The organism is Oxalobacteraceae bacterium OTU3CAMAD1, assembly GCA_024123915.1.
Classification (GTDB): domain Bacteria; phylum Pseudomonadota; class Gammaproteobacteria; order Burkholderiales; family Burkholderiaceae_D; genus Rugamonas.
In genome coordinates, this window is record CP099650.1 from 5,122,801 (window position 1) to 5,353,486 (window position 230,686).

189 protein-coding genes, 8 tRNA genes and 3 pseudogenes (2 of these 200 running past the window's edge) are annotated in these 230,686 nt (G+C 65.0%); 87 read left to right on the forward strand and 113 right to left on the reverse strand.

The window, feature by feature from the left end; all coding sequences use genetic code 11:
- From NHH88_21695 to NHH88_21710, 4 genes are all read right to left on the reverse strand, one after another.
- Positions 1–2,289 carry the 5' portion of an efflux RND transporter permease subunit gene (locus NHH88_21695; protein ID USX12300.1) on the reverse strand. The gene continues 897 nt to the left of window position 1, outside the view, so only the first 2,289 of its 3,186 coding nucleotides appear in the window; the start codon lies at positions 2,287–2,289; its stop codon lies beyond the left edge, outside the window.
- 4 nt (positions 2,290–2,293) lie between these two features.
- Positions 2,294–3,550, reverse strand: a complete 1,257-nt coding sequence (locus NHH88_21700; protein USX12301.1) for an efflux RND transporter periplasmic adaptor subunit — start codon at positions 3,548–3,550, stop codon at positions 2,294–2,296.
- 154 nt (positions 3,551–3,704) lie between these two features.
- The gene (locus NHH88_21705) at positions 3,705–4,574 is read right to left on the reverse strand and encodes an alpha/beta hydrolase (GenBank protein ID USX12302.1); all 870 of its coding nucleotides are present in this window, start codon (positions 4,572–4,574) and stop codon (positions 3,705–3,707) included.
- A complete protein-coding gene (locus NHH88_21710; protein ID USX12303.1) occupies positions 4,571–4,783 on the reverse strand; it encodes a hypothetical protein in 213 nt (70 codons plus the stop codon). Before NHH88_21710 ends, NHH88_21705 begins: the two co-directional genes overlap by 4 nt.
- 158 nt (positions 4,784–4,941) lie before the next feature.
- On the opposite strand from NHH88_21710, the gene NHH88_21715 reads away from it, so the two are divergent.
- The 4 genes from NHH88_21715 (at position 4,942) to NHH88_21730 (ending at position 7,875) form a co-directional block, all read left to right on the forward strand.
- Positions 4,942–5,901, forward strand: a complete 960-nt coding sequence (locus NHH88_21715; GenBank protein USX12304.1) for a LysR substrate-binding domain-containing protein — start codon at positions 4,942–4,944, stop codon at positions 5,899–5,901.
- Positions 5,898–6,872, forward strand: coding sequence for a D-2-hydroxyacid dehydrogenase (locus NHH88_21720; GenBank protein ID USX12305.1), 975 nt, complete (start codon positions 5,898–5,900; stop codon positions 6,870–6,872). Before NHH88_21715 ends, NHH88_21720 begins: the two co-directional genes overlap by 4 nt.
- Positions 6,873–6,911: 39 nt before the next feature.
- Positions 6,912–7,430: a GNAT family N-acetyltransferase gene (locus tag NHH88_21725; protein USX12306.1), complete on the forward strand. Its 519-nt coding sequence runs from the start codon at positions 6,912–6,914 to the stop codon at positions 7,428–7,430.
- Between the two features lie 82 nt (positions 7,431–7,512).
- On the forward strand, positions 7,513–7,875 hold the full coding sequence (locus NHH88_21730; GenBank protein ID USX12307.1) for a hypothetical protein: 363 nt from the start codon (positions 7,513–7,515) through the stop codon (positions 7,873–7,875).
- Between the two features lie 118 nt (positions 7,876–7,993).
- Here NHH88_21730 and NHH88_21735 read toward each other — a convergent pair.
- The 3 genes and pseudogenes from NHH88_21735 to NHH88_21745 all read right to left on the reverse strand — a co-directional run bounded on the left by NHH88_21735 (position 7,994) and on the right by NHH88_21745 (position 10,322).
- Positions 7,994–8,110 (reverse strand): annotated as a pseudogene (locus NHH88_21735) (integrase).
- 38 nt (positions 8,111–8,148) lie between these two features.
- Complete coding sequence (locus tag NHH88_21740; protein ID USX12308.1) at positions 8,149–9,192, reverse strand: ankyrin repeat domain-containing protein; 1,044 nt, start codon at positions 9,190–9,192, stop codon at positions 8,149–8,151.
- Positions 9,189–10,322, reverse strand: coding sequence for an alpha/beta hydrolase (locus tag NHH88_21745; protein USX12309.1), 1,134 nt, complete (start codon positions 10,320–10,322; stop codon positions 9,189–9,191). Before NHH88_21745 ends, NHH88_21740 begins: the two co-directional genes overlap by 4 nt.
- 161 nt (positions 10,323–10,483) lie before the next feature.
- On the opposite strand from NHH88_21745, the gene NHH88_21750 reads away from it, so the two are divergent.
- Positions 10,484–11,074 carry a TetR/AcrR family transcriptional regulator gene (locus tag NHH88_21750; protein USX12310.1) on the forward strand — a complete coding sequence of 197 codons (591 nt, stop codon included), beginning with the start codon at positions 10,484–10,486 and terminating at the stop codon, positions 11,072–11,074.
- 18 nt (positions 11,075–11,092) lie between these two features.
- Here the strand turns inward: NHH88_21750 and NHH88_21755 are convergent, their stop codons facing one another.
- Together NHH88_21755 and NHH88_21760 are read right to left on the reverse strand one after the other, a co-directional pair.
- Complete coding sequence (locus NHH88_21755) at positions 11,093–11,686, reverse strand: YdeI/OmpD-associated family protein (GenBank protein ID USX12311.1); 594 nt, start codon at positions 11,684–11,686, stop codon at positions 11,093–11,095.
- A 10-nt stretch (positions 11,687–11,696) separates the two neighbouring features.
- Positions 11,697–12,842 (reverse strand): alpha-hydroxy-acid oxidizing protein, encoded by a 1,146-nt coding sequence (locus NHH88_21760; protein ID USX12312.1) that lies wholly within the window; start codon positions 12,840–12,842, stop codon positions 11,697–11,699.
- Between NHH88_21760 and NHH88_21765 the strand changes: the two genes are divergently transcribed.
- Positions 12,832–13,179 carry a hypothetical protein gene (locus NHH88_21765; GenBank protein USX12313.1) on the forward strand — a complete coding sequence of 116 codons (348 nt, stop codon included), beginning with the start codon at positions 12,832–12,834 and terminating at the stop codon, positions 13,177–13,179. The two genes, NHH88_21760 and NHH88_21765, sit on opposite strands and share 11 nt — an antisense overlap.
- A gap of 62 nt (positions 13,180–13,241) precedes the next feature.
- Here the strand turns inward: NHH88_21765 and NHH88_21770 are convergent.
- Positions 13,242–13,318, reverse strand: a tRNA-Arg gene (locus NHH88_21770).
- 171 nt (positions 13,319–13,489) lie between these two features.
- Positions 13,490–13,566, reverse strand: a tRNA-Arg gene (locus NHH88_21775).
- 147 nt (positions 13,567–13,713) lie between these two features.
- Between NHH88_21775 and NHH88_21780 the strand changes: the two genes are divergently transcribed.
- Complete coding sequence (locus tag NHH88_21780) at positions 13,714–14,175, forward strand: cache domain-containing protein (protein USX12314.1); 462 nt, start codon at positions 13,714–13,716, stop codon at positions 14,173–14,175.
- Between the two features lie 71 nt (positions 14,176–14,246).
- Here NHH88_21780 and NHH88_21785 read toward each other — a convergent pair.
- The 3 genes from NHH88_21785 to NHH88_21795 all read right to left on the reverse strand — a co-directional run bounded on the left by NHH88_21785 (position 14,247) and on the right by NHH88_21795 (position 14,752).
- Positions 14,247–14,323 (reverse strand) — tRNA-Arg (locus NHH88_21785).
- A 10-nt stretch (positions 14,324–14,333) separates the two neighbouring features.
- Positions 14,334–14,486 carry a hypothetical protein gene (locus tag NHH88_21790; protein ID USX12315.1) on the reverse strand — a complete coding sequence of 51 codons (153 nt, stop codon included), beginning with the start codon at positions 14,484–14,486 and terminating at the stop codon, positions 14,334–14,336.
- A gap of 38 nt (positions 14,487–14,524) precedes the next feature.
- On the reverse strand, positions 14,525–14,752 hold the full coding sequence (locus NHH88_21795) for a hypothetical protein (protein ID USX12316.1): 228 nt from the start codon (positions 14,750–14,752) through the stop codon (positions 14,525–14,527).
- Between the two features lie 321 nt (positions 14,753–15,073).
- On the opposite strand from NHH88_21795, the gene NHH88_21800 reads away from it, so the two are divergent.
- From NHH88_21800 to NHH88_21810, 3 genes are all read left to right on the forward strand, one after another.
- Positions 15,074–15,913, forward strand: a complete 840-nt coding sequence (locus NHH88_21800) for a response regulator (GenBank protein USX12317.1) — start codon at positions 15,074–15,076, stop codon at positions 15,911–15,913.
- A 163-nt stretch (positions 15,914–16,076) separates the two neighbouring features.
- The gene (locus NHH88_21805; GenBank protein USX12318.1) at positions 16,077–18,278 is read left to right on the forward strand and encodes an ATP-binding protein; all 2,202 of its coding nucleotides are present in this window, start codon (positions 16,077–16,079) and stop codon (positions 18,276–18,278) included.
- Between the two features lie 291 nt (positions 18,279–18,569).
- Entirely contained in the window at positions 18,570–19,547 is a 978-nt protein-coding gene (locus NHH88_21810) for a diguanylate cyclase (GenBank protein ID USX12319.1), read from the forward strand.
- Positions 19,548–19,613: 66 nt separating this feature from the next.
- On the opposite strand, the gene NHH88_21815 is transcribed toward NHH88_21810, so the two are convergent.
- On the reverse strand, positions 19,614–20,030 hold the full coding sequence (locus NHH88_21815) for a hypothetical protein (protein ID USX12320.1): 417 nt from the start codon (positions 20,028–20,030) through the stop codon (positions 19,614–19,616).
- Between the two features lie 202 nt (positions 20,031–20,232).
- Between NHH88_21815 and NHH88_21820 the strand changes: the two genes are divergently transcribed.
- Both NHH88_21820 and NHH88_21825 read left to right on the forward strand, forming a co-directional pair.
- A complete protein-coding gene (locus NHH88_21820) occupies positions 20,233–21,873 on the forward strand; it encodes a response regulator (protein USX12321.1) in 1,641 nt (546 codons plus the stop codon).
- Between the two features lie 157 nt (positions 21,874–22,030).
- Complete coding sequence (locus NHH88_21825; GenBank protein USX12322.1) at positions 22,031–22,744, forward strand: histidine kinase; 714 nt, start codon at positions 22,031–22,033, stop codon at positions 22,742–22,744.
- 170 nt (positions 22,745–22,914) lie between these two features.
- Here the strand turns inward: NHH88_21825 and NHH88_21830 are convergent, their stop codons facing one another.
- From NHH88_21830 to NHH88_21845, 4 genes are all read right to left on the reverse strand, one after another.
- Positions 22,915–24,216, reverse strand: coding sequence for an FAD-dependent oxidoreductase (locus NHH88_21830; protein ID USX12323.1), 1,302 nt, complete (start codon positions 24,214–24,216; stop codon positions 22,915–22,917).
- 53 nt (positions 24,217–24,269) lie between these two features.
- Positions 24,270–24,767 (reverse strand): hypothetical protein, encoded by a 498-nt coding sequence (locus tag NHH88_21835; protein USX17395.1) that lies wholly within the window; start codon positions 24,765–24,767, stop codon positions 24,270–24,272.
- A 152-nt stretch (positions 24,768–24,919) separates the two neighbouring features.
- Positions 24,920–26,476, reverse strand: coding sequence for a hypothetical protein (locus NHH88_21840; GenBank protein ID USX12324.1), 1,557 nt, complete (start codon positions 26,474–26,476; stop codon positions 24,920–24,922).
- 86 nt (positions 26,477–26,562) lie between these two features.
- A complete protein-coding gene (locus tag NHH88_21845; GenBank protein USX12325.1) occupies positions 26,563–27,054 on the reverse strand; it encodes an Lrp/AsnC ligand binding domain-containing protein in 492 nt (163 codons plus the stop codon).
- Between the two features lie 99 nt (positions 27,055–27,153).
- Between NHH88_21845 and NHH88_21850 the strand changes: the two genes are divergently transcribed.
- From NHH88_21850 to NHH88_21865, 4 genes are all read left to right on the forward strand, one after another.
- Positions 27,154–28,437 (forward strand): D-amino acid dehydrogenase, encoded by a 1,284-nt coding sequence (locus NHH88_21850; protein USX12326.1) that lies wholly within the window; start codon positions 27,154–27,156, stop codon positions 28,435–28,437.
- 233 nt (positions 28,438–28,670) lie between these two features.
- On the forward strand, positions 28,671–29,510 hold the full coding sequence (locus NHH88_21855; GenBank protein USX12327.1) for an HDOD domain-containing protein: 840 nt from the start codon (positions 28,671–28,673) through the stop codon (positions 29,508–29,510).
- A gap of 58 nt (positions 29,511–29,568) precedes the next feature.
- Positions 29,569–30,594 (forward strand): transporter, encoded by a 1,026-nt coding sequence (locus NHH88_21860; protein ID USX12328.1) that lies wholly within the window; start codon positions 29,569–29,571, stop codon positions 30,592–30,594.
- A 10-nt stretch (positions 30,595–30,604) separates the two neighbouring features.
- Positions 30,605–31,246: a Vat family streptogramin A O-acetyltransferase gene (locus NHH88_21865; protein USX12329.1), complete on the forward strand. Its 642-nt coding sequence runs from the start codon at positions 30,605–30,607 to the stop codon at positions 31,244–31,246.
- Here the strand turns inward: NHH88_21865 and NHH88_21870 are convergent.
- A complete protein-coding gene (locus tag NHH88_21870) occupies positions 31,194–31,718 on the reverse strand; it encodes a hypothetical protein (GenBank protein ID USX12330.1) in 525 nt (174 codons plus the stop codon). The genes NHH88_21865 and NHH88_21870 overlap by 53 nt on opposite strands.
- A gap of 249 nt (positions 31,719–31,967) precedes the next feature.
- On the opposite strand from NHH88_21870, the gene NHH88_21875 reads away from it, so the two are divergent.
- The 16 genes and pseudogenes from NHH88_21875 to NHH88_21950 all read left to right on the forward strand — a co-directional run bounded on the left by NHH88_21875 (position 31,968) and on the right by NHH88_21950 (position 49,538).
- Entirely contained in the window at positions 31,968–33,206 is a 1,239-nt protein-coding gene (locus tag NHH88_21875; protein USX12331.1) for an MFS transporter, read from the forward strand.
- Positions 33,203–33,823: a transcriptional regulator gene (locus NHH88_21880; protein USX12332.1), complete on the forward strand. Its 621-nt coding sequence runs from the start codon at positions 33,203–33,205 to the stop codon at positions 33,821–33,823. The genes NHH88_21875 and NHH88_21880 overlap by 4 nt, the downstream gene beginning before the upstream one ends.
- Positions 33,824–34,168: 345 nt before the next feature.
- A complete protein-coding gene (locus tag NHH88_21885) occupies positions 34,169–36,250 on the forward strand; it encodes a polysaccharide biosynthesis protein (GenBank protein ID USX12333.1) in 2,082 nt (693 codons plus the stop codon).
- A gap of 76 nt (positions 36,251–36,326) precedes the next feature.
- Entirely contained in the window at positions 36,327–37,388 is a 1,062-nt protein-coding gene (locus NHH88_21890) for a Gfo/Idh/MocA family oxidoreductase (protein ID USX12334.1), read from the forward strand.
- Positions 37,389–37,413: 25 nt separating this feature from the next.
- Positions 37,414–37,998, forward strand: coding sequence for an N-acetyltransferase (locus NHH88_21895; GenBank protein USX12335.1), 585 nt, complete (start codon positions 37,414–37,416; stop codon positions 37,996–37,998).
- A gap of 36 nt (positions 37,999–38,034) precedes the next feature.
- On the forward strand, positions 38,035–39,123 hold the full coding sequence (locus tag NHH88_21900) for a DegT/DnrJ/EryC1/StrS family aminotransferase (protein ID USX12336.1): 1,089 nt from the start codon (positions 38,035–38,037) through the stop codon (positions 39,121–39,123).
- 9 nt (positions 39,124–39,132) lie between these two features.
- Positions 39,133–40,515 carry an oligosaccharide flippase family protein gene (locus NHH88_21905; GenBank protein USX12337.1) on the forward strand — a complete coding sequence of 461 codons (1,383 nt, stop codon included), beginning with the start codon at positions 39,133–39,135 and terminating at the stop codon, positions 40,513–40,515.
- Complete coding sequence (locus NHH88_21910) at positions 40,502–41,815, forward strand: hypothetical protein (protein ID USX12338.1); 1,314 nt, start codon at positions 40,502–40,504, stop codon at positions 41,813–41,815. Before NHH88_21905 ends, NHH88_21910 begins: the two co-directional genes overlap by 14 nt.
- Complete coding sequence (locus tag NHH88_21915) at positions 41,808–42,941, forward strand: glycosyltransferase family 4 protein (protein ID USX12339.1); 1,134 nt, start codon at positions 41,808–41,810, stop codon at positions 42,939–42,941. The genes NHH88_21910 and NHH88_21915 overlap by 8 nt, the downstream gene beginning before the upstream one ends.
- Positions 42,928–43,638, forward strand: a complete 711-nt coding sequence (locus tag NHH88_21920) for a hypothetical protein (protein ID USX12340.1) — start codon at positions 42,928–42,930, stop codon at positions 43,636–43,638. Before NHH88_21915 ends, NHH88_21920 begins: the two co-directional genes overlap by 14 nt.
- Before the next feature lie 7 nt (positions 43,639–43,645).
- Positions 43,646–44,353 carry a hypothetical protein gene (locus NHH88_21925; protein USX12341.1) on the forward strand — a complete coding sequence of 236 codons (708 nt, stop codon included), beginning with the start codon at positions 43,646–43,648 and terminating at the stop codon, positions 44,351–44,353.
- Between the two features lie 5 nt (positions 44,354–44,358).
- The gene (locus tag NHH88_21930) at positions 44,359–45,138 is read left to right on the forward strand and encodes a hypothetical protein (protein USX12342.1); all 780 of its coding nucleotides are present in this window, start codon (positions 44,359–44,361) and stop codon (positions 45,136–45,138) included.
- Between the two features lie 55 nt (positions 45,139–45,193).
- Positions 45,194–46,435 carry a glycosyltransferase family 4 protein gene (locus NHH88_21935; GenBank protein USX12343.1) on the forward strand — a complete coding sequence of 414 codons (1,242 nt, stop codon included), beginning with the start codon at positions 45,194–45,196 and terminating at the stop codon, positions 46,433–46,435.
- Positions 46,436–46,587: 152 nt separating this feature from the next.
- Positions 46,588–47,745, forward strand: a complete 1,158-nt coding sequence (locus NHH88_21940; protein ID USX17396.1) for a DegT/DnrJ/EryC1/StrS aminotransferase family protein — start codon at positions 46,588–46,590, stop codon at positions 47,743–47,745.
- Positions 47,739–48,323: pseudogene (locus NHH88_21945) on the forward strand (sugar transferase). Before NHH88_21940 ends, NHH88_21945 begins: the two are co-directional and overlap by 7 nt.
- A gap of 63 nt (positions 48,324–48,386) precedes the next feature.
- Complete coding sequence (locus tag NHH88_21950) at positions 48,387–49,538, forward strand: acyltransferase (GenBank protein USX17397.1); 1,152 nt, start codon at positions 48,387–48,389, stop codon at positions 49,536–49,538.
- Between the two features lie 76 nt (positions 49,539–49,614).
- Here NHH88_21950 and NHH88_21955 read toward each other — a convergent pair whose 3' ends face one another.
- From NHH88_21955 to NHH88_21980, 6 genes are all read right to left on the reverse strand, one after another.
- Positions 49,615–51,948 carry a DUF1565 domain-containing protein gene (locus NHH88_21955; GenBank protein USX12344.1) on the reverse strand — a complete coding sequence of 778 codons (2,334 nt, stop codon included), beginning with the start codon at positions 51,946–51,948 and terminating at the stop codon, positions 49,615–49,617.
- Positions 51,949–52,135: 187 nt separating this feature from the next.
- Complete coding sequence (locus NHH88_21960) at positions 52,136–54,346, reverse strand: Wzz/FepE/Etk N-terminal domain-containing protein (GenBank protein ID USX12345.1); 2,211 nt, start codon at positions 54,344–54,346, stop codon at positions 52,136–52,138.
- A gap of 7 nt (positions 54,347–54,353) precedes the next feature.
- A complete protein-coding gene (locus NHH88_21965) occupies positions 54,354–55,481 on the reverse strand; it encodes a polysaccharide biosynthesis/export family protein (GenBank protein ID USX12346.1) in 1,128 nt (375 codons plus the stop codon).
- Positions 55,482–55,580: 99 nt separating this feature from the next.
- The gene (locus tag NHH88_21970) at positions 55,581–58,277 is read right to left on the reverse strand and encodes an EAL domain-containing protein (GenBank protein ID USX12347.1); all 2,697 of its coding nucleotides are present in this window, start codon (positions 58,275–58,277) and stop codon (positions 55,581–55,583) included.
- Positions 58,274–58,765: a phosphate ABC transporter substrate-binding protein gene (locus NHH88_21975; protein USX12348.1), complete on the reverse strand. Its 492-nt coding sequence runs from the start codon at positions 58,763–58,765 to the stop codon at positions 58,274–58,276. The genes NHH88_21970 and NHH88_21975 overlap by 4 nt, the downstream gene beginning before the upstream one ends.
- A 252-nt stretch (positions 58,766–59,017) precedes the next feature.
- A complete protein-coding gene (locus NHH88_21980) occupies positions 59,018–62,206 on the reverse strand; it encodes a PAS domain S-box protein (protein ID USX12349.1) in 3,189 nt (1,062 codons plus the stop codon).
- 140 nt (positions 62,207–62,346) lie between these two features.
- On the opposite strand from NHH88_21980, the gene fur reads away from it, so the two are divergent.
- The gene (fur, locus tag NHH88_21985; protein USX12350.1) at positions 62,347–62,799 is read left to right on the forward strand and encodes a ferric iron uptake transcriptional regulator; all 453 of its coding nucleotides are present in this window, start codon (positions 62,347–62,349) and stop codon (positions 62,797–62,799) included.
- Here fur and NHH88_21990 read toward each other — a convergent pair.
- The 9 genes from NHH88_21990 to NHH88_22030 form a co-directional block, all read right to left on the reverse strand.
- Positions 62,762–63,163 carry a response regulator gene (locus NHH88_21990; protein ID USX12351.1) on the reverse strand — a complete coding sequence of 134 codons (402 nt, stop codon included), beginning with the start codon at positions 63,161–63,163 and terminating at the stop codon, positions 62,762–62,764. The two genes, fur and NHH88_21990, sit on opposite strands and share 38 nt — an antisense overlap.
- Positions 63,164–63,399: 236 nt before the next feature.
- Positions 63,400–64,032 (reverse strand): response regulator, encoded by a 633-nt coding sequence (locus NHH88_21995; GenBank protein USX12352.1) that lies wholly within the window; start codon positions 64,030–64,032, stop codon positions 63,400–63,402.
- A complete protein-coding gene (locus NHH88_22000) occupies positions 64,019–65,479 on the reverse strand; it encodes an ATP-binding protein (protein USX12353.1) in 1,461 nt (486 codons plus the stop codon). Before NHH88_22000 ends, NHH88_21995 begins: the two co-directional genes overlap by 14 nt.
- Before the next feature lie 122 nt (positions 65,480–65,601).
- Positions 65,602–68,019, reverse strand: coding sequence for a glycoside hydrolase family 127 protein (locus NHH88_22005; GenBank protein USX12354.1), 2,418 nt, complete (start codon positions 68,017–68,019; stop codon positions 65,602–65,604).
- 231 nt (positions 68,020–68,250) lie between these two features.
- Entirely contained in the window at positions 68,251–69,594 is a 1,344-nt protein-coding gene (locus tag NHH88_22010) for a sigma-54 dependent transcriptional regulator (protein USX12355.1), read from the reverse strand.
- Complete coding sequence (locus NHH88_22015) at positions 69,587–71,482, reverse strand: ATP-binding protein (GenBank protein USX12356.1); 1,896 nt, start codon at positions 71,480–71,482, stop codon at positions 69,587–69,589. The genes NHH88_22010 and NHH88_22015 overlap by 8 nt, the downstream gene beginning before the upstream one ends.
- Before the next feature lie 44 nt (positions 71,483–71,526).
- The gene (locus tag NHH88_22020; protein USX12357.1) at positions 71,527–72,519 is read right to left on the reverse strand and encodes a porin; all 993 of its coding nucleotides are present in this window, start codon (positions 72,517–72,519) and stop codon (positions 71,527–71,529) included.
- Between the two features lie 92 nt (positions 72,520–72,611).
- Positions 72,612–73,901, reverse strand: a complete 1,290-nt coding sequence (locus tag NHH88_22025; protein ID USX12358.1) for a dicarboxylate/amino acid:cation symporter — start codon at positions 73,899–73,901, stop codon at positions 72,612–72,614.
- 212 nt (positions 73,902–74,113) lie between these two features.
- On the reverse strand, positions 74,114–77,029 hold the full coding sequence (locus NHH88_22030; GenBank protein USX12359.1) for a diguanylate cyclase: 2,916 nt from the start codon (positions 77,027–77,029) through the stop codon (positions 74,114–74,116).
- 208 nt (positions 77,030–77,237) lie between these two features.
- On the opposite strand from NHH88_22030, the gene NHH88_22035 reads away from it, so the two are divergent.
- The 3 genes from NHH88_22035 to NHH88_22045 all read left to right on the forward strand — a co-directional run bounded on the left by NHH88_22035 (position 77,238) and on the right by NHH88_22045 (position 80,956).
- Positions 77,238–78,566: a TrkH family potassium uptake protein gene (locus NHH88_22035; protein ID USX12360.1), complete on the forward strand. Its 1,329-nt coding sequence runs from the start codon at positions 77,238–77,240 to the stop codon at positions 78,564–78,566.
- The gene (locus NHH88_22040; protein ID USX12361.1) at positions 78,556–79,254 is read left to right on the forward strand and encodes a TrkA family potassium uptake protein; all 699 of its coding nucleotides are present in this window, start codon (positions 78,556–78,558) and stop codon (positions 79,252–79,254) included. Before NHH88_22035 ends, NHH88_22040 begins: the two co-directional genes overlap by 11 nt.
- A 250-nt stretch (positions 79,255–79,504) precedes the next feature.
- Complete coding sequence (locus NHH88_22045; GenBank protein USX17398.1) at positions 79,505–80,956, forward strand: catalase; 1,452 nt, start codon at positions 79,505–79,507, stop codon at positions 80,954–80,956.
- Between the two features lie 129 nt (positions 80,957–81,085).
- Here the strand turns inward: NHH88_22045 and NHH88_22050 are convergent, their stop codons facing one another.
- The 10 genes from NHH88_22050 to NHH88_22095 all read right to left on the reverse strand — a co-directional run bounded on the left by NHH88_22050 (position 81,086) and on the right by NHH88_22095 (position 92,739).
- Entirely contained in the window at positions 81,086–82,393 is a 1,308-nt protein-coding gene (locus NHH88_22050; GenBank protein USX12362.1) for a right-handed parallel beta-helix repeat-containing protein, read from the reverse strand.
- A gap of 55 nt (positions 82,394–82,448) precedes the next feature.
- Positions 82,449–83,198 carry a polysaccharide deacetylase family protein gene (locus tag NHH88_22055; GenBank protein USX12363.1) on the reverse strand — a complete coding sequence of 250 codons (750 nt, stop codon included), beginning with the start codon at positions 83,196–83,198 and terminating at the stop codon, positions 82,449–82,451.
- The gene (locus NHH88_22060; GenBank protein USX12364.1) at positions 83,188–84,318 is read right to left on the reverse strand and encodes a glycosyltransferase; all 1,131 of its coding nucleotides are present in this window, start codon (positions 84,316–84,318) and stop codon (positions 83,188–83,190) included. Before NHH88_22060 ends, NHH88_22055 begins: the two co-directional genes overlap by 11 nt.
- A 120-nt stretch (positions 84,319–84,438) precedes the next feature.
- On the reverse strand, positions 84,439–84,810 hold the full coding sequence (locus NHH88_22065) for a hypothetical protein (protein ID USX12365.1): 372 nt from the start codon (positions 84,808–84,810) through the stop codon (positions 84,439–84,441).
- A gap of 69 nt (positions 84,811–84,879) precedes the next feature.
- Positions 84,880–85,704, reverse strand: a complete 825-nt coding sequence (locus NHH88_22070; protein ID USX12366.1) for a nuclear transport factor 2 family protein — start codon at positions 85,702–85,704, stop codon at positions 84,880–84,882.
- A 177-nt stretch (positions 85,705–85,881) separates the two neighbouring features.
- The gene (locus NHH88_22075) at positions 85,882–86,688 is read right to left on the reverse strand and encodes a nuclear transport factor 2 family protein (protein USX12367.1); all 807 of its coding nucleotides are present in this window, start codon (positions 86,686–86,688) and stop codon (positions 85,882–85,884) included.
- Positions 86,689–86,772: 84 nt separating this feature from the next.
- A complete protein-coding gene (locus NHH88_22080) occupies positions 86,773–88,821 on the reverse strand; it encodes a TonB-dependent receptor (protein USX12368.1) in 2,049 nt (682 codons plus the stop codon).
- Between the two features lie 345 nt (positions 88,822–89,166).
- Positions 89,167–90,399 carry a malic enzyme gene (locus NHH88_22085; protein USX12369.1) on the reverse strand — a complete coding sequence of 411 codons (1,233 nt, stop codon included), beginning with the start codon at positions 90,397–90,399 and terminating at the stop codon, positions 89,167–89,169.
- 78 nt (positions 90,400–90,477) lie between these two features.
- Entirely contained in the window at positions 90,478–91,509 is a 1,032-nt protein-coding gene (locus NHH88_22090; GenBank protein ID USX12370.1) for an SMP-30/gluconolactonase/LRE family protein, read from the reverse strand.
- A gap of 189 nt (positions 91,510–91,698) precedes the next feature.
- The gene (locus tag NHH88_22095; protein USX12371.1) at positions 91,699–92,739 is read right to left on the reverse strand and encodes a hypothetical protein; all 1,041 of its coding nucleotides are present in this window, start codon (positions 92,737–92,739) and stop codon (positions 91,699–91,701) included.
- Between the two features lie 187 nt (positions 92,740–92,926).
- Here NHH88_22095 and NHH88_22100 point away from each other — a divergent pair, with 187 nt between their 5' ends.
- Positions 92,927–93,877, forward strand: coding sequence for a LysR substrate-binding domain-containing protein (locus NHH88_22100; protein ID USX12372.1), 951 nt, complete (start codon positions 92,927–92,929; stop codon positions 93,875–93,877).
- A 36-nt stretch (positions 93,878–93,913) separates the two neighbouring features.
- On the opposite strand, the gene NHH88_22105 is transcribed toward NHH88_22100, so the two are convergent.
- The 11 genes from NHH88_22105 to NHH88_22155 all read right to left on the reverse strand — a co-directional run bounded on the left by NHH88_22105 (position 93,914) and on the right by NHH88_22155 (position 105,349).
- The gene (locus NHH88_22105) at positions 93,914–94,825 is read right to left on the reverse strand and encodes a LysR family transcriptional regulator (GenBank protein ID USX12373.1); all 912 of its coding nucleotides are present in this window, start codon (positions 94,823–94,825) and stop codon (positions 93,914–93,916) included.
- Positions 94,826–94,921: 96 nt separating this feature from the next.
- Entirely contained in the window at positions 94,922–96,094 is a 1,173-nt protein-coding gene (locus NHH88_22110; GenBank protein USX17399.1) for a prolyl oligopeptidase family serine peptidase, read from the reverse strand.
- Between the two features lie 16 nt (positions 96,095–96,110).
- Entirely contained in the window at positions 96,111–97,070 is a 960-nt protein-coding gene (locus NHH88_22115) for an NAD-dependent epimerase/dehydratase family protein (protein ID USX12374.1), read from the reverse strand.
- Positions 97,067–98,065, reverse strand: coding sequence for a fumarylacetoacetate hydrolase family protein (locus NHH88_22120; GenBank protein USX12375.1), 999 nt, complete (start codon positions 98,063–98,065; stop codon positions 97,067–97,069). The genes NHH88_22115 and NHH88_22120 overlap by 4 nt, the downstream gene beginning before the upstream one ends.
- A gap of 39 nt (positions 98,066–98,104) precedes the next feature.
- Complete coding sequence (locus NHH88_22125) at positions 98,105–98,869, reverse strand: SDR family oxidoreductase (protein USX12376.1); 765 nt, start codon at positions 98,867–98,869, stop codon at positions 98,105–98,107.
- A gap of 4 nt (positions 98,870–98,873) precedes the next feature.
- The gene (gene hisD / locus NHH88_22130; GenBank protein USX12377.1) at positions 98,874–100,157 is read right to left on the reverse strand and encodes a histidinol dehydrogenase; all 1,284 of its coding nucleotides are present in this window, start codon (positions 100,155–100,157) and stop codon (positions 98,874–98,876) included.
- Positions 100,158–100,187: 30 nt separating this feature from the next.
- Positions 100,188–100,931 carry an SDR family oxidoreductase gene (locus tag NHH88_22135; protein USX12378.1) on the reverse strand — a complete coding sequence of 248 codons (744 nt, stop codon included), beginning with the start codon at positions 100,929–100,931 and terminating at the stop codon, positions 100,188–100,190.
- Between the two features lie 8 nt (positions 100,932–100,939).
- The gene (locus tag NHH88_22140; protein USX12379.1) at positions 100,940–102,832 is read right to left on the reverse strand and encodes an NAD(P)/FAD-dependent oxidoreductase; all 1,893 of its coding nucleotides are present in this window, start codon (positions 102,830–102,832) and stop codon (positions 100,940–100,942) included.
- Between the two features lie 80 nt (positions 102,833–102,912).
- Positions 102,913–103,266 carry a Rieske (2Fe-2S) protein gene (locus NHH88_22145; protein USX12380.1) on the reverse strand — a complete coding sequence of 118 codons (354 nt, stop codon included), beginning with the start codon at positions 103,264–103,266 and terminating at the stop codon, positions 102,913–102,915.
- Positions 103,267–103,268: 2 nt separating this feature from the next.
- Positions 103,269–104,204: a VOC family protein gene (locus NHH88_22150; protein USX12381.1), complete on the reverse strand. Its 936-nt coding sequence runs from the start codon at positions 104,202–104,204 to the stop codon at positions 103,269–103,271.
- Between the two features lie 23 nt (positions 104,205–104,227).
- Positions 104,228–105,349, reverse strand: coding sequence for an FAD-dependent oxidoreductase (locus tag NHH88_22155; GenBank protein USX12382.1), 1,122 nt, complete (start codon positions 105,347–105,349; stop codon positions 104,228–104,230).
- A gap of 230 nt (positions 105,350–105,579) precedes the next feature.
- On the opposite strand from NHH88_22155, the gene NHH88_22160 reads away from it, so the two are divergent.
- The 4 genes from NHH88_22160 (at position 105,580) to NHH88_22175 (ending at position 110,824) form a co-directional block, all read left to right on the forward strand.
- Positions 105,580–106,836 carry an MFS transporter gene (locus tag NHH88_22160; GenBank protein ID USX12383.1) on the forward strand — a complete coding sequence of 419 codons (1,257 nt, stop codon included), beginning with the start codon at positions 105,580–105,582 and terminating at the stop codon, positions 106,834–106,836.
- A gap of 63 nt (positions 106,837–106,899) precedes the next feature.
- The gene (locus NHH88_22165) at positions 106,900–107,838 is read left to right on the forward strand and encodes an SDR family oxidoreductase (GenBank protein ID USX12384.1); all 939 of its coding nucleotides are present in this window, start codon (positions 106,900–106,902) and stop codon (positions 107,836–107,838) included.
- A 50-nt stretch (positions 107,839–107,888) separates the two neighbouring features.
- Positions 107,889–108,422 carry a PepSY domain-containing protein gene (locus NHH88_22170; GenBank protein USX12385.1) on the forward strand — a complete coding sequence of 178 codons (534 nt, stop codon included), beginning with the start codon at positions 107,889–107,891 and terminating at the stop codon, positions 108,420–108,422.
- A 98-nt stretch (positions 108,423–108,520) separates the two neighbouring features.
- A complete protein-coding gene (locus NHH88_22175; GenBank protein ID USX12386.1) occupies positions 108,521–110,824 on the forward strand; it encodes a TonB-dependent receptor in 2,304 nt (767 codons plus the stop codon).
- Here the strand turns inward: NHH88_22175 and NHH88_22180 are convergent.
- The 4 genes from NHH88_22180 to NHH88_22195 form a co-directional block, all read right to left on the reverse strand.
- Positions 110,764–111,738, reverse strand: a complete 975-nt coding sequence (locus tag NHH88_22180; GenBank protein ID USX12387.1) for a rhodanese-like domain-containing protein — start codon at positions 111,736–111,738, stop codon at positions 110,764–110,766. The two genes, NHH88_22175 and NHH88_22180, sit on opposite strands and share 61 nt — an antisense overlap.
- Positions 111,739–111,939: 201 nt before the next feature.
- Positions 111,940–112,209 carry a GlsB/YeaQ/YmgE family stress response membrane protein gene (locus NHH88_22185; protein USX12388.1) on the reverse strand — a complete coding sequence of 90 codons (270 nt, stop codon included), beginning with the start codon at positions 112,207–112,209 and terminating at the stop codon, positions 111,940–111,942.
- Between the two features lie 49 nt (positions 112,210–112,258).
- A complete protein-coding gene (locus NHH88_22190) occupies positions 112,259–112,468 on the reverse strand; it encodes a hypothetical protein (protein USX12389.1) in 210 nt (69 codons plus the stop codon).
- Positions 112,469–112,567: 99 nt separating this feature from the next.
- Positions 112,568–114,355, reverse strand: a complete 1,788-nt coding sequence (locus tag NHH88_22195; protein USX12390.1) for a glycoside hydrolase family 2 — start codon at positions 114,353–114,355, stop codon at positions 112,568–112,570.
- A 391-nt stretch (positions 114,356–114,746) separates the two neighbouring features.
- On the opposite strand from NHH88_22195, the gene NHH88_22200 reads away from it, so the two are divergent.
- Positions 114,747–117,374: an NAD(P)-binding protein gene (locus NHH88_22200; GenBank protein USX12391.1), complete on the forward strand. Its 2,628-nt coding sequence runs from the start codon at positions 114,747–114,749 to the stop codon at positions 117,372–117,374.
- Between the two features lie 520 nt (positions 117,375–117,894).
- Positions 117,895–119,370, forward strand: coding sequence for an iron-containing redox enzyme family protein (locus NHH88_22205; protein ID USX12392.1), 1,476 nt, complete (start codon positions 117,895–117,897; stop codon positions 119,368–119,370).
- A 36-nt stretch (positions 119,371–119,406) separates the two neighbouring features.
- Here the strand turns inward: NHH88_22205 and NHH88_22210 are convergent, their stop codons facing one another.
- The 3 genes from NHH88_22210 to NHH88_22220 form a co-directional block, all read right to left on the reverse strand.
- Positions 119,407–120,396, reverse strand: coding sequence for a chemotaxis protein CheB (locus tag NHH88_22210; GenBank protein USX12393.1), 990 nt, complete (start codon positions 120,394–120,396; stop codon positions 119,407–119,409).
- Positions 120,397–120,434: 38 nt separating this feature from the next.
- Positions 120,435–124,535 carry a PAS domain S-box protein gene (locus NHH88_22215; GenBank protein ID USX12394.1) on the reverse strand — a complete coding sequence of 1,367 codons (4,101 nt, stop codon included), beginning with the start codon at positions 124,533–124,535 and terminating at the stop codon, positions 120,435–120,437.
- Between the two features lie 82 nt (positions 124,536–124,617).
- Positions 124,618–124,818: a hypothetical protein gene (locus tag NHH88_22220; protein ID USX12395.1), complete on the reverse strand. Its 201-nt coding sequence runs from the start codon at positions 124,816–124,818 to the stop codon at positions 124,618–124,620.
- A 275-nt stretch (positions 124,819–125,093) separates the two neighbouring features.
- On the opposite strand from NHH88_22220, the gene NHH88_22225 reads away from it, so the two are divergent.
- The 3 genes and pseudogenes from NHH88_22225 to cphA all read left to right on the forward strand — a co-directional run bounded on the left by NHH88_22225 (position 125,094) and on the right by cphA (position 128,634).
- Positions 125,094–126,005: a cyanophycinase gene (locus NHH88_22225; GenBank protein ID USX12396.1), complete on the forward strand. Its 912-nt coding sequence runs from the start codon at positions 125,094–125,096 to the stop codon at positions 126,003–126,005.
- Positions 126,002–126,349 (forward strand): annotated as a pseudogene (locus NHH88_22230) (cyanophycin synthetase). Before NHH88_22225 ends, NHH88_22230 begins: the two are co-directional and overlap by 4 nt.
- Positions 126,350–126,468: 119 nt before the next feature.
- Entirely contained in the window at positions 126,469–128,634 is a 2,166-nt protein-coding gene (gene cphA / locus NHH88_22235) for a cyanophycin synthetase (protein USX17400.1), read from the forward strand.
- A 49-nt stretch (positions 128,635–128,683) separates the two neighbouring features.
- Here the strand turns inward: cphA and NHH88_22240 are convergent, their stop codons facing one another.
- The gene (locus NHH88_22240; GenBank protein ID USX12397.1) at positions 128,684–130,621 is read right to left on the reverse strand and encodes a PAS domain S-box protein; all 1,938 of its coding nucleotides are present in this window, start codon (positions 130,619–130,621) and stop codon (positions 128,684–128,686) included.
- A 247-nt stretch (positions 130,622–130,868) separates the two neighbouring features.
- Here NHH88_22240 and NHH88_22245 point away from each other — a divergent pair, with 247 nt between their 5' ends.
- Together NHH88_22245 and NHH88_22250 are read left to right on the forward strand one after the other, a co-directional pair.
- The gene (locus NHH88_22245; protein USX12398.1) at positions 130,869–131,525 is read left to right on the forward strand and encodes a YfiR family protein; all 657 of its coding nucleotides are present in this window, start codon (positions 130,869–130,871) and stop codon (positions 131,523–131,525) included.
- Between the two features lie 14 nt (positions 131,526–131,539).
- On the forward strand, positions 131,540–133,450 hold the full coding sequence (locus tag NHH88_22250; GenBank protein ID USX12399.1) for an ATP-binding protein: 1,911 nt from the start codon (positions 131,540–131,542) through the stop codon (positions 133,448–133,450).
- A 69-nt stretch (positions 133,451–133,519) separates the two neighbouring features.
- On the opposite strand, the gene NHH88_22255 is transcribed toward NHH88_22250, so the two are convergent.
- Both NHH88_22255 and NHH88_22260 read right to left on the reverse strand, forming a co-directional pair.
- Entirely contained in the window at positions 133,520–133,714 is a 195-nt protein-coding gene (locus NHH88_22255; GenBank protein USX12400.1) for a hypothetical protein, read from the reverse strand.
- A gap of 12 nt (positions 133,715–133,726) precedes the next feature.
- Complete coding sequence (locus NHH88_22260; protein ID USX12401.1) at positions 133,727–134,623, reverse strand: SPFH domain-containing protein; 897 nt, start codon at positions 134,621–134,623, stop codon at positions 133,727–133,729.
- Between the two features lie 176 nt (positions 134,624–134,799).
- Between NHH88_22260 and NHH88_22265 the strand changes: the two genes are divergently transcribed.
- The gene (locus tag NHH88_22265; GenBank protein ID USX12402.1) at positions 134,800–136,347 is read left to right on the forward strand and encodes an alpha-L-fucosidase; all 1,548 of its coding nucleotides are present in this window, start codon (positions 134,800–134,802) and stop codon (positions 136,345–136,347) included.
- A gap of 72 nt (positions 136,348–136,419) precedes the next feature.
- On the opposite strand, the gene NHH88_22270 is transcribed toward NHH88_22265, so the two are convergent.
- On the reverse strand, positions 136,420–136,806 hold the full coding sequence (locus NHH88_22270) for a stress-induced protein (GenBank protein USX12403.1): 387 nt from the start codon (positions 136,804–136,806) through the stop codon (positions 136,420–136,422).
- Positions 136,807–137,195: 389 nt separating this feature from the next.
- On the opposite strand from NHH88_22270, the gene NHH88_22275 reads away from it, so the two are divergent.
- From NHH88_22275 to NHH88_22285, 3 genes are all read left to right on the forward strand, one after another.
- Positions 137,196–138,185, forward strand: coding sequence for a manganese catalase family protein (locus tag NHH88_22275; protein USX12404.1), 990 nt, complete (start codon positions 137,196–137,198; stop codon positions 138,183–138,185).
- Between the two features lie 177 nt (positions 138,186–138,362).
- Complete coding sequence (locus NHH88_22280) at positions 138,363–139,250, forward strand: ZIP family metal transporter (protein ID USX12405.1); 888 nt, start codon at positions 138,363–138,365, stop codon at positions 139,248–139,250.
- A gap of 23 nt (positions 139,251–139,273) precedes the next feature.
- Positions 139,274–139,786, forward strand: a complete 513-nt coding sequence (locus NHH88_22285) for a DUF892 family protein (GenBank protein USX12406.1) — start codon at positions 139,274–139,276, stop codon at positions 139,784–139,786.
- A 131-nt stretch (positions 139,787–139,917) separates the two neighbouring features.
- On the opposite strand, the gene NHH88_22290 is transcribed toward NHH88_22285, so the two are convergent.
- The 4 genes from NHH88_22290 to NHH88_22305 all read right to left on the reverse strand — a co-directional run bounded on the left by NHH88_22290 (position 139,918) and on the right by NHH88_22305 (position 147,913).
- A complete protein-coding gene (locus NHH88_22290) occupies positions 139,918–142,209 on the reverse strand; it encodes a Mur ligase family protein (protein USX12407.1) in 2,292 nt (763 codons plus the stop codon).
- Positions 142,209–143,189: a class I SAM-dependent methyltransferase gene (locus NHH88_22295; protein USX12408.1), complete on the reverse strand. Its 981-nt coding sequence runs from the start codon at positions 143,187–143,189 to the stop codon at positions 142,209–142,211. The genes NHH88_22290 and NHH88_22295 overlap by 1 nt, the downstream gene beginning before the upstream one ends.
- Positions 143,186–143,485 carry a hypothetical protein gene (locus NHH88_22300; protein ID USX12409.1) on the reverse strand — a complete coding sequence of 100 codons (300 nt, stop codon included), beginning with the start codon at positions 143,483–143,485 and terminating at the stop codon, positions 143,186–143,188. Before NHH88_22300 ends, NHH88_22295 begins: the two co-directional genes overlap by 4 nt.
- Positions 143,486–143,638: 153 nt before the next feature.
- Complete coding sequence (locus tag NHH88_22305) at positions 143,639–147,913, reverse strand: ATP-binding protein (protein USX12410.1); 4,275 nt, start codon at positions 147,911–147,913, stop codon at positions 143,639–143,641.
- A gap of 214 nt (positions 147,914–148,127) precedes the next feature.
- Here NHH88_22305 and NHH88_22310 point away from each other — a divergent pair, with 214 nt between their 5' ends.
- The gene (locus tag NHH88_22310) at positions 148,128–150,206 is read left to right on the forward strand and encodes an EAL domain-containing protein (GenBank protein USX12411.1); all 2,079 of its coding nucleotides are present in this window, start codon (positions 148,128–148,130) and stop codon (positions 150,204–150,206) included.
- 218 nt (positions 150,207–150,424) lie between these two features.
- On the opposite strand, the gene NHH88_22315 is transcribed toward NHH88_22310, so the two are convergent.
- The 3 genes from NHH88_22315 to NHH88_22325 all read right to left on the reverse strand — a co-directional run bounded on the left by NHH88_22315 (position 150,425) and on the right by NHH88_22325 (position 154,778).
- A complete protein-coding gene (locus NHH88_22315; protein USX12412.1) occupies positions 150,425–152,596 on the reverse strand; it encodes an ATP-binding protein in 2,172 nt (723 codons plus the stop codon).
- A gap of 230 nt (positions 152,597–152,826) precedes the next feature.
- Positions 152,827–153,846, reverse strand: coding sequence for an arabinogalactan endo-1,4-beta-galactosidase (locus NHH88_22320; GenBank protein USX12413.1), 1,020 nt, complete (start codon positions 153,844–153,846; stop codon positions 152,827–152,829).
- Positions 153,846–154,778: a Gfo/Idh/MocA family oxidoreductase gene (locus NHH88_22325; protein USX12414.1), complete on the reverse strand. Its 933-nt coding sequence runs from the start codon at positions 154,776–154,778 to the stop codon at positions 153,846–153,848. Before NHH88_22325 ends, NHH88_22320 begins: the two co-directional genes overlap by 1 nt.
- Before the next feature lie 313 nt (positions 154,779–155,091).
- On the opposite strand from NHH88_22325, the gene NHH88_22330 reads away from it, so the two are divergent.
- The 6 genes from NHH88_22330 (at position 155,092) to NHH88_22355 (ending at position 160,477) form a co-directional block, all read left to right on the forward strand.
- Entirely contained in the window at positions 155,092–155,592 is a 501-nt protein-coding gene (locus NHH88_22330; GenBank protein USX12415.1) for an FxDxF family PEP-CTERM protein, read from the forward strand.
- Positions 155,593–155,795: 203 nt separating this feature from the next.
- The gene (locus tag NHH88_22335; protein USX12416.1) at positions 155,796–156,302 is read left to right on the forward strand and encodes a hypothetical protein; all 507 of its coding nucleotides are present in this window, start codon (positions 155,796–155,798) and stop codon (positions 156,300–156,302) included.
- Positions 156,303–156,503: 201 nt separating this feature from the next.
- Positions 156,504–157,766: a sugar MFS transporter gene (locus NHH88_22340; protein ID USX12417.1), complete on the forward strand. Its 1,263-nt coding sequence runs from the start codon at positions 156,504–156,506 to the stop codon at positions 157,764–157,766.
- 234 nt (positions 157,767–158,000) lie between these two features.
- Positions 158,001–158,360: a transposase gene (locus NHH88_22345; GenBank protein ID USX12418.1), complete on the forward strand. Its 360-nt coding sequence runs from the start codon at positions 158,001–158,003 to the stop codon at positions 158,358–158,360.
- Positions 158,357–159,223: an IS3 family transposase gene (locus tag NHH88_22350; GenBank protein ID USX12419.1), complete on the forward strand. Its 867-nt coding sequence runs from the start codon at positions 158,357–158,359 to the stop codon at positions 159,221–159,223. The genes NHH88_22345 and NHH88_22350 overlap by 4 nt, the downstream gene beginning before the upstream one ends.
- A 204-nt stretch (positions 159,224–159,427) precedes the next feature.
- Positions 159,428–160,477, forward strand: a complete 1,050-nt coding sequence (locus NHH88_22355) for a chemotaxis protein CheB (protein ID USX12420.1) — start codon at positions 159,428–159,430, stop codon at positions 160,475–160,477.
- Positions 160,478–160,528: 51 nt separating this feature from the next.
- On the opposite strand, the gene NHH88_22360 is transcribed toward NHH88_22355, so the two are convergent.
- Positions 160,529–162,856: a DUF4982 domain-containing protein gene (locus NHH88_22360; GenBank protein ID USX12421.1), complete on the reverse strand. Its 2,328-nt coding sequence runs from the start codon at positions 162,854–162,856 to the stop codon at positions 160,529–160,531.
- Between the two features lie 407 nt (positions 162,857–163,263).
- On the opposite strand from NHH88_22360, the gene NHH88_22365 reads away from it, so the two are divergent.
- Both NHH88_22365 and NHH88_22370 read left to right on the forward strand, forming a co-directional pair.
- Complete coding sequence (locus NHH88_22365; GenBank protein USX12422.1) at positions 163,264–163,929, forward strand: response regulator transcription factor; 666 nt, start codon at positions 163,264–163,266, stop codon at positions 163,927–163,929.
- Positions 163,926–165,287 (forward strand): ATP-binding protein, encoded by a 1,362-nt coding sequence (locus NHH88_22370; GenBank protein USX12423.1) that lies wholly within the window; start codon positions 163,926–163,928, stop codon positions 165,285–165,287. The genes NHH88_22365 and NHH88_22370 overlap by 4 nt, the downstream gene beginning before the upstream one ends.
- Here NHH88_22370 and NHH88_22375 read toward each other — a convergent pair.
- From NHH88_22375 to NHH88_22395, 5 genes are all read right to left on the reverse strand, one after another.
- Positions 165,284–166,060: a MipA/OmpV family protein gene (locus tag NHH88_22375; protein USX12424.1), complete on the reverse strand. Its 777-nt coding sequence runs from the start codon at positions 166,058–166,060 to the stop codon at positions 165,284–165,286. The genes NHH88_22370 and NHH88_22375 overlap by 4 nt on opposite strands.
- Positions 166,061–166,283: 223 nt before the next feature.
- Entirely contained in the window at positions 166,284–167,933 is a 1,650-nt protein-coding gene (locus NHH88_22380) for an efflux RND transporter permease subunit (GenBank protein USX12425.1), read from the reverse strand.
- A gap of 285 nt (positions 167,934–168,218) precedes the next feature.
- Entirely contained in the window at positions 168,219–169,682 is a 1,464-nt protein-coding gene (locus tag NHH88_22385) for an efflux transporter outer membrane subunit (GenBank protein ID USX12426.1), read from the reverse strand.
- Positions 169,683–169,825: 143 nt separating this feature from the next.
- The gene (locus NHH88_22390; GenBank protein ID USX12427.1) at positions 169,826–170,419 is read right to left on the reverse strand and encodes a PEP-CTERM sorting domain-containing protein; all 594 of its coding nucleotides are present in this window, start codon (positions 170,417–170,419) and stop codon (positions 169,826–169,828) included.
- 80 nt (positions 170,420–170,499) lie between these two features.
- Positions 170,500–172,866 carry a dockerin gene (locus NHH88_22395; GenBank protein USX12428.1) on the reverse strand — a complete coding sequence of 789 codons (2,367 nt, stop codon included), beginning with the start codon at positions 172,864–172,866 and terminating at the stop codon, positions 170,500–170,502.
- A 226-nt stretch (positions 172,867–173,092) separates the two neighbouring features.
- Between NHH88_22395 and NHH88_22400 the strand changes: the two genes are divergently transcribed.
- Entirely contained in the window at positions 173,093–173,695 is a 603-nt protein-coding gene (locus tag NHH88_22400; GenBank protein USX12429.1) for a hypothetical protein, read from the forward strand.
- 35 nt (positions 173,696–173,730) lie between these two features.
- Here NHH88_22400 and NHH88_22405 read toward each other — a convergent pair whose 3' ends face one another.
- The 7 genes from NHH88_22405 to NHH88_22435 form a co-directional block, all read right to left on the reverse strand.
- The gene (locus tag NHH88_22405) at positions 173,731–174,516 is read right to left on the reverse strand and encodes a hypothetical protein (GenBank protein USX12430.1); all 786 of its coding nucleotides are present in this window, start codon (positions 174,514–174,516) and stop codon (positions 173,731–173,733) included.
- Positions 174,517–174,604: 88 nt separating this feature from the next.
- On the reverse strand, positions 174,605–175,708 hold the full coding sequence (locus tag NHH88_22410) for a GDSL-type esterase/lipase family protein (protein ID USX12431.1): 1,104 nt from the start codon (positions 175,706–175,708) through the stop codon (positions 174,605–174,607).
- 116 nt (positions 175,709–175,824) lie between these two features.
- Positions 175,825–176,331, reverse strand: coding sequence for a hypothetical protein (locus NHH88_22415; GenBank protein ID USX12432.1), 507 nt, complete (start codon positions 176,329–176,331; stop codon positions 175,825–175,827).
- Between the two features lie 65 nt (positions 176,332–176,396).
- Complete coding sequence (locus NHH88_22420) at positions 176,397–176,642, reverse strand: hypothetical protein (protein USX12433.1); 246 nt, start codon at positions 176,640–176,642, stop codon at positions 176,397–176,399.
- An 18-nt stretch (positions 176,643–176,660) separates the two neighbouring features.
- Positions 176,661–178,886, reverse strand: coding sequence for a xanthine dehydrogenase family protein molybdopterin-binding subunit (locus NHH88_22425; GenBank protein USX17401.1), 2,226 nt, complete (start codon positions 178,884–178,886; stop codon positions 176,661–176,663).
- 65 nt (positions 178,887–178,951) lie between these two features.
- On the reverse strand, positions 178,952–179,980 hold the full coding sequence (locus tag NHH88_22430) for a xanthine dehydrogenase family protein subunit M (GenBank protein USX12434.1): 1,029 nt from the start codon (positions 179,978–179,980) through the stop codon (positions 178,952–178,954).
- Positions 179,977–180,534 carry a (2Fe-2S)-binding protein gene (locus NHH88_22435; protein ID USX12435.1) on the reverse strand — a complete coding sequence of 186 codons (558 nt, stop codon included), beginning with the start codon at positions 180,532–180,534 and terminating at the stop codon, positions 179,977–179,979. Before NHH88_22435 ends, NHH88_22430 begins: the two co-directional genes overlap by 4 nt.
- A gap of 195 nt (positions 180,535–180,729) precedes the next feature.
- Between NHH88_22435 and NHH88_22440 the strand changes: the two genes are divergently transcribed.
- From NHH88_22440 to NHH88_22455, 4 genes are read left to right on the forward strand one after another with little or no spacing between them, the layout of a single operon-like run.
- A complete protein-coding gene (locus NHH88_22440; protein ID USX12436.1) occupies positions 180,730–181,671 on the forward strand; it encodes an isoaspartyl peptidase/L-asparaginase in 942 nt (313 codons plus the stop codon).
- A gap of 46 nt (positions 181,672–181,717) precedes the next feature.
- The gene (locus NHH88_22445) at positions 181,718–182,749 is read left to right on the forward strand and encodes an SDR family oxidoreductase (GenBank protein USX12437.1); all 1,032 of its coding nucleotides are present in this window, start codon (positions 181,718–181,720) and stop codon (positions 182,747–182,749) included.
- Positions 182,750–182,789: 40 nt separating this feature from the next.
- On the forward strand, positions 182,790–183,389 hold the full coding sequence (locus tag NHH88_22450; protein ID USX12438.1) for a hemerythrin domain-containing protein: 600 nt from the start codon (positions 182,790–182,792) through the stop codon (positions 183,387–183,389).
- Positions 183,361–184,383 carry a patatin-like phospholipase family protein gene (locus tag NHH88_22455; GenBank protein USX12439.1) on the forward strand — a complete coding sequence of 341 codons (1,023 nt, stop codon included), beginning with the start codon at positions 183,361–183,363 and terminating at the stop codon, positions 184,381–184,383. The genes NHH88_22450 and NHH88_22455 overlap by 29 nt, the downstream gene beginning before the upstream one ends.
- Before the next feature lie 29 nt (positions 184,384–184,412).
- Here the strand turns inward: NHH88_22455 and NHH88_22460 are convergent, their stop codons facing one another.
- Positions 184,413–184,736, reverse strand: coding sequence for a DUF3817 domain-containing protein (locus tag NHH88_22460; protein ID USX12440.1), 324 nt, complete (start codon positions 184,734–184,736; stop codon positions 184,413–184,415).
- Between the two features lie 147 nt (positions 184,737–184,883).
- Between NHH88_22460 and NHH88_22465 the strand changes: the two genes are divergently transcribed.
- Positions 184,884–185,822, forward strand: coding sequence for a helix-turn-helix domain-containing protein (locus tag NHH88_22465; protein ID USX12441.1), 939 nt, complete (start codon positions 184,884–184,886; stop codon positions 185,820–185,822).
- A gap of 10 nt (positions 185,823–185,832) precedes the next feature.
- On the opposite strand, the gene NHH88_22470 is transcribed toward NHH88_22465, so the two are convergent.
- The 4 genes from NHH88_22470 to NHH88_22485 form a co-directional block, all read right to left on the reverse strand.
- Positions 185,833–188,049, reverse strand: coding sequence for a formylglycine-generating enzyme family protein (locus NHH88_22470; GenBank protein ID USX12442.1), 2,217 nt, complete (start codon positions 188,047–188,049; stop codon positions 185,833–185,835).
- On the reverse strand, positions 188,046–189,623 hold the full coding sequence (locus tag NHH88_22475; protein ID USX12443.1) for a PepSY domain-containing protein: 1,578 nt from the start codon (positions 189,621–189,623) through the stop codon (positions 188,046–188,048). Before NHH88_22475 ends, NHH88_22470 begins: the two co-directional genes overlap by 4 nt.
- A gap of 11 nt (positions 189,624–189,634) precedes the next feature.
- Positions 189,635–191,770, reverse strand: a complete 2,136-nt coding sequence (locus NHH88_22480) for a TonB-dependent siderophore receptor (protein ID USX12444.1) — start codon at positions 191,768–191,770, stop codon at positions 189,635–189,637.
- Between the two features lie 165 nt (positions 191,771–191,935).
- Complete coding sequence (locus tag NHH88_22485; GenBank protein USX12445.1) at positions 191,936–192,313, reverse strand: DUF2946 domain-containing protein; 378 nt, start codon at positions 192,311–192,313, stop codon at positions 191,936–191,938.
- A 162-nt stretch (positions 192,314–192,475) separates the two neighbouring features.
- Here NHH88_22485 and NHH88_22490 point away from each other — a divergent pair, with 162 nt between their 5' ends.
- Positions 192,476–193,363 (forward strand): MBL fold metallo-hydrolase, encoded by an 888-nt coding sequence (locus tag NHH88_22490; protein USX12446.1) that lies wholly within the window; start codon positions 192,476–192,478, stop codon positions 193,361–193,363.
- Positions 193,364–193,400: 37 nt separating this feature from the next.
- Here NHH88_22490 and NHH88_22495 read toward each other — a convergent pair whose 3' ends face one another.
- Positions 193,401–193,880 carry a hypothetical protein gene (locus tag NHH88_22495; GenBank protein ID USX12447.1) on the reverse strand — a complete coding sequence of 160 codons (480 nt, stop codon included), beginning with the start codon at positions 193,878–193,880 and terminating at the stop codon, positions 193,401–193,403.
- 301 nt (positions 193,881–194,181) lie between these two features.
- Between NHH88_22495 and NHH88_22500 the strand changes: the two genes are divergently transcribed.
- The 3 genes from NHH88_22500 (at position 194,182) to NHH88_22510 (ending at position 198,561) form a co-directional block, all read left to right on the forward strand.
- Entirely contained in the window at positions 194,182–194,781 is a 600-nt protein-coding gene (locus tag NHH88_22500; GenBank protein ID USX12448.1) for a PEP-CTERM sorting domain-containing protein, read from the forward strand.
- Positions 194,782–194,855: 74 nt separating this feature from the next.
- On the forward strand, positions 194,856–198,188 hold the full coding sequence (locus NHH88_22505) for a winged helix-turn-helix domain-containing protein (GenBank protein ID USX12449.1): 3,333 nt from the start codon (positions 194,856–194,858) through the stop codon (positions 198,186–198,188).
- A 1-nt stretch (position 198,189) separates the two neighbouring features.
- Positions 198,190–198,561, forward strand: coding sequence for a hypothetical protein (locus NHH88_22510; protein ID USX12450.1), 372 nt, complete (start codon positions 198,190–198,192; stop codon positions 198,559–198,561).
- On the opposite strand, the gene NHH88_22515 is transcribed toward NHH88_22510, so the two are convergent.
- Together NHH88_22515 and NHH88_22520 are read right to left on the reverse strand one after the other, a co-directional pair.
- Complete coding sequence (locus tag NHH88_22515) at positions 198,545–199,303, reverse strand: hypothetical protein (protein ID USX12451.1); 759 nt, start codon at positions 199,301–199,303, stop codon at positions 198,545–198,547. The genes NHH88_22510 and NHH88_22515 overlap by 17 nt on opposite strands.
- Positions 199,304–199,633: 330 nt before the next feature.
- Positions 199,634–199,726, reverse strand: a tRNA-Ser gene (locus tag NHH88_22520).
- A 193-nt stretch (positions 199,727–199,919) separates the two neighbouring features.
- Between NHH88_22520 and NHH88_22525 the strand changes: the two genes are divergently transcribed.
- On the forward strand, positions 199,920–200,693 hold the full coding sequence (locus NHH88_22525) for a thioesterase family protein (GenBank protein USX12452.1): 774 nt from the start codon (positions 199,920–199,922) through the stop codon (positions 200,691–200,693).
- 54 nt (positions 200,694–200,747) lie between these two features.
- On the opposite strand, the gene NHH88_22530 is transcribed toward NHH88_22525, so the two are convergent.
- The 6 genes from NHH88_22530 to cysS form a co-directional block, all read right to left on the reverse strand.
- Positions 200,748–200,840: transfer RNA gene (locus tag NHH88_22530), tRNA-Ser, on the reverse strand.
- A gap of 114 nt (positions 200,841–200,954) precedes the next feature.
- Entirely contained in the window at positions 200,955–202,202 is a 1,248-nt protein-coding gene (locus NHH88_22535; protein ID USX12453.1) for an aspartate kinase, read from the reverse strand.
- 143 nt (positions 202,203–202,345) lie between these two features.
- Positions 202,346–203,755 carry a tRNA lysidine(34) synthetase TilS gene (gene tilS, locus NHH88_22540; GenBank protein USX12454.1) on the reverse strand — a complete coding sequence of 470 codons (1,410 nt, stop codon included), beginning with the start codon at positions 203,753–203,755 and terminating at the stop codon, positions 202,346–202,348.
- 141 nt (positions 203,756–203,896) lie between these two features.
- Positions 203,897–204,871, reverse strand: coding sequence for an acetyl-CoA carboxylase carboxyltransferase subunit alpha (locus tag NHH88_22545; protein USX12455.1), 975 nt, complete (start codon positions 204,869–204,871; stop codon positions 203,897–203,899).
- 84 nt (positions 204,872–204,955) lie between these two features.
- The gene (locus tag NHH88_22550; protein USX12456.1) at positions 204,956–205,615 is read right to left on the reverse strand and encodes a DNA-3-methyladenine glycosylase; all 660 of its coding nucleotides are present in this window, start codon (positions 205,613–205,615) and stop codon (positions 204,956–204,958) included.
- Positions 205,615–207,006, reverse strand: a complete 1,392-nt coding sequence (gene cysS, locus NHH88_22555) for a cysteine--tRNA ligase (GenBank protein USX12457.1) — start codon at positions 207,004–207,006, stop codon at positions 205,615–205,617. Before cysS ends, NHH88_22550 begins: the two co-directional genes overlap by 1 nt.
- Positions 207,007–207,303: 297 nt before the next feature.
- On the opposite strand from cysS, the gene NHH88_22560 reads away from it, so the two are divergent.
- The 3 genes from NHH88_22560 to NHH88_22570 are packed head-to-tail and all read left to right on the forward strand — an operon-like array spanning position 207,304 to position 209,288.
- Positions 207,304–207,939 (forward strand): peptidylprolyl isomerase, encoded by a 636-nt coding sequence (locus NHH88_22560; protein USX12458.1) that lies wholly within the window; start codon positions 207,304–207,306, stop codon positions 207,937–207,939.
- Between the two features lie 51 nt (positions 207,940–207,990).
- Complete coding sequence (locus NHH88_22565) at positions 207,991–208,485, forward strand: peptidylprolyl isomerase (protein ID USX12459.1); 495 nt, start codon at positions 207,991–207,993, stop codon at positions 208,483–208,485.
- Positions 208,486–208,505: 20 nt separating this feature from the next.
- Complete coding sequence (locus NHH88_22570) at positions 208,506–209,288, forward strand: UDP-2,3-diacylglucosamine diphosphatase (protein ID USX12460.1); 783 nt, start codon at positions 208,506–208,508, stop codon at positions 209,286–209,288.
- A gap of 182 nt (positions 209,289–209,470) precedes the next feature.
- Here NHH88_22570 and NHH88_22575 read toward each other — a convergent pair whose 3' ends face one another.
- The 5 genes from NHH88_22575 to NHH88_22595 all read right to left on the reverse strand — a co-directional run bounded on the left by NHH88_22575 (position 209,471) and on the right by NHH88_22595 (position 215,003).
- Positions 209,471–210,223 carry a tetratricopeptide repeat protein gene (locus NHH88_22575; GenBank protein USX12461.1) on the reverse strand — a complete coding sequence of 251 codons (753 nt, stop codon included), beginning with the start codon at positions 210,221–210,223 and terminating at the stop codon, positions 209,471–209,473.
- Between the two features lie 93 nt (positions 210,224–210,316).
- The gene (locus NHH88_22580) at positions 210,317–210,823 is read right to left on the reverse strand and encodes a hypothetical protein (GenBank protein ID USX12462.1); all 507 of its coding nucleotides are present in this window, start codon (positions 210,821–210,823) and stop codon (positions 210,317–210,319) included.
- Positions 210,824–210,925: 102 nt separating this feature from the next.
- Positions 210,926–212,113 carry a GAF domain-containing sensor histidine kinase gene (locus tag NHH88_22585; GenBank protein ID USX12463.1) on the reverse strand — a complete coding sequence of 396 codons (1,188 nt, stop codon included), beginning with the start codon at positions 212,111–212,113 and terminating at the stop codon, positions 210,926–210,928.
- A gap of 56 nt (positions 212,114–212,169) precedes the next feature.
- Positions 212,170–212,742 (reverse strand): DUF1439 domain-containing protein, encoded by a 573-nt coding sequence (locus tag NHH88_22590; protein ID USX12464.1) that lies wholly within the window; start codon positions 212,740–212,742, stop codon positions 212,170–212,172.
- A gap of 56 nt (positions 212,743–212,798) precedes the next feature.
- Positions 212,799–215,003, reverse strand: a complete 2,205-nt coding sequence (locus NHH88_22595) for a SulP family inorganic anion transporter (GenBank protein USX12465.1) — start codon at positions 215,001–215,003, stop codon at positions 212,799–212,801.
- A gap of 575 nt (positions 215,004–215,578) precedes the next feature.
- Here NHH88_22595 and NHH88_22600 point away from each other — a divergent pair.
- The 4 genes from NHH88_22600 (at position 215,579) to NHH88_22615 (ending at position 218,582) form a co-directional block, all read left to right on the forward strand.
- Entirely contained in the window at positions 215,579–216,289 is a 711-nt protein-coding gene (locus NHH88_22600; GenBank protein USX12466.1) for a DUF72 domain-containing protein, read from the forward strand.
- 120 nt (positions 216,290–216,409) lie between these two features.
- The gene (locus NHH88_22605) at positions 216,410–216,781 is read left to right on the forward strand and encodes a GntR family transcriptional regulator (GenBank protein ID USX12467.1); all 372 of its coding nucleotides are present in this window, start codon (positions 216,410–216,412) and stop codon (positions 216,779–216,781) included.
- Positions 216,778–217,635 carry an ABC transporter ATP-binding protein gene (locus tag NHH88_22610; GenBank protein ID USX12468.1) on the forward strand — a complete coding sequence of 286 codons (858 nt, stop codon included), beginning with the start codon at positions 216,778–216,780 and terminating at the stop codon, positions 217,633–217,635. Before NHH88_22605 ends, NHH88_22610 begins: the two co-directional genes overlap by 4 nt.
- Positions 217,632–218,582, forward strand: a complete 951-nt coding sequence (locus NHH88_22615) for a hypothetical protein (GenBank protein ID USX12469.1) — start codon at positions 217,632–217,634, stop codon at positions 218,580–218,582. Before NHH88_22610 ends, NHH88_22615 begins: the two co-directional genes overlap by 4 nt.
- A gap of 11 nt (positions 218,583–218,593) precedes the next feature.
- On the opposite strand, the gene NHH88_22620 is transcribed toward NHH88_22615, so the two are convergent.
- The 4 genes from NHH88_22620 to rnr all read right to left on the reverse strand — a co-directional run bounded on the left by NHH88_22620 (position 218,594) and on the right by rnr (position 223,416).
- A complete protein-coding gene (locus NHH88_22620; GenBank protein ID USX12470.1) occupies positions 218,594–219,268 on the reverse strand; it encodes a YceH family protein in 675 nt (224 codons plus the stop codon).
- Positions 219,269–219,279: 11 nt separating this feature from the next.
- Positions 219,280–220,026 (reverse strand): serine O-acetyltransferase, encoded by a 747-nt coding sequence (gene cysE, locus NHH88_22625; protein USX12471.1) that lies wholly within the window; start codon positions 220,024–220,026, stop codon positions 219,280–219,282.
- A 138-nt stretch (positions 220,027–220,164) separates the two neighbouring features.
- Positions 220,165–220,908, reverse strand: a complete 744-nt coding sequence (rlmB, locus tag NHH88_22630; GenBank protein USX12472.1) for a 23S rRNA (guanosine(2251)-2'-O)-methyltransferase RlmB — start codon at positions 220,906–220,908, stop codon at positions 220,165–220,167.
- 3 nt (positions 220,909–220,911) lie between these two features.
- The gene (gene rnr / locus NHH88_22635) at positions 220,912–223,416 is read right to left on the reverse strand and encodes a ribonuclease R (protein USX12473.1); all 2,505 of its coding nucleotides are present in this window, start codon (positions 223,414–223,416) and stop codon (positions 220,912–220,914) included.
- 344 nt (positions 223,417–223,760) lie between these two features.
- On the opposite strand from rnr, the gene NHH88_22640 reads away from it, so the two are divergent.
- Positions 223,761–223,845, forward strand: a tRNA-Leu gene (locus NHH88_22640).
- 95 nt (positions 223,846–223,940) lie between these two features.
- On the opposite strand, the gene NHH88_22645 is transcribed toward NHH88_22640, so the two are convergent.
- Positions 223,941–224,561, reverse strand: coding sequence for a helix-turn-helix domain-containing protein (locus tag NHH88_22645; protein ID USX12474.1), 621 nt, complete (start codon positions 224,559–224,561; stop codon positions 223,941–223,943).
- Between the two features lie 81 nt (positions 224,562–224,642).
- Between NHH88_22645 and NHH88_22650 the strand changes: the two genes are divergently transcribed.
- On the forward strand, positions 224,643–225,533 hold the full coding sequence (locus NHH88_22650) for a DMT family transporter (protein USX12475.1): 891 nt from the start codon (positions 224,643–224,645) through the stop codon (positions 225,531–225,533).
- 19 nt (positions 225,534–225,552) lie between these two features.
- Here NHH88_22650 and NHH88_22655 read toward each other — a convergent pair whose 3' ends face one another.
- Positions 225,553–227,193 carry an ATP-binding protein gene (locus NHH88_22655; GenBank protein ID USX12476.1) on the reverse strand — a complete coding sequence of 547 codons (1,641 nt, stop codon included), beginning with the start codon at positions 227,191–227,193 and terminating at the stop codon, positions 225,553–225,555.
- Between the two features lie 222 nt (positions 227,194–227,415).
- Between NHH88_22655 and NHH88_22660 the strand changes: the two genes are divergently transcribed.
- From NHH88_22660 to NHH88_22675, 4 genes are all read left to right on the forward strand, one after another.
- A tRNA-Leu gene (locus NHH88_22660) sits at positions 227,416–227,500 on the forward strand.
- 217 nt (positions 227,501–227,717) lie between these two features.
- Positions 227,718–227,802, forward strand: a tRNA-Leu gene (locus NHH88_22665).
- Positions 227,803–227,965: 163 nt separating this feature from the next.
- Positions 227,966–228,229, forward strand: a complete 264-nt coding sequence (locus NHH88_22670; GenBank protein ID USX12477.1) for a type II toxin-antitoxin system RelE/ParE family toxin — start codon at positions 227,966–227,968, stop codon at positions 228,227–228,229.
- Positions 228,213–228,539 (forward strand): helix-turn-helix transcriptional regulator, encoded by a 327-nt coding sequence (locus NHH88_22675; protein USX12478.1) that lies wholly within the window; start codon positions 228,213–228,215, stop codon positions 228,537–228,539. The genes NHH88_22670 and NHH88_22675 overlap by 17 nt, the downstream gene beginning before the upstream one ends.
- Positions 228,540–228,541: 2 nt before the next feature.
- Here the strand turns inward: NHH88_22675 and NHH88_22680 are convergent, their stop codons facing one another.
- Positions 228,542–229,390 carry an NAD(P)H-binding protein gene (locus NHH88_22680; GenBank protein USX12479.1) on the reverse strand — a complete coding sequence of 283 codons (849 nt, stop codon included), beginning with the start codon at positions 229,388–229,390 and terminating at the stop codon, positions 228,542–228,544.
- Positions 229,391–229,529: 139 nt separating this feature from the next.
- Between NHH88_22680 and NHH88_22685 the strand changes: the two genes are divergently transcribed.
- Both NHH88_22685 and NHH88_22690 read left to right on the forward strand, forming a co-directional pair.
- A complete protein-coding gene (locus NHH88_22685; protein USX12480.1) occupies positions 229,530–229,949 on the forward strand; it encodes a helix-turn-helix transcriptional regulator in 420 nt (139 codons plus the stop codon).
- Positions 229,950–230,020: 71 nt separating this feature from the next.
- Positions 230,021–230,686, forward strand: partial view of an ATP-binding protein gene (locus tag NHH88_22690; protein ID USX12481.1) — the start only. Its footprint extends 1,533 nt past the window's final position; the window shows 666 of its 2,199 coding nt (coding positions 1–666); its start codon is at positions 230,021–230,023; its stop codon lies off the right edge, out of view.

Genomic DNA, 230,686 nt, shown 5'->3' on the forward strand with positions numbered 1-230,686 from the left:
CAGCGAACCCAGATTGATCTGCAAGGTCTGGTAAATCGTCTGCAGCGGAATACCCAACTGCTTGGCCTTGACGCGATCGACGTCGGCGAACAATTGCGGCACGTTGATCTGGTAGCCCGAGAAAACGCCCGCCAGTTTCGGATTGGTCGCGGCTTTCGCCTGCACCGCTTGCACTGCTTTATACAGCGCGTCGTAACCCTGGTTCTCGCGATCCTGCAGCATCAGCTTGAAGCCACCGGTGGTACCGAGGCCGTTGACCGGCGGCGGTGGCAGCACCATTACGAACGCGCCTTCGATCGAGCCCATACGCTTGTTCATTTCAGCGGCGATGCCTTCGGCCGACTGCTCTTTGCCGTGACGCTTGTCGAATGCGCTCAGGCCGACGAACACGATACCGGCGTTCGGCGCGTTGGTGAAGCCGTTGATCGACAGGCCAGGGAAAGCGATCGAATTGTCGATGCCTGGAATGTCCTTGGCGATGTCCGACATCTTGCGGATCACGGCGTCGGTGCGGTCCAGCGAGGCGGCGTCAGGCAACTGCGCGAAGCCGATCAGGTACTGCTTGTCCTGCGCCGGAACGAAGCCCGGTGGCACCAGTTTGAACATGAAACCTGCCGCGACGGCCAGCACCGCGTAGACGATCAGCGAACCGCCCTTGCGCTTCAGTACACCGGTCACGCCCTTTTCATAACGATCGGAAGCGCGGTTGAAGAAGCGGTTGAACCAGCCGAAGAAACGACCGAACACCTTGTCCATGCCACGGGTCAGCGCGTCTTTCGGCGCGTCGTGCGGTTTGAGCAGCGCGGCGGCCAGGGCCGGAGCCAGGGTCAACGAGCTGAATGCCGAGATCACGGTCGAAATGGCGATGGTCAGCGCGAACTGCTTGTAGAACTGGCCGGACAGACCCGAGACGAAAGCGATCGGCACGAACACGGCGCACAGCACCAGGGCGATGGCGATAATCGGACCACTCACCTCTTTCATCGCCTGGATGGTCGCTTCGCGCGGCGCCAGGCCGTCATGGATGTTACGTTCGACGTTTTCCACCACCACGATCGCGTCATCGACCACGATACCGATGGCCAGCACAAGGCCGAACAGCGACAAGGTGTTGATCGAGAAGCCAAAGGCCAGCATCACGGCGAAGGTACCGACCACCGAGACGGGAACGGCCAGCAGCGGAATGACCGATGCGCGCCAGGTTTGCAGAAAGATGATCACCACCAGCGCCACCAGGATGATCGCTTCGACCAAAGTGTGGATCACGGAGCGGATCGACTCCCGCACGAATTGGGTCGGGTCGTATACGATGTCGTAAGCGACGCCTTCCGGGAAATCTTTCGACAGGCGTTCCATGGTCGAGCGCACGTCGGCCGACAGCTGCAAGGCGTTGGCGTTGGGTGCTTCGAAAATTGGAATCGCGGCGGCCGATTTGTTGTTCAGCAGCGAGCGCAGAGCGTACGAATTCGAGCCCATTTCCAGGCGCGCCACGTCGCGCAGACGCGTCACGGCGCCGTCGCTATTGGTCTTGACGATAATGTCGCCAAACTCTTCTTCGCTTTGCAGGCGGCCGTGCGTATTGACGGTCAGCTGGAAGTCCGCGCCCTTGCTCGGGCCCTGGCCGATCACACCAGCCGCCACTTGCACGTTCTGCTCGCGGATCGAATCGACGATGTCGCCGGCAGTCAGGTTACGCTGGGCGACCTTTTGCGGATCGAGCCAGACGCGCATCGAATAGTCGCCGGCGCCGAACAGCTGCACCTCGCCCATGCCGGGCAGGCGGGCCAGTTGGTCCTTGACGTTCAACACCGCGTAGTTACGCAGATACAGGTCGTCGTAACGGCCGTTCGGCGAGGACAGGTGGACCACCATGGTCAGGTTGGGCGACGACTTGACGGTCGTCACGCCAATCTGGCGCACCTCTTCCGGCAGACGCGGAAGCGCGCGTTGGACGCGATTCTGCACTTGCGTTTCGGCCTGCTCGACGTTGGTGCCGATCTTGAAGGTGACGGTCAGCGCCAGCGCGCCGTCCGAGGTGTTTTGCGAGGACATGTACAGCATGTTCTCGACGCCGTTGATCTGTTCCTCAAGCGGCGCGGCCACGGTTTCGGCGATGATCTTCGGATTCGCGCCCGGATACTGCGCGCGCACCACCACCGATGGCGGCACCACGTCCGGGTACTCCGAGATCGGCAGCTTGAAGATCGATATCAAGCCGGCGACGAAGATAATGATCGACAGTACAGCCGCGAAAATCGGCTTGTCGACAAAAAATCGGGAGATGTTCATATTCTTATTCCTTGGAGGTGCCGGCCTTGGTATTGGCGACGGCTACTTTTTCATCTTTTTTGGCATCGGGCTTCGACTCCGGCTTGGCCACGTTGGCCGCCAGTGGATCGGAATCCATCGGCACCACGGTCGGCGAGATCGGCGCGCCGGGACGCACGCGCTGCAGGCCGTTGACGACGATCTTGTCGCCCGCTTTCAGGCCTTCGCGCACCACGCGCAGACCATCGACTTGTGGGCCCAGCGTGACGGCGCGGTACTCGGCCTTGTTGCCGGCGCCGACCACGAACACGAACTTGCGGCTTTGATCGGTACTGACGGCGCGCTCGTTGATTAGCAGCGTAGGCTTGGCGCCGGTGGTGCCGGCCAGCTGCACGCGGGCGAACAGGCCGGGAACCAGGGTGCCGTCCTTGTTGGCCAAGGTGGCGCGCATACGCACCGAACCGCTGCGCGGATCGAGCTGGTTGTCGACGAATTCAAGCTTGCCTTCGTGCGGGAAGCCGGTTTCGTTGGCCAGGCCGATCTTGACGATGGCCGGTTCGCCCTTGTGGGCGGCGGCGCCGACGCGCAGGTAGGTATCTTCGTCGCCGTCGAAGGAGGCGTAGATGTTTTCCAGCGAGACCACGGAGGTCAGCACGGCCGACGCGTCGACCAGGTTACCGAGCGTAATTTCAGCTTTCGACACGCGGCCGTTGATCGGCGACTCGACGCGGGTGTAGGCCAGATTGAGCTTGGCCGCCTCGTACTGGGCCTGCGCGGCGCGGGCGTCGGCATCGAGCTGCTTCTGGTTCGAAGCGCGTTCGTCGTATTCGCGCTGGGCGATGGCTTTATCGGCCAGCAGTTTTTCGGCGCGGTTCAATTCCAGCTTGGCCAGTTCGGCCTTGGCGCGCGCCGAGCCGGCGGCAGCTTCGGCGCGGTTGGCTTCAGCCTGATACGGGCGCGCATCGATGACGAACAAGACGTCGCCTTTCTTGACCTGGCTGCCCGGCTTGAAGTTGATCGCGGTGATGAAGCCCCCGACGCGCGGACGGATTTGCACCTGTTCGACCGCCTCCAGGCGACCCGAGAACTCCTGGGTCTCGGTGATGGTTTTCTCGACCACGGTAGCCGCCGAAATCGGTGGCCCGCCGCCCGCCGCCGCAGGCGATTCCGTCTTGCCCGTCGCGTCGTCGCAACCAGTTAGGCCGAAAGCGGCCAGTCCCGCCAGCGCCATAGCGGCGGCCAGCGGCCGGGCTACAGCGGTGAATTGTTTAATGTTTTTCATTTTTATCCCTTTGTGCATGAAAATAATTAATAGAAATGGCGGCACCGGCTGCCTCAACGAAAATCGAGAAAACACGGTACTAGCGCCCCGCCGGCAAGCCATTGGGGACGTGACTACAGATACTGCAAATGGTTAGGGTGCTGTCCCTAGTGCGCTATGAAGCTGGCGGCGTCTCGGACCGTTCCAGGTTAGTGACAAAGCTGGCGATTTCTCCAAGGGCTGCGCATTTACACGCGCAGTCGTTGCGGGCGCCCGGATCTTGCAGAGGCTGCGGCGCCATTCTGATGACGGTGGTTTTGACACCGCACGAAATCAGCTTGGCGCCGTACTGTTCCGCCTCGTCGCGCAGGGGATCGTCCTCGGACGACAGGATTAGCGCGGGGGGCAGGTTTTTCAAACGGCTCGATTGCAGCGGCGACGCATAAGGGTGCGTGCGGTCGGCGGCGTTGGGCAGGTAGCCGCGGTAGGCCGCCGCGCAGGCGTCGGCCACGTCCAGCAGCTCCGGCGCCTGCTGCATCTCGCGCATCGAGCAGGTGGTCAGGCCCGGGTCCAGCATCGGCATGATCAGGATCTGGCCGGCCAGCGCAGGACCGCCACGGTCGCGCGACATCAGCGCGCACACCGCCGCCAGATTGGCGCCGGCCTCAATACCGGCCACCATCAGCTGCTTGCCGGTCCAGCCGATTTTGCCCTTGTTCTTTTTGGCCCAGGTCAGCACGGCGTGGGCGTCTTCCACCGCCGCCGGGAACGGGCGCACGCATGCCAGGGTATAACCGGAGGCCAGCACCGCCATGCCGGGATGGTCGTCGGCCAGGTGGCGCAGGAAGCTGTCCGCGTCTTCCAGATCGCCGCCGACGAAGCCGCCGGCGTGGAAGAACACCGTCAGCGTATCGCGCTTGGCGGCGTCGCCGCTGGTGTACAGGCGCGCAGGCAGCGGGCCTTCGGCGCCGCGCACTTCCAGGCTGCGGATCTTCAGACGATCCGACAACTCCGGCAGCGCTTCGTCCTGTGGCTTGATGGTCACTGCTGCACCGTGCCAGTCGCGTCGGCCGACATCAGCGACGTGTCGGCGCAAGCCAGCACGTCGCCGCTGGCCACTTCGGTCAGGGCACGAACGCCGCTCACTTCGGCCTTGGCCGTCTGCAAGTAGGCATCGGTATAGACGACGCCCGCCAGCGCGACCGATGTCAGCGCGATCGCAACCGTTGCAAAAATTCCGTCCCGATATTTCATGATGATTCCCTCCCAGCGTGGTGTAACAACTTGCCTCTGCCCCGGAACAGCCCATGCTTTCCTTGGTGCAGTACAGCAATCTTAAACTTGTTCTACAATCCGATAAATAGCCTAAAGTTGAATTGATTGTTCAGGATTCGGAACAATGGAGCGAATAGATGAATAAACTGCAAGCGATGGAAGTGTTCGTGAACGTGGTCGACTCCGGCGGCTTCACGCGCGCGGCCGAAATCATGCAACTGCCGAAGGCCACGGTCTCGACCCTGATCCAGTCGCTGGAGGCGTCGCTGGCGGTCAAGCTGCTGCACCGGACCACGCGCCACGTCAGCGTCACGGCCGACGGCGCCGCCTATTACGAGCGCTGCCTGCGCATTTTATCGGACGTGCGCGACGCCGAGGAATCGCTGTCGCGCACACGATTGAGCCCCAGCGGAAGGCTGCGGGTCGACGTCCCCACGGGGCTTGCCGCCAGCGTGCTGGTTCCAGCGCTACCCGACTTCTTCACCCGCTACCCGGACATCCAGATGGAGATGGGCTGCAGCGACCGCGCCGTCGATCTGGTTGAGGAAGGCGTCGACTGCGCGGTGCGGGCCGGCCAGTTGGTCGATTCGAGCCTGATCGCGCGGCGCGTCGGCATCCTGCACTTCGTCACCTGCGCGGTGCCGTCGTATCTGGACCGATACGGCCGCCCTGCCCACCCGGACGAATTGACGCGCCACCTGTGCGTTAACTATTTTTCATCGAAGACCGGTAAAATCGTCGACTGGGACTTTTCGCGCGGCGCCGAACGGGTGCAGGTCGCCCTGCCCGGCCACATCGCCCTGAACGACACCACCGCCTACACGGCGGCGGGGCTGGCGGGGCTGGGCATTGTGCAGATGCCGAATTTTTTGCTCGAGCCGCTGCTCGCCGACGGCACCTTCGAACAGGTGCTGCCGGAATGGAGCTCCGACTCGATACCGGTGCACTTGGTCTACCCGCAAAACCGCCACCTGTCGGCCAAGGTGCGGGTGTTCGTGGAATGGGTCGCCGAACTGTTCTCCAATCATCCAGGCATGCGCCTGCCGAAAGCACCACCACCGGCGGCGCGCGCCACATCCTATGAGGTAGCCCTATGACCGACTCAGTGCCCGACACCCACCGCATCGTATTCCTCGACCGCGACAGCGTCATCGCCAACGTCCGCAAGCCGTCCTTCGCGCACGAATGGAGCGAGTACCCGGCCACCAAGGCGGCCGACGCGATGCAGCGGCTGCGCGACGCGCGCGCCACCATCGCCATCACCAACAAGGTACCGCTGCGCGCCGACGACCTGGCGCAGCTGCCGGACCTGAAGATGATCGCGGTGGCCGCCACCGGCACCGACATCGTCGACCTGCAGGCCTGCCGCGAGCGCGACATCGTCGTCTCCAACATCCGCAACTACGCGGTGCACACGCTGCCCGAGCACACCTTCGCGCTGATCCTGGCGCTGCGCCGCCAGCTGGTGGCCTACCGTGAGGACATCGAAGCGGGCCTGTGGCAAAAGTCGGAGCGATTCTGCCTGTTCGGGCATCCGATCTCCGACCTGGCAGGCAGCCGTTTGGGCCTTGCAGGCTATGGCGCGCTGGGGAAATCGGTGGCGCAGATCGCCCGCGCATTCGGCATGGAGGTGGTGGTGTTCAACCGCTCGCCGGTGACGGACGAAGGCATCAAGCAGGTGTCGTGGGACGAGCTGCTGGAGACCTCGGATGTCCTCAGCCTGCACCTGCCGCTCAACGACAAGACGCGCAACATCATCTGTGCGAAGGAATTGATACGCATGAAAAGCTCGGCGCTGCTGATCAACACTGCACGCGGCGGCCTGGTGGACGAAGTGGCGCTGGCCGACGCGCTGCGCGCCGGCGTGATCGCGGGCGCCGGGTTCGACGTCCTGGTAAAGGAACCGCCGCCGCAGGACAACGTGCTGCTCAACCTGCGGCTGCCGAACTTCATCCTCACGCCGCATTCGGCATGGGCCAGTTCGCAAGCGATGCAGGTGTTGGCCGATCAACTGATCGACAACATCGAAGCATGGCAGTCCGGAACGCCCAATAACGTAATGGGCTAAAACCACGTCCCATGAAAATATCTAAGGATGCCACTTCTGATGAATCAAACTTTCACAATTTCGGTGCCGCACCTTCGCACAGACCGGCTTACGCTTCGGGAGTATCGTGTTGAAGACTTCGCGTTATTTGCAGACCATTTGTCGAATGCTGAAAGCTCAGCTCATTTAGGCTCGGCAGACCGCGCGACCGCTTGGCGTATCTTCAGTTCGCATGCTGGATTCTGGCTGCTCAGTGGGGCTGGTTGGTGGTCGATAGAGGATCGGCAAACGGGGCAGCTGGTTGGGAACGTTGGTGCTTTCTTCCGCGACGAATCAACTGTGATCGAGATGGGGTGGAATACTTATCGGGCATTCTGGGGAAAAGGCATTGCGAACGAGGCTGCCGCGGCAGTCTTGAATTATGCGTTCGAGGTGCGACGTGAGCCGAAGGTTCGGGCACTGATCGCTTCCGGGAATGAATCCTCGCGCCGCGTGGCCGAGCGCCTGGGAATGACGTACGAAATGGAAACTGAGCTGAATGGCAAGAGAATCAATAGTTACACGCGCCAGCGTACTTGAAGCTGCCGCGATCAGCGACATGCCGATTTCCGCTTTCGGCCAAAAGCAGTCCCTCAAGACAGATTTTTAGGAAGGCCTACCGATGGCAAACGATGAGCCATTTTCGACAGCGGAACTCTTTGAATATCACAAAGCAACAGGCTGTCCCGTAGTGAAGGCAAGGTCAGAGCTTCTTTTGATGGAACCTGAGTTACGGTCAAGGGTATTTAAGGCTGCGCGGGAACAATGTCCCAAGTGGGGCGGGTTACGCGACCCAATCGAAAATGACCCAGCGACGCGTGAAATGGTTAGCAACGCAGCAAAGGCGGCGGAAATGCTCGCAGCCGAGACCTCTGGGCGCGGGCGCGGCCATCGTATATGGTTGGAGCAGAAACGTCTCTTGGCTGCACAAGGAATTACCTGGTTTTCTCCAGCGGATATGAATCCTGGAATTGTCTTTGATTAATTCGCTCACGTATGACCGCTTCGGGCGACTGCTGGCGTCGCCCTTGTTCCTAAGCATCCATTTGCTCGGCCATTTCGAGAGCGTCATCGACTTCGATACCCAGATCTCGTACGGTGCTCTTGCTGTCGATGGCCAAGTTGAAGAGTGCCAAGTCCCAGGCCCTGCTGGAGATTTCCAAGCAAACGCGAATTGCCCAGATTTCCCTGACACGCAGCGGCGCTTTTTGCCCAACCAACTTGCCCTTGTTTCACGGACGTAGCTGACTAAAATCTTTCAATTGATTTGTTCCTCGCAGCGAGCACGCTGCGATGAGTCGTGCGGCCCTTCTGCCGCAAGTAGGTCCGCGATTGCATAGTAGCCATACAGAAGCGCCAGCGCATGTGGCGTCAAGCCCGCATGCGAGACCAGATCGCGCCTCGCCCCGGCATCGACCAGTGCACGCGCCGCATCGGCGTGACCGTGCCAGACCGCGTCGTGCAAGGCGCTCAGGCCATTGTAGTCACCCTGCGCGTCGATCTCGGCCGCGTGCCCATCGGCATCTGGTCTTGTCAGGACGCGCACCACCTCGGCGTGCCCGAAGTACGCCGCTTCATGCACAACCGTGGCCTTCATCGGCCCACAGGTCATTCGCGCGTCGGCGCCTGCATCGAGCAGCCTGCGCACGATCTGCGCGTGGCCCATGCGAGCGGCCATGCCGAGCGGCGTGCAATCGTCGTCCGGACCGCCCATGGCGGGCGCCCGTTGGTCAACCGGATGCCCCAATGCGATCAGGCGCTCCACGGCTGCGAGGTCGCCCTGCTTGACCGCTGCCATCAACGCCTGGTCGCGAGTCCGCGCCGCATCGCGTGCTTCGCGTGCGACGATCAAGCCAGCGATGGCGTCGAGCCCATCCTCGCGCGCCAGTTCGAGCGCATTCCGGCCGGAATGACCGCGTGAATTGGTGCGTGCGCCGCGATCGAGCAACAGGCATACGACCCCCGCGTGCTTGTGCAAGACTGCATCCATCAGCGCCGTGTGGCCGATGCTGGGCGACTGTAGATCGATGAACGCGCCGTGCGCCAGCAGCAGCGCCGCCACATCGGGGTTGCCCGATTGCGCCGCCTTGTGCAAGGCCGTGGCGCCCATGCGCGGATCGAGCGTGTGGACATCGGCTCCTTCCGTGAGCAGAAGTTCGACGATTTGCGAGTGGCCCAGACCGGCCGCGACCATCAGCGGTGAAAGACCGTCGGGGCCGCACCGGCTCACATCAGCGCCCCGGTCGATAAGCACTCGTACCGAATCGATGCTGCCGCTGCGAATCGCGGTGAAGAGATTCATGACGCCTCCAGCGCGCCGAGAAACTTGAGCAATTCGGCATTAAGACGGTCGGCCGCCTCGTGCTGGACCCAGTGGCCCACACCCTCGAGCCGCACTTGATCAATGAGGCCCGGTTGTCCGCGCCGCAGTTCGGCTAACGTGGGCGGCGTCTCGTGGAAGAATTGGCACAGCCCGTCTGCAGCTCCCCATATGTAGAGTGACGGCTGCCGAATGACGGCGCCCTTGAAGGCGGAAAGCAGGTCGAAGGAGCCTTGCGTGGCCCGGTAATGGTTCAGACCACCACGAAATCCCGTTTTTTCGAAGGCCGCGATGGTGCGCCGAACATAGGCGGGGTCGGCCCAAGCCGGCAACGCGGCCGGCGCGGGACGCAACAGGCTGCGACGTGGGTCGATCGGGTCCCAGCGCTGATCCGCCGGCGGGCTGGCGGAGGGCCAGTACAGGATGGATGGAATCGACCGCACGGCCGGCGCGAACAGCGCTTCGGCGCCAGGCTTGATCCACTCCAGCGCATAATAGCGCTCACCCAGTCCGCGCTTGCGCAAAGCTTGGTACAAGCTCGCCTCGCCACGCGGCGCAAACGGAATGCTGATGCTGACCAGCGCGCGGAAGCGGTCGGGCCGCATCAGCGCAGCGCGCTGGGCGTGGTCTGCCCCCCAGTCGTGGCCGACGACGACGGCCGTGTCGATCTTGAGGGCGTCAAGGACGCCCACCAGGTCGCCGACCGTGTACATCGATGTGTACAGAGCGGGGTCGCGCGGCGCGAAGCTCTGGCCGAAGCCGCGCATGTCGAGCGCCACCGCACGGTAACCTGCGGCCGCAACGGCCCGCATCTGGCTGCGCCAGGTGTCGGCTGTGTCGGGAAAGCCGTGACAGAACAGCACGACTGGGCCAGCGCCCTGCTCGATGACGCGGAACGATTCGCCGTCAACTTGCAGCAGGCTCTGGCGCACCGGAGAGACGCTTGTTGCCGAGGCGGCCAACGCGCCAGGCGCGATCATGCCGAGACCTGCAATCGATGCGGCGCGCAGCACGTTGCGCCTGCCCGCAAGTGGTGGCGCGCCCGCGTCGGCGTTCGGACTGTGCAGTGATTGCGCTGCCGGGGTCAAAAACGGAATCGAAATCGGAACCATGTGAGGAGCCTCTTGGTAGTGTCGATCGGTGACGGCGCTTTCTGTCACAATGTGGCTTACAAGACCAGAACGCGCCGCCTTTATTCATATTACCTTTGGTAGGTTACCATAGGTAATATGAATGCGCAGGCGAATCGTGTTGTCACGCGCAAGGACGAGCATTGACGAACAAATTACCCCGGGCCGACCGCAGGGCCCAATTGCTGAACACCGCCTACGCCATCGTGCGCGAACACGGGACCGATGCCCTCACGCTCGGCGCCTTGGCCAAAGAGGCAGGCGTGAGCAAACCGATCGCCTACAGCCATTTCGAGACTCGATCGGGCTTGCTGATCGCGCTGTACCAGGAAATCAACGAACGCCGGATGGCCGCAGTGGCGGCCGATTTGTCCAACACGCCCGCGAACCTGCCGGCAATCGCGCGCATGATGGCGGCCGCGTATATGGCCTGCCATGCGGCGTTGGGACCTGAGTGGCACGCTATCGGCGCGGCGATGCAGGGCGACGCCGCGATGCACGCCTGCCATGAGCGCATCATCGACGGCTACGTCGACTTCTTCCACGGCGCGCTCGCGCCCGTGTCATCACTAAAGAGTGAACCATTGCGCCGGCGCTGCATCGGCATCATCGGCGCAGCCGAGGCGCTGTCAGCCGCGATGGTGCGCGGACGCGTGAGTGAACGGTTGGCGGCGGCCGATCTCGAGTCCCTCATCGTCGCTGCGCTGGCGCCGGCCGCCAGCGCCGTCAGTTAGCCCAAGCTCCGCCAACCGCTAATCATCCAACCCCTTCCCGCTCAGGATATCGGGAATGGCTTTGATCACCCGCGCGGTGCGGGTCTTCGACTGCTTGGCCGATGAAAAATGCAGCAGGTAAGCCCGCCGGCGTCCCGGCGTCAACGCCTCGAAAGCGGTTTTCAGGTCCAACATCTCATCCAGCTTGGCCTGGAACTCCTCCGGCACCGAAAACTCCTCGGTCTTCTTCAACTCGACCTTCAGGCCGGACTGCTCAACCTTCGTCGCCTCCGCGATATAAGCCTTCAACACGGCTTTCAGCTTGCGGATTTCCTCGACGCTCTTAAAGCGCACCTGCCGTGCCGCCTGCACATTATCGGTCTGCTGGATCAGGATACCCTTGGCATCCTTCAGCAACGCCCCCTTGAAAAACAGCAGCGCACAATACTCCTTGAACGAGTGGATCAACACCACGTTGCGTCCGTCCAGCGTATAGCACGGCACGCCCCACTTCAAATCCTCGCCAAGGCCGCTATCGAGACAAATCGCCCGCAGCTCGCGCACCTCGTCCACCCAGTTCTTCAGCCGTTCAACATAGGCGTCGACTTTCGGATTCAGGATGTGCTCTTTCATGGCTCGCCTCTCAGTAGGTCCCGGGAAGAAGGATGTTACGGTTGATATGCTGCAGATCGCGCAGTCCGCAGAAAGCCATCGTCAGGTCGGCCTCGTTGCGGATGATGTCCAGGCATTTGCTCACGCCCTGCTCGCCCATCGCACCCAGGCCATACAGGAACGGACGTCCAATATAGACGCCTTTCGCGCCCAGCGCCACCGCCTTGATCACGTCCTGGCCGGAGCGGATGCCGCCGTCCATGTGCACCTCGATCTGCTTGCCGACCGCCTCGACGATGGCAGGCAACGCGCCGATCGACGATTGCGCGCCATCGAGCTGGCGGCCGCCGTGGTTGGAGACGATCAGCGCGTCGGCGCCACTTTCAACGGCCAGGCGCGCATCCTCCGCGTCCATGATGCCCTTGATGATCAACTTGCCGCCCCAGCGCTGCTTGATCCACTCGACATCCTTCCACGACAGGCTCAAATCGAACTGCTGGCTGGTCCACGACGACAGCGACGACATGTCCGACACCGACGTCGCGTGGCCGACGATATTGCCGAAGCTGCGGCGCTTGGTACCCAGCATGCCGAAGCACCAGCGCGGCTTGGTGGCGAGGTTGATCATGTTGGCGACGGTCAGTTTGGGCGGCGCCGACAGGCCGTTGCGCAGATCCTTGTGGCGCTGTCCCAGCACCTGCAAATCCAACGTCAACACCAGCGCCGAGCAGCGCGCGGCCTTGGCGCGGTCGATCAGGCGGTTGATGAATTCACGGTCCTTCATCACATACAACTGGAACCAGAAAGGCTTGCTGGTGTTGGCCGCGATGTCCTCGATCGAGCAGATGCTCATCGTCGACAAGGTGAACGGCACGCCAAATTTTTCGGCGGCCTTGGCGGCGAGAATTTCGCCGTCGGCGTGCTGCATGCCGGTCAGGCCGGTCGGCGCCAGGGCCACAGGCATCGTGACGTTCTGCCCGACCATGGTGCTGGCCAGGGTGCGGTTCTCCAGATTGACGGCCACCCGCTGGCGGAATTTGATTTTCGCGAAGTCTTCGTTGTTGGCGCGGTAGGTCGATTCGGTCCAGGAGCCGGCATCGGCGTAATCGTAGAACATGCGCGGAACGCGCTTCTTGGCCAGAACGCGCAGGTCTTCGATACTGGTGATGATGGTCATGCACACTCCTTGGGCGATAATCGACAAATCATCGGGCATTTTGGTGAAAATGCCAATAGGAATGTGGGGCTACAATAGCCATCCAGGCAGGATAATCAAGGAGTTGATTTTGGCGCGACCAGGCAGCAAGGGCACTACGGTGATTGTGGTGATGGCGGCGGCTTTGCTCTGCACCCTCGCCTATAAGAACATGAGCAAGGTTCCGGCGCCGCCGCCGGCAACGAAGGGCAACTGCACCCAGGAAGCCATCCGCCAGGTCGACGATCCGATGGAACGGGCGATTCTGTCCGGCCAGTGCGCCAAACAACCCGCCACGACAGGCGCCAACGCCAAATAACGGGCGCCACAAAGCAAAAAGGCCTGAAGATTTCTCTTCAGGCCCTTCTACTTACGAATTTTTGGTGCGGCTGGCAGGAATCGAACCCACGACCCCTTGGTTCGTAGCCAAGTACTCTATCCAGCTGAGCTACAGCCGCGAAAGACAACATTATAGCAGGGCAATCTCAAATCTAAAAGCTCCGGGAACAGAAATGTTCACACATTATTTCATAGCGCAGAGGCCGTGTAGCAGTGGAGGACCTGACCCCGGAGTTGAAAAGAAAAAAGGCCTGAAGATTTCTCTTCAGGCCCTTCGTCTTACGAATTTTTGGTGCGGCTGGCAGGAATCGAACCCACGACCCCTTGGTTCGTAGCCAAGTACTCTATCCAGCTGAGCTACAGCCGCGAAAGACAAGATTATAGCAGCGTTTTTCTGATTGGAGAAGCATTCCTTTTAGGAAATTCCGGTTTTGCCTCAAACCAACTATTTGTCTTTCCCTGGAACCGAGTCGCAACTATGATGAACGACTACTTTTAACCCGAGGAGACTACGATGAAACGCTTTTTGCAGACCATGGTGATGATGACGGCCTTCGCCGTGGGCAGCGCCGGCGCGGCCGACGCCGAACGCGCCAGCGCCAAAGACGCCGTGGCGATGGTGAAGAAGGTCATCGCCGATATGAAGAAACAAGGCAAGGAAAAAGTCATCCAGGAGATACAGGCGCAAAGCCCGCAATACCGCGACCGCGATCTCTACGTTTCGGTGGGCACTTTGGAAGGCGTCAACCTGGCGAATGGTAACAACGCCAAGATGGCCGGCAAGAACATCATCGACTTGAAAGACCTGGACGGCAAATTGATCACGCGCGAGCGCATCGAGATTGCCAAAACCAAGGGCTCGGGTTGGCAGGACTATAAATGGCCCGATCCGGTGACCAAGGCGGTGCAGAAAAAATCGATGTACGTCGAACGTTACGAAGACATGACCGTCGCCTGCGGCATCTATAAAGACTGATCGCAGACATCTGCGCCGCAAAGCAAAAGGGCCTGAAGATTTCTCTTCAGGCCCTTCCACTTACGAATTTTTGGTGCGGCTGGCAGGAATCGAACCCACGACCCCTTGGTTCGTAGCCAAGTACTCTATCCAGCTGAGCTACAGCCGCGTTGGCAACATTATAAAGCATTAATTTCGTTTTGCAAAGTTCGATTTTTTCTATCGTTTAGTTGGCTTGGGATGAACATCACCAAATCAACTTCTTTGCGCACAGCCATTTCATACTCTGTTGCACCTCTTTCAACCGGCGTGCCGTTCGAAAGAAGCAGCATTATAGGGACACTTTCCCGGCTTGTCCAGCCCACGCGAATCACACGCCGAATTCGGCCGCCGCCTTCGCCGACCACAACGCTTCGTTGTACGAAGGATACGGTACGCCGTAACAATCGACCTGCCCGCCCTCCCCGACAAACTTGACCCACCAGCCCTGGTCGTCGGAAACGATGCCGATATCGCCAGCCTTGCAGTGACTGGCAAGTTGCTCGTTTTGCTCCAGTACAACAATATTTACTTTACGGTGACGGACGACGGTAACCATGGCAAACCTCCCTGTTTGCGGCCTCGGCCGCTATGTAGACTGTGCCGCAGTGTATCCCAAGCACCCCGCCAGATGCACTGCAACATGGACAAAAAATCTACCTTTTCGGCCTTATTCACAGCTGTGATCTCGATCATCATCAATAAAAATTTGCATTCGATTGCGCGTTGCAGCATCATTGACCTGTCTCCTCTATTCTCCTCCAAGGAAATAGATTTAGCCCGCTCCTGTAGCGGGCTTTTTTTTTACCGTGTACGATTCGATCAGCTTTGCCTTTTCATAAGAACAGATAACAGATCATAAACAGGCCGTCCACACAGTATGAATCGAACCGACTCCGCGCCGCCCCTCCCCACCACCGATTGGTCACGCACCGCCTTGGGCGCCCGCGACGGCTGGCCGCCTTGCCTGCGCCTGACCGTCGACATCCTGCTCAATTCGCCGCTGCCGATGGTGTTGATGTGGGGACGCGAGCAAGTCATGGTCTATAACAACGCCTACGCGTCGCTGATCGGCCTGGCCAGCCTGCGCGCGCCGGGCGCCAACGTGCCGTCGATGCAGCCGGCCGCGTGGAGCTGGAACAGCGCGGCCATCCGCCAGGCCTGGGACGGCCACAGCGCCAGCTACCTCGGCAACAGCCTGCCGGTGTGGCGCAACGGCGGCGTTAGCCAGCTCGCGCTGGACCTGTATTACACGCCGATCCGCGACGACGGCGACACCGTGGCCGGCATCCTGTGCGCGCTGTCGCCATCGCAGGCAATGCAGGCCGCGCCGGCCGCAGCCGACACCCGTCCGCTGCGCCTGCTGGTGGTCGAGGACAACGCCGACGCCCGCTACCTGGTGTGCGAGACGCTGCGCGCGCTCGGCCACGAGGTGCACCCGGCCGCCTCGGGCGAGGAGGCGCTGCCGGAGTTGTCAAGACTATCGTTCGACATCCTGTTTACGGACGTCAGCCTGCCCGGCATGTCCGGGGTCGACCTGGCGCGCCGGGCGCTGCAGCAGGCGCCGGGACTGGAGCTGATGTTCGCCTCCGGCTACGGCGACGAGCTGACCCGCCACCTGGAGTTTCCGGCAAGATCGTTGCAAAAACCATACGACATCGAACAATTGCAGAGCGCACTCGACCAAATCGCCGTGCGCCTGCGCGGAAGCGCCCCGTGATAGCGCTAGAACGACCACGCGCCCGGCGGCGATAGCGTCAACCGTGCGGTGCCGGCGTTAGCAAAGCGTTACAATGAAGACACCGTAAACCGTCAAGCGTTAGCCTGGCGAACCTGCGGCCGCCACCCGGCGGCACAGGCCTCGCGGCAGCCTGAAGCGACACATGATTCTTCCCAACGAGCCCAACGACGTCCTACCCTCCGCCTCCCTGGCGGACGACGCCATGCTCATCACAGCGCAAAGCGCCCATGAGGAATTGCTGAGCGCGCGAGAGGCGCTGCGTCAAAGCCAACTCGAATTGCGCGCGCTCGCCAATTCGATGCCCCAGCTGGCGTGGATCGCCGAGCAGGACGGCACCATGATCTGGTACAACCAGCGCTGGTACGACTACACCGGCACCTCGCCCGAGCAGATGGCCGCCGGCGGCTGGCGCGACGTCTACGCCCCCGATTGCCTGGACGCGATGGTCGAGCTGTGGGAACAGTGCCGCGCCAGCGGCGCGCCGTTCGAGCTGGAGGTGCCGATCCGCAGCGCCGACGGCGAGTTCCGCTGGTTCCTCACGCGCGCCAACCCTGTGCGCGGCAGCAACGGCCTGATTTTGCGCTGGTTCGGCACCTGCACCGACGTCGACCAGGTCAAGCGGGCCCAGGAAGCGCTGCGCGACGAAACCGCCGTGCTCGAACTGGTCAACCGCACCGGCACCGCGCTGGCCTCCACCCGCGACCTGCATCCCCTGCTGCAGGAACTGACCGACGCCGCCACCAGCATCAGCGGCGCGCGCTTCGGCGCCTTCTTCCACCAGGGTTTGGACGGCGCCGGCGAGGCGGCGCTGCTGCACACGCTGTCGCGCGGCGCGCCGGCCGGCTTCGCCAGCTTCGCCGAACCGCGCGCGGCCGCCCTGCTCGGCCCCAACATGGGCGGCAAGGGCCCGGTGCGCAGCGACGACCTGCATGCCGAGGCTGGCCAGGCGCAGTCCGGCCAGCCGCAGGTGCGCAGCTACCTGGCCGTGCCGGTGGCGCTGAGCTCGGGCGCGGTGATCGGCTGCCTGTGCTTCGGCCACCCGGAACCGGACATGTTTTCCGAGCGCACCGAGCGCATCATCGGCGGCGTCGCCGCCCAGGCCGCCATCGCGATCGACAACGCCCGCCTCTACCAGGCCACCCAGCAAGCGGCCGAGGAGCGCAAGGTGCTGCTCGACAGCGAGCGCCAGGCGCGCGCCGAGGCCGAGCGCACCAGCCAGATGAAGGATGAATTCCTGGCCACCCTGTCGCACGAGCTGCGCACGCCGCTGACGGCCATCCTGGGCTGGGCCCAGGTGCTGCGCCGGGGCAGCCGCGACCAGGCCGACCTGCACCGCGGCCTGCAGACCATCGAACGCAACGCCCGCGCGCAGGCCCAGCTGATCGAGGATTTGCTCGACATGAGCAGCATCGCCTCCGGCAAGGTGCAGCTCGAAATGCTGTCGTTGTCGCCATCGGCGATCGCCGCCGCCGCCGTCGAGACGGTGCGCCCGGCCGCCCAGGCCAAGCACATCCACCTGCACGCCGAGTTCGAGGCGCTGGCCGGCATGGTCGCCGGCGACGCCAACCGCTTGCAGCAAATCATCTGGAACCTGCTGAGCAACGCCATCAAGTTCACCCCGCATGGCGGCATGGTGACGATCGGCGTGCGGCGCGAAGGCGACCAGGTCGCCATCTTCGTGCGCGACACCGGCATCGGCATCGCGCCCGGCTTCATCGCCCATGTGTTCGAACGCTTCCGCCAGGCCGACGCCACCACCACCCGCCAGCACGGCGGACTGGGACTGGGTTTATCGATCGTCAAGCATCTGGTCGAGCAGCATGGCGGCACCGTCAGCGCCGAGAGCGCCGGCGAGGGCCTGGGCGCCTGCTTCACCGTGCGCCTGCCGCGCCGCGGCGGTAAAAAAGAGGCGGCGGCCGACGCCGGCGGCGTGCGTTCTGCTGCGACGCATGATTTATCCGGCTTGCAAGTGTTGGTCGTTGACGACGAAGACGACGCCCGCGAGTTGATCAAACGCATACTTAATGACTGCAACGCCGACGTGCTGACCGCCGCCACCGCCACCGAGGCGCTCACCTTGCTCCAGCACGCGCGGCCCGACCTGATGGTCAGCGACCTGGGCATGCCGGAGGTCGACGGCTACGGCCTGCTCGACCGTATCCGCGCGCTGGGCCCGGCGCACGGCGGCAATCTCCCGGCCATCGCGCTGACCGCGTTCGCGCGCTCGGAGGACCGGGTGCGCGCCCTGTCGAGCGGCTTCATGGCCCACATCTCCAAGCCCGTCGAACCGAGCGAGCTCATCTCAAAAGTGGCGGCCATGGGCGCCGCGCACCGCCACGCGTGATATCCTCTGGTCAACAAGGGAAGAACGACAATGGCATGCGATAAACAGACGTAACCATTATTGCCACACAGTACATATTCCCTCCTACTTTGAGACGCGGCACTGTCCTACAAGCAATTTGCTGGAGGCTTGTTACACTACAAAAATTCGCGGGAAAAGGGTACAATAATTTCCATGCGGCAATAAGTTACAGATGTGTGCGCCGCAGCACATCGGTTTGCTATATTATCGATTTATTATGGGCGTTTTCCCGGCCATTCCGGCCGTTTTAAGAGACAGACAGAGACAAATATGCCGAGCCGAGACGAAATTCTGCACGCCAAGATCCTGGTGGTGGATGACAGTGCCGACAACGTCGACCTGATGCTGGAGATCCTGCGCGAAGCCGGTTATACCAATGTCGCGTCGACGATGCTGCCAGAACAGGTGTGCCCGATGCACCGCCAGCAGTGCTACGACTTGATTTTGCTCGATCTGCAAATGCCGGGGCTCAATGGTTTCCAGGTCATGAAGGGCTTGAAGGAAATCGAACAGGGCGGCTACCTGCCGGTGCTGGCCCTGACCGCCCAACCGAGTTTCAAGATCGCCGCGCTGGAAGCGGGCGCGCGCGACTTCATCAGCAAACCGTTCGACCTGCTCGAGGTGCACAAGCGCATCCATAACATGCTGGAGGTGCGCCTGCTCTACAAGGAACTGGCGCAGTACAGCCGCCAGCAGCAGGAATTGGCGCTGCACGATCCGCTCACGGGCCTGCCCAACCGCCGCCTGCTCGAAGACCGCATCGCCACCGTGCTGCAACACGCGACGCGCCAGCAGAACAAGGCCGCCGTCATGTACCTGGACCTCGACGGTTTTAAAGCCATCAACGACACCCACGGCCACGCCACCGGCGACGACATCCTCAAAATGGTGGCGCAGCGCCTGGTCGGCTGCGCCCGCAAGGAAGACACGGTGGCCCGCGTCGGCGGCGACGAGTTCGTCATCGTCATGGGCAATATCGCGCACCTGGGCGACACGCAGGAGCCGGCGAGCAAGCTGATCGAGGCGGTCTCCGAACCCTACCTCATCAACGGCCTGACCCTGCAGCTGTCGACCAGCATCGGCATCGGCATCTTCCCGGACGACGCCGACGCGGTCGCCTCGGTGATCGCCATGGCCGACGCCGCGCTGTACGAGGCCAAGCGCTCGGGCAAGAACCGCAGTTGCACCGCGCAGACGCTGCGCAACCAGCCGACAAGGCAACACGTCAGGTCGCCGGCGCCGGCCTGAAAGCCGGGCAAGAAAAAAAAGGGCGGCTGAGATAGCCGCCCTTCTTCTTTTGTCGAGGACAAACGCTTAGTGCGCGGCGGCCTTTTGCTTGCCGCCTTTGTTGTTCTCTTCGACTTTGCCGGCGTTCTGATGGTCGGCCTTGGCGTTGACCATATCCGGAGGGACCTCGATGCGCGTGATGCCCGAATCAACCGACACCGGATCGCTGGCCGGGAACGTCATTTCGATGCCGCCATCGAGCAGCGTTTCCTTGGCCTGCTCTTCCGGCGTTTCCTGCTCGTGATCGGCCAGGGTGGCGATGGCTTGCGCCCACTTGACGAACTCCAGCTTGGACAGGTCGCGCACGCTGTGCACGTCGAAGGCCTGGGCCAGCGCCTTGGCGTCCTTGGGGCTGATGCCGCGCAGGGCGCTCACCGGCGCTTCGGCCAAGGCCCGGAAACTCAGCCCTACATATTCCTTGTCGACGATGGTATCGATATTCATGATGTTTTCCTTTAGTGGGGGTTACAACTGCACTGTGACAGCCGCGCCACGGCGGGTCTGTGCGGAATCAAACATTGGCGTCGCCAGGCGCAAGGACCGGTTCGATTGCCGGTTGAGGTTTTGACATTCATATAGGCAATTGCTATGATCCCCAGGTGCTTCTCTGGCTGCATCTACGCCGCGAAGATTTCGCAGTATCAGCATGAGCAGAGACCCCGTGCCTAAAATAGAAAAACCAAAGATCCTGGTCGTCAATGACGACGCGAACAGCTTGTTCGCGTTGACTAGCTTGCTTGCCCAGTGGGCCGAGCAGGAATCCTATGAAGTGCTGGCGGCGCGTTCCGGACAGGAGGCGCTGCGGCAGGTGCTGATGCACGATTTCGCCGTCATTCTGCTCGACGTCAACATGCCCGGCATGGACGGCTTCGAGACGGCCGAGGCGATCCACCAGCGCGCGCGCTCGGCCGACATCCCGATCATCTTCATCACCGCCTTCCTCGCCGACGAGCTGGACCGTTTGAAGGCCTACCAGCGCGGCGCCGTCGACTTCCTGTTCACGCCGGTGATTCCGCAGATCCTGTACGCCAAGATCGCCGTGTTCGTCGCGCTGGCGGTCAAGAACGAGGAATTGAAGAAGCAGGCGCGCCAGTTGAGCCAGCGCACCACCGAACTGACCGCCACCAATAAACGGCTGACGCGCGAGATCGAGGACCGCCAGGTAGCCGAGCGGCAAAACCACGCCAAGGACGAGTTCCTGGCGATGCTGGGCCACGAACTGCGCAATCCGCTTAGCGCCATCAGCAGCGCCGCCTCGCTGATCGGCCTGCCGGGGGTGTCCACCGACGGCGTGCAGCGCGCCAAGAAAATCATCCAGCGCCAGAGCCAGCACCTGGGCCGCATCGTCGACGACCTGCTCGACCTGTCGCGCGCCATGTCCGGCAAGATTTTGCTCAACCGGGCGCCGCTGGACCTGTCGGCGCTGGTCGCGCACACGCTCGAAACCTTCCGCGCCACCGGCCGCAGCGGCGACTACCAGCTGATTCAGGACCTCGACCCCGGCTGGATCGACGGCGACCCGACCCGGCTGGAGCAGATCGCCAGCAACCTGATCGACAACGCCCTGAAATACACGCCGCCCGGCGGCCGCATCGAAGTGCGCACCTGGACCGAGAACGACGACGTCGTGCTCAGCGTACGCGACACCGGCGTCGGCATCTCGGCCGACCTGCTGCCGCACGTGTTTGACGTCTTCGTCCAGGGCTCGAGCACCCTCGACCGCGCGCAGGGCGGCCTGGGCATCGGCCTGTCGCTGGTGCGCCGCTTGACCGAACTGCACGGCGGCAGCATCGAGGCGGAAAGCAAGGGCCCGGGCGGCGGCAGCACCTTCACGCTCAGGATGCCGCGCATCGAGCACCAGGTCGCCCCCGCGCCGACGCCGGCGCCGGCCGCGCAGGAGCACGAGCAAGGCAAGCCGAGCGTGCTGCTGATCGAGGACAACGAGGACGGCCGCGAAATGATGGCCATGATGCTCAGCTGCTACGGCTACGAGGTGCAGTACGCCGAGGACGGCCTGCGCGGGCTGGAGGTGGCGGCGCGCTTCCGGCCGGACCTGGCGCTGGTCGACATCGGCCTGCCCGGCATCGACGGCTACGAGGTGGCGCGCCGGTTGCGCGCCGACCCGGCCACGCGCGACATCAAGCTGATCGCGCTGACCGGCTACGGCCTGGCCGAGGACCTGCGGCGGGTGCTCGACGCCGGCTTCGACCGCCATCTGGTCAAGCCGGTCGATATCGACCACCTGATGGAAGTGATCGGCAGTTGCACCGAATTGCCGGTCAAATAAGCCGGTCGAATAATCGGAGAAAAAGCGCCGTGGCTGCGGCGCCACGGTGCGCCACACTTTGCGAAGCTCGGGTATCATCCGAACACGATAAGTCTGCCGGAAAAAAAGCGGTTACCCACCGCAACTCCGGTCCGCTAACATCACTTCAGAGAAAACCATGTCCTTACCGGCTCCACAAGAACATCAGGACGCGCTGCGCAGCGCGGATTTGAGCGAACTGCTCGGCCACGTACATACGTGTTGGGATAACGAAAGGCGCTCGCTGTCGCGCCAGCTGCACGACAGCCTGGGCTCGTCGCTGACGGCGCTCACCATGCATCTGGGCCTGCTGATGCAGAAGATGCCGCAGGAGCCAGCGCTGCAGGACCGCGCCGCGCACATGAAGCAGCTGCTGATGCAGATCGTCGAGACCAACCGCCAGATGCAGCTCAAACTATGGAACGACAAGCTGGAGTTCCTCGGCGTGCGCGTGGCCCTGGGCGAGCTGGTCGAGCAGTTCGGCGAGCAGCAAAAGATCACGGCCCGCTGCAGCCTGCCCGATGACGAGCTCGATTGTCCGCGCAGCCACGGCATCGTGCTGCTGCACACCCTGGAGGAAGCGCTGCGCAACATCGCCACCCACGCCAGCGCCACCGAGGTGGACGTGATTGTCGACGACAACGAGGACGAGGTGATGTTGACTGTCAAGGACAACGGCGTGGGCCTGGGCGGTCCGGCGTCGGCCGCGCCGGGTCAGGTCAAGGGCAAGTTCGGCCTGCGCATGGCGCGCGAGCGCGCCGCGTATCTGGGCGGCACCTTGACCTTGGCGGGAGGCGTCAACGGCGGCGTCGCGTTGACGATGATTTTGCCGAAGCCCGTGAACGCGATGTAAGGCCAGCGGCGGACCGCCGTCCTGAACAACATCTAAACCACGTAGGGCGGATTAGCGAAGCGTAATCCGCCAATGCGTGCGTTGCCAGCGGCTCATAGATGGCGGATTACGGCGTTCCGCCTAATCCGCCCTACGTGTCTCCAAGGTCTCTCAAACAGCAGTGACCAGGCTCAATGCAACTTGACCAACGGCGTGCTGCGCTTGATCAGGAAGCGCGCCAGCGCCAGCGCCCCGGTGCGTATCGTCCCCAGCACCGCCTGGTGGTGCATCAGATGCAAACTGGTGTACATCAACCGCGCGACGAAACCGTCGACAAACCAGCTCAATCCCTTCAGCGATCCCATCAAGCTCCCCACCGACGTGGTCTGTCCGAACGACACCAGCGAGCCATAATCGCGGTACACATACGGGTGGCTTTGCGGCGGCTTGCCCTTCTGCTGGCGCAGGAAGGTGGTCAGCAGATAATCCGCCTGCTGGTGCGCGGCCTGCGCGCGCGGCGGCACCAGCTTGCCGTCCGGCCCGGCACACGCGGCGCAATCACCCAGCGCGTAAATATAATCGAAGCCCTTGACGGCCAAATCAGGACCGACATCGATCTGCCCCGATTTCACCGTCGGCAGCCCCAAGCCCTTGAGGAAATCGGGCGCCTTGATGCCGGCCGCCCACACCACGATCTGCGCCGGATAGGACACCTCCCCGGCGCTGACCTGCATGGCGGAAATCGCCGTCACCCGGGTATTGGTGACCACGGTGACCGCGCGCTGATGCAGCAGTTCCAGCGCGGCCGTCGATACCTTCTCCGGCAGCGGCGCCAGGATGCGCGGCGCGCCCTCGATCAAGGTGATGCGCACGTCGCGCTCGGCCTGCAACTGGCGGAAGCCATAGGCCGCGTACACGCCGCTGGCTTCGCGCAATTCCGCCGCCAGCTCGACGCCGGTGGCGCCGCCGCCGATGATGACGACATCGATGCCGGCATCGGGCTGCGCGCTCTTTTTCAGCGACGCCAGGGTCAGTAGCTTGAGCAAGGTGAGGCGGAAGCGCTCGGCGTCCTCGGTGGCGTTGAGGGAAATAGTATGTTCGGCCGCGCCCGGCACGCCGAAATAATTGGAGGTGCTGCCGACCGCCAGCACCAGCGAGTCGAAGCGGATCTGCCGCTCGGGCAGGATCAGTTCGTTCGTCGGTTCGACGCCGCGTATCGCGCCGACCGTCACCAGCCGCTGCGCGGCGTCGAGCGCCACCATTGGCCCATAGGCAAACGTAAAGCCATTGTCGTGCGCCAGCATCTGGTAGGACAACCCTTCCTGATGCACGTCCAGGGTGCCGGCCGCCACCTCGTGCAGCGACGGCTTCCAGATATGGTAGAGCCGGCTATCGACCAGCATCACCGCTTCCGGACCCAGCTTGCGCCCCAGTTTGCAGGCGAGTTCAAGCCCGCCCGCGCCGCCGCCTACAATGACTATTTTGCTATGCAAATGTTTCTCCTGTGGCGGCGGCCTGCACCGCATTGTGGTCTTAATGGGCGCGCTTAACGGTCGCGGCCGTTTCCGTTGCCGTTGCCGTTGCCATGGCCGTTGCCATGCCCCTTGTGGTCTTTGTCCTTGTGCTTGTTTTTGCCGTGGTCGTCGTCGCGGCGGTCATCACGTCGGTCGTCGCGACGGTCGTCGTGGCGGTCGCCGCCACCATGGCGGCTACGATATACCGGCGCATACTGATTGTTATACCAGCTATCTTGAACAAAATACACTGGTTGGCCGCAGGCGTTGTAAGCGCCGCAGTGCTTGGACCACTTCTTGGCGTGGCCCGGCGGCACGCGCAGATAGATCGGCGCGCGCTCCACATAGTGCGTCGGACGCTGAATAATCAGCGGTTCGCGATAAATCACTTGCGGCTGCGGATAGTCACCGATGTCGATGCGGCCGTAAAATCCCGGCTGGCCGATGCTGACCGAGACGTTGGTGCTGCCGGCGAAGGCGCTCGCGGCGGACAAAGCCAGCAAGCTGGCCGCAATGAGTTTGGCTTTCATGATGTGCCCCATATTGTTATTTATTGTTGAGCGAAGTTGCTCAAGGAACATAATAACAAGTCTGGAGCACTATTTCCGTTCGTTAGCGAACATACGCTTTTGCAAGTTTGCCTTAGAGGCAAGAGCGAAAGTACCCCGCCAGCGGCGCCGGCTTAGCGCAACTCGGCGTCCAGCTGGCGGATCGCCGTCTGCGCCTGCGTGATGACGCGGTCGGCGATGCGCTGGCGCATGCCGGGCACGCGCGCGGCGGCCTCCGCCTCCAGCAACAGCGGTGTCAGCAATTGCAGCGCGGACTCGTGGAAACCCTGCGCGACCAGGTTCAGTTGGTCGTTGAACGATTGCTCGGCCGCCTGCAACTGCTTGCGCAACTCCTGCTCGAACGCGGCGCGCTTGTCGCGAATCTCGGTGCGCTTGCGCTTGCCGCCATCGGTGAACCACTTGAAAGCCCCCGCCAGCAGCACCGCGCCGCCGACGAACGGCGCCGCCGGCGCCACCACCGGCAACACGACCGCCGCGCCGATCAGATAGGCCGCGGTGCCGGTGCCGGCCGCGACCACCGCCCCGCTCATCAAGGTGACGTTGGCCGCCGTGTCGACCTTGTTGACCAGGCGCGTGCCGATGCGCAGGCGCGGCATCAGCTTGGCCAGGGTCGAATGGTGCTGCCGCTGGAACACCGACGACTGGTTGAGCCGCATCGCCGACTGGAACAGGCGCAAGTCCTCCTGCATCAAATGCAGAGACTGCTCCTTGCGGCGCACGATGCGATCCAGGCGCCGCTCCATCTCCTGCCCGAACTGCTGGCGGCCAATGCTGGCCCAGACCTCCTCCTCTTTCCACTGATCGGTGTTGAGGCGGTCGCCGATGGCCAGCTCGATGGCGTTGCCGGCGTCGTGCACCGCGTCGTCGATCTCCTCGGCCAGCAGGCGGCGCTCATGGGCGATGCGCTGGTCGACCAAGGTCAGCCGTTGCAGAACCTGGTTCTTCAGGTCGTTGGCCGCGCTGACCAGGGTGGCGGCGGTGGCCTCCCCCATCGACAGCAGCCGTGCCTGGTCCAGGTAGGCGCTGATGTCGTGCGTGATCGACGCGGTGGTGCTGCCGACCAGTTGCCGTAGCTGGTCGTGGTCGATGTCGCCGGACTGGAAATTGCGCGCGTGCTCGACCAGTTCCGGCTGGCCCGCGTTGCGGCCGAACTCGGCGACGGTATCGGCCAGCGAGCGCCCGCGCACCAGGCGCCGCGCCTGCTCGCCGAGGTTGGCAAGCAGGCCGCGCTGCTCGACGATCGGCAACTTCTGCACGTCGTCCGGCGACAGGCGCACCGACAGCGCCTTGGCCAGCCGCTGCGCCAGCGCCCGGGCGTCGCCGCCGTGCAAGGCCAGCAGCGGGATGGTCATGCCGAGCGCGTTCTCGCGCGCGGCCTGGTCGATGCCGGCGCAGCTGCGCGCCAGCGCGTTGAAGGCCCAGTCGACGTCGATGCCCGATTCGATGGCGTTGAGCACCAGCGCGGTGAACACGGCCGAGGATTTGCCGTCGCCGGCGATGTCGGTGACGGCGGCGAACTGCGCCAGGGTGAGGCTGCCTTCGTTGCCGGCGATCGCGCCGACCGCGCGCGCGTATGCCGAGCTGAAGCTTTGGTCCGACGACAGATGCTCGTCCAGCGAGCGGACGGTCACGACGTGGGCGGTCGGTGGAGTACCGTGGTGACTATTCACACTTGCTCCGATTCATAAAATTACCTAGCTGCGATTTTAACTGAAGCGCAGCTGCCACGTGGTCACGTACGGCCACGTACGCGGCCCTAGCCGGCCCCGGTCGCCAGGAAAAGGGTTTCCTTGATCTCTTCCATCACCACATAGCTCTTGGACTGCGCCGCGCCGGGCAGGCTGAGCAGCATATCGCCGAGCAGCTTGCGGTATTCGGCCATCTCGTGGATGCGCGCCTTGATCAGGTAATCGAAGTCGCCCGACACCAGATGGCACTCCTGCACTTCCGGGATGCGCAAGACCTCGCGCCGGAACTGCTCGAACACCGGGCCGGATTTCTGGTTCAAGGTGATCTCGACGAACACCAGCAGCTTGGCGCCCAGCGCCGGCGGATCGATGCGCGCGTGGTAGCCGGTGATGACGCCGTCGCGCTCCATGCGCTTGACGCGCTCGATGGCCGGCGTGATCGACAGCCCCACCTGCTCGCTCAAATCCTTCATCGAGATGCGGCCGTCGCTTTGCAGGATGTGCAGGATCTTGCGGTCGAGCTTGTCCAGGGCGCGGACCGATTCCTTTTGAATTCGCATGATAATCCACTAAATAATCGAATTTATACGGTAACAAATGCTAGCGAGACGAGCATACCATAGTGGAATATCTGGCTAACATAAATAATAGGGGTTCGCATGCGCGTTGTCATTCTTGGTAGCGGTGTTATCGGCGTCACGAGCGCCTATTATTTGGCCCAGGCCGGCCACGACGTGACCGTGCTCGACCGTCAACCCGGCCCCGCTCTGGAAACCAGTTTCGCCAACGCCGGCCAGATTTCGCCCGGCTACGCCTCGCCGTGGGCCGCGCCCGGCATCCCCCTCAAGGCGATGAAATGGATGCTGCAACGCCACGCGCCGCTCTCGATCACGCCCGACGGCTCCCTGTTCCAACTGCAGTGGATGTGGCAGATGCTGCAGAACTGCACCACCGAGCGCTACGCAGTCAACAAGGAACGCATGGTGCGCCTGGCCGAGTACAGCCGCGACTGCTTCAAGACCCTGCGCGCGGCCACCGGCATCGAATACGAAGGCCGCCAGCAAGGCACGACGCAGCTGTTCCGCACCCTGAAGCAGCTCGACGACGCCGCCAAGGACATCGCCGTGCTCAAGGACACCGGCGTCGCCTATGAACTGCTGAGCCGCGAGCAACTGGCCGGCGCCGAGCCGGGCCTGGATCAGAACAAGCTGGTCGGCGGCTTGCGCCTTCCCAACGACGAGACCGGCGACTGCCAGTTGTTCACCACCCGGCTGACGGCGATGGCCGAAAAGCTGGGCGTCAACTTCCGCTACGGCGTCGATATCACCGGGCTGATCACTTCGGGCGACGACATCAAGGGCGTGCGCTGCGGCGCCGAAGTCGTGACCGCCGACTCGTACGTGGTCGCGCTCGGTTCGTATTCGACCAGCCTGCTCAAGAACCTGGTCAGCATCCCGGTCTATCCGCTCAAGGGCTATTCGATCACGGTGCCGATCGTGAACGCGGCCGCCGCGCCGGTGTCGACCATCCTGGACGAGACCTACAAGATCGCCGTGACGCGCTTCGACGACCGCATCCGCGTCGGCGGCATGGCCGAGATCGCCGGCTTCGACACGCGCCTCAATCCGCGCCGCCGCGAGACGCTGGAGATGGTGGTTAACGACTTGTTCCCTGGCGCCGGCAACACGGCCTCGGCCAGCTTCTGGACCGGCTTGCGGCCGATGACGCCGGACGGCACGCCCATCGTCGGCCGCACCGCGCTGCGCAACCTGTTCATCAACACCGGCCACGGCACGCTGGGGTGGACCATGTCGTGCGGCTCGGCGCAGCTGCTGTCCGATATCATTTCGGCACGCCGTCCGGCGATTCTGGCCGATGATTTGTCGGTGGCACGGTACAGTGGCGCCGTGGCGCCGCGCCAGCCTCGGTTGGCGAGCGCTTAACGCGGGCCTCTCCCCTCTTTGCAGGCGCTCTTTGCGGCGCATGCATGGCGGATTACGCGCTTCGCGCTAATCCGCCCTACGTGTCTCCGTGGTCATGCGACATCCCCGTTCGTCGCCGGTCGCCTCCTTCTGCACGTCGCCACTGTCGCATCCCCGCCTCTATCGCACCCGGAACCCACAACATCGTCATCATGGCGTTGAGAATGGGCCGTAGCGTGCGTATAATTTTAATCATGAACAAACTTGAAGCATTCGGCCATATTGCGGCCCTGGCCATCCGTGGCGAACTGGTGTTCCCCACCAGCGTAAACGCGGCGCTCCGCGTTCAATTGGCATTGGACGATCCGGAATGCCCGGTCGACAAGGCGATCGGCCTGGTGCTGGCCGAACCGCTGCTGGCCGCGCGCACCGTCGCCATCGCCAACTCGGCGATGTTCAACCGCTCCGGCGCACCCGTGATTACCAACGTTCGCGGCGCGATCATGCGGATCGGTTACCAGAACCTGTTCGCGCTGGCCGCCGCCATGGTGGTGCGCCAGTTCGGCAGCAAGATCACCGATCCCAAACTGCGCGCCAAGGCCGAGGCGCTGTGGGACCACACCATCGCCGTCTCCGCGCTGGCGCGCCTGATCGCGCGCCACGTCACCGGCGTCAACGAGGACACCGCGCTGTTCGCCGGCATCGTCCATGAGGTGGGCGGCTTCTACCTGCTGTCGCGCGCCGACGAATTCCCCGGCCTGCTCGAGGAAGACCCGGAGAACTGGCACTCGGCCAGCGAGGAAATCATCACACGCGAAGTGATGCGCAAGCTGTGCATCCCGGAGCCGGTGGCCGACGCCATCGAAGGCCTGCGCGACAGCTTCATGTCGATCCCGCCGGACTCGCTGCTCGACACGCTGCTGCTGGCCAACCACCTGACGCCGGTGCGCTCGCCGCTGCAGGAGCCGCAGCGCGAGCTGCCGCCGCACTCCGACTCGGCGATCGACCTGTTCATCGACGAGGACAAACTGGCGGAGATGCTGAAGGAAGCGGCCAACGACGCCGCCGAAATGAACGCCGCGCTGCTGGTCTGAGCGCCACCGGGCCGGCGTGTCGCGGTCGCGCGCCCGGCCCTCCCCATGGAGATGATGCATGCAGACTGCCCCCCCGTCCTACGGGTCGGACCAATCCGGCCTGGTCTGCGGCTATGTATTCGGCCGCGAGGCCGACGGCACGGGCCGGCCGCTGGACACCGAAGAAGCGCGCGTATGGCTGAAGAACCGCGCCCACCATCCGACCGAATTCATCTGGCTGCACTACAACCTGGCCAACACCGCCAGCGAGAAATGGCTGCACGAGCACACCGCGCTGCCCGAGGAATTCTACGAGAGCCTGCATGAAGGCCCGCGCTCGACCCGCATCGAACTGGCCGACAACACCCTGATCGCCGTCGTCAACGACGTGCTGCACGACTTCACGTTCGAACCGTCCGACATCTCGACCCTGTGGCTGAGCGTCGACAAGCAGGTCGTCATCAGCGCGCGGCGCAAGCCGCTCAAGGCGGTCGACGTGCTGCGCAACGCGGTGCGCACAGGCGAGCCGATCCGCTCGTCGGTCGAGCTGCTGATCCACCTACTGCGCGACCAGGCCGACGCCCTGATCAAGATCGTGCGCGACGCCATCGCCACCGTCGACAGCATCGAGGACAATCTGCTGGCAGGCAAGCTCAACACCAAACGCGCCAGCCTGGGCCATTTGCGGCGCGTGCTGGTGCGCTTGCAGCGCCTGCTGGCGCCGGAACCGGCCGCGCTGTTCCGGCTGTTGCAAAGGCCGCCGTCGTGGGTGGCAGAGATCGACGCCCAGGAGCTGCGCCAGTCGACCGAGGAATTCTCGATGGTGCTGGCCGACATGGCCTCGCTGCAGGAGCGCATCAAGCTGATCCAGGAAGAGATCGCCGCCCTGGTCAACGAGGGCAACAACCACAGCCTGTTCGTGCTGACGGTGGTCACGGTGCTGGCCCTGCCGATCAACATCATCGCCGGCCTGTTTGGCATGAACGTCGGCGGCGTCCCGCTGGCCGACGCCGCCCACGGCTTCTGGGTGGTGGTGGCGATCGTCGCCAGCTTCACCGTCATCGCCGGCTTCCTGGCGTTCCGCCGCCAGCGTGACGTTCGTTAAGGAGTTTTTCATGCACGGTCCGTCGCCCGACAATCCGCATCCGATGGCAGGCTTTCCGCAGGTCTGCTATCTGAAGAACATCGTCACCAATCCCAACATCGTCGTCGGCGACTACACCTACTACGACGATCCGGAGGACACCGGCAACTTCGAGCGCAACGTGCTGTACCACTTCCCCTTCATCGGGGACAAGCTGGTCATCGGCAAGTTCTGCGCGCTGGCGCGCGGCGTCAAGTTCATCATGAACGGCGCCAACCACAAGCTGTCGGGCATCTCGACCTACCCGTTCCAGATCTTCGGCAACGGCTGGGAGAAGGTCATGCCGGCCGAGGGCGAGCTGCCCTACAAGGGCGACACCGTGATCGGCAACGACGTCTGGATCGGCTACGACGTGCTGATCATGCCGGGCGTGACCATCGGCGACGGCGCCATCGTCTCGTCGCGGGCGACGGTGGTGGCCGACGTGCCGCCTTACACGGTGGTCGGCGGCAATCCGGCCAAGGTGATCAAGGAGCGCTTCCCTGCCGGCGTGGCGGCGTCGTTGCAAGCCATCGCCTGGTGGGATTGGCCGGTGGAGCACATCACCGAGCACCTGCCGCTCATCGCCGGCGGCGACGTGGCGGCGCTGGAGCGGGTCCGGCCTCGCCCCTGAGCACGTACAGGCGGCGGATGCCGAGCGCGGTGAAGACCAGGCCCAGCGCCAGCGAAATCAGATTGTCGCGGCGATGCGCGGCGCGCACGGCGTCGAAGGCCGTAACATCCTTGCCGCCGACGGCGACGCCGAAGGTGGTGTAGAAAAAGCCGGGCAGGAAGCCGGGGCGCGTGGTCTGGCGCGGATCGAAGCGGACGGTGACCGGATAGAGCAAGGTGGCGTCGCGCACTGCCGCGCGCATGCGGCCGTCGCCGTCGCCCTTTTCCAGCAGCGCGAATTGGCGCGTGTCGCCGGCCACGGTGTAGTACAGCGCGCCCCTGCTGGTGTAGCTCCAGGTCACGCGGCCGGTCACGGATTCAAGGCGTTCGGCCGTGGGGAAGCGCCACTCCAGCGCGCCAAAGACCAGCATCAAGCCGATCCCGAGCAGCAGAAAAAAATAGCCGCCTCGGCGGTCCTGGTACCACTTTCTCATGATGCGTCGTTAGTGTTGTGATGAGCGCCATCATACATGGGGGCCGGTGTCCGAGGGCGCCAAAGGAAGGGCATCCTTCAACCCGGCATGCCTTTGTGACGACGCACGCGCCGTCGCTTAGGGGTCGTACCCAACGGGTACGACCCCGCATGGCCCTGCGGGTTCGCTAGCGCAGATAAATAAACATTTTAGTTTACTTAATGGCTGAGACCGCTTACATTATCGTTAATGCAAACCGACCCACGCCCCATGAAAACACCGCTACTGATTAGCGCCGCCTGCCTGCTGGCCCTGCTCTCCACCATCGGCGCCGCGCTGCCCTACCCGATCCTGCCGCCGCTGTTCGCCGCCGGCGTCACAAACGATCTAAACAGTTTCCTCGGTTTGCCGCCCAAGCTGCTGTTCGGCCTGGCGCTGATGATCAACCCGGTCGGCCTGCTGATCGGCTCCGCCCTGCTCGGGCCGATGTCCGACCGCTACGGCCGCCGCCCGGTGCTGCTGGTCACCCTGTATGGCGCCGCCCTCGGCCACGCCATCACCGCCCTGGCGCTGCTGTTCGAATCGTACCCGCTGTTCATCGCCGCCCGCCTCTTCACCGGTCTGCTCGAAGGCAACGGCTCGGTCGCGCGCGCCATGCTGGCCGACCGCCTCGAGGGCGACCTGCGCCGCAAAGCGCTGTCGTGGCTCAACGGCGCCTTCTACATGGGCTGGCTGGCCGGCCCGCTGCTGGCCGGTTTCACCCTGGTGTGGGGCATCACGGTACCGTTCTGGATCGCCGTCGCGCTGCTGCTGATGACAGCCGTGCTGGTGGCCATCGCGCTGCCGTCCGAAGCCCCGTCGGACGCCACTACCTCGTGGTGGCAGGTGGCGCGCGACCGCCACGCGCTCAACCTGCTGCGCGAGCCCGACCTGCGCAACCTGTTCATCGTCACCCTGGCCTACACCAGCGGCGTGACGGCCTTCTACGAATTCTATCCGCTGTGGCTGGTGGAAGTGCCCGGCTACGGCTCGCAAGGCATCGCCTGGACCACGGCCGCCATGTGCGCCGTCATGACCGCCACCACCATCTTCGCCGGCCGCCCATTCAAAGGCGAACCGCTGCTGCGGGCACGCCGCTTCGCCTTCGTCACGGCCGGTTTGATCGCCCTGCTCGCCGCCAGCAACGCCAACGTCGGCATCGCTGCGATCGTGCTGTTCGGCATTCCTCACTCGTTCTACAACGGCATCGTGCCCACCTGGTGCGCGGAACGCTTCGGCGTCCACGGCCAGGGCGCGGTGATGGGATTGATCTCGACCACCTTCTGCCTGGCGAACATCCTGATGGCGCTGATCGGCGCGGTGCTGACCCTGATCGACACGCGCCTGATCCTGCTGCTGGGCGCGGCGTTGACCACGTGGTCGGCGTGGCGCATGGGCGGCTGGCACGCCAGCATGCGCAGTAAGGATAAGGACAACGACCACGATGGTCTCAAGGGAGCGCTGCCATGAACACCGCCGAACAGACGCTCTTCCTGATCAAGACGCGCGGTCCGCAAACGGCGCAGCAGCTCGCCGCATTGCTGGACCTGACGTCGATGGGCGCGCGCCGGCAGCTCGAGGCGTGGCAGGAAAAAGGCATGCTGACCTACGAGGAAGTGGCCGACAAGCGCGGCAGGCCTTCGCGCCGCTGGTTATTGACCGAGGCCGGCCACGCGCGCTTTCCCGACCGTCACGCCGACCTGACGGTGCAGCTGATCGACCAGGTGCGCGGCCTGTTCGGCGACGCCGGCCTCGACAAACTGATCGCCGCGCGCGAGGCCGTCAGCGAACAGCAGTACCGGCAGCATCTGCAAAACGCCAACGCCCTGCCCGAGCGGGTGGCCGCGCTGGTGCAGGCGCGCAGCAGCGAAGGCTATATGGCCGAAGTCGAAACACGCGACGACGGCAGCCTGCTGCTGGTGGAGAACCACTGTCCGATCTGCGCGGCCGCGCGCCAATGCCAGCAGTTCTGCCGCTCGGAACTGGACCTGTTCCAGCGCGTGCTCGGTCCCGATTGCTCGGTCGGCCGGGTCGAACACATGCTCAACGGCGCGCGCCGCTGCGTCTACGTGATCAAGCCGATCTGACGCAAGACGTCGTCCAACACGACGAAAACAAAATCTAAAACACGTAGGGCGGATTAGCGCAGCGTAATCCGCCAATGCATGCACCGTCGGCGGCGCATAGATGGCGGATTACCGCGTTCCGCCTAATCCGCCCTACGTGTTTTAGAAGATTTCGGATTTACATTTCAAAGTAAGCCTTGTGGCATAAGGCTGAAATCATTTCCAAAGAAAATTAAGTGGGACAGGAAACTTAGAAGTCAAGCACGACCGCCGGGGTACGCTCGGCCGTTTGATCGCAGTCAAGCCGCAATACGCTGGTCAGAAGACAATCAGTGCATGCCACGCACCATTGCGTTGGCAACCACAATGATTTCTTCGTTGAAGGTATTGCGCACCATGCTCTATTTCACCTACAGCCCCGCCCCGCTTGCCCGCCTCCTCAGCGAGAAACTAATCGCCATCAGCCGCGCCGGCAAGAGCCTATTGATGTTCGGCGCCGACTGCCTGGCGCTGCCGCTGTGCCTGCAGTTGGCGCTGCTGGCCAGTGCCGGCGCCGGCGCCTATATCAATGCGCCGCCGGCCCTCACGCTGTTGCTGACGGCCATGTCGATCGCCGCGCTGGCCATGAGCGACCTGTATTCGGCGGTGGTGCGCTACCTGGACCAGCGCATGCTGGCCATCGCCGGCCTCGGCCTGGGCGGCGCGGTGCTGGCGGTGTCGGCACTGACCATGGACCGCGACGACCAGCCGATGCCGTCCGGCGCGCTGGTGAACTACTGGCTGATCGCCATGTCCTATCTGGTGGCCTCGCGCGTCGCCGTGCGCGCCTTCCTGCGCCGCCATACCCACGCGCCGGCGCAGGCGCGCGAACCGGTGGCCATCTACGGCGCCGGCGAGACCGGCGCCCGGCTGGCGCAGGCCATGCGCGGCGATAGCCGCTACTGCCCGGTGTGTTTCATCGACGAGAAGTGCGGCGGCGAGCAGCGCACCGTCGGCGGCCTGCGCGTGTTCCCGCCCGAGCGGCTGGCCGAGATCGTCGCCGCCTCGTCGATCCGCCTGATCGTCGTCGCGCTGCCGGCCACCTCCGGCGAGCGGCTCGGCGCCGTGCTGCGCATGCTGCGCACCTCCGGCGTCAGCATCAAGTTCCTGCACGGCCTGCTCGACCTGGCCGACCACGCGCTGCGCCGGCAAGCCCTGCCGCGCGGCACGGGGGCGGGCCAGGCACCCGCGCATTTACCTGCTCATCTACCCGACATCCCGCTCGAACAGTTGCTGGGCCGCGCGCCGGTGCAGCCCGACAGCGCGCTGTTCAGCCGCTGCGTGCGCGGCAAGAGCGTGCTGGTGACGGGCGCCGGCGGCTCCATCGGCAGCGAATTGTGCCGCCAGGTCGCCGGCCTGGGGCCGCGCCGCCTGCACCTGCTCGATCACTCCGAATACGCGCTCTATACGATACGCCAGGAGTTGCAGGCCACCTGGCCGCAACTGTCGGTGCGCGCCCATCTGGGCTCGGTGTGCAATGAACAGCTGCTCGAACGCATCATGCAGGAGGACAGCATCGACACCATTTACCACGCCGCCGCCTACAAGCACGTGACGATGGTCGAGACCAACCTGGTCGAAGGCTTGCGCAACAACGTCGTCGGCGCGCGCGCCGTCGCCAACATCGCCGCCAAATACCTGGTCGAGACGTGCGTGCTGGTGTCGAGCGACAAGGCGGTGCGGCCCAGCACCATCATGGGCGCCAGCAAGCGCCTGTCCGAGCTGGTGTTCCAGGCCGCCGCGCAGGCGTGCGCCGCGAGCGGCGACAGCCGCACCACGTTCAGCATGGTCCGCTTCGGCAACGTGCTGGGTTCGTCAGGCTCGGTGGTGCCGCTGTTCCGCCGCCAGCTGCAGCAAGGCGGTCCGCTGACCATCACCGACGCCGCCATGGAACGCTACTTCATGCTGATCCCGGAGGCGGCGCAGCTGGTGATCCAGGCCGGCGCGATGGCCGAGGGCGGCGAGGTGTTCGTGCTCGACATGGGCCAGCCGATCCGCATCGTCGACCTGGCGCGCAGCATGATCGCGCTGGCCGGGCTGACCGAGAAGACGGCCGAGCATCCGCAGGGCGATATCGAGATCAGCTACGTCGGTCTGTTCCCCGGCGAAAAACTGCAGGAGGAACTGCTGACCGCCGACGGCGCGGAGCCGAGCCGCCACCCGCGCATCCTGCGCATGAAGGAGCAGGCGTTGCCGCCGGCGGTGCTGGACCAGTACATCGAGCTGCTGTTGATCACCTGCGACACCAACGACCGCTGGCTGATCGAGGCCATGCTCAAGACCATCATGAACGAGTTCACGCCCCAGACCGGCGCCCGGACCGGCGACGCCGACGGCGAGGCCGCGCTGCGCGCGATCGCGCAGCTAAGCATGGCGCCGCCGGCGCCGGCGCAGGCCCAGGCGTCCTGACGACGCCACGCCCGGCCGGGCCCTCGATGCGCCCGGGCCGGCAGCGTTCCTCCCAACCATTGCAAGGAGCACCATCATGCGCCAGTTCACCCCCGCCGTCGTCGGCCGCAAAATGCGCTTCGCGCTGGTCGGTTGCGGCCGCATCGCGCAAAACCATTTCGCCGCGCTGGCCCAGCACGCCGACCGCTGCCAGCTGGTCGCCGTGTGCGACGTCGATCCGGCCGCGCTGTCGCGCGCCGCAGCGCAGACCGGCGCCACACCCTACTCGCGGCTCGACCAGATGCTGGCCAAGAGCGAGGTCGACGCCGTCATCATCACCACGCCGTCCGGCCTGCACCCCGAACAGGCGGTGCAAATCGCCGCCGCCGGGCGCCACGTGATCACCGAAAAGCCGATGGCCACGCGCTGGGAAGACGCCAAGCGCATGGTGTGCGCCTGCGACGCGGCCGGCGTGCGCATGTTCGTCGTCAAGCAGAACCGCCGCAACGCCACCTTGCAACTGCTGAAAAGCGCGGTCGACAAGAAGCGCTTCGGCCGCATCTACATGGTCAACCTGAACGTGTTCTGGACCCGGCCGCAAAGCTACTACAACAGCGCCGGCTGGCGCGGCACCTGGGAGTTCGACGGCGGCGCGTTCATGAACCAGGCCAGCCACTACGTCGACCTGATCGACTGGATCGTCGGCCCGGTCGAAAGCCTGCAGGCCTACACCGCCACCCTGGCGCGCGACATCGAGGTCGAGGACACCGGCGTCATCAGCCTGCGCTGGCGCAACGGCGCGCTCGGCTCGATGAACGTGACGATGCTGGCCTATCCGCACAACCTCGAGGGCAGCATCACCATCCTCGGCGAGAAAGGCACGGCGCGCATCGGCGGCGTCGCCGTCAACGAGGTGCAGCAATGGGACTTCGCCGAGCCGGACGAGGACGACGCGCGCGTGCGCGAAGCGAGCTACGCCACCACGTCGGTGTACGGCTTCGGCCACCCGCTGTACTACGACAACGTCATCAAGGTGCTGCGCGGCGAGGCCGAGCCGGAGACCGACGGCCGCGAAGGCTTGAAGTCGCTCGAGGTGCTGATCGCCGCCTACCGCTCGGCGCGCGACGGCCGCCGCGTGGCGCTGCCGCTGGATTACTGATATGAACGCGCACAGGGAGGATGACATGGATTTGACGGTACACCCCAGCGCCATCGTCGATGAAGGCGCCGTCCTCGGCGCCGGCACCCGCGTCTGGCACTTCAGCCACGTGTGCGGCGGCGCCCGCATCGGCGCCCGCTGCTCGCTGGGCCAGAACGTCTACGTCGGCAACGACGTGGTGATCGGCGACAACGTCAAGATCCAGAACAACGTCTCCGTGTACGACGCCGTCACCATCGAGGACGACGTCTTCTGCGGCCCCAGCATGGTGTTCACCAACGTCTACAACCCGCGCTCGGCCGTCGCCCGCAAGAGCGAGTACCGCGCCACCCTGGTGCGCCGCGGCGCCACCATCGGCGCCAACGCCACCGTGGTGTGCGGCGTGACGATAGGCGCGCACTCCTTCCTCGCCGCCGGCGCCGTCGCCAACCGCGACGTGCCCGATTTCGCGCTGATGGCGGGCGTGCCGGCGCGCCAGATCGGCTGGATCAGCCGCCACGGCGAGCGGCTCGACCTGCCGCTGGTTGGCGACGGCAGCACCGCCTGCCCGCACAGCGACGACCTCTATGTGCTCCAGGACGGCGTCTGCGCGCTGATACCGGCCGCCTGAACCCACCTTTGCCACAACCCGGCCACGGAGCCCCCCATGGAATTCATCGACCTGAAAACCCAGTATCAACTGCTGCGCGAAGACATCGACGACGGCATCCAGCGCGTGCTCGACCACGGCCAGTACATCATGGGGCCGGAGGTGGCCCAGCTGGAACACAAGCTGGCCGCGTTCAGCGGCGCGCGCCACTGCGTCACTGTGTCCTCGGGCACGGAGGCGCTGGTGATCTCGCTCATGGCGCTGGGCATCCAGCCCGGCGACGAGGTCATCACCACGCCGTTCTCCTTCATCGCCACCGCCGAGGCCATCGTGCTGCTGGGCGCGCGGCCCGTGTTCGTCGACGTCGAGCGCGCCAGCGGCAACCTCGATCCGGCGCTGATCGCCGCGCGCATCGGCCCGCGCACGCGCGCCATCATGCCGGTGTCGCTGTACGGCCAGCCGGCCGACATGGACGCCATCAACGACATCGCGCGCAAACACGGCCTGGCCGTCATCGAGGACGCTGCGCAAAGCTTCGGCGCCAGCTATCGCGGCCTGCGCAGCTGCAACCTGTCGGCCATCGGCTGCACCAGCTTTTTCCCCAGCAAGCCGCTGGGATGCTACGGCGACGGCGGCGCCATCTTCACCAGCGACGACGAACTGGCGCGGGCGATGCGCGAAATCCGCGTCCACGGCCAGTCGCAGCGCTACCGCCATACCCGCATCGGCGTCGGCGGCCGCATGGACACCTTGCAGTGCGCCATCGTGCTGGCCAAGCTGGGCGCGTTCGACGATGAGCTGGAACGCCGCCGCCGCGTGGCCGCCGTCTACGACCGCCTGTTCGCCGGCCGCGTCGAGACGGCCGCGCCGGCGCCGGACCGCGACAGCGCCTACGCCCAGTACACGGTGATGCTGCCGCGCCGCGCCGCCGTGCAAAGCGCGCTGGAGCTGGCCGGCATCCCCAGCGCCGTCCACTATCCGCTGCCGATCCACCTGCAGCCGGCCTACGCGCGCTTCGACGACGCCGTTTGCCCGGTGGCCGAACTGCTGGCCGAGCAAGTATTGAGCCTGCCGATGGGCCCCTACCTGGCCAGCGCGGACGCCGAAAAAGTGGCCGGCGTGGTGTTGGCCGCCACCGGCAACTAGGACCCCGCCATGTCGATGCCCACGCTGTCCAAGCTGCCCACATTCTGGCGACACCTGCTCACCGTGATGAGCGGCTCGGTGGCCGCGCAGGCGCTGCCCATCCTGGCCGCGCCGCTGATCACGCGCCTGTGCACGCCGGCCGAAATGGGGGCCTTCAGCGTCTGGTTCGGCGTGGTGGCCATCGCGGCGGTGATCGCCACCCTGCGCATGGAGAACGCGATGATCTTCGACCAGCGCCGCCAGCGCCAGCACCTGTGCTTCAGCGTCGTGGCCTGGTCGGCGACCTGGCTGGCGCTATTGCTGACGGTGGCCGCCGCCTTGATCAAGATGTGCTGCCTGGGCGGCATGTCCTGGCTGGGCGCGCTGACCCTGGGCATGGCAGCCTGGCTGACGGCGACGATGCAAACCACGCTCGCCTACGCCGCCTCGCACAACGCCTTCGCCCCGGCCGCCAAGGCCAGGATCGTCGCGGCGGGCGGCATCGCGCTGGCGCAGCTGGGCATCCTCGGCCTGGGCGTCGGCTCCGGCGCGCTGATGGCTGGCCATCTGACCGGCCTGGCGCTGGGCCTGGTGGCCGCGCGCATCCTGCTCAAGCCGCCGCTGGGACGCCGGCAAGGCGGCTCGCCGCCGCGGCGCCAGCGCCTGGACTGGCGGACCTGGCGCGAGGGCCTGCGCGCGAAGGCGTTGGCGCTGTCGCACCGGCTGTCGCGCCACGGCCTGTCGGCGCTGCTCCCGTCCAAAACGCAGCGCGCCTTCCTGCGCACCCACCGCGCGCTGTGGAACTTCACCTTGCCGGCCAATCTGCTCAACACCGGCGTCGGCCAGTTGCCGCTGCTGATCATCGGCGCCCGCCACGGCGTGATGGCCGCTGGCCTCTTCGCGCTGACGCAGCGCGTGCTGGCCGCGCCGATCTCGCTGCTGGCCGCGTCGGTGCACGAGGTGTTCAAGCGCGAATCGGTGCGCCAGTTCCAGGACACCGGCAATTGCCGCCCGGCCTATATGCACGCGCTGCGCGTGTTGCTGCTGCTGGGCTGCGTGCCGTCGCTGATCCTGCTGGTGGCCTCGCCGGCCTTGTTCGCCTTCGCCTTCGGCGAGGCCTGGCGCGGCGCCGGCGAGCTGGCCCAGATCCTGGCGCCGCTGTACTTCCTCAACTTCCTGGCCAGCCCGCTGAGCTATGTATTCTTCGTCGCCGGGCGCCAGAAGATCGAATTGGTCTGGCAAATCGCCCTGTTCATCATGACCGTCGGCGTGTTCGCCGCCCCGCTCACGCTCAAGCAAAACGTGCTGGCCTACACCATCGGCTACTCGCTGCTGTACCTGCTGTATCTGCGCATGTCCTACCGCTACAGCGTCAACCGTAACCCGACCGGGGGCCTGCATGCTGCCCGTTGACCGTTTGGACGCGGAGCCGGCCGGCGCCATGCCCGGGACGGCGTCCATCGGCGCGCCGGCGGTGCCCGCGCCGCCGCGCATCACGCTGCCGCGCGGAGCGGCCGGGGCTGCGGCGCGCGCCAGGGCGGCGCCCGCCGGCCTGCTCGGCCCGGCCTACGCGGAGCTGGCCTTCTTCCTGCTGTTCCCCGGCTTTTTCGCCTATCAGACCTTGCTGGGACTGGGCGTGATCCGCGCCTACCTGGGCGGCTACTTCGCCATCGTCGCGCTGCTGATGTTTCCGATGCTGTTGCTGTCCTACCTGCGCCGCCTGCACGCGCAGGCCTTCCGGCTGCACGGCGTCGACGCCGCCTTCCTCGGCTTCCTGGCCTATTTCGCGGCGGTGATCGCCTGCAACGCGGCCAGTGCCAACCTCAGCATCATCGCCTACCACGTGCTGGGCATGGTGTATATGCTCAGCCTGTTCATCATCTTCAAGACGCTGGACTTTCGGGGCCGGCGCTTCCGGCTCACACAATTGACCAGCCTGGCCGCGATGTCGGCCGTGGTGTTCATCTTTTCCGTCGACGGCGCGTTCTACCTGGCCGTGCTGGGCGCCGCGCGCGACCCCGACAGCGTGGCCACCTACCAGGGCTTCTCGCGCTCCTACCTGATGCCGCTGGTGGTCATGCTGGCCTGCACCCGCCAGCGGGGGATGCGCTGGGCGCTCTACGCGCTCGGGCTGCCGACCTTGTACATCAACACCGCCCGCAGCGAGTTCGGCGCGCTGCTGTTCCTGATCCCGCTGATCGAATTCCACGCCGCGCGCCACCGCATGGCCATGGTGGCGGCCTTGCTGTTGCTGTTCCTGCTGCTCAAGTTCAATCTGGACGCGATCATCGCCGCCGTGCCCAGCAACCGCACCCTGGAACTGCTCGACCTGTCGAGTTCATCGTCGGCCAGCGCCCGCAACCATCTGACCGAGCAGGCGCTGCACGCCATCGACCTGCATCCCATCCTGGGCGACTACGCCAGCTACCCGCCGGGCAACTATGCGCACAACATCCTGTCGGCCTGGGTCGACCTGGGCCTGTTCGGCTTTCTCGGGTTGCTGACGTTGTTGATGTACCCGCTGGTCCAGATGGCCGTGCACGGCTACCTGCTGGGCGGGCGCGCCAGCCGCGACCAGCGCTTCGTGCTGGCGTGGTCCCTGCTCGGGGTGACCTTGCTGTTGCTGTGCATGTCGCACTATTTCAGCGACATGATGATCGGCGCCGCGCTCGGCGCCTATGCCCGCTACCGTTCCGGAGGCCGTGATGCTTGAGATCGTCCACCTGAGCGCGGTCCATGGGCGCGACGACGCCCGCATTTTCGACAAGCAATGCCGCACCCTGGCCGCGCGCGGCCACCGCGTCACGCTGGTCGTCGCCGACGGCCTGGGCGACACCAGCCGCGACGGCGTGGCCATCGTCGACGCCGGCGCGCGCGCCGATGGCCTGAAAGGCCTGGTGGCGGCCGCCCGCCGCATTTACCTGCGCGCGCTGGCCTTGCGTCCGGACATCGTCCAGCTGCACCACGCCGCGCTGCTGCCGCTCGGGCCGCCACTACGCAGGCATGGCTGCAAGGTCGTGTTCGACGCCGGCCACGATCTGCCCGAGCCGCTGCCCGTGCCTCTTCGCCGCGCGCGCGACGCCGGCCCGGCGTCCGTGGCCGGCGAGGCCTGGTCGCGCTGCGCGCTGGCGGCGCTATGGAGCCGCCTCGAACGGCGGGCCTGCCGCCGCCTCGACGGCGTCATCGCCGCCACGCCCCTGGTCCGCGACAAATTCTTGGCCGTCAACCGCGCGACGATCGACGTCAGCGACTTTCCCGTGCCTGACGACGTCGGCGCCGGGCTGGCCTGGGCCGACAAGCCGGTGCGCGTCTGCCACGAGGGCGCGCTGAGCGCCATCCGCGGCATCGTCGAGCTGGTGCGCGCCTGCGAACTGCTGCAATCGCCGGTGCGCCTGAGCCTGGCCGGCGATTTTTCCGAGGGCGCGCTGGCCACGCGCATGCTGGCGCGGCCGGGCTGGCGCCGCATCGACGCGCTCGGCCGGCTGGGCCGGCCCGGCATCGGCGAGCTGCGGGCCTCCTCGCGCGCCGGCCTGATCACCCCGCACGCCACGCCAGGCCACCTGAGCGCGCCGCCGGCCACGATGTTCGACTACATGGCGGCCGGCATTCCGGTGATCGCCTCCGACTTTCCGTTGTGGCGCGCGGTCGTCGAGGCGCACGCCTGCGGCCTGTGCGTCGACCCGCGCGACCCGCCGGCCATCGCCGCCGCCATCGACTACCTCGCCAGCCACCCCGACATCGCCCGCCGCATGGGCGAGAACGGCCGCAAGGCGGTGTGCGCGCGCTACAACTGGCCGCGCGAAGCGGCCAAACTGATCGACTTCTATGAACATCTCTAACCCCATCGCGCGTCTGCGGAAGCTACTGCGGCTGATCGGCGACATCGTCCGCCTGCCGCAGGCGCGGCTGCGCTTCCACACCGCCCTCAACCCCGAGCTGGTGCGGCGCACCTACCGCCTCTTCACCCAGCCGCATCCGCGCTACCGGCTGGTGCGCAACAAGTCGCTCGGCATCGCGCTGATCGACCTGCGCGCCTACGACAGCGGCGACGCCTATCTGCGCTCGCTGCGGCAGCGCGACTACGCCGGCTACCACAGCCGGCGCGCGCGCGAACGCGGCTACACGGTCGTCGAGATCGACCGCAACGATTACATCGACGAGATCCACAGCATCAACACCTCGGCCGGCGAGCGCCAGGGCCGGCCGATGGACCCGGCCTACGCCACCAGGACCGAGCACTACGACCCGGTCGACGGCCTGCGCCACTACGGCGTGCTCGACAAGGATGGCCGGCTGGTCGCCTACGGCGACGTCGGCATCTATGGCGACTTCGCCGCCACCGACCGCCTGCTCGGCTACAAGAACGGCGACGGCGTCATGTACCTGCTGCTGGCCGACATCACCTGCCGCCTGATCGACGACCACCGCCTGAATTACTTCATGTACGACACCTATCTGGGCGCCTTGCCGGGCTTGCGCAACTTCAAGAAAAAACTGGGCTTCCAGCCCTACCGTATTCGTTATTCCATCTGCTGAGGTTTTTATGATCAACAAGCTCGCCAATCAATGCAAACTGGTGCTGGACGTGGTCAGGCTGCCCGTCGCCAAGCTGTGCTTCGACACCAGTTTCAACCCGGAGGATGTCAGGGAAACGCACCGCCGTTTCACCAGCCCCCATCCGAAATACAAGGTCTTCGGCTACAAGCAGCTGGGCGTGGCCCTGATCGACCTGCGCCGCCTGGCCGGACCGGTCGCCTACCTCGACAGCCTCACCGGCCAAAGCGGCGCCGCCACCTACGTCAGTAAGGCGCGCCGGCGCGGCTACTCGCTGGCGCAGATCGACCGCAACGACCACGTCGACGCCATCCACGAGATCAACACCAGCATGGCCAGCCGGCAAGGCCGGCCGATGGACGCCAGCTACCGGGAAAAGAAGTCCCATTACGAAACCCAAAGCCACTACCGCTACTTCGGCGTGTTCAGCAAGCAGGGCAAGCTGATGGCCTACTGCAACGTCGGGCGCTACGGCAACTTTGCCGCGTTTTCGCAGCTGCTCGGCTACCGCAACAACGACGGCGTCATGCACCTGCTGGTGACCGACATCGTCAGCCTGCTGCTGATGGAGCTGCAGGCCGGCGACGGCCCGGAGTTCCTGATGTACGACACCTTCTTCGGCGCCCAGCCCGGCCTGCGGCAGTTCAAGACCATGCTCGGCTTTACCCCTTACCGCGTCCGCTACAGCCTGCGATGAACATCATGGGTACCCTCCTCAATCGCCTCTACAGCGACTATCTGATGCCGTCGCGCCTGCGCCACTACGACGCGCTGCTGCAACAGGCGCGCCAGGAAGGCTACCGACAGACGTCGGTGCGCGCCTGGCTGGCGTCGTTGCGCGGCGGCCGCGCCGGCGACGGCCGGGTGCTGGTGCACCGCCACGACATCGACACCGACCTGCCGACCGCGCGCCGCATGTTCGCGCTGGAACAAAAACACGGCGTGCGCGCCAGCTACTATTTCCGCCTGTCGACCCTGGACTTCGGCCTGATGCGCGACATCGAACGCTATGGCAGCGAGGCCAGCTACCACTACGAGGAGATCGCCACCTACGCCAAGCAAGCGCACCTGAAGGACCCGGTGCAGGTGCGCGCGCGCATGGACGACATCCGCGCCCAGTTCGAACGCAACTTCCGCCGCATCGAGCAACAGCTGGGCAGCAAGCTGCACACGGTCGCCAGCCACGGCGACTTCGCCAACCGGCGCCTGGGCATGATCAACCACGAGCTGCTGGACGACGCCGCGCTGCGCGCGCGCTGCGGCATCGCCTGCGAAAGCTACGACAGCGAACTGCTGGCGAGCTTTGACCTGTACATCAGCGACCGCCCGCATCCGCAGTATTTCCACCCGATGCCGCCGCAGAAGGCGCTAGGGGCCTACCGCCGCATCTGCCTGCTGACCCATCCGGCCCAGTGGCGCACCAACTGGGTCGACAGCAGCGGCCACAACCTGCGGCGCGTGCTCGAGGCCTGGCGCTGGTGAGGGCCGCGGCACCGATCATCCATCGCCCAACCAGGCAAACACGAGGGCAACACCGATGAACATACTGCTGATTAACCACTACGCCGGCTCGGTGCGGCATGGCATGGAGTACCGGCCGTACTACCTGGCGCGCGAATGGGTGCGCGCCGGCCACCGGGTGCGCATCGTGGCCGCGTCCAGCTCGCACCTGCGCGCCCTGGCGCCCGAGCTGAACGGCCACCGCGTGGCCGACGAGACCATCGACGGCATCGACTACCGCTGGCACGCGACGCCGGCCTACCGCGGCAACGGCCTGGGCCGGGCCGCCAACATGGCCGCCTTCGTCGCCGCGCTGTACCGGGGCGCGCCGCGCCTGGCGCGCAACTTCCAGCCCGACCTGGTGATCGCCTCGAGCACCTATCCGGCCGACATCTGGCCGGCGCGCCGCATCGCCGCGCTGGCCGGCGCGCGCCTGGCGTTCGAGGTGCACGACCTGTGGCCGCTGTCGCCGATGGAGCTGGGCGGCATGCCGGCCTGGCATCCGTTCATCGTGCTGATGCAGGCGGCCGAGGACTACGCCTACCGCCACGCCGACACCGTCATCTCGATCCTGCCCAAGGCCGGCGCCCACATGGCCGCGCGCGGCATGGCGCCGCACAAGCTGCACGTGGTGCCCAACGGCGTCGACCTCGACGAGTGGGACCTGCCGCCGGTGCCGCTGCCGGCGCCGGCGGCGGCCCTGCTGGCGGACCTGCGCCGTCAGGGCCGCGCCGTGGTCGGCTACGCCGGCAGCCACGGCCTGGCCAACGCGCTCGACACGCTGATCGACGCCGCCGCGCTGCTGCAGGGGCGGCCGCTGGCGTTCGTGCTGGCCGGCGCCGGCCCCGACAAGCAGGCGCTGCAGCGCAAGGCCGCCGCCGCCGGCCTGCGCGATGTCCACTTCCTCGACCCGTTGGCCAAGCGCCACATGCCGGCGCTGCTGCGCGGCTTCGACATCGCCTACCTCGGCTGGCGGCGCCAGCCGCTGTACCGCTACGGCATCTCGCCCAACAAGCTGGGCGACTACATGATGGCGGCGCGGCCCATCATCCACGCGGTCGAGGCGGCCAACGACCCGGTGGCCGAGGCCGGTTGCGGCCTGAGCCTGGCGCCGGACGATCCGGCCGCGCTGGCCGCCGCCATCGCCCGCCTGGCCGCCATGCCGGCGGCGCGCCGCCACGAACTGGGCCAGCGCGGCGCCGGCTACGCCCGCGCCCACCTCAACTACGCGCTGCTGGCGGAGCGCTTCCTGGCCGCCTGCGCGGCGCCGCCGCACTGACACCCCACCAAGGAGACATCATGCCCTCATCACGCCTGCCGCTGCAAGCGGCGCCCCATCCGATGGCCGTGCCGGCATCCGCGATCGCAGCGGCGCCCGTACCCGGGCCTGCGATCGCATCGGCGCCCGCATCCGCGCCCGCCGCCGCGCCCATCACTGAATTCCTGCCCTTCGCCCTGCCCGACCTGGGCGACGAGGAGGCCGCCGCCGTGCTCGAGTGCCTGCGCTCGGGCTGGATCACCACCGGCGCCGTCAGCCGCCGCTTCGAGCAGGCGTTCGCCGACTTCCTCGGCGGCGGCGTCACCGGCGTGGCCGTCAACTCGGCCACCGCCGGCCTGCACCTGGCGCTCGAGGCGCTGGGCATCGGCCCCGGCGACGAGGTGATCGTGCCGACGATGACCTTCACCGCCACCGCCGAGGTGGTGCGCTACCTCGGCGCCGACCCGGTGCTGGTCGACGTCGACGACGACACCTTGTGCATCTGCCCGGACGCCATCGCCGCCGCCATCACCCCGCGCACGCGCGCCATCGTGCCAGTCCACTACGCCGGCCTGGCCTGCGACATGGACGCCATCCTGGCGCTGGCCCGGCGCCACGGCCTGCGCGTGGTCGAAGACGCCGCCCACGCCTTCCCCACGCTGTACAAGGGCCGCGCCGTCGGCACGCTCGACAGCGACGCCACCGTGTTCAGCTTCTACGCCAACAAGACCATCACCACCGGCGAGGGCGGCATGGTGGTCTGCCGCGACCCGGCGCTGCTGCGGCGCGTGCGCGTCATGCGCCTGCACGGCATCAGCGAGGACGCCTTCGACCGCTACACCTCGCGCCGCCCGGCATGGTTCTACCAGGTCGTCGCGCCCGGCTACAAATACAATATGACCGACATCGCGGCGGCCATCGGCTGCGAACAGCTGCGCAAGATCGAGCGCTTCCTGGCCCGGCGCCAGGCCTTGGCGGCGCGCTACGCCGAGGGCCTGCGCGGGTTGCCGCTGCGCCTGCCGCGCCACGCCGACGCCCAGGCCGGCGGCCGGCACGCCTGGCACCTGTACCCGGTGCGGCTGACGGCGGACGCGCCGCTGGCGCGCGACCGGCTGATCGAACTGCTCGCCGAGCGCGGCATCGGCACCAGCGTGCACTACATCCCCCTGCACCGCCAGCCCTACTGGCGCGACCGCTACGCCTTGCCGCCCGAGCGCTTCCCGCGCGCCGAAGCCAGCTATCAAGTCCTGCTGACCCTGCCCCTGTACACCCGCATGAGCGACGCCGACCAGGCGCGCGTCATCGCCACATTGACGGAGCTGCTATGTTAACCAAACGCTTGTTCGATATCGTGGCCGCGCTGGCCGGCCTGTTGCTGCTGGCGCCGCTGATGCTGGTGCTGGCGGCGTGGATCAAGGTCGACTCGGCCGGGCCGGTGCTGTACCGGCAGCGCCGGGTCGGGCGCAACGGCGTGCCGTTCCGCATCTATAAGTTCCGCACGATGCATACCTCGGCCGAGGACGCCGGCCAGCTGTCGCTGGCCGACGACGCCCGCGCCACCGGCGCCGGCCGGCTGCTGCGCCGGCACAAGCTCGACGAGCTGCCGCAACTGTTCAATGTGCTGCGCGGCGAGATGAGCCTGGTGGGGCCGCGTCCCGAGGTGCCGCGCTATGTCGAGCACTATCCGCCGGCGGTGCGCGACCTCGTGCTGTCGGTGCCGCCCGGCATCACCGACTGGGCCGCCATCCATTTCCGCGACGAGGGCGAAATCCTGCGCCGCGCGGCCGACCTCGAGCGGACGTACGTGCTGCAAGTGCTGCCGGTCAAGCTGGAGTATTACGTGCGCTATGTCCAGCAGCGCAGCCTGCTCACCGACCTGCGTATCCTGTTCCACACGGTCGGCGCGCTGCTGTCGGGGCGGCCCGCCCCGGCAGTTGCGCGGCCGCACGGCTGGCCACGGCTGCGACTGAGGATGGTAAAGGAAAACCGGTTGGGGCCGCACGACTGGCAGTCGCCGCTGATCTCGCTGCTGCGCGGCCTGGCGGCGCTGCAGGTGGCGGCCGCGCATCTGCGGGCGCAGGTCTTCCCCGGCCTGAGCACCTTGCAAGACCCGTCGCTGTGGTATGTCGGCCTGTCGTTCTTCTCCGGCTTCGCCCACCAGGCGGTGGTGGTGTTCTTCGTGCTCAGCGGCTGGCTGGTCGGCGGTAGCCTGCTCGACCGCATCGGCAAACCACACGCCATCCGCGACTATGCGATCGACCGCGTGACGCGCCTGTGGATCGTGCTGCTGCCGGCTTTCATCCTGATGCTGTTGCTGGGGCTCGGCACCGGCGAGCTGGACGCCGAGCAACCCAGGCTGGCCGATATCAGCCCCTGGTCGCTGACGACCTTGCTGGGCAACCTGGCCGGCGTGCAAACGATGGCGGTGCCCGCCTTTGGCGGCAACTTCCCCTTGTGGAGCCTGGCCTACGAGACGTGGTACTACGCGCTGTTCCCGCTGCTGGTGCTGGCCATCCGGCCCGGCAACACGCAGTGGCGGCTGGCCGCCGCCGTCGCCGCGGTGGCGCTGGCGTTCTGCCTCAGTTCCGGCATCGTGCTGTACTTCCTGGTGTGGTTGATGGGGGCGTCGGCCTCGCGCGTGCGGCTCGATGTCAGCCGGGTCCAGCGCTACGCGGGCTGGCTGCTGTTCGGCGCGCTGGCCGTGGCCCTGCGACTGCAGGGGCAGGACGGCGACATGGACGCCCATTCCCTGGGGCGCGACGTGCTGTACAGCGCGTTCTTCCTGTTGTGCCTGTGCGGCGCGGGACGGCGCGATCCGGCAGCGATGCGGCCGCTGGTGGCGGTCGGCGCCTTCCTGGCGGGTTTCTCGTTTACCTTGTATGTGCTGCATGTGCCGCTGCTGCGGATGCTATGGGCCTACCGTGGCGGCGAACTGCTGCCGACCGACGATCCGGCCAGCATGGCGGTGTATGCCGCCATGCTGGCCATCGTCGTGTCGCTCTCCTACCTGATCCATCTGCCGTTCGAGGCGCAGACGGCCAGGCTGCGGCGGTTCATCAAGCAATTCCTGCCGGGCCGGGCCGGCAGGAAACTGGGGGCGCCGGCGGCGGGCGAAGCCGGCTAGTGGCCGGTCCGCCGGCGGCGGCACCGTTTGCCGCCGCTTGCCGCCTGTTCGCGTTTTTACCGCGTTTTACCGCACTTTACTTATACGCGCCGATGCTGACCGGCTGCATCGGCGTGCCCTCGATGTCGTACGCCGGCGCATAGGTGGTGGTGCCGGCGCCCTTGGCGGGCGAAGTGCTGCGCAGGTGCAGGTCGGGCGTTCCCGTACGGGTGTACGAGACGAACTGCGGATCGGCGCTGACCGTGCCGGTGGCCACCAGGCCGTTACGCAAACTGAAGTTGTAGTTGGTGTTCTGGTACACCAGGTTGTTGCGGTAGGTGTTGTGCGTACCAGTCTTGCCCTGTTCAGAGATGCCGTAGCGGTTATCGTAGACGATGTTGTTGACCACGTGGGTGTAGTCGGCGCCGGCGCTGCTGTGGTAGAAGTCGCCGCCGCCGACGATGATGCCGATCCCCGAGTTGGCCACAGTGTTGTTGGCGATGATGACGTTGGTGGCGTCATGCCACAAGTGGATCGCCCCCTGCGCGACGCGGTGGACGACGTTGCCGACCACGCTGCCCGTCGTGCTCACGTAGATGCCGTGCACATGGCTGCAGCCGGCGGGACCGATGTCGTAGACGAAGTTGTTGATGACATCGCCCTTGACGCCGTTGTAGTAGGAATCGACGCCGATGGCCGAACCGCCGGTGCCGTCGCAAGCGATGGTCTGGGCGATGTGGTGCACGCGGTTGTTGCGGATGACATCGTAGGAGCCGCCGTTATAGATGCCGCTGCGCCACTTGGTGCCGCTCTGGTGCGCGCTGCCGTCGATCTCGAAACCGTTGATCTCGACATAGTTGCCCCGGTTGTCCCAGGCCACGCTGCTGCTCGAGTTCGCGGGCGGAATGATCTTCGCGCCCCACTTGCTGGTGGAGACGTAGTAGATGCGTCCGTTCGCGGTGCCGTTGGCGTTGGTCCTGAAGCCGCCCGCGTAGTTGCCGGGCGCGACGTGCACCGTGGTGTTCGGCGAGGCCAGCGCGGCGGCGCGCGCGATCGTCTTCAGCGGCGAGCCCTGCGCGCCGGAGTTGCTGTCCGAGCCGCCGGTCGACACGTACAGGTGGTTGGCGGTGGTGGGCGTTGGCGTTGGCGTCGGCGTTGGCGTGGGGGTCGGGGTTGGCGTCGGCGTGGGTGTAGGCGTCGGCGTCGGCGTCGGCGTGGCGCCGCCGTACTCGTAGGCGCCGAGATCGTCGGCGGCGCCGGCCGGGCGGTCCCTGCCGTCGAAGTCGCGCGGCGGCGCGTCGGCCGCCAGGCCCTTGTCGATCGCCGGCGAAGTCGAGCGCAAATGGTAGTCGCCGCCGCCGGTGCGCACGTAGTTGACGAACTGCGGCGCCGCCGCGATGGTCGCCACCGCCACGCCCTTCAGGAGCAGATAGCCTTGGGATGACTGCTGAAACATCAGGTTGTTCGCATAGGTGTTGTGTGAGCCGATGTTGCCCTGTTCGACCACGCCGTAGACGGTGTCGTACACGATGTTGTTGGTCACGCGCGAGTTGTCGCCGGCCGTCGTCGCGTGATAGTAATCGCCGCTGCCCACCACCACGCCGGTGTGGGACGCGAAGATGGTGTTGTTGACGACGTCGACGCCAGAGGCGTCGTGCCACAAGCGCACCGCCGCGTTCGAGACGCCGTAAATGACATTATTCTTGACATCCGTGCCCACGCTGTTGACATAGACACCGAACATGGTGCGGCAACCGTTGGCGCCGATGTCGTGCACCATATTGTCGCGCACGTCATGCGCGCTGCCCTTGAAATAGCTGTCGGCGCCGATGCCGCCGCCCGACGCGCAGGCGGCGCGTCCGATGTGGTGCACCCGGTTGCCGGACACGCCGCCGAACGAGCCGCCGGTGTAGATGCCGGTGGTCCACGCGGTGCCGGCGCGCGGCGCGCTGCCGTCGACCTCGAAACCGACGATGTCGACATAGTTGCCGCGGTTGTCCCACGCCGCCGACGTGGTGGACGTGGCCGGCGGCACGATCTTCGCCCCCCACTTGCGGTCCGACACATACGTGATCCGCGCGGTGGCCGTGCCGCTGCTGTTGGTGACGAAGCCGCCGGCGTAGGCGCCGGGCGCGACGTGCACGATGGTGCCGGGCGTGGCCGCTTGCGATGCCCTGCTTATCGTCAAGAACGGCGCCGCCTGGGTGCCGGGGTTACTGTCTGAACCTGTGGTTGAAACATAGAGCTCGTTGGCGGCCGCCGCGCCGTTGTACGTGACGCTGGCGGCCAGCACGGGCGCTTGCGCCGCGGCGGCTTGCTTTCCTTCATCGCCGCCGCTGCCGCCGCCGCAAGCGGCCAGCAGCATTGCGCAGGCGCCCAGACCGATGGTCGTGGCGCTCCCTTGGGACAGGTAGTTGACAGAATTGTTCATCAGACTTTCCTCGTTCATGAAGTGAATGAGGAAGGTTTGATCTGAATCAAATTCTATAGTTCAATGCTTTTAGAAAAAAAATTCTGGCAAGACATTCTTACAACAAAAGAATAGGCACGAATAAGTTCAAAAACAGCGCAAAAAAAAACGGCGCCCGCGCGCCGTGGGGTTCAACCGGGCCTGCTTGCTAGGCGTCGTTGAACACCACGCCGTGCGGCGCGATGCCGGCCTGGTTGAGCCGTTTGACTGACGCGTTGAGCTGGCTCTCCGTGGTCACGCCGGCGCGGGTGACGAGGAAGACGGCGCCGGCGTGGGCGCCGACGACCAGCGCGTCGGCCGCCTCCATCACCGGCGGCGCCGTCATGAGCACCACGTCGTAGCGGGCGCCGAGCGACTCGAGCAGGCTGGCCAGATGACGGTGCTGCAGCAGCTCCGTCTGCTGCGGCAGCACGCTGCCGCAAGGAATGAAATCAAGATGGTCGGCAACCCCGTGGCGCACCGCCATGTGCGGCTGCAGCGCGCCGGCCAGGCACTCGGCCAGCCCGCCGCAACGCTCGATGCCGAAATACTCGTGCAGCCGGCCGTCGCGCAGGTCGGCGTCGATCAGCAAGGTGCGCTTGCCCCCCGAGGCCATCAGCAGCGCCAGGTTGACCGACACGAACGAGGCGCCCACGCGCCGCGTCGGCCCCAGGCAGCTGACGACGTTGTTGCGGCTGTGCGGCAACACGAATTGCAGCGCGGCGCGGAACGCCCGCAGGCTCTCGGCGGCCGCGTCGTCCGGCGCCGCCTGCGCCAGCAGCAGCGGCGCCCGCTTGCGCGCCTGCCGCCGCAGGCGGTCCTGGCTGCGGCTGTGCGGGATGGTCGCGTGCACCGTGCGCGCGCCCAGCATCGCCTCGATGCGCTCGGGGTCGTCGATGCCGCCGCCCACGGCCTTGCTGGCGAAGGCCAGCAGCGCGCCCAGGAACAGGCCGGTGACCATGCCCAACACTACGATCAGCGAGCGGTTCGGCTTGAGCGGGCGCTCCGGCGCCACCGGCATGTCGACCATGCGCACGTTGCCGACCCGCCCCACCGCCACCAGGCGCAACTGTTGCGCCGTGTTCAGCAGCTCGGTGTACAGGTCGGTGCTGACCTTGACGTCGCGCGCCAGGCGCGCCTGTTCCTGCTCGACCAGCGGCAGGCGCTTGATGCGCGCCTCGAGCTCGTCGATCTCGCGCAAGGTCTCGCGGCTCTGCTGGTTCAGCGCCTGCAGCAGCGGATGCTCGTCGGTGTAGCGCCCCAGCAGCTCGGCGCGCTTTTGCGTCAGGGTGCTGCGGCGCGTCTGCGCCGCCGCCAGCGTGTCGAGCGCGATGCGCACTTCCTGCTCCAGGTTGACGGTGGCGTGGCTGCTGCGGTAGCCGTTGTAGCTGGCCTCGGCGCTTTCGAGCTGGTGGCGCAGCACCGGCAACTGGCGGTCGAGGAAGGCCAGCGTCTTTTGCGCCTCCTCGGTGCGCCGCGCCAGGTTTTGCCGCATGTATTCGCTGCCGATCTCGGTCAGCGTGGCGTACACCTGCTGCGGGTTGGCGCCGTGCAGCTTGACCGCGATGACCCCCGACTGCTTGCCTTGCTCGGCGATCTGCAGCGAGCGCTGCACCTGTTCGAGCGCGGCCAGGCGCGAGCTGCGGCGCAAGGTGAAGCGGGCGCCGGGGTTGGCGCGCAGCCGCGTCACCACCAGGTCGATGGCGCCGTCGGGGCCGGCGGCGTGCGCCGCCAGTCCCGTCTCGCCCTCCAGCACGGGGCGCCCCTTGCCGTCGCCGAGCCGGTAGCGTCCGCCGCCGAGCGCGGTGATGGTGAAGTCATGGTTGTACATGGCGTCGGGCACGTCGAAGCTGGCGACCTCGATTTTCTCGCCGCCCCACACATAGCCGCCACGGCCGAACAGGCCGGGCGCGGACAACGCGCTGCCGCGGCGCGCCGCGATCCACTCGCCGCCCAGCGGGAAATAGCGCGGCCGCGCGTCGATGTACAGGCGCAGGGTATCGACCGCGCGCGCCACCACCAGCCGCGAGTGCAGCAGCTCCATCTCGGCGATCGCCGCCTTCTTGGTTTCGAACAGCGACGAGACGTCGTTGAGGATGTTCTTCGACGTGTTCGGGGTGTCCTCCTCCACGTGCAGCAGCATGTTGGCCTCGTACACCGGGCGCGCGGCCAGCGCGTAGGCCAGCGCCGCCAGGGTGCACAGCGCGGCCACGCCGAGGATCAGCCAGCGCCGCGCGACCAGCGTCTGGAAGTACGAGCGCCACGCCAGCGCGCCGGGATCCGGCTCGGGCAGCGGGTCGACCCGCTCGATCAGTTGGGTCGGCGCGGCGATACCGCGCAGCGCGCGCAGTTGCGGCGGGTTGTCGTAAGCTTCATTCATGGGGGGCCTATGGTCTGGTGGTGGCGCCGACGGCGGACGACAGCTCGCCCGGGAACAGCTGGCTGATCGCGCGGTGCCAGTTGGCCAGCGGCGAGGCGGCCACGTACACAACATCCTTGGCGCGCAGCTCGAAGCGCTCGGCCAGCGCCAGCGCCCGCGACGGCCGGGCGTCGAGCCGGTACACGCGCGGCCCCTGCGCCGTCTGCCGCACCACGTACACCTGGCCGGCGTCGCCGCTCTGCGGATTGATGCCGCCGACCTCGCCGAGCGCCTCGTTCAGGGTCAGGCGGCCGTCGTGCATGGTCAGCGAGCGCGGTTGCAGCACCTCGCCGGCGACGAACACCTTGCTCTCGTCGCGCGGCGGCACCCGCACGATGTCGCCGTTGACCAGCATCACGGCGGCGGCATGGCGGCCGTCGCGCAGCGCGCGGATCAGGTCGACCTTGTGGCGCCGGCCCGCGCGCTCGACGGTGATGCGGCTCTGGTCGGCGCTGGGCGTCAGGCCGCCGGCGCGGTTGATCGCCTCGAGCAGGGTCATCGGAATATCGTTGACGGTTTGCAGGCCCGGCGTGCGCACCTCGCCGTCGATGTAGACCCGCTGGCTGCGGTAGGCCTGCACACTGAGCGTGACGCGCGGATCGCGGAAGTAGCGCGTCAGCCGCTTGGTCAGCAAGGCGCCGGCCTGCTCGCGCGTCAGCCCGGCGAAGTCCATGGTGCCGGCGAACGGAAAATGCAGCTTGCCCTGCTGGTCGATGACGAAGCTGGCGGCCGGCGGCCCCAACCCGGCGCCGTCGACGCCCTGGTCGCGCGCGACCGCGCCGGTCAGTTCCGGATGGTCCCACAAGGTGATCGCCAGCACGTCGCCGACACCCAGGATGTAGGTGTACACGCCGGGCTCGGTGACCGCCAGGTTGCCTAGGTCCTGGCCGGCCGCCGGCGCGCCGGCGTTGCCGCGCTGCTCGGCGTCGAGCCATTGCTCTGTGATGGGTATGACTTCGGCGTCGTCCGGCGCCGGCGCGCTGTGCATGCTGGTGGCGCATCCGCCCAGCAACACGCACAGCGCGAGCGCCGCCGGCAGATATGCGGGGCGGAAATTAAAGCGGAAATGAAAAAAGGATGGTGCGACGTTGTGCATGACAGGCCTCCGGAAGCTCGACCAGAGTAGATCGCGTCCCGGTGTGCGGCCTTGTTTCACATCAAACGCGCGCCTGTGCGGCGCGACCTGCGCGGCCGACTAGGCGGCGACCTCGCTGCACCGGACGGGCGCCGGCGCGGCGTCCATGGAGCGTTCCAGCAACGCCGCCAGTAGCTCCGGCGGCAGCGGCTCGCTGAACAGATAGCCTTGCATCTCGTCGCAGCCGTTGGCGCGCAGGAAGCCGCGCTGCTGCTCGGTTTCCACGCCTTCGGCGATCACGCGCAGCTTGAGCCGGTGCGCCAGGCCGATGATGGAGCTGGCGATGGCCTGGTCGCCGGCGCTGTGCGCCAGGTCGCGCACGAAGGACTTGTCGATCTTGAGGGTGCTGATCGGGAACGACTTGAGCGCCGACAGGCTCGAGTAACCGGTGCCGAAGTCGTCGATCGACAGCGCCACGCCCATCGCGCGCAGCTGCTCCATCTTGCCGAGCGCGCGCGTGAGGTCGCGCATGATCACGCCTTCGGTCACCTCCAGCTCCAGCCAGCGCGGCGCCATGTCGCTGTCGGCCAGCGCCTGCGCCACCCGCTCGACCAGCCGCCCCTCCTCGAACTGGCGCGGCGACACGTTGACCGAGATGCACAGCGGCGGCAGGCCGGCGTCCTGCCAGGCGCGGTTCTGGTGGCACGCCTCGCGCAGCACCCACTCGCCCAGCGCCACGATCATGCCGCTTTCCTCGGCCAGCGGAATGAAACGGTCCGGCCCGATCACGCCGTGCTCCGGATGCACCCAGCGCACCAGCGCCTCCGCGCCGAAAATGCGGCCGGTGCGCAGGTCTACCTTGGGCTGGTACACCAGCCGGAACTGGCGATGCTCCAGCGCCTGGCGCATGCCCTCGAGCAGCACCAGCTTCTGTTCGATCTGGGCGTTCATTTCGCGCGCATAGAACTGGCAATTGTTCTTGCCCAGCTCCTTGGCGCGGTACATCGCCGCGTCGGCGTGCATCAGCAGCGTTTCGGCGTCGGCGCCGTCGTCGGGATGGACCGCCACGCCGATGCTGCAGCTGACCTGCACCTGCTGTCCGCCCACGCAGATCGGTTGCAGCACCGCCTCGCGCACCCGTTCCAGCACCGCCGACGCGCCGTCGCCCCCGCCTTCTCCAGCGGTCTGGCGCAGCATCAGCACGAACTCGTCGCCGCCGAAACGGCCCACGGTGTCGCCAGGGCGCAGGCAGGCCGCCATCCGTCCCGCCACCACCTTGAGCAGCGCGTCGCCGGCGTTGTGTCCCAGGCCGTCGTTGACCAATTTAAAACCGTCGAGGTCGATGAACGCCACCAGCAAGGCGGCATCGACAGCATGCGCCTCGGCCACCGTCAGTTCCAGCCGCTCGGTGATCAAAATACGGTTCGGCAATCCGGTCAGCGTGTCGTGGTGCGCCAGGTGCTGCATGCGCTCTTCGGCCAGCTTGCGCTCGGTGATGTCGCGCACGATCGCCACCACGCCGCCTTCGACCGGCACCACCTGCTGGTGCAGCCAGCGCGCGCTCAGCTCGGGGATGGTGTTCTCCCATTCCTGCTCGTGCACGCCGCCGGCCTGCGTCACGCGCACCAGCTCGGCGAACATGCCGTTCTCGCGCGCCATCGGCACCAGCCGCAGCAAGGTGGTGCGGCACAGGCGTTCGCGGCTCACGCCGGTGAACTGTGCGGCGCGCGAATTGGCGTCGACAATGCTGAAGTCAACGACCGCGCCGGCGCCGTCGCGCACCTCGCGCATGACGAAGAAAGCGTCCAGGCTGGCCGCCGACGCCGCCGCGTAGGTTTCCTGCGCGCGCCGCACGCGGGCGCGGTGGCGCGCGCCCTGCCACGACCACAGCCACAGCAGGCCGGTGGCGATCGCCAGCGCCAGGCTGGCCGCGCCGGCCCGCCACAGCATCTCGCGGCGCTTGCGCTCGAACCCAGCCATCTGCTCCTTTTCGTCGAGGCCGGCGACCACCTTGAGCGCCGCGCCGTGCAGTTCGCTGACGCCGCTGAAGCGGCGCACACCGTCCTGCGGGTCGGGCCGGGCAGCCGCCTGCACCTCGGGCGGCGTCGCTTGGGCCACCAGGCGCTGGCCGAACGACACCTTGTCGCCGATGCGCAGGGCGCGCACCACGCCGTCCGCGCCGACCAGCCCCAGCATGCCGCGCTCGCCCATGCGGCTGCGCTCGTAGCTGCTGGTGAAATACGCGGGATCGGTTTCGACCATGACGACGCCGGCGAAGTTGCCCTTCTCGTCATCGAGCCGGCGCGTGAAGTGCAGGTGCCACTCGGTGTTGGCGACATCGCGCGTGGGCTCGCCGACAAAGGTGGAACCGCTATCGCGTTCCTGGTGGAAGTTGAAATAGCGCTGGTCTGCCACCGAGATCGGCGCCGCGCGCGGACTGCTGGCGACCGTCATGCCGTCGCGGTCGACGATGCTGACGGCGAACACCAGGCCGGACGGCAGCAAGCCCTCGCGCCCCAGTTCCGGCAGCGCGCCCAGGGTGCCGCGCCGCTCGACCGCGTACTTGAGCACGCGCAGCGTTTGATCGATGCCGTCCAGGCCGCGCGCCACCTGCGCCTCGTAGGTGCCCAGCACCTCGCGCAGCGAATCGGCGGCGGCCGCGCGCGCGCGTCCCCGTTCGACGTCGATCTCGTGCAGCGACAGCAGCCAGATCGCCACCAGCAGCAGCAGCGCGAACAGCGGCAGCGAGATATGCGTGTCGAGCCCGCGCCGCAGCCAGCGCGCGCGCAGGCTGTCGCCGGCCTTGGGCGCCGTCATGGACGCACCTCCAGCACCTTGACGCTGGCGTCGAGGGCGGCGCGGTCGATATAGCCGATCATGGCCGGATTGTCGGCCACCATGCGGCGCACGGCGGCGCTATTGTGCAGTTCGCGCGGCGGCTGGCCGCGACCGGTGAACACCATCTTGCTCCAGTACGCCTTCATCAGCGCCGGCGAGCGCTCCGCCACCCGCCGGTAAAACGCGTCGCGCAGCGCGTTGCCGGGCGGCAGGTCGAGCGCCACCGCTTCGGCGCCGTCGGGAAAGCGGTCGGTTTGTCCCATGAAGATGGCCGCCACCTGCTCGTGGCGCAGCCAGGGCAACGGATTTTTGGCCGACACCACGATCACCGGATCGTGCGGGCCGACCTCTGCGGCGAACGCCGGCGGCAGGACCGGCAACGTCAATAAAAGCATGGTCAGGAAAGGAACGGTCAACAAACGAGTGGTCAAACGCATCGCGGGCAACGGCAACAATGGATCGGTCATGCGGAATTCCTGTCTGTGGTCCCGATGGTACATATACGGCGTGGTCGCCAGTACACAGGGTTCGGGCGCGGGCGCCGGGGACCACAGACGGGCGTCTGTTCTTCAGAATGGGAAAGGTGGCAACGCCGGCGCGCGGCCAGGCCGCACACCCGTAAACTTCCTTAAGGCAACTTTAGATGAAGTAAAGCAATATACCAAGGATTCTATCCAAAAACCACTTTAATTTTAATAGAATTGCATCAATAATATGCTTTACACCACGGACGCCAGCATCTGCATCAGCTTGTCGACACTGAACGGCTTGAGCAGACATTGCGCCCCCTCGAGCGGGAAGCGCGGATGCTGGCCGCTGGCGAAGATAATCCGCAGGCCGGGCCGCAACGCGCGGGCGCGCGCAGCCAGCACCTCGCCCGACAGGTCCGGCAACGAGATATCGGTGATCATCACATCGATCGCCCCGCCCTGCAGCAACACCAGCGCGGCGGCCGCGTCGCCGGCCGGCAGTACCGTATGGCCCAGCAGTTCGAGCAGCTCGGTGGTGGTCTCGCGCAGTTCGCGCTCGTCCTCCACCAGCACGATGCGCAGGCCTCCCGACCCGGCCTCGCCGTCGGCCGCCTCGCCGGCCGCAGCCACGGCCGCCGGCGCCGTCAGCTGCGCCTGATGCTGGCGGTTGGCCAGCACATGGCGCACCTTGCGCGCCAGCGCCTCGCGGGTGTAAGGCTTGCCCAGCAAATCGACGCCGGCGTCGAGCCGGCCGCCATGCACGATGGCGTTTTCCGTGTAGCCGGACGTGAACAGCACCGCGATGCCCGGCAGCCGCTCGCGCGCCTTGCGCGCCAGCTCGGGGCTGCGCAGCGGCCCCGGCATCACCACGTCGGTGAACAGCAGGTCGATCGGCAGGCCGCTGTCGATGATGCTCAGCGCGCTGGCCGCGTCGTTCGCCTTGAGCACGCGGTAACCGAGCTCGCTCAGCATCTCGACCACGGTGGCGCGCACGCCGTCGTCGTCCTCGGCCACCAGGATGGTCTCCTGTCCGCCCACCACGGCGCGCATTTCCGGCGGCGCCGGCGCGTCCTCGACATCGGTCGAACGGGGCAGGTAGAGCTTGACCGTGGTGCCGCTGCCAGGCTCGCTGTATATCTTCACATGGCCGCCCGACTGGCGCGCGAAGCCGTACACCATCGACAAGCCAAGGCCGCTGCCCTTGCCTTCCGGCTTGGTCGAGAAGAACGGATCGAACGCCTGCGCCAGCACCTCGGGGCTCATGCCGCTGCCGGTGTCGCTGATGGCGATCATCACGTACTGGCCGGCCGCCAGCTCGGCATGGGTGGCGGCATACTGGTCGTCCAGCATGGCGTTGCCCACCTCGATGGTGAGCCTGCCCACGCCGTCCATGGCGTCGCGCGCGTTGATGCACAGGTTGAGCACCGCGTTCTCCACCTGCGCGGTATCGACCAGGGTGTTCCACAAGCCGCCGGAGATCACCGTCTCGACCTCGATCTCCTCGCCCAGGGCACGGCGCAACATGTCCTCCATGCCGGCGATGAAGCGGCCGATCTTGACCACCCTCGGATCGAGCGCCTGGCGCCGGCCGAACGCCAGCAGGTAGCTGGCCAGCTTGGCGCCGCGCGTGACGCCGGCCAGCGCGTGCTCGAGGCGCTTCTCGGCGCGCGCGTTGCCCTTGACGTCGCCGCCGAGCAGTTGCAGGTTGCCGGAGATGACCTGCAGCAGGTTGTTGAAATCGTGCGCCACGCCGCCGGTCAGCTTGCCGATCGCCTCCATCTTTTGCGACTGCTGCAGCGCCGCCGCCGTGCGGCGCATCTCGTCGGCCGCCGCCCGCTCGGCCGTCATGTCGCGGCCCACGGCATGCACGTAGCGCTCGTCCGGCACGGCGGTCCACGACAGGATCGCGTGCCCGCCGCCCTTGCGCAAGGTGCGGTTCTCGAACTTGAAGGTGTGCCGGCCCTCGGCCAGCGCGGCCATCTCCGCCATCGACGCGGCCATGTCGTCCGGGTGGATCAGTTTATACAGCGAGGTGCCGATCACCTCCGCCTCCTCCCATCCCAGCAGGCGGGTGAAGGCCGGATTGACGGCGCTGACCCAGCCCTCCAGCGACACCACCATCATCACGTCGGTCGAATAGCGCCACATGCGGTCGCGCTCCGCGGTGCGCTCGGCCACCTGCTGCTGCAGCTTGTAGGCGGTCGATTTCTGGTCCTCGATATCGGTGCTGGTGCCGACCCAGCGCTGCACCACGCCGTGGTCGTCGACGATCGGCAAGGCGCGCACGATGTGCCAGCGATAGATGCCGTCGGCGCGGCGGATGCGGTACTCGGTCTCGAAGGTCTGGCCGGTGGCCACCGCCACGGTCCACGCCTGGCCGGCCGCCGGCAGGTCCTCCGGATGGACGATCTCGGCCCAGCGGTTGTCGTCCAGCTGGCCGGGCCGGGTGCCGGAATAGCGGTAGACCTGGTCGTTGAACCAGTCCAGGCCACCGTCGGCGTTGGCCTGCCAGACCTGGCTCGGTATCGTCTGCGACAAGGTGCGGAAGGTGTTCTCGCTGGCGCGCAGCAGGTTCTCGGCCATCACGCGGTCGGTCACGTCGGCGCCCTGCACGAAAATGCCCCACACGGCGCCGGCGGCGTCGCGCAGCGGCTGATAGACGAAATCGAGGAAGCGCTCGCGCGCCGGCCGGTCGCCGGTGGCGGCCAGGAAGAACGGCACGGCGGTGCCGGACCAGGTCTCGCCGGACGCGTACAGTTTATCGAGCAAGCCGAGGAAGCCCTGGCTGTTCGCCTCCGGCAGCGCCTCGCGCACCGGCAGGCCGATCACCTCGCGCTGGCCGACCAGCGCCATATAGGCCGGATTGGCCGACGTGAAGACATGCTCGGGCCCCGAGAGCATCGCCATGAAGCCGGGGGCCTGCTCGAACATGATGCGCATGCGCTCGGCCTCGTTGCGCACGCGGCGCTCGGCCTTGACCTTGTCGGTGGTCTCGATCACCAGCACCATCACGCCGACCGGCGTGCCGGCCTCGTCGAGCACCGGCGAATAGTCCAGGTTCATCCAGATCTGTTCCGGCCCGCCGTTGCGGTTGACGGTCAGCTCCTGGTCCTTGTAGACCAGCGTTTGGCCTGCCAGGCCGACCTTGACCACATGGTCGTTGAAGTCGGCGATCTCCGGCCAGGCCTCGCGCACGTTGGCGCCCAGCGACATCGGATGGCGGCCGCCGGCGAACACCGAATAGCCGTCGTTGTAGATCATCACCCCCTGCTCGCCCATCAGCAGCACGATCGGCACGGTCGAGCGCAATATCAGCGCCACCGTCGTCTTGAGCGACTGCGGCCAGGCGTCGATGGGGCCAAGCGCGGTCCCGCTCCAATCGTGGGAAGCGATGATCTGCGCGACTTGGCCGCCGCCTTGGAGAAAGGGATGAGTCACGGTGTCCGGAAAAGAAATGTTGTCCTGAGATTATAGTTTGTCCTGAACATAAAAAGGCCGTGCACGCATCAATAGTGCATTGCCAAAGAAATAAAATGCGGATATAGTGCGAATAAGAATCATTATCATTAGAGAGACGCATGGATATCCCTCAAGAGTTGCGCAAGCTTGGCCTGAAGGCCACCCTACCCCGTCTGCGCATCCTGCAATTGTTCCAGGAATCGAAAAGCAAGCATTTGAACGCGGACGACGTCTATCGCCTGCTGCACGACGAAAACATCGACATGGGGCTGGCCACGGTGTACCGGGTGCTGATGCAATTCGCCGACGCCGGCATCCTGATCCGCCGGCACTTTGAATCGGTGGCCTCGGTGTTCGAACTCAACGAGGGTGGCCACCACGACCACCTGATCTGCACCAACTGCGGCAAGATGGAGGAATTCCTCGACGCCGAGATCGAAGCGCGGCAGGAGGCGGTGGCCAAGGAGCGCAACTTCGTGCTGCACGAACACTCGCTGTCGCTGTACGGTTTTTGCGGCGACTGCGCCGACAACATCAATCCGATGGCGGCGCGGAAGCTGCGGCGTTCCTGAGGCAGGCGAGTAGCTGGTTGGCGTCGAACGGCTTGCTCAAAAAGCACGCGGCGCCGCCCTGCAGCGCGCGCTTGCGCAGCGCCGCCTCGGGAAAGGCCGTCATCAGTATCAGCGGCAGCGGGTTGCCCTGACGGCGCAACTCCTCCAGCAACTCGATACCGCTCATGCCGGGCATCTGCAGATCGGTGATCACGCAATGAAACTGCTCCAGCGCGGCGCCGCCCGCGCCCAGCAGCGCCTGTGCCGAATCGAAGGCCTGCGCCGCATAGCCGTAGGAGCGCAGCAGGCTGCTCAAGCCGACGCGCACGGCGTCGTCGTCGTCGACGATAGCGATATGACAAAAATGTGGTTCCGGATCAGACACTAGGTACTCCCATGTTCGAACGGCGTCTCGCGGCCGTCCTGCGCATGGTGGAACGATACAGGCTCGCCGATGGCGGGGAAATCATACGAGGGTATAGGTCGAAGGCGACCGATCGGTCAAAGTCGTGCCTCCCCACAACAAACCCCGGGGGTCAGGTCCGACATTCGGACATTGGGGAACTTTTTTAGATGCGAAGAAGTTCCTGAATGTCCGAATGTCGGACCTGACCCCGGGGTTTAAGCCAGGCCGAGCGCTTCGGCCATGCGCACCAGGTCGGCGAAGGTCTTGGCCTGCATCTTGCGCATCGCGTTGCCGCGATGGATTTTGACCGTGATCTCGCTGGTGCCCACTTCGCCGGCGATCTGCTTGTTCATGAGGCCGCGCGCGGCCAGCGCCATGATTTCGCGCTCGCGCGGCGTCAGGCTCTCATAGCGCGCGGTCAGCCCTTGCAGCGCGCCGTCGCGCTGGCGCCGCGCGTGGTCGGCACGCAGCGCGGCGTCGATCGCGTCGAACAGCTCCTGGTCGCGAAACGGCTTCGCCAGGAAGTCGATCGCGCCGGCCTTCATCGCCCGCACCGACATCGGTATGTCGCCATGGCCGGTCATGAAGATGATCGGCAGCGCCACGCCGTCGCGCTGCAGGTCGGCCTGGAAATCGAGACCGCTGATACCCTGCAGACGCACGTCGAGCAGCAGACAGCTGGTGACGTCGGCGCGCGGTTCGGCCAGGAACTCGGCCACCGACGCGAAGGCGACGACGCGCATGCCGACCGACCGCAGAAGGCTGGAAATGGCCTCGCGCAGCGGCGCCTCGTCATCAACGATGTAGACCAGCGTTTCGGCATGGTCGATAGAGTCAGTCTGGTTCATACGCTGGCATGGAGAAGGTGATGGTGGCGCCCACCAAAGGGCTGGCCGGCGCGGGCTGGCCCACCCAGATGCGGCCGCCGTGGGTCTCGATGATGGAGCGGCAAATCGGCAGTCCCATGCCCATGCCGTCCTCCTTGGTGCTGTAGAACGCCTCGAACAGTCGCGGCACGGCGTCGGCCGCGATGCCGGGACCGGAGTCGCTCACGCTTAGTAGCGGCGCGCCGTCGGGAGTTAGCCCGGTTTGCAGCATCAGCACCGCCTGTCCCGGCGCGCAGGCGGCCATGGCCTGGCTGGCGTTCATCAGCAGATTGATGATCACCTGCTGCAGCTGCACCCTGTCGCCGCACACCGGCGGCAGTTGCGGCGCCAGGTCCAGTGTCAGCGCCACGCGGTGGGTATCGAGTTCGCGCCGCACCAGGTCCACGCTCTCCTCGGCGACGGCGTTCAGGTCCAGCACCGCGTGCTGCGGATCGCTGCGGCGCGCCAGCGCGCGTATCCGTTTGATCACGCCGGTGGCGCGGCCGCTCGCCTCCAGTATGCTGGCGACCGTGGCGCGCGCCTCGGCCAGGTCGGGCTGCGGGCGGTTCATCCAGCGCAAACAGGCCTCGCCGTTGGTGGAAATCGCCGCCAGCGGCTGATTGACCTCGTGCGCGATGGAGGCCGCCAGTTCGCCCAGCATCGTTACGCGGGTGGCGTGCGCCAGCTGCGCGTGGGCGGTGTGCAGCGCCTGTTCGGCCAGCACCGCCGCCGTGACGTCGGTCACCGCCCCCAGGTACTCGCAGGCGCCCTGCTTGTCGTAACGCGGCTCGGCCAGCACGTGCACATATTTCAGTTGTCCATCCGGCAGCAGCAGGCGGTGACGCAGATCGACCACGCCCTCCGCGCCCGGCGCCCGCTCCAGCGCGGCGCGCACCTGCGGGCGGTCGTCCGGCGCGCTGCGCTCCAGCACCCGCTCCGTCGTCGGCATCACGTCCAGCGGGTAGCCGAAAATGCGCGCCGCCTCGTCCGACCAGTACATCTCGCCGCCACCCGCCTTGAAACTGAAGCTGCCGGTCTTGCTGATGCGCTGAGTGCCGGCCAGGAAAGCCTCGCTGCGGCGCAGCGCGTCCTCGCGCGCCAGCAGCGCGTTGGTGGCGCCCTGACCGCGCAGCGCCAGGAAGGAGGTGATGCTGATGGCGAGCAGGCCGACCATCATGCGGCCGGAGGCGGCGCCGGAAAACACCACCGTGTGCGTCAGCAGGTAGGAGGTGACCGTCAACGTCATGCAGATGCCGGTGACCAGCAGTACGCCGCGCCGCTGCCACACGCTGGCCGACAAGAGCACCACCACCACGTACATCACGGCCACCGCCATGTCCAGCGGCGTGAAGGTATCCACCGCGAAGATCAACAACGTCAGGCATATCAACAGCCCGGACAACCAGGGAGTGCGCGGTACCCGAAACATGCTGTCCTTGTAAATTATGAAATAGGCAATCCCTCCCATTATAGGGGGGATCGCGCGGCTTGAAACCTATACTCAGGATAGGTTTTCGCCCCTTTCACGTCAGGTCGGATAAATAGAATCGGTCAGCGCTGCACGTACAGCCGCGCGCCGAACACCGGTCCCGCCGTGTGGCCCGGCTCCGGATCGAAGCGGACCACGATGCTGCTCTTACCACTGGTCAGACGCTCCGGCAGCACGTAATCGCGGTCGATAAACTCGCCCGGATGGTTGCCATCGAGCTTGACGCGCGCCACCCGCTCGCCATCGATGCTGATGTGGAAATCGCGATTGCGCTCCTCGCCCCAATAACTGGCCTGCAGCACCAGCTGCCCCGGCCCGCATTTCATGCGGAAGCTGAAGTAGCCGCCGGTGCGGGCGTCGCGCCCCATGCGGCCGCGATACGACACCGGATACGAGATATCCGATTGCAGGTCGTGGTCGCGCTCCGGCTGCATCTCCCCCAGGTGCATGACGTCGATCGAACGGTCGGCCAGGTCCTTGAGCCGCGCCTCCTCCTTCCTGAACGCGGCTTCGGAGGCCGCCCATTCCTGCTCGTTGTAGGCGTTGAAGTACACCGCCGCGCGACGGTCGTACTGGGCGAAGAACGGCGTGAACTTCATATCGCCGGGCCGTCCGCTGCCGACGGTGCGGTACACGGCCTTCACCTTGTCGGCCTCCTTGAACGAGGCCAGGATGTTGGCGCCGACCAGCGCCGGCGCCAGGCCGTTGAACGGTTTGTCCGCCGCGCCCAAATCGGCGGCCAGCACCATCGGCCCGCGCAACAGCGCCACCACCTTGTCGTTGCCGGCGGCCGATTCCAGCCGCAGCTCCAGCGGCAAGGCCAATCGCACGCTGTCGCCGGCGCGCCAGCGGCGCCGCACGAACAGGTAGCCCTTGTCCTTGGTGGCGGCATGCGGCTTGCCGTTGACCAGCAGGGTATGGCCGGAGGCCCACGCCGGGATGCGCAGGGCCAGCGTGTAATAGCGCTGGCCGGCCAGGCGCTTGACCTTGATGTCGATATCGCCCTCGAACGGATAGCGCGTCGTCATCTCCAGCGTGGCCGCCGCGTGCCGCCACTTCACCAGCGACGGAATGTACAGGTTGACGAACAGCGTGTCGCGGTTCTCCCAATAGACCGAGTCGCCGTGTTTGGAGTGGCTCTCGATACCGGACAACACACAGCACCAGAAATCGTTCTCCTCGCTGGAGTACTCGCGCGCCACGCCCGACATCAGCGGGGTCATATAGGTGAACATGCCCGTGCGCGGATTCTGGTGCGCCATGATGTGGTTCAGGTGCGTGCGCTCGTAGTAGTCGAAATAGGCGGCGTCCGGCGACCAGCTGTATAGATGGCGCGTCATCTTCAGCATGTTGTAGCTGCAGCAGGCTTCGCAGGTCTGTTCGGTGATGTGGGCGGCGATGGTGTCCGGGCCGGAAAAATATTCGCGGTCGCCGTTGCCGCCGATGACGTAGCTGTGGTGGTCCGTCACCGTCTTCCAGAAAAACTTCACGGTGTCGGCGTCGCTCTGTTTGCCCTTGAGTTCATACAGGCGCGCCAGGCCGATCAGCTTGGGAATCTGCGTGTTCGAGTGCAGGTTGGCCAGTTCGTCGCGGCCTTCGGCCAGCGGCGCCAGCGCCTTGTGGTGGTACAGGCGCCGCGCGACCGCCAGCCAGCGCTCGTCGTTGGTGCGCGCGTACAGTTCGGCGAAGCTCTCGTTGATGCCGCCATGCTCGCACGCCAGCACCTGCTGCAGCTGTTCGTCGTTCAAGGCGTCGAAGACCTTGGCCATGTAACCGGCCAGTCCCGTCGCCACTTGCAGCGCTTGCGCGTTGCCGGCGTAGGTTTGGGCGTCGAACAGGCCGGCGAACACCTTGTGCCAGTTATACAGCGGCACCCAGCAGCCATTCAGGTCGAATCCGGCCGAGCGTATCTCGCCGCGCATGATCTCGGGGAAGATCTCCTTGCCGTCGACCACCTTGCCGTCTTTGCGCTTGCGCATGAAGCCACCGATGTAGCCGTCGCCCTGCGCTTTCTGCACCCGCGCCAGTTCGGTGACGATGTAGTCGATGCGCGGCTTGAGCGCCGGCAGCCCGCTTTGCGCGTGCATCAGCGACAGCGCCGACAGGTAGTGGCCCAGGCCCTCGCCGGCGATGGTGTCCGACTCCCAGCCGCCATAGATCTTGCCCTTGACCGGCAGGCCGGCGAACAGGTGGTAGTTGTGAAGGAAGCGGTCGGCGTTCAGTCGCAGCAGGTAGGACTGGTTGGCCTGCAGCGCGTCGGCGTAGAAGGACGGCAGCAGGCGCACGTCCGACATGGGCACCGCCGTGGCGGACGACGGGGTGGAAGGCGCGGTGGAAGGCGCAGTAGTTGCCCCAGCGCCGATGGCCGGTGCCACCGCACCGGCGGCATTGGCCTTGGCGCTCCATCCGGATATCAGCCCGAGACTAGCGGCGCCTTGCAGGATCAATCGACGGTGACGGAACGGTGACGAGGCGCGCATGGTTATCCTGAATAGACGATGTTATCCAATAATATACGCTTGCCGGGGCATTGCGTCTTGCGCACGCAAATCACAAAGAATGACGAAATCCGCATAATGGCCAAGGATAGGCCGGCGACGGACCATGGCGGATTACGCTACGCTAATCCGCCCTACGGAAGCAAGTCCGCAAATAAAACACGCGGGCGGATTAGGCGGAACGCCGTAATCCGCCAAGCGCCGCCGACAGCGTTATTTGTACACGTCGGACGTTAATCCATACTTCTGCATCTTGTAGTACAGCGTCTGCTTGGGCACCGCCAGCGCCACACTGACCTCGCTGACACTGCCGCCGGCCTTGCGCAGCTCCTGCTCGATGACGGCGCGTTCGAAGCAGCCCACCTGTTCGGCCAGCGGCAGCGGCGCCAGGCTGCGCGCCGACAGCAGGCCGTCGCCGCCGCTCGACAATCCCAGCACAAAGCGCTCGGCAATGTTGCGCAGCTCGCGCACATTGCCCGGCCAGTCGTGCGCCATCAGCGACTGCATCAGCGGCCCCGGAACCGGCGGCGCGGGACGCTTGTAGCGCGCCGCCGCGCCGAGAAGAAAGTGCTCGAACAACAGCGGAATGTCCTCGCGCCGCTCGCGCAGCGGCGGCAGATTGAGCACGATCAGATTCAGGCGATAGTACAAATCGCTGCGGAATTTCTGCTGGTCCGACAGTTCCTTCAAATCGTCCTTGGCGGCCGCGATCACGCGCACGTCCACCGGCACCTGGCTATTGGAGCCGAGCCGCTCGACGTAGCGCTCCTGCAGCACGCGCAGCATCTTCACCTGCAGCGACATCGGCAAGCTCTCGATCTCGTCGAGGAACAGCGAACCGCCGTCCGCGTGTTCGATCTTGCCGACCTGGCGCTTGCCGGCGCCGGTAAAGGCGCCCGGTTCGTGGCCGAATACCTCGCTCTCGAAGATATTCTCGGGTATCGCGCCGCAATTGAGCGCGACGAAATTGCGCTTGTGGCGGCGGCTGTACTGGTGCAGGCAGCGCGCCACCATCTCCTTGCCGGTGCCGGTCTCGCCGTAGATCAGCACATCGGCCGGTTCGTCGGCCAGGTCCAGGATCAGGCGGCGCAGGTCGCGCATCGGCGCCGAGTCGCCCAGCAAGGTGGCCTCGATGCCGACGCCATGCTCGATGCGGTGGCGCAGCGCCGCCACTTCCAGGGTCAGGCGGCGCGTCTCCAGCGCGCGCTGCACCACCTCGGACAGCTGCTCCGACGAATACGGCTTGGCGATGAAGTCATAGGCGCCGTCGCGCATGGCGTTGACCGCCATCGTGATATCGCCATGGCCGGTCACCAGCACCACCGGCAACTGGGCGTCGATGGCCTTCACCGCCGCCATCAGATCGAGCCCGCTCATGCCGGGCAGACGCACATCGGTGACGACCACGCCGGCGAAGCCCGGGGTGACCTTCGCCAGCGCCTGTTCGGCCGCATAAAAGGCCTCGACCTGGAACCCGGCCAGGTCCAGCGCCTGCGCGCTACCCGCGCGCACGGTGGCGTCGTCCTCGACCAACAGTACTTTCATCGCTTCATACATCTATAGTCTCCTGCTCCGCAAGCGGTAATTCAATAATAAACCTGGCGCCCCCCGTGGCGCTGGCCTCGACCCGTAGCAGTCCGCCGAACTCGCGCACGATCTGCTCGGAGATGGCCAGCCCCAGTCCAAGGCCCTGCCCCTGCGGCTTGGTGGTGAAAAATGGTTCGAATAAATGGGCGCGGATGTCTTCCGGGATTCCAGGGCCGGTGTCGGCCACGCCGATCATCACGCGTTCGTCGGTGCGCTCGACGCTGACGGTCAGCTCGCGCGGCTCGCTGTCGGCCATCGCGTCGAGCGCGTTGTTAAACAGATTGACCAGCACCTGCTCCAGGCGGTTGCTGTCGCAAAGCGCGTGCACATCCTGGCTGCGCATCGACATGCGGAAGTTGACGCGCTCGCGCTCCACTCGCCGCTCCACCAGGAACAGCGCGGCGGTGATCGCGGCCGCCACCGGCACCGGTCGCAGGCTGGCGTCGGCCTTGCGCGCGAACTGGCGCAGCTGGCCGGTGATCAGTCCCATGCGCCCGACCAGCTGCGAGATCGTCGCCAGATTGGTCTTGGCCTCCTCCAGCCGGTCACGCTCGATCAGCACCTTGGCGTTGTCGGCCATCGTGCGCAGCGCCGTCAGCGGCTGGTTCAGTTCATGCGTGATCCCGGCCGACATCTGCCCCAGCACCGCCATCTTCGCCGCCTGAACCAGTTCGCTCTGGGCCTGGCGCAGTTTTTGTTCGGCCTTGCGGCGCACGATATTCTCTTCGCTCAGGTTGTGCGTCATCTGCTGCAGACTGGAGGTGCGCTCGGCCACCATCGTCTCCAGGTTGTCGTAGGCGCGCTGCAGGTCCTCGCGCGCGCGCAGCCGCTGCCGGCCAAGGCGGCGGCGCTGGCGCGCGTACAGCACCAGCATCACCAGCAAGGCCTGCACCAGCAAGGCGAACAAAAACACATTGCGCGCGCTGGCCCTGGCCGGCGCAAGATCGGACAGGTACACAAATTGCCATTTGCGCGGCGCCAGCGAGCGGGCCTGGCTTACCATGTTCGAACGCGGCCCGGCGTCGGAGGCCGCATCGGGCACCGCGATGATGCTGGCGCCGCCGTCGATGCGGCGCACCTCGCGCATGCCCAGTGGCGTCAGCGCGTGCGAAAAATACTGGCGCGACGCCTCCAGTTCCTGCCGCACCGCCGGCGCGAGCGGCGCCAAGGTGCGGTATTTCCATTCGGGGACGGAGGTCAGGAAGACCACGCCGTGCGCGTCCGCCAGCAACACCTTGTCGGCGCCCTGCACCCAGCCCTTTTCCAGCTTCTCGATATTGACCTTGACCGTGGCCACGCCCAGCATGCGGCCGTTGTGGTAAATCCCGTGCGCGAAGAAGTAACCCGGCTCGCCGCGCGTGGTGCCGACGCCATAGAAGCCGCCCGGTTCGCGGCGCAGCGCGTCGCGCACGTAGGGCCGGAACGAAACGTCGTCGCCGACGAAGCTATCGCGCTCGCGCCAGTTGCTCGACGCCTGCGTCACGCCCTGCAGATTGACGATGTAGATGGTGGTGGATTTGGAGAGGCGGTTGACCTTCTCCAGGTATTCGTTGACTTCCCCGCGCAGCGCGTCGTCGCCGGGGTGCTGCAACAAGGCGATGACGTCCTTGTTCAGCTCCAGGGTGCCGGGCAGGAAGTCGTACTTGGCCAGCAGGTTTTCCAGGCTGAGGGCATAGCCGTCGAGCCGCTGCGCCCCGGACAGGCGCAGCCGCTCGATGGCCGCGTTCTCCGCCCAGCGCCAGCAAAAAATCGCCAGCGCCAGACAGGCGGCCAGCAGCAGCACCCACAGTGTGAGTCGCCTCCAAAGCCGCTGGCCAGGCCGCGATGGTGGAACCGTCTGCGATGGTGCTGCCGCCATAATCCCCTCGTAAATTACCTCAAGCCGCGCTCGAACCCCGGCTATTAAAACACATGCCGCACACCGACGTTGAATCCAGTCGTGCCGGTGCCGGTATCGGTGGCCGTGCCGACCTTGAAACTGGCGCCGTTGCGGTTGTTGATATGGCCATAGGCGGTGTACAGGTCCGTGCGGCGCGACAGCGGATACAGATAGCCGATCGCGCCCTGCTTGGCGTCCTGGCGCAGCGCCGAATCGTCATGATGATCGATGTACGACATCAGCAGCGTACCAACCGGCAGCCGCATCGTGAAGCCCAGCAGCGTATCCTTGCTCTCGTTCTCCAGCAAGTCCTTGTTGCGCGCGTGCGCCACGTGGACCGTGACCTTGGAGAACTGGTAGCGCGCCGTCAGCATGGTGTTGCGGCTGCGGGCGGTGGCCAGCGCGTTATCGCGCTGCTGGTGCGCCAGCACCAGGGTCAGGGGACCGTTTTCATAGGTGCCGCTGCCGGCGATGCTGCGGTTTTTGCTGGTGTCGCCGGCCACTTCGCCGTAGCCGTACAGGACGTCGGCCGAGAAACCGGCCACCTTCGGCGTGATGTACTCCACGGAGTTGTCGACCCGCGAGTTATTGGCGAAGATGTTTTGCGAATTGCCCGCGAAGCCGGTCTGGAATGGGTCGGCGATGTTGTTCAGCGTTTTGTAGAACGGCGAGTACTGGCGGCCGACGCTGAACGCGCCCACCGGGGTGGTCAGGCACAGGTAGGCCTGGCGGCCGAACAGCACCCCGCCCTGGGCGGGAATGCCGGTATCGAGGTTGTTGCCGTTTTCCAGACCGAAGGACAGCACCATGCCGCCGCCCAGGTCTTCCTTGCCCTTGAAGCCCAGGCGCGAGCCCGAGCCGATGCCGCTGCCGACCTTGGTGGTATTGCCGGCGGCGGCGCCCCGTTCGACCAGCAGGCCGGCATCGGCGACACCGTAGACGGTGACCGACGATTGCGCCAGCGCGGAGGACGACAACAAACCCAGCGCCAGGGCGCCGATGATATTTTTCTGCATCTTTACATCTCCTGAGATTACTTTTTTGTGGTCTTACTTTTGTGGTCTTGCTTTTGTGGTCTTACGTCTGTGGTCTTGCTTTTTCAGGTGAATCAAGCGGCGCGGATATTCGCCACGCTGTCCTTGCCGTGCTCCGAGACCGGCGCCTGCTCTTCATCGAGCGCGCCTTCCCACTTGGCGACGACGGCGGTGGCCACTGCGTTGCCGACGGCGTTGGTGGCGGAACGGCCCATGTCCAGGAACTGGTCGATGCCCATCAACAGCAGCAGGCCCGCTTCCGGGATATTGAATTGATTGAGCGTGGCGGCGATGACCACCAGCGATGCGCGCGGCACGCCCGCGATGCCCTTGGACGTCACCATCAACAGCAGCAGCATGGTGATCTGGGTGCCCAGCGACAGTTCGATGCCATAGGCCTGCGTGATGAACAGCACGGCGAACGTGCAGTACATCATCGAGCCATCCAGGTTGAACGAATACCCCATCGGCATGACGAAGCTGGAGATCTTGCGCTGCACGCCGAATTGGTCCAGCGCCACCAGCAGTTTTGGGTAAGCGGCCTCCGAGCTGGCGGTCGAAAACGCCAGCAGGAACGGTTCGCGGATCAACACGATCAGGCGGAACACACGCTTGCCGATGAAGGCGAAGCCGCCCAGGATCAGCAGCGTCCACAGACACACCAGGCCCAGATAGAAGCCGCCCATGAACTTGGCGAAGGTGACCAGGATGCCTAGGCCGTTGGTGGTGATGACCGACGCCATCGCCGCGAACACCGCCAGCGGCGCCAGCTTCATGATGCTGCCGGTGATGCGCAACATGACCTGCGCCAGCTGGTCGACGCCGGCGGTCAGCTTGGCCGCCGATTGTCCCAGCGCGCCCAGGGCGCTGCCGAAGAAGATCGCGAACACCAGCACTTGCAGGATCTCGTTGTTGGCCATCGCCTCGATCGGCGACTTCGGCACCATGTGGCTGACGAATTCCTTGAGCGTGAAGGCCGAGGTTTTCAGGCCGGTGGTGGCGTCGATCGGTGGCAGCGGCAGGCCCAGATGGGTACCGAGCTGCATCAGGTTCGACAGCACCATGCCCAGGGTCAGCGACACCAGCGAGGCGATCACGAACCAGCCCATGGCCTTCATGCCGATGCGGCCGGCGGCCTTGCCGTCGCCCAGATGCGCGATGCCGACCGCCAGGGTCGAAAACACCAGCAGCGAAATGATCATTTTGATCAGACGCAGGAACACGTCCGTCACGATCGAGATATGGCCGGCGATGTCGGCGGCGGCCTTTTTATCGGGGAAAGCCTGGTGGCACGCGTAGCCGACGGCTACGCCCAACACCATGGCGATCAGGATGTACAGCGTTAGTGGGCGCTTTTTTTTCACTTTTATCATCTCCGTATTGTTCCCCCGGCGGCGCCGCGGGGTACGGGTAGATAGCAATGGCTGTGCCAGCGCGCCAAAGCGAAAAATAGCCACTCAAGCCATTGATTTCAATGACAATTCTTCATGGAAATGATGATTGCAGCGTGATAGCGGGACGAAAATCTGGACCTGTCGCGGGCCGCCTGTATGGAAAGTTGGACGACGGCGCCGTATCAGGGTTCGCGCTCGGCATATTCGATGCGGTTCCTGCCGTTTTCCTTGGCGCGGTAGAGCGCCTTGTCGGCCAGTTTGATCAGCGATTCAGGCGTGCAGCCGGGCAGCGGCCCCGCCACCACGCCGAAGCTGCAGGCGATGTCGATAGAGACGCCGTCCTCCACCACCGGATCGGCGCAGATTTCCCGGTGCAGGTCACGGATGCGCTGTTCGCCGCCGCCGGCGTACAGCCCTGGCAGCAGCAGGATGAACTCCTCGCCGCCATAGCGGCCGACGGTGTCGGAGCCGCGCAGCCGGTCCGACAGGCGCCGCACGAACTCCTTGAGCACCGCGTCGCCGGCCAGATGGCCATAAGTGTCGTTGATGCGCTTGAAGTGGTCCAGGTCCAGCAGCACCACCATGAAACTGCCGCCGCTGCGCGCGGTGGTGGCGATTTGCTGGCCGATCATCTCCATGATCGCGACCCGGTTCCAGGCCTTGGTCAGGCCATCCTTGAGGGAGCGCATGCGGTGCTCCTCGCGCGAGGCCTCCAGCTCCATGGTCCGTTCGCGCACCAGCTGCTCCATCGCGGCGCTGCGGCGCAGGATGCCGCGCAGGCGCCAGCGGTACAGCAGCCAGGCCAGGGTCAGCGCCAGCAGCGCGCAGCCGGAGTAGAACCAGCCGCTTTGCCACCACGGCGGCATGATCGTCAGCGGCAGCTCGATCGGCCCGGCCATCGCCTGCAGCATGGTGTTCTCGGCGCTCACCTGCAGCACATAGCTGCCCGGCGCCAGCGCCGGATAGCGCAGGACCGTGCCGTCGGTGACCGTCCAGCCGTTTTCCAGGCCCTTGAGCCGGTAGCGGTAGCGCAGCGCCTCGTGGTTGCGGAACGACAGCACCGCCAGCCTGACCTGCAGCGCGCCGCCGCTCCAGGCGATCATCTGCGCCTTGCTGACGCCCAGCGGGTTGCCGTCGTAGTCGACCGACTCGATCCCCAACGCCAGCTGCTTGGGCGCGAACAGGTCCTGGGGGTGCACGATGTGCGAGGCGCCGCTGCTGGTGCCGATCCACATCGAACCATCGGTATCCTCGAAGATCGCGTACTGGTTGCTGTCATTCCAAATCAGGCCGCTCTGCTGATTGAGCACTCGCCAGGTCTTGCCGTTCCAGACGGCCACGCCGTCGTCGCTGCCGATCCACAGCCAGTGGCGGCGGTCGACATGCATCGACATCACCGAACGGCCGGCCATCGGTGTGGCCGTCAGCGGCAACGACTGCAACGCCAGCGCCTCGGCCGTGTCGTCGGCCGGCCCGTACCAGATGGTCTCCTCGCGCGGACCGGCCAGCCACAGGTTGCCGGCATCGCAACTGAGCATGTTGACGAGCCCCGGCAGTTTCGGCGCGCTCCACCGCGTGCCCGCCAGCCGCAACACCCTGTCGCGGGCGAGGAACCACAAGGTGCCGTCGCCGGTCTGGCAAATGGCGGTCACGCCGATATCTTCCTTCTGCTCGCCCAGCAAAGAACGCAGCCCCTCGACCGGTTGCGGCGTCGATGAATGTTCGGGGTCCCGGATCACGTACAGGCCGTTGTTGGTGGCGATCCAGATCCGGCCGGCGGCATCGATAAACAGGCGGAAGATCAGCGGCAGCTTCGCCACGTGGACGCTGCGCCCCGTGAGCCGGTCCCGGCGCACCAGCGCGCCGGAGAAGGTGCCGCTCCACACATTGCCCGCGCGGTCGGTGGCGATCGTGCCGATTTGATGGTCGGCGCCCTCGTAACCGCCCGCCGGCTGGCTGAAGCGCGCCTCGCCGGGCCGCTGGACCGCCACGCCGCGCCCCGTTCCGAGATAGAGCAGGCCGTCGCCGGAGCGGTGGAACGACCAGATGTCGTCGCTGGGCAGGCCTTGCGCGATGGTCCAGTTGGCGACGCTGCGATAACCCTGCCAGTGGGCCAGGCCGCGCCCCCCGAGCCCGAGCCACAGTTCGCCGTCGCCGTCGGCGAAGATGGCGGAGATGCCGCCGTCGGCCTTGAGCCCCTCCCTGGCGCCGTACTCCCGCCAGTTGCCCGCCACGCCGCGCAGCAGGCCATAGTCGTTGTTCGACACGAGCGTGCCGTCGCTATCCTGGGCCATCGGAAAATACTGCCTGACGGTGGCCTGGGCCACGCCGGGTGGCGCATGCGCCACCGCGCGCGCGGCGCCGGGCGCCAGCGACAGCATGTGGTCCTGGCTGCGCAGCCACATCTCGCCGTCCCTGCCGGCGAAGATCGCGCCCCACTTCGCCGGCGGCACGCCCTGTTGCGGACCGTAGAGGGTCAGGCCATCCGCCCCGTAGCGGCATACCTGCCTGCCGCACCCGAACCACAGGACGCCGTCCAACCCCGCCGCGATACTCGTGACGTCCCCCAGCACGGGATGGTCGCGGCGCTGCGCCTCGCTGAAATAATATCGGGATTGCCATTTTCCGGCGGCGGCGGGCCGCACCTCCAACAGCTCGCGCTTGCCCACCACCAGCAACGTGTCGTCGCCATTGCGGGCGAAGCGTTGTCCGGCCCACAGGATGATGGGCGCCCCGTCCGGGCCCGCGACCGCCACGCAGCCGTCGCGCCGCCACTCGCACAAGCCGGCGTCGGTGCCGACCCACAGGCGGCCGGCGGCATCGGTGGTCAGCGCGGTGATGAACGGAGCCGGCAAGCCGTCACGCTTGCCATAGCGGAGAAAGCGCGCGCCGTCGAAGCGGAACAAGCCGTTCTCGGTGCCCACCCACAGATAGCCGGCGCCGTCCTGGGTGATGGCGGTGACGGCCTGGTTGGCCAGGCCGTCGGCCTGGCCGTACTGGCGCAACGACATTTGCTCGGCGGCGGCGGGCCCGCACAGCGCCCGGAAAGACAACCATGCCAGAAAAACAACCGGCCATGCGCGCGCCTTCAACATCATTGAAACAATCGCCGCGCCGCTCAAATACCGCATCACCACCCCGTATCGATCTGGAAGTCCCCCCAAGCATGCCACCCCCGAGCTCATCCGTCCAGCACGGGGATCGGCCACGCACGGCGTCACGTATAATCGAGCCGCGCCGACGCCGATGCGACTTGCATCGCCTTCTCCACCCCGGAACAACCTGACACTGCGAACATAAACACCGATGCGATCCGTGCTTCATCCCGCGCGCGCCGTGGCGCTGGCCTTTCTGATGGCGATCGCCTTCGGCACGGCGCTATTGATGCTGCCGTTCTCCCACGCCGGCGGCCAGGGCGCGCCCTGGCTGACCGCCCTCTTCACGTCGGTGTCGGCCGTCTGCGTGACCGGACTGACGGTCGTCGACACCGGCACCTACTGGTCCGGCTTCGGCCAGGGCGTCATCATGGCGCTGTTCCAGTTCGGCGGCTTCGGCATGATGACCGCCGCCACCCTGCTTGGACTGTTGGTCAACAACTCGCCGCGTCTGCGCACCAAGTTACTCAGCCAACAGGAGACCCGCACGCTCGGCCTGGGCGACGTGACCAGCGTGGCGCGCCTGGTGCTGGTGGTCACCTTCGCGTCCGAGCTGCTGATCGCCACCGTGCTTACCCTGCGCATGCACTTCGCCTACGACCTGCCGTGGCCGCAGGCCGTGTGGAGCGGCGCCTTCCACGCCGTGTCGGCGTTCAGCAACGCCGGCTTCTCGATCCATGCCGACAGCGTGACGCGCTACGCCGGCGACGCCCTGATCCTGGCGCCGCTGATGATCGCCATCGTCGCCGGCGGCATCGGCTTCCCGGTGCTGCACGACCTGCGCCTCAAGCTGCGCGACCCGCGCCACTGGTCGATGCACACCAAACTCACCTTGCTCGGCACCGCCGTGCTGCTGGTCCTGGGCTTTCTCGGCGTGCTGCTGTTCGAGTGGCAAAACCAGCGCACGCTCGGCGCCATGGCGCTGGGCGACAAGCTGCTGTCGGCGTCGTTCATGTCGGTGGCCGCGCGCACGGCCGGCTTCAACGCCGTCGACATCGCCGCGCTGACGCCGGAATCGTGGGCGCTGCACTACTTCCTGATGTTCATTGGCGGCGGCAGCGCCAGTACCGCCGGCGGCGTCAAGGTCGGCACCATCGTCATCCTCGCGCTGCTGGTGATCGCCGAGGTGCGCGGCTTCCGCGACACCGAAGCCTTCGGCCGCCGCCTCGGCGCTTCGGCGCAGCGCCAGGCCATCACGGTCGTCGTCCTGGGCTGCGGCATGGTGGCCCTGGGCACCCTGGTGCTGCTGCACGTCTCCGACTTCCCGACCGACCAGATTATTTTCGAGGTGGTGGCGGCGTTCGGCACGGCCGGACTGTCGACCGGCATCACCCCCGGCCTGCCACCGGCCGGCCAACTGACCCTGGCCCTGCTGATGTTCCTGGGCCGGGTCGGCACTGTCACCCTGGCGGCGTCGCTGGTACTGGGCGAGCGCCGCCTGCCCTATCGTTATCCCGAGGAGCATCCAATTGTTGGGTAAAATTTTCACGGAACAGATCTCATTCCCGAACAGCGACAACATCGTTGTCGTCGGCCTTGGCCGCTTCGGCGGCGCCGTCGCCGAGGCGCTGATGCGCATGGGCCACGACGTCATGGGCATCGACCGCGACACGGAGCTGGTGCAGCTGTGGGCCGATAAACTGACCCACGCGGTGCAGGCCGATTCCACCAACGAGGACGTGATGCGCCAATTGGGCGTGGCCGAGTTCTCGCACGCGATCGTCGGCATCGGCACCGACCTCGCGGCCAGCCTAATGTCGCTGATGGTGCTCACGGAACTGGGCATCAAGGATATCTGGGTCAAGGCGCTGACGCCGGAGCACGGCCAGATCGCCAGGCGGGTGGGCGCCCACCACATCGTCTATCCGGAGGCCGACATGGGCGCGCGCGTGGCGCACCTGATCACCGGACGCATGATGGACTACATCGAGTTCGACGACGGCTTCGCCATCGCCAAGATCCGCGCGCCGGACCTGACGCACAATATGACCCTGGCGCAGTCGCACGTGCGCGAAAAATTCGGCGTCACCGTGGTCGGCGTCAAGCGCCCCGGCGAGGACTTCCAGCACGGCCTGCCCGAAACCCATGTGTTGCCCGACGACCTGCTGATCGTCTCCGGCGCCACGCGCAAGATCGAACAATTCGCCAGCAGCGGCCGCAAGCGTTGAGTCATTTCCTACAGGGACTGTTTTGTAACTGAAAGGTTTCATATAAGTAAAAGCTATCGATTTCATACAAATAATTGATTTTGATAATTGTGTCACAGCCGTTAAGGTTTGCTTTCACACATCAAAAGGGAGATACCCAATGAAATCGACTCAGCTCGCCAGTCGTCTGGCCGCGTTGGCCTTGACGGCAGCGGCCGGCATCGGCAACGCCGCCGCCCAAGCCACACCCGCACCCGCTCCCGCCACCGTCATGACCCGCGACAACGGCGCGCCCATCGGCGACAACCAGAACTCCCAGACGGCCGGCCCCAACGGCCCTGTCCTGCTGCAGGACGTCCAGCTGATCCAGAAACTGCAGCGCTTCGACCGCGAGCGCCAGCCCGAGCGCGTGGTGCACGCGCGCGGCACCGGCGCCCACGGCGTCTTCGTCGCCAGCAAGGACATCTCGGACGTGACGCGGGCTGCCGTCTTCAAGCCGGGCGAGGAAACGCCGGTGTTCGTGCGCTTCTCCAGCGTCATCCACGGCAACCACTCGCCGGAAACCCTGCGCGACCCGCGCGGCTTCGCCACCAAGTTCTACAGCAAGGAAGGCAACTGGGACCTGGTCGGCAACAACCTGCCGATCTTCTTCATCCGCGACGCCATCAAGTTCCCGGACATGGTGCACTCGCTCAAACCGTCGCCGGACACCAACGTCCAGGACCCGAACCGCTTCTTCGACTTCTTCTCGCACCAGCCGGAAGCGACCCACATGCTGACCCGGGTGTACTCGGACCAGGGCACGCCGGCCAGCTACCGCGAAATGGACGGCAACAGCGTCCACGCGTATAAATTCGTCAACGCCAAGGGCAAGGTCAACTACGTCAAGTTCCACTGGAAATCGCTGCAGGGTGAAAAAACGCTGACCGCCAAAGAGGCGTCGGAGATCCAGGGCCGCGACTTCAACCACATGACGGGCGACCTGATCGCCGCCATCAAGGAAGGCCGTTTCCCGAAATGGGATTTGTATGTGCAAGTGATGACGCCTGAGCAGTTGGCCAAGCTCGACTTCAACGGACTTGACGCCACCAAAATCTGGCCGACCAGCGTGCCGGAGACCAAAATCGGCACCATGACCTTGAACCGCAATCCGGACAACGTGTTCCTGGAAACCGAGCAATCGGCGATGGCGCCGTCGAACCTGGTGCCGGGCATCGAAGCGTCGGAAGACCGCATGCTGCAAGGCCGCTTGTTCTCGTACGCCGACACGCAGCTGCACCGCCTCGGCGCCAACGGCCTGCAACTGCCGATCAACCGTCCGCGCACGCCCGCCGCCAACTACAACCAGGACGGCGCGACCAACAGCGGCGCCCGCAAAGGCGAAGTCAACTATCAGCCTAGCGAGCACGCGCCGCTGGCCGACAACGCCGAGTACAAATCCAGCCAACTGCCGTTGAGCGGCACGACGCAGCAGGCGCGCATCACGAAGACGCGCAACTTCGCGCAGGCGGGCGATTTCTACCGCTCGCTGAACGCGCAGCAGCAGGCCAACCTGGTCAGCAACCTGGCGGGCGATCTGGGGCAGGTGAAGGATGACGGCGTCAAGTACGCGATGCTGTCCTACTTCCAGAAGGCCGACGCCAACTACGGCCGCGCTATCGCCGTGGCGGTGAAAGCCGATCCGGCCAAAGTGCAGCAGCTGGCGGCCAAGCTGGTCGATTAAAACACGTAGGGCGGATTAGGCGGCACGCCGTAATCGGCCATGCCCGCGTCAACGCGACGCATGCATGGCCGATTACGCTTCGCTAATCCGCCCTACGTGGATCCGAGGTATGCGTACGTCGCGGGACCATCACTGCGCCGACTCGAACGCCCCCAAATCCGGCGCCGCACCCTTGAACGGCAACCCGACATTGACGCCCTTGCCGATCAAATCGCTGGTCGAGCGCAAACGGTAACTGCCCAACACCGGCAAGCTGCCATCCGCCTGTCGCGGCGCATCCCAGCCGCTGGCCGACACATTCTCGAAGTCCCCGTCGCTGATCTGCACCGGCAACGTCCACGAATTATTCGCCATATCCAAGCCCGCCGTATTCGACGTCGCCGTGCCCTTGTACGCCAGATTGTTGCGCAGGTTCCCGAAGTTCACCGCCGACCCATCCGGCGCGATCCCCAGCATGTTGTAGTTCACCCCGTTGCTGAAGGACGTATTGTTGAAGAAATCAATCGCCAACGGATGGTGGTTGGCATAAAAACCCGCCGCCTTGTTGGCGAACGCCACCGAAAACCGCACCGTGTGCTTGACCCCGTTGGCCACATACGCGCCGCCATAACCACCCGCCTTGATGCCGTTGCCATTGCCCGCCGCCAGCGGCGTGGTCGTCCCCGGCAAATAACCATGCTGCCACGCCCACGAATTTTCGATCGTCACCGGCGAGAACGCGTTGATCAGATCGAACCCGTCATCGGTGTTCATCCACGCGCGGCAACCCCGGAACACATTGCCCGGCTGGTTGGCCTTGACGTGCGCACCGAAGCCGTCGGCGCTCTGCCCGGCCCCGTTCGATGTGTACGGATCGTAGTTGTGATGCGAATCGCTGTTCAGCACCAGATTGTTGGAACCGTTCTGGATGAACAACCCCGGCCCCATGTTGTGATGCAAATTGAGCAGCTCGAAGACGTTGTTGCTGCCGCTGTTCCACACGCCCCACGACTCGTGGTTCAGCCGGTTGCCCGGCTGCTGCGGCGCGCCGGTCACCTCCAGCCCCTTCAGGTGGACCCAGCTGGCCGTGACATTGAAACCTTTGACGCGGCAATCATCCTTCATCGCGGAAAAATCGAACACCGGCGTCTCGCCCGGATACGCCCAGTAGCGGATCGGCTGGCCGGAGCTTCCGCTCTTGTTGAGCGTGATGGCGTTGACGATGGCCGTCCGGCTGGCGCAGGCCTCGACGCCGGCCGTATACGCATACTTACCTCCACGGTAGTAGACGGTATCGCCGGCCTGGGCCTGCGTTTGCGCACGCGCGATCGAGGCCCATGGCGCCGCTTGCGTGCCGGCGGCGTTGTCGCTGCCACCGGGGGCGACGTAATAGTTGGTAGCGAACGCCGGCGCGGCGGCGAACGAGAGGAACAGAAGCGCGCTGAGTGGTGTTTTCATCTCTCCCATTGTAGAGAGCACCGGAGCGTTCTTACCACACCGAACGGAAAAATCATCAAACTGATCGGCTCCGCCGCGCGAACGCCGCCTTCGTCATCGGCGCGCGCGACTCCAGCAGAGCGCCCAGCAGATGCTGGGCGTGGCGCAGCAGCGCCGGATGGGCCGCGTCGGCCGGGTGCAGGCTCAACCGCACCAGCCCGGCCGACGCCATGCACGCCGCCTGCGCCGTCGCCAGGCGCGGCGACAACTCGCGTCCGCTGCGGTTGCGCGCCGCGTAGACCAGGCTGGGCGACCAGATGCTGCGTTGCGGCGCCAAAAGGTGGAAATGGGTCCAGGTGGTGGTGTAGGAAAACGGCGCCTTGCGCAGCGCCAGCCAGGCGCCGCTTCCCAGCAGCCAGGCCGGCGGCACGAAGCCGTCGACCGGCCAGCCCCGGCGGCCGAACCACTGCAGTCCCAGCGCCAGCAACAATCGGCTCTGGGCCGCGCTCAGCGCCGAAAACTCGCCTTCGTGGCGGGTGTAGACGCCGCGCAGCCAGCGCTTGCGCCAGCCGGACGCGGGCGGCCCGCTGTCCAGATGCCGGTAGCCGTGCAGCGCCAGCTCGTGGCCGCGCGCGAGCAAGGCCGTAAGCATCGCCTCGTAGCCGGGGTCCGTTCGATCGTGGCCGTGATAGCACGGCACCACCAGCAAGGTCAGTGGAATATCGGCCACCTCCCCTATCGCAGCGAGCAAGCGCTGGCAGGCCGGCCAGGTGGCCGGCGCCACGTCGTGGATCGAGACGCACAGCGCCTTGCGCTCAGTCGGCAAGACAGCCCTCCGCGTCGGGTTCGGCCCGCCGTCGCGACGCCAGCAAACCGGTGTAGCGCTCCATCAGTTGCGGCATGATGCGGTTCCAGTCGAAATGCGCGCACGCCTTGTGGCGGGCGTTGGCGCTCAGCCGCGCCATGTCCGAGCCGAACAGCGCCGCGATGCCGTCGCTCAAACTGTTCGCGCAGTCGGGCCGCACCACCAGGCCCGTGCCGGGATCGATCAGCTCGGCCACGCCGCCGCCCGTGCCCAGCACCGGCAGGCCGCAGGCCATCGCCTCCAGCGCGATCAGGCCGAAGGTTTCGCCGTCGGCGGGATGGGTCAGCAGATCGCAGCTGGCCAACAGCCGCGCCAGCCGGCCGGGGTCGCGCTCGAACGGCAATATGGTGCTGTTGGGTGAAGCCGGCAACGCGCTGCCGCCGCCGATCAGCAGCAAGTGATACGGACGGCCGAGGCGCCGCACCGCCTCGATCAACACGCCCAGTTTTTTCTGCGGCGTGAAGCGGCCCGCGTAGACCAGCAGCCTGGTCCCGGCGGGCAGGCCGAGACGCTCGCGCAATCCCGCGTCGCGCCGCGCCGGACTGAATATGCCGGTGTCCACGCCAAGCGGCTGGTGCACGGCGTCCGCCACGCCCAGTTGCTCCAGCCGGTGCACCATCAGCCTGCTCGGCGCGAGCACCAGATCGAACTGGTTATAGAGATGCCGTAGATATCTGCCGGCGATGGCGGCCGCGCCGGGGCCAAAGCGGTCACCCACCAGCGCATGCAAATCGGAATGATAAAAGCCGATCAGCGGCACGTGCAGCCGGCGCCGCACATGCAGCGCGGCCAGCGCGCACGGCCCGGCGTCGCCGACCTCCAGCAGATCGGGCCGGCAGCGCTGGACGATACGCGCAGGCACCCGCAATGAGCGCGGCAGACGATAGCCATTGATGCCAGGAATCCCGATGCCGGGCAAGGCGATCACCGACGGCGACAGGCTGCAAGCCTTCACGCTTGAGCTCAGTATCGTATGGCGCACATGGGTGTTACGCGCAAGCCAGCTGGACTTGGCGTTGAGATAATTGCTGATGCCGCCACCCTCGGCGGCATAGTACATGGTGATGTCTAGAACATGCATAAGGGGGCTTCGGGTAGGAAGACCCCACGTTAGCATTCGCTATCCGCTCAATGTTTGATCTAGATCAATCGGACAATGCCGGCGCCCTACTCCGCTGGTCCGTATCCGCAGGATGGCGGTTTATTTCAAGGGCTTGGAACGCGAAGGTGCCATTTTTGCGTCGAACTCCTTCATTTCACGCAGCGTCAACTTGCCGTCACCGTTCAGGTCGACGCCGGGAGGCGGGGCGGTAGCGAGCATTTTGGCTCTGGTAACGCACCCCTTGGCATCGACCAATACTTTATACGCGGACACCGGCGCGCCGGCCGCCATCCATTCCGTCTTGCTCATGCAACCGTCATGATCGGCGTCCACCTCGTTGACGAACGGACGCACGTCCAAGCGGGCACCGCCTTGGGGCGGTGGCGGAGGTTGATCTTCCACGATGACAGGCGCAAGAGGAAGCAGGAAATTTGCTATCGACAGGCAGACAAGGTGGCGCTTGAGAATCATGGGCATCCCGCAGTGAATGATGACAAAGGTCGCCACCGGCAAAGGATGGCGACGCTTTCAGCTATCCGACTATTTGCTGCAATCGGCGTATTGGAACGTCTTGGCCAGGGTGCTGTACGGCTCTGGCAGACGCGGTGTGAGCGTAGGGACACGCGTGACGCTGTAGTCCTCGTAAGTCGGCTTTGCAATATCCGGACCGGGAATGACAATGCCGGCCGAACTCGGCCCCATTTGAACCCCTTCGGCCCCCATCGACGCCGAATCTCCCGGCAACGTCAGCGGCTTGCCCATAGGACTCATGAAGTCGGTGTTGACCTGCACATTCAGCAACACCCACTTGCCGTCCTCCTTGATGAAGTCGACGCCATAACGTTCCCATATCCAGGTGCCGGTGGGACGCAAGCCGTCAGCCGGCGACAGGATCACGCCCGGCGTATACCACACCCCCTTGGCGCTCTCGCCGTCATCGGCCACTTCGATGATCGGCGTCGTCAATGTATGTAAAATTGTATTGCCGATGTTGCGGTTCTCGGGAATGTTCTTGATCTTCGGATTCGCACTGCTCAGGCGGGCAAGTTCGGCCGCCTGCATCTGGCGATTGACATCATCGTAATAGACCTTCAGGGATTTCATCCCCATCCAGCAACCCTGGTTTTGCGCCCAGCGAATATCGCGTTTCTTGGACCACAACTCCAGTTCGAGTTCATTGCGGCCAATGGAGTGGAAGTACATGCGCCGGCTCATCAGGTTTTGCACCTCAAGGGCGATCAAGGCCTTGCGCGCCGCCAGCACGTCGGGACTGACTTTCACTGCGGCTGCGGCCGGGAACGCGATCAAGCCGGCGGCCGCCAGGCTTGCCACCAGGCCAAGGCGAACGGTAAAAAGTGTTTTCATTCTGTTGTCTCCTGAAACTTCGGTTGTTGATAAGGGGGGACTTGGCTGCTTTACGTCGAGCACCAGATTAGGGGAAAAGCACCGGCTGGGGAAATCGCCTTTCCTGATGACATGCATCTACCCGGACGATGGAAGGCATGCGGCCCCAGCAGTGCGCGCCAGGGTGCGACGCGCCGCCTACTTCTGCTTCGTCGGCGCGCCATAGCTGAAGGTTTTGCTGAACGTGGAGTACGGAACCGGAAATTGAGGAAACTCCCCACGAACATTGGCGACGTCGTAGGTCTTGTAGACCTGCATCGGCACATCCGGCTTCGGCGCGTCCGGGTCCTCCCAGGGCGGGACCTCGCCCGGTTGCAAGGCGACCGCCGGCATGGAATTGGGCTTGGTCCAATCGCTGTTGGGCTGAACGGTAAAATCGGTGAAGACGTTGAAATGCCAGATCCGCCACTGCCCGTTTTCCTTGAGAAAATCGACGGCGTAGCGCTCCCACATCCAGGCGGCGCTGGGATTGCCCATCGGCGTCTGGGTCACCTGGCCCGGCGAATAAAACAAGCCCTTCGCGGTCTTGCCATCGTCGGCCACGACGATCAGCGGGGTGGTGAGGGTATGCATCATCAGCGAGCCCGCCAGCAGATTCTCGGGAGAATTCTTGATGCCGGGATACTTTTTACTCAGTGCCGCCAAATCTTTCCCGGCTTGGACATGGAACCAATCGACATAGAACTTCTTGATCGATGGAAGGCCGACCCAATAGCCGATGTTGGTGCCAAAGCTGACGTCGGGTTGGTGGCGCACAAACAACTCGTCGAGCTCGCGTTGATGCTGGCCGGCCGAGTAATACCAGGCGTGACGACTCATGAGCGTCTGGATTTCCTGGATGTCGGCCAGGCGTTGCACCATCTCGGCCGACGCGGCCGGAGCGGCGTGCGCAGCGGGCGTGTACGGCGCCGCCGATACAAAACAGACGAGCAGGCCCGCCAGCATGGAGATTTTTTTCATGGAATGTCTTTCTGATGAAAAGACCAGTCGCGATCGCGCACCGGCCGTTTTTACGGTTGCGAAGGATGCCTAGAATTTATAGGAAAGGTCGATGCCAAAAGTGCGTGGATCGGTGATCTGTACGCGGCCGAAAGGCAGCGCGTTCGCCACCTGGGCCTTGTTCTCGAGGTTCCTGGCCCATGCCGACACGGTCCACTCTTCCTTGGGCGACAGATAGCTCAGATGAAGGTCCGAGCGGTGGTAGCCGCGCTGGTACACATGCTGATCACCCCCGGGCATGCCCCGGGACAAAACCACGCGGTAACCTTCGGACAATTTTGTGCTTGCGCCGGCAGTCAACACGGCGCCGTCGGCCATGACGAATTCATGCTTGTAGCCGATGGTCGCCGCCGACCGAGGCGTGTTGGTCACTGCCGTACCGCTGAGGTATGCCAGTGCCGGCTGCGAGAAATGGCCGTAGCGCGCATGGGTGTAGGACAGGCCGATTCTGAACTCGTCGTCCGGCGTCAAGCGATACTTCGCTTCGACTTCCCCTCCCTTGTTCTTTCCCGTGTCGGCGTTCACCACGAACTGGGCGAAGTAGGTCGCTCCTGGCGCATCGTCCGGATTCGGACTGGGCGCGGCGAAATCGGGATACTGAACCTGGTAATTGTTGTACCGGTAAAGATAAAGCTCGGCGTTGACCTGGAGTCGACCGTCGAGGAAGCTGTTCTTGCTTCCCAGCTCGAAGGCGGTCAGCTTCTCGGGTTCGTACGGCACCGGTGGCGTCGTCGTCGTGCTGAATCCGCCCGCCTTATAGCCGCTGGCCACCTGGGCATACAACATCGAGGTGCGCGCCAGGTCGATTTCGATGCCGGCCTTGTAAGTCAACGCGCTGTATTTATTTTCCGCCACCATGATGCCCGAATCGTAGGCGCCAACCAGGCTGCGCACGCCGTAAAACTGCCTTTTAGCGTCCCGCGTATAACGCACGCCCCCGGTCAGGCGCAAGGTGTCGGTCAACGGATAGGTCAGCTGTCCAAACGCGGCGTTCGAGTCGGTCGGCGTCTGCACGCCGTAAGTTTCCCAGGTGGAGACGCCAAAGCCGGCGGGCGGCGCGCCGGTTTGCGTATTCTCGGTCTTGAAGTGGTACAAGCCGGCCACCCACCGCAGCGTCGACCTGGCCGGCGAGGCAATGCGCAACTCCGCCGAGCGCTGATCTTCGGACCAGGTGCTGGAGGCGAGTCCGGGCGGGGTCGCGATGCCGGTGATCAGGTTTGTGTTCACCCAGCGGGTGCTGCGCGTGAAGGCTGGCACGAACGTCGCCACGCCCCAGCCCATGTCGTAGTTCGCCTCCAGCGACCAGGTGGTGAACTTGGCGTTGCGCTGTTCGGCGGGATGGAGGTCGTCGACTTGCCAAGGACTGCTGAAATTGATTGGGTAGGTCGGCCAGTTGACGAACGGCGGCACCTCGCCCGTGTACGAAAAGGGGACGGAGGTAGCGCCATTGCCGGTGTTTCGAATCGTATCGAACGTGGCAAGAACAAAAAAATCCCTGGCCGGCTTGAGCAGCGCTTTAACACGCGCGCCCTTCAGATCGGATGCCACGGAACCGTTGCTGAAGTAGCCATCGCGCTTTTCGCGCAAGAGCGCGATGCGCACCGCCAGTGCGTCGTTCAGTGGAATGTTCAGCGCGCCGTCCACATGCTTGAGTCCGAAATTTCCGATCTGCAGGTGCAGGTTCCCCTCAAGCTGGTCGGTGGGATTGGCCGACAGCACGTTGACCGTGCCGCCGGTGGCGTTACGCCCGTACAAGGTGCCTTGCGGTCCGCGCAGGATCTCGATCCGGTCGATGTCATACACGCTCGCGAACACCCTTTCGGCGCGGCCGCTATAGACGTTGTCGAACATCAGCGACACGGACGGGTCGACCCAGTTCGAGTCGCCGTTTGCCCCGACCCCGCGCACATAGACCTGTCCGCCTTGCGGTGATGCCTGCACCTCGACGGCGGCGACATCGCGCAGTACGCCTTCCACCGAGGTGACGCCCTTGCGTTGCAACTCTTCAGCCGAGACCGCCGTCACGGAGGCCGCCGTTTTCTGCGCGGACGTCCGATGCCGTTCGGCGGTAACGACCACCTCTTGTATCTTCCCCCTGCCATCATTTTTTTCGGCGCCCTCCTCCGTGGCCGCAGGCCGCTCCTGGGCCCACGCCCCGAGTGCCAGAGTGATGCTGGCAAGCAGCACCGTATATTGAAAAACGTGACGGACGGAACGTCCCCCACCATATTGCCGTCCTTTGATCCGTTGAGATCCCACTTGATGTCTCCCGCGTAGGTTTTCGATTAGTTTTAGTTTCGCGTTGTTACATACTGCTCAATCGAGTATATCGATGGCGAAATTGAAGTCGAATGGAGAATCGCGATGGCATCCATCGACAACGCTAATGCGGCAAGCGGGCGCCTGCAGGCCATGGGCCCCGGCTCAGTCGAGGTCGGCGGCGATGCGTTCCAGTCGCAAGCCATACTGTCGTGGGTCGAGTTCGCGCGACGCGATGCCGCTGGAGAAGGCCGCTGCCGCCACCGCAGGGGCGATGTTGCCCAGCAAACGTTCATCGAGCAAGCCGGGCACCAGATAATCCCTGCCAAAGCCCGCGCTGTCGCGCGCAAGGCGCGCCAGCGCCAGAACGCAGGCATGCTTCATCTCCCGGTTGATCGTGGCGGCGCCACAATCGAGCGCCGCGCGGAACAGATAGGGGAAGCACAGCGCGTTGTTGATCTGGTTCGGGTAGTCCGAGCGGCCGGTGGCGACGATCGCATGCGGCGCGGCCTGCCGTATCAATTCCGGCAGCAACTCCGGGTCTGGATTGGCGAGCGCGAAGACGATGGGGTCCGCCGCCATCCTGCCGACGTCGTGTTGCGACAACAGACCCGGCCCGGACAGACCAAGGAACATGTCGGCCCCTTCGATCGCCTCGGACAGGCAGGTCAGGTGGGTGTCCCGCGCCCACCCCAGTTTTTCCGGGCTCAACGGGCGCCGGGTCGACACGACGCCCTTGCTGTCGCAAACGATCAGGTTGTCGCGGCGCACGCCGAGCTCGACCATCATCTCAAGGCATGCCAGCGCCGCCGCCCCCGCGCCCGAACAGACGATCTTGAGCGTGGAGATGTCGCGTCCGGTCAAGGCCAGCGCGTTCAGCAGGCCGGCGCAAACGACGATCGCGGTCCCGTGCTGATCATCGTGAAACACGGGGATCGACAGGCACTCGCGCAGGCGCTGTTCGATGTAGAAACATTCGGGCGCCCTGATATCTTCGAGGTTGATGCCGCCAAAGGTCGGGTGCAGCGCCGCGATGATGGCGATCAGCTTATCCGGGTCGCTTTCATCGATTTCAAGATCGAACGCGTCGATGCCGGCGAACTTCTTGAACAAGGCCACCTTGCCCTCCATCACCGGCTTGCTGGCCAGCGGACCAATATTTCCCAGTCCCAAGACAGCACTGCCGTTGCTGATCACCGCGACCAGATTGCCCTTCGCGGTGTACTGGTAGGCCTTGGCGGGGTCCTTGTGAATTGCCAGGCAAGGCGCGGCGACGCCAGGTGAATAGGCCAACGCCAGGTCGTCCCGTGTCGCCACCGCCTTGGTGACGCGAATGGCGATTTTCCCGGGGTTTTCCCAGGCGTGGTAATGCAACGCTCGTTGCTCAACGGTTGTCATCTGTTTCCCTTTTATTCAATGAGTGGATCGGCGAACCGGCGTCGTTTCCGGCCGGCGCCGCCGCCTCGGGACGCCGGCTTACGCGGCGTCGTTCCAATGGGCCAGCGGCAAACCCGGGACCGGCGAACGGAAATACGGCAAGCGGTTGCCGGCGAGACTGCCGAGATAGACGGTGCGCAAATCCGGCCCCCCGAAGGTCACGCTCGCCATCAGCGGCGCGATGGTGCCGCGGCAATTGCCCATGAGTTCGGGCGTGATGGTGCCGTGCCGATAATGGTCCTCGTAGACCGCCAGCGCGGAGGGATTGCAATCGTCGAGCAAAGTGAGCACTTCACCGTCGGGCGTGAGCGCGATCAGCCGTTCGTTGAGGATGAGGGTGATCCACAGGTTGCCGAAGGCATCGAACGCGAAGCCGTCCGGGAACCCTCCGAGGTCGTCCGGGCCGTAGACCTCGCGCTGGCTGAGCGCGCCGTCGTCGCCCACCCGCAAACGCGAGATTCTGCGCGCGTTCGTCTCCGCCACGTAAATCCATTCCTCCCTGGCGTCCAGGCGGATCTCGTTGGTGCCCACGAAGCCGTCGGCGACGATGCGTATGCCGCTCTCGTCGATGAGTCCGATGTAGCCATCCGCCGTGCGCTCGTTGATCGAGCACGTCCATGGCACCCGGCGGGTCGTGACGGTAAACCAGATCCTGCCACGGCGATCCCTGAGGATGAAATTGGCTTTGCCGAGCGGCTCGCCATCGATGGCGGCGTACAGCGTCCGCGAATCGCCTGCGCGCGTCATGCGCTCGATGGCGTCGGTGCCGAAGTTGGCGATCAGGATGTCACCATTGGCGGCGAAGGCCAGCCCGTTGGGCAAGGTTCCACCCATCATGAGCCTGGTGGCATCGCCACTATCGCCGATGCCGGTGCCCGCGTACTGGGTCACCAACTGTTGCTCCCCCGTCGCGGGGTCGATGCGCACCACGCCGCCGCGCGCATCGGCGGTCCAGAGCGTGCCGTCGCGCTCCGCCAGGATACACTCCGGCCGCTGTAGGTCCTGGCCGAGAAAACGGATGGCGGCCCGGTCGACCTGCCACCCCTTGAGCGGATTCGTTATCAATTCCATTGCTACCCCTGTTTGCGATCGTTGTCGGTATTGTCGCGGCCGAAAAAGGCCACCGGAAACGAGCGTAATGGAAGACTTTAAGCGCGGGAAATTGATTCGAGCGATACGGCCCATCGCATTCCGAAATACCGGCCGCCGCGCGCCACTGCGGCCCGACACACCGCGCCGCGGACGCCAACGGCGATTTTTCTACTTGCCAACCCAGGGCGAACGCGCCCCCGGCGCGCCGAGATTGACCATGATGTGCTGCCCCTGGACCTGGTTGTCATACACCCGGTGGATCTCGGCGACGGCGCCGGTTGCCGCCATCGCCCGCAACGCCGGCGCGGTCTTGCCATCGCGGCGCTGCTGCGCCAGCAGCTTCTTGTAGGGCGCCAGCATTTCATCGGGGACGAAAGCCGATTCGGTCGGCGTGGTTGCCAGGTAGGGCTCGCTTTCACCATGCACGACCGCCTGGCTGACCACGATGCCCTGCACTTCGTCGACGATCTGCGTGCGCGCCTTGCGATCGGTGGGACGGAACGGCGGGCTGCCGCACGGAATCGGCACCGTGCCATCGGCATTGGCCCCGTTGCCGCCCGCCGGCGCTTGCCCGGCCACTTCCTTTGCTACCTCCGGATGCTCCGCCACCACCTTGCCGTTCTCCATCAGGACACAGGCTGGCGCGGCCTTCAAACCATCGATGCGGGTGTCGAAAATACTCCGCCCCTGGCGCAATAAAACCGAACGCTTGGGCAGGCGACTCGCCTCCACCGTTTTCGTCCACTCGGCTGGAATATCCTTCATCATGCTGCCGCTATACTGGAATCCACCCTGGCCGCGCGAACGGTTCTCGAACAGCTCCAGCTCCGCGACCTTGCGGCCGTTCGCTTTCAGCCTGCCATACAAGAGAGTTGAATACTTCCCTTCTTCAAGCGTGGCAATCATGAACAGTTGTTGCGACGCGGGGTCGATGATGTAGAAACGGTCGGAAACGCCGGTGGCGGTCTGCCACGCCACCATCATGTTCAACGCCGAGGCGACCGAGTTCTCGGTGGCCGCGTATTCTTGCGCCACCGGCACCCTGGACGGGTCGCGCGCCGAGATCGAATCGAGCACCAGGTCGGCCAGCCCCTTGAGGCAGGCCCGGTCGCAACTACCGGCATCCTGGGCCAGTACGCCGCCCGCCAGGAACAAGCCGGCCGTCCCCAATACGGCGGTGGCGATGCGCAATGTCATTCTACGTTTCATGTTCAATCCTCTTTTTCTGTGAAGAATGCAAGCTTACCAGCGTAATATCGGCCATCGAATGGTTTTGGACGATGGGAAGTATCGGAAAAAGTCATGGGGAAATCGATACGCGCCGGGGCCGGCGCGCCGCGCATACCCGGAGGGCGGCGGCCATCGTTTCGCGCGATGGCGGGCATGGGAAAATACGATGGTCGACCGCGCCCGAGTGTTTACACTGCACGCCATGCGCTATCACCGACTCGACCTCAATCTGTTGCCCGCCCTCCGCGCTTTGTTGACGGAAAAAAACGTCACCCGCGCCGGCGATTCCTTGCACGTAACGCAGTCCGCCATGAGCGGCATCCTGGCGCGGCTGCGCGAATTTTTCGACGACCCGCTGATCGTGTCGGTCGGGCGCAAAATGGAGTTGACGCCGCTGGCCGAAAGCCTGGTGGACAAGGTCAACGACCTGCTGGTGCAAGTCGATTCGACGCTGGCATCCCGGCCCGATTTCTTGCCCGCGAATTCGCAGCGCCACTTTTCGATCGTCTCGTCCGACTACACGGTGTCGGTACTGCTGCTCGATGTGCTGCGCCGGTTGCATGTGGAGGCGCCCAACGTCACCATCGCCATCCGCCAGCCTGGCGACGCCACCTTGCCGGACCTGGAGGCGGGCGACCTGGACTTTCATATCTCGCCGATGGGGCAGCTGTCCGACAACCACCCTTCCGCGGTGCTGTTCGAGGATTCGTTCTGCGCCGTGGTCGATCGCGGCAACGACCGCGTCGGCGACAGCCTGACCGTGGAACAATATCTTTCTCTCAGCCACGTCGGCTTCGAATACAAGGGCCTGCCGATGTTCGACCGCTGGTTCGCCAGGATGCACAGCGACCGCCGGCGCGACGTGAGCGTCGGCCAGTTCAACTTGCTCGCGCCGATGGTGGTCGGCACGCAACGCGTCGCCACGCTCCATACCCGGCTTGCGATGCGCGCTTGCGAGCTGCTGCCGGTGCGCATGGTCCAGCTGGAATTTGAAACGCCGCGCTTCGCCAACCTGATCCAGTGGCATCGCTATCGCGATCTCGATCCAGGCAGCATTTGGCTGCGCGACAAGATCATCGCGTGCGCGCTGGCCATGCCGCCGCTGCCCCGTCCCTAGCAGGGCGACAGTCATCGGCCACTTTTCTGAGGCACGCTACCTGGTCACCGGGGGCATCGCCTGGGCAGCCTTGATAATCTTGTTTCTCAGCCAGGCGCTGCCAAGGTCGATGTCGCGATAGTTATGCCATTGCAGCACTTCAGACAGGCGGGGAATCGGGAACAGCGGCTTGACCAGGCGGATCGGCATGCTCGCCGCGTACAGCCGGGCCAGGCGGGAGTGGACGGTCGCGATCCTGCCGGTCCCCAGCACCAGGAAGGGCAGCAGATTGAACGTATGCGTCATGACGTCCACCTTGCGCCGGTCCCCCTGCTCACCGAACCAGTTCTCGAACATCGCCGTGCCGTGGTGGGTGAACATCACGTGGCGGGCGGCGAAGTACTGGTCGAGCGTGATGCTGTCGCCGATGTCGCGGTTGTCGCGGTCGACGACGATGCTATAGCTGTCCTCGAACACGGTATGGCTGGCGTGCTTGTCGGAGATCATTTGCTGCGGCGTGATGATGAAATCGACGCTGCCCTCCTCCAGCCGCTCCGACGCGTCCGGGCTGGGATTGAGCAGTTCGATCGTCACGCCGTCCGTCTCCGCATGCAGTTCGCGCAGCACGCCCAGCATCAGCACCACCGCCACGTAATCGGAGGCGATGATTTTGAAGTGGCGCTTGCTGGTCGCCGGATCGAACACCGGTCTGGTGCTCAGTGTGTTGTCGATTCGCACCAGCAAATCGTTGATCGGATCGACCAGGCTGGCGCCCAGCGGCGTCAATTCCATCTTCCGGCCCACCGTGACGATCAGCGGGTCGCCGAAATAATCGCGCAAGCGCGCCAGCATGCCGCTCATCGAGGACTGCGTCACGCACATGATGTCGCCGGCCTTGGTGACATTTTTTTCGGCAAGCAGCTCTCGCAGCGCGAGCAGCAGGTTGAGGTCGAGTTTGTGTCGGCGCATGGCAGTGGAAACCAGGGAGGCACCCGTCGGGGCAATCCGCTAGTTTGCCACATTTCACGGCGCGTCCCGCCAAAGCGCCGGCGGCCAGACACTTCCCTAGCCGCCCAGCCTGCCGCCCAGCCTGCCGCCCAGATGCTCGGCTATCCAGTCGGCGATGAAGGCGCCGGCATTGGACATGTTGTCCAGGCTTACATGGTGCACGCCGCCCTCCCGCTCCGTGAAAATCTTCAGCGCCCGCTTCGGACTGTTGATCATCTGCTCGTAGGTCTGGTGCGCGTACTCGACCGGGATCTGGCGGTCCTGTTCGCCGTGGGTAACCAGAAAAGGCACGCTGATCCTGTGCAGGATGCCGTTCAGATGGATCCGCTCGGCTTTATGCATGAAGTCGTCCATGTCGGCCGCGCCCCACACCCAGCGCACATGATCCCAATAGTGGGGTACCGGGTTTTCGCCTTCGCGGTTGAGGCGACGTTTCTGCATCTCGCCCCAGTGATGGTTGGCCCCCCATACCGCGCCCAAGGCGAAGCGTGGCTCGAAAGCCAGCGCGCGCGGCGTGTAGTAGCCTCCCAGCGAAACCCCCATCATACCGATGCGCTTGGGATCGATGTCCGGCCGCGTCTCCAGATAGTCGATCACTTTGCCGGCCCATGCTTCGCTTTCGACCTCGGCCGGCATATCGTGCAAGCGCAGTGCCTCGCCGCTGCCCGGTTGATCGAGATACAGGCAGGCGATGCCGCGTTGGGTGAGCTGGCGCGTGATCTGCGTGGCCGCCAGCATTTCCTTGGTGCTGTCGAGGCCATTGACGATGAGCACCAACGGCAGGCGCTCGCCGCCGCCTTGCGGGCGAATCAGGATGCCGCTCAGATGTGCGTGCAGGTAAGGGATTTCCACCCGTTCGGAGCGCGCCCCCATGAGCTTTTGGGCTTGCTGGAAATAGGCGACGTAACGGCGATACAAGGCAATCCGGGGTGCGTAGCCGTGCGCCTGCATCCGCTCGGCGCAGGCAAAATACTGCACCGCGCGGTCGAGCTTTTCGCCCGCGCTGAACCGCCGCCCGCGCGCCAGGTCGTCGTCCGCCAGGCCAACCAGTTTATCGCCCATCGCGACCCACGCGGCAAAAAACGCTTCCGTTCCCGGGTCGGCCCCGCGTGCCGCGATGTCCAGCAATGGCCGGCATACCTCGTCGATTTCACCGATCCTGCCGCCGCCCTCCAGCGCCGCGTTGACCGCCAGGCTCCACACATAGTTGGTGGGGAAATATTGAAACATCGACATGGCTATCTTTCTATTCAAGGCGGCCGGCCGCTTGCGCCGTCGCGTTATGGATGAGTTGTTCGAGGCTGCCGTCGTGCCGGAAACCGACCCGCTGCGCCGCCGAGGCGTCGAGCGGCGGCTGGCGGCCGAATCCGGCCTCCAGCCGCTCGTCCGGCTCGTAGCTCACCAGGTCACGGCGGTCGTCGCCGTACACGCGTGCCAGCCCCTCGACCAGTTGCGCGACCGTCAGCCGCAACACGGGCAGCGTGTAGTCGCGCCGCGCCGCCGCCAGCGCCGGCGCCAGCGTGGCCGCCGTCAGCAGATTGTCGATGCAGCAACCGAGCGACATCCACCAGGCAACGGCTTGGGGGGACACCGGACAAATGAAGCGTTCGCCGGCGGAAAGGCGCCAAAAGATATCGCTCATGAATGCCGACAGCAGCCCGGACGGCCCCTGCGGGCGCGCGACGATGCCCGGCAAGCGCACGATGCGGCCATCGACGAAGCCGCGCCGGCTATGGTCCCGGACCAGGATTTCGCCGGCCAGCTTGTGCGCGCCGTAGCTCAGGTGCGGCCGCATCGGCGTGGCGTCGTCGATGCTGTCCGGCAGTGGCGCACCATAGACCGCGATCGTGCTCGAGAAAACGAATACCGGCGCGACGCGCTGCAGACGGGCCCGTTCAAGCAAGGCGATGGTGGCCCCGAGATTGACTTCCAGCCCCAGTTCGAACTGCTGCTCGGCCCGACCACCTGGAATGCTGGCCAGGTGAAAGATCACATCGGTCGCCTGCGCGAACGCGCGCTCGAGCAGGCCGGCATCGGCGATGCTGCCCTCGCACCGGCGCACACGGGCGTCGATGGGCGCTGCGTCGAAATGGATGTCGAGCAAGGTCAGCGTCTCCACCCGGCGCCGGCCGAGACCGCTGTCGAGCAGGCGCCGGGACAGTGCCTTGCCGACAAATCCGTTGGCCCCGGTGATCAGCACGTTCATGCCGGCCTCCCCGCGTTCGCACCGGGCACCACGCGGTGATCGATCGCGCCGAACACCGAGCGGCCGTCCTCGCCGAGCACTTCCATGCGGATCGTTTCGCCGTATTGCAGGAACGGCGTGGGCGCCGCCTGGCCATCGATCGTATCGACCGCGCGCTGTTCCGCCAGACAGGCCGAACCCACCCGCCGATAGTCGCGATTCGACACCGTGCCCGAGCCGATGACCGTGCCGGCGCCGAGTTTGCGGTTGTAAGCGATATGCGCGATGATTTCTCCGAAGTGGAAATCCATTTCGCCCCCGTTCGGGTTGCCGAACCATTCGCCATTGCGCTCGACCCGCATCTCGAGATGCACGCGGCCGCCCTGCCACGCCGCGCCCAGCTCGTCCGGCGTGACCGCGACCGGACCGAACACCGTGGCCGGCTTGGCGAGGATAAAGCCAAACCCCATGCCGAGCTCGCGGAACAAGTGGGCACGCATGCTCATGTCGTTAAGGATCATGACCAGCTTGATATGGCCGAGCGCCGTCGCGGCATCGACTCCTTGGGGCACGTCGTCGAGCAACACGGCGAACTCGCCTTCGAAATCGGCGTTGTCCGCTTCGCTGGGGAACGGGTAATCGTCGCACGGCCCACGGAAGTCATCGCCCTGGCGCTGGATCAGGATGGGAATCGCCTTGTCCTTCTTGACCGTCAATTTGTAGGCCTGTTCCATGATGGCCCCATGGTTGAGGAAGGCCGACGCGTCGATGAACTGGAATGCGCGCGGCATGGGCGCCGCCGCCTGCGCGGGGGAGAAGTCAAACGCATCGGCGACGGCGCCCCGGTTCAGCCGGTCATAGACCGCCCGCAGCAGCGGCTCGGCGCTGGCCCAGTCTTCGATCGCTGCGCGCATGGTCGGGACCATTTCCGGCGCGTGGCAGGCGCGGCCCAGGTCGCGGGAAACGACCAGCAGCCTGCCGTCGCGGCTGCCATCGTTGAGTGTCGCTAGTTTCATGGTATCAATCTCAAGTCGGAGGTGGTTGGAAGGATGGCGCTATTGCAGCGGACGGCCGCCGTCGACCGGGATCACGGCGCCCGTCGTGAAGGTCAGATGGGTGGCCAGCGCCACCACCGCCAGCGCCACCTCGCGCGGGTCGGCCAGCCGCCGCAATGGCGTGCGCCGCGCCTGTTCGTCGCGCCAGGCCGGGTCCATCGATTTGACGAACTCGGTGCCCGACAAGCCGGGCGACACGGAAACGACACGCACCGCCGGCGCCAGCGCGCGCGCCAGCGATTTGGTCATGTTGTCGACCGCCGCCTTCGAAGCGCAATACATGACATTGCTGCCCATCGCGGTCACCGCCGCGATCGAGGAAACATTGACCACCAGGCCGGCGCCGCCGCCGGCGAGCAGCGTGCGGAAAGCGCGCACGGCGGCAAACGGACCGCGCACATTGGTGGCCAGGATGCGGTCGATGAGTTCATCGTCGAGTCCGTCAAGGTCGGCGTGCGGCACAAAACCGGTGGTGCCGGCGCAGTTGACCAGGATGTCGCAGCGCCCGTACAACTGCCCGATGCGCGCGGCCAGGTCCGCGAGCGCGGCACTGTCGGTCACGGCCGCGGGCAGCGCGGCGTGGGCCAGGCTGGCCGGGGGCAGCGCCGCGACCACGGCGCAGGCGCGCTCGGCCGAGGTGTGGTAGCCCACCACCACGGCGGCGCCCTGGCGCGCCAGTTCGTGGCAGATCGCCGCGCCCATGCCGCCGGCGCCGCCGGTCACGACGGCGACCTTGCCGTCAAGTGCTCGATGCGCAGTCGTCATGGCGTCAGGCCGCTTTCTTCAGGCGGCGCACGCGGATGTCCGCCTGCTCCTTGTGGCCGGAAAAGCGTTCAAGCGCACACAGGCGCGAGCAGTACTCGCCGATCATCACCGACGCCTCGTCGGTCAGGATGCGCTGGTAGGTATGGGTCTTGATGAATTTCCCCACCCACAGGCCGCCGGTGTAGCGGCCCGCGCCCATGGTCGGCAAGGTGTGGTTGGTGCCGATCACCTTGTCGCCGTACGAGACGTTGGTGCGGTGGCCGAGGAACAGGCCGCCGTAATTGGTCATGCGTTCGAGGAACCAGTCCGGATCGTCGGTCATGACCTGGACATGCTCGGAGCAGATGCGTTCGGATTCGCGCAGCATTTCCTCGCGGGTGTCGCACAGGATGATCTCGCCATAGTCGCGCCAGGCCACACTGGCGACCGGCGCCGTGTCGAGCCGCGCCAGCACCGCGTCGATGGCGCCGGGCAGCGCTTGCGCGATCGCCCGGCTGGTGGTCACGCAGACCGCCGGCGAAGTCGGTCCATGCTCGGCCTGGCCGAGCAGATCGACCGCCACCAGTTCGGCGTCGACGCTGTCGTCGCAAATGACCATGGTTTCGGTGGGACCGGCGAACAGGTCGATGCCGACACGGCCGAACAACTGGCGCTTGGCCTCGGCCACGTAGGCGTTGCCGGGACCGACGATCATGTCGACCGGCGCGATATTTTCGGTACCGATCGCCATCGCCGCCACGCCCTGGACGCCGCCCATCACATAGATCTCGTCGGCGCCGGCCATGGCCATCGCGGCCACGATCTCCGGCGACGGCTTGCCGTCGAACGGCGGGGCGCACGCGATCACGCGCTTGACGCCGGCCACCTTGGCCGTCAGCACGCTCATGTGCGCGGACGCCAGCAGCGGATATTTACCGCCTGGGATGTAGCAGCCGACCGAATTGACCGGGATGTTCTTGTGGCCAAGTACAACCCCGGGCAATGTTTCAACTTCCACATCGTGCAGCGACGCCAGTTGCGCCTGCGCGAAGCGGCGGATCTGCGTCTGCGCGAACGTGATGTCTTCGATCGCCTGCGGACTGAGCGAGTCGATGCAGGCCTGGATTTCCTGCTGCGTCAGGCGCAGCGAGGGGGGATTCCATTTGTCGAATTTTTCCGAGTAGGCGCGCACGGCCTGCTCGCCGCGCTGTTCGACATCGGCGATGATGCTCTCGACGATGCTGCGCACTTGCGTATCGAGTTCGGCTTTCGCCTCGACTGATTTTCCCTGCTTGAGATACTGGATCATGGTGTCACCTGGTTGAAATGGTTGATTGAATTAAAAGACGACGCCGCCATCGACGTTCAACACCTGGCCGGTCATAAAGCCGGCCTCGTGCGATGTCAAGAACGCCAGCGCGCCGTTCATGTCCTCGGGTACTTCGGTACGTTTGATCAGTTGGCGTTCGCGTACGGCGGCAAACAGCGCCTCGGGCAGTTCGCGCGCCGCGCTCTCGGTGCGCGTCAGCCCTGGTGAAATCCCATTGACCGTCACCCCCGTGCCGCCCAGCTCCGCCGCCAGCGCCCGCACCATGCCCATCGAGGCCATCTTGCTGGTGGTGTACGAGAAAAAGCCTGGCATGGGCGTCGACGTGGTGCTGGAAATGACGTTGACAATGCGGCCGAACCGGCCCTCCACCATCGATGGCGCGAACGCCTGGCTCAGCAGGAACGCCGCTTCCACGTTGATGGCCATGACCTGTCGAAACTCGGTCAGCGACAATTGCGCGAGCGGGTTGAGCGGAATAAACGCGGCATTGTTGACCAGGATGTCGCAGCTGCCGAAACGCGCCAGGACGGCGGCGGCGAACGCCCGCACCGCCAGCTCGTCGGCGAGGTCGCAGACCACGCCCAGGCACTGGCCGCCCAGGTCCGCGATTAGTCCTTCGAGTTCGGCGCACGGGCGCAGGTCCGCGATCGCGATGTCGCAGCCCTCCGCGGCCAGCCGCAGCGCGAAGGCGCGGCCGATGCCGGAAGCGCCACCGGTCACGACCGCGACACGGCCTTGATGATTTTTTTTCATGGTGGTTCCTAGGTGTTGTTGGTGGGGGCCTTGGCCGCCTTGCGGCGGCGAAACGGCAGCGACATCAGGAAAGGCAGCGTGCGCAGGCCGAGCAGCTTGAGGCCGGAGCGGGCGGCGGCGCCATCGAGTTTGGCGACCATGGGCATGGTGCCGAACGACTTACCGGTGATCACCAGGGAGTCGCCGTCGCGCCGGATCTCGCTGACCGTCATCAGTTCAGCGTTGTCGGCGCCATACAAAGTCATGCCCGAGGTGTCGGCCCGCGCCGGCGCGGCGCCGTTGGCCAGCACAATGGTCCGGCTGGCGCCGTCGGCGCCGTTGATCAGGCGCTCGAAATCCATGCCAAGGAATTCGAACATCTTGATCGCGGTCGCGCGACCGGCGCCGAACACGCCGCCGCCGGGATGCATGAACGGGCCGACCAGGTACAGGCGCTCGATGCCTGGCACGCCGAACTGCCCCAGGTCGGGGGTGGGCCGGTGGCTGAGCGTCTGGTAGAAATACGGCGCCGCTCCGTGCACGTCGCCGCGCACCATGCTGTTGGGCGAACCGCGTTCCAGATCGAGCGGCGAACAGATCGTGCGCGCGATGATGTTTTCCGGCGTCAGGTTGGCGACAAATTTGCGGTAGGCCTGCAGGCTCAGGTCGCCGATCTTTTCCTTGATCTCGTCCCAGCGGCCGGCGCCGCCTTCGGCGAGATCGTACGGGGCGAAAGTAATGCCATGGAACATGCCCTTCCCCGCTGGAACGCGGGTTGGATCGCCGTAGCTTTCATCGCCGCCGGCGATCAAACGGCGCGGGGTGATGCGCCCGCGCCGCAGACCGTCGAAGTCGTCAAGCATGTCGGCCAGGCTGCTGGTGCTGACCATCTCGAGCATCGTCGCCTTTTCCACCTCCTCGCCGGCGTAGAATTTCGCCTGCTGGCGCAGGTCGTAGTGGCTGACCATCAGGCTGAACGGCGCCAAGGCCACCTTTTCGGCGCGTTTGAGGATCGGCTCCTTGATGCCGGTGACGAACTGGCGCAGACGGTGCGGATGGATGGCGCCGATCACGCCGTCGCACGCCAGTATTTGCTCGCCGCTGGCCAGTTCGACGCCTTTCGCCACCCCGCCCGCGACCACGATCCGGGTCACTTCGCTGTTGCAGCGCACTTCGCTGCCGTAATGCTCGATGCAACGCACCAGCGCTTCGCTGAGCTTGCCGCTGCCGCCTTCGGGCTGCGACACGCCGTACGTGTGGATGATGCCGGGCATCAGGAAAATGCCCATGCCCGTACCGAGTTCATCGGGCATTTGCAGATTTTCCGACACCAGCCGCAGCAGGTGGATCTTGACCTTGTCGCTCTCGAACAGTTCGTTGGCGATGTCGAGGCAGCTACGCTGCATGTAATTGAGCATCTCGCGGCCCTCGTCGTTCTGGTCGAGCATCGCGATCAGACCACCCAGCGGGGCCGGTGGCACGTACAGGCCGGACATAAACATGGGCAACAGGCGCATGCTGGCCTTGGCGAACGTGCGATAGGCCTCGGCATCGCGCGCCGAAATTCTGGCGATGGCCGCACAGGTCCGGTCCAGATCCTTGTACGTGATCAACGTACTCTGGTCGTCGAAGATCGTCGCGTGCGGCACCTCGGAATAGTTGTATTTGAGGCCGAAGCGCGAGAGCAGACCCAGTTCGTCCTGGCGCAGCATCGGGTTACCCTGGATCATGATATGCACGCTGGAGTGCTCGTCGTGCCAAAAGCCGGGGGTGTTGAGTTCGCGCGTTGACACGCCGCCGCCGTACCAGGCCTTGCTTTCCAGGACCAGCACGCGCTTTCCGCCCTTGGCCAGATAGGCGGCCGCCACCAGGCTGTTGTGCCCCGCGCCCATGGCGACGATATCGAATTCGGGATTGCTCATCACTGCTTCCTGTCTCTGTTTTCTGTTGTTGATCGACACCCAAGCGATCTTACGAGTGTGCCGTGAATGAGAAAAATCGTTTATTGCGATGCCAGGCATCGCAGATGGCGGCGCGCGATCAACACGTCGCCCTGTTGGACCCTGGCCGGGATGCCGGTCAGCGAACTGCCCTTGCACGGCCCGTCGGTGCACACGCCGCTGCCGATATCGAAGCGCGCGCCGTGCGCATAACACATGATCTGGCGGCCGTCGTGCGACAGGAACCGGTGCCGCATGTACTCCATCCGGCTGTCGTTGTGCGGACAGCGATTGAGATAGACATGCACCTGCCGGCCGCGCCGCACGGCCAACACGGTGTCGGCCCCCGATTGGCAGGGGTCGAAGCCGCGCGCGGCGCCGTCGGCGATGTCGTCGAGACTGCAAAGGCGATACATGCTCAGTGCTTGTCGCCGCTCGGGAACCAGGGCTCGCGCAGCGTGAACAGGAACACCTGCGAAGTGTCTTCGGCCGCCTTGATTTCGCGCGCCACCCAGCTGTCGTCGTGCACATCCATGTCGGCGTCGTACTCGATCGTTCCGCCAAGCGGCGAATTGAAGTACCAAAACCAGTTCGAGCCGAAGATATGACGCCCGGGTCCCCAGAATGTCTTGTAGCCCTTGCCGGAAAAGCGCTGGCCGGCGCGCAGCAGCTCGTCCGCGCTGCCGACGTGGAACGTGAAGTGATTGATCCCCTTGAGGAAGCCGGGCGCCTCGATCAGGAACAGCGTATGGTGCTCCCGGCTGCCCGCCGGGCGCAGGAACGGCCCCGTGCCGGTGAAACGGTCCGTCACGCGAAAGCCCAGGCGTTCGACATAAAATTTCTCGGCGCGCGCCGCATCCGGCACGAACAGCACCACGTGCGACAGGCTGTGCGGGATGACCGGCGCCGCGTTGGCGTCCGCGGCCACCTGGTTGGCGGGCCGCTGGGGTGGTTGTCCCGGCACATTGACCAGTACCGCCGGCGCCTCGTACGGACGGCGCACGCTGACCTGGAAGCCGATGGTCAGGCCGATATCGTCGACGCAGCGCAGCGAACCGTCGGCGCGCACCTCGACCGGGCGGTCCCTGGACAACTCGGCGCCGATCGCCGACAGCGTGGCGGCGTCGCGCACGCCGTAGATGACGGCGCGGATGTTGGGCGACCGGCCGATCGCGGGCGGCAGTGCCGGATCGCTGTCGTGGCGCACTTCGACCGAAGTGCCGTCGCGCGCCTCGAACACGCCATGGCTGTCGGACGCGGCGATCCTGACCAGGCCGTAGTCCTCCAGGCATCGGTTGCAGGCGGCGACATCGTCCACGCCGAATACGAGGGAATCGGGACCGAGAATATCCATGTTTGTTTTTCCGAAAAAGTCGGTCAGATCGGCGCCGCGAGCGCGGCCTGCGATTGACGCATTAATAGAGAGAACGCCTGTTGCGAATCGGGCGAACGTTCCAGCTCGCCGAGGCGTACGGAGTTTTCGACGATCATCCGGCATCGCGGCAGGCGACGCCGCGTGTAGGCCAGCAAGGCGTCGTTGAGCGGCACCTCGCGGTCCAGTTCTTCGGCCAGCACCAGGGCGTCCTCGACCGCCGCGCCGGCGCCGGAGGCGAGGTGCGGCGTGGTCGCATGGACCGCATCGCCGAGCAGCACGACCCGCCCGCAGTGCCAGGGCGTGGTCAGCAATAATTTTTCCAGGGGGCGGTACAGTATCCGCGACGACCCGTCCAGGCCGTCCCGGATGGCGCCGATCGGGCCGCCGAATTCGGCCAGCGCCTCCGCCAGCACCCTTGGCCAGGTCGACTGTTCTATGAAAGGGTTGTCCGGCACATGCTGGGTGAAGAACAGATACATCTCTTCCTGGGAAATCGGATTGACGCCCGCCTTCGCGGTACGCCCCATGAAAATGTGCGGCCGGTCGATGACGGGCGGACGCGGCAGCACGGCGCGCCAGCAGCCCTGGCCGGTGAATTGCGGCACCGCCGCATCCGGAAACTGGTGCTGGCGCACCTTCGAGTACAAGCCGTCGGCGCCAATCAGCAAGTCGTATCGGCCCGTGCTGCCGTCACTGAAGGTCACCCGGACACCGTGCGTTCCCTGCTCGATCGCGCCGAAGGTCAGCCCAAGGCGAACCTTCACGCCGGCGGCCAGCGTGGCTTGCGACAGGATGCGGGCCAGGACGGGGCGCAAGATGCCCCCGCCGCCGGGGATGGCCGGACCGCCCACGCGCGGTGTCGGCAACTCCATCAGCACCGCGCCGTCCCCGTCGCACAGCCTGACACCGTCCGCGCAGTAGCCTTGCGCCAGGATTTGCTCGATGACGCCGAGCTGGGCGAACGCGCGCAGGGTCGGTCCGCTGATGGTGATGCCGGCCCCGTGGACTTGCCAGTTCGCGTCGAGTTCCACCAGGTCGACGTCGGCGCCGCGCTGGCGCAGGCTGATCGCCGCGGCCATGCCGCCGATGCCGCCACCAACGACCAGTATGTTCTTGTGTTTCATGATCTCCCCGTCAGGTCTACAGTTCGCTGCGTATGTCAAGCATCGTAGCGACAGGCCAAACTTTTTGAAAATCGTTTATCCCGATGGTATCCATCGTAATATCCGGTAGTTCGTCCATGCGTGCCCATGGCTGGCATTCGATACGCCAATGGCCGGCATCAGCATTCCCGATTTCCTAAGCCGATGCGGATTTCCTACTATCTGTACACAGCACATTCATTGGAGACATCGTGACACCCCACCCATTCCAGCAACAACCGACCGCCGCCACAGTTACGGGCGTCAAGCCCGCGCCGGACACCGATGCGCGCTCGCCGCGCCTGATACACGCTATCATTTTGCTGGTCACCAGTGGCCTGACCGTTTTGGTATCGGCCATCCTCGGACCCAACATTCCAATTCTGCAGGCCCATTTCGCCACGCAAATTTCGAATGCGGACCAATGGGTGCCGCTGGCCGTGTCGATTCCGATCGGCGTCTTCGGCATTTGCGCCATCTTCATCGGCGGCCTGGCCGATCGCATCGGCCGCAAGAACCTGCTCGTGTACTCGACGCTGTTCTACGCCATCCTGGGCACCATGCCCTTCTACATCGACAATTTCTGGGCCATCTTCGCCAGCCGGGTGGCGCTGGGCGTGTTCGAAGCGGCACTGATGACCGCCTCGACCACCATGATCGGGGACTATTACACCGGACTGAAGCGCGAACGCATGATGTCGCTGCAAACCACCGTATCGTCCGCGACGGCCACCGTCTTCGTGGCCGTCGGCGCCGCCGCCGGAACGCTGGGGTGGAACGCGCCGTTCGCCATCTACGGCATCGCGTTGTTGCTGTTCCCGTTGATGGTCATTTTCCTGTGGGAGCCCAAGCCGTCGGGCGCGGCCGCCGTCACGTCCGCGGCCGGCATCGGGGTCGCGGAAAAGCCGTTTGAGCCACGCGTCGTTGCGCTGACCTGCGGCATCGGCTTTTTCACCGGCATCGCATTTATGGTTGTGCCGATCAATCTCGCGGTCCTGTACGTCGGCGCCGGATGGCCCCAAGCGGTCGGGACGGGTTACACCCTCAACAGCGCCGGCGTCATGCTCGGAACATTCGTCTTCGGCTGGATACTTGCCGGCCGTGTGAGCGTGGCGACGCAACTGTTTGTGAGCGCCGCGCTCGCGGCCCTGGGCTTTGTCCTCATGGGATCGGCCGCCACGTCCAACGCCTTGACGGTCGGCGCGGTCGTCAACGGCGTGGGATGCGGTCTATTGCTGCCAACGATCGTCACCTGGAACATGCGCTCGCTGCCCTTCTCTCGGCGCGGTTTCGGCACCGGCGCCTTCCAGTCGGCGCTCATGCTGGGCATGGCCGTCAGTTCGCTCGTCGTCGTCACCATGGGAAATATCATGCAATCGCGCGCCGCCGCCGTGGACCGCATCGGCGTGATCCTGGCGCTGGCCGCTTTCGTGGCGCTGCTGGCGGCGTTCAAGTGTCGTGGCAAGTGAGAAACCGGCGATGACAAAGCCCCTTGGCCACAACCAAGGGGCTTTTTTTTATGATGTCCGGCCATGGCCCGCTGTATTCGAAACGCCGATGCGGTGCATCGCCAAATATCATTTTTCGAACCGACCGGGGAGCGCTATTCTCGTCACTGGAATCTGATCGGCACCGATCGGGACGTTGAAAAAATGGGAGATATAGTGAGTGGTGTAATCAAGGAAGCCAAGGCAATTGAGCGCGGCAACAGACTGGCGGGAAAGGTGGCGGTCGTCACCGGTATCGGGGCCGGCATCGGCAGGGGCTGCGCGCTGATGTTTGCGGCACAGGGCGCCCACGTCATCGGTTGCGATATCGATGGCGTTGCCGCGCAGGCGACCGTTGATGCTGCGCTAGCGCTCGGACTGCATGTCGACAGCATGCATCCGTGCGACATGACCGATCCGGACGCGGTGCGGCGACTGATCGCTTTCGCCGCCGACGTGGGCGGCGGCATCGACATCCTGGTCAATGCGGCGGCCTTCGGCGTATTCGAACCCATCGAGACGATGGACTATGAGCGGCACTGGCGCAAAACCCTGGTGGGCGAACTCGACATCGTTTTCCTCGCTTGCCAGGCGGCCTGGCCGCATCTGGTCGCACGCGGCGGCGGCGCCATCCTCAATTTCTCTTCCGCAAACGCCCATATCGCGCTCGACAAGTCGCCCGCCCTGGCGCATTGCGCCGGCAAAGGCGGCGTCATGGCCATGACGCGCCAATTGGCGATGGACGGCGCGGTCCATGGCATCCGGGCCAACACGATCGCCCCGGGCATGATCGAAACGGCCGCTACGCGGTTTCCGTTGGAAAACCTGCCGGGGTTCCGCGACCAGGTGATGGCCAAAGCAATGATCAAGCGGCTTGGTCAACCGGAGGACATCGCATGGTGCGCCGTGTTCCTGGTTTCCGACGAAGCGAGCCTGGTGACGTCCGCTGATTTTTCGGTGGACGCCGGGGCCACCGGCTGGTAAGCCGTCATCACGCTGGCGCCACCGCGCCAGCATTTTTTCAGGAGACAAACATGCGCAACTGGCACCGAAGACTCAGCATCTACGTTGGCGCGCTGATGCTGCTGATCGCCATCAGCGGTATCGCGCTGCAGATTGAAATGATGTTGGTCGACAGATCCAGCCTGCCGGGCGAGGATGACGGAAAGCCGATCGCCGCGGCCGTGGCCGAGGCCGAGATCGAAAAACTGGTCGCCTCCACGCTGGCCGGCGCGCGCCGCCAAACCAAGGGCGCCATCATCGGCCTGGATTTTCGGTTCTTCGGCCCGCGTCCGTCGGTGGAAGTCGTCGTCGCAGAGCCTGAAATGCGCAAGCTAAAACTCGATGCGCGCACCGGCGAACTGTTCGACGCGGAAGCCCGCGAAGACGGTTTTGATTGGCACCGTTTTCTGCTGGACCTGCACCGGGGCGCCATCATCGGCACCACCGGGCTGTGGATCAGCATCCTGTGCGGTGTCGTCCTGGCGATCCTGTCCGTGACCGGGGTTGTGATGTATATCCAGATGTACTTGCGCCGGCGCCAGAGCAAGCCAGGATTTCATTGGTGAACCGTCAAAGCAAGAGAACGTAATCACGCCGTCAACTCAACAATAAAGCACAAGGCTCAGCGCTGATCCAGCTTGACTGACCTGTGCAGGAGACAAAAATGAACATGCAGCACCGCGCCCAACAGCGCCCACAACCTTTCCAAACACGCCACGTTCACCGGGTGGTGCTACGCCACACCGCGATCGCCGCCGTCCTCGGCACGTCCGCCGCCTTCGCCCAGGACGCCGGCTCCGTCGCCGCCACCGCCACCGCCACCGCCATAGACAAGGCGGTGGCCAACACCGGGCAACTGCAGGAAGTGGTCATCACCGCTCAAAAGCGTGTGCAGTCGGCACAAAAAACGCCCCTGGTCATCTCCGTCGTCAGCGGTGAAGAGATCGCGGCGAAGGGACAGAATTCCGTCGATGCGGTGCTGCGCAATGTGCCCGGCGTTGAAGTGCAGGGTCTGGCCCAGGGCGCGCAGGTTTTCATCCGTGGCGTCGGGTCCTCCGTCGACCCCAGCTTTGCCGATCCCGCAGTCGCGCTGATGGTCGATGGCGCGTATTTGGGGCGCACAGAATCGCTGGTGGGCGGCACCTATGACATCGACCGGGTGGAAGTGCTGAGCGGGCCGCAAGGAACGCTGTACGGGCGCAATGCGACAGGCGGTGTCATCAATATACTGACCGCTAATCCGGTGTTGAAGGAACGCAGCGGTTTTGTGCGCGGGCAGGTCGGCGACTTCGGCTTGCGGCGCGGCGAAGGCATGGTCAACCTGCCCATTACCGACGAACTGGCATTACGCTTCGCAGGCTTCCGGGAAAAGCGCGACGGCTATCTCGACGACGGAGCGATGGATGCCGACAGCCGGGGGGCGCGCCTCAAACTTCTTTACCGTCCGAACACCGACTGGTCCGTCGTTGCCAAAGTGGAGTCTTTCCGGGAAAAGGGCAAGGGGGCGAACACGGTGCCCGTCCCCGGGTCGGCAGGCAATCTTACATTCCCACCAACAATTTTCGCTAGCAACTTCGATCCCACGATCGTGGGCGGCGCGCCCTTCACGGGCGGCGCGCCGATATGGCGCTTTCCAAACGGATGGACAACGGCATCGTCGAGCCCGTGGGCCAACGACAGCACCCACGTTCCGGGATACATCAAACGGTCGGCCGATTCCGTGTCGCTGCAGCTTGAAGCGGACCTGGGATTTGCCACGCTGACCGTCCTGCCTGCATATACCAAGGAAGAAAATACCATCTCCAGCAATTTTCTGTTCGGTACGCTCCAAAGTCCGTACCGCGTGGTGACGGTGCCCAACACCTACCGGTCGCTGGAAACCCGACTCGCGTCGCCCGCCAGCTCCCCGACGAAATGGCTCCTGGGCGCCTATTATCTCGGCATTGGCGGCGGTTTCGGCGATGCGCAGACCAGCGGCGATTTCAGTTACACCCAACAATACTTGCCAAGCCGGACAGTGGCGGTGTTTGGACAAGCGACGCAGCCGGTCACGGACAAGTTTCGAATAACGGCTGGCCTGCGTTACAGCCATGACCGCCAAGGCCAGGAATATTCCATCGTCAACGAAGGTACCGGCTTCGCCTTCTCCCAAGCGGAGCGCACCAGCGGCCCGTCGTCCCAATACAAAGCTGGGGTCGAATACGATGTGGCCAAGAATGCCATGGCCTATGCCCACATCGCCACCGGGTTTAAACAAGGTGGTTTGTCGCCAACCATTCCCGCCATATCCTACGATCCGGAAAAGCTGAAGACGTATGAAGCGGGCTTGAAGAGCCGTTTCTTGAACAACATGCTGCAAGTGAACGCGAGCGTGTTTTCATACACCTACAACGATTATCAAGTCACTTATCTTCAAGTGCTTGAGCTGGGCAATACTGGCGCCACGTTGAATTTCCCCACGGTGACGAATACCTCCACCCCTGGCCGCAATCGCGGCGCCGAACTGGGGGTGGACTGGAAGCTGACACGCGATGATCGCGTCAAGGCCGCCTTCACCTATCTCAATGCGAAATATGGCCAGGCATCATTGCCCAACAATCCCTTCTTTAACCAAGGAGCGTTCGAGCTGGAAGGCCGGGTCATGCAGAATTCGCCCAAATGGACTGCAACGCTCGGGTACGAGCACGTCTTTGACGTAAACGGTGCGGAGATCACGGCGGGAATCAATACCAAGTTGTCGACGGGCTATTATGTCAGTGCCGAACAATATATTCCCGGCGCCTACCAGGCCGGATTCAGCAGGACCGACCTCAGTGTGCGCTATATATCGCCGGACGAGAAATGGTCCGTTGGCCTGGCGGTAAAGAACCTCGAAGACAAGGCACAGACAACCTATGTATTCCCGGCCTACCGGCGCTTCGTTACCGCGCCGCGCACGCTGGCGCTGAATGCCGAAATGCGATTCTGAGTGAGTGCGATTGGAAGTCGCGACTGCGAGTATTCCAGCCAGCCCCCGTCATAGACGCTGATGCGGGGCCAGCCCATCAACCATGCATAGAAAAACGCCATGGACGCACGCCAACCAGTACCGCAATAGAATCCGATGAGCAGTTCTTCGACAATGCCATGCTCCTGCCATTGCAGCGCGATCTCGGCGGCCGGCTTCATGCGGCCATCGGCAAGATGGTAAGCGCTCATGCTATTGACGTCGCCATCGACCCCGGCCCTGCCCCATCGCGCGCCGGGAATATCCCCGCGCGCCGCGATATAGCTGTAGCCGGATACTTTGCCAAGGAACTCCGCCTCGCTGCGGATGCTGACCAATGCGGCATCGGTGGTGGCGACCAACGCACGTGCCTGGCTTGTGCCGATCAGATATTCGGGATGGACGGGGAACGCGACACCGAAATCGGCGATCGCGTGGTGGGCGGCCCGATGAACAGGCCCTCGCGCGCAGATGTGACCGCCCGCCTGCCACAGCGCGAAGCCGCCGTCGAGCAGACGCACATCCTCCACGCCCGCGTAGAGCAGCAGATGCGCCAGCCGCGCGGCGGCCAGGTTGTTGCGGCCGTAGAGGATGACCGTGATGTCGTGGCGCACGCCGTGCGATAGCAGCAGGCTTAACAGCACCTCATCCCCGACCTTGTTCCACAGCGGTTCGCATTCGAAATCGCCGGTATCGATGTACGAGGCGCCGGGGATGTGGGCGTGTTCGAACAAGGCGGCGCCGCCGCAGCCGACCTCCAGCAGGCGCCAGTTGGCCGATGGCCGGGCCTCGACCTGCGCGCCATTGATCAGCATCGCCAGCCAGGCGGGTGCGACCAGCTGGCGCGGCCGCGCCAAGTCCGGACGAAACTGCGCGGCGACCTTGTTTTCCTGCATATCCTGGCGTTCCAATACATACCGTTGTGGGGATCAGGGCGGTATTTTACGCTGTCGGTGACGCATGCATGGCGGATTACGCTTCGCTAATCCGCCCCACGTGTCTCGACGGGGGATTTGAGGGTGTATGTACTTTTCTCGCGCCCAAACGACAACACCGCCATGTCGGCGGTGTTTTCATCCTGCGCGTGACTACGGCTGTTAGCGCGCTCGTCCACGGAAGACGAGGTTGGCAATCGCCAGCAGCACCACTGCGCCGAGGAACGAGACGCCCAGCGAACCGAGACTGAAGTCGCCATCGTTGATGGTGCCCGTGCCCAACAACGGAGCGATCACCAGGCCGCCGAGGAAGGCGCCGACAATACCGACGATCACGTTAAGGAAGATTCCTTGTTGCGCGTCCGTGTTCATGACCTTGCTGGCAATCCAACCCAGCAAACCACCGATAACAATCCATCCGATAAAGTTCATTTTTCTTCTCCCTGACTATTGAATTGAGCGTTTTACACTGAGTGCTTACTTAGTGCTTGCGCGCTTGTTTTTTACCGCCGCCCGCGCCTTTGCCGGTATCGGCTTTGGTGTGGCTTGCGGCATCCTTGCCAGCTTTCGCTTTTGCCGGGCTGCCGGAACTGTTACCGGACTGCTCGGCGGATTGTTTGTTGCCACCGCCCGACTGCTTTTCCTTGGTCATTTTCATCTCCAAATAATCAACGGTTGTGGCGTCTTCCATCGGCATCGCCACTTGCCGCGTCGACAAACGATCCGACCAGTGCATTCTACGACTGACTCAGCCGGACCTTGTCAGCCCACCGCTGCTGTTGACGTAGGACTACGGCGCATCGTGGCTCCGGTCCGGCTCGGGGGCGCTGTTGCGCGTGGCCGCGCTGATCTGCGCCAGCGGCACCTTGGGGCTGCGGTCGGCGTTCAGCAAGCCGTTGGTTTCCTGGAAGGTGTCGGCGAACTGGGTGTAGCAAAAACCGCTGAACATCACCGTCTCGTTGACCACCTTGAGCAAGGTGCGATACCGGTTCAGATAGGTCTCGGCGTCGCCCACGCGCGAATAGCCCCAGGTGTGGTGCGCCGGCGCGTTCGGATCGAAGGCGATGCCGCCGAACTCGGTCAGCACGATCGGCTGGCCCCGGTGCGGGAAGCCGTCCAGGGTCAGGATGCGCCCGCCCGGACGGCGCTGGTCGAACAAGGTGCGCACCGGATCGGTGACGGCGTAGCGCTGCTGCAGCTTCTCCGGATCGGCGTCGTAATCGTGGATGCCCAGGATGTCGGTGGCCGACGCCTCCCAGCCGTCGTTGCCGATCACCGGCCGCGTGGCGTCGAGCATGCGCGTCATGTGGTACAGCGCCTCGACGGCGTTGCGGTGCGCCTGCGTCGACGTCAGGTTAGGCACGCCCCACGATTCATTGAAAGGCACCCACACGATCACGCACGGATGGCTATAGTCGCGTTCGATCGCCTCGGTCCACTCCTTGATCAGCCGCGTCATCGCACGCGGGCTGAAGGCGTACGCCGACGGCATCTCCTCCCACACCAGCAGTCCGAGCTTGTCGGCCCAGTACAGGTAGCGCGGGTCCTCGATCTTCTGGTGCTTGCGCACGCCGTTGAAGCCCATCTCCTTGGCCAGCTCGACGTCGCGGCGCAGCGCCTCGTCGGACGGCGCCGTCATCAGCGTGTCGGGCCAGTAGCCCTGGTCGAGCACCAGCCGCAGCGGATACGGCCGGCCGTTGAGCATGAAGCGGTCGCGGTTGATCGCCACGGAGCGCAGCGCCGTGTACGAGCGCACCGTGTCGAGCACCTCGTCGCCGCAGTACAAGGTCAGCTCCGCGTCCAGCAAGGTCGGCCGTTCCGGGCTCCACAACAAGTCGTTGCGCGAGTCGTCGATGCCCGGGTCCGACAGCACGATCTTGCGGTTGGCCGCCCGCCCCACCAGCAGGTAACGGTCGGCCGCCAGCAGCACGCCGTTGTGCAGCAGCCGCACCGACACCGCCAGGTTGTTGCGGATATCGCCGCCGGCGAGCACCTCGCAGCCCATTTCGAAGCCGTCGAACACCGGCGTCCAGCGCAGCGAGCCGATGTAGGTCGCCGGCAGCGCCTCGATCCACACCGTTTGCCAGATGCCGGTGGTGCGCGGATACCAGATCGAGTGCGGCTCCGGCTGCCAGTCCTGCTTGCCGCGCGGCTTGGCCAGGTCGCCCGGATCGTCCTCGACATGCACGACGATAGTCTGTGTCGGCCCCTCCACCAGCGCGTCGGTGATGTCGGCGTGGAACGGCGTGTGCCCACCCTCGTGCTCCGCCACCAGCACGCCGTTGACCCAGACGCGCGCATGGTAGTCGACGGCGCCGAAATGCAGCATCGTGTGGGCGCCACGCTGATCGAGATCAAACGTGCGTCGGTACCAGCACGCCATGTGGAACGACTCATCGCCGATGCCGCTGGCCTTCGATTCCGGCGCGAACGGCACGTTGATGCGCGCGCTCCAATCGATCGGATCGCCCACGTGGCTGAAGCGCTGCTCGTGGTCGAAGGCGAACTCCCACTCGCCGTTCAAGGACTGCCACGCGTCGCGTACCAGTTGCGGTCTCGGATATTCAAACTGGCTCATGCGCATCCTTTTCGTCGATGCCGCGCCGATTGCGCGGCGAAAAAAGAATGCTAGCAATCTTAGCCGCGCCACGCATTCCAATTCCGCTTGGAAAAGCAAATTCATGGTGAAAATACCGCGATAGTGCAGCTAATTTACAACTGCTTTTCCCAGCGGAATTGAAATGAAAAATCACCCAATCGTTGCTACGATTGGTGACAGATTATTTCTATCGCGATAGCAGCTCCACCGCACAGAAATCGTCGCATCCGTAAGCGATTATTCCAGCCTCGACTTCGCATACAGCCTTTACGTTCAACCTCCGCCGCGATCCATGGAAGCGAACGCTAGCGCTCTTTGCCGGCCAGGCGAGCTAACTATTCACGACCCGCGAGGGCACAGGGAGAACTTCATGAAAACCATCATCGTCTTTTGTCATCTGCGCTGGGACTTCGTCTTTCAGCGCCCGCAACAACTCCTGTCGCGCCTGGCACAACATTACAAAATCGCCTTTGTCGAAGAGCCGGTTTTCCATGAAGGCGAAAGTTTCCTGCAGAGCTCGTCACCCGCGCCCAACATCACCGTTTATCGTCCGCACACGCCGGTTCAGGCGCCCGGCTTCCATGACGACCAGATACCGCTGCTGCAACCGCTGCTGGCCGAGCTCAGCCGTGGTGACGAAGCCCCCATCGTCTGGTTCTACACGCCGATGGCGCTGCCGCTGCTGCCGCCGCTGCACGCCGGCCTGGTGGTCTACGATTGCATGGATGAACTCTCCGCGTTCAAGAACCCGCCCAAGCAACTGCTGCAACGCGAGACGGCGCTGCTCAAGATCGCCGACCTGGTCTTCACCGGGGGCCCCAGTCTGTACGAGGCCAAGCGCGGCCGCCACGACAACGCCCACTGCTTCCCCAGCAGCGTCGACGCCGCCCACTTCCACCAGGCGCTCGACCGTGGCAACGCCCATCCGCTGCACGCGGGCATCCCGGGTCCACGCCTGGGCTACTACGGCGTCATCGATGAGCGCTTCGACGCCCCGCTGCTCGCCGCGCTGGCCGACGCCCATCCGGAGTGGCAACTGGTGATGGTCGGCCCGGTCGTGAAGATCGATCCAGCGTCGCTGCCGCAACGGCAAAACATCCACTACCTGGGCCAGCAGTCGTACCAGGACCTGCCGCGCTTCCTGGCCGGCTGGGATGTGTGCCTGCTGCCGTTCGCGCTCAACGAGGCGACCCGCTACATCAGCCCGACCAAGGTGCTGGAATACATGGCGGCCGAACTGCCGGCCGTCAGCACCGCCATCAAGGATGTCGAAGATCCCTATAGCGACATCGTCTGGGTGGCGCACAGCCACGCGGAATTCATCGAATCTTGCGAGGCGGCGCTGGCGATGACGCCCGTGCTGCGCTCGGCCCTGAACGAGAAGATGCGTGCCGTGGTCGACAAAACCTCGTGGGAAGCGACCGCCGACGCCATGCGCACGCTGCTGGCCAACACGCCGCCGTCCGGCAAAGGCGCCAAGCTGAGCCAGCAGGACGGCACGCGCGTCGCCGCTGCCGCCGAGGTGGCGGCCGGCAGCGCCGTCGTCAATCCGATGCGCCAGGCGTCGGCCGCGCAACGCACCGGCTGCCTGATCCTCGGCGCCGGCCCGACCGGCCTGTCGGCGGCCTACCACCTCGGCGCCGACACCGTGCTGCTGGAGCGTAACGCCACCGTCGGCGGCTGGTGCCGCTCGATCCAGGACCAGGGCTTCACCTTCGACTACGCCGGTCACATCATGTTCTCCAACGACCCGTATGTGCTCAAACTGTATGACATCCTGCTCGGCGACAACCAGCACTGGCAGATGCGCGAGGCCTGGGTCTACAGCAAGCAGGTGTTCACCCGCTATCCGTTCCAGGGCGCGCTGTACGGCCTGCCGCCGGCCGTCATCAAGGAATGCATCGTCGGCGCCATCGAATCGCGCTACGGGCTGACTGAGAAGGCGGAAAGCTGCGCCAGCGCCGATGTCGAGGATTGCTGCGCCGACGGCACCGCCGATGTCGCCAACAGCAGCGCCAGCGCGATGTCGACCGCCGCCAAGGGCGAGGACTTCGAACACTTTATCTACCGCGTCTGGGGCGCAGGCATCGCGCGCCACTTTGCCATCCCGTACAACAAGAAATTGTGGACGGTGCCGCTGAAGGAAATGGAAACCTCGTGGCTGGGCGGACGCGTGCCGCTGCCGGACCTGAACCAGATCATCGAGGGCGCGCTGGAGCCGGTCGCCAAGCCGATGGGACCGAACGCCCGCTTCGGCTACCCCAAGCGCGGCGGCTTCCAGGCGCTGGTCTCGGGCTTCCTGCCGCACATACGCGGCAAGATCGAGCTCAACGCGGACGCGGTGTGCGTCCTGCCGGACGAGCACACGGTGGTGCTGGCCGACGGCCGCCGTCTGCAATATGAGCAGTTGATCAGCACCATGCCGCTGCCGGAATTGGTGCGGCTGGTCGGCAACGCGGCGCCGCCGGAGGTCCGGCGGGCGGCGGATGGACTGAAACATATCTCGATTCGCTGCGTCAACATTGGCATTGCCCGCACGGATGTCACCGACAAGCATTGGATCTACTATCCGGAGGACAGCATCTTCCACCGTATCTTCGTGCAGGGCAACGCCAGCCCCGAATGCAACGCGCCCGGGGGATTCGGTTTCACCTGCGAAATCTCGTATTCACCGTGGAAACCTTTGCCGCTGGATGGCGAGGAGCTGATCGAGCGGTGCATCCAGGACTGCATCAAGGTCGGCATGATGCGCGAGGATGACCGGGTGATCACGGCCAACCAGGTCGACATGCCGTATGCGTATGTGGTGTACGACCATGCGCGGGCGGAGAATGTGGCCACGGTGCGAGCTTGGATGGAACAGCACGATATCGTGTTGGCCGGACGTTATAGCGAGTGGGAGTATTACAACTCGGATCACGCCTTCCTAGCGGGGAAAAAAGCGGCCGAGCGGGTGCAGGCCAACCGGGGTGAAAGCGCCAAGACGGCCGAGTCGTAATCACGGAAGCACGTAGGGCGGATTAGGCGGCACGCCGTAATCGGCCAAGTATGCGCGATCGGCGACGCATGCATGGCCGATTACGCTGCGCTAATCCGCCCTACGTGTCTCCACGATTTTTCGTCGGCGCCGGCCGTCGGCACCGGCGGCGTTTCCACGGTTTTTCGTCGGCGCCGGCCATCGGCGGCGGCGTCGCCACGGTTTTTCGTCGGAGTCGGCCATCGGCGGCGTCGCCATGGTTTTTCGTCGGCGCCGGCCATCGGGGGGCGGCGTCGCCACGGTTTTTTGTCGGCGCCGGCCGTTGACGGCGGCATCGCCACGGTTCCACGTAGGGCGGATTAGGCGGAACGCCGTAATCGGCCATTTGAAAGCCGCCCGGGGCCCCAATGCAAACCAGCAATGTAAGCTCTGTCTTACACAAACACAGGGGAACGCCCCTTGGGCGCGTCCCCTGCTGCTGGGATAATCTACCGACTATATAGACGAGCTTGATGCCGTCTCACTTTTTCGGAAGAACATCATGTCCCTACTCGCCCAGGCATTGCCAGACAGCATCGCCACTAAAAGCAACACCAGCGCCGCACCCGTCCCCAGCGCCGTCTACCGCGCTCTGTCGCCCGGCGTACCTGTCGGCAACGACCGCGCAATGGCCCGCACCTTCCTGGAACAGCAGCTGCAGCAAGCCCGCCTGCTCAGCTCCGACCTGCCCGACAACACGGCGGACATGGAAACCTGGATCACCGAACGCTCCGAAGCGATCGGCGCCGAATACAACGCCTACCTCAAGCAACGCCGCGACGGCGCCCCTCGCCGCTACTTCAGCACCAAGGCACACGCGCTGTTCTTCCTCAAGCACGTGGCCCCGACCAAGCTGGTCGATGGCGCCTGGCTGTACGGCGTACTCGAACGCTGGGACGACCCCGACTTCCGCCCGCTGATCCAAACCTACCTGGAAGAACTGGGCGACGGCGTGCCGGACAAAAACCACGTCGTGCTGTACAAAAAACTGCTGGCCAGCCACGGCTGCGACCAGTGGCAGGATGTCGAGGAAACCCACTTCGTGCAAGGCGCGATCCAGCTCGCGCTGGCCTACGACGCCGAACACTTCCTGCCGGAGATCATCGGCTACAACCTCGGCTACGAACAGCTGCCGCTGCACCTGTTGATCACCGCCTACGAGTTGAACGAGCTCGGCATCGATCCCTACTACTTCACCTTGCACATCACCGTCGACAACGGCGGCACCGGCCACGCGTTCAAGGCTGTGCAGGCACTGCAACAATTGCTGCCACGCTGCGGCGACACGGCCGCCTTCCTGCGCCGCGTGCAGGACGGCTACCGCCTCAACGACCTGGGCGCCAGCACCAATTCCGTCATCGCCGAGTTCGACCTGGAGGCCGAGCTGGTGCACATCATGGCGGCGAAAAGTGTCGTCGGCAAGAACATGCATTCCGACTATTGCCGCGTGGGCGGCCGTGGCATCAACGACTGGCTGTCCGATCCAAAACAGATTCCGGCCATGCTGGGCGAACTGGAAAAAGCCGGCTGGATCCAGCGCGGCCAACCGGCCGACAACAGCCGCTTCTGGCGCCTGATCCAGAGCGAGCGCGCCGAGATGTTCGGCGTCTTCAGCGCCTACGAGCAACAAATCCTGAGCGACTGGATCGCCACCGCGCCTGGTGAGTCTGACACCCCTGCGGTGCCAGCGGCCCGCACGCCGAGCTTCCGCGCCCGCCAGCGCGCGCTCGACACGCTGGGCCTGCATCACAGCCCGCGCAGCGGCCCGATGCGTGGCGTAATTCGCCATCACCCCACCGACACTAGCGCCAACGACGACGAGGCCATCGGCGAACTGCGCCAACTCGAATTGCAAGTCGCATCAATGGGCAACAAGCAGGCGGCGATGCGCCTGCTGCAATCTTTGATGACGCCGGCGCGCCACCACAGCGCCGTCGGTCTGATGGCAACCCGCCTGTTCCGCCAGTTGATCGATTGATCGATTGATCGATTGCTCGACGGATCGACTGATCCGCTACTTGCCGCCGGTCAGCAGCGCGCGCAGGGCTTCGGCTTCCGCGCGCGCCTGTTGCGCCAGCGCTACGTAGCCTGGTTCCGGCACCAGACTGCGCGCGGAAAACTCGGCGGCCAGTTGCTCGGCCAGGCTCTCCTTCTCCTGCACCGCCCGCAAGGCTTTCGACAAGGCCGCCTCGATGGCCTCCTCTTGTTCCCGAAGCAAACTGAGCAACGTGTAACTGTGGCCGGTATGGCAGCGGAAACGGCACAACTGCGCATTATTCAGCGAAAACAGGCTGCCGCCGCATTCCGGACAGGTATAGGGCGACGGCGTGGCGATACGCTTGAGCTGCTTCATTTCGCCGCCGCCGGACGCGAACCGGTTTTCCACCGTCAGCCACTCCGGCGCTTCCGCCGCGCCGTTCACCACGCGCTCCGACAGCCCTGCGGCCCACTCGACCAGCGCGCCGGCGATGCCGGCCAGCGGCAGGCACCGGTCCACTTCAACCTGCTCAAGGGCGTGGCGCGGCATGTCCGACGCGCTGGCATCGGCGGGGTCCTGCACGATGGCGGTCCCGCCGCACGTCTTGATTGCCGCCAAGCCGGCCACGCCGTCGTCGAGGAAACCGGTCAGTATCACGCCGGCGGCGCCCCCGGCGTAAGCGATCGCGGCAGAACGGAACAGCGGGTCGATCGCCGGCCGCGAATGGTTTTCCCGAGGGCCGTGCACCAGCACGGCGCGCACAGCATCGCCGTCGCGCTCGACCATCAGATGGCGGCCAGGCTGAGCGACCAACACCATGCCTGGTGCCAGCGCTTCGCCGTCGGCGGCGTGGCGCACCGGCAAGGCGCAACTACGTGCCAGGATGCTCGGCAGCACACTGGGATGGTCGCCGATATGCATCACAATCAGTATTGGCGCGGGAAAGTCGCCCGGCAGTCCCGCCAGAATCTCCGTCAATGCCGCCACGCCCCCGGCGGAAGCGCCCACCACAACCACTCCGTTCATCGTTTCCCTTCCGGCGCGCCACGCGCCCGCCGATTTTATCAAGTACCCGTGTTTTTCTCCAACAGCTGCGCGACCTTGCGCGACAGCTCCGTCATGTCCACCGGCTTGCCCACATGGGCCGAAAAGCCGGCGTCGAGCGCGCGTTCGACATCCTGGCGGCGCGCCATGCCGGTGATGGCCAGTGCCGGCACGTCCTGGTAGTCCGGATGGGAGCGCAATTCCCGGATGAAGGCGGTACCCTCCATCTCCGGCATGTCGAGGTCCGACATGACCAGGTCGAAACGCTGCTCCGATAGCAACTTGAGCGCCTCCAGCGGCGAGGCGCAAGCCGTCACCACCGCGCCCTCCAGCTCGAGCAGCATGGTGAACACCTCCAGGCCGTCGGCGCTGTCGTCGACCACCAGCAGGCGCGCGCCCTCGAGCACGCGCGACGGCGGCGCCGCGTCGTCGGCGCGCGGCCCGGCGCCCAGCGCGCGCGGCAGGTACACGGTGAACGCCGCGCCCTGCCCCACGCCGGCCGACTCAGCCGTGACCCGGCCGCCGTGCAGCTTGACGATCTCGTGCACCAGCGCCAGGCCGATGCCCAGGCCGACGCCGCCGCGCATGGGGTTGGCGGTGCCCTGCTTGAAGATGTCGAAGATGGTCGGCAACACGTCGGCGCGGATGCCCTGGCCGGTGTCTCGCACGCACAGGCGAATCTCGCGCTCGTCATGCTCGAGCGTCACCGTGACGGTGCCGCCGGGCGGCGTGAACTTGATGGCGTTGCTGATCAGATTCCACACCACCTGTTCCAGCCGTACCTCGTCGGCGTGCACCGGCAACGCCTGCTCGGGCATGCGCACCACGACTTGGGGCGCGTTGGGCGTGCCGCCGGTCACCTCGACGATGTTGCCCACCAGCGCGCGGAAGTCCAGGTCGCGCCGGTCCAGCTCCATCTTACCAGTCGACACGCGCGACAGGTCGAGCAAATCGTTGATGATCTTGGCCTGGCTGATGGTCGACGAGCGGATCGCGCTGACGGCCTTGTGGGCGGCCGGTTCGGCGCGCACCGTCGGCAGGCGCAGCAGCACATCGGCGTGCATGTGGATCAGGTTGAGCGGATGCTTCAGTTCATGCGACATGATGGCCAGGAACTGGTCCTTCTGCTCATTGTCGCGCTGCGCCTGGGTGCTGCGGCTGCGCTCGCGCGAGAGCTGTTCGGCGCGGCTCTTCTCGGCCTCCTGGCGTCCGGTCAGGTCGCGGCCGATCTTGGCGTAGCCGGTCAGCTCGCCACCGCTTCCGCGCAGCGGCGTGAGCACGCCGCTGCAATAAAAGCGGCTGCCGTCCTTGCGCAGGTGCCAGCGCTCGTCCTCGGCGCGGCCTTCCGCGCGCGCGCGGCGCTGCTCGTCGGCCGCCGCCCCCGCCGCCCGGTCCTCGGGCACGAAGATGAGTTCGTACGGGCGGCCGATGATCTCGGCCTCGGCGTAGCCGAAGATGCGCTCGGCGCCGCTGTTGAAACTGGTGATCGTGGCGTCGAGGTCGACCGTGAGGATGATGTAATCCTGGGTGCTGGCCGCCACCAGGCGCATGCGTTCCTCGCTGGCGCGCACGCGCTCCTCGGCGCGGCGGCGCTTGGTGATATCGATAAAGGTCAGCACCGCGCCGTCGATCTGGTCCAGCCCGGTCCGATACGGCAGCAGGCGGGCGATGAACCAGCGTCCGTCGTCGCTGGCGACCTCGCGCTCGACCGGGCGCAGCGACTCGAACGTGGCCGCCGCGTCCTGCGACAGCTCCGGATAGGTCAGCTTGTGCGTGATGTCGTGCAACGGCCGGCCGACGTCGCTGGCGATCAGGTTGAACAAATCGCAGGCGTGCGGCGTGTAGCGCTTGATGCGCATGCCGCGGTCGACAAAGATGGTGGCCAGGTCGGTCGAGGCGATCAGGTTTTGCAGGTCGTCGTTGACCTTGCCCGTCTCCTCGACCTTGCTCTTGAGCTCGAAATTGACGGTGATCAGTTCCTCGTTAACCGACTGCAATTCCTCCTTGCTGGTCTCCAGTTCCTCGGTGGCCGAGCGCAGCTCCTCGTTGATTGCCTGCAATTCCTCGTTGGCCGCCTTCAACTCCTCGTTCGACGTTTCCGAGTTTTCTATGGTGTCCTGCAACTGCTGCCGGGTGCGCTGCAACTCCTGTTCCAGGCTCGACAGGACTGTGTCCTGCGCCGGCTCGTGCGGGATGCCGCCGGCCTGCTCGTCGGTGGTCTGCTCGACCTTGTGGAACAGCACCAGGATGAAATCGGTGGCGGTGTTGGCGTCGTAGAACGGGCGCGCCATCATGTTGACGTAAAACACCCGGTCGCCGCGCTCGAAGCGCACGCTGCGCGTCTCCACGCTCTTGCCGCTCTGCGCCGCCTGGAACAGCGCGGCGCGCAGCTCCAGCCGCAGCTCCGGCTCGGCCAGCGCGACCAGGTTGCGCGACGGCTCGCCGGCGACGTGTCGCAGGAACTGCGCCGTGCCCTCGGACATGTGGACGATATTCGACTGCTGGTCGACCAGCACGCTCGGCGGCGCGTACTCGGCCAGCACGCGCTGGTGCACGCTGGCGAACGACGGCTTGTCGCCGTGCGGACGTTCCGGGTACGGCACGGCGGCGGTGGCCGCCATCGGCGCCATCATCGGGATGGCCGAGCGCGGCAGGCGCGACGTCGGACGGGCGCGATAGATGCGGTTTTTCTTGTCGACCGGCACGAAGAAATCGGCCACCATGTCGGCCGACTCGGAGCCGCCGAGGAACAGGTAGCCGCCCGGGTTGAGTGCGAAATGAAACATCTCGAGCACCTGGGCGTGGGTATCGCGGTTCAGGTAGATCAACAGGTTGCGGCAGCTGATCAGGTCGATCTTGGAGAACGGCGGATCGCGCAGCAGGTTCTGGCTGGCGAACAGGATCTTGTCGCGCACCGACTTCTTGATCCGGTAGCGGCCGTCCTCCTTGTTGAAATGCTCGGCCAGCCGCGCCGCGGACACGTCGCGTGCAATGGCCGCGTTGTACAGGCCGGCGCGGGCGAAGGCGATGGCGCGCTCATCGATGTCCGAGCCGAACAGCTGAAAGTCGGCGCCGCTGGCGCTCTTGGCCGCGTGCTCGGTCAGCAGCATGCCCAGCGAATAGGTCTCCTCGCCGGTCGAGCAGCCCACGCTCCAGACGCGCAGCGCCTGGCCGTCCGGGACGTCGGCGAACAACTTCGGTACGATGTCGCGCTCGATGCTCTCGAAGGCCTCGGTGTCGCGGAAAAACTGGGTCACGCCGATCAGCATGTCACGCAACAGCGCGTCGCTCTCGGCGCGGTCGTCGCGCAGCAGGTCGCGGTACTGCGCCAGCGACGGCCTTTCCCGCACCTGCAGGCGCCGCTCGATGCGGCGCAGCACGGTGGCGCGCTTGTACTTGGCGAAGTCGTGCCCGGTGCGCGCGCGCAGGATGGCGATGATATCGCGCAGCACTTCCTCGTCCTCGGCCGGCAGCGCGCTGTCGTTCGACTCGACGAACGGCTTGCCCTTGGGCAGCGGCAAGCTGATGCGGCGCGCGTTGTCCCACACGGCCGCCAGCTTGCGCGGCATCTCGGCCACCGGCAGCACGAAGTCGACCACGCCCGAGTCGATCGCCGCGCGCGGCATGCCGGCGAACTCGGCCTCGTCCGGGTTTTGCACCAGCACCACGCCGCCGTGGTCCTTGAGCGCGACCAGGCCGGACGCGCCGTCGCTGCCGGTGCCCGACAACACCACGCCGAACGCGCGCGACCCGTGCGCCGCCGCCAGGGTGCGGAAGAAGGTGTCGACCGCCACCGGCCAGCCGGCGCCGGCGGCGCGCTCGCGCACCCGCAGGTAGCCGTCGATCATCTCCAGTTGCCGGTTCGGCGGGATCGCATAGACCGTGTCCGGCTCGATATGGGTCGGCCCGTTGACCTCGATCAATGGTATCGGCGCCCACTTTTGCAGTAGCGCGGCGGCGTCGCTCTCGTGGGTGGGCGACAGATGCATGATCACGACATACGACATCGACATGTCGGGCGTGACGTGGCGAAAGAATTCTTGCAAGGCCGACAGTCCCCCCGCCGAGGCGCCGATGCCGACGATCGGGAAATCCTGGATGCTGGGGAGGGCTTGATTCATTGGGGTCCTGACGGCGGGTACGGAACGGGATATGGGCGCGGCCGCGCGGCCGCGCTATGACTGAGACCGGGGGAGAACCCGCTCAGGACCCGCGCTCGCGCGCGCCACGGCGGCGCTCTGGACTGGCCAACACCCGCTTGATGATCGCCTGATCGACCGCCTGTTCCATCAGGTAAATTTTGGCGCTGGGATAGCCGAGCGCGTCCTTATAGGACAAGCCCAGCTCGATAATACTGGCCAGCGCCTCATTCTTGCGGCGGCACTCGGTGGAGTGATCACTCATACGGACCCGAAGGAATTGAATCAATGAAATCTCATGGTAAACCACTTTTTACAACGATGCCAACTAAGAAACGAAGCGAATCCGGGCCGAGCTCATCAATACGGCACCGGCGCCGCGCCGTTTCGAGCGGACCGAAGTAAGCATTGGCTTACACCGGCACAGGGCGAACCGCCCTACCGGCACGCCGCGCTCCCTGCGACACTTCCTCAGCTGCTTGCCATTGTGCTTGCCATTCATTCATTTCCGTACAACGAATTATAGACAGCGAGACATCCATGCCACACACACCACATGCCACCGGCGCCCTGATGATCATCGGCGGCGGGGAAGACCGTACCGACAACAAGGACATCCTGGCCCGCTTCATGGCGCTGGCCGGCGGTCCCGAGCGCCCGCTGGTGGTGCTGACGGCCGCCAGCAAGATCCCCGAGGACGTCTGGGAAATGTACCGCGGCGCGCTGCACGACCTGGGCGCGCGCAACGTGCGCCACGTGCCCATCGGCGACCGCGTCGACGCCGACAACGCTGCCAATGCCGACATCGTCGCCGGCGCCGGCGGCATCTTCATGACCGGCGGCGACCAGAAGCGGCTGGTCGCCCACATTGGCGGCACCGCCGTCGAGCAGGCCATGCGCGACGCCCACATCCTGCGCGGCGCCTGCATCGCCGGCACCAGCGCCGGCGCCTCGGCCATGTGCACCCACATGCTGGCCGAAGGCAAGGCCGAGCTGGCGCCTGAAAAGGGCGCGGTGCGCCTCGGCGCCGGCCTCGGCTTCGTGCACCGGGTCGTGGTCGACCAGCATTTTTCGCAACGCCAGCGCATCCACCGGCTGCTCAGCGTGGTCGCGCAAAGCCCGTTCCTGCTCGGCGCCGGCATCGACGAGGACACCGCGCTGGTCGTGCACGGCCGCGCCGGCTTTGAAATCATGGGCGAAGGCACGGTCACGGTGCTCGACTGCCGCACCGCCAAGACCAACATCGCCGACCTGCGCGCCGGCGCCGTGCCGACCCTGGTGGGCGTGGGCCTGCACCTGCTGCCCTCGGGCACGGCCTTCGCGGCTCCGCCCGACCCTGCGGCGCCGCACAGCGCCGCCCCGCGCGGCCAACTGCCCGACGATGCCGTAACGGCCCCGCGCGCGCTGGCCGATTTCCTCGACTTCCTCACCGATCGGAATGACGAATCATGAACATCCTCGAACAACGCGTGCTGCGCGGTCCCAACCTGTATTCGACGCATCCCTGCATCCTCACCGTGCTCGATTTACAACACCTGCGCGACCTGCGCACCAGCGACATCCCCGGCTTCAACCAGCGCCTGCTCGAGATCTTGCCGTCGCTGCAAGAAGACCGCTGCTCGGCCGGACAGTACGGCGGGTTCGCGCGGGCGCTGCACGAAGGCACCAACCTGGCCCACGTGGTCGAACACGTCGCGCTCGCGCTGCAATGCCTGGCCGGCACCCCGGTCAATGCCGGCCGCACCCATGAGGCCGGCCAAGCCGACGGACGCTACCGGGTTGTCTGCGAATACGAACTCGAGCAGGTCGGCGTCGACGCGGTCGAGCTGGCCATCGCGCTGGTGCGCGCGCTGGCCGGGGCGGTCCGCTGGAGGACGGCCTGGCCGCGCTGCGCGAGACGGCGCGGCGCCAGGCCATCGGCACCAGCACCGGCGCCATCCTCAAGGCGGCGACCCGGCAAGGCATTCCGTCCAGCCGGCTCACGCCGGAGGCCAACCTGTTCGTGCTCGGCTGGGGCGCCCAGCAAAAGCGCCTGCAGGCCAGCATCACCGGCGACAGCGGACATATCGCCGTCGGCATCGCCTCGAACAAGGAGCTCACCAAGGCGCTGCTGCGCGAGGCCGGCGTGCCGGTGCCCGAGGGCACGACGGTGCGCTCGCTCGAGCAGGCCCGGCGCGCGGCCCTGTCACTGGGCGGCCTGGTCACCATCAAGCCGCTCGACGGCAACCACGGGCGCGGCGTCACCACCCGCTGCGGCACGCCGGACGAGGTGGCGCTGGGGTTCGAGCGCGCGCGCGAGCACGGCCGCACCATCATCGTCGAACGGTACATCCGGGGGGACGACTACCGCGTGCTGGTGGCCGGCGAGCGCGTGGTGGCGGCCGCGCTGCGGCGCCCGGCCGCCGTCACCGGCGACGGCGTATCGACCGTGCGCGAACTGGTCGAACGGGAAAACGCCAATCCCGCGCGCGGCGACGGCCACAGCAATATCCTGACCCGCATCCCGCTCGACGGCCACGCCGAGACCACCTTGGCCGAACAGGGTCTGGCACTCGACAGCGTGGCGGCGGACGGACGGCGCGTGCTGTTGCGCGGCAACGCCAACTTGTCGAGCGGCGGCACCGCCGAGGACGTGACGGACCGGTTGCCGCCGCAGACGCTGGCCATGTGCGTGCGCGCGGTGCGCAAGATCGACCTGGACGTCGCCGGCATCGACCTGGTGTGCGAGGACATCGGCGTGCCGCTTGACGGCAGGAACGGCGCGGTGATCGAAATCAACGCCGCGCCCGGCCTGCGCATGCACGAATATCCGAGCGCCGGCACGCCGCGCGACGCCGGCGCGGCCATCGTCGAATCGATGTTCGGCGCCGGCGACGGCCGCATTCCGGTGATCGCCGTCACCGGCACCAACGGCAAGACCACCACCACGTTGATGATCGAGCACACCTTGCGCCAGGCCGGCATCGGCACCGGCTGCACCACCAGCGAGGGCGTGTTCATCAATGGCGAAGCCATCACCCGGGGCGACTGCAGCGGCTACTGGTCGGCGCGCTCGGTGCTGGCCGCGCCGGAGGTCGAGTTCGCGGTGCTGGAGACGGCGCGCGGCGGCATCCTCAAGCGCGGGCTGGCGTTCGACCGCTGCGACGTCGCGGTGCTGCTCAACATCAGCGACGACCATCTGGGGCTGGACGGGATCGACAACATCGACGACCTGGCGCGGGTCAAGGCGGTGGTGGCGCGTGCCGCCTCGTGCGCGGTGGTGTTGAATGCCGAGGACGAGCGCTGCGTGGCCGTCGGCGCCGGACTCGACCCCGAGGTCGAGGTGATTTATTTCAGCTGCGAGGCCGGCCACCCTGTCCTGGTCGCCCACCTGGCGCGCGGCGGGCGCGCCGCCTGGATCGAGCGCGGCGCCGTCATGCTGGCCGACGGCAAGGCGCGCCAACGGCTGCTGGAAGCCAGGGCCATCCCGGCCGCGCTGGACGGGCGCGCGCGCCACAACCTCGCCAACGCGCTGGCGGCGGCCGCCGCGCTGATGGCCAGCGACCTGGTGCCGGCGATGATAGTCGCCGGCCTGCGCTCGTTCGTCTCGGACGCGCGCCGCAATCCGATGCGCACCAACGTCTACGAGGTTGGCGGCGTGCAGGTGATCGTCGACTACGCGCACAATCCGGCCGCCTTCGCCGCGCTGGCTGACACGGCCAGGGCCATGACGTCCGGCCGCACGGTGGCGGTGGCAACCTCGCCAGGCGACCGCCGCGACGAGGATTTCCGGCGCATCGGCCAGACCTGCGAGGCCGGCTTCGACCAGGCCATTTTCTACGAATGGAACAGCGAGCATCGCGGCCGCGAGCCCGGCCAGCGGGCCGCGCTGATGCACGCGGCGGCCAGCGCCGCCCGGGGCGGACCGCACGGCGTGCTGGTGGAGCTGGACCCCGCCGCCGCGCTGCGCGCCGGCCTGGCGCTGTGCCGGCCGGGCGACGTGTTGCTGTACGCCTGCGGCTCGTCGGTGGCCGAGCTGGTCGACGCGCTGCGGCCGGTCGATCCCGCCAGCGCCGAGCGCATCGGCGAAATGCTGGCCTGACGCCGCAGTGATCCTCCGGGGTCAGGTCCTCCATTGCTACACGGGCTGATCAGGGACCGCCCACCTTGTCGGCGTGGGCGGACTTCAGAATCTTGATCAGGTCGCTGAGCCGGTAAGGCTTGGGAATCAGGTCGAAGCTATCCAGCTCGGAACCCTGGTCCTGCAGGCTGGACCGGGTATAGCCCGAGGCCAGTATCACCTTCATATTCGGGAACTCGCGGCGCGCGATCTGCGCCAGTTCGATCCCGCCGATACCGGGCATCACCACGTCGGTGAACAGGATGGCGATGTCGCCGCCGCCGCGCAAGGTTTCCAGCGCCTCGACGCCGTTGTTGGCCGACAAAACCTCGTAGCCGAGATGGCTGAACAGCGCCACCGCCGTTTCCAGCACGTCCGGCTGGTCGTCGACCAGCAGCACCTTTTCCGCTTTGCTGTGCCCGTTACTGGCGTGTTCGCCATTGGCATCGACGATGGCCGGGAAATACAACGCCACCGTGGTGCCCTCGCCCACCACCGACGAGATCGCCAAGTCGCCCTGGCATTGCTGCGCCAGCCCGTACACCTGGCTCAGGCCCAGCCCCGTGCCCTTGCCCACGGCCTTGGTCGTGAAGAACGGCTCGACGGCGCGCGCCAGCGTCTCCGGCGGCATGCCCATGCCCGTGTCCGAGACGGCCACCCGGACGTAGCTGCCGGCCGCCAATTGCCCCACCTCGCCGGCGGCCAGCGCCACCGTGCCGACGGCGACCGTCACCTCGCCATCGCCGGGCACGGCGTCGCGCGCGTTGACGACCAGGTTGAGCAAGGCCGCCTCGAACTGGGTCGGGTCGATCAGCACGTTGGGCAGGTCCGGCGCCACCTGCATGCGCAGCCGCATGCGGCTGGGCACGGCGCGGTGCAGCACCGCGTCGAACGAGCGGATCACGCGGCCGACGTCGTGCGCCTCGCGCCGCAGCGGCTGCTGCCGCGCGAACGCCAGCAACTGCTGGGTCAACGCCGCTCCGCGCTGCGCCGCCCGCTCCATCGCGTCCATGGCGCGGCCTTGCGTGGTGCGGTCGGCCACGGTGCGCAGGAGGTCGAGCCCGTTCATGACGACGTTGAGCAGATTGTTGAAGTCGTGCGCGATGCCGCCGGTGAGCTTGCCGATCGCCTCCAGTTTCTGCGATTGCAGCAGCGATTCGCGCGTGCGTTCGAGCTGCTCGGCGGCCAGCCGGCGCTCGGTGATATCGCGCGTCACCTTGGCGAAGCCGAGCAACTTGCCGCCGGCGTCGTGGATGGGATCGATCACCACGTTGGCCCAGAAGCGGGTGCCGTCCTTGCGCACGCGCCAGCCCTCGCGCTCGAACCGGCCCTCGGTCAGCGCCGTGCTCAGCGCCACGGCCGGCGCCTCGGCGGCCTGGTCCTCCGGTGTGTAGAACATCGCGAAACTGTGGCCGACCACCTCGTCCGCCTCATAGCCCTTGATGCGCCGCGCGCCCTCGTTCCAGTTGGTCACCACGCCCTCGGGCGACAACATGTAGATCGCGTAATCGGTCACGCCCTGCACCAGCAGCCGGAAGCGCTCCTCGCTGGCGTGCAGTTCGTCCTGCGCGGCGCGCTGGGCCGTGATGTCGCGCGTGATCTTGGTAAAGCCGAGCAACCCGCCGGCCTCGTCCCAGATCGGATCGAGCACCACGCTGGCCAGGAAGCGGGTGCCGTCCTGGCGCACGCGCCAGCCCTCGTCTTCGAACTTGCCGGTGGTCCTGGCCTGCTCCAGCGCCAGGGCGGGCCGGCCGCGCGCCTGCTCCTCGGCCGTGTAGAAGACGGAAAAATGGCGGCCGACGATCTCGTCCTCTCGATACCCCTTGAAGCGCTGGGCGCCGGCGTTCCAGGTGATCACCACCCCTTCGGGCGAGAGCGTGTAGATCGCGTAGTCGGTGACGCTGACGATGAAATGGCGAAAACGCTCGGCTTCGAGCGCCTGCGCGGTCAACGGGTTTTCTTGCTGCATGACGCTTCCTCGTGACACGAAACAGTCGTGTACTCTCATTCCGAATTCTAAAGGAGCGGCAGGGAAACGTTGCTGAGCAAGTTGTCAATCGTCCGTCCAGGACAAGGTGTCACTTGCAAGCACAGAGCTAGTCAATGCGTCCCGGCCGCTTGGCGGCATGCGGCTTCGATGTTGTTATTCAACACAAATGCCCATCCCCCCACCTTGCACCAGTATAATTTTCCAAAGTGATCTAAAAGGAAACAAAATGCTTGGCAAAGTGAGAGGCGCGAGCTGGAGGCCGACGCGCGCAGCCGCCCTTGCGCTGGCCTTGGCGTTGGCAACGTCCGCCGCCGCGCAGCCCCGTATGGTCGAGGGCGCGGAGCTAGCAGAAATGGCCGGGGTGGGCGAAATAGCCGATGCGCCCGCCGCCGCCGTCCACGACGAGGCGGACACCGTGTCCGCGACCAGCGTGAAGGCCGGCTTCCTGTATAAATTCCTCGGCTACGTCGACTTTCCCGCCGGCCCGCTCGACCCCGGCGCGCCGTACGTGGTGGGCGTGGTCGGCGCCGAGGACATCGCCGCCGAGCTGGCGCGGCTGACGGCCGGGCGCCTGGTCAATAACCACGCCGTCGTGGTGCGCAAAATGCAGGGTGTCGACCCATCGGGCGGGCTGCACCTGCTGTTCATCGGCGCGGCCGAAGGCGCCGACGAGGCGGCGCTGGTCAAGGCCGCGCAGCCGGCCGGCGTGCTGACGGTCACCGAATCGCCCACCGGCATCGAATCGGGCAGCGTCATCAATTTCCGGCTGATCGACGAGCGCGTGCGCTTCGAAGTGTCGCTGGCGGCGGCCGACAAGGGCCGGCTCAAACTGAGCTCGCGCCTGCTGTCGGTGGCGTACGCGGTGCAGAAAGGTGGCGGTTGATGGGGTGGTTGGGTTTGAGCTTGGCCACCGTGCGCGCCAGGCTCATCGCGATGGCCCTGGCCACCACCGCCGCCGCCCTGCTGCTGTGCACCTGCGCGATGCTGTTCTACGACCTGAGCACGTTCCAGCGTTCATGGATCGACGACATGCGCACCCAGGCCGAGCTGATCGCGCTGGCCAGCGCCCCGGCGATCAACTTCAACGACGCACCGGCCGCGCGCAAGAACCTGGGCATGCTGCGGATGCGGCCGGAAATCCTGGCCGGCGCCATCTATAACAGCGGCGGCGCGATGTTCGCCTCCTACACCCAGGCCGCGCTGAAGACGCCGGTGTTCCTGGAAAAACCGGGACCGCTGGGGCACCAGATCGTCAACGGCAGCCTGACCCTGTACCACCCGGTCGTCGAACATGGCGAGCGCATCGGCACGGTCTACCTGGAGGCGCGCTACCGCATCGGCGAGCGGGTGGCCTCGTACGGCTCGATCCTGGTCGCGGTCATGCTGTGCAGCCTGCTGCTGGCCGCGCTGGTCGCCTCGCGCCTGCAGCGCAGCATCACCGGGCCGCTGGAAGGGGTCACGTCGGCGGCGCGCGCCGTCATCCAGCGGCGCGACTTCGGCCTGCGCGTGCCGGGCTCGGCGCCGGGCGAGATCGGCACCCTGGTCGACGCCTTCAACGCCATGCTGGCCGAGGTGGAAAAAAGCGCCGGCGGGCTGCTCGCCACCAACCGCACGCTGGAGCGCGAGATGGCGGTGCGCCAGGAGGCCGAACGCGCGCTGTTGATCGCCGACCGCCGCAAGGATGAATTCCTCGCCACCCTGGCGCACGAGCTGCGCAATCCGCTGGCGCCGATCAGGACCGGGCTCGACATCATGCGCATCAACCCGTCCGACCTCGGCGCCGGGCAGCGCGCGCGCGACATCATGGAGCGCCAGCTGCGCCAGATGGTGCGGCTGGTCGACGACCTGCTGGACGTGTCGCGCATCAACACCGGCAAGCTGACCATCAAGCGCGACCTGGTCGATTTGCAGCAAGTCATCCACGACGCTTTCGAGATCGTGCGGCCGCTGGTCGAACAGCAGGAGCACGTGCTGACGTCGGCGCCGCTGGCGCAGGCGGTGTGGGTCGAGGGCGACGCCACGCGGCTGACGCAGATCCTGTCGAACCTGCTCAACAACGCCGCCAAGTACACCGCGCGCGGCGGGCGCATCGCGGTCGATGTCGAGCTGGAGCAGCAGCGCGTGCGCATCCACGTGCGCGACAACGGCATCGGCATCGCGCCGGAGATGCGCGACGCCGTGTTCCAGATGTTCGTGCAGGCCGACGCCACGCTCGAGCGCACCACGGCCGGCCTCGGCGTGGGCCTGTCGCTGGCGCGGCGGCTGGCCGAGCTGCACGGCGGCGAGCTCAGCGTGCACAGCATCGGGTTGGGCTACGGCAGCGAATTCGTACTGGCACTCCCCTTGCCCAAGCGCATCGAAGCGCCGCCGGGGCCGGCGGGCGAACAGGCCGGCGCCGGCGAGCGGACCGCGCCCGGCAGCCGGCGCATCCTGCTGGCCGACGACAACATCGACTTCGTCAACAGCATGGGGGCGTTGCTGGAATCGCGGGGCCATGTGGTCTCGGTCGCCTACGACGGCCAGAGCGCGCTCGACAACGCCGCCGCATTCGCGCCGGAATTCGCCTTCCTCGACATCGGCCTGCCGTTGCTCAACGGCTACGACCTCGCCCGCGCGCTGCGCGCCATGCCTGCGCTGCGGCATACCGCGCTGGTGGCGGTCACCGGCTGGGGCCAGCAAAAGGACCGGGACCTGGCGAGGGAAGCGGGCTTCGACGTCCACCTGGTCAAGCCGGTCAGCTTCGAGCAAATCGAAGAAATGCTGACCGTAAAAACCCCGGGGGTCAGGTCCGACATTCGGACAAACTGAAACGAAAACGGAACTTTTTGGCGTGCCTGAAGTTCCGTAATGTCCGAATGTCGGACCTGACCCCGGGGTTTATTCGTGCTCCGGCTCGTCGGGCTTGCCGCTGCCTTCCTTGATCTTGACGCCGCGCCGGGCCAGCCCTTCCCGCAGCAAAAACTCGATTTCCGCGTTCACGCTGCGCAGATCGCGCGCGGCGAGGCGTTGCAGTTCCTCCCATAGCGCGGGATCGATACGCAGCGGATACGCTTTTTTACCTGGACTTGCCATGCTCTTCGGCCGCTAGTTGTAGAGGGTGCCCGTGTTGATGATCGGCTGGGTTTCCTTGTCCGAGCACAGTACCACAAGCAAATTGCTGACCATCGCCGCCTTGCGCTCGTCGTCCAACTCGACGATGCCGCGCTCCGACAATCCCTTCAGCGCCGATTCGACCATGCTGACGGCGCCGTGCACGATCTTGGAGCGGGCGCTGATGATCGCCTCGGCCTGCTGCCGGCGCAGCATGACCTGGGCGATCTCGGGAGCGTAGGCCAGATGGGTGAGCTTGGCGTCGACCACCTGCACGCCGGCCTCCTCGAACCGCGCTTGCAGTTCGCACTTGAGGGCGTCGACGACCACGTCCATGCCGCCGCGCAGCGTGGTTTCCCCCTCGGACAAATCCTCGGCCTCGTCGTACGCATATTGGGATGCAAGGTGACGCAGCGCCGCCTCGGCCTGGATCGCGACGTAGCGCTCGAAATCGTCCACTTCGAACACCGCCTGGGCGGTATCGCGCACACGCCAGACGATGGCCGCGCTGATCTCGACCGGGTTGCCGCGCTTGTCGTTGACCTTGAGCGTGGGCGCGTTGAAATTGCGCGCGCGCAGCGACAGGCGCCGCTTGACGTACAGCGGGAAGGCCCAGCGCAGCCCTTCGCTGCGGTCGGTGCCGATGTACTTGCCGAACAGGGTGAGGATCGCGCTTTCGTTCGGCTGCAGCATGAACAGCCCCGTCAGGAAAAACACTGCGGCCAGCAACAGGGCTATCGCGCCGAACAACGACGAAAATCCGCCGTTGTCCCCGATTGCCGTTTTAAACATCAACGCGGCGCCTACCAGTAAAACAAAGCCGGCGCAGGCCGCCAGGTAGCCGTTCGTCGATGAGAACGCCGTTTCGCGGCGAGTGTTTGCACCATTCATGCTCGTTTGCTCCTCAGGTAAATGACATCAAAGTGATATCACTTTAGGATCACCTTAGATTATTGTCAAGTAATTTCGGCAAGACATCACATGGCTCTCACATTCGAATTGTTTTCCATATATAATAAACACACAACAACCGACCCGCTCCGCGCGGGACTCATCAAGGAGATACCATGCCCACGTGGGGAAACACGCAGCGCGCCGCAACCTTCTCATCCATCCTCGCCCTCGCAGCCGCAGCCGCGCCCGCACCGGCCATGGCCGCCGAGCCGCCCGTCAAGCTGACCAAGGTCGCCGGACCTTTCCAGCCGACCGCCGCCTCGCTCAAGTCCTATCAAGTGCCCGATTGGTTCCGCGACGCCAAGTTCGGCATTTGGTCGCACTGGGGCCCGCAGGCGGTGCCGCGCGCGGGGGATTGGTACGCCCGCAACATGTACATATGGAATTCGCCGCAGTACAACCATCACGTCAAGAACTACGGCCACCCTTCCAAGGTCGGCTACAAGGACATCATCCCGTTGTGGAAGGCGGAGAAGTTCGATCCAGAAGGTTTGATGGCGATGTACAAGAAGGCCGGCGCGCGCTACTTCGTCAGCATGGGCGTGCACCACGACAATTTCGATCTGTGGGACTCGCGTCACCACGAATGGAACGCCGTCAAGATGGGCCCCCACCGCGACATCGTCGGCGACTGGAAAAAGGCGGCGGTCAAGGAAGGCTTGCGCTTCGGCGTGTCGGAGCACCTGGGCGCCAGTTACAGCTGGTTCGCCACCAGCCACGGCTACTCGCCGATGTGGCCGGAGTTCGGCGTCGACTACGACGGCGCCGATCCCCGCTACCAGTCGCTGTACCACCGGGCGCACAACCAGCCCTACCGCGGCAGCAAGAGCTGGTACACCACCGACACCCGCTGGCACCAGCAATGGTTTAACCGCATCACCGACCTGGTGAGCCGCTATCAGCCGGACCTGCTGTATTCGGACGGCGGCCTGCCGTTCGGCCGTGTGGGGCGCACCCTGGTGTCGAATTTCTACAACGCCAGCATCGCCGCGCACGGCGGCAAGCTGCAAGCGGTCTACAACCACAAGGACATCGGCACCGGCGAGTTCATCCCCGAGGCGGGCGTGCAGGACATCGAACGCGGCGTGGCCGAAGGCATCAAGCCGCTGCCGTGGCAGACCTGCACCTCCATCGGCGACTGGTTCTACAGCGAAGGCTACAAGTACAAGACGACGCCGGAAGTGGTCCACATGCTGGCCGACATCGTCAGCAAGAACGGCAACCTGCTGCTCAACGTGGTGCAATATCCCGACGGCAGCCTGCCGCCGGAGGCGCTGACCTTCCTCAGCGAGATGAGCGAATGGATGGGCGTGAACGACGAGGCCATCTACGGCACCCGTCCATGGAAGGTCTTCGGCGAGGGACCGACCAAGGCGGCCGCCGGCCACTTCCAGGAAAACACCGCCTACACGCCGGAAGATATCCGCTTCACCACCAAGGGCGACGCGCTGTATGCCATCACCCTCGGCGTGCCGGGCCGCACGGTGCGCATCCAATCGCTGGGAAGCAAGGCGGGGCTGGAAACCCGGCCGGTCAAGGCGATCGCCCTGCTGGGCAGCGCCGAGCCGCTGACCTGGGAACAGCGCGACGACGCGTTGACGGTCACGCTGCCGCCGTCCGTGCCGAGCAAGATGGCGTCCAGCCTGCGCATCTCGTTCTGACCCGGCGCGGCCGCACATAAAAAAAGCTCCGGCATATTTGCCGGAGCTTTTTGCTAAACCACCGCGTACAAATTATTTACGGTCGTTCTTGTGGCTTTGACGACCGGCCTCGGCATGCTGCTCCGGCGTGCCGCCGCGCGTACCGCCCGAGCCGCCCGACCCGCCGTTGCCACCCTGGTTACCGCCACCGGAACGCGAGCCCGACCCCGACTCGCTCTGCTGGTTGCCGTCGTTCTTGTGGCTCATGCTGCCGGCGCGACGCGCCTCTTCCGACGTGAATTCATGCGCCGTTCCCGCAGCGTGTGCGGCGCGGCCGCCTTCAGCCGCGATCTCGCGTTGCTGCTCAGGGTCCATCGATGCGAAACCGCGTGCGCTGGTGCCTTGATCGGACTGCTTGTTGCCTTTGCCGCCGCCTTGATTGCCTTGATTACCGCCATTACCTTGGTTCGAATTAGCCATGATTCTTCTCCTGATAGATGGTTGATGAAACTAAGGAATCGGTCTGCCGTTTTGCTAAAGCAAACTCGAGAAAGGTCATGTTAAGCGCGGTGAACAATCTCACCTATCGGCGCAAATGACATCGTCGGGTAGGAATGCGCTGGCGTGTTTTGACCGACGGTCTAAGATTTTCATCGACCTGAATTACTCAACAATTCCAGGCCCGGCCGTGGCCGCCGCCTCATGTTCTTGATGAGAAAATTTTGCCAGCGCAGTCTTACATCAGCGAGCGCCGCACACCGATGTCATCCGTCGTGCCGGCGGCATACCATGATCCTTCGATGCCCGAGCCCGCCACCGGGATCGGCGTCGCCCGGAACTTCCGTTCGCCAACCCAACAGGAGAAAAGTATGTTTGCTCATAACAAGCGACTGCAATACACGGTGCGCGTCAGCGAGACCAATCCCGGCCTGGCCAACCTCATGCTCGAACAGTTCGGCGGGCCCCAGGGCGAGCTGGCCGCCGCCATGCGCTACTTCACGCAGGCGGTCGCCGAGGACGATCCAGGCCGCAAGGACATGCTGTTCGATATCGCCACCGAGGAACTGAGCCACCTGGAGGTGATCGGCAACATCGTCTGTATGCTCAACAAGGGCGCCAAGGGCCGCCTGGCCGAGGGCGTCGAGGAGGAAGGCGAACTGTATCGCTCGATCACCGGCGCTGGCAACGACAGCCACCTGACGCAGGTGCTGTACGGCGCCGGCGCGCCGCTGGTGAACTCGGGCGGCGTGCCGTGGACGGCCGCCTACATCGACACCATCGGCGAACCGACGGCCGACCTGCGCTCGAACATCGCGGCCGAGGCGCGCGCCAAGATCGTCTACGAGCGCCTGATCAACCTGACCACCGACCCCGGCGTCAAGGAGGCGCTCGGCTTCCTGATGACGCGCGAGATCGCCCACCAGAAGTCGTTCGAGAAGGCGCTGTACGCGATCGAGCCGAACTTCCCGCCGGGCAAACGCCCGGGCCGCGCCGAATTCACCAGCGTTTATTTCAACATGTCGCAGGGCGGCCCGGAAATGGAAGGCCCCTGGAACAGCGGACCGAAATGGCGCGTCGTCAGCGACCCCGCGCAGCAGATGGCGGTCGACGGCGGCGACGGCGGCGCGCGCGTGGGCCTGACGTCGACCGAGGAAACGGTGCTGAGCCAGATGGCGGCGCGCACCATGTCCAATCCGGCCGCCGAACCGGTGACCGGCGCCGAACTGGGCGCCGGCATGGCGCCGGGGATGGCGGCGGAGGCGATCGACGACGACGATGCCGATGCCGAAGCCGCCGGCTCGACCGTCCCGCCCGCCGGCGATGGGCGCAATGGCGATGGCTATCGTCCGCTAAGTTGAGTCGCGGCGTCCGCGCGGGCGCCGGGGGGTGGCTAAACAAAGCGGTGCGAGAGCCGTCTTACATCTGCAAGCGTTGCGCACCGACAGACGCGGCGTTGTCGCCACCATAAGATGGCTGCATAAACAGGAGTAAACATGTTTTCCAACCCAGCGGGCGCGAGCCCGGAGAATTGAACCATGCTCAGATCCGGCCCCCGCCCCACCTGGCGCCTCGCCATGGGCGCCTTTATCGGCGTCTTCGGCATGCTGCTGCTCACACGCGACTTCGCCCTGGCGATCGCGTCGCTGCCGCCGCCGGCGCAACAAGCGCTGACCGCCGGCCTGTGGGCCGCCGCCGCCACTGCGGTGGGCACCCTGCCCGTGCTGCTGGCGCAAAACTTTTCGCAGCGCAGCTATGACGCCGCGCTCGGCCTCGGCGGCGGCATCATGCTGGCGGCGACATCGTTTTCGCTCGTACTGCCGGCGATTAACGCCAGCAAGACCGCCGGCGCCAGCTCGGCCGTCGCCAGCATGACCGTCGGCGGGGGCATCCTGATCGGCATGCTTCTGGTCATGCTGCTCGGCTATCTGGTGCGTTCCGAACAAGTGCTGGGTGACGGCGCCGCCCGCACGGACACCACGGCCATGACGCGCGCCTGGCTGTTCGTCGGCGCGGTGGCGATCCACAACTTACCGGAAGGCTTGGCGATCGGCGTCGGCTATGGCGGCGTCGACGCGGCAAAGGCCCACACCTTGGCAATGGGCATCGCCATCCAGGACATCCCGGAGGGCTTGGTGGTGGCCATCGCCTTGCGCTCGGTCGGCTACGGGCGGGTGTTTTCCGCCCTGCTGGGCGCGGTGTCGGGCCTGGTCGAACCGCTGGGCGCGGTCAGCGGCGCGCTGCTGATCGAGGCCAGCGCCCGCTTCCTGCCCTGGGGCCTGGCCAGCGCGGCCGGCGCCATGCTGTACGTGATCTGCCATGACGTGGTGCCCGAGGCGCACCGCCATGGCCATTGCAAAACCGCCTCTTGCGCGCTCGTGATCGGCTTCATCGTGATGATGGTGCTCGACACCGCGCTTTCCTGAAACTCACCCTATGGAGAATCAAGATGAGCAATTCCGCAAACGAAAACCTGGTTGACTGGCTGCGCGACGCGCACGGAATGGAACAACAAGCAGAATCCATGCTGGAGGCCCAGGCCTCGCGGTTGGAACACTATCCGGCGCTGCGCGAGCGTATCGTCCAGCATATCGAGGAAACCCGCTGGCAGCGCGAGCAGCTCGAGGCCTGCCTGTCGCGGCTGGGCAGCAGCCCGTCCATTATCAAGGACATGGGCGGCAAGATGATGGCCTTCGGCCAGGCCGTCGGCGGCATGTTCGCCAGCGACGAGGTGGTCAAGGGCGCGATGGCCGGCTACATCTTCGAGAACATGGAGATCGCCAGCTACACGGCGCTGATCGCCGCCGCCGGCGTCGCCGGCGACACCCAAACCCAGGCCGTGTGCGAAGCCATCCTCAAGCAGGAGCAGGCGATGGCCGCCTGGCTGCTGCAAAACCTGCCGTCGACGACCACCGCCTTCCTGGTGCGCGACGCCACGCCGGGCGTCGAAGCCAAGGTCTAAGCCAAAGACCGCGTAGGGCGGATTAGGCGGAACGCCGTAATCGGCCATGAGCCGTCGACGGCTCATGGCCGATTACGCTTCGCTAATCCGCCCTACAAAATCACTCTGAGCCCGGCCTTCGCCCGGGCCGGTCAAGCCGCGCCGCCGCCCAGTTGCGACTCGATCGCGGCGGCGCCCTCGGGGTCGATGGCGCGCACGCCCTCGATCAAGGTCGAGACGGCGGTGCCACAGGCGAACACCAGCACATCCCCGTTGCCGCATTGGCGGTAGGCGCCGCGCAGCGCCTCGGCGGCACCGCCGAACGTTTGCATACTTGCCGGCCCGCCGGCGCCGCGCACGCCTTCGCCGATGACGGCGGCCGCCTCGCCCGCCGGCCGGCCACGGGCCTGCGACTCGTAGACGAACAACTCGTCGAACGCGGCGGCGCAGGTTTCGCCAATGCGGCGCAGGTCGGCGTCGCGCCGGTCGCCCGGCGACGTCACCACGCCAAGCACGCGCGCGCCCGGCGTGCGCCCGGCCATGCCGCGCGCCATGTCGCCCAACGCGGCGTACGCGGCCGGATTATGCGCGTAATCGAGCACGATATGGAAGTCGCGGACCGCGAAAATATTCGAACGCAGGGGGTTGGTCGCGGCGTCGGAGACGAAACTGGCCAGCGCCGCTGCGATGTGCGCGGCGCTGAAACCGGCCGCGTGCAACGCCGCCGTCGTCGCCAGGCTGTTGGCGATGTTATAGCGGGCCATGCCGCCGACGGTGGCGGGAATCGCGCCCGCGCCGATGATCGGCTGAACGGCGCCGCCGGCGCCCTCGGCCAGCACGATGGTCTCGTCCTGCAGCCACACGCCGCAGCCACCCTCGGCCAGATGCGCGAGCAGAGTGATGTTGGCCGGGTCCATCGAAAAGAAGATGGTCGCGGCGTCCGGCGCCAGGCGCGCGCGCGCGGCCACGCAGTGCGGATCGTCGGCGTTGAGGACTGCCGTCCGCGCGCCGGCGATCACCGTCGACTTGACGCGCGCCAAGTCCTCGACAGTCTCCACGCCATCGAGGCCCAGGTGGTCGTCCGACACGTTGAGCATGACGCCCACGGCACAGGCGTCGAACGCCAGGCCGCGCTTGAGCAGGCCGCCGCGCGCGGTCTCGAGCACGGCGAAGTCGACGTCGGGAGAGCCGAGCACGGTGCGGTGCGACCAGTAACCGGTGCAATCGCCGTGACCGACCATCCGGTCGCCGATGAAAATTCCCTGCGTGGTGGTGTGGCCGGTACGCAGTCCCGCCAGCCGCACGGCGTGCGCGATCATCAGGGTGGTGGTGGTCTTGCCGTTGGTGCCGGTCACCGCGATCACCGGGATGCGGCCCTGCTCCGGCAGCGCCAGCATCCGGCGCGCCCGCGTGGCGGCATCGACGACATCGGCCGACGCGTGGCCGCCGCCGATCGCCGTCACCAGCGGTCCCAAGGCGCTTTCGACGACGCTGACCCGCGCCTCCGCGAGCCCCAGCTTGGCGGCCGCGCCGGCGCACAGATGACGCACCTCCGCCGACGGGTGCCGGGCGCCGTCCTGGCCGACCGCGACGATGGCGAGCGGGCCGTCCTCAAAGCTGTCGATGACGACATCGCCACCGGCCGCGTGCACCAGCGCGAACGCCGCCGTCAGTTCGGCCTCGCTGGTGCAGCGCCATTGCCGGTCGTCGCCGGCGACCTGGCGGCTCTTGACCACCGCCTGCCAGTCGTAACGGCGTCCGACGCGCAACGCGTCCTCCAGCCGGTTGACGGTGGTGCCGGCCGGGACGTCGATATTGGCCTCGACCATCAGCGCGCGCGTCAGCAGGCGGTCGCGCGCGATGGTGTTGGTCAGCAGCGGGGTGTCGGCCACCGGCGCGTCGACGAAGCGCCACTGCCGGCTGCCCCACCCAAACTGGACGAGATCGGCGTGCTCGCTGGCGCGCAGCACGGGAATACCCAGCGCGCGCGCCTGGCCCACCAGTTCGCCGATACGCGGCGGCAGCGCCAGACCGGCCGCCAGCGCCCGCAGCGCGGCCAGCGCGCCGGCCGTATCGTACGCTTCGCCACGCATGGCCGCACCGACGATGTCCAGCGCCATCGCCAACGCCCGCTGCGCCACGTGTTCCAGTTCGTACTGGATCACGACGCGGCGCCGCGCGGAACCGGGGGCCAGCGCCTCCGCGTGAGAGAAATCGAGCGTGTGGCCGCACAAGCGCTGCAACTGCAACGCGACCCGCGCCACCAGCTCCCCGATGTCCGCGCTCGACGGCGTAATCGAAGGCAACGACAATTGCCGCGCCACGGCGCCGGCGACGTCCGCCAGCGGCTCATCGGTGGCATCGAACGAAATGGTCGCCGCGATGCACGGAAAGCGGCTATACAGATTGGCGCCACGCAGCAATCGCTGCCGTAATACCTTCATCACGCGTCGCCTTTCCTGGCGAGCAGCATGACGGCGGCGATGCGGTCGACGCCGGCGTAGGCCGGCGTATCGAGTTCCTCGCCAAACACATCGGGATCGATTTCCTCGTACTTCCACGACAGGCGGGCCGCTTCCAGCAGGATGCCGGCCTGGCGCAGGAACGGGTCCTCGCCGTTGTCGATCGCCACGCCGGTGTACAGCAGCAAGGTGCCGCCGGGCGCGAGCCGGGCGATCGCCGCCTCGACGATGCGCAGCGACAAACCGGCGCCCAGCTCGCCGCCGCCGTGGCGGTAGGCGCGCTGGTCGGGATCGAGCAGGTACGGCGGATTGGCAATGATCAGGTCGAACTCGCCGTCCAGCGCCGACAGCATGTCGCTGTGCACGCAGGCGACATTGCTGGCGCCGGCCAGCCGGCTGTTGACCTCGGCCAGCGCCAGCGCCCGCCGGTTGATGTCGACCGCGTAAACCTCCGCCTCGGGGAAGCGCCTGGCCAGCATGATGGCGCCCGGCCCGGCGCCGCAGCCGATGTCGGCCGCGCGCCGCACGCGGGCGCCGGGGTTGCCGGGGTTGCCGGTGCTGCTTATTAACTGGTCAAGCGCCTGCCCGGCCGCGCGCACGAAGCGGTACGTGTCCGGTCCCAGAAACACCGCGTCGGCGTCGCCGGTCGGATAGGCCGAATGGAAGTACAGCTGCGGGCCGATGGTCGAGGCGCGCACGGCGCTGCGCAGCACGCCGGCGTCGTCGCGCAGCACCCCGGCTTTCTGCATCTGCGCCAGGATCGCCGGGTCCATCTGGTCGGCGGTAAAGGGTTTGCTCCAGCCGAACACGTCGCGCAAGCCCGGGGCGCTCGGCGCGGCCGCTCGATTCAATACACGGCCGTGGGTGGCCGGCGTGACAGTGGTGAAGTGGTATCCGCGCTTGCGCAGCAGCGTGGCCAGCGCCATCAGTTCGTCGCCGACTACGGCGGCCGGCAACGTCATTCGGCACCGCCGGCCGTCCCCGACGCCGCGCCGGCGCGGCCCTGGGCAGAGGACAGACGGAACTTGCCGCGCCGGTCCCCCATCAGGTCCTGCAAGGTGCGCACGCTCAGGCCGGTGGCCTCGTGGATGCGCACCAGCAGCGCGCCGCTGACCGGCATGCGGTGATGGCGGATTTTGCTGATCACCGGGGCCTGGATCTCCAGCAGGCGAGAGAGCGCCGCGTCGTTGCGCAGCTGCATTTTCACCAGTATCGTGTCGAGCATCGCGTTGGGGTCGTAGGGTTTGGGCTGAGACATGAACACTCCTTGCTATAAATGCTTTATTATCAACATTTTACTAGGCAAAACTGAACTTTTACAATCGCGCGCAACCCAAAATACTCGCCCATGTGTGCGCCAGCACACGATAGCGGTATTCGTTACCGCTTTCGGCCCCGGGCCGGGGCCTTGTCATTTATCCTGCTTGCACTCCAGCTCGGTCAACATGCGCAAGATCTCGTCGAAACTGACCGGCTTGGTCAGGTGGTGATCGAACCCGGCCGCGTCGGTTTTGAGGCGGTCGGCGTCCGTGCCCCAGCCGGTCAGCGCGATCAAGGTCACGCCGTCGAGCCCCGGCGTCGCCCGCAACTGCCGCGCGACCTCGTAACCGCTCATGCCCGGCAAGCCGATATCGAGGAACACCACCTGCGGCGACAACGACCGCGCCGCAGCCAACGCTTGCGGGCCGTCGTGCGCCACGCCCACCGTGTGGCCTTTGAACTCCAGCAAGGCGGTCAGGGTTTCGGCGGCGTCGACGTTGTCGTCGACCACCAGCACCCGCAGGCGGCTGGCGGACGCCTCGTCGATCCGCCTGGCCGCCGGCGCGGACTGGGGCCCGGGCGCCGACAAGGCCATCGCCTCGGCCGCCAGCGACGGCGTCACCGGCAGGCGCAGGGTGAAGGCGCTGCCCCGCCCCGCGCCCTCGCTGTGCGCGCCGACCTCGCCGCCGTGCAGCTCGACCAGCCGGCGCACCAGGTTCAGGCCGATGCCCAGCCCGCCCTGCGCCTGGCCCTCGCTGCCGGGCACCTGGGTGAACATGTCGAACACGGTCGGCAAGGACTCGGGCGGGATGCCGATGCCGTCGTCGCGCACGGTCACTGTCAATTCGCCGGCCTCGACCACCGCCATCAGCTCGATCGTGCCGCCGTCCGGCGTGTACTTGGCGGCGTTGTTGAGCAGGTTGCCGATCACCTGAGCGACGCGGTGCGCGTCCAGCCACACCGGCGGCGCGTTCGACGGCGCCGACACCAGCAAGCGGTGGCCCTTGGCGTCGATCAGCGGCATGCTGATCTCGACCGCGCCGCGCACCACCTTGTCCAGCTCCACCAGGCTGTGCACCAGCACCTCCTTGCCCCGGGCAATGCGCGCCAGGTCCAGCAAATCGTCCACCAGATGCACCAGGTGGCCGACCTGGCGCTCCATCATCGCCCGCACGCGATCAAACTCGTCGCGCGCCAGGTCGTGCGCGCGCATCATTTCCAGCCCGCTGCGGATGGGCGCCAGCGGGTTGCGCAGCTCGTGCGCCAGGGTGACCAGGAATTCGCGCTGCGCCTGGTTGGCCTGCGACAGCTCGGCCGTCATCGCGCGCAACTCGTGCTCGCCGCTCTTCTGGTCCGAGACATCCAGGGTGACGCCGTCGAAGTGGGCCACGCCGCCGCCCTGCCCCTCGGTGCGCTGGCACCAGGCGATCATGCGTATCCAGCGCGCCGACGCCGGTCCTGCCGCAGGCGCGGTGGTCAACGCGATCCGGAACTCGTCGTCATAGGCCACGCCCTCGATCATCGCGCTGTGGAAGTCGCCCTCGACGCGGGCGCGGTCCTCGTGGTGCACCCGCAGATAGAACTGCTCCATCGGCACCGGCCCCTCGGCCGGCAGGCCGAATTGCGCGCGCAGCTGGGCGTTGGGCTGCATCAGCGACAGCGGCGCGTCGGCGTACCAGACGCCGATGCCGCTGGCGCGCGTGACGTTGGCGAAGCGGTCCTGCAGCAGGCGCCGCTCGTGGACGTCGACCAGCGTGCCGATATGGCCGAGCAGTTTGCCGTCCTGGTCGAAGCGCGGCGCGCCGGCGTCGATCATCCAGCGGAAGGCGCCGTGGCGGTCCCGCAGGCGGAAATCGATCGAAAACGGCGCGCCCTTGCCGAAGGCGGCGCCGTAGGCCTCGTCGACCCGGACGGCGTCGTCGGCGTGGATCAGCTCCAGCCAGCCGCGCCCCAGGTCCTCCTGCAGCGAACGGCCGGTGTAGTCGGACCAGCGCTGGCTGAGGAAATCGCGGTGGCCGTGGGCGTCGGCGGTCCAGATCATCGCCGGCGAGGCGTTGACCAGCGAGCGGAAATACTCCTCGCGCTGGCGCAACTCGATGGTGGCCTGGCGCCGCTCGCGCGCCAGCTCGATGTGGTTGCGGATGCGCGCCAGCAGCTCGTTGGCGGCGAACGGCTTGACCAGGTAATCGTCGGCGCCCGCCTCCAACCCCTCGATCTTGGCCTCCTGGCCGGCGCGCGCCGACAGCAGGATGATCGGCAGGCCGGCCACCGCCGGGTGCTCGCGGATGCGCCGCATCAGGCCGAAGCCGTCCAGGCGCGGCATCATCACGTCGCTCAACAGCAGGTCGGGCGGATCGCGCAGGATGGCCTCCATCGCCGCCTCGCCGTCGGCGCAGGTCTCGACGCTGTACTCGCGCTCCAGCAGCAAGCGCACGTAGCCGCGCATGTCTTGGTTGTCGTCGGCGACCAGGATGCGCGCGCGTTGCGCCGCGGCGGACGCGGGCGCCGTGACAGGCGACGCGTCGCCGCCGGCGGCCGCATCGGCGTTGGCCGCCGCCTGCTCGTCCGGCAGCCAGCGCAGCGCCTCCTCGACGAAGGCGGCGCCCATGCGCGCGTCGTCGTCGCGGTCCGGCAGCGCCACCACGTACTGCGGCGGCAGGTGCGCGGCGCCCAACGGAATCTCGACGTGGAAGGCGGTGCCGACACCGACCTCGCTCTCGACGCCGATGCTGCCGCCGTGCAGGCGCACCAGTTCCTGGATCAGCGCCAGGCCGATGCCGGTGCCTTCGTAGCTGCGGCCCTGCACGCCTTCGACGCGGTGGAAGCGCTCGAACACCCTGGGCAGCTCGGCCGCCGGAATGCCGCTGCCCGTGTCGCGCACCGTCAGGCGCGCCGTGCGGCCGTCGGCGCCGGGCGCCAGGGTCAGCGTGACGGCGCCCGACAAGGTGAACTTGAAAGCGTTCGACAGCAGGTTGAAGACGATCTTTTCCCACATGTCGAGATCGACGTAGACCGGCGCCTCCAGCGCGGGCGTCTCGACGTGGTAGGCCAGGCCGGCCTTGTCCATCGCGGCGGTGAACACGCTGGCCAGGTTGGCCGTCAGCCGCGCCAGGTCGACCGGGGCGTAGCGGGCCTGCACCCGGCCGGCCTCGATGCGCGAGAAGTCCAGCAGCGAGTTGACCAGCTTGAGCAGGCGCAGCGCGTTGCGGTTGGTGACGTCGATACGCTCGCGCTGGCGTGGCGGCAGCGGCTCGCCGGCGTCGGCCAGCGCGTCCTCCAGCGGTCCCAGGATCAAGGTCAGCGGCGTGCGGAATTCGTGCGAGACGTTGGAGAAGAAGGCCGTCTTGGCCTTGTCGATCTCGGCCAGCGCGGCGGCGCGGCGCTGTTCCTGCTCGTAGGCCAGCACGTTGCCGATGGCGGTGTTGAAAGCCGCGCGCAGCAGCTCGTAGAAATTGCGGTAGTCGTCGTCGAGCGCGCGCCGGGCGCTGACGCCGGCCACCAGCATGCCGTAGGGCGTGTCGCTGCCGGCCACGTACAGCGGCAATACCATGGCGCCGGCCGGCGGCTCCGGATACGGCGCGCAGTCGAAGGCGCCGAAACGGCGCGCCAGGTCGTCGACATGGCGCCCCTCGGCCGCCGCCAGCGCGGCGGCGAAATCCCACCCGGCGCCGTCATGCGCATCCACCTCGACCGGCGCCAGCGCGCTGTCGGCGGGCAGGCCGGTGCGTCCGCGCAGGCGCAAGGTGGCGCCGCCCGCCTCCGTCCCGGCGTCCGCCAGCTCGTACAGCAGCATGAACGGCACGTCCAGCGCCATCGTCTCGCCGTCCGATTCCATCAGCCCCGCCAGCTCGGCGATGGTGCGCGAGCGGGCGATGCGCCCCGTCAGGTCGCGCAGGTTCTGCGTGCGGCGGGCGTTGAGCACCTGCGCGGTCGATTCGGTGATCGGATGGAAAATGCCGCCGACGTTGCCCGACTCGACCCGGATCGGCGAAAACGAGAACGTCATGAACGCTTCTTCCAGGTAGCCGTAGCGGTCCAGGAACATGCGCTGGTCGCGGATGTAGACGCCCTCGCCGGTGTGGGCGCGGTCGAAGGCGTCGCCGACCACCGGCAGCGCCGTGGCCCAGCAGATCTTGAACGGCGCGCCCATCGCCTCCGGGTGCTTGGCGCCGCAGATGGGGCGGTAGGCGTCGTTGTAGATCTGAATGTCGTCGGGTCCCCAGGCCACCAGGATCGGGAAGGTCGACGACAGGCACAGGCTGACCGAGGTGCGCAGGCTTTGCGGCCAGCCCGAGAGCGGCCCCAGCGCGGTCGCGGACCAGTCCATCGAACGGATCAGTTGTCCCATCTCGCCGCCGCCGGACAGCCAGCTCAGGTCGTCCGCCACCTCCGTCGCACCGGTCCCCGCCGTCACCTGCTGCCCCATCTTTCCCCCGTATGACTTGCCGCCGGCGGGCCATCGCCGCCGCACACCCGGCAGTATAACCGGACGGCGGTGCGCAGGCCTTTCGCCATTCGTTTCGCTCAACTTTGCGCTGATTCGCAACTATTTTTACGTGTTCGTTTGCGTTTTATCAATTGCATCCTCGAAAAAATCGCCAGTATTGAGTTGTATCAACGCGCGACGTGACGGGATGAGCATGGATGAGCATGAATTGCGGTCGCGCATGGCGATCGACGCGGCCGGCATGGCCATCTGGGACGCCACCGTCGTTAATGGGCGGGCCGTCGAAGGCACCATTTTGTGGTCGGCGCGCGGCGCCGCCATGATCGGCCTGCCCGGGCAAGAGACCCAACAGCCGTTCCGGCGGTTCCTGGCGATGGTGCACGAGGACGACCGCGAGGCGTTGCTCGAGACCATGCAAAGCACGATCGACGCGCGCGGCGAGTACCAGGTCGGCTACCGCCTGCACTCGGCCGATGGCGCGCTGCGCTGGCTGCGCGCCCAGGCAAAGATATTATGCGATGACCAGGGCACGCCGGTGCGCACGCTTGGCCTGATCTGGGACGTGAGCGCCATGGTCGAGCAACAACGCGTCGCCCAGGAGCGCGAACGCATGGCCGAGGTGACCCTCGATTGCATCGGCGACGGCGTCATCACCACCGATCAATACGGCACCACCCGCTATCTCAATGGCGCGGCCGAGCGGCTGACCGGCTGGACGCGCGCGCGCGCCGCCGGCCGCGACATCAGCGAGGTGCTGCCGCTCATCGACGAGGTCGGCGGCCGGCCCATCGAGCACGCCGTCTACAAATGCCTGCTCAAACGCGAGGCCATCGGCCTGTCGGCGCACGCGATGATGGTCACGCGCGACGGCCGCCGCATCGCCGTCGAGGACACGGCCGCGCCGATCCGCCAGACCAACGGCAACATGCTGGGGGCGGTGCTGGTGTTCCGCGACGTCACCCACCAGCGCGCCCTGTCGAGCCAGCTGTCCTGGCACGCCAGCCACGACGTGCTGACCGGCCTGTGCAACCGTCGCGAGTTCGAGCGGCACATCGCCCACGCGCTGCATGTGTCCAAACATGACGACCACACGCACGCGCTGCTGTATATCGACCTCGACCGGTTCAAGCTGGTCAACGACACGGCCGGCCACGCCGCCGGTGACGCGCTGCTGCAAATCCTGGCCAACCTGCTGCAGGAGAAAATGCGCGACAGCGACGTGCTGGCGCGCCTCGGCGGCGACGAGCTCGGCGTACTGCTCGGCTACTGCAAGTTCGACCAGGCGCGCCTGATCGCCGAGGAGATCCGCCAGCTGGTCAAGGAGTTCCGCTTCGTTTGGGACGAGCACAGCTTCGAGATCGGCGCCAGCATCGGCATGGTCGAGATCAGCGCCGACAGCAAGTCCGTCAGCGATTTGCTGGTGGCGGCCGACGAGGCCTGCTACATGGCCAAGGACCAGGGCCGCAACCGGATCCACGTCTACTCCGAGAGCGACGCGACGCTGGCGCGGCGGCACACCGAAATGATGTGGGTGCCGCGCCTGAACGACGCCTTGCAGCATGACCGGTTCACGCTGTACGCCATGCCGATCGCCGGCCTGCAGGGCAATCAGCAGCCGCACGAGGAAATCCTGTTGCGGCTCAAGGACGACGCCGGGGAGGTGATCCGGCCCGACCGCTTCATCCCGGCCGCCGAGCGCTACCACATGATGCCGATGCTGGACCGCTGGGTCATCCGCGCGGTGTGCCGGCATATCGCCGGGTCGCAGGCGGCCGGCGCGGCGGGCAATGACACGCGGCCGCTGTTCGCGGTCAACCTGTCCGGGCCGTCGATGAACGACGACAAGCTGCATCAATTCATCATCGACCAGTTCGTCGACCACGGGGTCGATCCAGCCCGAATCTGCTTCGAGATCACCGAGACGGCGGCGATCCGCAATCTGCCCAAGGCACAGGAGCTGATGGCGCGGCTCAAACTGCTCGGTTGCCGGTTTTCACTGGACGACTTCGGCAGCGGCCTGTCGTCGTTCGGCTATCTGAAATCGCTGCCGGTCGACTTTCTGAAAATCGACGGCTCCTTCATCCGCGGCATCGCCGACAACCCGGTGCACCGGGCGATGGTGGAGGCGATCCACAAGGTCGGCCAGGTGATCGGCATCCAGACCATCGCCGAGTACGTCGAGGACACGGTGACCCTGGATGTGATCGGCAGCATCGGCATCGACTTCGCGCAAGGCTACGCGGTCGGCCGCGAACGCGCCCTGCACGGCTGAGCCGGCGGCCGCAGTGGCGCTATCGGCGGCGCGGTGGCGGATTACGCCTTCGGCTAATCCGCCCCACGTGGTTCCGTGCCCCCCGGCGTCTCTTGACCAAGGAGACACGTAGGGCGGATTAGCGCAGCGTAATCGGCCATAGTTGCGCCGCCGGCGGCTCGTCGATGGCCGATTACGGCGTTCCGCCTAATCCGCCCTACGTGCCTCCGCGATACGCTTTAACCTCCGACACTGGCCGCCCGCTCCAGCTCTTCGGCGCTGGCAGGCTTGGTCAAATGCAAATCGAACCCGGCCTCGGCGGCCCGCTCGACATCCTCCTTTTGCCCATACCCGGTCAGCGCCACCAGCCGCAGCGGCGCGCCGCCCTGCGCCCGCCGCAGCGCCGCCGCCAGCGCGTAACCATCCATGTCCGGCAGGCCGATGTCGAGGATCGCCACCGCCGGCGCATATTGGCGGAACTGCGCCAGCGCCGCCTCCGCGCTGTGCAGCACGCGCACCTCGTGACCCAGCTGTTCAAGCAGCGCCGCGCCGGACGTGGCGGCGTCGACGTTGTCGTCCACCAGCAGCACCCGCACCCCGGCGCTGGCGCCGCGCGGCGCGTCCGGCGGCGCGTCCGCCGCCGCCGCGCTCAGCGGCAGCACCACCTCGAAGCGGCTGCCCCGGCCGGGACCGTCGCTGTCGGCCGTCACGGTGCCGCCGTGCAGCTCGACGAGCTTGCGCACGATCGCCAGCCCCAGGCCCAGCCCGCCGGTGCGGCGCTCCAAGGTTTGCGGCGCCTGCATGAACGGCTCGAACACCCGCGCCAGCAGTTCGCGGCCCATGCCGATGCCGTTGTCGCTGACCACCAGCCGCGCCCAATCGCCGTCGGCCGCCAGCGTCACGCGCGTGTCGTCGCTGCCGAAGCGCACCGCGTTCGACAGCAGGTTGTTGAGCACCTGGGTCAGGCGGCTGTCGTCGCCGCGCACCCACAGCGCCGGCGGCGCCGACAACATCACCGGTTGCGGCGAGGCCGCCACCGCGTGCCGCACCACGTCGGCGAAATTGACTTGTTTGGCGTCGATGCGCAGCTTGCCCGAGGTGATGCGCGAGACGTCGAGCAAGTCGTCGACCAGGCGCCGCAGGTGGTTGGTCTGGCGCCGCATCACGGCGCGCTCGCGCCGCGCGCCCGGCTCGTCGCGCATGTCCATCAGGTCGAGCGAGGTGACGATGGGGCTGAGCGGGTTGCGCAATTCGTGGCCCAGCACTGCGAGGAACTCGTCCTTGGCCCGGCCCGCCTCGCGCGCCCGCGTCAGCGCCTCCTCCTGGTTTTCCATTGCCCGCTGCAGCGAGTCGAGCAGCAGCGCCCGTTCCCGCTCCTGCGCGGCGCGCTGGCGCTCAGCCTCCTCCAGCGCCGCGCCGATCAGCTGGAATTCGGCGATGCGCGACGGCACCACGGTGACCGGCGCGCCGGTGCCCAGCGCCGCCGCGCCCGTCTGCAAGCCCTTGATCGTGGTGACGATGCGCGCCGACAACAGGGAGGCGATGCCGATGCACACGCCCAGCGAGGCCAGCATGCCGGCGCCGTAGACCGCCAGGCGCTGGTAGGCGGCGGTGCGCAGTTGCGACGCCGGCTGCCCCACCACCACCGTCCAGCCGTAATGCGACAGCGTGGTATAGGCCGAGACCACCGTCTCGCCCTCGAGCGTGGCGGCGGTGCCGACGTTTTCCGACTTGGCGCTGCCGATCAATTGCGTCAGCGAGGCGCTGGGCGGGCCGGCCACCGCGCTTTCGTGGTTGCGCGAGCGCGCCACGATCTTGCCGGCGGCGTCGATGATGGAAATGACCGAGCCTTCCGGCATGCTCTGGCGCTGGATCATCTGCACGATGCGGTCGGGCCGGATCACGGCGGTGAGCGTGTAGAGCTCGCCGTCGTCGTCGATCACCGGGATGCGCACCGGAAACGCGGCGCGGCCCCGGACACCGCGCAGGATGTGGCCCACCACCGGCTGGCGCGTGGCCAGCACCAGCCTCAGGCTTTCGGTATCGACCACCCTGGGCGGCGCGGCGCCCAGCCCCACTGCGGTATTGAACAACACTTTGCCCTTGTCGTCGGTCAGGATCAGGGCCTGCCATTCGGCCTGGGACTCCGCCAGCCTGAACGCGACGTCATAGAAGCCGTCGACGTCGCCGGCCATCAGCGCCGGCGCGCGCGCGGTGCTGGCCAGCATGGCGACCGAGGCGTCGAGTTCGGCGTCGGCCGCGCTCGACAGCGCGCGCGCCAGGTCGAGCATCGAGCGTTCCTGTTCCCGCAGTTGATACTGGCTGGCCGCGTGGATGCTCCACACGCCCAGCAAGGCCATGGGCAGCAGTCCGATCGCGGTCAGGATGATAAGCAGATGCCGAAGCGACAAGGTTCGCCTGGTGAACAAGGACATAGAAAGCGTGATGGATGGTCGAACTTGTCAATCTACATCAAAGCAATCTAAACAGGGGCGCGGCAGGGAAAAAAACCACATGGCGGATTACCGCCATGTAATCCGCCAACCAAACCCGCCTGCCTGAATCGCGACGCCAGCCGCGCCGCTTAGGGGTCGTACCCGTACGGGTACGACCCTGCGCGGCCGTGCGGGTTAGATGGTAGTCACTCCAGGAACGCGTCTATGATGGCGGTCGGCTTGCCGCTGTTGTCGAAGGCGCCCATCGGATAGCCTTTCCAATCGTAAGCCTGCGGTTCCCAATAGAACGCGCCAACGCCCTTGCCGTTGTCGACCTGGCGCACCTTGGCGATCAGGTCGGCGATGATGGCCTTGCCCTCGGGATGGTTCCACGGGGCGCCCACCTCGGCCAGCATCACCGGCTTGCCGTAGCGGGCGGCCAGGTCGTTCATATTGTGCAGGCAGGCCGCCGTCGCCGCGCGCCAGTCCACGCCCTTGACGGTGGTCGGATAGGCGGAAGCGCCGATCACGTCGAACTTGCCGCCGTTGGCCAGCAAGCCGTCGAAGTTCCAGCGGAACTGGCGATTGTCGTGGCAGTTATCCACGTGCACGATCACCTGCGCGTCGGGGAACACTTGCTTCGTAGCATCGTAGCCGCTGGCGACGAAGCGCGCGTAGTTGTTCATGTGGACGCCGGCCGCGCCTTCCGGCCACATCATGCCATGCGTGGTTTCGTTGCCAACCTGCACCCATTCCGGCGTGATGCCGGCCTCGCGCAACGCCGCCAGGGTGGCGCCGGTGTGGTCGGCGACGGCCTTGGCCAGCTGGTCGACGCTGTAGCCCTTCCAGGCGGCGGGCTTGAACTGCTTGCCCGGATCGGCCCAGTTGTCGCTGTAGTGGAAGTCGATCATCAGCCGCATGCCGGCGGCCTTGGCGCGCCGCGCCTTGGCCAGCACATCGGCCAGGCCGTTGTAGCCGTCGGCGGGATCGACCCACACGCGCAGGCGCACCGCGTCCATGCCCTGTTCCTTGAGCGTGACGAACAAATCCTGGCGCTTGCCGTCGCGGTTGAGGAAGGGACGGCCGGCCGCCTCCATTTCGGTGATCCAGCTAATATCGGCGCCTTTGGCGAAGCCGCCGTCGGCCGCGTGGACGCTATTATGCTGCAGTGCGGCCAACACCAGGCCGGCCGCCAGCGCCGCGGCGCGTCGTGTGCTGGTGGTCATCAATCGTGGAAGGCGTCGACGACCTTGCGTTTGCCCAGCATGAAGGCGTCGGCCACGTGGCGCAGCGGCGCCACGTCGACATCCGAGCTGGCGGTCTTGACCAGTTCGGCGAAGCGGCGGTACAGCGACGGGTATTCGGCTTCCTTCTCCAGCGGCTGTTCCTCGCCGTCTATCCACAGGCGCGCGCCGCCATCGCTGAGCTTGACTTCGCCCTGCGCGGTAGCGACGACGATGTCCCAGCTCTGCTTGCCGGTCTGGCGCCAGTCGAACTCGGCGTGGACGGGCACGCCGGCGGCGTTCTTGAAGTGCAGCTCGGCGGCGATCGGCGCGTCGCGGTTTTCCGGAAATTCCAGCGTGGCGCCGGTCAGGAACACCAGCGACGGCAGGATCTCGGTGACGATCGACAAGGCGTTGATGCCCGGATCGAACACCCCCAGGCCGCCGGCCTGCCAGATCCAGTCCTGGTTCGGATGCCAGTGGCGCACATCCTCTTTCCAGGTCACCTGCATACTAATAGGCGGGTGCGCCGCCAGGTAGGCCTTGGCCGGCTGCACCGCCGGCGCGTAGCGCGAGTGCCAGCTGGTGAACAAGGACACGCCGTTGGCGGCGGCCAGCGCCTCCAGGTCGGCCACCTCGGACAGGGTGGCGCCGGGCGGCTTCTCCAGGAACACATGCTTTCCTGCAGTCAATGCCACGTGGGCGGCGGCGTAGCGGTACTGCGGCGGCATGCACAGCGAGACCGCTTCGATCTCGGGCATGGCGGCCAGCATTTCCTCGATCGACTTAAATCCCGGAATGCCTTCGATGGTGTTGTTGCGGCTGGCCGAGGCGACCAGCGCGAAATCGGCGTTGGCCGTGATCGCCGGCACGTGCTGATCATGGACGATCTTGCCCACGCCGACGATGGCAAGTTTGATTGGTGACGTAGACATAAATAAGCATCTTTCTTAAAAGTGAACCGCATGCTGAGCTGCCAAATTACCTGCGACGCTATCCTAAAGCCTCCAGGGCGGCGCCGCCAATCATTTTTATCGTTGTAAAGATACTCAAATGGCATGACAAATCACGGCCGATTGCTGCGATGCAACAGAAAATGACGCGTCCGTACAACTCAGCCTTAAATATTTGAAAGTAAGTGTAAAAACGATAAGTGTGTGATTGAAATTGCAAATCAAAAGATGCTACTATCAGTCTCAGTTGTACCCCACCCCTGATGTACTACCCCCACCTTCGCCGAGGATTAATATGAAATTAAAATCTGTTGTTGCAACTGCAATACTTGCCGCAGCGTCGTTCAGCGCTTCGGCGACCGTCCACAATTTGGGCGTGCTCGATCCGTCGGGTTTTGACAGCTTCACCGGTTCGTCCGAGAAGTTCGGCGCCGGTGTCGCCATCAACGACACCTGGACCTTCGAGCTGCTGGCCCCGTCGAGCACGTCGTTCGCCGCCATCCAGACGTTCGCCGTGACCGCAGGCCAGATTCTGAATTTCTCGGCCGTACTGAACGGCACCAGCTTCGGTTCGCCGATGGCTGGCGCCGGTTCGCAAACCCTGAGCTGGACCGGTCCATTGGCCGCCGGCATCTATAGTGTCAACATCACCGGCACGAGCGGTTTGGCGAACTCGACCTACGGTGCCACCGTGTCGGCCATCCCGACCCCGGTGCCAGAGCCAGAGACCTACGCCATGATGCTCGGCGGCCTGGCCCTGCTGGGTGCCGTTGCCCGTCGCAAAGCGAAGAAATAAGCACGAAGACCTGGCGCTCTTCGTAGCAAACCGGCGCGCCGGCCGGCCATCTCCCCGATGGCCAGCCGGTGCGTTTTTTTATGCGCGTGCAGTTTTTAGACGGCCCCCCCTCCTCTATTACCTGCCATATGCTGCATAGCGAACATAAGACCCCGCACTATCACCTTACAATCCAGCAATAACTGCACACTGTAAGGACACCCATGAAGAAGCTAATGACGGCCTTTGGCGCGGTCCACGCGCTGATCGCGATCCTGTTCGCCGCCGCCGCCCTATTCCTCATCGCCATCAGCGCGCGCATCGGCTGGGACGCCGCCACCGGCGACTTCGGCCTGGCCGCAGCCCAGGAAGTGATCGAGGCAATCGGCATCCTCGCCGCCGCCGTGGTGGCGCTGCAGATCGCCGAGACCATCATCGAAGAGGAAGTCGTGCGCGACGCCGACATCAGCGCGCCGACGCGGGTGCGGCGCTTCCTGTCGCGCTTTTTCGTGGTGGTGGTGGTGGCGCTGGCGATCGAGGCCCTCGTGGCGACCTTCCATGCGGTGCACGACGATCTGGCCGGCCTGGTGTACGTGGCCGCGCTGGTCGGCAGCGTGGGCGTGCTGCTGGCGGCGTGGGGCGTGTTCGTGCACCTGAACCGCTCGGCCGAGGAGCTCGAGCCCGAAGCGATGGAAAAAGCCCAGTCGGAAGACCACAAAGTGCAGGCCTGAACCAGGTCCGCACCCGCCGGTTTTTACCAGTACTACGATCTGGTGATATCTGCCATATCGAAAAAGATATAGGACATTGTTTTTTATTCATTGGCAAGATTACCGGATTGGCTCTACCATATTCCTCCCGCTTGTTGGAAAGGAAAGATTATGGCAGCGCCCATTTCATCTGCTCGCACTATGGAGACGACCTCGTCTCCCGTGGTCAGCTATCGTGCGACGATGTCGCTGCTTGCAAGTCTGTTTTTTACCTGGGGTTTCATCACGGTAATTAACAACACGCTGCTGCCGCACCTTCGCAGCGTATTTGACCTGAACTACACGCAAACCACGCTGATCGAGTCGGTCTGGTTCATCGCCTACTTTGTCGCCTCGATCCCGGCCGCGCGCCTGATTGAACGCATCGGCTACAAGAAATCCATCGTCGTCGGCCTGGCCATCATGGCCGCCGGTTCGCTGATGATGATCCCGGCGGCGCGCCTGCCGTCGTATCCGGTCACCCTGTTCGCGCTGTTCGTGATCGCCTGCGGCATCGCCCTGCTGCAAGTGGCCGCCAATCCCTACGTCGCCGTCGTCGGTTCGCCGCAGACCGCCTCGTCGCGCCTGAACCTGGTCCAGGCGTTCAACTCGCTGGGCACCACGTTCGCGCCGCTGTTCGGCGGTTACCTGATCCTGGGCCGCTCCAACTCGGGCACGCTCGAAGCCGGCCAGGTGCTGACCCAGGCCGAGCGCCTGGCCGACGCCCAGGCGGTGCAACTGCCGTACCTGATCGTCGCCGGCGTGCTGATCGTTCTGGCCGTCGTCATCGCCCGCTTCCCGCTGCCGGAAATAAAATCGTCCAGCACCAGCCGCGTGAGCAAGGAACAACGCGGCAAGCACTCGCTGTGGCGCCACCGCAACCTGGTGTTCGGCATCCCGGCGATCTTCATCTACCTGATCGCCGAGATCGGCGTCGCCAACCTGTTCATCAACTTCGTCTCGCAGCCTGAAATCGGCAACGTCAACCACCAGACCGCGTCGACCTACCTGTTCATCCTGTGGGGCGGCATGATGGTCGGCCGCTTCGTCGGCGCCGCGCTGATGCGCACCGTCTCGGCCGAAACCGTGTTGGCCGGCGCCAGCATCGGCGCCGCCATCGTGATGCTGATCGCCACCTTCACCACCGGCCACGTCGCCATGTGGGCGCTGATCTCGGTCGGCCTGTTCCACTCGGTGATGTTCCCGACCATCTTCACGCTCGGCATCAAGGGCCTGGGCCCGATGACCGAGGAAGGCGCCGGCTTGCTGATCATGGCCATCGCCGGCGGCGCGCTGGTGGTGGTGCAGGGCTGGCTGGCCGACATCTACGGCCTGCAGATGTCCTTCCTGCTGACCGCGCTGTGCGAAGTGTATGTGCTGTTCTACGCGCTGTGGGGCTCCAAGGCCACCAACGCCTTCCCGGACCCGGAAGCCAGCCCGACCTAAGCTGGACGCGGTCGCCGCCCTCCCGGGGCCGCGACCAGGACCCAAGGCCGATGCCGACGTTGCACAACGTCCGCGTCGGCCTTTTTACTTCTACATCACATAGCGTCCCGGCGCCGGCGCCAACGCGCGCTGTCATCGATGGCTAGCGACGGGTCATAGCGACGGGGTCAGGTTGAGATAGCCCGGGTTTCATGGACATCCAAATAGAGGACAATACGTCCTGAGAGGATATTCATGGAAAAGAAACAGTCACCTTCCAAACGAGAGATCATTCCGACATCGGCGGAGCCGGTGCCGAAGCAGCGGGCCGTGTTTACGGATGAATTCAAGCGCGCTGCGATCTCCCGGCTACATGATGGCAAGCAGAGCGCGACGGCCTTGGCGTTGGAGCTTGGTTTGCGTCGTAATCAGCTCTACAAATGGGCCAAGCAGCTCGAAGAGCAGCCAGCTGGCGGCCAATTGCGCTCGCCAGGTCGTCCTGCGGTCAGTGAATTGAGCGAGGTCGAGCAACTGCGTCGCCAACTGGCCAAGGCCGAACAGGAGCTGGCCATCCTAAAAAAGTTAGATGCGTACTTAACTCGCCTCAAGAAGTGAAGTACGCCGTCATCGACGAGCATCGAAGCGAGTTTTCAGTCAAAGCGCTGTGTCTGGCGCTCGACGTGGGCCGCAGCGGCTACTACGCCTTCAAGACGGCACCGCCGAGCCTGCGAAGCCGGGAAGATCTGGCCATGCGCCAAGAGATCGTCAAGATCCATATGCGCCACCGCTCGGCACCCGGGATATTGAAAACGTGGCGCCTGCTCAATAGCGCAGGCATCTGTTGTGGAAAACACCGCGTGGCCAGGCTGAGAAAGCTGGAGGGCATACAAACTACCCGCGCCAAGCGTTTTCGCGCCAGCAAGGCGAAAGAACGGGTGCTGCCACCAGCGCCGGACTTGGTCAAGCGCGCCTTTCAGGTCGGCGCTCCGAACCAGGTGTGGGTCGGCGATATGACAGTGCTGCGCACTAAAGAGGGATTCTTGCATCTGGCCGTGGTACTAGACTTGTTCGCACGCCGGGTGGTGGGCTGGTCGACGGACACCAGGCAGGCGGCCACGTTACCGATGGCGGCGTTGTCCATGGCGATGGAACACCGGCGACCTGCGCCCGGGATCATCTTCCACAACGACCAAGGCTCCGTGTACGGCTGCGCCGACTACCGCAACCTGCTAGCCAAACACGGGGCGCTGCCGAGCATGAGTCGCAAAGGCAATTGTTGGGACAATGCCGTGGCGGAAAGCTTCTTTTCAAACCTGAAAAACGAAACCATGCATAGGCAACTCTTTTCAACGAGAGCCGAGGCCCTGGGCGTGGTTCGCGATTACATCGAGGTGTACTACAATCGGATGCGCTTGCATCAGACCTTGGGCTATCAAACGCCTGCATCCTTTGAAGCGCAGTTTCGTGTGCTTCATTAACTGTCCGCGAAACCCGGAACACCTCAGGTCCGACATTCGGACATCGCGGAACTTCATTCAGTTGAAAAAGTTCCTCATTTTTACGAAATGTCCGAATGTCGGACCTGACCCCGGGGTTGGGGGGGGGCGGGTGTTTGCTCAATAGAACTTTCGCAAAAGTAGTATTGGGATAGAGTGGGCCTCACTACTTGACCGGGAGGCAATATGGCCAAATCCAATCATGCGCCGCGCGCAGGGGCGGCCACCGCAGCGCCCATCGTCGTCATTGGCGCTTCGGCGGGCGGTGGCGACGCGCTGAGCGCCCTGCTGGCCCAGTTGAGCCCGGACTTTCCGGCGCCTATCCTGATCGTCCAGCACATGGCGGCCACCGCATCGACGGCGGCGCAGATCCGGCTGCTGAGCCGCAACAGCACCCTGCCCTGCAAGGCCGGCGAGGACGGCGAGCTGCCCCTGCCCGGCCATGTCTACCTGCCCACCCCGGACCACCATCTGATGCTGTCCGAGGGCAAGATACGCGTGACCAAAGGCGCGCGCGAAAACCGCGCCCGGCCGGCCATCGACGCGCTGTTCCGCTCGGCGGCCGTCTCACACGGCAACCGGGTGATCGCGGTGATCCTGAGCGGCTACCTGGACGACGGCACCTCGGGCATGGAAGCGGTCCATCGCTGCGGCGGACTGTGCGTGGTCCAGGACCCCGTCGACGCGAGTTATCCCGACATGCCGCAGAACGTCATCAACAACGCGTGGGTGGATAAATGCGTGGCGCTGGCGGACATGGGGCCGCTGCTGCTTGAGCTGGCCGGCCGCAAGCGCGGCAAGCGCAAGGCGGTGCCGGCGGACGTGGCGCTGGAATCGAAGATCGCCGAACGGGTGCTCAGCGACATCGGCTCGGTCGAGGCGCTCGGCACCCTGGTGCCGTTCAACTGCCCCGGTTGCGGCGGCGTGCTGTGGGAGATCGGCAAGGCAGGCCAGTTGCGCTATCGCTGCCACACGGGCCACGCCTACACGGCCGGCGAGCTGCTGGCCGCCCAGACGCAAAAAATGGAGGAGACGCTATGGGTGGCGCTGCGCATGTTCGAGGAAAACCGCAACCTGCTGGTGAAGCTGCGCGGCGACGGCATGGGCGGCCCCGCCTACGGCGAGCGGATCGACCAGTCGGCCATCCACATCGGCCGCATCCGCGCCATGCTGAACGGCGATACGTCCGACCCGGATGCCCAGGTGAAGAAAAAGCCGCGCATCGCGCGGAAGTGACGCAAAAATATCGCGACCGCATGAGAGCGGTCGCGAACACTGTTCAAACTTTTACAACCGGCCGCGCAGCGATCCCGCTTCGGCGTTGATAGCACCCTTCGCGCCCTTCACGCGCACCAGCACGCTGGCGATGCCGGCCTCGGTCGGCGCCACGCTCGGGCCGACGATCTCGTAGCCCTCGCCGGCGGCGAAGGTCACCGACTTGCCGCTGTCCGGCACCACGGTGCCGTTGGCGTCGAGCAGCCTGGCGCGGATGAACACCAGGTCGCCATCGGTCGACTTCACGGCCAGATCGTCCACCGCGATACCCAGCTTGACCGGCTCGGCCGGCGTCTGCACGACATGCTCGGCCACCTTGCGGCCCTTCAGGTAAGCCACCGCTTTGAGCGTGCCCACCTGGAACTGGCCGGCGTTGAACTCCAGCGGCGGATGCGCCAGGTTCGGATGCGTCTTCGACGGACCGCTCTTGACCTTGCCCAGGCTCTTGCCGTTCAAGAACAGCTCGACCTCGTCGGTGTTGCTGAACACGCGCACCTGCGGCAGCGAATCCTTGGTCCAGTGGCTGGAGATGAAGACCATCGGCCCACCGCCCCACTTCGCCGATTTTTCCGATGCGCTGCGCTGCGAGCGGAAGAATTCGGCCGAGAACTTCGGCAGCCGGTCGATGCTCATGACGCCGGACGATTCCAGGTCCGGCGCATAGCCGCGGCCATAGTCGAACATCACCCAATAGCCATCGGCCACCGCGCCGGTCTTGAAGTTGTCGTCGTGCGACTCGGCCAGGTTTTTCGCCTGCTGCAGCAAACGGGTTTCACCGTCGGTCAGCAACTGACGGCTGCTGCGGTCGGCCTCTTTCAGGTCGCCCCACGCCGTTTGATTGAAGCCGGCGTTCATCGCGTAGTATTCCCAGTCGCCGTATTCGGAGACGATCAGCGCCTTGTTCGGCAACGGCTTCTTGTCGTCCAGACGATGCTGGCGTGCTTGCAGATAAACGTCGTAAATCTGCGGCACCCAACCGGCGGAATACGCCTGGTCACCCGGATACTCCTGGTGCACGGTCTTGTGCAGCTTCTCGATCAGTTGATCGGGCATCTGCGTTTCGTTCAGCGAGCATTCCCAGGCCAGCACGCTCGGATGATTGCGGTCGCGGCGCACCATGTCGCTACAGGTTTTGAGCACCTGCGTCGCGAACGCCGGATCGGGATTGAAGTACTGCCAGCCCGGGATGCCCGGCAAGACCATCAGGCCCAGTTCATCGGCGGCTGCCATGAAGGCAGGCGAATGCGGGTAGTGCGACAGGCGCACGTAATCGAAGCCGGCGCGCTTGATCAGCAGCGCGTCGCGATAGTCGGCCTGCGGCGACAAGGCGTAACCGACATACGGGAATTCCTGGTGGCGGTTCACGCCGCGCAGGAAGGTCTGTTCGCCGTTGATCAGCAACTTGCCCTTTTCCAGCGCGATGCGGCGGATGCCCACGCGGGTCGTGACCACGTCCTGCTGCCCCTTGCTCGACACCGTGGTCTGGATCGCGTACAGGTTCGGCGACTTGGGCGACCACAATTGCGGACGGTCGACCTTGAGGTCGCGGGTGACGTGGCGGCACTCGCCGGCGGCCAGCTCGATTTTCTCGGCGCCGTCGGCGACGCGCGCGTTTTTGAACAACAGGCGCTGGCTCAGTTGTGCGGTGCGCGCTTCGCCGGCGGTGTTGCACACCTCGGCCTTGACGCGCACGATGGCGGATTTTTTATCGGCCTGCGGATAGGTGACGAAAACGCCGCCGCCCGCCTCGGTGTTGGACAGCATTTCGTCGCTGATATGCACGGCCGGCTTGATGCTCAAGGTGACGTCGCGGTAGATGCCGCCGTACTGGATGTAATCCAGGTCCTTCAACGGTTTCGGGCCGGTGATGGCGTTGTCTTCGTTATTGATGCGCACCACCAGCTCGTTGCCGCCGCCGGCTTTCAGGTGCGGCGTGATGTCGTACGAGAACGGCAGGTAGCCGCCCAGGTGCGTGCCCAGGTGCTTGCCGTTGACCCAGACGTCGGCCACGTTCATCGCGCCTTCGAAGCGCAACACGGCCTGCTCGCCGGGAGCGGCCTTGGCGTCGAAAGTTTTTTTATAGTAGGCGCTGCCCTGCCAGGAGTTGACCGGCACTTTCGCTTCGAGGCGGGCCGTATGCGGCAGATCGACCTTGGTCCAGGCGCCCGGCGCGACCTTGTCGACGGTGTCGGCGGTCTTGGCGTCGTCGCGGTAGAACTCCCACGACTGATTGAGGCTGGTGGTGGCGGCGCTGGTCGCCGAGCTCACCGCCAGTGCCAGCAAACCGATGGTCGGGAAGCCCCGCGCCTGCTTTTGTAGCCTCGAAATAAAACTGCTCATAGTGCGTGGAACTCCCAAAGAATACCGGATAAAAAGAATGGAACAGGCGCGCCGCCGACGCGTGGCGGCGACCGGAAGTTATCACGGCGCAGTATATCCAGTATTGTTTTGACACGCAGCCGAAAGCCGGTCCGTATACAAATTATTCATGGGTCGAGATAACTTTGATATACGGCGTCAAGCACGGGCCAATAATGTATCCTAGCAACATCGCCGACCATTAAAATTTGATTAATCCGGATCCCCTATGCTTCCCTGCCGCTTAACCCGAAAATCTTCTAAAACACGTAGGGCGGATTAGCGCAGCGTAATCGGCCATGCATGCTCCGTAGGCGGCGCCCGCATGGCCGATTACGGCGTTCCGCCTAATCCGCCCTACGTGGATCCCACATTCCTCGAGGGTCCAATTGCAAATACTATTAGTCGAAGACGACGCCATGCTGGCCGAGGCCATCTGCGACGGCGCCCGCCAGAACAGCTGGCAGATCGACCACGCCGTCGATGTCGCCTCCGCCAAACTAGCCCTGATGGACCGCCTGTATTCTGTCGTGCTGCTCGACCTGGGCCTGCCGCGCGAATCCGGCCTGAGCCTGCTCGGCACGATGCGCGGCCGCTATGACGTCACGCCGGTGCTGATCCTGACCGCGCGCGGCCAGATGAGCGAACGCATCGCCGGACTCGACGCCGGCGCCGACGACTACCTCGTCAAGCCCTTCGAGTTCGGCGAATTGTGGGCGCGCGTGCGCGCCGTGATCCGCCGCAGCCAGGGCCGCGTGGTGCCGCTGCTGACCTGCCGCGACATCGAGGTCGACGTCGCCAAGCGCACCGTCACGCGCGCCGGCGAACGCGTGTCGCTGAGCGCCTACGAATACCGCACCCTGCTCGCGCTGATGGAGCGGCCCGGCCACGTTGTCACCCGCAGCCATCTGGAGGACGTGGTCTACGCCGACGCCAGCGCCATCGGCAGCAACACCATCGCCGTATTTATCCACCAGTTGCGCCGCAAACTCGGCGACGACATCATCGTCACCGTGCACGGCCAGGGCTACAGCATCGGCGAGGCCGGCCCATGATGTCCTTGCGCAGCCGCGTGCGCGCGGTGCTGGGACTGGCGTTCTTCTCGTGCTGGCTGGTCGGCGGCGGCGCGCTGGTGGCATATACCTTTCAGAGCGAACACAGTGTGTGGGACGCGAAGATGCAGGCCTTCGCCACCAAGCTGATGATGGCGATTCCAGCCGACGAAATCGACGAAGGGCCGTTCGGCCCCGGACTCGAACTGCCGCTCGACAACCAAGCCGCCCACGAGGACTTCAGCTTCCAGGTATGGAACGCCAAAGGCTCGCTGTTCATCAGCACGCCGGGCGTGTCGGCCAAGCCGTTCCGCCCGCTGGGCCAGGAAGGCTTTTCCAGCCCCACGATCGATGGCAAGCAATGGCGCGTGTATGCCGTCTCCGACCGCACCGGCCGGGTCTCGGTCCAGGTGGCCAACTTGCAAAGCGTGGTCGATTGGGACATGCAGCGCGAAGCGTTGATCGCGCTGACCGTCCTGACCCTGGTCCTGGCCCTGGTAGGCTTCGTGATCGACTACGCGCTGTACCACGCGCTCAAGCCGATCGCCAACTTCGGTGCGCTGGTAGTGAAGAGGCAAAAATTCGATCTGACGCCGCTGCCGCTCGACAAACTGCCGGGCGAGTTGCGCCCGCTGGTCGAATCCTTCAACCACCTGCTGCTGCGGCTCGACGAGGCGGTCGATTCGGAACGGCGCTTCATTGGTGACGCCGCACACGAATTGCGCACGCCGCTGGCGGCGTTGCAGGCCCAGGCCGAAGTGGCGCTGGGCGCCGCCGACGCCGCCGCCAAGGACGCCGCGCTGGTCAAGCTGCTGCGTGTGGCCAAGCGCAGCACGCGCCTGGCCGAACAGCTGCTCGATCTGGCCCGCCTCGACGCCGGCGCCAACATCGCGCGCGCGACCATGACCGATGCCAGTGAACTCATTCAACACGTGGCCCACGAATACGAATTCGACGCCGAGGAAACCGGCCGCAGCCTGCTGCTCGACACCTGCCCCTGCCGCATTGTCTGCGATATCGATGAAATCGCCATCCTGCTGCGCAACCTGGTCGACAACGCGCTGCGCTTCGCACCGCCCGGCGGGCGCGTGCGCATCGGCTGCGGCCATGTCGAAGCCAACGGCGTGCAACGCGTGTATCTGGAAGTAGCCGACGACGGCCCGGGCGTGCCCGAGGCAGAACGTGAGCGCATCTTCAAGCGTTTCCACCGCATCGTCGAGGGCAACAGCGGGCGTGGCAGCGGCATCGGCCTGTCGCTGGTGGCCGCCATCGCCGGACTGCACGGAGCCGACATCGTCACCGGCGCCGGCATCGATGGACGCGGTTTCAGCGTCCGCGTCCTGTTCCCCAAACCTGATTAGAAGTTGTACAGGTAGCCGAACCGCACACTGCTCTCGCTCGATTTTTCCACCAGCGGGCTGTCCTTGATGGAGCTGCCCAGCGCCGTCGCGCTGACATCGACGAACACGTTGTGGCGCGGCGTGACGGCATAGCCTAAGCGCACGCCCACTTCGGCGTTGGTGGTGGATTCGCCGACGTAACGGGCGCGGCCCGCGCGCACCTCGGTCGCCTTCACGCCGTAGTAGTAATCGACGTATTTGTCGTCGTGCCAGTTGGCCGCGATGCGCGGCGTGACCGTCAGCGCGCCGGCCTTGAAGTTGCGGCTCAATTCCAGCTTGACGCGCTTGCCCTCGGCGTCGCCGGTGGCGGTGAGCGCTTCGACCGAGGCGTTGACGATGCTGTTGCGCCAGATCGCCGCGCCGCCCACCCACAGGCCGCCCTTGCGCTCGTCCATGCCGCTCAGGTACGGGGAATCCTTGGCTTCGTAACCGTCGCCGGAGTATTTGGCGCGCAGGCGGAACGAGATCGGGCCGGCCGACGGCAGTTTGGCGTCGAGCGTGGTGCCGAAGAAGCTGATGTAGCGGTTTTCGTACATCAGCAGCGGCAGGCCCTGGACCTTGTTGTCAAAGTCGCGGTAGGCGCTGGCGGTGTAGCCGGCGGCAACGCCGAGACCCCAGTGGGACGGTTCCGGGGAGGCTTCCTTGGCGGCCAGTTCCGGGGCCAAGACCTGGGCTTGCGCGGCGCCGGACAACAACAGTGCCAGCAGGGAGAGCGGGAGGGAGGATTTTTTCATGCTGTGGTTCTCTTTCAGGTTGATAAAGCTAAAGAAAAATTGATATTGCGGTTCAATCTTTGGCCGCTGGCGGACCTGCGGCGGATTACGCTGCGCTAATCCGCCCTACGTGTCTCCAAGGTTCTCAAGGGCCAGCTAAGCAAGCACATCCACGGAGACACGTAGGGCGGATTAGCCGAAGGCGTAATCCGCCATGCATGCGCCGCCAATGCCCCATGATCCATCACGCGGCGCGAACCTGCCCAGCAGGTTTCATCCGGCTGGTCAAATACCGGCGCAGGCCGTCGATGTAACTGAACACCACCGGCACCACCAACAACGACAACAACGTCGACGTCAACAGGCCGCCGATCACGGCGATCGCCATTGGCTGCCGGAAACTGGCATCCGCCCCCAGGCCCAGCGAGATCGGCAGCATGCCGGCGATCATCGCCACGGTCGTCATGACGATCGGGCGGGCGCGCTTGTGGCACGCGTCGATCAGGGCATCCAGCACGCCCATTCCACGCTCCTGCATACCGAGCACCGCGTACTCGACAAGCAAGATCGAGTTCTTGGTCACGATCCCCATCAACATCACCAGGCCGATCATTGACGGCACATCGAGCTCGCTGCCGGCCAGGAGCAGCGCGACGAACGCACCGCCCAGCGACAACGGAATCGCCGACAAAATCGTGACCGGCTGCAGGAAGTCGCGGAACAGCAGCACCAGCACGCAAAACATGCACAGCAGGCCGGTGACCAGCGCCATGCCGAAGCCCGACGCCAGTTCGTTGGCGGTCTCGGAGTCGCCCTCCTCGATCATCGCCACGCCAGACGGCATGGCGCGCGCGGCCGGCAGTGCCATCGCCGCCTCCATCGCCTCGCCCAGCGGCATGCCGCCCAGGTCCGCGCTGATGGTGACGTAGCGGCGGCGGTCGTAGCGGTCGATCTGCGACGGCCCGCTCTCGACGGACAAGGTGGCCACGCTGTCGAGCGGTACCTGCCCGGAACGGCCGTTGACGCGCAGGCTGCCGATGGCGTCGAGGTCGCGCCGCAGCGACTCGGCCACCTGCACGCGGATGCCGACCTGGCGGTTGTCCAGATTGAGCTTGGCCAGTTGCGAGTCGAAGTCGCCGACGGTCCCAATGCGCACCGTCTCGCCGATGGCGGCCGTGCTGACGCCAAGTTCGGCGGCGCGCTGCGCATCCGGGCGGACGATGATCTCGGGCCGCTCCAGGCTCGCCGTCGAGCCGATGTTGACCAGGCTGCCGACGCCGCGCAGTTCGCGCTCGAAGGCTTGCGCGGTCGCTTGCAGCGCCCGGGCGTCGTCGCTGGCGAGGATCAACTCGAATTTTTCATCAAGGCCGCCGCCGACGGCAAAGCGCACGCCGGCGACCCGCTCCAGACGCTTTCTGACGGTCGCCTCGATCTCCTGCTGGACCGGCCGTTCGCCGCGCTCGCCCAGGGCCAAGGTCAAGGTGGCCGTGCGCACGCCGCCGGCGGCGGGATTGTCGGCGTCGCCGGCCGCGCCGACATTGGTGAAGATCGCCGCCACGCCGGGGATGCCGTCCAGCGCCAGGCGCGTGCGCTCGGCGGCGGCCAGCGTATCGGCCAGCGCGGTGCCGGGCGGCAGTTCAAGGCCGACGGTTGTGTAGCCGCGATCGGCGGCCGGCCTTTCAGCGCCTGCATGCGCTGGCGGTTGGTGGCGGCCTGGCGCGCCTCGGCCTCTGCGCGCAGCAGGCCGGCCTGCAATTCGGCCAGGCCGGCGCGCAAGGTGGCGGCGTCGAAGCGCGCCAGCACCTGCCCATGGCGCACCGCGTCGCCGACGTTGGCGCGCACTTCGAGCAGGCGCAGGCCTGAACTTTGGGCCCCAAGCACAGCCTCCTGCCATGGTTCGATGGCGCCCGAGGCGTCGAGCGTGGCGTCCCAGTTGGCGCGCGCTACCGGCGCCAGCGTGACCGTCATGGCCGGACTGGCCGCTGGCGGGATTGCGACGGCGGCGGGCGCGCGGCCCATGTTGGCGACCGCGATGCCCACCGCCGTCAGGCCCAGCGCAATGGCGCCTGCGTACGCGACGACGCCGCGCCCCACCCTGGGCTTGGCCGGTTGAGCTGCGCCGGCTTGAACCGCTGCCGGGGGCGGCGGTGGCGGCACATCGGCCGGGTCGGGCCGGCTGTCATATAGTTTCATTGGGGGTGCTTTCGGAGGTAATCGAGGAATTGCCGCAGGCGAGCACCAACGCGATCCACGCCTGGCCGCTGTCCTGCACGGCGGCGATGGCGTCGTTCTGCGCCGACGCCAGCAGGCGCCGCGCGTCTTCCAGCACGAACAGGCTGGTGGCGCCGGCGCGCCACATGGCGTCGGTGGCGTCGAACGTCGCCTGCGCGGCGTCCACGGCTTCGCGGGTGGTGACAAGGCGGGTATCGGCGGACTGTATGGCGGCAAGCGCGTTCTCGACGTCGCGGGCGGCGTCGCGCACGGCCCCTTGCAGGGTCGCCAGCGCCAACCGGTAGCGCGCCTGGCCGGCGGCAACGGCGGCGGCGCCACGGCCGCCGTCGAACAGCGGCATGCTGAAGGCGGGACCGAAGCTCCAGCCGGCCTCGCCCTGGCTGCCGGCGCGCAGCCATTGGCCGGACAAGGCGGCGCCCAGATCGAGGCGCGGCAGCCGCTCGGCGCGCGCCACGGCGATATCGGCCCAGGCGGCGGCCAATTCGGCCTCGGCCGCCATCACGGCCGGATGCCGCGCCAGCACCGTGGCCGGCAGCGCCAATTTGACTTTGGGTGCGGCCGGCATCAGCCACTCGGCATAGCGCGGCAAGGCCGGCGAGGCGTTGGCCGCCACCGGCGCCTCCATCAGCGCGCCAACGCCGGCGGCATCGCGCCCGCTCAGCGCGACCAGGGTATTCAGGTGGCCGCTGCACTGCCGCTGGCGCGTGGCCAGCGTGGTGCGGGCGGCGGCCAGGCCGGAACGGGCGCGGGCCTCGTCGACCGCCGCCGCCGCGCCGACCGACAGCTTGCGCCGGGTCAGCTCCAGGGTGACCTGGCGCGAGGCGATGTCGTCGCCCAGCACGGCGTGGGAGAAGCGGCAGCCGCGCAGCGCCAGCACGGCGTCGGCCACCCGCGCCGCCAGCGACAGGCGGGCGGCATCGGCGGCGTTGCGGGCGTCGAGCCGGTGACGGGCGCTGTCGATGGAACCGCGCACGCGGCCGAACAGGTCGACCTCCCAGCTCAGCGACAGCCCCAATGAGGCGCCGGTGGCGTAATTCGCCTGGCCGCCGTCGATGACGCGGGCGCGGCTGGCGCCGAGGCTGGCCTGCAGCGCCGGCAGTCGTTGCGCGGCGTTGATGCCGAGATTGGCGGCGGCCTCGTCGATCCGCGCCAGGGCTTGCGCCAAGGTGGGATTGTCGGCCAGCGCCGCCGGGGTCAGCGTGTCGATGGCGTGGTCGTTGAGCCGGGTCCACCAGGCTGATTCCGCCGGCGCCAGCGCGACGGCGTCATCGGCGGCGACCGACCATGCGGCGGCGGTCGCCAACTGCGGGGCGACGTGCGGCGGCTGCGTTGCGCAGCCCGACAGCACCGCGCCGGTCAATATGATCCATGGGCCGGGCACCAGCCGGCCGCCGCTCCTGCTTTTAAACACTGACCATCTCCTATTCGTTCCCGAGACGCTCCAGACCCTGATGGTGTGGAGACGTCGACGAAACGAATAGTGCCCGGACGTTATTAATAAGTTTTTAGGGTTGTCGTGGCGCTAAAGCCCGGCCAACCCAAGAAGGCGCCAGGTTACCCGCGGCGGCGACGAAGCATTGCCCCGACCATGGCCAAGCCGCCCAACAGCAGCGGCAGGGTTTCAGGCTCCGGAACGGCGCTGGCACTTGCCACGTTGATGTTGTCGAGTTCATTGAAGGCGCCCGAGCTCAGACGCAGTTCGCTGATGCCGTTCAGGCCCGTGGTCCAGGTGCCCCAGTCCTGCAGCACGCCGACCTGGCTGCCGTCGGCCGACAGGACGCTATGGTCCGTGTAGTAATCGAAGCTGACCAGGTTGAACTTGCCGCCGCCGATGCGGGTCAGCGTCACGAAGGAATCCAGCGCATTTTCGAGGCCGTCATGCCAGTTGAAGGTCTGCGGCACATACGTGCCGTCGCCGATGTGGGCCGCGCCATCGGGCGCGTTCGGCGTGGTCAGGGTCACCAGGAAACCCGACTCCTGGTAGCTCAGGCTTTGACCGTTGGCGCTCATGTTGCCGAGCAGCGCTTCGCCGTTGCCATAGAATCCGAACTTGGTCAGGCTGTCGAAGGTCAGCACTTCGGCGCCGGCGTGACCAGCCGCCGCGCCGCAACCGAGGACCAGCGCGGCGAGGATGTTTGTTAACTTCATTTTATTCTCCATTTGGGTTGATTCATACAGGTTTGCTTGTGCGCGGCCGCGCAGGGCCGCGCACAGGGGTGATCCGGCGGTCAGTAGCTAAAGAGGACGCCCCGGCCCGCGCCGCTCATGTACAGGCGCCCGGGCACGGTCTGGTCGGCCGCCAGGGTGCCGATACCGCCGTACTGGTGCTTGTCATCGTTGAAGCGGTTCCAGGTCACGCCACCGTCGTCGGAACGGTACACGCCCCACACGCCGTTGAACACGCCGACCACGTAGATGGAGGCCGAGTACTTGGCGCCGGCCGGCGCCTTGCCCAGGGCGATGGAGGTGGCGCCGTACACATCCGGGAAGTCGGACGACTTGCCCCAGATCGGCGCGGTCGCGTTCAGCCTGGTCCAGGTCGCGCCGGAATCGACCGAGTGCAGGATGCTTTTTCCATCGACGACCCAGATGTCGCCTTCAACGTTGGGATTGACCGCCATCGACGAGACGCCAAAGTCGGCGGTCCAGGAATTGGCCGCGAACGTGGTGCTCTCGGTGAAGGTGTGGCCACCGTCGGTGGAGGTGTAGAAATGCGACGTGTCATCCCATTTCCGCCACCATGCGCCGCCCGAATCGTAGGCATACACCTTGTTCGGGTTCTTGCGGTCGGCCACCAGGCGATAGGCGCGGTCGATGCCCACCCGTGGCAGCGCCGGCAGATTGGTGTAGGTCCAGGTCGCGCCGTTGTCGGTCGTGTAGGCCGGCGCCGCATGGGACGGCGCCCAAACGACGTTGCCGGTTTTGGTGACCGCAAGGTTGGACGCACCGCTGGTGTTGCCGATCGCGTCCGGATGGTTGGTCGCGAACGCCGTCCAGGTCACGCCCGAATCGGCGGAATAGGCGCCGGCGGTGGTGTTGTTCCAGGCGGGATTGCCGGTCGTCGCCATGTAGGCCGGATTGGACCAGGCCATGTCGGAGCTGTAGGTATTACCGCCGAACATGCCACGGGCGGGCATGCGGGTGGGCGCCTTGGTCAGTTCGGTCTGGACGTGCGTGCCGACGTCGCCTGCGCTGCGCAGCAAGGTGTAGGAAGCGCCGGGAGGCGGCGCCATCAAGGCCAGCGTCGCGGTTTCCTCGATGCCGGCGACATTGTTGGTCCAGGTGGGCTTGGCCGCCGACGCGTTCCGGGTTTCCCAGATGCCCCCGCCGTGCACATGCAGGATGCGCTCCGGATTGTTCGGGTCGATCTCGACGTCGTCGATCCAACCGGACCAGCCGTCCTGGTCGGCGCCGTGCGGGGCCAGGGTGGAAATTTCGCGCCACGTGGCGCCGGCATCGTCCGACAATTGCACGATAGGCTGGCCATCCCAGTTGCCCCAGGAATTGGTGACGCCGAGCGCGATGCGGGTGGTGGCGCCGGTGCCGGAGACCGACAGACCACCCATGCCGTAGTTGAGCCATTGCTCGGTGTCGTACTTCTTCAGCAGGGTCCAGTTGGTGCCGTCGAATTTGTACAGCCTTGATGCGCCCTCGGCGCCAGGACCGGTCGCCTTCGTGAAGGCCACGTACATCATGCCGTCCTTGTTGCGCACCATGTGCGGAACGAAGAAGCCGGCCACGTCGGCAGGGGTGGCGATGCCGGTCCAGGTCGCGCCGCCGTCGGTGGTCTTGTACATGCTGTGGGTCAGCCCTGCCACGCTGCCATAATCTTTGCCCACGGCCGTGTAAATGGTCTGCGTGGCGTTGCCGGTGCCCTTGGTATTGGTATCGAAGATCACCTGCTCGACCCCGACCACACCGCTCCAATGGACGGCTTCGATTTCCTGCTTGCTCATCGTGTGCGTCGCCAGCGACTGTACCTGGTTCCAGGTGCGGCCATAGTCGGTGCTCTTCCACATGCCGCTCGTACGCGTGGCGTAGAACAGGATAGCCGGCTTGTTCGGATCGACCATCAGGCGCTCGCCGACGGCGCGGCCCTGGGCGTTGGCGCCCGCCTTGAATGGCAGATCGACGTGCTCCCAATTGTCGCCGCGGTCGGTGGAAATGTACAGGCGCGCGTTGCGCTCATCTCCCAGGTACAGGCCGGTGCTCATGTAGACGCGCTTGTCGTCGTTCGGATCCAGGGCCATGGTCTCGCTGCCTTGGTAGAAGCCGTCGATGGCGCCTAGCATGTCGGTGATCGCCACCCAGGTTTTGGCGGCGGCGTCCCAGCGGTAGGCGCCGCCGATGTCGGTGCGGGCGTACAGCACGTCCGGGCTGGTCGGATGGAAGATCAGCCCGGGAACGTAGCCGCCGCCGCCGAACTTCACACTCGCCCATCGGGCGGGCGCCACCGGCCTGGCCGCCGTCCCCACGACCGTTGTCGCGGCAAACTGGGGCGCCCCCGCCGATCCGGTGCTCTCGCTGCCGCCGCCGCAGCCGGCCACCAGGGCGGCCATCATGCTGCTGAGCGCGATGATTTGTTTTTTGTTCATATCGATCTCCAAGAAAAATGAATCGTGGTTTGCCGGTAGGCTGCTGCCAGGGATGTGGCGTGGGATATGCGTCCGGCGAATGTACTTATATTGAGAGAACAGCCGATTCATTCTACTTTTGGGGATACACGGCAACAATTCGACAATCCATCAAGATCAATTATGAAATTCCTGAATTGCATATCTGCTATCCTGCGGATGTCGATATCATTTTAGAAAGCCTGCGATGTTTAAACGCCTGTTTGCGTTTCTTGGCCGCCAACCCGAGCCGGACTACCTCGACGCGGAAGAATACGACGCCGCATTGCTGGCGCAAGCCGCTATTTACAGGGAAGCGATGGCGGGATTCATGCGGGCGGTTTCGAGCCAGCTGGGCGAGCACGACAGCGCGCGACTCACCAACAATGTGCTGACGCAGCTCGAAAATCACCCCAATCCGGTCGGCAAAGACGACGTCGGGGAGCTCTTCCTGGAAGGTGTGTTGGAAGATGACGGCCAGCAGAGTGGCAAGCGGATGCTGATGCACGTCGATTGGAAAGCCAGCGATGAGATCGACTGGCAGGTCAACGACATGCTGTCGACACGGGGCATCGACGACCAGTGGGAATGGGATTCCGAGGGCAAGACCGTCATGCAAGGGCTCAAAGTGCTGGCCGAGTGGCTGGCGAAGCACGCCTTGTCGCTGCTGAGCATCGACTTCGGTCACGATGCCTACTACATGCTCATCGTGGACGACGCGGTCGCCGCGCAAGCGATCGAGCTTGGCCGGCGCGCGGGCCTGGACGTGGCATCGTTCCAGGACTTCGCGGTTTCCCAGGGCGAGGGCTAGTAGCCCAATTCGTTCCAGCTACGAGTCCATTCCCATCAAGGCTGCGTGGTGAAACCGGAAGGCTCCAGCATTGGTCGCAAGAACGATTTCGCCGCCGAGATCGCGCCTTGGCCGCCGCCCGCGACCACGGATTCAAAGTAGTTAAAATCTTTCCTGATTTTTTCTTTCAAATCAGCGGCATAGTCCTTAGGGTACTGCACCTGCTCCATCAAGGGCAAGCCCTCGTAATGGGCCAACACCTCTTTAAAAAAATTGGTCAGCTTGCCGGTCGAGTTGTATTCCTCCTGCATTCTCGCCACCGCCGTAATCCGCCAGGTCTGTTCCTGTAGATACGACTCCCGATAGGCGGCATACCTTTCGTTTGCCGTAAATGTTCCCGACTCATCGTAAGCGATCGTCGCCAGTTGTTCCGACGACATGCCGGCGAAAGGATTGGGCTCGCTGCCGACGTTGTCTTCAAAACTGCCGTTGGCGAACACGGTGGCGGCCTTGGCACGTTCAAGCGACGCCGCATCGGTGGCCTTGGGCACCTCCCTGTCGTTGCGCGCCTTGTTCCGCGAGAAGCCGTCGCCGACGATTTGATCGAGCAGCGTGCGCGCCTTGTCGCCAAGCTCGGTAAAGCTGAGCCCTTTGTTCTTCCCGCTGGAATAGGCCGCGCTTGCCGCCAATTGACTCGCCAGGCTGGAGATTCCGGTAGCTCCCGATGGCGTGCTGCCTATATTGTTTTTATTTTCTGCCGCCTTGGCTGCGACACTGCCGTTGAGTGCCGCCTTGTGGTCGCCGACAGCCGCCCGCGAAAGGTTGATAGATCCGGTGATCATGGCCTCTAACCCTCAAAATGTTGAGATATGGAAATTTCATCTTAACATTTGAAGGTTGCCGAAATATCTCGAATTGTCACACAAGAGGCTACCAGTCCATTTTCGCCCGTATCACGGCGGTCAGCAGCGCGGCGTTGGACTGGTGCTGCGGGATGCGCGGATGCCCGTTGAAGCCGGTGTAGGGCAGCACCACGGTATCGATACGGGCGTCCTTGTTCTCGTCGCGCATCTGATCGACGGCGGTGCGCACATAGCCCGGCCACTTGGAGCCTGGCCGGACCGCGTCCATGCTGCCCAGCGCGCAGATGAGGTAGGCCTTGGGGTACTTCGACCGTATCGTCTGGACGAATTTGCGGTACGCGGCGACGCGCTGGGCGTCGTCGGGCATCGGCAACAGGCGCTTCTCGCGGTCGACCAGCCAGCTGTCGTTCTGGAACAGGTTAATGACGACCACGTCCGGCGTCCACTGCTTGAAATCCCACACGGTGTCGTTATTGCCGACGGCGTTCAACTGGTCGTAGAAATCCGGCATGGTGAACGGGAACCAGCTAATCATCACGCCGATGCCGCTTTGCGAGATCAGGTGCAGCTCGGCGTCCAGCGCGCGCGCCGTGATCGAGGCGTAAGACATGAAGCTGTTCTTGTCTTTGATCAAGTGGTCGGGACCGTCGGCGGGCGACTCGTTGCCCATGCCGCTGGAGATGGAGTCGCCGAAGAACTCGATGCGCCGCTGTTTGCGCGGTGGCGGCGCCAGCAATTCGCCATCGTCGGCCAGCTCCAGGCCCTGGAAGACGGTGGCGCCCTCCTCGCCCTCGGAGCGCTTGGTGATCAGAAAGCTGTGACGGCCCGGCGCCAGCTTGTCGGCGATCGGATAGGTCTTGCCGCCCTTCTCCGCCTGCACCAGCACCGGCCGCGCCAGGTCGCCGTCGATGTAGACATCGAAAAAGTTCTTGCCGAGCTGGTCGTCGAGTTTGATGGCCAGCGTGGCGCCGGTGAAGTTGCCTGCGATGCTGGTGCCAGGCCAAGAGATCTCCGGCGCGGCGGCGTTGCGCTGGTCGACCCGTCCCGTGTACTGCAAATTGGCATTATCGGCGCCAATGCCGACCGTGGCCCAGGCCTGCCCGGCCAGCAGCAACGCGGCGATGACAACGGCGCCGCTGCGGGCGCCGTCTTTAAATCTTGCTAACATCATATTCAGTCCCCTTTGCGCTATTGTCGGCGGGGACGCGGCGTTCGGCAATTACGATAATCACCAACGCCGCAAAAGAAAAAACCCAAGCTCGCTGAAAGACATGGCGCCGTGGCCGCCTATTCGAAATCCGTCGCGTGCAAAATCAGCACTGGAAAGCCCGGGTAGGCGCGGATTTTCCGCTGGCACGCCAGTTTGATGAGTCTGCGATGCGTCTCGAACGTCGCCAATGCGCCGCCGGTCTGCGGGAAAGCCTTGGTCAACGCGCCGGCCGAAATCAGCGCGAACTTGCGCGCCGTCGTCGCGATCTGTACATAAAAGGTAACCCGCTGCCCATCCATCGACAGCGACACATCCTGCAGCTCGATGCCGGCGGTCGGCTGGCTTGGCGCGCAGGCGCGGTATTCCGCGTCGGTCCTGCGCACGGCGCGCCGTCGCTCCTTGCGGATCAACGCCAGGTGCTTGGTTTGAAACACTTCCTCATGCAGGAAATGGTTCTCGTCCCACACGCAAAACACCGACAAGGCTTCCGGCCGGTCGCGGTGGAAGTCCGCGACGCCGACCACGATCATTTCCGGGCCACCGAGCTTGGGTTTGACCAAGTCACCGGACGACAACATATTCATAGATCACTCCACGATCAAAAAATAAATAATTCCCGGCCTGTCCGGCCAGTATCCGGCGCACGCGCCTATGCCGCCCCCGGCCGCAGTTGACCGAGAATTTCCATGGCGGCCTTTTCGGCCTCCTGCTCGGCCATCGCCTCGCTGGTCAGCGTAACATCGGCCGCCACGCGCTTCTTGGGCACAATATTATTCATGTGCATGGGATTGTCCGACGGCGCGAAGACCGCGACATACGCGCCCCAATCGTCGCAACCCTCCAACGGTTCGGCCGTGTAGTCGATTTCGTATCCGTCCACGGTTTTTATCGGCATGGCATTCTCCAGTGTTGTCTACGGCAGCATGACCTTGTCCGGCGTCATCGGCGTGCTGCGCACGCGCCGTCCGGTGGCGTGGTAGATGGCGTTGCAGACGGCCGCCGCCACGCCCACCTGGCCGATCTCGCCCACGCCCTTGGCGCCTATCCTGCTCACGATGCGGTCATCCTCCTGCACGAAGATGACGTCGATATCGTGGATGTCGGCGTTCACCGACACGTGGTATTCGCTCAGGTTGTGGTTCATGAAACGCCCCTCGTGATGGTCGCAGAAGGTTTCCTCGTGCAGCGCCTGGCCGATGCCCCATACTACCCCGCCGACAATCTGGCTGCGCGCCGTCTTGGCGTTGATGATGCGCCCCGCCGCCACCGCGCTGACCACCCGCGTCACGCGCACCGTGCCGAAGTCCGGATCGACCCGCACCTCGACGAACACCGCCGAGTGCGTGGCGCGCTGGTACTTCATCTGCTTGAGCATATTGGGCAGCATCATGTATTTCTCTTCGATGCGCGCCTCGCCGCTGGCGGCCATAATGTTCGTCAACGCGACGGCGACCTCGGGCCGCGCGATCAGGCGTACGGCGCCGGCGGCGAATTCAACGTCGGCCAGGCGCGCCGTGGCCAGCGGCGAGTCGTCCATCCTCCTGGCCATGTTGAACAGCCGCTCCTTGAGCTTGTCGCACACGCCATCGACCGCCGAGCCGACCGTGGCCACGTGCGACGAGCCCCCTTCGATCGGCGCCACCGGCAAGGTCGAGTCGCCCAGCTGGAAGCGCACCCGCTCCAGCGGCAGGCCCATGGCGTCGGCGGCGATGATGCTCATCGCCGTGTAGGTGCCGGTGCCGATGTCGGTGGCGGCGCTGCTCACCACCAGGTTGCCGTCGGCGTGCAGCACGGCGCTGGCGCGGGCGAACATTTGCATCGCGTCCCACATGCCGGTGGCCATGCCCCAGCCGATCAGTTCGCGCCCTTCGCGCATCGTGCCCGGTTCCAGCGGGCGCTTGTCCCAGCCGAAGCGGGCCGCGCCCTGCTCGTAGCAGGCGCGCAGCTCCTTGGTCGAATACGGCAGGCCATGGCTGGGATCGACCTCGGCGTAGTTTTTCAGGCGCAGCGCCAGCGGGTCCATCTTCAGCGCGTACGACAGCTCGTCCATCGCCACCTCCAGCGCGTGCACGCCGTGCGCCGCGCCCGGCGCGCGCATGTCCATCGGGCTGGCGTGGTCGAGATCGACCAGCTTGTAGCCGAGGCGGATATGCTCGCAGGCGTACAGCTCGCCCGACCAGTTGACCACCACCTCGACGTAATCCTCGATGCGCGAGGTCTCGGCCACGGCTTCGTGGATGATGGCGCTCAGGGTGCCGTCCGGCTCGGCCGCCAGCCTGACGCGCTGCTGCGTTTCGGGCCGGTGGCCAAAGCTGAACATCTGCTGGCGAGTGAGCACAACGCGCACCGAGCGTTCCAGCTTGAGCGCGGCCATCACCGCCAGCGGCAACTGGTATTGCGGCCGCAGGCCGGAGCCGAAGGCGCCGCCCACGTAGGGATTGCGCACCGTGACCTTGTCCTTGGACAGGCCGAACACGTGCGACACATACCAGCGGCTGTTCTGCGAGCTCTGGGTCTTGTCGTAGATGGTCAGGTGGCCGTCGGCGCCGCGTATGACGGTCGAGGCGAACATCTCCAGCGGATTGTGGTGCTCGACGCCGCTGTAGTACTCGCCCTCGATCCTGACCGCCGCGCTGTCCCAGCGGTCGTCCGGGTGGCCCTTGGTGTCGGGCGGCGGCGTGTAGCCGGCCTTGAGGCGGCTCGGCGTATAGGCGCGGCCGCGATGCTGCAACAGATAGGTCTCGTGCGGTTCGACGTCGTAGTCGATCTGCACCAGCGCGGCGGCGTGCCGCGCCGCCTCGAACGTCTCGGCCACCACCAGCGCGACAGGTTGCCCGCTGTAGAGCACCTTGTCGTCATACAGCGGGCGGAACGGCGAGCCGCCCGGCGCCGTCATGTCCTTGTAGAAAATGTCGAAGGAGCGGATGCGTGGCCGGTTTTCGTGCGAGATCACGTCCACCACACCCGGCAACGCCATCGCGGCGGCGGTGTGGATGGCGGTGATGCGGCCCTTGGCGATGCTGCCGCTGACAACCACGCCGTACAGCAACGGCCCTTCGGCGGCCTCCGGCCAGTGCTCGGCGGCGTAGCGCGCCTGGCCGGTGACCTTGTCGCGCCCGTCCACGCGCGAGACGGCCATGCCGATGTTGACGTTGCCGGTGCCTTGATCGGCCACAGGAGTGCGCAATGCTTCAATCAGATCGGTCACGGTGACTCCTTGCCTGCGAATTCATGGGAATTGTCGTGCGTGCCTTCGAGCGCCTGCTTGAGCGCGCGGATCACGGCGCGGCGCGCCATCGTGATCTTGAAGTCGTTCTCGCCCTGCCCCTGGGCGCCGGACAGCAGCAGCTCGGCCGCATGCGCGAACGTCTCGGGGCCGGCGCGCCGGCCGATCAGCGCCGCCTCGGCCAGCGGCGCGCGCCATGGCTTGTGGGCCACGCCGCCCAGCGCCAGCCGGGCGTCGCGCACCACGCCGTCGTCGCCGACGTCGAGCATGGCCGCCACCGACACCAGCGCGAACGCGTACGAGGCGCGGTCGCGGAACTTCAGGTAGGCCGAGTGGGCGGCGAAGTGCGCCGCCGGCGGCAGCTCGATATGGGTGATCAACTCGCCCGGCGCCAACGTCGTGTCGCGCTCGGGATGGTCCTCCGGCAGCCGGTGGAAATCGGCGAAGGCGATCTGCCGCGCGCCGCCGGCCGACACCACGTGCACCACCGCCTCCAGCGCGGCCAGCGCCACGCACATGTCCGACGGATGGGTGGCGATGCAGTGCGCGCTGGCGCCGAGGATGGCGTGCTGGCGCGTCAGACCGCCGATGGCCGCGCAGCCGCTGCCCGGGTCGCGCTTGTTGCAAGCAGTGGCGATGTCGTAGAAATAGTGGCAGCGGGTGCGCTGCAACAGGTTGCCGCCGTTGCTGGCCATGTTGCGGATCTGCGGCGAGGCGCCGGCCAGAATCGCCGCCCTCAGCAGCGGATAGCCGTCGCGCACCAGCGGATGGTAGGCGGTATCGGCGTTGCGCGCGGTCGCGCCCAGCAACAAGCCGCCGGAAGCGGTGGATTCGATGGCGTCGAGTTGCAGGCCGTTGACGTCGACCAAGGTGCTCGGCCGCATCACCTGTTCCTTCATCAGGTCGATCAGGTTGGTGCCGCCGGCGATGAACGCGCGCCCCGTAGCATACTGATGGCCGAGCGCCCCGGCGACGTCGGTCGCTTCGACATAAGTGATCGGATTCATGCCGGCACCGTCCCCGGCAGATACGGCCGGTCGGGATTGTCCTTGCGTTCGGGCAGCCCCATGACCTCGGTCACGGCGGCGACGATGCCAGGATAGGCGCCGCAGCGGCAGACATTGCCGCTCATCAGCTCGCGCACGTCGGCGACGGTGCCCGCCTGGCCTTCGTTCATCAGTCCAACGGCCGAACACAACTGGCCGGGCGTGCAGTAGCCGCACTGGAAGGCGTCGTGCTCGATGAAGGCTTGCTGCAGCGGATGCAGCCGGGTGCCGTCGGCCAAGCCCTCGACGGTCGTGATGTCCTTGCCGTTCTGCATGACCGCCAGGGTCAGGCAGGAGTTGATGCGCTTGCCGCCGACCAACACGGTGCAGGCGCCGCACTGGCCGTGGTCGCAGCCTTTCTTGCTGCCCGTCAATCCAGCGCGTTCGCGCAGCAAATCCAGCAACGTGACCCAGGCTTCCACCTCGAAGCGGTGCTGCTGGCCGTTGATCCGCAGGCTGACGGGATAGGTTGAGATGGCCGCAGCGGGCGGCGCGGTCGTGAGATGATCATCCATGGCGATTCCTGAAATGGGTAGCCACCACTTTAGCCAGCGCGCCCGCAGCGGACTGTGTGTCAGCGCACGCTGGCGCCGCTTTAGCGCACTCATCCTCATACGTCAAATTCCTACTTCCTCCTTCGCGTAACGCCTACAGCGCGCGCCACGCGACGCGGGCATGATGACGGAACCGATCCCCATCAATAAGCCCCAATGACAGCTGCTATTTCCAACCCAACATCTTCTCCGCAAGCGCCGGTCGTGGTCGCACATGGCGGCGCCGGCGCCGATATCCAATACAAGGACGGCTGCACAGCCGCCGCCGAGGCGGGACTGGAGCGTCTGGGCGACGGCGCCGACGCGCTGCAGGCGGCGGTGGCCGCAGTCTGCGTGCTCGAGGACGATCCCCGCTTCAACGCCGGCACCGGCTCGGCGCTGCGCATGGACGGCGCGACCATCGAGATGGACGCGGGCGTGATGGACAGCCTGGGCCGCCTTGGCGCCGTCGCCGGCCTGCGCCGCGTGCGCCATCCGGTGGAGGTGGCGGCCGCAGTGGCGGGCACGCCACACTGGATGTTGTGTGGCGAAGGCGCGCTGCGTTTTGCCCGCCACATCGGCGCCGGCGGCCACGATCCGACCACCGCGCAAGCGCTGCGCAAGCACCGTGAAATGCTTGAAGACCTGCAACACGGCGAGCGCCTGCTTCCGGGCGAGGACAACGCCAGTTTCGCGCGGTATTGGAATTACTCCACGCCGTTGGCGCTGGCGCAGGGCCAGGCCTGCGACACCGTCGGCGCGGTGGTGCGCGACGCCGCCGGCCATTTCGCCGTGGCCGGCTCGACCGGCGGGTGCGCGCCGGCCCTGCTCGGCCGCGTGGGCGACACGCCGATCATCGGCGCCGGGTTTTACGCCGGACCGGCCGGCGCAGTCGCCGTCACCGGCATTGGCGAGCACATCGTGCGCCACCTGCTGGCACACCGGGTGCACGGCTGGCTGGCCGATGGCATGGCATTGCCGGCGGCGCTGGAGCGCGCGCTGACCTTGTTCGATCCAGCCATCGACATCGGCCTGATCGCCGTCAGCGCCACCGACAGCGGCGCTTGCAGCAACCGCGACATGCCGTGGGCGACCGCCCGCGACGAACCACAACCATAGCGGCCGCGACGGCCGTGATCCAACCACCCTACCTGAGGAGCAAACCATGCCAACACGATTGAAACCGCTACATTCCCAAGTAATGGTCATCACCGGCGCCACCAGCGGCATCGGCTTGACGACCGCGCGCGCCGCCGCGCGCAAGGGTGCCAGCCTGGCGCTGGCCGCGCGCGACAGCGCCGCGCTCGATACCCTGGTGGCCGAACTGCGCGCCGCCGGCGCCGAGGCCCTGGCGGTGCCGACCGACGTCGGCAACCGGGACGAGGTCGCCGCCCTCGGCCGGGCCGCCATACAGCGCTTCGGACGCATCGACACCTGGGTCAACAACGCCGGCATCTCGATTTACGGGCGCAACCAGGACGTGCCGCTGGTCGACCAGGAAAAGCTATTCCAGACCAACTTCTGGGGCGTCGTGCACGGCTCGCTGGTGGCGCTGGACTTGATGAAGGACAACGGCGGCGCGCTCATCAATCTTGGCAGCGAACTGTCCGACCGCGCGGTGCCGCTGCAGGGCATGTATTCGGCCTCCAAGCACGCGGTGAAAGGTTTCACCGACTCGCTGCGGATGGAAATCGAAAAAGACAAAGTCCCGATCTCGGTCACCTTGGTCAAGCCGGCCGGCATCGACACCCTGTTTACCGGCCACGCCCGCAATTACATGGAGAAAGAGCCCGAACTGCCGGCGCCGCTATACGCGCCCGAGCTGGTGGCCGACGCGATCCTGTACGCGGCAGAGCATCCGCAACGCGACATCTACGTCGGCGGCGCCTCGAAGATGATCTCGCTGGAGAGCAAAATCATGCCGCGCACGATGGACAAGTTCATGAACCTGTTCATGTTCAAGCAGCAGCAAAAGGACCAGCCGACGGTGCCTAACCGCGCCGATTCGCTGTACGCGTCGAACGGCATGGAGTTGAACGAGCGCATGGGCGGCCACCGCAACAAGGTGCACGAACGCTCGGCCTACACCTACCTGAGCACACGCGGCAAGCCGCTCGCGCTGTCGCTGCTGGTCGGCGGAACCTTGCTGGCGGCATGGAAACTCAGCGCCCAAGCCGCTGCCCCGCGCGAGAAATAAACGACCGCACCACGCCATTTTAAATATCGAGGAGTCAGCCATGTTCTCACTTAGCAAACTCAGTCCTTCCATCACCGACATGATCCGCATGGATCACAGCCATGTCTTGCTCGCCTTTCACCAATACACGGGTGGGGCCAAAAAACGGGTCAAAAAAGCGCTCACCACCCACATCTGTACCGCGCTGGAAATCCACGCGACCTTGGAAGAGGAATGTTTTTATCCAACCATGCGCCGCATCAGCCCCGACTCCGTCACCGCCAAGAGCGAGCCCGAACACGATGAGATGCGCCAACTCATCGCCCGGCTACGCGCCAGCACCACCATTGACGACGAGCATGACCGCTTGCTGATGGAACTGATGCGCATTGTTATGCACCATGTGGCCGACGAGGAAACCGTGCTGCTGGCCAATGCGGAGAAGTTGCTCAGCGCCGAACAGCTCAGCGAAATGGGCATCCAGATGTCCAAGCGCCGCCTGCAACTGGTCGGCGGCAAGGTGGGGACGATCGCCGCCAGCGGCGTGGTCGGTTTTTCCGGCAGTACCACCGCCCTGGTCCTGGCGTTGGCCGGGGGCATCGCGGCCGGGCATTTATTGAAAGGATCCGCCGATGCGCGACTCCAAGCCCAGAACGGTTAGCATCGGCCTGCAAGGGGCCGGCGCCTACGGCGCCTTCACCTGGGGCGTACTCGACCGGCTGCTCGACGAGGACGACCTTGTCATCGATTGCCTGACGGGCAGCAGTTCGGGCGCGATCAACGCGGCGGTGCTGGCCGACGGCTATGCCGGTGGCGGCGGCCGGCGCGGCGCGCAACAGGCGTTGCGGCGCTTCTGGACCGGGCTGGCCACGGCCGCCTCGTTCAGCCCGATGCGGCGCACCTTGCTCGACCACCTTGTCGGCGGCTGGACGATGGAAACGTCGCCCGCCTACCACGGGCTGGAGATGGCCGGCGTGCTGGCCGGGCCCGTGTTCGAGGTTCCCTTCACGCAGAATCCGCTGCGCATGCTGCTATCGAGCCTGATCGATTTCGACCGCGTGCGCGCCAGCGACACCATCCCGGTGTTCATCGCGGCCACCAATGTGCGCACTGGCAAGGGCCGCATCTTCCCGCGCGAAGAGATCACCGTGCAGTCGCTGCTGGCGTCGGCCTGCCTGCCGACCGTGTTCGCCGCCGTCGAGGTGGACGGGGAAAGCTACTGGGACGGCAGCTATGTGGCCAATCCGCCCCTAGCGCCTTTGCTCGACCGTGATGCCGGCGACGTGATCGTGGTGCAAAATAATCCGGTCTCGCGCTCGACCATGCCGCGCAGCATGGCCGACATCAGCAACCGCGCCAACGAAATCGCCTTCAACATCAGTTTCGTGCGCGAACTTGCCACGCTCAAGCATGGGCTGGACGCGCTCGACGAGCAGGAAGGCGCGCCCGCGCACTCAAACCGATCCCGGCTTCATCTGATCAGCGGCAATGATCTGTTCTCGGAATACCGCATGTCGAGCAAGTTCAATGCGGAACCCGATTTCATGACGCATCTGCACGGGCGCGGCGTTGCGGCGGCCGAAGAATGGCTGCGGACGAATGCCGGTCAGCTCGGAGTGCGCTCGACGCTCGAGCTCGAGCGGGCGTTCGCGTAAGCGCGCCCGCGCGGCTGCGGCAAGGCTGGTCAGTCGACCGGCGTGGCGATGGCCGCCTCCTTGCGCCGGATCAGCGCCAGGCTGTACCAGGCGCCGAACGGCAGCATGGCGCAAGCGAGCAGCTTCCACAGCTCGGCGCGGGTCCAGTCGTCCTCGCCGATGACCGTGTCGGAAATGGTCGAGAGATAGTAGAGAAACGCCATTCCGTGCAGCGGCCCCATCACTTTGACCAGCAAGGCCTGCCCGGCCATATATTTGAGCGGTACGGCGATGCCGAGCAAGACCAGCAGCGTCACCCCCTCGCCCAGTGCGGCGTACCGCAGGCGCCGCAGTTGTTTCAAACGTGATTCCATCGTGGTCCGTCCAGGAAGTTGAAAGAAGCCCTATTGTGAAGATGGAACAGGCAGGCGAACACTGGCCGGATTGCCGATCTTCGCCTGTTTTCCGCCAAACCCTGCCTTCACGCTGGCGAAAATTCATATGGTCACTATAATCTGGCCATGCATAAAATTGTCATCCTGGCGCAGCACGGCGTCATCCCCTTCGATCTGGCCACCGCCTGCGACGTGTTCAGCCGGGTCCACGTGCCGGGCGTGCCCGTTCCCTACGAAGTCACCGTCTGCGGCGAGGCCCCCTCGGTCGCCACCAGGCTGTTCGATCTGCACACCCGCTGGAACCTGTCCCACGCGCGCGGGGCCGACACCCTGATCGTGCCGGGCATCGAAGACATCGACGCGCCGCTCCCCGAGGCGGTGCTCGCGACCATCCGTGCGGCGGCGGCCGACGGCGCGCGGATCGCCTCGATCTGCACCGGCGCCTTCGTGCTGGCCGCCGCCGGCGTGCTCGACGGCCGGCGCGCCACCACCCACTGGATGGCGGCGGCCGAGCTGGCGCGGCGCTTTCCCGCCGTCGACGTCGATCCGAACGTGCTGTTCATCGACAACGGCAAAGTGCTGACCTCGGCGGGCGCCGCCGCCGGACTTGACTTGTGCCTGCACATTGTGCGGCGCGACTACGGCGCCGCCGTTGCCGCCGACGCCTCCCGCAAGGCGGTCATGCCGCTCGAGCGAAGTGGCGGCCAGGCCCAGTTCATCGTGCATCCAGAGCCGTCGTCGTCGCTGGCGCTGCAGCCTGTGCTCAAGTGGATGGAGTCGCAGTTGCACCGCGCGCTGACCTTGGAGGCGATCGCCGACCATGCCGCGCTGAGCAAGCGCACCCTGAGCCGGCGCTTCGTTCAACAGACCGGCACCTCGCCGCTGCAATGGCTGCTCGGCGCGCGCGTGCGGCGCGCCCAGTCCTTGCTGGAAACGAGCGCGCTGTCGGTCGAACAGGTGGCCAACGCCACCGGCTTCGGCTCCAGCGCGGCGTTCCGTGCCTGCTTCGGCAAGCAGGTCGGCACCAGTCCGCAGGATTACCGGCGCAGCTTCCGGCCGCGTTAAGCGTCCACTATCAGTCCGCAGCATCCTTGACGCCCCGGAACCCCAGCGCGCCCGAGCGGTCTTTCGATGGCGCCATCAACAGGTACTTGCCATGCTCGTTGAGCTTGTACGCTTGCGGGAAGTACCAATACGAGTTTTGCGGCTGGTAGTAGCTGCCGCCGCGCAGCACCGCCGCGCGGGTGTGCTCGTCGGCGAACTCGTTGGTCCATTGCCAGACATTGCCCACCAGGTCCTCGACACCGAACGGGCTGGCTGCCTGCGGGCGCTGGCCGACCGTTTCCGGCGCGGATAGCGCGCGCCCTTTTTCCGGCGTAGGCACCATCGCCGCGTTCCATTCGTTCCCCCATGGGTAAAGGCGGCCGTCCGTGCCTTGCGCCGCATACTGCCATTCCCATTCGTTGGGCAGGCGCTTGCCGGCCCAGCGCAGGTAGGCGCGCACGTCCTCGAGCGACACCCACACCACCGGGCGCTGCGCGTCGTCCGTCTTGGGGGCGCCAGCGATCCAGTGGCGCAGGAAGTTGTGCGCGTCCGCCGGCCGGTAGCCGCTGGCGTCGAGGAATTGCTTGAACTGCGCGTTGGTGACGAGATGCTTGTCGATGTAGAAGGTCTTGATCGGCACGCTGCGCACGTGGTGCCGGCGCGCCACCGGCTCCCATGGATATTGCACATCGAGGCCCGGCTTGTTCTCCCCTTCGATCTCGATGCCGTGCACCTGGAAGTCGAACAGCGCGCCGGGCACCTTCACCATGCCGGGCGGCGTGGCGCGCGCTGCCGGCGTGGCGGCGATGGCGACCATCTTCTGTTGCAGCGGCGTCCAGGCATTCAAGTACGATTCGAGTGGCCGCGCGGCCTGCTTCGCGAGCGTCTTCAAGGTCGCCGGCAGGCTGGCCACATCGACGCCCGGATCGAGGCGCAGCACGGCGCCGTAACCATGCGCTTCCAGCGCCACGCCCAGTTCGGCGTAACCGTTCGCCACCGTCGGCGTCATTTCCTTGCCATCCCAGAGGTCGAAGTAGCGTTGGCCTTGCGCATGCGGGACGCGCATGACGCGCTGGTCGACGCGCCAGTCGGTACGGTTGATGAGCGTCCACAACGTTTTGCCGGGCAACGGGAATTCGCTGGCGTAGACGCCATGGTGCAGGGTCGGCACGTGTGGCCGCCAGTCGCTGCTGACCAGTTGCTCGGGGAAGGCGCGATAAATGGTCGAGATACGGCGCAAGGCTTCGCCGTCGCGCGGCGTGATGCGGTTCCACCAGCCCCAGACGTTTTCCCAGCTCTGGACGCCGACGCCGTTGAAGAAGGCGTCCTGCAGCAAGGTGGTGCGGTCGGTTGCCCAGCGGTCGCACACGTGGACCTGATGGCGCGGCTCCAGCCATTTCCATTTGCTGACTAGCGGCACCGGCGACGCCGGCCAGTAACCCCAGCTTTGATTGTTGTAGGCGAGCATGCGGTCGTCGCTGAACAACAGCTCGGGCTCGAGCGCCATGGCGTGGCCGGTGGCGTCGGCGGCGGTTCGGTATTCCAGCGGCAAGCCGAACATCGTGTCGCCGTTGATGCCGTCCGCGCCGATCTCGGCCATCAGCGCGGCCGTCGCCTCGTGGATGGTCGTGCCAGGGTCGCGCGAGCCGGTATCCCAGGGCATGGTCGGGAAGAACACCTTGACGCCGCGCGCGTGAAAGTCCTTGATCATTTGCCGGACACCCGTCACGCCGCCGGGCAGGTCGCGCAGCATGTCCCACTGGTTGCGGTCGTCGATGCCGATGTTCGGATATACCGGCCATAGCAACACGCTGTCGATGCCGCCGTAGCGTTGGTTCAAATCGTCGAGGAAGCGGTCGACGGTGTAGCGCCCGGTGGCCGGGTCGTACAGGTAGCGGTCTTCCATCATCGCCTGGGTTTGCACGAAATCGCGTTGCGTCCAGCGCAGTTCAGGGCGCCGGTACTGGGCGTCGTCGTAACCGGTCTTCGCGAGCTGGTCGGCGCGCCACGAGCGCATCGCCGCCAGCCAGGGCGCGTGCTGCCCGGTGGTGTCGCGCTTCCAGTTGTTCAGGCGGGCCAGCCAGTCCGCCTCGCCGCTGTCCTGCTGATCGGGGCCAAGGATCTGGCTGCCGCGCACTTCGATTTTTGGCGGCTCGGCGGCGGCGGCCGGTGCAGCGTTCGCCAGCAGCATGCCGGCGAGGCAGTGGACAAACAATTTGGCGGGTGCGTGGCGGCGGCTTGGTTTCATCGTTGACGGTTCCGGAGTCCGGTCGGTTCGTTGGCGGTACCCCATTCTCCACTAGTTGCGTCTGCCAGGGAACCGGAAACCGGCGCCCGGTTCTTGAGGATGGTCCGCAAACGGCGCAAGGCGATGACCGCCGCCGTCATACTCAGCAGCAAGCCGCCGAGGCTGAGGGCGATGATGACCGCTTCGCGCGGCCACGCCGGTGTCAACAGCACGGGAAGATCCCAGCTGTGCAGGAAGTTGAACAGCCAGCGTCCGAGCCGCTGGGTTTTGTCGGCGCTCAACTCGATCTGGCCGGTGCGCGCATCCAAATATACCCACGTGTTTTCCGGGTCGTCGAACACTGCGCGCAGGGCCGGCAAACGACGCTCGTTGGCGCCGTACATGGACGCCTGCTCCCGCGCGAAGTACTGCGCGTCGTAGCGGGTCAGCATGTCAAAGGAATTGACTTGATACGGCAGCAGCCGGCGCGCCGCGTCCTCAAGTTGCGCCAGAGGCCAGGATGTCAGAACGCGCAAGCCGTCGCCGCCGGCGTCCACGATCCGGGTGTCGTTCATGCCGTCGCGCGCCAGGATGAACGGGTGGCCATTCAATACGCTCCACTCCAGCTCGTGCGGCGCGAAGGACTCGGCGTGCAAGCGCTCGAGCACCTGCGGTACCGTTTGCGTCGGGCGCAAGTTCGCCGGCGTTCCACCTTGCATCGCGATCGCGTCGGGACGCGCGCCCTTCGCCCCGAAGATGTTGAACGGGTTCATCGACATCAAGCCGCTGAAGATCCAGGTGCACAGTATCAGACCGAAAACGAGGCCAAGGATATGGTGCCAGCGCATGTATGCCTCGCGGTATGGCGTGCGGTGGCCACTTTTGTAGCGGCCGCTGAAGCGCCAGCGCCACACGCCGTTCACCAGGCCTGTGAGCGCCGACAACACGCCCACGGCGGACAGCCCGATCAGGGTCCAGGTCCACACCGGATCGGTGGGCTGCTGGCGGATCATGTACATCCAGTGCAACCAGGCGCCGACGAAGTTCCAGTAGCGTTCGGCGCGCGGAGCGTCGAGCACGACCTGGCCGGTCGAGGACGACACATAGACCCGCGTCGAGGCCTCGTCGGCGAGATCGACGATATGCAGCGGCCGGTGCGGAGTCAAGGCGCGCGAATGGGTCCAGCGGTCTTCATCGATCAAGCCCTGGTAGCGGGCGCCGGCGCCGGGCTTGAAACTGCGCGCGGCGGCAAGGGCGGCGCCCTCGCCCACCCGCCCAAGCACGGCGCCGCTGATGGCGTCCACCGGCGTGTATCGCCCATTCCCTTCAACCAGTAGATAATGCGGCCGGCCCGCGATCGAGGTGAGCGTCAGGCGCTGGACATCGTCCGGCGCGGCGCTTTTCGCCAGTGCCTGCTCCGGTGCGATGCAACAACCCGCTTGTGACAAGGGCGGCAATCCGGCCAGGCGCTCCCAAGGTGTCAGCTTGGGATAGCCGACGAACAGCATCACCACGCCGCTGACGAACCACATGGCCATCAACACACACATGACGATGCCGGTCCAACGGTGCAGCAGATAGATATAGCGTCGCATCGCGTCCCCGATCAGAAGCGGTGGTTGAGGATGATGTCGGCGCGCCGGTCCTGGCCGTAGAACCACTGGGTCGGCGAGTAATACGCGGTGGTGAAATAGCGCTTGTCAAAGACGTTGGCGACCCGCAAGGTCAGATTGGTGCCGGCCGACACCTTCCAGCGCAGCGACGCGTCGGTGACGGCATACGACGGCAGCTTGAGCGTGTTGGCATTGTCGGCGTTGCGTTCGCCGACATAACGCAGTCCGGCGCTGGCGGTCCATGCCGGCATCAGCTCCCAATTGAGCCAGACATTGGCCAGACGCCGGGGCACGTCCGGCGGCACGTTGCCGGCGCGCGAGACCACGCTTCCGCCCGACGCTTCACTGAAATCCTCAAATCGCGCGCGCAGCAGCGACGCGTTGGCCTCCGCGCTCCATCCCGGCGCCAGCACCGCCATCACCGTCGCCTCGATGCCGCGCGAGCTGCGCTCGCCCACCTGCACGCTGCGCGCCGGATTAGCCGGGTAGCGGGTGAGCAGATTGTTTTTGGTGATGTCGTAGACCGCCAGCGTCCATTCGCCGCTGCCCTGCGCGAACGCCTGCTTGACGCCGACCTCGAGTTGGCGACCGGTCGCGTTCTTGAACTGGCTGTTGGCCGCCGACAGGAAGAACTGGGAGCTGATGGGGTCGGCCGCCTTGGCGACCTGGCCGTACAGCGCCAGCGACGGCGTCACCTGGAACACCGTGCCCAGGCGCCATCCGACATTGGTCGACGTCTTGTCGTAAGCCAGTCTGTTGGCGACCAGGTCGGTGCGGCGCAAGGTCGCGTGGTCGTACCGCACGCCGGCCAGCAATGACCACCGCTCGTCCAGTGCCAGACGGTCCTCGGCGAACAGCGCGTACTGCTTGGCGTCGCTGTCGTAGCGCGGGATGGTCGGCACCGGGCTGCTGAACGACCCGGGCACGGGATTGTACGGATCGACCGACGGCGCGCTGCCGACGTAGGTGTTGTTGATATGTCTGAAGTCGCTGGAGTTGACGTCGAAGCCGACGGAGAACCGGTTGGCCAGCCCGAGCAAGCTGCCTTTGAACGCGGCGTCCGTGGTATTGCCCGTTTGCGATTGCCGGTGATAGATCTCGGTGGCGTCGGAGCGGTCGATCAGGCGCGTGGCCGGGTTGTACCGGTACGCCTCGACATCGCGCCAATGGCGGTCGCTGTCGATGTCGTAGAAGCGGCTGCGCACGCTGACGTTGTCGTTCGGGCTCCAGTTCACCAGCACGTCGATCCAGCGGTCGTCGTACCGCATCACGCTGTCGGCGACGTTGTAGTTCTTGTCCGCCAATGCCGGATCGGGCTTGCCGTCGATCAGCGGCGTGCCGAAGTACTTCATCGGCTTTTGTTTGCCCTTCGCCGCGCCGAGCTGCACATTCAGGCGCGGAGAAATGTCGAGACGCACCGCGCCCGAGAAGGCGCGGTTGCTGTACTCGCCCCGCTCCACCCATCCGTCGGAGCGGTCGGTGCTGGCGTCGAAGCGGTATGACCATTTGTCGTCGATGGCGCCGCCGCTGCCGATGGCGAAGCGGCGGCTGTTCTCGGTGCCCAGGCCGGCTTGCAGCTCGGTCTGGATGCCGCCGCGCGTCGGCTTCTTGGGCACCACGTTGATCACGGCGCCGATCGCGCCATCGCCGTAGATGACGGAGGCAGGTCCGCGCAACACTTCGATACGCTCGACGGCCCAGGTGTCGAACGGGAATGTGAGGCCGGCGCCGCCGTACTGGCGCATGCCGTCATACAGGCGCATCACGGACAGCGTGTCGGTGAAGCCGCGCGCCGCAACGGAGGAGCCGCCGTTGCCGGGGTGCGGCATGGCGCTGATGCCGGGCGCGCGGGTGATGGCGTCCAGCAGGCTGGTGTCGCCGCGCCGTTCCAGTTGGTCGCGGGTGATGGCGTCGACGCTTGCCGGCGTGTCGAAGCGGCTCAGGTCGAGGTTGGAGCCGGTGCCGGTCTGCGAATTCAAGCCGCCGTTGTCGGCACGCGACGAGACGACGACCGTGGGCAAGGTGGCGTCCTCCACGGCGTTGGCGTTGGCGTTGGCGGCCAGCAGTGGCAGCGCCAGTACGCAAAAAGTGGCGACACGGGCGCCGGACGAATGGGAAATAGTGTTCATGGTATCGATACGCGAAATGGATATCCAGCCCGCCATGGGGCGGACCTCGGCCAGACGGCGTCAAGCGGCAGCGGCTGCCACTATGGGCGGCGCTGTCAGGTGCGTCGGTCTGGAGTAACGTGTCTGCGCGGACGGGCGAAGCGGCCCGCACAGGGTCGGCGGATATCAGGCGGCGGGCGGACCGCGCGGCTTCGCGACGGCCCAGGAAAACAGCGGCGTCGGGGAACGATAGAACAGCGCGGGCCGCTCCGAGGTGATCTTGAAGTGTGGAAGCTGGGCCGGCGCGGGCGGCAGGACAGGCAGATCGAAGTGAACCCGGCAATAGGGGCAGTCGTCCATCATGCCGGCTTGCTTGCCGGATGACTCCGCATCCGTCGACTTGGCGACCGTGACGCCCATGGCGGAACAGATTTCCAGCAGCACGGCATTCGCCGCGCCATCCGACGCGAAGGTACGCGAGAACGCCGGCATCAATGCCGTCATCAGCATGGATGCGCAGAGCAGCCATGCGAAGTACCGTCGTCGCTGTCGGGAGATGAACATTTGACTATTTTACACCGTCGTCGCCTCTTCCATTGACGGCTGGGGCCGGCGTCGATCGCTTATGGCCCGAAAGCGTCGATAGTTGGCTTACGGGCCAATTTTGTATTCAAGCCCGCGCACCCACAATGCTGCTACCGATCACAACATCCATGGAGCAGCAAAATGCGACAACTAAAACAGATACTTATCGCCCTGTCATTGACCTTCGGCGCGGCTGGCGCCTCCGTCCACGCCGCCGACGCGGCGTCGGCAAGCGCCAAGTCCACCGTCCAGGTGCAGCAAATCCGTAACGCCACCGCCAAGATCAGCTATGCGGGCAAGACCTTCCTGGTCGATCCCTTCCTGGCGAAGAAAGGCGCCTATCCAGGCTTCCCGGGGACGTTTAACAGCCAGTTGCGCAATCCGATGGTCGAGCTGCCGATGTCGGCGAACGAACTCATGAAAGGAGTGGACGCGGTGCTCGTCACCCATACTCACCTCGACCATTGGGATGGCGGCGCCCACCAGTTCATCCCGAAGGCGCTTCCTTTGTTCGTGCAGAACGACACCGACGCCAAACTCATACGCGGCCAGGGCTACACCAACGTTCGCGTCCTCGGCGAGAACACCGCGTTCGAAGGCGTGCGCTTATCCAGGACCGGCGGCAAGCATGGTACCGATGAAATGTACGGCAAGAAGCCGGTGGCGGAGATGCTCGGCGAGGCGATGGGCATCGTGTTCCAGGCGCCGGGCGCCAAAACCGTGTACGTGGTGGGCGATACCGTATGGCGCTCCGAGGTGGATCGGACGCTGGAAAAGTTCAAGCCCGACGTCATCATCATCAACGCCGGCGACGCGCGGATGGTGGGCTACGCCGGCTCCATCATCATGGGCAAGGACGACGTGCTGCACGCGTACCAGGCCATGCCGAACGCGACCATCATCGCCACGCATATGGACGCGATCAACCACATGACCTTGAGCCGCAAGGATCTGAAGGAACATGTCAAGCAACATGGCATCCAGGACCGCGTGCGCATCCCGGAAGATGGCGAGGTTCTGAAGTTTTAACCGGGTGTGGTTGGCGGGTGCTTCTGGCAGGGAGTACCTAGCCTTCGGTGCCGCCTTTGGTGTCCATATCTTGCATCAGGCGATAAAACGATGCGGCGATCGTATTCGCCTGCGAAGGGCCAGTTGCCACTACCGCTGTCGCCCTTGGCATCGCGGTTTCATTGACACCCTTGTCCTCGCGATTGCCGACCGGCCCTTGAGTGGTGCCTGGGGCCGTCCTTGCATTTTCAAGCGACATGGTCGCCGTGTTCGGCAAGTCTATCCGGGTAATTCCTGGACGCAGCTTTTCCGCTTCGAGAGCTTGCTTCGCGAAGCCGGCTGTCATTTCCGCCGCAATGGCCTTCTGTTTAGCGACCTGCGCCGTTTGCTCGGCTGTCGGTGTTCCTCCGCGACGAAAAACCATGACTTCCTTCTCGCCACGGACAAAGGCCTTGGCCTCGTTACCGGATTCGATCGCTGTGCGCCGTGAAGGCGTCACCTGGACAGCTGCAGCGGCAGTGCTGGAAATGGTCGTCATCTTCTGTCCTTTCATCAATACATAGTACTTCCACATGCGATCCTACCGCGTTCCCGCATGCCGCGATCGGGGGAGAAGATCGGTAAATCCCCCCTGTTGTTCAATTTGACATCGTCGGCGGCGCCCGCTGCTCCGGTATCGAGTCCAAGGATTTCGATGCGCTTGACGCGGTCGTCATTGCCATTGTTACGTGGAAGATACCTGTCGATACTGGCCGACCAAGTCGCCAACTGCGATAGTTCATTAGCTGCACGACAACATTTTTCGGCGCAGCCCACCACACCATCACAAAGGGGAAAACATGAACATCTTGCAAAAAGCGGTACTGGGCCTGGCCGTCGCCGTCTCGCTGGCGGCGCCCGCGCACGCGGCGGTCACCCAAACCATGTCGCATTCGGGCACCGATCAATACTGGTCGACCAACGGCGGCGTTCTCGACATGGGCGGCGTGACGCTGGGCGCCGGCACCAACACCATTTATGCGCTGACCAGCACATCGACCCTGGTGGACCAGGGCTGGGGATTCACCGACCCAGGCAACGGCGTGTTCATCGGCCTGTTCCAGGGCACCACGAACGTGTTCAATTTCCTCGTCGCCGGCTCGTCCCACGATCAGGCCACCGTCACCTTCGACATCGCCGACAACAACGCGCTACTCGGCGGCCTGAACGCGGCGCTGCGCGGCGTGACCTGGAGCGCCGCCGATCCGTTGAGCATCCGCATGTACACCGACGCTTGGCAATATCCGGGCTGGGAATTGCACACAACCAATAACTCGTTCAGCGTCACGTCCGCCGTCACCGCAGTGCCGGAACCGGAGACGTATGCAATGCTGCTCGCCGGCCTGGGCCTGACCGGCGCGCTCGCACGGCGCCGCAAGGGCGTTACGGAAAATAAATAAATAAATAAAAGATAACAACCTCGGCGCGGCTGGACGGTACTAAAATGCTAAGATTAGTATTCTCGAAACCTGCCATGCCACAGCCGAGCATCCAAGCCGCATCCCATCCGCCGTCGCCAAGCGTGACGGCGAAGTTCCGCTTCGGCGACTGGCTGGTCGAACCGTCCCTGAACGCGATCTCCAATGTGCGCGAGCGGCGTCAGATGGAGCCGCGCACGATGGAGGTGCTGCTGGCCCTGTGCACCGCCGGCGGAGACATCGTCAGCAGCGAAGACTTACTGGAGCGCTGCTGGGGCGGAGCATTCCATGGCGACAGCTCGGTTCACAAGAACATCGCCCACCTGCGCCGCCTGCTCGGCGACAACGCCGGCGCGCCCACCTACATCGCCACCATCCGCAAGCGCGGTTACCGCACGGTGGCGCCACTCGACTTCTTCGCCGACGGCGACAAACGTTCCGGCAACTGGGAACACGGTACGCCGTTTCGTGGACTGCTGGCGTTCGACCAGGCCCACGCGGCGGTGTTTTTCGGCCGCGACGACACAACCCGCCAGCTGACGCGCACCGTCCAGGCGCAGGCGCGCGGCGGCCTCTCGCTCACGCTGGTGCTCGGTCCCAGCGGGTCGGGCAAGACCTCGCTGATCCAGGCCGGTCTGCTGGCCGGTCTGGCGCCGGCGCGCGCCACCGGCGAGCTGGCGGTGCTGGCCACCACCACGCTGGACTTGATCGACCTGGGCAGCCAAACACTGACGACCGCGTTGGCCGGCGCCTTGCTGGACCTGGAATGGGGCGAGCAGTTGGCGCTCCCCGGGGAAAATGCGCTGTCGCTGGGCACGCGGCTCGAGCACGGCTGCGAGAGCGTGGTGGCCGAACTGGCCGCCGTGCTGGCATCGCACGCCCGCGCGCGGCCGGGCTTGCGGTTCGCGCTGTTCATCGACCGCTTCGAAGTGCTGTTCAACGCGGCGCGCATCGACGAGCCCGCGCGCGCGGCCTTCATGCGCGCGCTCGAACAGCTGGCGCGCAGTCCGGCCATGCTGGTGGTGGTGGCCTGCCGCAACGATTACTATCCCAGCATCGCCAAGATTCCACTGCTGAGCGAAGCGCGGCGCCTCGGCGGCCACTTCGATCTGGCGCCGCCTGGCTTTAACGATATTCCGGACATCATCCGCGCCCCGGCCGCAGCCGCGGGGCTCAGCTTTGGCATCGATCCGCACACCCGTGCGCGGCTAGACGACGTGCTGTGCGAAAGCGCCGCCAACAGCCCCGACGCGCTGCCGATGCTGCAATACTGCCTGCAGGAGCTGTACCGGCTGCGCACCGTCACCGGCGAGCTGAGCTTCGAAGCGTTCCGCCAGTTGGGCGAACTCGAGGGCGCGATCGGGCAACGCGCCGAGCAGGTCGTGCTGGGCCTGACGGCGGCGCAGCGCGACGCCCTGCCCCGCATCATGGCGCAGGTGGTGGTGCTGTCGAACGACGACGAACAGTTGGGCAGCCAGCGGGCCGCCTGGACCGCGCTGCCCCACGAGGCGGCGCGGCAGGCGGTCGAGGCGCTGATCGAGGCGCGCCTGTTCGTCAGCGACCTGGTGGCCGGCACGCCAGTCTTCGGCATCGCCCACGAGGCCATCCTGCGGCGCTGGCCGCGCATGAGCGACTGGATCGAGACGCACCGCGACGCCCTGCGGGCGCGCGGCCGCCTGGCCCAGCACGCGCGGCGCTGGCACGACGAGGGCCGTCCCGGCGATTTGCTGCTGCCCAAGGGCACGCTGTTGGCCGAGGCCGAGCTGCTGCGCCACGGCGGCGTGGTGACGCTCACCGACACCGAGGTCGAATGCATCGTCGCGTCGGCGCGGCGGGCCCGCCAGCGCGACCGGTTGCGCCTGGCGGCGATGACGCTGATCGTGGCGCTAGCGCTACTGGCCTCGCTGCTGGGCCTGAGCGCGCTGTCGGCCAAACGCTCGGCCGAGTCGCGCCGCGAACAGGCCGAGGGCCTGGTCGATTTCATGCTGGGCGACCTGACCGACAAGCTGCGGCCGCTCGGCAGGCTCGATTTCCTCGACAGCGTCAGCGGCAAGGCGCTGCAGTATCTGCGCGGCACCAGCAACGACGACCTCAACGCGTCAGCGCTGACCTTGCGCGCCAAAGGGTTGCAAATGATCGGCGAGATCCGCCGCTCGCGAGGCGACTCGCCCGGGGCCATCGACGCGCTCAACCAGGCCAATACGATCCTGATGCGCCAGCACCAGCAGGCGCCCGGCGACCTCCAGGTATTGAAAAACCTCGGCGCCAACGCCTATTGGATCGGCCAGTTGCACAAGGACCGCAACAACTTGCAAGCGGCCGACGCTGCCTGGCGCGACTACCTGCGCTTTTCCGACCTGTTATACGAGCGCGATCCGGACAACACCGAGTGGTGGGTCGAACGCTCTTACGCCCACAACAACTTGGGCAACCTGGCGCTGCTGCGCGGCCGGCCCGACCTGGCGGTGCCGGAGATTCTGGCCTCGATCGCGCTCAAGCAGCGCGCCCTGGTGCGCGAGCCGTCCTCGCGCACCGTGCTCGCCGAGCTGGCCGACAGCTATTCGTGGCTGGCGTCGGCCACCCAGTCGCTGGGACGGCTCGAGGAGGCGCGCAAATTGTACGCCGACGAAATGCAGCTGGTGCTGCGGCTGACCGAGGGCGCGCCCGAGGAGGCGCTGTGGACCCACCGGCACGCGGTGGCCCTGCAACATCGCGCGCTCATCGGCATGGCGCTGGGCATGGACGCGGACGCGTTGCGCGATTACGGACAGGCGGGACGGTTGTACGCGAACATCCTGGAGAACGATCCCAAACACCGCCAGTGGCAGGCCGAGCAGGCACACATCGAGCATGAGCGGCTGTGGCTGTTGGCGCGCACGGCGCGGCCGGCCGAGATGGCATCGCGGCTGGCGGCCGTGCGACACACCTTGCACGAGATGACGCTGCTCGATCCGAAGAACGTGTTGTGGGCGCGCCGCGCGGCCACCGCCCGCGCTCATCTCGCCGCCACGCTAATGGCCGCGCGACACGACGTCGCCGCCGGGCAGGAACTAAAGGTGTCGGTGGCGACATTGAAGTCGCTGCATGACAGCAATCCAGGCAATTTAAACGGCCGGCTCGCGCTGGCCGAAGCGCTGTTGTTATCGTCGTCGTTACAGAGAAATCAAGGCGACACCAGGTTGGCAATTTCTATTTGTCAACAGATTCATGGCATGCTCAAGGACGAGGTCACCGCCTCACGCAACTACCAGGTGCTCGAACTGTGGAGCAGAGTCAACACTTGTCTGGGCGATCGGCCGGCGATACAGCTGGCCGCCGCCCGCCTCCAGCAGATTGGCTACCTCGACCGGGCTTATCTGCAATCCCTCCCCCCCACCATTAAGGAATAGCATGACCACTTCCGCAGCGCAGTACCCCGTCCTGGTGTCGATCCTACCAGGCCACAACGTCCAATTTACCTACTTCGACGAAGCAAGCAACGGACCGGTGACGAGTCCGTCGATCAGCTTGAATATCACCTGCCCCACTGATTGCTTGTTCATTCTGGACTACGCGACAAGCAAGGCCGGCTGGACCATCACGGAAATTAGCGCGGTAGGTATGGGCAGCCCCACCCTGAACACCTTGCCCGGCCCCAAGAAGCTGTCGCTGATGGTCATGGATCCCTACCTTACGCTGAGTCAATACAAGTACTACCTGCATTTCGCAAACGGGAAAGAAAAATTTAAGTTCGATCCGCAAGAGACTAACGTGCGCAACTAGGCCCACCCGCAAGGTGGCGCCGCAGGCCGTCATAAATGGCGCCTGCGAGCTCCTCCTGCAGCGCCATGCCCAGGTCACCGTCGCCGTCAAACTGCGACATCCAGGCGACCTGCCCGGCGCCCCCCTCCACTAGCCGCACGCAGGCGCGCACGCGGCGTCCTTCGACCCGGATTCCGCCCTCCAGACGGTAATCCGCCACACCGCCGCCGGCGCCGACATTGCCAAGCGTGATCCCCTCGCCGAATGTCCGGTACAGCCTGGCGCCCAGTTCGTCCTCCAGTCCCCACACGAAGGCATCGCTGCCTTGCACGCGACTGAGGTCGCGCAGCGGCGCAAGTTGCAGCCGTACGTCGCGGCCGGGGGCCGTGGTCGGCGCGGCGATACGCGGCGCGTAACCGCCGTTTGGAATCGAGATTTCCAGCCCGTCAGGCGCGCCGGCGGCGCGGTAATGGGCGGCCAGGCGCTCCCGCAGCCGCCCCGTTTGGACGCGCACCACCGGGTCGAGCGTGGTGTCGTAGACGCGCGGGTCACGCCGGAACACCGCCAGGCCGATGGCGTACTCGCTCAGTTGGCCGGCGCTGCCGGTCAGTTCGGCGTCGATCAGGAAGGCTAGCAGTTGCCGCATGCGCGGCGCTTTGGCGAAGGTTGGGCTGCACAGTATTGATGCCGCGGCGCTGCGCAGGCAGTCGGCGAGCGGCGCCGGGACGTTGTCGTGGTTCACCATTTCAAGCCGAGCATTCATGTCTGCCTCCGGGGACGGGACGCGTTCCGCAACGCGCTCCCTGCGGACTGAACTCTATTGGTGGAGCGATATGATTGCCTTACGGTTATCTTACGAGTGGCGGATGGAGGGGGAAAGGAGGTTTATTGGCTCGTGCGGCGCGCTTTATTAGCTAGAGGGAGGACGCGCGCCCTCGGCGCGCGAAGCTGCCGCGTTGCGGCAGCAGTTGGGCGATTCGGATAGCCTCGCGCCCGCTAGGGCGCTACGTTTTCGAACCGGCCGCCTTGGCGCACCGTCTTCGTCCGAAGCAAATAAAAAAGCCTCCCGCAGGGGAGGCTTTTTTATTGATTCTGGCGGAGACGGTGGGATTCGAACCCACGATACAGGTATAAGCCGTATGCATCCTTAGCAGGGATGTGCCTTCGGCCACTCGGCCACGTCTCCTAGTCGATCACTCAACTATGACCACTTGCCGTGAAGCAGCAATGTGGACGCGAGTTATGATATAGATCGGTAGCCGCTTGGTCAAGGGTACGCCCCACATATGTGCATTTTCCCGCTTTCACCAGGTTGGCTTATGATAGCGATTTGATCAATCATGCGGCCAAAGTGGATCGCATTGGAACGGATACCCGACATGGCCTACTTCAACCGCCTCAGCGATACTAACTTTCAAGCCACCGAGCACACCGGCGGAGCCTGGAGCGTCCACGAACAACACATCGCGGCGCCGATGGGGCTACTCACCCATGTCATCGAACTGGACTGCGCACTGCGCGGCAACGGCTTCAAAATCGGCCGCCTGGCGTTCGACATTCTCGGCGTGATCCCGATCGGGGAGGTACAGACCGAGGTGCAGTCACTGCGCTCGGGCCGGACCATCGAACTGGTCGAGGCGACCCTGCTGCATAACGGGCGCGCGGCGCTGCGGGCCCGCGCCTGGCTGGTCAAACCGAACGATACGGGCGCCATCGCCGGGAACGCCATTCGCGCAATACCCGGTCCCGAGGGGATGCCGCGATGGGATCCCTCCTCGGTCTGGCCGGGCGGCTTTATCGCCACCATCGACGTGCATCGCGCGTCCGAGGAGCCCGGCCGGGCGGCGTATTGGGCACGCGCCCGCCAGCCGCTGCTTGACGACGAACCGGTCAGCCCCCTCGCCCGCGCCGCATCGCTGTTTGATATCGCCAACGGCATGGCCGTGCGCGCCGCGCCGACCGAAGTGGCCTTCCCCAACCTGGACCTGACGGCGCATCTGTTCGCGACGCCGCGCGGGGAATGGTTGGGCTTTGATACGTCGGTGTCGTTTGGCGTTGACGGACTGGGCCTGACCAGTTCGACCATTTATGATGAAACGGGGCCGATCGGCACACTGGCCCAGATTCTGACAATACGCCCCAACATCGGTTAAGCCGATGGCATGGACGAAAAAAAGCCCCGTTGCCGGGGCTTTTTTTCTGATTCTTGGCGGAGACGGTGGGATTCGAACCCACGATACAGGTATAAGCCGTATGCATCCTTAGCAGGGATGTGCCTTCGGCCACTCGGCCACGTCTCCCAGTTGATTGCTCAACCTTGTCCATCCGGCCAAACTTCACCAGAGCAGACGACCGCAATGGTATAGACCGGGATTGATCTGGTCAAGGAAACCAGACCATTTTTTTCGAAAAAATTAAGCCTTTTCCAGTTCGAACGCTTTATGCAGCGCGCGCACGGCCAGTTCCATGTACTTTTCGTCGATCAACACCGAGATCTTGATTTCCGACGTGGAGATCATCAGGATGTTGATGCCCTCTTCCGACAAGGTACGGAACATCTGCGAGGCGACGCCGACATGGCTGCGCATGCCCACGCCAACGACCGAGATCTTCGATACTTTGGCGTCGCCGGTGATGCTGGCCGCGCCCAGTTCCGCCTGGGTGCCGGTCAGCACGTCGACCGCGCGCTGGTAGTCGTTGCGCGACACGGTGAAGGTGAAGTCCGTTTTACCGTCGACCGACTGATTCTGTATGATCATGTCGACCTCGATGTTGGCGTCGGCCACCGGTCCCAGGATGTGGTACGCAACGCCAGGACGGTCCGGCACGCCCAGCACGGTGATTTTGGCCTCATCGCGGTTAAACGCGATACCGGAGATGACTGCTTGTTCCATGTTTGTATCTTCCTCAAACGAAATCAGGGTGCCAGAGTTGGCTTCTTCTTCGATATCCAGCAGCGGGTCGGTCAGCGACGACAGCACGCGGGTCGGCACGCGGTAGTTGCCGGCGAATTCCACCGAACGGGTCTGCAGCACTTTCGAGCCCAGCGACGCCAGTTCCAGCATCTCTTCGAACGTGATCGCCTTCAGGCGGCGCGCTTCGGAGACGACGCGCGGATCGGTCGTGTAGACGCCGTCGACGTCGGTGAAGATCAGGCATTCGGCCGCCTTCATGGCGGCGGCGATGGCCACGGCCGAGGTGTCCGAGCCGCCACGGCCCAGGGTCGAGATGTTGCCGTTGTCGTCAACGCCCTGGAAGCCGGTGATGATGACGATCTTGCCGTCGTCCAGGTCGCGGTTGACCTTTTCGTTGTCGATCGACTGGATGCGGGCCTTGGTGAAGGCGGAATCGGTTTTAATCGCGACTTGCCAGCCGGCGTAGGAGACCGCTTTCTTGCCGATCGCCAGCAGGGCCATCGACAGCAGGCCGACCGAGACTTGCTCGCCGGTCGAGGCGATCATGTCCAGTTCGCGCGGGTCCGGTTGCGCCTGGATTTCCTTGGCCAGGCCGATCAGGCGGTTGGTCTCGCCGGACATGGCCGATGGCACGACGACGATGCGGTGCCCGGCGTCATGCCACTTGGCGACACGCCGCGCGACGTTCTTGATACGGTCCGTCGAACCCATCGACGTACCGCCGTATTTGTGCACGATTAAAGCCATAACAGTGAGGTTTCCGCTCAAATAAAGGTAAATGGAACCCTTAACTCTACATGCCGCAGTGCAAAATAACAAGTCAAAAAGCTCATAAAGTCATACCGTATAAGCATATGCACATACAAAATTCGGCGAATGCAAGGAAATTTTTATGCCGCTTGCCAACGCAACGCGATGCGCTCCGCCCCCTCGGTTAGCTGATTGCAATCCATGCCGATGCCGGCGGCGAACAGCATCTGTTTGTCCGCGCGCACCAGCGGCAGGCGGCCGCGCTCCCAGGCCGGAATGCCCAACGCCTGATAGTGATACTTGAGCCCGCGCGTCGGGCGGTTGTGCGCCGGCTTGAGCCGCTCTCCCCCCCTGCGGAATTCGATCACCAACTTTTGCCCGCGCAACCATTCCGGGTCCAGCCCGGCGCCCGCATCGGCGACATCGAAGTGCAGCACGCCGCCATAGGCCGGGAACGCCATTGCGCTCTCACCGGTCCAGACGAAGGAAGTGCCCGGCGTTTGGTCGAATTCGTCCTCGCGCGTGCCTTCCAGATCGGCCAGCTTGGGCGTCAGGTGCAGGCGGTCGCGGTGGCGGCGCACGTGGCAATCCGGGTGCGTGACCAGCAGCTGGGCGCCGTCGCGCGCCTCCAGCAACTGCGTCAGCATCTCGGACAGCCAGGCGGCGCTCGGCATGCGCAGGTCGCGCGTGCCGAACCAGTAACGCAGCAGGTTGTAGCTGCGGTCAGTACTCAACGTGCGCAGTTTGGCGATGACGATGCAGTCGCCGTCCAGGCACATCGCCAGGTCCTGTTGCGCCAGTTCCGTCAGCAGCCGCTGCGCCGATTGCGCGTGCTGGGCGCTGCGGGCGAAGCGTTCCTGGAAGCCCGGGAAGGCGTCGGCCAGCGCCGGCATGACCTTGTGGCGCAGCGCGTTGCGGGCGAAGCGCGGGTCGTCGTTCGATTCGTCGTTGATATGGCTGATGCCATGCTCGGCGACGTAGGCCGCCAGTTGCTTGCGCGAGGCCGGCAGCAGCGGGCGCACCATGACGAGGTCGGGATTGGCCAGCAGGTCCGGCGCGGCGTTGGCGGCGTCCATGCCGGACAGGCCGGCGGTGCCGGAGCCGCGCAGCAGTTGCAGCAGCACGGTCTCGGCCTGGTCGTCCTGGTGGTGGGCGGTGAACAGCAGCTGGACGCCGTGCTCGCGGCACAGCGCACCCAGGGCGGCGTAGCGCGATTTGCGGGCCGCTTCCTCGGTGCCGGTCTTTTCCTTGCGCACCAGCTCGACACGGCGCGCTTCGAAGGTGACGCCCAGCACGGCGCAGGCTTGTTCGCAGTGCGTCTGCCAGGCGTCGGCGTTGGGGCTGAGGCCATGGTGGATGTGGAAGGCGACCAGCACCACGCCGTGCGCCTGCGCGTAGGCGTGCGCCAGGTGCAGCAGCGCGGACGAGTCCAGGCCGCCGCTGAGGGCGATGGCGATGCGGCCGCCCTGCCCCGAACCGACGCGCGTCAACGCGGCGTCGGCGGCTTGTTCGAAAATATGGGACAGGGTCGGGATTTGCTGCTTCTTCAAGTGCTGCTCCAAAATGCAAAACCGGGAGCAGCGCTCCCGGTGGTTGATTATCTCGTGCTCTAACCCTAAGACGAAAGGGTCGTACCCCTTGGGGTACGACCCTGGCCTGCGGTGTGCGGGTTTCGGCGGTGCCGCTCGCGCTTACTCTTGCGGCGTGGTTTCTTTGAACTTACCGTAGCTCATCAGCTTTTCGTGGCGCGCTTCCAGTAGGTCCTTGGTTTTCATGCCGTGGAACTGGCGCAGCGAATCGGCCAGCGCGCGCTTGAGCATGGTGGCCATCTGCTTCGGATCGCGGTGGGCGCCGCCCAGCGGTTCGCTGACGATCTTGTCGATCAGGCCGATAGCCTTGAGGCGGTGCGCGGTCAGGCCCAGCGCTTCGGCGGCGTCTGCCGCGCGCTCGGACGTCTTCCACAGGATCGAGGCGCAACCTTCCGGCGAGATCACCGAGTAGGTCGAGTATTGCAGCATCAGCACGACGTCGCCAACGGCGATCGCCAGCGCGCCGCCGGAGCCGCCTTCGCCGATGATGGTGGCGATCAGCGGCACTTTGAGCTCGGCCATGACGTACAGGTTGTGGCCGATCGCTTCGGACTGGCCGCGCTCTTCGGCGTCGATGCCGGGGAAGGCGCCCGGGGTGTCGACGAAGGTGAAGATCGGGATGCCGAATTTCTCAGCCAGCTTCATCAGGCGCATGGCCTTGCGGTAGCCTTCCGGCTTCGGCATGCCGAAGTTGCGCATCGCGCGTTCTTTGGTGTCGCGGCCCTTTTGGTGGCCGATGACCATGCAAGCCTGACCATTGAAGCGCGCCAGGCCGCCCACGACCGACAGGTCGTCGGCGTAGGTGCGGTCGCCGTGCAGTTCGTGGAAGTCGGTGAAGATTTCATTCACATAGTCCATGGTGTATGGACGCTGTGGATGACGCGCGATTTGCGCGACCTGCCAAGGGGTCAGCTTTGCGTAGATGTCCTTGGTCAGTTGCTGGCTCTTCTTGGCCAGGCGGTCGATCTCCTCTGAGATATCGACGGCCGAATCATCCTGGACGAATCGTAGTTCTTCGATTTTGCCATCGAGTTCGGCAATCGGTTGCTCAAAATTGAGGAAAGTCGTTTTGGTCATTGTACCTCCGAGTTTATTCTCAGCTGCGGCTCAGTTGCGATCTTGTGACGCGCACAAAAAGGCCTCGCGCAGCGATTAGAGTGATTATTCTACAGCAACCGGGTCCAAACTACGCCATAAGTACCACGTCGCGACGGTTCGCCACGGCTCCCAATTGGCCGACACCTCGCGCGCGTCGCTGCGCGAGACGGGTTCGCCTGAGAAATAATTTTGGCTGATGCCCTGGATCAGACCGGGGTCGTCCAGCGGCAATACGTTGGGACGCAACAGATTGAAGATCAAAAACATCTCGGCCGTCCAGCGGCCGATGCCGCGAATCTGCACCAGTTCGGCGATGACGGCTTCGTCGTCCATCTGCCCCCACTGGGCGCTGTGGACGCGTTTGTTCTTGAAGTGGTCGGCCAGGTCGAGGATGTATTCGGTCTTGCGCTTGGACAGGCCGCAGGCCGACAGTTGCTCGGCGCCGGCCTTGACGACCTGCGCGGGCGTGCATTTGGGACAGGCCAGCAGCAGCTTGTGCCAGGCGGCGTCGGCCACTTTGGGCGTGACTTGCTGGCCGACGATGGAACGCGCCAAGGTGGTGAACGGGTCGTCGTGGCCGACCAGGTGCAGGTCGCCAAATTGCGGGATCAGCTTTTTCATGATGCGGTCACGCTTCATGAGCTCGATCTTGGCCTCTTCCCAGTACGGCGGCACGGCCGATACCGGGCTAACTCCGCCCTCGTTATCCTTGGCGGTGACCATTATGCGCGGCGCCAGTTGGTGGTGCCGTCAGGCTTGTCTTCGAGGATGATGCCGGCGGCCAGCAAATCGGCGCGGATCTTGTCCGATTCGGCGAAGTTGCGCGCCTTTTTCGCTTCGATACGCTGGGCGATGGCGGCGTCGATGGCGGCGTCGCCGGAGACGTCGGCGTCGCCGACGGCGGCCTGGCGGAATTGCTGCGGCGTGCGCGCCAGCAAGCCGATGACGTCGGCCAGGCCCTTGAGCTGGCGCGCCACGGCGGGCGATTTCGACCGGTTCAGCTCGCTGGCGAGGTCGAACAGCGCGGCCAACGCGACCGGCGTGTTGAAGTCGTCGTCCATGGCCTCGGCGAAGCGGGCGGCGTGCGGCTCTTGCCAGTCCAGCGCGGCGCCGTCCGTTTCCACGCCGTCGAGCGCCGTGTACAGGCGCGTCAGCGCGACGCGGGCGTCGTCCAGGTGCGCGTCCGAATAATTGAGCGGGCTGCGGTAGTGGGCGCGCAGGATGAAGAAGCGGATCACTTCGGCATCGTATTTCTTCAGCACGTCGCGGATCGTGAAGAAGTTGCCCAGCGATTTGGACATCTTTTCGTTATCGACGCGCACGAAGCCGTTGTGCACCCAGTAGTTGACCATGGCGTGGCCGAACGCGCCCTCGGATTGGGCGATCTCGTTCTCGTGGTGCGGGAACTGCAGGTCGGCGCCGCCGCCGTGGATATCGAACTGTTCGCCCAGCAGTGCCGAGCACATGGCGGAGCACTCGATGTGCCAGCCCGGACGGCCCTTGCCCCACTTGGAGTCCCATTTGACTTCTTCCGGCTCCGATTCCTTGGACGCCTTCCACAACACGAAGTCGAGCGGATCGCGCTTGCCGGTGTTGACATCGACGCGCTCGCCGGCGCGCAGGTCGTCGAGCGACTTGCCCGACAGGCGGCCGTAGTTGGGGAAGTTGCGCACCGCGTAGTTGACGTCGCCGTCGGTGCCCTGGTAGGCCAGGTCCTTGCTTTCGAGCTGTTCGATCAGCGCCAGCATTTGCGGCACGTATTCGGTCGCGCGCGGCACCAAGGTGGGCGGCAAAATGCCCAGGGCGCCGGTGTCCTCGTCCATGTACTTGGTGAAACGGGTGGTCAGCTGCGAGATGGTCTCGCCGTTTTCCACCGCGCGCTTGATGATCTTGTCGTCGATATCGGTGATGTTGCGGGCGTACGTGACGTCGTAGCCGGAGGCCATCAGCCAGCGGTACATGACGTCGAACGCCATCATCATGCGGGCGTGGCCGATGTGGCAGTAATCGTAGATGGTCATGCCGCAGACATACATGCGGACCTTGCCGGCTTCCATGGGAACGAAGGTCTGCTTGTCACGCGCCAGCGTGTTGTAAATCTTTAAATTGCTCATCGGACTCTTGGTATTCTTTTATAGAAGCGCCTGTCGGCCCCGGGCAATACGAGAACCTGGCGCGGCACCAATGGGCGGGGCGCACCGTGTATTTCATCGCATGCCGTGGAGACTGACAGACCCTCGGTATAGTTATTTCGTTATCTTGTTGCGTTATTTCATTCCACCGGACAGCGGGTAGAATGGAATGTATTGGAGAAGTATAGCATTGATAAAAATCGTATTGGCCCGATATGACTCAGGATTTTGGCTCGTCGGGCCGATCGTCACCAACAAAATCTATATGGGGAAGCAAGAATGTACAAATCGCAGACATCGCTGTTCGGCAAACTGATGACCATGTTCGCGGGTGTCGCGCTGTCCGGCGCGGCGCTGGCGGCGGGACCGGCGACCAAGGCCGCCGCGCCGGCCAATCCCACGCCCCAGGTCGAGATCAAGACCACCATGGGCGACATCGTCGTCGAACTGGACCGCGAAAAAGCGCCCAAGTCGGTGGAAAACTTCCTCGGCTACGTCAAGTCGGGCTTCTATAAAGGCACGATTTTCCACCGCGTCATCGACGGTTTCATGATCCAGGGCGGCGGCTTCGATGAAAAGCTGACGCAGAAAAAGGTCAACAAGCCGGTGCCGATCGAATCGCAGAACGGCTTGACCAACGTCACCTATTCACTGGCGATGGCGCGCACCGGCGACCCGAACTCGGCCACCTCGCAGTTCTTCATCAACGTGGCCGATAACGAGGCGCTGAACTATCCCGGCCGCGACGGCTTCGGCTACACCGTGTTCGGCAAGGTGGTCCAGGGCCAGGAGGTGGTCGACAAGATCAAGGGCGTGCTGGTCGACGACAAGGGGATCTTCCAGAACATCCCGGTAATTCCGGTGGTGATCAAGTCCGCGACGATTTTGAAGACCCCGATCCAGCCAAAAATGTAAAATAGCGCCCTGCGGCATAAAAATACCTCATTTACTACACAGGATAACAACATGACCAACGTAATCATCACCACCAACATGGGCAAAATGACCGTCGAACTGAACGACGAAAAAGCCCCGAAATCCGTGGAAAACTTCCTGGCCTACATGAACGCCGGCCACTACAACAACACCATCTTCCACCGCGTGATCGACGGTTTCATGATCCAGGGCGGCGGTTTCGAGCCAGGCATGAAGCAAAAGCCGGCCGACGCGACCGTGGAAAACGAAGGCAAGAACGGCCTGAAAAACGAGCCGTACACCCTGGCCATGGCCCGCACTTCGGCGCCGCACTCGGCCTCGGCGCAGTTCTTCATCAACGTCAAGGGCAACTCCTTCCTCGACTATCCAGGCCAGGACGGCTGGGGCTACGCCGTGTTCGGTAAAGTCATCGAAGGCACCGAAGTCGTCGACGCGATCAAGAAAGTCAAAACCACCCGCAGCGGCATGTTCGCCGACGTGCCGGCGGAAGACGTCATCATCGAAAGCATCGAGCTGGCCGCTTAAATTCCAGCGAGCGAGACTCAATGAGCCAACATCAGACCGGCGAGCGCGCGAGCGACGTTCTCGCGCTGTTTATCTCCGATCTGCATTTGCAGCCCGCGCATCCCGCCACCAGTGCAGCGTTTTTCGACTTCCTGGAGCGGCATGCGCGGCGCGCGCAACAGTTGTACCTGCTCGGCGACCTGTTCGAATTCTGGGCGGGCGACGACGACATCGGCGATCCCTTCCACGCGCAAGTCGTTGCCGCGCTGCGTAAGGTGAGCGATGGCGGCACGCGCGTCTACTGGATAGGCGGCAACCGCGATTTCCTGGTGAGCACCGGCTTTGCCGAGGCGGCCGGGTTGACCTTGCTGCCGGAAACCCATGTGACCGAGATCGGCGGCCAACGCCTGGTCTTGTTGCACGGCGACGCGCAGTGCACCGAGGATGTGAAGTACATGCAATTCCGGGCGATGGTGCGGCAGCCGGCGTATCAGGCGCAATTCATGGCGATGCCGCTGGCGCAGCGCAAGGCCATCATCGCCGGCATGCGCGAAAGCAGCCGCACCGAACAAGGCGCCAAATCGTACGAGATCATGGATGTGACGCCGCAGGCGATCGGCGACGTGTTCACGCAAACGGGCACCGATGTGATGATCCACGGCCACACGCACCGCCCCGCCCTGCACCAGGTCGGCGCCACGCGCCGCTACGTGCTGCCCGACTGGGAGCCAGACGCGACACCGCCGCGCGGCGGCTGGATCGCGATCGACGCCAACGGCACCATCACCCGTCACGACCTGAACGGCGCCGTGCTGCCTGACTGAACTCGGAACCGTGCTGCGCGAATCGCCACGGAACTGTGCTGCTTAAATGACCACGGAGACACGTAGGGCGGATTAGGCGAAGCCGTAATCCGCCATCTGTGAGCCGCCGACGGCGCATGCATGGCGGATTACGCTACGCTAATCCGCCCTACGTGTCTCCGCAATGAGTCCCGTGTAGAGGCCTATTTCCTTACTGCTGCCATCGCCGCGTTAAGCCGTTTTATCAACGGCTGGTTCAAATCCCGCGTATGGCTGGTCCAGCGTTGTATCGTGCGCTGCAATTCCTGATCGAGCTGGTTGGCCTTGGCCGCATCGCCCACGCCGGCCGCCCATATCGCGCACTCCGCCTGCGTGGTGAAGCTGTTGTGATGGCTCAGCGCATAATCGAACTCCGCCCTCGCTTCGTCCTGCCGCCCCGCCGCCGCCAGCGACTGGGCCAGCAACAACGACACCTGCTCCGGCCTGAAATTGGCATTGGCGGCGCGGATGGTTTGCAAATGCGTCACCGCGCCAAGCGCCCTGCCGCACGCCAACGTGGCGCGCGCCGCGCCGAAACGAATCTCCAGATCGCCCGAAAACGGCCCCTGCAAGCAGGCTTCATACGTCGTCGCCGCCTCGTCCGCATCACCCGCCTCGAGCAAGGCGCTCGCTAGGCGCATCTGGTTTTGCGCGGTCGGCGTGTACTCGTAGGCTTGCCTTGCTTCGCGCAACTCGCGCCCCGGATCGAGCGTCTTGGCCGCCACCGTCACCGCCTTGCGCGCACCGTGCTGCAACTTGGAGTTGGGCAGGTAGATAGCAACAAAATACACGACGCTGCCGATACCCGGGAACATGAAAAGTATCATCAGCCAGTACATCTGCTGACCGCTGCGGACCACGTGGATGGCGAAGAAAATCGCCGCCAGCACGTGTATGCCGATACCAAATATATACATAGACCGCCCCAACAATGTCATCGATGCGGCCCATTGTAAGAGCTCTTGCAGTCGGCCACAAGGAAGGCCGGGGCTGCTTAAGTATTCGCTAAATCAAGCCAGGGCCGGCCTCGGCTGGCGCACATAGGCCGCCACACAACGCAGCAGGCGGCCGACGAAGACGCCGTTGAACACCCCGAACAAGCCGCTCACGGCCACGACGAACGGCATCTGACGCTGCAACTCTGGATGCATGACCGACAGCACCGCGACCGTGTACTTGGTGACAAAAATGGCGAGCATCAGCACCAATGGCGTCCAGCTGCCGCGCTGCAGGACCGTGCCGGCGGCGCGGTTGACGACGATCTCGCCTTTGCCGGTCGTCCAGATGAACGCAACGGTGGCGAGCATGGCGGTCAGCCACACGCCCCAAACGCCCGCGCCCAGCGACCCGTGACCGTTCATGCCTGCCAGCGAAACCACCAGCATGACCACCGGAATGATGAACAGTTTCTGCAGCGGTACTTCCCGGTCCCTGGCAGCCATCACGCCGCGATAGACGAGAAAGGTTAGCAAGACCCAGACATAGATGGGCGTGTGGGAAATAATTTGCTGAATCATGGCGTGCTCCGCAGGGCTGGTTGAGTTGCCTCCACTATGCCTGCGGCCACGCGCCAAAGCAGCGCTGTGCGACGAAATGCCGGACGGCGGCGCGAATTGCCGTCAGCCGGCGCGAATCGACTGTTTCATCCTGAAGATAAACGAGGTCGCATCATCGGTGGAAATCACATCGAGTTCGCCATGATGCGATAGCGCGATCTCCGACACGATAAACAAGCCCAGACCCAGGCCTTTTTCGCCGTAGACCGGCTTGCCGCGCCAGAACGGCTTGAACAGCTGGCTGAGGGTTTCCTCGGGAATGGCGGGGCCTTCGTTGGCGACGATGATTTCCAGCGCCCCGCCCTGCTGCGTGATGTGCACCCGTACCGGACGCTTGGTGTCGCCGTGCACCAGCGCATTTTTGAGCAGGTTGGACAGCAGCTGCGCCATCCTCCCGGCATCGACCATGAGCGGTCCGCCCAGCGACATATCGGCGGTGATCTCGCTGTCCGGATGGGCACCGCGCAATTCCGCGATGACTTGCTCGAAGGCCGCTTTCAGGTTGTTTTCCAGCTTGAGTTCGATAGCGATGCCGCCGCCCATGCGGCCGCGCGTGAAATCGACCACATCGTCGACCAGCCCGGCGATCCGCATCGCGCTGCGGCGGATGCGCTCGACCACCTTGACGGCCTGAGGCGGCAAGGCGAGCATGCCGAGCACATCGGCACCGGTGACGATGGAACTGAGCGGCGTGCGCAGATCGTGGCCCAGCACGGCGATAAACTGTTCGCGCAGCTCGGCGCTGGTCTGCTCGTCCAACAGCGCGGTGCGCGTTTCGGCCAGCTCGCGCTCGCATTCCAGCTGGGCCGAAATAAGCTGGGCGAACAAGGTGAGGGTCTGGCTCACTTTCGGCGTCGACAACTCGTTGGGAACAGGGTCGAGGCCGCACAGCGTGCCGAAATAGTCGCCGTCCGGACGGAACAGCGGAATCGAAAAATAACTCTGGAAGCCGTACATGCGCGGCGTGCGATGGTCGCGGTAGCGCTCGTCCTGCGCCACGTGGTCGATCACGACGGCGTGACGGGTGTCGCGCACCTCTTCGCAAATGGTGGTGGTGACGTCGAGCCCGTCACCGACGTTCAAGCCGAAGTTCAGTTTGTCCAGCACCGCGCAGGTGGTCCAGGAATCGGCGGTCACCCGCGCCACGCAAACAAATCGCAGACCGGTCAGCGCCGCGACGGTCTCCAGTATCGTCGGCACGACGGCCATCGACTGGATGACGGCGATATCGGCGACGATCTTTTGTTGCATGCTGGAGGTCCTTGGCGGGGTGAGTTGAAACATCTTACCCGGTAAAAAATGCGACGCTAGCGCGATTGCTCCGCCGGGAGCAGATTTGCGACCAGGCCGCCGGGACGCGTGCCGATGCCGGTCAGGACGAACTGTACGCCCGCATAGCGCAACTCTTTCGGGTCGAAGGTATGCACCGCGATGTCCTTGACGACGTTATCGCCCAGCAAATTCGCGACACTGGCGAGCTGCACCTGCTTACCCTCATCCATATTGTCCATGGCGAAGCGGTCGACGTGGGCTTCGCTCAGGTAGATGGTGTTGCGCACGCTGTCGACGTTGAGACGGCCGGACACCGTCATATTGCCGCGCCAGGCTTGGCGCGCCAGCAGCGGCGTCACGTTCAGGTCGACATTCAAGGCGACGCGGTTGTTTTCGGCAAGGATGGTCAATTGGGGATGGCTCAGCTCAACCTCGAACACGCCCAGCACGCGCTGGCGCATGGGGAACTTTCGGTCGAGATTGTGTTGCAGGCGCTCCTGGGGCAGATCGACCTCGCGCGGGCCGATCAGGGAGGCGCAGGCGGCCAGCAGGAACGCGGCCGCCAACAGCGGGAAGGAAAACTTGAGAGAGCGTTTAAGGTCGATCATATTGTCCGTTTCGAGATGAACTCGTCGACATTATGACCGACCTGCGGCGTCCTGGCTCAGGCGGCGAGATCGCTATCGGACGAGCGGTAGCGTTGTACCTTGTCGCCGGTGACCAAATCGCCGAACTGCACCGTTCTGGCCGCGATATCGTGATAGGCGCCGACCAGGCCCATCTCGCCCCGCTGGATGCAACCACGCAGATATTCGCTGCCGTTGATCACTTCCGCCAGCGAGTTCTCGATGTTTTGACGGGCGATCTGATCGCGCAACTCCTTGCTGCCGGCCACGCCATGTCCCGAGCACTGGTGGATCGCCATCTGGATCTTGCCGGTGATGGCGCCGATGCTGTGCGCATGTTCGTTCGCCATGGCCAGGCCGATGGCGCCGCAAGACGAGTGTCCCTTGACGACGATCAGCTTTGCGCCCAGTTTGTGCGCGATCTCCAGGCTGCCGATGATTTCCCTGCTGATGACGTTACCGGCGATGCGGATCGTCAGCAAATCACCCAGGCCGGCATCGAAAATGATCTCCGGCGACGTCCGCGAATCGATGCAGTTCACCACCACCGCCATCGGGTGCTGGCCGGACGCGGTCGCATCGGCCTGATGCAGGTAGTACTTTTCGAAGCAGCGGCCGGCCTTGAAGCGTTCATTGCCATCACGCAGCAGCTGCAGCACCTCGTGCGGACGCAGCTTTTTCTGGGTTTCCTGGTCCAGCACGGGCACAAACTGGATCGGATCGTTCAGCGCGTATTTGTCGCGCAGGCCGATGACGTTCAGCTGCACGTCGCGCTCGGCGGCCACAACACGGTAGTCCTGGATAGTTTCCAAAACATCATGATCGATAAAATCGGCATTGCTGGCGTTGATCAGCACTTTCGAGCCATCAGGAATTTCCCACAGGGCAGTTTTGATCGTGGCCTTGTTCAAGAACGATACCTGATTAGGCAACTCCATCTTGATCACTTCGCCGATGTGCAGGCGATATTGTTCTATGGAGAAAGGATTGCGGAAATTGCTGCGCATGAGATAGAACACGCCCGCCGCCAAACCGATCAATACGCCCATCAGCAAATCGGTGAAAACAATTGCCAGCACAGTAATGACAAACGGAACAAATTGCGACCATCCTTTTTGGTACATATCGCGGAACAACGATATCTTCGCCAATTTGTAGCCGGTAGTGATGAGGATGGCAGCCAAAGCGGCCAACGGAATGAGATTCAATAACGGACTCAACAATGCAACGCTGACCAGCATGAATACGCCGTGCAATACGGCGGAAGCCTTGGTTTTATTACCGGACTGAACGTTAACCGAGCTGCGTACGATCACCGAGGTCACCGGCAAGCCGCCCAGCAGGCCGGCGAAGATGTTACCCACGCCCTGGGCCACCAGTTCGCGGTTCGGCGGGGTTTCACGCTTGTGTGGATCGACCTTGTCGACCGCTTCGACATTCAACAGCGTTTCAAGCGAGGCGACGATGGCAATGGTAATACCCACGAACCAGACGTCGCGATTGGCGAAATGGGCGAGGTTCGGCAAATGCAAATAGGCGCCAAGGTTGCTGGTATCGATGGGTGGAATATCCACCAAATGGGTCTGTTCGATGCCCAATGCCGGCACGTACATATTAAACATGACATTCAACAAAATACCCAAGGCCACCACGAACAGCGGAGCGGGCAACAGCTTGAATCGCTTGAATGGTGTTTTATCCCAATAGACCAGGATCAGCACGGACAGCAACGATATAATCAACGCGCCCGGCGTAATGACATTCAATGCATTGAGAATAGCCGAGAAGGTATTTTCGCCATTCCCCTGCGTGAATGAGAAATTATCGACATCGGTCTTGTCGTAGCCGATCGCGTGCGGAATCTGCTTAAGGATTAATAGAATACCGATTGCCGCGAGCAGGCCTTTAATTACGTTCGATGGAATATAGTTCGCGATGAAGCCGGCGCGGAATAGTCCCATCGCCAACTGCAAAACCCCGGCAATCAATATCGCCACCAGCAAGATCTCAAACGTTCCGAGCTTGGTGATCGAGGCCAGCACGACGGCGGCAAGGCCGGCGGCAGGACCGCTGACGCTGGTCTGCGATCCACTGATCATCCCCACGACGATGCCCCCGATGATGCCGGAGATGATGCCGGAGAACAGGGGTGCGCCCGAGGCCAGGGCGATGCCCAGGCATAGCGGCAGGGCCACCAGGAAGACCACGATAGCGGCCGGTATATCGTACTTAAGTTTATTCATAATCAATATCCATGCTGATGAATGATTTAAACGGATGACTATGATTAGTCAGACAGGCGCCAGCCATCATCCACCGATGATCAAAGATGACATCGAATTGGAAGAGATTTAAACAAAAAGTTATCGAGGGCAGCACTACCAATTAACCCGGACGCCTGCGCAGACGTATGGAAAATTGGAATATCTCATCGTCACCGCTATCGTGGTTGATAACAGCGCGGAGAGGACAACCAAAGGCTTCAGCGGTGAAAACAATATAGCACGGAGTTTTCGATGATGCCAACATTGTTCAATAATTCATATTTTAAACAATACTTTCCTATTGTCATTTCTTTGAATGCACCAGTTTGGTGCCATTTAATATGTCAAGTACGGTATTCTACTTACCCGGAACGAATAATAAATAATCCATATACCAGATATATTCAGAAAATATAGGATTGCTAGTAACCGTAAATAATCAAAAAGATGATCGGTTAATTGGTCCGGCCAATCCCGTGAATTGGGCGCCGTCGATTGCACAGAACTCTTAAAATGAACCAATGTGTTCTTTTTTGAACGGGGAGTTAATAATAATGATTTCAAATATACGTATTGGCTGCGCCGGATGGGGTATCGACCGGCAGTCCGCATCTCAATTTCCCGGCGAAGGCAGCCATTTGCAGCGTTACGCGACCGTACTGAACGCGGCCGAAATCAACTCATCCTTCTACAAGCCGCACCAGGCCTCGACCTACGCGCGTTGGGCTGAAAGCGTGCCTGATGAGTTCCGTTTTTCGGTGAAGTTACCTAGAAGCATTACACATTATCAAAAACTATTTGACATTGATAATTTGTTGTCAACGTTTGCAGCCGAGGTTGGCGCGTTGGGAGAAAAACTCGGGTGCATTCTGGTGCAGTTGCCGCCAAGCCTGGTCTTCGACGTGAAAGTTGCCGACGGGTTCTTCGAACGTTTGCACGACAGCTTCAAATGCGCCCTCGCCTGCGAAGCGCGACACGGCAGCTGGTTCGGCGACGAGGCGACGGAGTTGATGAAACGTCATCGCGTGACGCGGGTCATCGCCGACCCGCCAGCGGGCCAAGCCGGCGTTTTCGTGCCGACCACCGACATGGTTTACGCGCGTTTGCACGGCAGTCCGCGAATTTATTACTCACCGTATGAAGAAAAATATCTGAATCAAGTGGCCGACTATCTAAAAAAACACCCGGGCTGGTGCATCTTCGACAACACCGCTTCCGGCGCGGCGCTGCCCAACGCGCTCGAATTGATGGCCAAACTCGGGTAGCGACGCATCGCGGGCGATCGGCTAGCTCTCTTGCTTGCTTTTTTGCTTGCTTTTTTTTGCCTCACTGTTATAGTTCACTACAACACCACCTCATTAACACACATCAAGGGGACCACATGTATGTCCACGATAGGCTGGAATGACAACGCGCCGATCTACCGGCAACTCAAGGACAAGGTCATCGGCATGATGCTCGATGGCGTCCTCAAGCCGGGCGACGCCCTGCCCTCGGTCCGGCAGGTTGCCGCCGATTATCAACTCAATCCGATTACGGTATCGCGGGCCTATCAAGAGCTCGTGGACGAAACCTTAGTCGAAAAAAGAAGGGGATTAGGTATGTACGTTACTGACGGCGCCCACGAAAAACTGTTGGCCAGCGAACGCGAACGCTTCCTGCGCGAAGAATGGCCGGCGATGCTCGAACGCATCCGCCGCCTCGGCCTGGAACCCGAATCGCTGCTCAAGCCCGCCACGCCGGGAGGTTCGGCATGAGCGCCATCATCACCGCGACCAACCTCAGCAAAAAATACGGCAAGCAAGCCGCGCTGGACGGCGTCACTTTCACGGTCGAGGCAGGTCGCATTGTCGGCCTGATCGGCCCCAACGGTTCGGGCAAGACCACCACGCTCAAGGCCCTGCTGGGACTGACCCAGTTCGACGGCGAGTTGTCGGTGCTCGGCATGGACCCGCGCACCCAGCGTGATGCGCTGATGAACGAGGTATGCTTCATCGCCGACGTCGCCATCCTGCCGAAGTGGCTCAAGGTCAAGGATGCGATCGATTTCGTCGAAGGCGTGCATCCGCGCTTCGACCGCAGCAAGGCGGAGAAGTATCTGGCCATCACCAAGTTGAATCCGAATATGAAGGTCAAGGCCATGTCCAAGGGCATGGTGGTGCAGTTGCACCTGGCGCTGGTCATGGCCATCGACGCCAAGCTGCTGGTGCTCGACGAGCCGACCCTGGGCCTGGACATCCTGTACCGCAAGCAGTTCTACCAGAACCTGCTGGAGGACTACTTCGACGAGAATAAAACCATCGTCATCACGACCCACCAGATCGAAGAGGTCGAACACATCCTGACCGACCTGATGTTCATCCAGGACGGCAAGATCTCGCTGGCCGCGACGATGGATGAAGTCGGCGAGCGCTTCACCGAGGTGATGGTGGAGGGGCCGTTCATCGCCGCCGCGAACGCACTGCAACCGATGACCCAGCGCACCGTGTTCGGCAAATCCATCATGCTGTTTGACGGGGTATCGCGCGAGCAACTGGCGAACTTCGGCGAACTGCGCACGCCTAGCGTCGCCGATCTGTTTGTCGCCACCATGAAAGGAACCTACGCATGAAAACCATGAAATGGCTGATCAAGCGCGAAATGTGGGAACACAAGGGCATGCTGGTGTGGGCGCCGGCGGTCATCGCCGCGCTGGTCGCGGTGATGGCGCTGGTAGCGGCCTCATTCGACAAAAACATCAGCATCAACGGTGACGGTTCGCCATCGCAAATCCTGTCCGTTACCCTGGAGGGCAAGGTGCGCACGCAAGTGGTCGAAACGATGGCGCAGGCGTACATGGCCTCTTCCGCGCCGGTGCTGCTGGTGCTTGGCGTGCTGGTGTTCTTCTACTGCCTCGGCGCGCTGCACGACGAGCGGCGCGACCGCAGCCTGCTGTTCTGGAAATCGCTACCGGTGTCGGACTCGATGACGGTCATGTCGAAGGTCTTGCTCGCCGCCGTCGTGGCGCCGTTGATCACGCTGGGCATCGGCTTCGTGCTGTCGCTGCTGGTCCTGTTGATCGGCGCCTTCTTGTTGCTCACGCACGGCACCAATGTATTCGGCGAACTGTTCCTCACGCCGGACCTCTACCTGACGCCGCTGCGCATGCTCGGTCTGCTTCCCTTGTATGTCATGTGGGCGCTGCCGACGGTGGGCTGGTTGCTGATGGTGTCGAGCATGGCGCGCTCCAAGGTGTTCCTGTGGGCGGTCGGCACGCCGCTGGTGACCGCGCTGCTGTTGTTGTGGGCCGAAAAAGCCATGCACATCGGCATCGACTCGGCCTGGTTCGTCAGCAATATCGTCTGCCGTCTGTTGCTCAGCGTGGTGCCGGGCGCGTGGCTGCTGTTTGACGACGCCCGCGTCTTGACGGAGGGCGTGCCGCACCGGTTGCCGGTGCCGCAGATCTTCGGCGAATCGTGGGCAACCCTGGGCAACGCCAATGTATGGATCGGGGTCGCCGCTGGGGCGGCCATGATAGCGGTGGCCATCTGGATGCGCCGCCGCCGCGAGGAAGGCTGATCCACCAGTTGTTATTCGAACTGTTTGCGGAATTCGGCGAACTGGGCGCTGAGGTCGTCGAAGTCGCGCCGCAGTTGCTGCACTTCCTGCTCCAGCGCGGCGACCCGTCCTCCTGACGAGGCCGAGCTGACCGAGCCGCCAAGGCCGGCCGCCGTTTCCTCGCGCGCCAGCGCGTCTTCGCCGCCCAGCAACTGGCCGTAGCGCGGTTCCTTGGTGCCGGGCGCGAGGGCAAGCTTGGAGACCAGCGGCGGGTATTTGTCGATCAGGAATTGCAGCGCGTTCTCGACGTCGGTCACCGATTTGAAGTCGTGCAACCGCCCCGTGCGGGTGCGGATCTCGCCCGCCGTCTGCAGCCCGCGCAGCATCAGGATCGTCAACACCGCCAGCTTGTCCTGCTCCAGCGACCACTTGATGCGCATCCGGTGCTCGTACTTCGTCACCCGCGCGCCCGCCTGCGTAATGCCGTTGACGTATTTGCGCTGCATGAGCCGCTGCAAAACATCGGCGACCGTTTCTTCCGAGATCGACATCACCGGATCACGGCTCGACAATTGATTGCAGCCGTTGACCAGCGCGTTCAGCGACAGCGGATAGTTGTCCGGCGTGAGCGCTTCCTTTTCGGCCAGCACGGCCAGCACGCGGATTTCAAACGGGTCCAGTATTTCTGCGCCTGCGGGTGATTCCATGTCCATGATCCTTATTCGACGAGCTTGTTTAATTGGTCGGAATTCAATTTATCACATTCGGCTACTCCCTGACAGGGCAAGCCCGCCGCCTTCAGCACTGCCAGGATGCGCTCAATCTGCTGTTCCTGTTGGACGGCATGATTGATCAGGCCGTGCAGCGCTTTCGATAGCGGATCGTCGCCGTTCGGCGTGACGCCATAGGCCGAGAACAAATGCGCGGTGGCGCTGACCGGCGCGGCCGCTTCCTTCTGCACGATGTGCGCGGGATTGCCGACGGCCGTGGCGCCCGCCGGCACCGGCTTGAGCAGCACGGCGTTCGAGCCGACCTTGGCGTATTCGCCCACCGTGAAGCCGCCCAGCACCTTGGCGCCGGCGCCGACGATGACGCCGCGCGCCAGCGTCGGATGGCGCTTGCTACCGGTATGCAGCGAAGTGCCGCCCAGGGTTACTCCCTGGTAGATGGTGCAGTCGTCCCCTACTTCGGCCGTCTCGCCGATGACCACGCCGAAGCCGTGGTCAATAAAGACGCGCCGGCCGATGGTGGCGCCGGGATGGATTTCAATGCCGGTGATGATGCGCGCCAGGTAGGAGATGAAGCGTCCGAGCCACTTCATGCCGTGCCACCAGCACCAGCTGGCCCAGCGGTGCATGACGATCGCCTGGAGGCCGGGATAGCACGTGAGCACCTCCCAGGTATTGCGGGCGGCGGGGTCGCGTTCGATGATGCTGTTGATGTCTTGTCGCAGATGGTTGAACATAGCTGTACGGAATGACAACCGAAACGCCCATGTTAGCGTATCCGGTCGGAGGTTGCTAAGAAGCGGCAGACTTGGAGGGGGATGAAACGGCGGCGGCCCTCGAAGTGAGCCGCCGGAACTGCTTTGCCGGGATGCTGTTTAAGCTTCCCTGGCAAGGCGCTGGCGGCGCGCTTCGTACAGACAGACGCCGGAGGCCACGGAGACGTTCAAACTTTCAACCGAACCGAACATCGGGATGCTGACCAGCATGTCGCAGGTCTCGCGCGTCAGGCGGCGCATGCCCTCGCCTTCCGAACCCATGACCAGCGCGGTCGGGCCGGTGAAGTCGGCTTCGTACAAACCTTTTTCGCCGTCGTCGGAGGTGCCGATCAGCCAGATGTCGCGGTCCTTCAGGTCGCGCAGGGTGCGCGCCAGGTTGGTGACGGTGATGTACGGCACGGTTTCAGCCGCGCCGCTGGCGACCTTGGCGGCCGTGGCGTTCAGACCGACGGCGCGGTCCTTCGGCACGATGACCGCGTGGGCGCCGACACCGTCGGCCACGCGCAGGCAGGCGCCCAGGTTGTGCGGATCGGTGATGCCGTCGAGGACCAGCAGCAGCGGCGGGCCTTCGATGGCGTCGAGCAGTTCATCGAGGTTGCGCGCCAGCGCCAGCTGCGAGGCGAAGGCGATCACGCCCTGGTGGCGGCGGGTGCCGACGATCTTGTCGAGCCTTGCCGAGTCGACCGGCATGACGCGCACACCGGCCGCCTTGGCGTTGGCGACCAGATCCTTCATGCGGCGGTCGTCGCGCGTGGCGTCGATGAAAATCTCTTCCACGGATGAGGCCTCATGACGCAAACGCGAGGTCACCGCATGGAAACCAAAAATCATTTTGTTCTTCATTATTTATCGCTTCTTCTTACTTTTTGAGGCAGGCTGCGCTGCTCGGGGTGCTACCGCGGCACCCGCCGCGGCATTGGTTTTGCCGCGTCCGCCGCGCGAGCGCGACGGCTTGGCGGCCGGCTGCGGCGCTGACGGCTGGGCCGATTGCGATGGCTTGGACGGCGCCGACTTCGGCGCGGTGGTCTTGACCTCGTGGCGCTGCGACGTCGTCGGGCCCGGCTTGATGTTGCCCTTCCGATCCTTGTCCTTGGACGGTTTCTCCGGACGTGGCGGCGGCGCATCGACGCCGGCCAGGCGCAGATCGATCTTGCGCGATTCCAGATCGACGCGGACCACTTGGACATCGACCTTGTCGGTCAGCTGGAAACGCTTGCCGGTGCGGTCGCCGCGCAGTTCGTGGCGGGCGTCGTCGTACTGGAAGTAGTCGGTGCCGAGGTCGGTGATGTGCACCATGCCTTCGACGAACAACTGGTCCAGCTGCACGAAGATGCCGAAGCTGGTCACGCCGGTGATGATGCCGGTGAATTCCTCGCCCAGCTTGTCCTGCATGAAGTAGCACTTCAGCCAGGCTTCGACGTCGCGCGATGCTTCGTCGGCGCGGCGCTCGTTGGCCGAGCAGTGCACGCCCAGCGCGTCCCACACGGTCAGGTCGACGGCGGCTTTTTTCTCTTTGCCGTCGGCCTTGTCCTTGGCCTGCTGCTTGCGCGTGGCGTTCGAGACGTTGGTGTTGAGCATGCTGGTCGACGGGATTTTCGGCTCGTACTTTTTACCCAGCAGGATGGCCTTGATGGCGCGGTGCGTCAGCAAGTCCGGATAGCGGCGGATCGGGCTGGTGAAGTGGGCATACGCCTCGTACGCCAGGCCGAAGTGGCCGATGTTGTCGGGCGAATAGACCGCCTGCTGCATCGAGCGCAGCAGCATCGTTTGCAGCAGCGACGCGTCCGGACGCTCCTTGACCTGACGCATCAGCTCGGCGTAATCGCCGGCGGTCGGTTTGTCGCCGCCGTTCAAGTTCAGGTTCACCTGCTTGAGGAAGGTGCGCACCTGCTTGAGCTTTTCAGCGGTCGGGCTGGCGTGGATGCGGTAGGTGCCGGGATGCTTGTGGCGGATCAGCAGGTCGGCCGCGCAAACGTTGGCGGTCAACATGCATTCTTCGATCAGCTTGTGCGCTTCGTTGCGGGTGCGCGGGATGATCTTTTCGATCTTGCCCGACGGATTGCAGACGATGTACGTTTCGGTGGTCTCGAAGTCGATCGCGCCGCGTTCGCTGCGCGCCTTCAACAAGGCCTGGTAGACGTCGTACAGGTTCAGCAGATGCGGCACGATGCCCGGACGGCGCGCGGCTTCCGGTCCCTTGGTGTTGCCGAGGATGTCGGCCACTTCGGTGTAGGTCAGGCGCGCGGCCGAGTGGATCACGGCCGGATAGAACTGGTAGGCCTTGATCTCGCCCTTGGCGGTGATGACGGCGTCGCACACCAGGGTCAAACGGTCGACAGCCGGGTTCAGCGAGCACAGGCCATTGGACAGTTTTTCCGGCAGCATTGGAATCACGCGGCGCGGGAAGTAGACCGAGGTGCTGCGTTCGAGCGCGTCGGTATCGAGCGCGTCGTTCGGCTTGACGTAGTGGCTGACGTCGGCGATGGCGACGATCAGGCGGTAGGCGTTGGCGCGGCCGATCTTGACCGGCTCGCAGTAGACCGCATCGTCGAAGTCGCGCGCGTCTTCGCCGTCGATGGTCACCAGCGGAATGTCGCGCAGGTCGACGCGGTCGGCCAGGTCGATCTCGCGCACCACGTCGGGCAGCTTGTTGGCTTGCTTGAGCGCGGCGTCCGAGAAGATGTGCGGCACGCCGAACTTGCGCACGGCGATTTCGATCTCCATGCCCGGATCGTCGAGCGATCCCAGCACTTCGACGATCTTGCCGACCGGCTGCTTGAAGCGCATCGGCTGCTCGGTCAGCTCAACGCTGACGACCTGCCCCGATTTCGCCTTGCCGATCGAACCTTCGATCAGGATGTCCTGGGCGATGCGCTGGTCTTCCGGCGCGACGATCCAGGTGCCGTTTTCGTTGAGCAGGCGGCCGATGACGTGCGTGTTGGCGCGCTGGACCACTTCAACGATGGTGCCTTCCGGCCGGCCGCGGCGGTCGACGCCGATGACCTTGGCCAGCACGCGGTCGCCGTGCAGCACTTTCTGCATTTCTTTTTCGGGCAGGAACAAGTCTTCGCCCGGCTCGTCCGGGATGACAAAGCCGAAGCCGTCGCGGTGGCTGCTGACGCGGCCGGCCACAAAGCCGGTCTCGGTCGCCAGCGAGAAGTGACCGCTGTCGTCGGCGACGATCTGGCCGTCGCGCTGCATGGCGTTGAGCCGGCGCGAGAGCACGGCTTGTGCGTCTTGCGCGACTTTGAGCGACTTCGCTACTGCGAGCAGGTCAAGCGGCGCCTTGGCGCTGCGGAAGATGCCGAGAATTTCCTCCCGGCTGGGAATGGTGTGGGTAGTTTGGTTCAAAAGTATTTCTGTAGTTGTTATTGACAGTGTTCAGAGGAAATCCGGCCTGGCAAAATCGTCGGGTGCATATATATGACACGACGACAGGCGTAGTGTACTTGGAAACGCCGCGATAGCCTAATTCGCCACCCTTCTGCAGGATTTTTCAGACATATTCCGAATTTGGTGTTTGACATTGCGCAGGATTGCTCTATAATCTTGGTCTCTCGCAGCGACAATGTTGAAAAACAAAGTTTAACCGAGAAACTGCTAGACCGGGTTGATGCGCAGTATGGAACGAAAGTTCATCTGGCGCGAAACTCACCCTGTCGCTATAATAGCAGTTGTTGTTCAGTAGCATCAGTGCCCACGTGGCGGAATTGGTAGACGCGCATGGTTCAGGTCCATGTGCCGCAAGGTGTGGGGGTTCGAGTCCCTCCGTGGGCACCACAAAATTCCGCAAAAAAGCCTCCAGTTAGCCTTACGGCGACCTGGGGGCTTTTTTCATTGCCCCTCGCCTTCCCCGACAATGCCTCCGCCCGACGTCATGTGTGCTCGATTACCATTACTGCGGTGGTATCGGGTTCAAGCGCTTCAAACACGTGCGCCTCGTCCGCCGAATAACTGGCGTAATCGCCCGCCGAAAGCTCGACCAGATGGCCAATAGGGCCCAGTCTGGCGCGTCCGCTGCAGAGGAGGACGTGCTCCACCGTTCCCGGCAGGTGCGGCTCGGACTTGCGGGGTGAGCCGGGCTGAACCACGAGGCGGTAGAGATCGCGCCGAACACCGGCCGGGCAAACCGCCAGCAGCGTCGCCGAGTAGTTCGCCTGTTCCGACGTCAACGCAACACCCTCCCCGGCCCGAATGACCTGAACATGGGTTCTTGGCTGGGCAATCAGTTGGGTTACCTGGACGCCCAGCGCCGTCGCCAACGCCCAAAGCGTCTCCAGACTGGGGTTTCCCGAACCGGCCTCCAACTGCGAGAGCGTCGACTTGGCGATGTCGGCTCGTTTTGCCAGTTCGGACACGGACAGACCGAGCCGCTCACGCTCACGCCGGACGGCCGCAGACAGCAGGCTGATCGGTGAAGGGCTGGTGGAATTAATAGGCGTCATCATCTTTTCCGTTATAAAGAACAATCGTTCGTCTTGACGAACATCCATCATGGTGAGATTATACAATCCAATTGTTCGCTTTGCCGAACACCCTTACCCTCTCCACAAGCCGGCGCTGCCACAGGAGTAATCATGGATACAAGGACCGCAGGGACGCTGGAGATGACCGCAGCCATGGTCATCGCCGGCACGGTCGGCTGGTTCGTCGTCGAAACGGACATGCCCGCCGTCTCCGTCGTGTTTTGGCGCTGCGCCTTTGGGGCAGTCGCCATGCTGGTGGTCTGCCTGCGTATGGGCTTGTGGCGCGACTGCGGTCTCAGCACCAGGCAGGGCGTCATGGCCGCGTTCGGCGGAATCGCCTTGACGGCCAGCTGGACCCTTCTTTTTGCAGCCTATTCGCACGCATCGATCGCGATCGCCACGGTGACCTATCACACCCAGCCGTTCATGCTGGTGGCGTTGGGAGCACTGTTTTTCGGAGAAAAGCTGACGGCGCAAAAAGTTGGATGGCTGGGTGTTGCGTTTGGCGGCGTGCTGCTCGTCGTCATAGGCGGGCGGCAGTCGGACGCGCACGCATCCAACTACCTGCTTGGCGTCGGCCTGACACTTGCCGCCGCGTTCTTCTACGCCATTGCCGCAGCCATTACCAAGCACCTTAAAACGGTGCCACCACGCGAGATCGTCCTGATCCAGATGGTCGTGGGCGCACTCCTCCTCATGCCTTTCGCGACATGGCCAAGCGGCGAATCGAAACAGCATGCCTGGGGACTCTTGCTGGCCATTGGCTTCATTCACACGGGCCTGATGTCCACGCTGCTGTACGGCGCGATTCAAAAAATATCGACCTCGTTGGTCGGCGTGCTCTCGTTCATTTATCCAATTGTCGCCATCCAGGTCGACGCGTGGGCATTCGGTCATCGCCTGAGCTTGGTGCAGGTCCTAGGTTCGGTAGCAATTCTTGCCGCAGTGGCAGGAATGAATTTTGGGTGGCGGTTTTCCTTGCCCCGCCAAGGGCGCAGTTAGAGAAGTCTCCGCCTTGCGGTCACCTTATCCATTGCAAGCTGAGGCGCGCGCCTATCTCGGCCAGCAACACCTGCTCGTCGACCGGCTTGCCGAGGAAGGCGTCGGCGCCGGCGGCGATCGCACGCTGCCCCTCCTCCGGCGTCGAACTGGCCGAAATGATCAGCACTGGCGTTTTGGCGGTACCGGGCTCGGCGCGCAGCCTGCGCGTCGTTTCGATCCCGTCCATGTCCGGCATCACCATATCCATCAACACCAGGTCCGGCGGGTCGATCTTCGCCTGGTGCAGCGCGGCGACGCCGTTGTCGGCCTCCAGCATGCGGAAACCGAGCGGACCCAGCAGATCGCGCAGCAAAGCGCGGTTGGTCGCCACGTCATCCACCACCAGCAGGGTTTTGCGCGGCCCCAGGTAGCCGCTCGGAATGTCATCGCCACCAACGGCGGCGCCGGGCGCGTCGACGACGGGCATCGGCACATCGAACCAGAAGCGGCTGCCGCGCCCTGGCACACTCTCCACTTTCACGTCGCCACCCATCTGGCGCACTAGCTGGCGGCTGATCGCCAGGCCCAGCCCGGTGCCGCCCGCGCGCCGCGCGGCGTCGCCGACCTGTTCGAACGGATCGAAAATGATGTCCAGCTGGGAGGCGTCGATGCCCACGCCTTCATCCAATACCTCGAAGCGCAGATGGGCCGTGGCCGTCACCTCGGGCACGGCGGAAACGCCGGCCGAACCATCCACCGCCGCGACCACCGGGGCCGGCGCGGGCGCGGGAGAAACGCGCAGGCGCACGGCGCCGTGATCGGTGAATTTGACGGCATTGCCAAGCAGGTTCAACAGCACCTGCCGCAGCCGGGTTTCATCGACGCTGATCGCCAGCGGCAGGCCACCGGCCAGCTCCAGCTCGAAATGCAAGTGCCGCTGCTCGGCCCGCACGCGCATGATGTCGGCGACCACCGTCAGCAACTCGCCCAGCCGCACCGGCTTGGGATGAAACTCCATCTTGCCCGCCTCCACGCGCGACAGGTCCAGCACGTCGTTGATCAGCGCCAGCAGGTGGTGTCCGCCCTGGTGGATCGTGCCGAGGCCGGCTTGCTGGGACGGCGACAGCTGCTTGTCGCGCTTGAGGATTTGCGTGTAGCCGAGGATGGCGTTGAGCGGTGTGCGCAGCTCGTGGCTCATCGCGGCCAGGAACGCGCTCTTGGCGCGGTTCGCCACTTCGGCGCGCTCCATCGCCGCGCGCAAGTCCTTGTTGGCCTGAAGCAGTTCGGCGTTGACTGCAGCCAGCTGCGCGGGGCTGGGAATCAGCAAGGCCACCGGCACCAGCCGCACCAGCGCGATCGCCGTCACCACCGAGGCGACCGCCGTGATCGCCTTGAGGATCACCAGCGGCACGTAGTCGGGGCGCCAGACCACCCAGATTTCGGCCACGTGCGTGCTGCCGCAGGCGAGGATGAACACGCCGAAGGCGATGAACATCCAGTTGAACGGCATGTCGCGGCGGCGGCGTATGAAGTAGATCAGGGTGACGGGAATGGTCAGATACGCCAGTGCGATCAGCGCGTCGGCGATAACGCTTGTCCACAGGATGGACGGTATCCACAAAAAGCAGTGGCCGTGCGGCATAAATCCCTGGCTGTTAAACCAGTTGTTCAACATCTCCATCGACTGTCTCCGTGTACTTGATGCCGAGCGGGCAAACTGGAGCTTACGAAAGTGCGACTGAACAAGCAAGCGCGAAATCCCCTGCGCGCTGTATGGTGTGGCGCGCGAATTTCTTTCATAAAAAAATGGTTTCTCCCTTGACTGCGGTGAGCGGCCCGCTTATGATTCTGGCCTCTGTTGCAGAACACGCAGCAGTTAGCAAGAAGCAGCAAGCAGTACAGTGCCCACGTGGCGGAATTGGTAGACGCGCATGGTTCAGGTCCATGTGCCGCAAGGTGTGGGGGTTCGAGTCCCTCCGTGGGCACCACAAAATTCCGCAAAAAAGCCTCCATCAGCCGCAGGGCCGCTTGGAGGCTTTTTTCATTTGTCCCGCCCGCTCGGCGTCGGCACACCCGCAACTTTGAAATTTAAATAATTTCGCCGAGGCACCAAATTGCTATTGACGAGGTGACTGCCCTCCTTTAAGATTCGGGCCTCTGTTGCAGAACACGCAGCGGGATGTAAGAAGTAGCAAGCAGTTCAGTGCCCACGTGGCGGAATTGGTAGACGCGCATGGTTCAGGTCCATGTGCCGCAAGGTGTGGGGGTTCGAGTCCCTCCGTGGGCACCACTCTACCGGATACGCAAAAAAGCTCCATCAGCCGAAAGGTCCGATGGAGCTTTTTTCATTGGCTCCCGGTTTTGCGCAAGCCCCATTCCCGGCATCCACAAGACAATAGGCGCTCACATTCCCATCACAGCCGGTTCTGGCATAAAGCTATATTTGAGCTATCATGAACTTGAAAAGCCAAGTTACGTGGACCTCCAAAGCAGCGCGCCAGCTCCGTAAACTGCCGCCTGAGTTTCAGCTCAAAATATTTGAAGCCGCGGCCACATTGGAACATATGCCCAATTGCCCGCAGGTTCTAGCACTGAAGAATCATCCCTACGGATATCGGCTACGAGTTGGAAACTTTCGCGTGCTTTTCGACTGGTCAACGGTCATCAAAATTGTTGAAATTCAAGAAGTGAAGAAGCGAGATGAAGGCACCTACTAACATTCAACTGATCAACGGGCCCGACGGACACCCGGCCTTTGTCGTCGTGCCCTACGACGAATTCATGCGAACGTATCAAAAGGAGCACAGCCTGATTCCGCAAGCGGTGGTTGGCGCTACGCTTCACGGCGCGACGCCGATACGCGCGTGGCGCGAGCACCTTCAACTCACTCAATCTGAAATGGCTGCAAGGTTGGGCATCTCCCAACCTTCGTACGCCAAGCAGGAGGCCAGCGGCAGCCTGCGCCCCGCCACCATCAAGAAAATAGCCGTCGCGCTGGGCATCACCACGGCCCAGCTCGATTTCTAGAACTACAGCGCCGCTTTCACGGCGTCCGCCAAGGTGATGGTCGGGCCGCCGATCAGCTTGCTCAGCGCGTGGCCGCTGTCGTCCAGCGCGCCTTTGGCGGCGGCGGCGTCGGAATCGGCGAGCAGGTCGGCCACCGGCGCCGGCAGGCCCACGCCGATCAACATCTCGCGGTATTCCTGCTGCGGCAAATTATGGAACGGCACCTGCTTGCCGGACTGGCGCGACAATTCCGCCGCCAGGTCCGCCAGCGTGAACGCGGTGTCGCCCGCCAGTTCATACACCTGCTCGACCGGTCCGGCGCTCGACAGCACAGCCGCCGCCGCGTCCGCGTAATCCGCACGCGCGGCGGCGGCGATGCGCCCTTCCCCCGCCGCGCCGGCCAGTGCGCCGTGCGCCAGCGCGCCACCGAGGCCGGCGGTGTAATTTTCCACATACCAGCCGTTGCGCAGCAGGCAGTACGTCAGGCCGGAGGCGCGGATCAACGCTTCCGTTTCGCGGTGCTCGGCGGCGAGGCCCAGTTGGCTGCTGTCGGCACGCAGCACGCTGGTGTAGACGAACAGCCCGACCTTGGCGCGTGCGGCGGCTTCGATCACGGCGCGGTGCTGCGGCACGCGCTGCCCCACTTCGCTTGACGAGATCAGCAGCACCTTGGTCGCGCCCACGAAGGCGCTGTCCAGCGACGCGGCGTCGTTGTAGTCGGCACGACGCACCTGCACACCCTGCGCGGCCAGGTCGGCGGCCTTGGCGACATCGCGCACGGCGGCGACGATCTGCGCGGCGGGCGTGGTTTTCAGCAGGCTAGCGATCACCAGGCGGCCGAGTTGGCCGGTTGCACCAGTAACAATAATCATGATTTTTCCTTTGATTGAGCTCCGCAGGGACGTTCCGCGCGGTTTGAACTATCATAAGGCCTATACTTTCGAATTGTAAGTACGTACAATTTGGTAAGTACAACTTAGCAAGTTCGCCCTTTCCAGAATGGACACCGCCATGACCGAGCCAAAAACCAGCAAATCCCTGCGCAACAGCCTCGCGGCCCTGAGCGACGGCCAGCGCGCCGAGGTGCTCGCCGCCGACTGCCCGTCGCGCGCCGTGCTGGCCCATATCACCAGCCGCTGGGGCGTGCTAGTGCTGGTGGTGCTGCTCGACGGCACCCACCGCTTCAGCCAGTTGCGGCGCGCGATCGGCGGCGTCAGCGAGAAAATGCTGGCGCAAACGCTCGACGCGCTGGCCTACGACGGCCTGGTGCTGCGCGTGGCGCAACAGGTGTTGCCTCCGCACGTCGAATACAGTCTGACCCCGCTGGGACGCGAGGCGGCCGAGCGGCTCGAGGTGCTGGTCGACTGGATCGAGGATAACTTCCCACAAATCAAACAGGCGCAGGAGGCCGCAACGGCGGCGGCGGCATAAAGCTGGCAGGTCGCGCCCATCTTGTAATACACTAGTTTTCACCTCCGCCTTGCGGAACCGGACCCACTCCCATGATGCCGCCGTTCCCATCCGATCAGCCGCACACGATATTGATTGCCACCAGCTCGGCGTACGATCACGTCACGCTCGGCAAGACGCTGGGCAGGTACGGCTATGACGTGCGCGCCGTCAGCCGCGGCGACGAAGCGCTGACCGTGGCCGCCGCGGGCGGCATCGCCCTGGCCGTGCTGGACGCGGCGCTGGCCGGCAGCGCCGGCCTGGAACTGTGCCAGCGCCTGCGCCAGGTGTGCGGTTCCGATTTGCCCATCTACGTGTTGTCCAGCTCTCCCAGCGAGGAGGAACGCGAGCGCGCGCAGACGGTCGGCGCCGACGCCTATCTGCCGCTCAGTTTCAACGCCGACGACCTGGCCGAAAAAATCCTGCTGCGCTTGCGGGTTATTCCGCCCGCGCCGATCGCGGCCGACCTGCCGGCCATGGCCACGCTCGAGGTCAACTACCACACCATGCTGGCCGGCTCGCCGGACGCCATCCTGCTGTTGCAGCGCGGTAGCTACCGCCTGCTGGACGTCAACCGGCGCACGCGCGAACTATTCGGGCTGACCGAGACGGAATTGGTGCAGACGCATTTTCTGTCGCTGTGCCCGCCCGCGCAGCCGGACGGGCGCGCGTCGTCGCAAGTGTTCGAAGCGCACGTCGAGCAAGTCATGGCGGGCGGC

Excerpts from the sequence above, each read along its gene's own strand:
- NHH88_22645 (USX12474.1), bottom strand. The coding sequence starts at position 224,561 with ATGATGGATGTTCGTCAAGACGAACGATTGTTCTTTATAACGGAAAAG.
- NHH88_22190 (USX12389.1), bottom strand. The coding sequence starts at position 112,468 with ATGGAAGACGCCACAACCGTTGATTATTTGGAGATGAAAATGACCAAG.
- NHH88_22220 (USX12395.1), bottom strand. The coding sequence starts at position 124,818 with ATGAGTGATCACTCCACCGAGTGCCGCCGCAAGAATGAGGCGCTGGCC.
- NHH88_22205 (USX12392.1), top strand. The coding sequence starts at position 117,895 with ATGTCCCTACTCGCCCAGGCATTGCCAGACAGCATCGCCACTAAAAGC.
- NHH88_22060 (USX12364.1), bottom strand. The coding sequence starts at position 84,318 with ATGCATGTTCTAGACATCACCATGTACTATGCCGCCGAGGGTGGCGGC.
- NHH88_21765 (USX12313.1), top strand. The coding sequence starts at position 12,832 with ATGATGGTCATGCACACTCCTTGGGCGATAATCGACAAATCATCGGGC.
- rlmB (USX12472.1), bottom strand. The coding sequence starts at position 220,908 with ATGAAGAACAAAATGATTTTTGGTTTCCATGCGGTGACCTCGCGTTTG.
- NHH88_22615 (USX12469.1), top strand. The coding sequence starts at position 217,632 with ATGAAAACCATGAAATGGCTGATCAAGCGCGAAATGTGGGAACACAAG.
- NHH88_21835 (USX17395.1), bottom strand. The coding sequence starts at position 24,767 with ATGAAAGCCAAACTCATTGCGGCCAGCTTGCTGGCTTTGTCCGCCGCG.
- NHH88_22405 (USX12430.1), bottom strand. The coding sequence starts at position 174,516 with ATGATCACCGGATCTATCAACCTTTCGCGGGCGGCTGTCGGCGACCAC.
- NHH88_22330 (USX12415.1), top strand. The coding sequence starts at position 155,092 with ATGAAATTAAAATCTGTTGTTGCAACTGCAATACTTGCCGCAGCGTCG.
- NHH88_22165 (USX12384.1), top strand. The coding sequence starts at position 106,900 with ATGGCCCGCTGTATTCGAAACGCCGATGCGGTGCATCGCCAAATATCA.
- NHH88_22030 (USX12359.1), bottom strand. The coding sequence starts at position 77,029 with ATGATGTTGAAGGCGCGCGCATGGCCGGTTGTTTTTCTGGCATGGTTG.
- NHH88_22420 (USX12433.1), bottom strand. The coding sequence starts at position 176,642 with ATGCCGATAAAAACCGTGGACGGATACGAAATCGACTACACGGCCGAA.
- NHH88_22505 (USX12449.1), top strand. The coding sequence starts at position 194,856 with ATGCCACAGCCGAGCATCCAAGCCGCATCCCATCCGCCGTCGCCAAGC.
- NHH88_22110 (USX17399.1), bottom strand. The coding sequence starts at position 96,094 with ATGTTTCAATATTTCCCCACCAACTATGTGTGGAGCCTGGCGGTCAAC.
- NHH88_22545 (USX12455.1), bottom strand. The coding sequence starts at position 204,871 with ATGACCAAAACGACTTTCCTCAATTTTGAGCAACCGATTGCCGAACTC.
- NHH88_22670 (USX12477.1), top strand. The coding sequence starts at position 227,966 with ATGAACTTGAAAAGCCAAGTTACGTGGACCTCCAAAGCAGCGCGCCAG.
- NHH88_22600 (USX12466.1), top strand. The coding sequence starts at position 215,579 with ATGATTTCAAATATACGTATTGGCTGCGCCGGATGGGGTATCGACCGG.
- NHH88_21970 (USX12347.1), bottom strand. The coding sequence starts at position 58,277 with ATGACGGCGCCCAAGGCCGGCGACAGCCTGCGCGCGCGCTGGCTGCGG.
- NHH88_21890 (USX12334.1), top strand. The coding sequence starts at position 36,327 with ATGCGCCAGTTCACCCCCGCCGTCGTCGGCCGCAAAATGCGCTTCGCG.
- NHH88_22565 (USX12459.1), top strand. The coding sequence starts at position 207,991 with ATGACCAACGTAATCATCACCACCAACATGGGCAAAATGACCGTCGAA.
- NHH88_22175 (USX12386.1), top strand. The coding sequence starts at position 108,521 with ATGAACATGCAGCACCGCGCCCAACAGCGCCCACAACCTTTCCAAACA.
- NHH88_22065 (USX12365.1), bottom strand. The coding sequence starts at position 84,810 with ATGATTCTCAAGCGCCACCTTGTCTGCCTGTCGATAGCAAATTTCCTG.
- NHH88_21820 (USX12321.1), top strand. The coding sequence starts at position 20,233 with ATGAGCAGAGACCCCGTGCCTAAAATAGAAAAACCAAAGATCCTGGTC.
- NHH88_22595 (USX12465.1), bottom strand. The coding sequence starts at position 215,003 with ATGAATAAACTTAAGTACGATATACCGGCCGCTATCGTGGTCTTCCTG.
- NHH88_22215 (USX12394.1), bottom strand. The coding sequence starts at position 124,535 with ATGAATCAAGCCCTCCCCAGCATCCAGGATTTCCCGATCGTCGGCATC.
- NHH88_21955 (USX12344.1), bottom strand. The coding sequence starts at position 51,948 with ATGAACAATTCTGTCAACTACCTGTCCCAAGGGAGCGCCACGACCATC.
- NHH88_22570 (USX12460.1), top strand. The coding sequence starts at position 208,506 with ATGAGCCAACATCAGACCGGCGAGCGCGCGAGCGACGTTCTCGCGCTG.
- NHH88_22155 (USX12382.1), bottom strand. The coding sequence starts at position 105,349 with ATGAAACACAAGAACATACTGGTCGTTGGTGGCGGCATCGGCGGCATG.
- NHH88_22375 (USX12424.1), bottom strand. The coding sequence starts at position 166,060 with ATGAAAAAATCCTCCCTCCCGCTCTCCCTGCTGGCACTGTTGTTGTCC.
- NHH88_22430 (USX12434.1), bottom strand. The coding sequence starts at position 179,980 with ATGAATCCGATCACTTATGTCGAAGCGACCGACGTCGCCGGGGCGCTC.
- NHH88_22490 (USX12446.1), top strand. The coding sequence starts at position 192,476 with ATGCGACAACTAAAACAGATACTTATCGCCCTGTCATTGACCTTCGGC.
- NHH88_22300 (USX12409.1), bottom strand. The coding sequence starts at position 143,485 with ATGTCTCAGCCCAAACCCTACGACCCCAACGCGATGCTCGACACGATA.
- NHH88_22580 (USX12462.1), bottom strand. The coding sequence starts at position 210,823 with ATGATTCAGCAAATTATTTCCCACACGCCCATCTATGTCTGGGTCTTG.
- NHH88_22460 (USX12440.1), bottom strand. The coding sequence starts at position 184,736 with ATGGAATCACGTTTGAAACAACTGCGGCGCCTGCGGTACGCCGCACTG.
- NHH88_21995 (USX12352.1), bottom strand. The coding sequence starts at position 64,032 with ATGAACCAGACTGACTCTATCGACCATGCCGAAACGCTGGTCTACATC.
- NHH88_22605 (USX12467.1), top strand. The coding sequence starts at position 216,410 with ATGTCCACGATAGGCTGGAATGACAACGCGCCGATCTACCGGCAACTC.
- NHH88_22195 (USX12390.1), bottom strand. The coding sequence starts at position 114,355 with ATGAGCCAGTTTGAATATCCGAGACCGCAACTGGTACGCGACGCGTGG.
- NHH88_22380 (USX12425.1), bottom strand. The coding sequence starts at position 167,933 with ATGGCAGGAGGCTGTGCTTGGGGCCCAAAGTTCAGGCCTGCGCCTGCT.
- NHH88_22360 (USX12421.1), bottom strand. The coding sequence starts at position 162,856 with ATGAGCAGTTTTATTTCGAGGCTACAAAAGCAGGCGCGGGGCTTCCCG.
- NHH88_21965 (USX12346.1), bottom strand. The coding sequence starts at position 55,481 with ATGCACAACGTCGCACCATCCTTTTTTCATTTCCGCTTTAATTTCCGC.
- NHH88_22050 (USX12362.1), bottom strand. The coding sequence starts at position 82,393 with ATGAAAACACCACTCAGCGCGCTTCTGTTCCTCTCGTTCGCCGCCGCG.
- NHH88_22560 (USX12458.1), top strand. The coding sequence starts at position 207,304 with ATGTACAAATCGCAGACATCGCTGTTCGGCAAACTGATGACCATGTTC.
- NHH88_21780 (USX12314.1), top strand. The coding sequence starts at position 13,714 with ATGAAACGCTTTTTGCAGACCATGGTGATGATGACGGCCTTCGCCGTG.
- NHH88_21800 (USX12317.1), top strand. The coding sequence starts at position 15,074 with ATGAATCGAACCGACTCCGCGCCGCCCCTCCCCACCACCGATTGGTCA.
- NHH88_22145 (USX12380.1), bottom strand. The coding sequence starts at position 103,266 with ATGTATCGCCTTTGCAGTCTCGACGACATCGCCGACGGCGCCGCGCGC.
- NHH88_22485 (USX12445.1), bottom strand. The coding sequence starts at position 192,313 with ATGTTCATCTCCCGACAGCGACGACGGTACTTCGCATGGCTGCTCTGC.
- NHH88_21975 (USX12348.1), bottom strand. The coding sequence starts at position 58,765 with ATGACCGATCCATTGTTGCCGTTGCCCGCGATGCGTTTGACCACTCGT.
- NHH88_21960 (USX12345.1), bottom strand. The coding sequence starts at position 54,346 with ATGAATGAAGCTTACGACAACCCGCCGCAACTGCGCGCGCTGCGCGGT.
- NHH88_22440 (USX12436.1), top strand. The coding sequence starts at position 180,730 with ATGACAGCTGCTATTTCCAACCCAACATCTTCTCCGCAAGCGCCGGTC.
- NHH88_22470 (USX12442.1), bottom strand. The coding sequence starts at position 188,049 with ATGAAACCAAGCCGCCGCCACGCACCCGCCAAATTGTTTGTCCACTGC.
- NHH88_22285 (USX12406.1), top strand. The coding sequence starts at position 139,274 with ATGAGCAATTCCGCAAACGAAAACCTGGTTGACTGGCTGCGCGACGCG.
- NHH88_22125 (USX12376.1), bottom strand. The coding sequence starts at position 98,869 with ATGACGACTGCGCATCGAGCACTTGACGGCAAGGTCGCCGTCGTGACC.
- NHH88_22475 (USX12443.1), bottom strand. The coding sequence starts at position 189,623 with ATGCGACGCTATATCTATCTGCTGCACCGTTGGACCGGCATCGTCATG.
- fur (USX12350.1), top strand. The coding sequence starts at position 62,347 with ATGGATATCCCTCAAGAGTTGCGCAAGCTTGGCCTGAAGGCCACCCTA.
- NHH88_21930 (USX12342.1), top strand. The coding sequence starts at position 44,359 with ATGGGTACCCTCCTCAATCGCCTCTACAGCGACTATCTGATGCCGTCG.
- NHH88_22310 (USX12411.1), top strand. The coding sequence starts at position 148,128 with ATGGATGAGCATGAATTGCGGTCGCGCATGGCGATCGACGCGGCCGGC.
- NHH88_22620 (USX12470.1), bottom strand. The coding sequence starts at position 219,268 with ATGGAATCACCCGCAGGCGCAGAAATACTGGACCCGTTTGAAATCCGC.
- NHH88_22305 (USX12410.1), bottom strand. The coding sequence starts at position 147,913 with ATGGGGCAGCAGGTGACGGCGGGGACCGGTGCGACGGAGGTGGCGGAC.
- NHH88_22275 (USX12404.1), top strand. The coding sequence starts at position 137,196 with ATGTTTGCTCATAACAAGCGACTGCAATACACGGTGCGCGTCAGCGAG.
- NHH88_21855 (USX12327.1), top strand. The coding sequence starts at position 28,671 with ATGAACAAACTTGAAGCATTCGGCCATATTGCGGCCCTGGCCATCCGT.
- NHH88_22500 (USX12448.1), top strand. The coding sequence starts at position 194,182 with ATGAACATCTTGCAAAAAGCGGTACTGGGCCTGGCCGTCGCCGTCTCG.
- NHH88_22410 (USX12431.1), bottom strand. The coding sequence starts at position 175,708 with ATGATGTTAGCAAGATTTAAAGACGGCGCCCGCAGCGGCGCCGTTGTC.
- NHH88_21715 (USX12304.1), top strand. The coding sequence starts at position 4,942 with ATGAATAAACTGCAAGCGATGGAAGTGTTCGTGAACGTGGTCGACTCC.
- NHH88_22115 (USX12374.1), bottom strand. The coding sequence starts at position 97,070 with ATGAACGTGCTGATCACCGGGGCCAACGGATTTGTCGGCAAGGCACTG.
- NHH88_22100 (USX12372.1), top strand. The coding sequence starts at position 92,927 with ATGGTCGACCGCGCCCGAGTGTTTACACTGCACGCCATGCGCTATCAC.
- NHH88_22675 (USX12478.1), top strand. The coding sequence starts at position 228,213 with ATGAAGGCACCTACTAACATTCAACTGATCAACGGGCCCGACGGACAC.
- NHH88_22685 (USX12480.1), top strand. The coding sequence starts at position 229,530 with ATGACCGAGCCAAAAACCAGCAAATCCCTGCGCAACAGCCTCGCGGCC.
- NHH88_22005 (USX12354.1), bottom strand. The coding sequence starts at position 68,019 with ATGCGCGCCTCGTCACCGTTCCGTCACCGTCGATTGATCCTGCAAGGC.
- NHH88_22610 (USX12468.1), top strand. The coding sequence starts at position 216,778 with ATGAGCGCCATCATCACCGCGACCAACCTCAGCAAAAAATACGGCAAG.
- NHH88_21935 (USX12343.1), top strand. The coding sequence starts at position 45,194 with ATGAACATACTGCTGATTAACCACTACGCCGGCTCGGTGCGGCATGGC.
- NHH88_22135 (USX12378.1), bottom strand. The coding sequence starts at position 100,931 with ATGAAAAAAAATCATCAAGGCCGTGTCGCGGTCGTGACCGGTGGCGCT.
- NHH88_22495 (USX12447.1), bottom strand. The coding sequence starts at position 193,880 with ATGACGACCATTTCCAGCACTGCCGCTGCAGCTGTCCAGGTGACGCCT.
- NHH88_22655 (USX12476.1), bottom strand. The coding sequence starts at position 227,193 with ATGGAGATGTTGAACAACTGGTTTAACAGCCAGGGATTTATGCCGCAC.
- NHH88_22245 (USX12398.1), top strand. The coding sequence starts at position 130,869 with ATGCTTGGCAAAGTGAGAGGCGCGAGCTGGAGGCCGACGCGCGCAGCC.
- NHH88_22585 (USX12463.1), bottom strand. The coding sequence starts at position 212,113 with ATGCAACAAAAGATCGTCGCCGATATCGCCGTCATCCAGTCGATGGCC.
- NHH88_22170 (USX12385.1), top strand. The coding sequence starts at position 107,889 with ATGCGCAACTGGCACCGAAGACTCAGCATCTACGTTGGCGCGCTGATG.
- NHH88_22075 (USX12367.1), bottom strand. The coding sequence starts at position 86,688 with ATGCTGGCGGGCCTGCTCGTCTGTTTTGTATCGGCGGCGCCGTACACG.
- NHH88_22415 (USX12432.1), bottom strand. The coding sequence starts at position 176,331 with ATGAATATGTTGTCGTCCGGTGACTTGGTCAAACCCAAGCTCGGTGGC.
- NHH88_22680 (USX12479.1), bottom strand. The coding sequence starts at position 229,390 with ATGATTATTGTTACTGGTGCAACCGGCCAACTCGGCCGCCTGGTGATC.
- NHH88_21760 (USX12312.1), bottom strand. The coding sequence starts at position 12,842 with ATGACCATCATCACCAGTATCGAAGACCTGCGCGTTCTGGCCAAGAAG.
- NHH88_22090 (USX12370.1), bottom strand. The coding sequence starts at position 91,509 with ATGGAATTGATAACGAATCCGCTCAAGGGGTGGCAGGTCGACCGGGCC.
- NHH88_22335 (USX12416.1), top strand. The coding sequence starts at position 155,796 with ATGAAGAAGCTAATGACGGCCTTTGGCGCGGTCCACGCGCTGATCGCG.
- NHH88_21885 (USX12333.1), top strand. The coding sequence starts at position 34,169 with ATGATTTCTTCGTTGAAGGTATTGCGCACCATGCTCTATTTCACCTAC.
- NHH88_22450 (USX12438.1), top strand. The coding sequence starts at position 182,790 with ATGTTCTCACTTAGCAAACTCAGTCCTTCCATCACCGACATGATCCGC.
- NHH88_21795 (USX12316.1), bottom strand. The coding sequence starts at position 14,752 with ATGGTTACCGTCGTCCGTCACCGTAAAGTAAATATTGTTGTACTGGAG.
- NHH88_21825 (USX12322.1), top strand. The coding sequence starts at position 22,031 with ATGTCCTTACCGGCTCCACAAGAACATCAGGACGCGCTGCGCAGCGCG.
- NHH88_22265 (USX12402.1), top strand. The coding sequence starts at position 134,800 with ATGCCCACGTGGGGAAACACGCAGCGCGCCGCAACCTTCTCATCCATC.
- NHH88_21895 (USX12335.1), top strand. The coding sequence starts at position 37,414 with ATGGATTTGACGGTACACCCCAGCGCCATCGTCGATGAAGGCGCCGTC.
- NHH88_22525 (USX12452.1), top strand. The coding sequence starts at position 199,920 with ATGGCCTACTTCAACCGCCTCAGCGATACTAACTTTCAAGCCACCGAG.
- NHH88_21725 (USX12306.1), top strand. The coding sequence starts at position 6,912 with ATGAATCAAACTTTCACAATTTCGGTGCCGCACCTTCGCACAGACCGG.
- NHH88_21925 (USX12341.1), top strand. The coding sequence starts at position 43,646 with ATGATCAACAAGCTCGCCAATCAATGCAAACTGGTGCTGGACGTGGTC.
- NHH88_22590 (USX12464.1), bottom strand. The coding sequence starts at position 212,742 with ATGATCGACCTTAAACGCTCTCTCAAGTTTTCCTTCCCGCTGTTGGCG.
- NHH88_22345 (USX12418.1), top strand. The coding sequence starts at position 158,001 with ATGGAAAAGAAACAGTCACCTTCCAAACGAGAGATCATTCCGACATCG.
- NHH88_22225 (USX12396.1), top strand. The coding sequence starts at position 125,094 with ATGCCACACACACCACATGCCACCGGCGCCCTGATGATCATCGGCGGC.
- NHH88_22210 (USX12393.1), bottom strand. The coding sequence starts at position 120,396 with ATGAACGGAGTGGTTGTGGTGGGCGCTTCCGCCGGGGGCGTGGCGGCA.
- NHH88_22510 (USX12450.1), top strand. The coding sequence starts at position 198,190 with ATGACCACTTCCGCAGCGCAGTACCCCGTCCTGGTGTCGATCCTACCA.
- NHH88_21790 (USX12315.1), bottom strand. The coding sequence starts at position 14,486 with ATGCTGCTTCTTTCGAACGGCACGCCGGTTGAAAGAGGTGCAACAGAG.
- NHH88_21850 (USX12326.1), top strand. The coding sequence starts at position 27,154 with ATGCGCGTTGTCATTCTTGGTAGCGGTGTTATCGGCGTCACGAGCGCC.
- NHH88_21700 (USX12301.1), bottom strand. The coding sequence starts at position 3,550 with ATGAAAAACATTAAACAATTCACCGCTGTAGCCCGGCCGCTGGCCGCC.
- NHH88_22370 (USX12423.1), top strand. The coding sequence starts at position 163,926 with ATGATGTCCTTGCGCAGCCGCGTGCGCGCGGTGCTGGGACTGGCGTTC.
- NHH88_21815 (USX12320.1), bottom strand. The coding sequence starts at position 20,030 with ATGAATATCGATACCATCGTCGACAAGGAATATGTAGGGCTGAGTTTC.
- NHH88_22010 (USX12355.1), bottom strand. The coding sequence starts at position 69,594 with ATGTATGAAGCGATGAAAGTACTGTTGGTCGAGGACGACGCCACCGTG.
- NHH88_22515 (USX12451.1), bottom strand. The coding sequence starts at position 199,303 with ATGAATGCTCGGCTTGAAATGGTGAACCACGACAACGTCCCGGCGCCG.
- NHH88_22400 (USX12429.1), top strand. The coding sequence starts at position 173,093 with ATGTTTAAACGCCTGTTTGCGTTTCTTGGCCGCCAACCCGAGCCGGAC.
- NHH88_22455 (USX12439.1), top strand. The coding sequence starts at position 183,361 with ATGCGCGACTCCAAGCCCAGAACGGTTAGCATCGGCCTGCAAGGGGCC.
- NHH88_21920 (USX12340.1), top strand. The coding sequence starts at position 42,928 with ATGAACATCTCTAACCCCATCGCGCGTCTGCGGAAGCTACTGCGGCTG.
- cysE (USX12471.1), bottom strand. The coding sequence starts at position 220,026 with ATGTTCAACCATCTGCGACAAGACATCAACAGCATCATCGAACGCGAC.
- NHH88_21905 (USX12337.1), top strand. The coding sequence starts at position 39,133 with ATGTCGATGCCCACGCTGTCCAAGCTGCCCACATTCTGGCGACACCTG.
- NHH88_22045 (USX17398.1), top strand. The coding sequence starts at position 79,505 with ATGACCCGCGACAACGGCGCGCCCATCGGCGACAACCAGAACTCCCAG.
- NHH88_22465 (USX12441.1), top strand. The coding sequence starts at position 184,884 with ATGCATAAAATTGTCATCCTGGCGCAGCACGGCGTCATCCCCTTCGAT.
- NHH88_22320 (USX12413.1), bottom strand. The coding sequence starts at position 153,846 with ATGACCACCAGCACACGACGCGCCGCGGCGCTGGCGGCCGGCCTGGTG.
- NHH88_22445 (USX12437.1), top strand. The coding sequence starts at position 181,718 with ATGCCAACACGATTGAAACCGCTACATTCCCAAGTAATGGTCATCACC.
- NHH88_21860 (USX12328.1), top strand. The coding sequence starts at position 29,569 with ATGCAGACTGCCCCCCCGTCCTACGGGTCGGACCAATCCGGCCTGGTC.
- NHH88_21865 (USX12329.1), top strand. The coding sequence starts at position 30,605 with ATGCACGGTCCGTCGCCCGACAATCCGCATCCGATGGCAGGCTTTCCG.
- NHH88_21805 (USX12318.1), top strand. The coding sequence starts at position 16,077 with ATGATTCTTCCCAACGAGCCCAACGACGTCCTACCCTCCGCCTCCCTG.
- NHH88_22290 (USX12407.1), bottom strand. The coding sequence starts at position 142,209 with ATGAAGGTATTACGGCAGCGATTGCTGCGTGGCGCCAATCTGTATAGC.
- NHH88_21720 (USX12305.1), top strand. The coding sequence starts at position 5,898 with ATGACCGACTCAGTGCCCGACACCCACCGCATCGTATTCCTCGACCGC.
- NHH88_22140 (USX12379.1), bottom strand. The coding sequence starts at position 102,832 with ATGAGCAATCCCGAATTCGATATCGTCGCCATGGGCGCGGGGCACAAC.
- NHH88_22200 (USX12391.1), top strand. The coding sequence starts at position 114,747 with ATGAAAACCATCATCGTCTTTTGTCATCTGCGCTGGGACTTCGTCTTT.
- NHH88_21875 (USX12331.1), top strand. The coding sequence starts at position 31,968 with ATGAAAACACCGCTACTGATTAGCGCCGCCTGCCTGCTGGCCCTGCTC.
- NHH88_22095 (USX12371.1), bottom strand. The coding sequence starts at position 92,739 with ATGAAACGTAGAATGACATTGCGCATCGCCACCGCCGTATTGGGGACG.
- NHH88_22085 (USX12369.1), bottom strand. The coding sequence starts at position 90,399 with ATGACAACCGTTGAGCAACGAGCGTTGCATTACCACGCCTGGGAAAAC.
- NHH88_22390 (USX12427.1), bottom strand. The coding sequence starts at position 170,419 with ATGAAGTTAACAAACATCCTCGCCGCGCTGGTCCTCGGTTGCGGCGCG.
- NHH88_22185 (USX12388.1), bottom strand. The coding sequence starts at position 112,209 with ATGAACTTTATCGGATGGATTGTTATCGGTGGTTTGCTGGGTTGGATT.
- NHH88_22535 (USX12453.1), bottom strand. The coding sequence starts at position 202,202 with ATGGCTTTAATCGTGCACAAATACGGCGGTACGTCGATGGGTTCGACG.
- NHH88_22355 (USX12420.1), top strand. The coding sequence starts at position 159,428 with ATGGCCAAATCCAATCATGCGCCGCGCGCAGGGGCGGCCACCGCAGCG.
- NHH88_21950 (USX17397.1), top strand. The coding sequence starts at position 48,387 with ATGGTAAAGGAAAACCGGTTGGGGCCGCACGACTGGCAGTCGCCGCTG.
- NHH88_21910 (USX12338.1), top strand. The coding sequence starts at position 40,502 with ATGCTGCCCGTTGACCGTTTGGACGCGGAGCCGGCCGGCGCCATGCCC.
- NHH88_22120 (USX12375.1), bottom strand. The coding sequence starts at position 98,065 with ATGAAACTAGCGACACTCAACGATGGCAGCCGCGACGGCAGGCTGCTG.
- NHH88_22435 (USX12435.1), bottom strand. The coding sequence starts at position 180,534 with ATGGATGATCATCTCACGACCGCGCCGCCCGCTGCGGCCATCTCAACC.
- NHH88_22020 (USX12357.1), bottom strand. The coding sequence starts at position 72,519 with ATGCAGAAAAATATCATCGGCGCCCTGGCGCTGGGTTTGTTGTCGTCC.
- NHH88_21810 (USX12319.1), top strand. The coding sequence starts at position 18,570 with ATGCCGAGCCGAGACGAAATTCTGCACGCCAAGATCCTGGTGGTGGAT.
- NHH88_22575 (USX12461.1), bottom strand. The coding sequence starts at position 210,223 with ATGTATATATTTGGTATCGGCATACACGTGCTGGCGGCGATTTTCTTC.
- NHH88_22295 (USX12408.1), bottom strand. The coding sequence starts at position 143,189 with ATGACGTTGCCGGCCGCCGTAGTCGGCGACGAACTGATGGCGCTGGCC.
- NHH88_21710 (USX12303.1), bottom strand. The coding sequence starts at position 4,783 with ATGAAATATCGGGACGGAATTTTTGCAACGGTTGCGATCGCGCTGACA.
- NHH88_21730 (USX12307.1), top strand. The coding sequence starts at position 7,513 with ATGGCAAACGATGAGCCATTTTCGACAGCGGAACTCTTTGAATATCAC.
- NHH88_22150 (USX12381.1), bottom strand. The coding sequence starts at position 104,204 with ATGGATATTCTCGGTCCCGATTCCCTCGTATTCGGCGTGGACGATGTC.
- NHH88_22280 (USX12405.1), top strand. The coding sequence starts at position 138,363 with ATGCTCAGATCCGGCCCCCGCCCCACCTGGCGCCTCGCCATGGGCGCC.
- NHH88_22000 (USX12353.1), bottom strand. The coding sequence starts at position 65,479 with ATGTTTCGGGTACCGCGCACTCCCTGGTTGTCCGGGCTGTTGATATGC.
- NHH88_22180 (USX12387.1), bottom strand. The coding sequence starts at position 111,738 with ATGCAGGAAAACAAGGTCGCCGCGCAGTTTCGTCCGGACTTGGCGCGG.
- NHH88_21745 (USX12309.1), bottom strand. The coding sequence starts at position 10,322 with ATGGTTCCGATTTCGATTCCGTTTTTGACCCCGGCAGCGCAATCACTG.
- NHH88_22105 (USX12373.1), bottom strand. The coding sequence starts at position 94,825 with ATGCGCCGACACAAACTCGACCTCAACCTGCTGCTCGCGCTGCGAGAG.
- NHH88_22070 (USX12366.1), bottom strand. The coding sequence starts at position 85,704 with ATGAAAACACTTTTTACCGTTCGCCTTGGCCTGGTGGCAAGCCTGGCG.
- hisD (USX12377.1), bottom strand. The coding sequence starts at position 100,157 with ATGATCCAGTATCTCAAGCAGGGAAAATCAGTCGAGGCGAAAGCCGAA.
- NHH88_22270 (USX12403.1), bottom strand. The coding sequence starts at position 136,806 with ATGGCTAATTCGAACCAAGGTAATGGCGGTAATCAAGGCAATCAAGGC.
- NHH88_22480 (USX12444.1), bottom strand. The coding sequence starts at position 191,770 with ATGAACACTATTTCCCATTCGTCCGGCGCCCGTGTCGCCACTTTTTGC.
- NHH88_22425 (USX17401.1), bottom strand. The coding sequence starts at position 178,886 with ATGGCCGTCTCGCGCGTGGACGGGCGCGACAAGGTCACCGGCCAGGCG.
- NHH88_21740 (USX12308.1), bottom strand. The coding sequence starts at position 9,192 with ATGAATCTCTTCACCGCGATTCGCAGCGGCAGCATCGATTCGGTACGA.
- NHH88_22015 (USX12356.1), bottom strand. The coding sequence starts at position 71,482 with ATGGCGGCAGCACCATCGCAGACGGTTCCACCATCGCGGCCTGGCCAG.
- NHH88_22240 (USX12397.1), bottom strand. The coding sequence starts at position 130,621 with ATGCAGCAAGAAAACCCGTTGACCGCGCAGGCGCTCGAAGCCGAGCGT.
- NHH88_21880 (USX12332.1), top strand. The coding sequence starts at position 33,203 with ATGAACACCGCCGAACAGACGCTCTTCCTGATCAAGACGCGCGGTCCG.
- NHH88_22395 (USX12428.1), bottom strand. The coding sequence starts at position 172,866 with ATGAACAAAAAACAAATCATCGCGCTCAGCAGCATGATGGCCGCCCTG.
- cysS (USX12457.1), bottom strand. The coding sequence starts at position 207,006 with ATGAGCAATTTAAAGATTTACAACACGCTGGCGCGTGACAAGCAGACC.
- NHH88_22035 (USX12360.1), top strand. The coding sequence starts at position 77,238 with ATGCGATCCGTGCTTCATCCCGCGCGCGCCGTGGCGCTGGCCTTTCTG.
- NHH88_21870 (USX12330.1), bottom strand. The coding sequence starts at position 31,718 with ATGAGAAAGTGGTACCAGGACCGCCGAGGCGGCTATTTTTTTCTGCTG.
- NHH88_22550 (USX12456.1), bottom strand. The coding sequence starts at position 205,615 with ATGGTCACCGCCAAGGATAACGAGGGCGGAGTTAGCCCGGTATCGGCC.
- NHH88_21755 (USX12311.1), bottom strand. The coding sequence starts at position 11,686 with ATGAAAGAGCACATCCTGAATCCGAAAGTCGACGCCTATGTTGAACGG.
- NHH88_22260 (USX12401.1), bottom strand. The coding sequence starts at position 134,623 with ATGAATGGTGCAAACACTCGCCGCGAAACGGCGTTCTCATCGACGAAC.
- NHH88_21900 (USX12336.1), top strand. The coding sequence starts at position 38,035 with ATGGAATTCATCGACCTGAAAACCCAGTATCAACTGCTGCGCGAAGAC.
- NHH88_22255 (USX12400.1), bottom strand. The coding sequence starts at position 133,714 with ATGGCAAGTCCAGGTAAAAAAGCGTATCCGCTGCGTATCGATCCCGCG.
- NHH88_21845 (USX12325.1), bottom strand. The coding sequence starts at position 27,054 with ATGCGAATTCAAAAGGAATCGGTCCGCGCCCTGGACAAGCTCGACCGC.
- NHH88_21915 (USX12339.1), top strand. The coding sequence starts at position 41,808 with ATGCTTGAGATCGTCCACCTGAGCGCGGTCCATGGGCGCGACGACGCC.
- NHH88_22650 (USX12475.1), top strand. The coding sequence starts at position 224,643 with ATGGATACAAGGACCGCAGGGACGCTGGAGATGACCGCAGCCATGGTC.
- NHH88_22325 (USX12414.1), bottom strand. The coding sequence starts at position 154,778 with ATGTCTACGTCACCAATCAAACTTGCCATCGTCGGCGTGGGCAAGATC.